General features: G+C 66.5%; 225 protein-coding genes, 1 tRNA gene, 3 pseudogenes and 1 riboswitch (2 of these 230 only partly in view). Of the genes and pseudogenes, 123 read left to right on the top strand and 106 right to left on the bottom strand.

What is annotated here, in order from left to right; all coding sequences use genetic code 11:
- Together P9A17_RS14515 and P9A17_RS14510 are read right to left on the bottom strand one after the other, a co-directional pair.
- Window positions 1-1,107, bottom strand: the 5' portion of a protein-coding gene (locus P9A17_RS14515; protein WP_278039328.1) for an acyltransferase family protein. It extends 912 nt beyond the left edge of the window; only the first 1,107 of its 2,019 coding nucleotides appear in the window; its start codon is at window positions 1,105-1,107; its stop codon lies beyond the left edge, outside the window.
- Window positions 1,108-1,182: 75 nt separating this feature from the next.
- Window positions 1,183-2,640: an NAD-dependent succinate-semialdehyde dehydrogenase gene (locus tag P9A17_RS14510; RefSeq protein WP_278039327.1), complete on the bottom strand. Its 1,458-nt coding sequence runs from the start codon at window positions 2,638-2,640 to the stop codon at window positions 1,183-1,185.
- A gap of 49 nt (window positions 2,641-2,689) precedes the next feature.
- Between P9A17_RS14510 and pgi the strand changes: the two genes are divergently transcribed.
- A complete protein-coding gene (gene pgi / locus P9A17_RS14505; RefSeq protein WP_278039326.1) occupies window positions 2,690-4,339 on the top strand; it encodes a glucose-6-phosphate isomerase in 1,650 nt (549 codons plus the stop codon).
- An 86-nt stretch (window positions 4,340-4,425) separates the two neighbouring features.
- Here pgi and P9A17_RS14500 read toward each other — a convergent pair whose 3' ends face one another.
- From P9A17_RS14500 to P9A17_RS14485, 4 genes and pseudogenes are all read right to left on the bottom strand, one after another.
- Entirely contained in the window at window positions 4,426-5,175 is a 750-nt protein-coding gene (locus P9A17_RS14500; protein ID WP_278039325.1) for an SDR family oxidoreductase, read from the bottom strand.
- Window positions 5,176-5,221: 46 nt separating this feature from the next.
- Window positions 5,222-5,695: a zinc finger domain-containing protein gene (locus P9A17_RS14495; protein WP_278039861.1), complete on the bottom strand. Its 474-nt coding sequence runs from the start codon at window positions 5,693-5,695 to the stop codon at window positions 5,222-5,224.
- A gap of 150 nt (window positions 5,696-5,845) precedes the next feature.
- Window positions 5,846-6,088, bottom strand: a pseudogene (locus P9A17_RS14490) (DNA-formamidopyrimidine glycosylase family protein); the annotation flags it as partial.
- A gap of 5 nt (window positions 6,089-6,093) precedes the next feature.
- A complete protein-coding gene (locus tag P9A17_RS14485; RefSeq protein WP_278039324.1) occupies window positions 6,094-6,477 on the bottom strand; it encodes a phage holin family protein in 384 nt (127 codons plus the stop codon).
- Between the two features lie 101 nt (window positions 6,478-6,578).
- Between P9A17_RS14485 and P9A17_RS14480 the strand changes: the two genes are divergently transcribed.
- From P9A17_RS14480 to P9A17_RS14470, 3 genes are all read left to right on the top strand, one after another.
- Window positions 6,579-7,481, top strand: coding sequence for a diiron oxygenase (locus P9A17_RS14480; RefSeq protein ID WP_278039323.1), 903 nt, complete (start codon window positions 6,579-6,581; stop codon window positions 7,479-7,481).
- Window positions 7,478-8,194 carry a DUF4873 domain-containing protein gene (locus tag P9A17_RS14475; RefSeq protein WP_278039322.1) on the top strand — a complete coding sequence of 239 codons (717 nt, stop codon included), beginning with the start codon at window positions 7,478-7,480 and terminating at the stop codon, window positions 8,192-8,194. The genes P9A17_RS14480 and P9A17_RS14475 overlap by 4 nt, the downstream gene beginning before the upstream one ends.
- Before the next feature lie 66 nt (window positions 8,195-8,260).
- The gene (locus P9A17_RS14470; RefSeq protein ID WP_278039321.1) at window positions 8,261-9,142 is read left to right on the top strand and encodes an LLM class flavin-dependent oxidoreductase; all 882 of its coding nucleotides are present in this window, start codon (window positions 8,261-8,263) and stop codon (window positions 9,140-9,142) included.
- On the opposite strand, the gene P9A17_RS14465 is transcribed toward P9A17_RS14470, so the two are convergent.
- Both P9A17_RS14465 and P9A17_RS14460 read right to left on the bottom strand, forming a co-directional pair.
- The gene (locus tag P9A17_RS14465; protein ID WP_278039320.1) at window positions 9,139-10,401 is read right to left on the bottom strand and encodes a glycosyltransferase; all 1,263 of its coding nucleotides are present in this window, start codon (window positions 10,399-10,401) and stop codon (window positions 9,139-9,141) included. The two genes, P9A17_RS14470 and P9A17_RS14465, sit on opposite strands and share 4 nt — an antisense overlap.
- Window positions 10,402-10,425: 24 nt before the next feature.
- Window positions 10,426-10,659, bottom strand: coding sequence for a DUF4383 domain-containing protein (locus P9A17_RS14460; RefSeq protein ID WP_347403842.1), 234 nt, complete (start codon window positions 10,657-10,659; stop codon window positions 10,426-10,428).
- A gap of 410 nt (window positions 10,660-11,069) precedes the next feature.
- Between P9A17_RS14460 and P9A17_RS14455 the strand changes: the two genes are divergently transcribed.
- From P9A17_RS14455 to P9A17_RS14425, 7 genes and pseudogenes are all read left to right on the top strand, one after another.
- Window positions 11,070-12,104 (top strand): polyprenyl synthetase family protein, encoded by a 1,035-nt coding sequence (locus P9A17_RS14455; protein ID WP_278039859.1) that lies wholly within the window; start codon window positions 11,070-11,072, stop codon window positions 12,102-12,104.
- The gene (gene crtI / locus P9A17_RS14450; protein ID WP_278039319.1) at window positions 12,104-13,615 is read left to right on the top strand and encodes a phytoene desaturase family protein; all 1,512 of its coding nucleotides are present in this window, start codon (window positions 12,104-12,106) and stop codon (window positions 13,613-13,615) included. The genes P9A17_RS14455 and crtI overlap by 1 nt, the downstream gene beginning before the upstream one ends.
- Window positions 13,616-13,626: 11 nt before the next feature.
- A complete protein-coding gene (locus P9A17_RS14445; protein ID WP_278039318.1) occupies window positions 13,627-14,571 on the top strand; it encodes a phytoene/squalene synthase family protein in 945 nt (314 codons plus the stop codon).
- Between the two features lie 2 nt (window positions 14,572-14,573).
- Window positions 14,574-14,672: pseudogene (locus tag P9A17_RS14440) on the top strand (lycopene cyclase domain-containing protein); the annotation flags it as partial.
- Window positions 14,669-15,379: a class I SAM-dependent methyltransferase gene (locus P9A17_RS14435; RefSeq protein ID WP_278039317.1), complete on the top strand. Its 711-nt coding sequence runs from the start codon at window positions 14,669-14,671 to the stop codon at window positions 15,377-15,379. The pseudogene P9A17_RS14440 and the gene P9A17_RS14435, both read left to right, overlap by 4 nt.
- Window positions 15,376-16,908, top strand: a complete 1,533-nt coding sequence (locus P9A17_RS14430) for an FAD-dependent oxidoreductase (RefSeq protein ID WP_278039316.1) — start codon at window positions 15,376-15,378, stop codon at window positions 16,906-16,908. The genes P9A17_RS14435 and P9A17_RS14430 overlap by 4 nt, the downstream gene beginning before the upstream one ends.
- Window positions 16,905-17,960: a DUF5914 domain-containing protein gene (locus tag P9A17_RS14425; RefSeq protein WP_278039315.1), complete on the top strand. Its 1,056-nt coding sequence runs from the start codon at window positions 16,905-16,907 to the stop codon at window positions 17,958-17,960. Before P9A17_RS14430 ends, P9A17_RS14425 begins: the two co-directional genes overlap by 4 nt.
- 9 nt (window positions 17,961-17,969) lie before the next feature.
- Here P9A17_RS14425 and P9A17_RS14420 read toward each other — a convergent pair whose 3' ends face one another.
- Window positions 17,970-19,154, bottom strand: a complete 1,185-nt coding sequence (locus P9A17_RS14420; protein ID WP_278039314.1) for an ROK family transcriptional regulator — start codon at window positions 19,152-19,154, stop codon at window positions 17,970-17,972.
- Window positions 19,155-19,239: 85 nt separating this feature from the next.
- On the opposite strand from P9A17_RS14420, the gene P9A17_RS14415 reads away from it, so the two are divergent.
- From P9A17_RS14415 to P9A17_RS14375, 9 genes are all read left to right on the top strand, one after another.
- A complete protein-coding gene (locus P9A17_RS14415) occupies window positions 19,240-19,902 on the top strand; it encodes a ketohydroxyglutarate aldolase (protein WP_278039313.1) in 663 nt (220 codons plus the stop codon).
- Window positions 19,899-21,110: an MFS transporter gene (locus P9A17_RS14410; protein ID WP_278039312.1), complete on the top strand. Its 1,212-nt coding sequence runs from the start codon at window positions 19,899-19,901 to the stop codon at window positions 21,108-21,110. The genes P9A17_RS14415 and P9A17_RS14410 overlap by 4 nt, the downstream gene beginning before the upstream one ends.
- Before the next feature lie 54 nt (window positions 21,111-21,164).
- Window positions 21,165-21,428, top strand: coding sequence for a hypothetical protein (locus tag P9A17_RS14405; RefSeq protein WP_278039311.1), 264 nt, complete (start codon window positions 21,165-21,167; stop codon window positions 21,426-21,428).
- Window positions 21,429-21,496: 68 nt separating this feature from the next.
- Window positions 21,497-21,985 carry a nitroreductase/quinone reductase family protein gene (locus P9A17_RS14400; protein ID WP_278039310.1) on the top strand — a complete coding sequence of 163 codons (489 nt, stop codon included), beginning with the start codon at window positions 21,497-21,499 and terminating at the stop codon, window positions 21,983-21,985.
- A 7-nt stretch (window positions 21,986-21,992) separates the two neighbouring features.
- A complete protein-coding gene (locus P9A17_RS14395; protein ID WP_278039309.1) occupies window positions 21,993-22,628 on the top strand; it encodes a glyoxalase in 636 nt (211 codons plus the stop codon).
- A complete protein-coding gene (gene rnhA / locus P9A17_RS14390; RefSeq protein WP_278039308.1) occupies window positions 22,625-23,110 on the top strand; it encodes a ribonuclease HI in 486 nt (161 codons plus the stop codon). Before P9A17_RS14395 ends, rnhA begins: the two co-directional genes overlap by 4 nt.
- Before the next feature lie 47 nt (window positions 23,111-23,157).
- Window positions 23,158-23,514: a metalloregulator ArsR/SmtB family transcription factor gene (locus tag P9A17_RS14385; protein ID WP_278039307.1), complete on the top strand. Its 357-nt coding sequence runs from the start codon at window positions 23,158-23,160 to the stop codon at window positions 23,512-23,514.
- Entirely contained in the window at window positions 23,511-24,155 is a 645-nt protein-coding gene (locus P9A17_RS14380) for an SRPBCC family protein (RefSeq protein ID WP_278039858.1), read from the top strand. The genes P9A17_RS14385 and P9A17_RS14380 overlap by 4 nt, the downstream gene beginning before the upstream one ends.
- Window positions 24,156-24,188: 33 nt before the next feature.
- Complete coding sequence (locus P9A17_RS14375; protein ID WP_278039306.1) at window positions 24,189-24,788, top strand: DJ-1/PfpI family protein; 600 nt, start codon at window positions 24,189-24,191, stop codon at window positions 24,786-24,788.
- Between the two features lie 13 nt (window positions 24,789-24,801).
- Here P9A17_RS14375 and P9A17_RS14370 read toward each other — a convergent pair whose 3' ends face one another.
- The gene (locus tag P9A17_RS14370; protein ID WP_278039305.1) at window positions 24,802-26,319 is read right to left on the bottom strand and encodes an HNH endonuclease signature motif containing protein; all 1,518 of its coding nucleotides are present in this window, start codon (window positions 26,317-26,319) and stop codon (window positions 24,802-24,804) included.
- Window positions 26,320-26,396: 77 nt separating this feature from the next.
- Here P9A17_RS14370 and P9A17_RS14365 point away from each other — a divergent pair, with 77 nt between their 5' ends.
- Window positions 26,397-27,041, top strand: coding sequence for a hypothetical protein (locus tag P9A17_RS14365; protein WP_278039304.1), 645 nt, complete (start codon window positions 26,397-26,399; stop codon window positions 27,039-27,041).
- Window positions 27,042-27,045: 4 nt separating this feature from the next.
- Here P9A17_RS14365 and P9A17_RS14360 read toward each other — a convergent pair whose 3' ends face one another.
- Entirely contained in the window at window positions 27,046-29,313 is a 2,268-nt protein-coding gene (locus tag P9A17_RS14360) for an ATP-dependent DNA ligase (RefSeq protein WP_278039303.1), read from the bottom strand.
- Window positions 29,314-29,354: 41 nt separating this feature from the next.
- Between P9A17_RS14360 and P9A17_RS14355 the strand changes: the two genes are divergently transcribed.
- Window positions 29,355-30,287, top strand: a complete 933-nt coding sequence (locus P9A17_RS14355) for a carbohydrate kinase (RefSeq protein WP_278039302.1) — start codon at window positions 29,355-29,357, stop codon at window positions 30,285-30,287.
- Window positions 30,287-31,201 carry a Ku protein gene (locus P9A17_RS14350; protein WP_278039301.1) on the top strand — a complete coding sequence of 305 codons (915 nt, stop codon included), beginning with the start codon at window positions 30,287-30,289 and terminating at the stop codon, window positions 31,199-31,201. Before P9A17_RS14355 ends, P9A17_RS14350 begins: the two co-directional genes overlap by 1 nt.
- Window positions 31,202-31,263: 62 nt before the next feature.
- Here the strand turns inward: P9A17_RS14350 and P9A17_RS14345 are convergent.
- Window positions 31,264-32,120, bottom strand: a pseudogene (locus P9A17_RS14345) (type IV toxin-antitoxin system AbiEi family antitoxin).
- A 200-nt stretch (window positions 32,121-32,320) separates the two neighbouring features.
- Between P9A17_RS14345 and P9A17_RS14340 the strand changes: the two are divergent.
- The 14 genes from P9A17_RS14340 to P9A17_RS14275 all read left to right on the top strand — a co-directional run bounded on the left by P9A17_RS14340 (window position 32,321) and on the right by P9A17_RS14275 (window position 44,038).
- Complete coding sequence (locus P9A17_RS14340; protein ID WP_278039300.1) at window positions 32,321-33,112, top strand: SDR family oxidoreductase; 792 nt, start codon at window positions 32,321-32,323, stop codon at window positions 33,110-33,112.
- Window positions 33,113-33,123: 11 nt separating this feature from the next.
- Window positions 33,124-34,212, top strand: a complete 1,089-nt coding sequence (locus P9A17_RS14335) for a diacylglycerol kinase (protein ID WP_278039299.1) — start codon at window positions 33,124-33,126, stop codon at window positions 34,210-34,212.
- A gap of 22 nt (window positions 34,213-34,234) precedes the next feature.
- Window positions 34,235-34,489 carry a hypothetical protein gene (locus tag P9A17_RS14330; RefSeq protein WP_278039298.1) on the top strand — a complete coding sequence of 85 codons (255 nt, stop codon included), beginning with the start codon at window positions 34,235-34,237 and terminating at the stop codon, window positions 34,487-34,489.
- 125 nt (window positions 34,490-34,614) lie between these two features.
- Window positions 34,615-34,863 carry a hypothetical protein gene (locus P9A17_RS14325; RefSeq protein ID WP_278039297.1) on the top strand — a complete coding sequence of 83 codons (249 nt, stop codon included), beginning with the start codon at window positions 34,615-34,617 and terminating at the stop codon, window positions 34,861-34,863.
- A gap of 2 nt (window positions 34,864-34,865) precedes the next feature.
- Window positions 34,866-35,105: a hypothetical protein gene (locus P9A17_RS14320; protein ID WP_278039296.1), complete on the top strand. Its 240-nt coding sequence runs from the start codon at window positions 34,866-34,868 to the stop codon at window positions 35,103-35,105.
- 93 nt (window positions 35,106-35,198) lie between these two features.
- Window positions 35,199-36,425 carry an Nramp family divalent metal transporter gene (locus tag P9A17_RS14315; RefSeq protein ID WP_278039295.1) on the top strand — a complete coding sequence of 409 codons (1,227 nt, stop codon included), beginning with the start codon at window positions 35,199-35,201 and terminating at the stop codon, window positions 36,423-36,425.
- Complete coding sequence (locus P9A17_RS14310) at window positions 36,426-37,496, top strand: poly-gamma-glutamate hydrolase family protein (RefSeq protein ID WP_278039294.1); 1,071 nt, start codon at window positions 36,426-36,428, stop codon at window positions 37,494-37,496.
- A complete protein-coding gene (locus P9A17_RS14305) occupies window positions 37,496-38,590 on the top strand; it encodes a serine hydrolase domain-containing protein (RefSeq protein WP_278039293.1) in 1,095 nt (364 codons plus the stop codon). The genes P9A17_RS14310 and P9A17_RS14305 overlap by 1 nt, the downstream gene beginning before the upstream one ends.
- Before the next feature lie 52 nt (window positions 38,591-38,642).
- Entirely contained in the window at window positions 38,643-39,938 is a 1,296-nt protein-coding gene (locus P9A17_RS14300) for an FAD-dependent oxidoreductase (protein WP_278039857.1), read from the top strand.
- On the top strand, window positions 39,935-40,678 hold the full coding sequence (locus tag P9A17_RS14295) for a DUF1365 family protein (RefSeq protein WP_278039292.1): 744 nt from the start codon (window positions 39,935-39,937) through the stop codon (window positions 40,676-40,678). The genes P9A17_RS14300 and P9A17_RS14295 overlap by 4 nt, the downstream gene beginning before the upstream one ends.
- On the top strand, window positions 40,675-41,955 hold the full coding sequence (locus P9A17_RS14290) for a class I SAM-dependent methyltransferase (RefSeq protein WP_278039291.1): 1,281 nt from the start codon (window positions 40,675-40,677) through the stop codon (window positions 41,953-41,955). Before P9A17_RS14295 ends, P9A17_RS14290 begins: the two co-directional genes overlap by 4 nt.
- The gene (locus tag P9A17_RS14285; RefSeq protein WP_278039290.1) at window positions 41,956-42,741 is read left to right on the top strand and encodes a DUF1295 domain-containing protein; all 786 of its coding nucleotides are present in this window, start codon (window positions 41,956-41,958) and stop codon (window positions 42,739-42,741) included.
- Window positions 42,738-43,322, top strand: a complete 585-nt coding sequence (locus P9A17_RS14280) for a sigma-70 family RNA polymerase sigma factor (RefSeq protein ID WP_278039289.1) — start codon at window positions 42,738-42,740, stop codon at window positions 43,320-43,322. Before P9A17_RS14285 ends, P9A17_RS14280 begins: the two co-directional genes overlap by 4 nt.
- Complete coding sequence (locus P9A17_RS14275; protein WP_278039288.1) at window positions 43,319-44,038, top strand: anti-sigma factor; 720 nt, start codon at window positions 43,319-43,321, stop codon at window positions 44,036-44,038. The genes P9A17_RS14280 and P9A17_RS14275 overlap by 4 nt, the downstream gene beginning before the upstream one ends.
- Here the strand turns inward: P9A17_RS14275 and P9A17_RS14270 are convergent.
- Entirely contained in the window at window positions 44,035-45,132 is a 1,098-nt protein-coding gene (locus P9A17_RS14270; RefSeq protein ID WP_278039287.1) for a glutamate--cysteine ligase, read from the bottom strand. The genes P9A17_RS14275 and P9A17_RS14270 overlap by 4 nt on opposite strands.
- 123 nt (window positions 45,133-45,255) lie before the next feature.
- Here P9A17_RS14270 and P9A17_RS14265 point away from each other — a divergent pair, with 123 nt between their 5' ends.
- Window positions 45,256-46,080 (top strand): LLM class F420-dependent oxidoreductase, encoded by an 825-nt coding sequence (locus tag P9A17_RS14265; RefSeq protein WP_278039286.1) that lies wholly within the window; start codon window positions 45,256-45,258, stop codon window positions 46,078-46,080.
- Here P9A17_RS14265 and P9A17_RS14260 read toward each other — a convergent pair.
- Genes P9A17_RS14260 through P9A17_RS14250 form a run of 3 tightly spaced genes read right to left on the bottom strand, consistent with a single transcriptional unit; the run spans window position 46,077 to window position 47,652 of the window.
- Entirely contained in the window at window positions 46,077-46,346 is a 270-nt protein-coding gene (locus P9A17_RS14260) for a cytochrome C oxidase subunit IV family protein (RefSeq protein WP_278039285.1), read from the bottom strand. The genes P9A17_RS14265 and P9A17_RS14260 overlap by 4 nt on opposite strands.
- Entirely contained in the window at window positions 46,346-46,939 is a 594-nt protein-coding gene (locus P9A17_RS14255) for a cytochrome c oxidase subunit 3 (protein ID WP_278039284.1), read from the bottom strand. Before P9A17_RS14255 ends, P9A17_RS14260 begins: the two co-directional genes overlap by 1 nt.
- Window positions 46,936-47,652 (bottom strand): hypothetical protein, encoded by a 717-nt coding sequence (locus P9A17_RS14250; RefSeq protein ID WP_278039283.1) that lies wholly within the window; start codon window positions 47,650-47,652, stop codon window positions 46,936-46,938. Before P9A17_RS14250 ends, P9A17_RS14255 begins: the two co-directional genes overlap by 4 nt.
- A gap of 108 nt (window positions 47,653-47,760) precedes the next feature.
- Between P9A17_RS14250 and P9A17_RS14245 the strand changes: the two genes are divergently transcribed.
- From P9A17_RS14245 to P9A17_RS14230, 4 genes are all read left to right on the top strand, one after another.
- A tRNA-Arg gene (locus P9A17_RS14245) sits at window positions 47,761-47,833 on the top strand.
- Between the two features lie 395 nt (window positions 47,834-48,228).
- Entirely contained in the window at window positions 48,229-48,474 is a 246-nt protein-coding gene (locus tag P9A17_RS14240; protein ID WP_278039282.1) for a hypothetical protein, read from the top strand.
- Between the two features lie 50 nt (window positions 48,475-48,524).
- A complete protein-coding gene (locus P9A17_RS14235) occupies window positions 48,525-48,881 on the top strand; it encodes a heme-binding protein (protein WP_278039281.1) in 357 nt (118 codons plus the stop codon).
- 67 nt (window positions 48,882-48,948) lie between these two features.
- Entirely contained in the window at window positions 48,949-49,788 is an 840-nt protein-coding gene (locus tag P9A17_RS14230; protein ID WP_278039856.1) for a helix-turn-helix transcriptional regulator, read from the top strand.
- Between the two features lie 5 nt (window positions 49,789-49,793).
- Here the strand turns inward: P9A17_RS14230 and P9A17_RS14225 are convergent, their stop codons facing one another.
- Complete coding sequence (locus tag P9A17_RS14225) at window positions 49,794-50,480, bottom strand: GAF and ANTAR domain-containing protein (RefSeq protein ID WP_278039280.1); 687 nt, start codon at window positions 50,478-50,480, stop codon at window positions 49,794-49,796.
- A 195-nt stretch (window positions 50,481-50,675) separates the two neighbouring features.
- Here P9A17_RS14225 and P9A17_RS14220 point away from each other — a divergent pair, with 195 nt between their 5' ends.
- Genes P9A17_RS14220 through P9A17_RS14205 form a run of 4 tightly spaced genes read left to right on the top strand, consistent with a single transcriptional unit; the run spans window position 50,676 to window position 54,860 of the window.
- Window positions 50,676-51,902 carry an acetyl-CoA acetyltransferase gene (locus P9A17_RS14220; protein WP_278039279.1) on the top strand — a complete coding sequence of 409 codons (1,227 nt, stop codon included), beginning with the start codon at window positions 50,676-50,678 and terminating at the stop codon, window positions 51,900-51,902.
- Window positions 51,899-53,419: a carotenoid oxygenase family protein gene (locus tag P9A17_RS14215; RefSeq protein WP_278039278.1), complete on the top strand. Its 1,521-nt coding sequence runs from the start codon at window positions 51,899-51,901 to the stop codon at window positions 53,417-53,419. The genes P9A17_RS14220 and P9A17_RS14215 overlap by 4 nt, the downstream gene beginning before the upstream one ends.
- 23 nt (window positions 53,420-53,442) lie before the next feature.
- A complete protein-coding gene (locus P9A17_RS14210; RefSeq protein ID WP_278039855.1) occupies window positions 53,443-54,315 on the top strand; it encodes a helix-turn-helix domain-containing protein in 873 nt (290 codons plus the stop codon).
- Complete coding sequence (locus P9A17_RS14205) at window positions 54,312-54,860, top strand: isochorismatase family protein (protein WP_278039277.1); 549 nt, start codon at window positions 54,312-54,314, stop codon at window positions 54,858-54,860. Before P9A17_RS14210 ends, P9A17_RS14205 begins: the two co-directional genes overlap by 4 nt.
- Here the strand turns inward: P9A17_RS14205 and P9A17_RS14200 are convergent.
- Entirely contained in the window at window positions 54,857-55,447 is a 591-nt protein-coding gene (locus P9A17_RS14200) for a GNAT family protein (RefSeq protein WP_278039854.1), read from the bottom strand. The genes P9A17_RS14205 and P9A17_RS14200 overlap by 4 nt on opposite strands.
- Window positions 55,444-55,866 (bottom strand): hypothetical protein, encoded by a 423-nt coding sequence (locus P9A17_RS14195; RefSeq protein WP_278039276.1) that lies wholly within the window; start codon window positions 55,864-55,866, stop codon window positions 55,444-55,446. The genes P9A17_RS14200 and P9A17_RS14195 overlap by 4 nt, the downstream gene beginning before the upstream one ends.
- Window positions 55,867-55,892: 26 nt before the next feature.
- Here P9A17_RS14195 and P9A17_RS14190 point away from each other — a divergent pair, with 26 nt between their 5' ends.
- Window positions 55,893-56,339, top strand: coding sequence for a cupin domain-containing protein (locus P9A17_RS14190; RefSeq protein WP_278039275.1), 447 nt, complete (start codon window positions 55,893-55,895; stop codon window positions 56,337-56,339).
- On the opposite strand, the gene P9A17_RS14185 is transcribed toward P9A17_RS14190, so the two are convergent.
- Window positions 56,329-57,084, bottom strand: a complete 756-nt coding sequence (locus P9A17_RS14185) for a 3-keto-5-aminohexanoate cleavage protein (RefSeq protein ID WP_278039274.1) — start codon at window positions 57,082-57,084, stop codon at window positions 56,329-56,331. The genes P9A17_RS14190 and P9A17_RS14185 overlap by 11 nt on opposite strands.
- Before the next feature lie 214 nt (window positions 57,085-57,298).
- Here P9A17_RS14185 and P9A17_RS14180 point away from each other — a divergent pair, with 214 nt between their 5' ends.
- Window positions 57,299-58,231 carry a cyclopropane mycolic acid synthase family methyltransferase gene (locus tag P9A17_RS14180; RefSeq protein WP_278039273.1) on the top strand — a complete coding sequence of 311 codons (933 nt, stop codon included), beginning with the start codon at window positions 57,299-57,301 and terminating at the stop codon, window positions 58,229-58,231.
- 98 nt (window positions 58,232-58,329) lie between these two features.
- Window positions 58,330-59,184 (top strand): cyclopropane mycolic acid synthase family methyltransferase, encoded by an 855-nt coding sequence (locus tag P9A17_RS14175; protein WP_278039272.1) that lies wholly within the window; start codon window positions 58,330-58,332, stop codon window positions 59,182-59,184.
- Window positions 59,185-59,187: 3 nt separating this feature from the next.
- On the opposite strand, the gene P9A17_RS14170 is transcribed toward P9A17_RS14175, so the two are convergent.
- Window positions 59,188-60,447: a KasA/KasB family beta-ketoacyl-ACP synthase gene (locus P9A17_RS14170; protein WP_278039271.1), complete on the bottom strand. Its 1,260-nt coding sequence runs from the start codon at window positions 60,445-60,447 to the stop codon at window positions 59,188-59,190.
- A 94-nt stretch (window positions 60,448-60,541) separates the two neighbouring features.
- On the opposite strand from P9A17_RS14170, the gene P9A17_RS14165 reads away from it, so the two are divergent.
- Genes P9A17_RS14165 through P9A17_RS14155 form a run of 3 tightly spaced genes read left to right on the top strand, consistent with a single transcriptional unit; the run spans window position 60,542 to window position 61,670 of the window.
- Complete coding sequence (locus tag P9A17_RS14165) at window positions 60,542-60,757, top strand: DUF2945 domain-containing protein (protein WP_278039270.1); 216 nt, start codon at window positions 60,542-60,544, stop codon at window positions 60,755-60,757.
- Window positions 60,754-61,092 carry a DUF3140 domain-containing protein gene (locus P9A17_RS14160; RefSeq protein ID WP_278039269.1) on the top strand — a complete coding sequence of 113 codons (339 nt, stop codon included), beginning with the start codon at window positions 60,754-60,756 and terminating at the stop codon, window positions 61,090-61,092. Before P9A17_RS14165 ends, P9A17_RS14160 begins: the two co-directional genes overlap by 4 nt.
- Window positions 61,089-61,670, top strand: a complete 582-nt coding sequence (locus P9A17_RS14155; protein WP_278039268.1) for an alpha/beta hydrolase — start codon at window positions 61,089-61,091, stop codon at window positions 61,668-61,670. Before P9A17_RS14160 ends, P9A17_RS14155 begins: the two co-directional genes overlap by 4 nt.
- Here the strand turns inward: P9A17_RS14155 and P9A17_RS14150 are convergent.
- From P9A17_RS14150 to P9A17_RS14085, 14 genes are all read right to left on the bottom strand, one after another.
- Complete coding sequence (locus P9A17_RS14150) at window positions 61,653-62,435, bottom strand: VOC family protein (RefSeq protein ID WP_278039267.1); 783 nt, start codon at window positions 62,433-62,435, stop codon at window positions 61,653-61,655. The two genes, P9A17_RS14155 and P9A17_RS14150, sit on opposite strands and share 18 nt — an antisense overlap.
- Window positions 62,436-62,491: 56 nt before the next feature.
- The gene (locus tag P9A17_RS14145; protein WP_278039266.1) at window positions 62,492-63,388 is read right to left on the bottom strand and encodes an amidohydrolase family protein; all 897 of its coding nucleotides are present in this window, start codon (window positions 63,386-63,388) and stop codon (window positions 62,492-62,494) included.
- Window positions 63,389-63,453: 65 nt separating this feature from the next.
- Window positions 63,454-64,878, bottom strand: coding sequence for an aldehyde dehydrogenase family protein (locus tag P9A17_RS14140; RefSeq protein ID WP_278039265.1), 1,425 nt, complete (start codon window positions 64,876-64,878; stop codon window positions 63,454-63,456).
- 28 nt (window positions 64,879-64,906) lie between these two features.
- On the bottom strand, window positions 64,907-66,619 hold the full coding sequence (locus P9A17_RS14135) for a thiamine pyrophosphate-binding protein (protein ID WP_278039264.1): 1,713 nt from the start codon (window positions 66,617-66,619) through the stop codon (window positions 64,907-64,909).
- Window positions 66,619-67,596: an acyl-CoA dehydrogenase family protein gene (locus P9A17_RS14130; protein WP_278039263.1), complete on the bottom strand. Its 978-nt coding sequence runs from the start codon at window positions 67,594-67,596 to the stop codon at window positions 66,619-66,621. The genes P9A17_RS14135 and P9A17_RS14130 overlap by 1 nt, the downstream gene beginning before the upstream one ends.
- A complete protein-coding gene (locus P9A17_RS14125) occupies window positions 67,593-68,759 on the bottom strand; it encodes an acyl-CoA dehydrogenase family protein (protein ID WP_278039262.1) in 1,167 nt (388 codons plus the stop codon). The genes P9A17_RS14130 and P9A17_RS14125 overlap by 4 nt, the downstream gene beginning before the upstream one ends.
- Window positions 68,756-69,673, bottom strand: coding sequence for an acyl-CoA dehydrogenase family protein (locus tag P9A17_RS14120; protein WP_278039261.1), 918 nt, complete (start codon window positions 69,671-69,673; stop codon window positions 68,756-68,758). The genes P9A17_RS14125 and P9A17_RS14120 overlap by 4 nt, the downstream gene beginning before the upstream one ends.
- Window positions 69,670-70,863 carry an acyl-CoA dehydrogenase family protein gene (locus tag P9A17_RS14115; RefSeq protein WP_278039260.1) on the bottom strand — a complete coding sequence of 398 codons (1,194 nt, stop codon included), beginning with the start codon at window positions 70,861-70,863 and terminating at the stop codon, window positions 69,670-69,672. Before P9A17_RS14115 ends, P9A17_RS14120 begins: the two co-directional genes overlap by 4 nt.
- Window positions 70,863-72,017: a CoA transferase gene (locus P9A17_RS14110; RefSeq protein WP_278039259.1), complete on the bottom strand. Its 1,155-nt coding sequence runs from the start codon at window positions 72,015-72,017 to the stop codon at window positions 70,863-70,865. Before P9A17_RS14110 ends, P9A17_RS14115 begins: the two co-directional genes overlap by 1 nt.
- Entirely contained in the window at window positions 72,010-72,948 is a 939-nt protein-coding gene (locus tag P9A17_RS14105) for an SDR family NAD(P)-dependent oxidoreductase (RefSeq protein ID WP_278039258.1), read from the bottom strand. The genes P9A17_RS14110 and P9A17_RS14105 overlap by 8 nt, the downstream gene beginning before the upstream one ends.
- Window positions 72,945-73,775 carry a TauD/TfdA family dioxygenase gene (locus P9A17_RS14100; protein WP_278039257.1) on the bottom strand — a complete coding sequence of 277 codons (831 nt, stop codon included), beginning with the start codon at window positions 73,773-73,775 and terminating at the stop codon, window positions 72,945-72,947. The genes P9A17_RS14105 and P9A17_RS14100 overlap by 4 nt, the downstream gene beginning before the upstream one ends.
- On the bottom strand, window positions 73,772-75,613 hold the full coding sequence (locus tag P9A17_RS14095; protein ID WP_278039256.1) for an NAD(P)/FAD-dependent oxidoreductase: 1,842 nt from the start codon (window positions 75,611-75,613) through the stop codon (window positions 73,772-73,774). Before P9A17_RS14095 ends, P9A17_RS14100 begins: the two co-directional genes overlap by 4 nt.
- Before the next feature lie 63 nt (window positions 75,614-75,676).
- Window positions 75,677-77,089, bottom strand: coding sequence for an aromatic ring-hydroxylating dioxygenase subunit alpha (locus P9A17_RS14090; protein WP_278039255.1), 1,413 nt, complete (start codon window positions 77,087-77,089; stop codon window positions 75,677-75,679).
- A gap of 13 nt (window positions 77,090-77,102) precedes the next feature.
- A complete protein-coding gene (locus P9A17_RS14085; protein ID WP_278039254.1) occupies window positions 77,103-77,951 on the bottom strand; it encodes an SDR family oxidoreductase in 849 nt (282 codons plus the stop codon).
- A 135-nt stretch (window positions 77,952-78,086) separates the two neighbouring features.
- Between P9A17_RS14085 and P9A17_RS14080 the strand changes: the two genes are divergently transcribed.
- From P9A17_RS14080 to P9A17_RS14055, 6 genes are all read left to right on the top strand, one after another.
- Window positions 78,087-79,694, top strand: coding sequence for an SMP-30/gluconolactonase/LRE family protein (locus tag P9A17_RS14080; RefSeq protein ID WP_278039253.1), 1,608 nt, complete (start codon window positions 78,087-78,089; stop codon window positions 79,692-79,694).
- Window positions 79,691-80,434, top strand: a complete 744-nt coding sequence (locus P9A17_RS14075; RefSeq protein WP_278039252.1) for a GntR family transcriptional regulator — start codon at window positions 79,691-79,693, stop codon at window positions 80,432-80,434. Before P9A17_RS14080 ends, P9A17_RS14075 begins: the two co-directional genes overlap by 4 nt.
- On the top strand, window positions 80,431-81,912 hold the full coding sequence (locus P9A17_RS14070; protein WP_278039251.1) for an AMP-binding protein: 1,482 nt from the start codon (window positions 80,431-80,433) through the stop codon (window positions 81,910-81,912). The genes P9A17_RS14075 and P9A17_RS14070 overlap by 4 nt, the downstream gene beginning before the upstream one ends.
- A gap of 2 nt (window positions 81,913-81,914) precedes the next feature.
- Entirely contained in the window at window positions 81,915-82,679 is a 765-nt protein-coding gene (locus tag P9A17_RS14065; protein WP_278039250.1) for an SDR family oxidoreductase, read from the top strand.
- On the top strand, window positions 82,679-84,148 hold the full coding sequence (locus P9A17_RS14060; protein WP_278039249.1) for a long-chain fatty acid--CoA ligase: 1,470 nt from the start codon (window positions 82,679-82,681) through the stop codon (window positions 84,146-84,148). The genes P9A17_RS14065 and P9A17_RS14060 overlap by 1 nt, the downstream gene beginning before the upstream one ends.
- Window positions 84,149-84,233: 85 nt before the next feature.
- On the top strand, window positions 84,234-86,003 hold the full coding sequence (locus tag P9A17_RS14055; protein WP_278039248.1) for a bifunctional diguanylate cyclase/phosphodiesterase: 1,770 nt from the start codon (window positions 84,234-84,236) through the stop codon (window positions 86,001-86,003).
- A gap of 19 nt (window positions 86,004-86,022) precedes the next feature.
- Here P9A17_RS14055 and P9A17_RS14050 read toward each other — a convergent pair whose 3' ends face one another.
- Together P9A17_RS14050 and P9A17_RS14045 are read right to left on the bottom strand one after the other, a co-directional pair.
- Complete coding sequence (locus P9A17_RS14050) at window positions 86,023-87,174, bottom strand: hypothetical protein (RefSeq protein WP_278039247.1); 1,152 nt, start codon at window positions 87,172-87,174, stop codon at window positions 86,023-86,025.
- An 87-nt stretch (window positions 87,175-87,261) separates the two neighbouring features.
- Entirely contained in the window at window positions 87,262-89,469 is a 2,208-nt protein-coding gene (locus P9A17_RS14045; protein WP_278039246.1) for a molybdopterin-dependent oxidoreductase, read from the bottom strand.
- Window positions 89,470-89,632: 163 nt separating this feature from the next.
- Here P9A17_RS14045 and P9A17_RS14040 point away from each other — a divergent pair, with 163 nt between their 5' ends.
- A complete protein-coding gene (locus tag P9A17_RS14040) occupies window positions 89,633-89,992 on the top strand; it encodes a hypothetical protein (RefSeq protein ID WP_278039245.1) in 360 nt (119 codons plus the stop codon).
- A 30-nt stretch (window positions 89,993-90,022) separates the two neighbouring features.
- Window positions 90,023-90,775: a 5'-methylthioadenosine/adenosylhomocysteine nucleosidase gene (locus P9A17_RS14035; RefSeq protein WP_278039244.1), complete on the top strand. Its 753-nt coding sequence runs from the start codon at window positions 90,023-90,025 to the stop codon at window positions 90,773-90,775.
- Window positions 90,776-90,777: 2 nt separating this feature from the next.
- On the opposite strand, the gene P9A17_RS14030 is transcribed toward P9A17_RS14035, so the two are convergent.
- A complete protein-coding gene (locus P9A17_RS14030; RefSeq protein WP_278039243.1) occupies window positions 90,778-91,851 on the bottom strand; it encodes a dihydrodipicolinate reductase in 1,074 nt (357 codons plus the stop codon).
- Window positions 91,852-91,869: 18 nt separating this feature from the next.
- Entirely contained in the window at window positions 91,870-92,658 is a 789-nt protein-coding gene (locus P9A17_RS14025; protein ID WP_278039242.1) for an SDR family oxidoreductase, read from the bottom strand.
- An 86-nt stretch (window positions 92,659-92,744) separates the two neighbouring features.
- Between P9A17_RS14025 and P9A17_RS14020 the strand changes: the two genes are divergently transcribed.
- The 15 genes from P9A17_RS14020 to P9A17_RS13950 all read left to right on the top strand — a co-directional run bounded on the left by P9A17_RS14020 (window position 92,745) and on the right by P9A17_RS13950 (window position 105,278).
- Window positions 92,745-93,470, top strand: coding sequence for a hypothetical protein (locus tag P9A17_RS14020; protein WP_278039853.1), 726 nt, complete (start codon window positions 92,745-92,747; stop codon window positions 93,468-93,470).
- A gap of 49 nt (window positions 93,471-93,519) precedes the next feature.
- Window positions 93,520-94,122, top strand: a complete 603-nt coding sequence (locus tag P9A17_RS14015) for a TetR/AcrR family transcriptional regulator (protein WP_278039852.1) — start codon at window positions 93,520-93,522, stop codon at window positions 94,120-94,122.
- 148 nt (window positions 94,123-94,270) lie between these two features.
- On the top strand, window positions 94,271-95,803 hold the full coding sequence (locus P9A17_RS14010; RefSeq protein ID WP_278039241.1) for a MorD protein: 1,533 nt from the start codon (window positions 94,271-94,273) through the stop codon (window positions 95,801-95,803).
- Complete coding sequence (locus tag P9A17_RS14005; protein ID WP_278039240.1) at window positions 95,800-96,600, top strand: CbbQ/NirQ/NorQ/GpvN family protein; 801 nt, start codon at window positions 95,800-95,802, stop codon at window positions 96,598-96,600. The genes P9A17_RS14010 and P9A17_RS14005 overlap by 4 nt, the downstream gene beginning before the upstream one ends.
- A gap of 14 nt (window positions 96,601-96,614) precedes the next feature.
- The gene (locus tag P9A17_RS14000; RefSeq protein ID WP_278039239.1) at window positions 96,615-96,746 is read left to right on the top strand and encodes a hypothetical protein; all 132 of its coding nucleotides are present in this window, start codon (window positions 96,615-96,617) and stop codon (window positions 96,744-96,746) included.
- The gene (locus tag P9A17_RS13995) at window positions 96,743-97,477 is read left to right on the top strand and encodes a hypothetical protein (protein ID WP_278039238.1); all 735 of its coding nucleotides are present in this window, start codon (window positions 96,743-96,745) and stop codon (window positions 97,475-97,477) included. Before P9A17_RS14000 ends, P9A17_RS13995 begins: the two co-directional genes overlap by 4 nt.
- Window positions 97,478-97,559: 82 nt before the next feature.
- Window positions 97,560-97,910, top strand: a complete 351-nt coding sequence (locus P9A17_RS13990) for a hypothetical protein (RefSeq protein WP_278039851.1) — start codon at window positions 97,560-97,562, stop codon at window positions 97,908-97,910.
- Window positions 97,907-99,127, top strand: coding sequence for a cytochrome P450 (locus tag P9A17_RS13985; RefSeq protein WP_278039237.1), 1,221 nt, complete (start codon window positions 97,907-97,909; stop codon window positions 99,125-99,127). The genes P9A17_RS13990 and P9A17_RS13985 overlap by 4 nt, the downstream gene beginning before the upstream one ends.
- Window positions 99,124-100,176, top strand: a complete 1,053-nt coding sequence (locus P9A17_RS13980; RefSeq protein ID WP_278039236.1) for a dihydrodipicolinate reductase — start codon at window positions 99,124-99,126, stop codon at window positions 100,174-100,176. Before P9A17_RS13985 ends, P9A17_RS13980 begins: the two co-directional genes overlap by 4 nt.
- A gap of 10 nt (window positions 100,177-100,186) precedes the next feature.
- A complete protein-coding gene (locus P9A17_RS13975; protein ID WP_278039235.1) occupies window positions 100,187-101,239 on the top strand; it encodes a dihydrodipicolinate reductase in 1,053 nt (350 codons plus the stop codon).
- Between the two features lie 104 nt (window positions 101,240-101,343).
- Window positions 101,344-101,688: a hypothetical protein gene (locus tag P9A17_RS13970; RefSeq protein ID WP_278039850.1), complete on the top strand. Its 345-nt coding sequence runs from the start codon at window positions 101,344-101,346 to the stop codon at window positions 101,686-101,688.
- Window positions 101,685-102,860: a cytochrome P450 gene (locus P9A17_RS13965; protein ID WP_278039234.1), complete on the top strand. Its 1,176-nt coding sequence runs from the start codon at window positions 101,685-101,687 to the stop codon at window positions 102,858-102,860. The genes P9A17_RS13970 and P9A17_RS13965 overlap by 4 nt, the downstream gene beginning before the upstream one ends.
- On the top strand, window positions 102,857-104,044 hold the full coding sequence (locus P9A17_RS13960) for a cytochrome P450 (RefSeq protein ID WP_278039233.1): 1,188 nt from the start codon (window positions 102,857-102,859) through the stop codon (window positions 104,042-104,044). Before P9A17_RS13965 ends, P9A17_RS13960 begins: the two co-directional genes overlap by 4 nt.
- Window positions 104,044-104,610: an isomerase gene (locus P9A17_RS13955; RefSeq protein ID WP_278039232.1), complete on the top strand. Its 567-nt coding sequence runs from the start codon at window positions 104,044-104,046 to the stop codon at window positions 104,608-104,610. The genes P9A17_RS13960 and P9A17_RS13955 overlap by 1 nt, the downstream gene beginning before the upstream one ends.
- A gap of 5 nt (window positions 104,611-104,615) precedes the next feature.
- Window positions 104,616-105,278: an NAD(P)H-binding protein gene (locus tag P9A17_RS13950; protein ID WP_278039231.1), complete on the top strand. Its 663-nt coding sequence runs from the start codon at window positions 104,616-104,618 to the stop codon at window positions 105,276-105,278.
- On the opposite strand, the gene P9A17_RS13945 is transcribed toward P9A17_RS13950, so the two are convergent.
- From P9A17_RS13945 to P9A17_RS13915, 7 genes are all read right to left on the bottom strand, one after another.
- A complete protein-coding gene (locus P9A17_RS13945) occupies window positions 105,279-106,508 on the bottom strand; it encodes a cyclopropane-fatty-acyl-phospholipid synthase family protein (protein WP_278039230.1) in 1,230 nt (409 codons plus the stop codon). It abuts the gene before it with no gap.
- Between the two features lie 73 nt (window positions 106,509-106,581).
- A complete protein-coding gene (locus P9A17_RS13940) occupies window positions 106,582-107,013 on the bottom strand; it encodes an SRPBCC family protein (protein ID WP_278039229.1) in 432 nt (143 codons plus the stop codon).
- Between the two features lie 3 nt (window positions 107,014-107,016).
- Window positions 107,017-107,328 carry an antitoxin gene (locus tag P9A17_RS13935; protein ID WP_278039228.1) on the bottom strand — a complete coding sequence of 104 codons (312 nt, stop codon included), beginning with the start codon at window positions 107,326-107,328 and terminating at the stop codon, window positions 107,017-107,019.
- Window positions 107,329-107,337: 9 nt separating this feature from the next.
- Window positions 107,338-109,725: a cation-translocating P-type ATPase gene (locus tag P9A17_RS13930; RefSeq protein WP_278039227.1), complete on the bottom strand. Its 2,388-nt coding sequence runs from the start codon at window positions 109,723-109,725 to the stop codon at window positions 107,338-107,340.
- A 91-nt stretch (window positions 109,726-109,816) separates the two neighbouring features.
- On the bottom strand, window positions 109,817-111,412 hold the full coding sequence (locus P9A17_RS13925; RefSeq protein ID WP_278039226.1) for a serine hydrolase: 1,596 nt from the start codon (window positions 111,410-111,412) through the stop codon (window positions 109,817-109,819).
- Between the two features lie 28 nt (window positions 111,413-111,440).
- Window positions 111,441-112,559, bottom strand: a complete 1,119-nt coding sequence (locus tag P9A17_RS13920; protein ID WP_278039225.1) for an MBL fold metallo-hydrolase — start codon at window positions 112,557-112,559, stop codon at window positions 111,441-111,443.
- Window positions 112,559-113,293, bottom strand: coding sequence for an enoyl-CoA hydratase (locus tag P9A17_RS13915; protein WP_278039224.1), 735 nt, complete (start codon window positions 113,291-113,293; stop codon window positions 112,559-112,561). The genes P9A17_RS13920 and P9A17_RS13915 overlap by 1 nt, the downstream gene beginning before the upstream one ends.
- 26 nt (window positions 113,294-113,319) lie before the next feature.
- On the opposite strand from P9A17_RS13915, the gene P9A17_RS13910 reads away from it, so the two are divergent.
- On the top strand, window positions 113,320-114,792 hold the full coding sequence (locus tag P9A17_RS13910) for a carboxyl transferase domain-containing protein (RefSeq protein ID WP_278039223.1): 1,473 nt from the start codon (window positions 113,320-113,322) through the stop codon (window positions 114,790-114,792).
- Window positions 114,793-114,799: 7 nt separating this feature from the next.
- Here the strand turns inward: P9A17_RS13910 and P9A17_RS13905 are convergent, their stop codons facing one another.
- Together P9A17_RS13905 and P9A17_RS13900 are read right to left on the bottom strand one after the other, a co-directional pair.
- The gene (locus P9A17_RS13905; protein ID WP_278039222.1) at window positions 114,800-116,809 is read right to left on the bottom strand and encodes a YhgE/Pip domain-containing protein; all 2,010 of its coding nucleotides are present in this window, start codon (window positions 116,807-116,809) and stop codon (window positions 114,800-114,802) included.
- Window positions 116,809-117,510: an ATP-binding cassette domain-containing protein gene (locus P9A17_RS13900; RefSeq protein ID WP_278039221.1), complete on the bottom strand. Its 702-nt coding sequence runs from the start codon at window positions 117,508-117,510 to the stop codon at window positions 116,809-116,811. Before P9A17_RS13900 ends, P9A17_RS13905 begins: the two co-directional genes overlap by 1 nt.
- Window positions 117,511-117,550: 40 nt before the next feature.
- Here P9A17_RS13900 and P9A17_RS13895 point away from each other — a divergent pair, with 40 nt between their 5' ends.
- Complete coding sequence (locus tag P9A17_RS13895; protein WP_278039220.1) at window positions 117,551-118,243, top strand: hypothetical protein; 693 nt, start codon at window positions 117,551-117,553, stop codon at window positions 118,241-118,243.
- Window positions 118,244-118,289: 46 nt separating this feature from the next.
- Here the strand turns inward: P9A17_RS13895 and P9A17_RS13890 are convergent, their stop codons facing one another.
- Window positions 118,290-118,736 carry a hypothetical protein gene (locus P9A17_RS13890; protein ID WP_278039219.1) on the bottom strand — a complete coding sequence of 149 codons (447 nt, stop codon included), beginning with the start codon at window positions 118,734-118,736 and terminating at the stop codon, window positions 118,290-118,292.
- Window positions 118,737-118,768: 32 nt separating this feature from the next.
- Here P9A17_RS13890 and P9A17_RS13885 point away from each other — a divergent pair, with 32 nt between their 5' ends.
- Complete coding sequence (locus tag P9A17_RS13885; protein WP_278039218.1) at window positions 118,769-119,875, top strand: epoxide hydrolase family protein; 1,107 nt, start codon at window positions 118,769-118,771, stop codon at window positions 119,873-119,875.
- A 7-nt stretch (window positions 119,876-119,882) separates the two neighbouring features.
- Here the strand turns inward: P9A17_RS13885 and P9A17_RS13880 are convergent, their stop codons facing one another.
- The 11 genes from P9A17_RS13880 to P9A17_RS13830 all read right to left on the bottom strand — a co-directional run bounded on the left by P9A17_RS13880 (window position 119,883) and on the right by P9A17_RS13830 (window position 135,068).
- Window positions 119,883-120,701, bottom strand: coding sequence for a DUF5995 family protein (locus tag P9A17_RS13880; RefSeq protein ID WP_278039217.1), 819 nt, complete (start codon window positions 120,699-120,701; stop codon window positions 119,883-119,885).
- Window positions 120,702-120,720: 19 nt separating this feature from the next.
- Window positions 120,721-121,092 (bottom strand): hypothetical protein, encoded by a 372-nt coding sequence (locus P9A17_RS13875; RefSeq protein WP_278039216.1) that lies wholly within the window; start codon window positions 121,090-121,092, stop codon window positions 120,721-120,723.
- Window positions 121,093-121,107: 15 nt separating this feature from the next.
- Window positions 121,108-123,894: a LuxR family transcriptional regulator gene (locus P9A17_RS13870; protein WP_278039215.1), complete on the bottom strand. Its 2,787-nt coding sequence runs from the start codon at window positions 123,892-123,894 to the stop codon at window positions 121,108-121,110.
- Window positions 123,895-123,997: 103 nt separating this feature from the next.
- Window positions 123,998-125,758: an FAD-dependent oxidoreductase gene (locus P9A17_RS13865; RefSeq protein WP_278039214.1), complete on the bottom strand. Its 1,761-nt coding sequence runs from the start codon at window positions 125,756-125,758 to the stop codon at window positions 123,998-124,000.
- Window positions 125,725-128,130 (bottom strand): hypothetical protein, encoded by a 2,406-nt coding sequence (locus P9A17_RS13860; protein WP_278039213.1) that lies wholly within the window; start codon window positions 128,128-128,130, stop codon window positions 125,725-125,727. Before P9A17_RS13860 ends, P9A17_RS13865 begins: the two co-directional genes overlap by 34 nt.
- An 80-nt stretch (window positions 128,131-128,210) precedes the next feature.
- A complete protein-coding gene (locus P9A17_RS13855) occupies window positions 128,211-130,040 on the bottom strand; it encodes an ABC transporter ATP-binding protein (protein ID WP_278039212.1) in 1,830 nt (609 codons plus the stop codon).
- Entirely contained in the window at window positions 130,037-131,908 is a 1,872-nt protein-coding gene (locus tag P9A17_RS13850) for an ABC transporter ATP-binding protein (RefSeq protein ID WP_278039211.1), read from the bottom strand. The genes P9A17_RS13855 and P9A17_RS13850 overlap by 4 nt, the downstream gene beginning before the upstream one ends.
- 96 nt (window positions 131,909-132,004) lie before the next feature.
- Window positions 132,005-132,565: a chromate transporter gene (locus P9A17_RS13845; protein ID WP_278039210.1), complete on the bottom strand. Its 561-nt coding sequence runs from the start codon at window positions 132,563-132,565 to the stop codon at window positions 132,005-132,007.
- A 4-nt stretch (window positions 132,566-132,569) separates the two neighbouring features.
- Window positions 132,570-133,145: a chromate transporter gene (locus P9A17_RS13840; protein WP_278039209.1), complete on the bottom strand. Its 576-nt coding sequence runs from the start codon at window positions 133,143-133,145 to the stop codon at window positions 132,570-132,572.
- The gene (locus P9A17_RS13835; protein ID WP_278039208.1) at window positions 133,138-134,118 is read right to left on the bottom strand and encodes a phospholipase D-like domain-containing protein; all 981 of its coding nucleotides are present in this window, start codon (window positions 134,116-134,118) and stop codon (window positions 133,138-133,140) included. The genes P9A17_RS13840 and P9A17_RS13835 overlap by 8 nt, the downstream gene beginning before the upstream one ends.
- A 77-nt stretch (window positions 134,119-134,195) precedes the next feature.
- Window positions 134,196-135,068, bottom strand: coding sequence for an ion transporter (locus P9A17_RS13830; protein ID WP_278039207.1), 873 nt, complete (start codon window positions 135,066-135,068; stop codon window positions 134,196-134,198).
- A 106-nt stretch (window positions 135,069-135,174) separates the two neighbouring features.
- Between P9A17_RS13830 and P9A17_RS13825 the strand changes: the two genes are divergently transcribed.
- The gene (locus P9A17_RS13825) at window positions 135,175-135,885 is read left to right on the top strand and encodes a response regulator transcription factor (RefSeq protein WP_278039849.1); all 711 of its coding nucleotides are present in this window, start codon (window positions 135,175-135,177) and stop codon (window positions 135,883-135,885) included.
- Window positions 135,886-135,897: 12 nt separating this feature from the next.
- Window positions 135,898-137,241: a HAMP domain-containing sensor histidine kinase gene (locus P9A17_RS13820; RefSeq protein WP_278039206.1), complete on the top strand. Its 1,344-nt coding sequence runs from the start codon at window positions 135,898-135,900 to the stop codon at window positions 137,239-137,241.
- On the opposite strand, the gene P9A17_RS13815 is transcribed toward P9A17_RS13820, so the two are convergent.
- Complete coding sequence (locus tag P9A17_RS13815) at window positions 137,238-137,600, bottom strand: FKBP-type peptidyl-prolyl cis-trans isomerase (protein WP_278039205.1); 363 nt, start codon at window positions 137,598-137,600, stop codon at window positions 137,238-137,240. The genes P9A17_RS13820 and P9A17_RS13815 overlap by 4 nt on opposite strands.
- A gap of 53 nt (window positions 137,601-137,653) precedes the next feature.
- Between P9A17_RS13815 and P9A17_RS13810 the strand changes: the two genes are divergently transcribed.
- Window positions 137,654-137,902: a DUF2630 family protein gene (locus P9A17_RS13810; RefSeq protein ID WP_278039204.1), complete on the top strand. Its 249-nt coding sequence runs from the start codon at window positions 137,654-137,656 to the stop codon at window positions 137,900-137,902.
- Window positions 137,903-138,061: 159 nt separating this feature from the next.
- Window positions 138,062-139,012 carry a hypothetical protein gene (locus P9A17_RS13805; RefSeq protein WP_278039203.1) on the top strand — a complete coding sequence of 317 codons (951 nt, stop codon included), beginning with the start codon at window positions 138,062-138,064 and terminating at the stop codon, window positions 139,010-139,012.
- Window positions 139,013-139,054: 42 nt separating this feature from the next.
- Here the strand turns inward: P9A17_RS13805 and P9A17_RS13800 are convergent, their stop codons facing one another.
- From P9A17_RS13800 to P9A17_RS13790, 3 genes are all read right to left on the bottom strand, one after another.
- A complete protein-coding gene (locus P9A17_RS13800) occupies window positions 139,055-139,651 on the bottom strand; it encodes a hypothetical protein (RefSeq protein WP_278039202.1) in 597 nt (198 codons plus the stop codon).
- Window positions 139,652-139,721: 70 nt separating this feature from the next.
- A complete protein-coding gene (locus P9A17_RS13795) occupies window positions 139,722-140,438 on the bottom strand; it encodes an MspA family porin (RefSeq protein ID WP_278039201.1) in 717 nt (238 codons plus the stop codon).
- Window positions 140,439-140,508: 70 nt separating this feature from the next.
- Window positions 140,509-141,171 (bottom strand): MspA family porin, encoded by a 663-nt coding sequence (locus P9A17_RS13790; protein WP_278039200.1) that lies wholly within the window; start codon window positions 141,169-141,171, stop codon window positions 140,509-140,511.
- Window positions 141,172-141,347: 176 nt separating this feature from the next.
- Between P9A17_RS13790 and P9A17_RS13785 the strand changes: the two genes are divergently transcribed.
- Together P9A17_RS13785 and P9A17_RS13780 are read left to right on the top strand one after the other, a co-directional pair.
- Window positions 141,348-141,950 (top strand): hypothetical protein, encoded by a 603-nt coding sequence (locus tag P9A17_RS13785; RefSeq protein WP_278039199.1) that lies wholly within the window; start codon window positions 141,348-141,350, stop codon window positions 141,948-141,950.
- Window positions 141,943-143,499, top strand: a complete 1,557-nt coding sequence (locus P9A17_RS13780) for an NAD(P)/FAD-dependent oxidoreductase (protein ID WP_278039198.1) — start codon at window positions 141,943-141,945, stop codon at window positions 143,497-143,499. Before P9A17_RS13785 ends, P9A17_RS13780 begins: the two co-directional genes overlap by 8 nt.
- 3 nt (window positions 143,500-143,502) lie before the next feature.
- Here P9A17_RS13780 and P9A17_RS13775 read toward each other — a convergent pair whose 3' ends face one another.
- The 5 genes from P9A17_RS13775 to pdxH all read right to left on the bottom strand — a co-directional run bounded on the left by P9A17_RS13775 (window position 143,503) and on the right by pdxH (window position 148,285).
- Window positions 143,503-143,922 (bottom strand): MarR family winged helix-turn-helix transcriptional regulator, encoded by a 420-nt coding sequence (locus tag P9A17_RS13775; RefSeq protein ID WP_278039197.1) that lies wholly within the window; start codon window positions 143,920-143,922, stop codon window positions 143,503-143,505.
- Complete coding sequence (locus P9A17_RS13770) at window positions 143,912-145,330, bottom strand: MFS transporter (protein WP_278039196.1); 1,419 nt, start codon at window positions 145,328-145,330, stop codon at window positions 143,912-143,914. Before P9A17_RS13770 ends, P9A17_RS13775 begins: the two co-directional genes overlap by 11 nt.
- An 88-nt stretch (window positions 145,331-145,418) precedes the next feature.
- Window positions 145,419-146,720, bottom strand: coding sequence for a citrate synthase (locus P9A17_RS13765; protein ID WP_278039195.1), 1,302 nt, complete (start codon window positions 146,718-146,720; stop codon window positions 145,419-145,421).
- A gap of 99 nt (window positions 146,721-146,819) precedes the next feature.
- On the bottom strand, window positions 146,820-147,464 hold the full coding sequence (locus P9A17_RS13760; protein WP_278039194.1) for a TetR family transcriptional regulator: 645 nt from the start codon (window positions 147,462-147,464) through the stop codon (window positions 146,820-146,822).
- A 143-nt stretch (window positions 147,465-147,607) separates the two neighbouring features.
- The gene (gene pdxH / locus P9A17_RS13755) at window positions 147,608-148,285 is read right to left on the bottom strand and encodes a pyridoxamine 5'-phosphate oxidase (RefSeq protein WP_278039193.1); all 678 of its coding nucleotides are present in this window, start codon (window positions 148,283-148,285) and stop codon (window positions 147,608-147,610) included.
- A 64-nt stretch (window positions 148,286-148,349) separates the two neighbouring features.
- Between pdxH and P9A17_RS13750 the strand changes: the two genes are divergently transcribed.
- The 4 genes from P9A17_RS13750 to P9A17_RS13735 all read left to right on the top strand — a co-directional run bounded on the left by P9A17_RS13750 (window position 148,350) and on the right by P9A17_RS13735 (window position 151,462).
- Window positions 148,350-149,471, top strand: a complete 1,122-nt coding sequence (locus tag P9A17_RS13750; RefSeq protein WP_278039192.1) for a citrate synthase 2 — start codon at window positions 148,350-148,352, stop codon at window positions 149,469-149,471.
- Window positions 149,468-150,082 (top strand): maleylpyruvate isomerase N-terminal domain-containing protein, encoded by a 615-nt coding sequence (locus P9A17_RS13745; protein WP_278039191.1) that lies wholly within the window; start codon window positions 149,468-149,470, stop codon window positions 150,080-150,082. The genes P9A17_RS13750 and P9A17_RS13745 overlap by 4 nt, the downstream gene beginning before the upstream one ends.
- Window positions 150,083-150,154: 72 nt before the next feature.
- Complete coding sequence (locus P9A17_RS13740) at window positions 150,155-150,616, top strand: VOC family protein (protein WP_278039190.1); 462 nt, start codon at window positions 150,155-150,157, stop codon at window positions 150,614-150,616.
- Window positions 150,617-150,685: 69 nt separating this feature from the next.
- The gene (locus P9A17_RS13735; RefSeq protein WP_278039189.1) at window positions 150,686-151,462 is read left to right on the top strand and encodes a DUF4239 domain-containing protein; all 777 of its coding nucleotides are present in this window, start codon (window positions 150,686-150,688) and stop codon (window positions 151,460-151,462) included.
- Between the two features lie 3 nt (window positions 151,463-151,465).
- On the opposite strand, the gene P9A17_RS13730 is transcribed toward P9A17_RS13735, so the two are convergent.
- Both P9A17_RS13730 and P9A17_RS13725 read right to left on the bottom strand, forming a co-directional pair.
- Window positions 151,466-153,127: an FAD-dependent oxidoreductase gene (locus P9A17_RS13730; RefSeq protein ID WP_278039188.1), complete on the bottom strand. Its 1,662-nt coding sequence runs from the start codon at window positions 153,125-153,127 to the stop codon at window positions 151,466-151,468.
- A 13-nt stretch (window positions 153,128-153,140) separates the two neighbouring features.
- A complete protein-coding gene (locus P9A17_RS13725) occupies window positions 153,141-154,178 on the bottom strand; it encodes a diiron oxygenase (RefSeq protein ID WP_278039187.1) in 1,038 nt (345 codons plus the stop codon).
- A 184-nt stretch (window positions 154,179-154,362) separates the two neighbouring features.
- Between P9A17_RS13725 and serC the strand changes: the two genes are divergently transcribed.
- Window positions 154,363-155,478, top strand: a complete 1,116-nt coding sequence (serC, locus tag P9A17_RS13720; protein ID WP_278039186.1) for a phosphoserine transaminase — start codon at window positions 154,363-154,365, stop codon at window positions 155,476-155,478.
- 90 nt (window positions 155,479-155,568) lie between these two features.
- Window positions 155,569-156,381, top strand: a complete 813-nt coding sequence (sepH, locus tag P9A17_RS13715) for a septation protein SepH (RefSeq protein WP_278039185.1) — start codon at window positions 155,569-155,571, stop codon at window positions 156,379-156,381.
- A 29-nt stretch (window positions 156,382-156,410) separates the two neighbouring features.
- Here sepH and P9A17_RS13710 read toward each other — a convergent pair whose 3' ends face one another.
- Window positions 156,411-156,680 carry a DUF2537 domain-containing protein gene (locus tag P9A17_RS13710; RefSeq protein ID WP_278039184.1) on the bottom strand — a complete coding sequence of 90 codons (270 nt, stop codon included), beginning with the start codon at window positions 156,678-156,680 and terminating at the stop codon, window positions 156,411-156,413.
- On the bottom strand, window positions 156,677-157,504 hold the full coding sequence (locus tag P9A17_RS13705; RefSeq protein ID WP_278039848.1) for an RNA methyltransferase: 828 nt from the start codon (window positions 157,502-157,504) through the stop codon (window positions 156,677-156,679). Before P9A17_RS13705 ends, P9A17_RS13710 begins: the two co-directional genes overlap by 4 nt.
- Window positions 157,505-157,558: 54 nt before the next feature.
- On the opposite strand from P9A17_RS13705, the gene P9A17_RS13700 reads away from it, so the two are divergent.
- Both P9A17_RS13700 and P9A17_RS13695 read left to right on the top strand, forming a co-directional pair.
- Window positions 157,559-157,810: a DUF2530 domain-containing protein gene (locus P9A17_RS13700; protein ID WP_278039183.1), complete on the top strand. Its 252-nt coding sequence runs from the start codon at window positions 157,559-157,561 to the stop codon at window positions 157,808-157,810.
- 10 nt (window positions 157,811-157,820) lie between these two features.
- Window positions 157,821-158,273, top strand: coding sequence for an SRPBCC family protein (locus tag P9A17_RS13695; protein WP_278039182.1), 453 nt, complete (start codon window positions 157,821-157,823; stop codon window positions 158,271-158,273).
- Here the strand turns inward: P9A17_RS13695 and P9A17_RS13690 are convergent.
- Entirely contained in the window at window positions 158,270-159,097 is an 828-nt protein-coding gene (locus P9A17_RS13690; RefSeq protein ID WP_278039181.1) for a DUF3027 domain-containing protein, read from the bottom strand. The two genes, P9A17_RS13695 and P9A17_RS13690, sit on opposite strands and share 4 nt — an antisense overlap.
- Before the next feature lie 208 nt (window positions 159,098-159,305).
- Here P9A17_RS13690 and P9A17_RS13685 point away from each other — a divergent pair, with 208 nt between their 5' ends.
- Together P9A17_RS13685 and P9A17_RS13680 are read left to right on the top strand one after the other, a co-directional pair.
- Window positions 159,306-160,868, top strand: a complete 1,563-nt coding sequence (locus P9A17_RS13685) for an MFS transporter (protein ID WP_278039847.1) — start codon at window positions 159,306-159,308, stop codon at window positions 160,866-160,868.
- The gene (locus tag P9A17_RS13680) at window positions 160,865-161,383 is read left to right on the top strand and encodes a DUF2771 domain-containing protein (protein ID WP_278039180.1); all 519 of its coding nucleotides are present in this window, start codon (window positions 160,865-160,867) and stop codon (window positions 161,381-161,383) included. The genes P9A17_RS13685 and P9A17_RS13680 overlap by 4 nt, the downstream gene beginning before the upstream one ends.
- Here the strand turns inward: P9A17_RS13680 and P9A17_RS13675 are convergent.
- The gene (locus tag P9A17_RS13675; protein ID WP_278039179.1) at window positions 161,368-162,381 is read right to left on the bottom strand and encodes a glutathione S-transferase C-terminal domain-containing protein; all 1,014 of its coding nucleotides are present in this window, start codon (window positions 162,379-162,381) and stop codon (window positions 161,368-161,370) included. The two genes, P9A17_RS13680 and P9A17_RS13675, sit on opposite strands and share 16 nt — an antisense overlap.
- A 53-nt stretch (window positions 162,382-162,434) precedes the next feature.
- On the opposite strand from P9A17_RS13675, the gene P9A17_RS13670 reads away from it, so the two are divergent.
- Entirely contained in the window at window positions 162,435-163,289 is an 855-nt protein-coding gene (locus tag P9A17_RS13670; protein WP_278039178.1) for a DUF559 domain-containing protein, read from the top strand.
- A gap of 81 nt (window positions 163,290-163,370) precedes the next feature.
- On the opposite strand, the gene P9A17_RS13665 is transcribed toward P9A17_RS13670, so the two are convergent.
- Window positions 163,371-163,781 (bottom strand): cold-shock protein, encoded by a 411-nt coding sequence (locus P9A17_RS13665; RefSeq protein WP_278039177.1) that lies wholly within the window; start codon window positions 163,779-163,781, stop codon window positions 163,371-163,373.
- Between the two features lie 149 nt (window positions 163,782-163,930).
- Here P9A17_RS13665 and P9A17_RS13660 point away from each other — a divergent pair, with 149 nt between their 5' ends.
- The 4 genes from P9A17_RS13660 to P9A17_RS13645 all read left to right on the top strand — a co-directional run bounded on the left by P9A17_RS13660 (window position 163,931) and on the right by P9A17_RS13645 (window position 167,576).
- A complete protein-coding gene (locus P9A17_RS13660; RefSeq protein WP_278039176.1) occupies window positions 163,931-164,338 on the top strand; it encodes a YccF domain-containing protein in 408 nt (135 codons plus the stop codon).
- Window positions 164,335-165,396, top strand: a complete 1,062-nt coding sequence (gene moaA / locus P9A17_RS13655) for a GTP 3',8-cyclase MoaA (RefSeq protein WP_278039175.1) — start codon at window positions 164,335-164,337, stop codon at window positions 165,394-165,396. The genes P9A17_RS13660 and moaA overlap by 4 nt, the downstream gene beginning before the upstream one ends.
- Window positions 165,397-165,417: 21 nt before the next feature.
- Window positions 165,418-165,666: a MoaD/ThiS family protein gene (locus tag P9A17_RS13650; protein ID WP_278039174.1), complete on the top strand. Its 249-nt coding sequence runs from the start codon at window positions 165,418-165,420 to the stop codon at window positions 165,664-165,666.
- A 246-nt stretch (window positions 165,667-165,912) separates the two neighbouring features.
- Window positions 165,913-166,124: riboswitch (cyclic di-AMP (ydaO/yuaA leader) on the top strand.
- Window positions 166,125-166,133: 9 nt separating this feature from the next.
- Complete coding sequence (locus P9A17_RS13645) at window positions 166,134-167,576, top strand: transglycosylase family protein (protein WP_278039173.1); 1,443 nt, start codon at window positions 166,134-166,136, stop codon at window positions 167,574-167,576.
- A 3-nt stretch (window positions 167,577-167,579) separates the two neighbouring features.
- On the opposite strand, the gene P9A17_RS13640 is transcribed toward P9A17_RS13645, so the two are convergent.
- Genes P9A17_RS13640 through P9A17_RS13625 form a run of 4 tightly spaced genes read right to left on the bottom strand, consistent with a single transcriptional unit; the run spans window position 167,580 to window position 169,145 of the window.
- A complete protein-coding gene (locus tag P9A17_RS13640; RefSeq protein WP_278039172.1) occupies window positions 167,580-168,005 on the bottom strand; it encodes a molybdenum cofactor biosynthesis protein MoaE in 426 nt (141 codons plus the stop codon).
- On the bottom strand, window positions 168,002-168,481 hold the full coding sequence (locus P9A17_RS13635) for a MogA/MoaB family molybdenum cofactor biosynthesis protein (protein ID WP_278039171.1): 480 nt from the start codon (window positions 168,479-168,481) through the stop codon (window positions 168,002-168,004). The genes P9A17_RS13640 and P9A17_RS13635 overlap by 4 nt, the downstream gene beginning before the upstream one ends.
- Window positions 168,478-168,960 carry a cyclic pyranopterin monophosphate synthase MoaC gene (moaC, locus tag P9A17_RS13630; protein WP_278039170.1) on the bottom strand — a complete coding sequence of 161 codons (483 nt, stop codon included), beginning with the start codon at window positions 168,958-168,960 and terminating at the stop codon, window positions 168,478-168,480. Before moaC ends, P9A17_RS13635 begins: the two co-directional genes overlap by 4 nt.
- Entirely contained in the window at window positions 168,960-169,145 is a 186-nt protein-coding gene (locus P9A17_RS13625; protein ID WP_278039169.1) for a hypothetical protein, read from the bottom strand. The genes moaC and P9A17_RS13625 overlap by 1 nt, the downstream gene beginning before the upstream one ends.
- 64 nt (window positions 169,146-169,209) lie before the next feature.
- On the opposite strand from P9A17_RS13625, the gene P9A17_RS13620 reads away from it, so the two are divergent.
- A complete protein-coding gene (locus P9A17_RS13620; RefSeq protein WP_278039168.1) occupies window positions 169,210-171,495 on the top strand; it encodes a helicase-associated domain-containing protein in 2,286 nt (761 codons plus the stop codon).
- On the opposite strand, the gene P9A17_RS13615 is transcribed toward P9A17_RS13620, so the two are convergent.
- A complete protein-coding gene (locus tag P9A17_RS13615) occupies window positions 171,478-174,432 on the bottom strand; it encodes a hypothetical protein (RefSeq protein WP_278039167.1) in 2,955 nt (984 codons plus the stop codon). The two genes, P9A17_RS13620 and P9A17_RS13615, sit on opposite strands and share 18 nt — an antisense overlap.
- 511 nt (window positions 174,433-174,943) lie before the next feature.
- Between P9A17_RS13615 and P9A17_RS13610 the strand changes: the two genes are divergently transcribed.
- On the top strand, window positions 174,944-176,593 hold the full coding sequence (locus P9A17_RS13610) for a DNA repair helicase XPB (RefSeq protein WP_278039166.1): 1,650 nt from the start codon (window positions 174,944-174,946) through the stop codon (window positions 176,591-176,593).
- Between the two features lie 332 nt (window positions 176,594-176,925).
- Here the strand turns inward: P9A17_RS13610 and P9A17_RS13605 are convergent, their stop codons facing one another.
- Complete coding sequence (locus P9A17_RS13605; protein WP_278039165.1) at window positions 176,926-177,918, bottom strand: LLM class F420-dependent oxidoreductase; 993 nt, start codon at window positions 177,916-177,918, stop codon at window positions 176,926-176,928.
- A 77-nt stretch (window positions 177,919-177,995) separates the two neighbouring features.
- Between P9A17_RS13605 and P9A17_RS13600 the strand changes: the two genes are divergently transcribed.
- A complete protein-coding gene (locus P9A17_RS13600; RefSeq protein WP_278039164.1) occupies window positions 177,996-178,421 on the top strand; it encodes a pyridoxamine 5'-phosphate oxidase family protein in 426 nt (141 codons plus the stop codon).
- Here P9A17_RS13600 and P9A17_RS13595 read toward each other — a convergent pair whose 3' ends face one another.
- On the bottom strand, window positions 178,422-179,918 hold the full coding sequence (locus tag P9A17_RS13595; protein WP_278039163.1) for a fatty acid--CoA ligase family protein: 1,497 nt from the start codon (window positions 179,916-179,918) through the stop codon (window positions 178,422-178,424).
- 73 nt (window positions 179,919-179,991) lie between these two features.
- On the opposite strand from P9A17_RS13595, the gene P9A17_RS13590 reads away from it, so the two are divergent.
- Together P9A17_RS13590 and P9A17_RS13585 are read left to right on the top strand one after the other, a co-directional pair.
- Window positions 179,992-181,326, top strand: a complete 1,335-nt coding sequence (locus P9A17_RS13590; protein WP_278039162.1) for a cytosine permease — start codon at window positions 179,992-179,994, stop codon at window positions 181,324-181,326.
- Entirely contained in the window at window positions 181,323-182,021 is a 699-nt protein-coding gene (locus P9A17_RS13585; protein WP_278039161.1) for an isochorismatase family cysteine hydrolase, read from the top strand. Before P9A17_RS13590 ends, P9A17_RS13585 begins: the two co-directional genes overlap by 4 nt.
- Here the strand turns inward: P9A17_RS13585 and P9A17_RS13580 are convergent.
- The 5 genes from P9A17_RS13580 to P9A17_RS13560 form a co-directional block, all read right to left on the bottom strand.
- The gene (locus P9A17_RS13580; RefSeq protein ID WP_278039160.1) at window positions 181,987-182,973 is read right to left on the bottom strand and encodes a helix-turn-helix domain-containing protein; all 987 of its coding nucleotides are present in this window, start codon (window positions 182,971-182,973) and stop codon (window positions 181,987-181,989) included. The two genes, P9A17_RS13585 and P9A17_RS13580, sit on opposite strands and share 35 nt — an antisense overlap.
- A 309-nt stretch (window positions 182,974-183,282) precedes the next feature.
- The gene (locus P9A17_RS13575) at window positions 183,283-185,427 is read right to left on the bottom strand and encodes a 3-hydroxyacyl-CoA dehydrogenase NAD-binding domain-containing protein (protein WP_278039159.1); all 2,145 of its coding nucleotides are present in this window, start codon (window positions 185,425-185,427) and stop codon (window positions 183,283-183,285) included.
- Between the two features lie 6 nt (window positions 185,428-185,433).
- On the bottom strand, window positions 185,434-186,645 hold the full coding sequence (locus tag P9A17_RS13570) for an acetyl-CoA C-acetyltransferase (RefSeq protein ID WP_278039158.1): 1,212 nt from the start codon (window positions 186,643-186,645) through the stop codon (window positions 185,434-185,436).
- A gap of 198 nt (window positions 186,646-186,843) precedes the next feature.
- Window positions 186,844-187,032, bottom strand: a complete 189-nt coding sequence (locus P9A17_RS13565) for a hypothetical protein (RefSeq protein WP_278039157.1) — start codon at window positions 187,030-187,032, stop codon at window positions 186,844-186,846.
- Between the two features lie 35 nt (window positions 187,033-187,067).
- Entirely contained in the window at window positions 187,068-188,174 is a 1,107-nt protein-coding gene (locus P9A17_RS13560) for an alkene reductase (RefSeq protein WP_278039156.1), read from the bottom strand.
- A gap of 63 nt (window positions 188,175-188,237) precedes the next feature.
- On the opposite strand from P9A17_RS13560, the gene P9A17_RS13555 reads away from it, so the two are divergent.
- Entirely contained in the window at window positions 188,238-189,128 is an 891-nt protein-coding gene (locus tag P9A17_RS13555) for a DUF5996 family protein (RefSeq protein ID WP_278039155.1), read from the top strand.
- Window position 189,129: 1 nt separating this feature from the next.
- On the opposite strand, the gene P9A17_RS13550 is transcribed toward P9A17_RS13555, so the two are convergent.
- Complete coding sequence (locus P9A17_RS13550) at window positions 189,130-189,546, bottom strand: RidA family protein (protein ID WP_278039154.1); 417 nt, start codon at window positions 189,544-189,546, stop codon at window positions 189,130-189,132.
- Between the two features lie 50 nt (window positions 189,547-189,596).
- Between P9A17_RS13550 and P9A17_RS13545 the strand changes: the two genes are divergently transcribed.
- Entirely contained in the window at window positions 189,597-190,058 is a 462-nt protein-coding gene (locus P9A17_RS13545; protein WP_278039153.1) for a MarR family transcriptional regulator, read from the top strand.
- A gap of 3 nt (window positions 190,059-190,061) precedes the next feature.
- Here P9A17_RS13545 and P9A17_RS13540 read toward each other — a convergent pair whose 3' ends face one another.
- Window positions 190,062-191,081, bottom strand: a complete 1,020-nt coding sequence (locus tag P9A17_RS13540) for a helix-turn-helix transcriptional regulator (protein WP_278039152.1) — start codon at window positions 191,079-191,081, stop codon at window positions 190,062-190,064.
- A 216-nt stretch (window positions 191,082-191,297) separates the two neighbouring features.
- On the opposite strand from P9A17_RS13540, the gene urtA reads away from it, so the two are divergent.
- From urtA to P9A17_RS13505, 7 genes are read left to right on the top strand one after another with little or no spacing between them, the layout of a single operon-like run.
- Window positions 191,298-192,560 carry an urea ABC transporter substrate-binding protein gene (gene urtA / locus P9A17_RS13535; RefSeq protein WP_278039151.1) on the top strand — a complete coding sequence of 421 codons (1,263 nt, stop codon included), beginning with the start codon at window positions 191,298-191,300 and terminating at the stop codon, window positions 192,558-192,560.
- A 4-nt stretch (window positions 192,561-192,564) separates the two neighbouring features.
- On the top strand, window positions 192,565-193,302 hold the full coding sequence (locus tag P9A17_RS13530; protein WP_278039150.1) for an urease subunit beta: 738 nt from the start codon (window positions 192,565-192,567) through the stop codon (window positions 193,300-193,302).
- Window position 193,303: 1 nt separating this feature from the next.
- Entirely contained in the window at window positions 193,304-195,019 is a 1,716-nt protein-coding gene (gene ureC / locus P9A17_RS13525; protein WP_278039149.1) for an urease subunit alpha, read from the top strand.
- Window positions 195,020-195,032: 13 nt separating this feature from the next.
- Window positions 195,033-195,653: an urease accessory protein UreG gene (gene ureG / locus P9A17_RS13520; RefSeq protein WP_278039148.1), complete on the top strand. Its 621-nt coding sequence runs from the start codon at window positions 195,033-195,035 to the stop codon at window positions 195,651-195,653.
- Window positions 195,650-196,468, top strand: a complete 819-nt coding sequence (locus P9A17_RS13515; RefSeq protein ID WP_278039147.1) for an urease accessory protein UreD — start codon at window positions 195,650-195,652, stop codon at window positions 196,466-196,468. Before ureG ends, P9A17_RS13515 begins: the two co-directional genes overlap by 4 nt.
- Entirely contained in the window at window positions 196,465-196,956 is a 492-nt protein-coding gene (locus P9A17_RS13510) for an urease accessory protein UreE (RefSeq protein WP_278039146.1), read from the top strand. Before P9A17_RS13515 ends, P9A17_RS13510 begins: the two co-directional genes overlap by 4 nt.
- Window positions 196,937-197,635, top strand: a complete 699-nt coding sequence (locus P9A17_RS13505) for an urease accessory UreF family protein (protein WP_278039145.1) — start codon at window positions 196,937-196,939, stop codon at window positions 197,633-197,635. Before P9A17_RS13510 ends, P9A17_RS13505 begins: the two co-directional genes overlap by 20 nt.
- Window positions 197,636-197,638: 3 nt before the next feature.
- Here P9A17_RS13505 and P9A17_RS13500 read toward each other — a convergent pair whose 3' ends face one another.
- Entirely contained in the window at window positions 197,639-199,309 is a 1,671-nt protein-coding gene (locus tag P9A17_RS13500) for an HNH endonuclease signature motif containing protein (RefSeq protein WP_278039144.1), read from the bottom strand.
- An 82-nt stretch (window positions 199,310-199,391) separates the two neighbouring features.
- Between P9A17_RS13500 and P9A17_RS13495 the strand changes: the two genes are divergently transcribed.
- Window positions 199,392-200,849, top strand: a complete 1,458-nt coding sequence (locus P9A17_RS13495) for an FGGY-family carbohydrate kinase (RefSeq protein WP_278039143.1) — start codon at window positions 199,392-199,394, stop codon at window positions 200,847-200,849.
- Here P9A17_RS13495 and P9A17_RS13490 read toward each other — a convergent pair.
- Both P9A17_RS13490 and P9A17_RS13485 read right to left on the bottom strand, forming a co-directional pair.
- Window positions 200,846-202,045, bottom strand: coding sequence for a dihydrolipoamide acetyltransferase family protein (locus P9A17_RS13490; protein ID WP_278039142.1), 1,200 nt, complete (start codon window positions 202,043-202,045; stop codon window positions 200,846-200,848). The two genes, P9A17_RS13495 and P9A17_RS13490, sit on opposite strands and share 4 nt — an antisense overlap.
- A complete protein-coding gene (locus P9A17_RS13485) occupies window positions 202,045-204,231 on the bottom strand; it encodes an alpha-ketoacid dehydrogenase subunit alpha/beta (RefSeq protein WP_278039141.1) in 2,187 nt (728 codons plus the stop codon). Before P9A17_RS13485 ends, P9A17_RS13490 begins: the two co-directional genes overlap by 1 nt.
- Before the next feature lie 155 nt (window positions 204,232-204,386).
- Between P9A17_RS13485 and P9A17_RS13480 the strand changes: the two genes are divergently transcribed.
- From P9A17_RS13480 to P9A17_RS13445, 8 genes are all read left to right on the top strand, one after another.
- Window positions 204,387-204,911 carry a VOC family protein gene (locus P9A17_RS13480; protein ID WP_278039140.1) on the top strand — a complete coding sequence of 175 codons (525 nt, stop codon included), beginning with the start codon at window positions 204,387-204,389 and terminating at the stop codon, window positions 204,909-204,911.
- 7 nt (window positions 204,912-204,918) lie between these two features.
- On the top strand, window positions 204,919-205,578 hold the full coding sequence (locus tag P9A17_RS13475; RefSeq protein WP_278039139.1) for a GntR family transcriptional regulator: 660 nt from the start codon (window positions 204,919-204,921) through the stop codon (window positions 205,576-205,578).
- 30 nt (window positions 205,579-205,608) lie between these two features.
- Window positions 205,609-206,985, top strand: coding sequence for an NADP-dependent succinic semialdehyde dehydrogenase (locus P9A17_RS13470; RefSeq protein WP_278039138.1), 1,377 nt, complete (start codon window positions 205,609-205,611; stop codon window positions 206,983-206,985).
- A 139-nt stretch (window positions 206,986-207,124) separates the two neighbouring features.
- A complete protein-coding gene (locus P9A17_RS13465) occupies window positions 207,125-208,219 on the top strand; it encodes an aldo/keto reductase (RefSeq protein ID WP_278039137.1) in 1,095 nt (364 codons plus the stop codon).
- On the top strand, window positions 208,216-209,619 hold the full coding sequence (locus P9A17_RS13460; protein ID WP_278039136.1) for an ATP-binding protein: 1,404 nt from the start codon (window positions 208,216-208,218) through the stop codon (window positions 209,617-209,619). The genes P9A17_RS13465 and P9A17_RS13460 overlap by 4 nt, the downstream gene beginning before the upstream one ends.
- Before the next feature lie 79 nt (window positions 209,620-209,698).
- Complete coding sequence (locus P9A17_RS13455; protein WP_278039135.1) at window positions 209,699-212,455, top strand: LuxR family transcriptional regulator; 2,757 nt, start codon at window positions 209,699-209,701, stop codon at window positions 212,453-212,455.
- Between the two features lie 65 nt (window positions 212,456-212,520).
- Window positions 212,521-213,039: a sigma-70 family RNA polymerase sigma factor gene (locus P9A17_RS13450; RefSeq protein WP_278039134.1), complete on the top strand. Its 519-nt coding sequence runs from the start codon at window positions 212,521-212,523 to the stop codon at window positions 213,037-213,039.
- A 66-nt stretch (window positions 213,040-213,105) separates the two neighbouring features.
- Entirely contained in the window at window positions 213,106-213,546 is a 441-nt protein-coding gene (locus P9A17_RS13445) for a cupin domain-containing protein (protein WP_278039133.1), read from the top strand.
- Window positions 213,547-213,576: 30 nt separating this feature from the next.
- Here the strand turns inward: P9A17_RS13445 and P9A17_RS13440 are convergent, their stop codons facing one another.
- Entirely contained in the window at window positions 213,577-214,698 is a 1,122-nt protein-coding gene (locus P9A17_RS13440) for an acyl-CoA dehydrogenase family protein (RefSeq protein ID WP_278039846.1), read from the bottom strand.
- Window positions 214,699-214,719: 21 nt separating this feature from the next.
- A complete protein-coding gene (locus tag P9A17_RS13435; RefSeq protein WP_278039132.1) occupies window positions 214,720-215,148 on the bottom strand; it encodes a hypothetical protein in 429 nt (142 codons plus the stop codon).
- A gap of 87 nt (window positions 215,149-215,235) precedes the next feature.
- Between P9A17_RS13435 and P9A17_RS13430 the strand changes: the two genes are divergently transcribed.
- Window positions 215,236-215,838 carry a TetR/AcrR family transcriptional regulator gene (locus tag P9A17_RS13430; RefSeq protein WP_278039131.1) on the top strand — a complete coding sequence of 201 codons (603 nt, stop codon included), beginning with the start codon at window positions 215,236-215,238 and terminating at the stop codon, window positions 215,836-215,838.
- Here the strand turns inward: P9A17_RS13430 and P9A17_RS13425 are convergent.
- The 11 genes from P9A17_RS13425 to P9A17_RS13375 form a co-directional block, all read right to left on the bottom strand.
- On the bottom strand, window positions 215,832-216,821 hold the full coding sequence (locus P9A17_RS13425; RefSeq protein WP_278039130.1) for an alpha/beta hydrolase: 990 nt from the start codon (window positions 216,819-216,821) through the stop codon (window positions 215,832-215,834). The genes P9A17_RS13430 and P9A17_RS13425 overlap by 7 nt on opposite strands.
- Complete coding sequence (locus tag P9A17_RS13420) at window positions 216,821-217,546, bottom strand: alpha/beta hydrolase (protein ID WP_278039129.1); 726 nt, start codon at window positions 217,544-217,546, stop codon at window positions 216,821-216,823. Before P9A17_RS13420 ends, P9A17_RS13425 begins: the two co-directional genes overlap by 1 nt.
- Before the next feature lie 79 nt (window positions 217,547-217,625).
- Window positions 217,626-218,195, bottom strand: coding sequence for a PaaI family thioesterase (locus tag P9A17_RS13415; protein ID WP_278039128.1), 570 nt, complete (start codon window positions 218,193-218,195; stop codon window positions 217,626-217,628).
- A 145-nt stretch (window positions 218,196-218,340) separates the two neighbouring features.
- A complete protein-coding gene (locus tag P9A17_RS13410; RefSeq protein ID WP_278039127.1) occupies window positions 218,341-218,916 on the bottom strand; it encodes a sigma-70 family RNA polymerase sigma factor in 576 nt (191 codons plus the stop codon).
- 95 nt (window positions 218,917-219,011) lie between these two features.
- On the bottom strand, window positions 219,012-219,935 hold the full coding sequence (locus tag P9A17_RS13405) for an alpha/beta hydrolase (protein ID WP_278039845.1): 924 nt from the start codon (window positions 219,933-219,935) through the stop codon (window positions 219,012-219,014).
- Between the two features lie 164 nt (window positions 219,936-220,099).
- On the bottom strand, window positions 220,100-221,338 hold the full coding sequence (locus P9A17_RS13400) for a Xaa-Pro peptidase family protein (protein WP_278039126.1): 1,239 nt from the start codon (window positions 221,336-221,338) through the stop codon (window positions 220,100-220,102).
- Window positions 221,335-222,276, bottom strand: a complete 942-nt coding sequence (locus P9A17_RS13395; protein WP_278039125.1) for an NAD(P)-dependent oxidoreductase — start codon at window positions 222,274-222,276, stop codon at window positions 221,335-221,337. Before P9A17_RS13395 ends, P9A17_RS13400 begins: the two co-directional genes overlap by 4 nt.
- Before the next feature lie 27 nt (window positions 222,277-222,303).
- A complete protein-coding gene (locus P9A17_RS13390; protein ID WP_278039124.1) occupies window positions 222,304-223,071 on the bottom strand; it encodes an ABC transporter ATP-binding protein in 768 nt (255 codons plus the stop codon).
- Window positions 223,068-224,936, bottom strand: a complete 1,869-nt coding sequence (locus tag P9A17_RS13385) for a branched-chain amino acid ABC transporter ATP-binding protein/permease (protein ID WP_278039123.1) — start codon at window positions 224,934-224,936, stop codon at window positions 223,068-223,070. The genes P9A17_RS13390 and P9A17_RS13385 overlap by 4 nt, the downstream gene beginning before the upstream one ends.
- 8 nt (window positions 224,937-224,944) lie before the next feature.
- Window positions 224,945-225,826, bottom strand: a complete 882-nt coding sequence (locus P9A17_RS13380; protein WP_278039122.1) for a branched-chain amino acid ABC transporter permease — start codon at window positions 225,824-225,826, stop codon at window positions 224,945-224,947.
- A gap of 44 nt (window positions 225,827-225,870) precedes the next feature.
- Window positions 225,871-226,273, bottom strand: the final stretch of a protein-coding gene (locus tag P9A17_RS13375; RefSeq protein ID WP_278039121.1) for an amino acid ABC transporter substrate-binding protein. Its footprint extends 809 nt past the window's final position; only the last 403 of its 1,212 coding nucleotides appear in the window; the start codon falls outside the window, past its right edge — the gene reads right to left on this strand; it ends in the stop codon at window positions 225,871-225,873.

The raw sequence follows: 226,273 nt of genomic DNA, 5'->3' as shown, positions 1-226,273 counted from the left end.
CGCACACCGCAACGCGAACAACTGCCACCCGGAGATCCCGGTCCGTTCGCCGTTGAGCACCAGGAAGATCGGCCAGTGCCACAGGTAGACGCCGTAGGAGATCGCACCGAGCCCGACGAGTGGGCCGACCGACAGCAGCCGTGCGACGGGACCGTCCTGGGCGAGCGTCACCGGCGCGATGACGAGGATCGCGGCCAGCGCCACCACGATGAGCAGCCCGCTGCGGAACTCCTCGGCGCTGCCGGTCGCGATGCGGGCCGCCATGAACAGCACCACGAGCCCGACCACCGGAAGCGACCAGGCCAGCCACCGCGTCCACCGTGACCGGAACATCACCAGCCCGGCGGTCAGGCCCCGCCAGTCCCGGACGACGAGAGCGGCCGCCGCCGCTCCGACGAGCAGCGCCTGCACGCGGGTGTCGGTGCCGAAGTAGACGCGGTTGAGGTTCTCGGGGGAACTGAGCAGCGCCGTCGCCGTGGCGGACCCGACGATTCCGGCGAGAGCGAGGACGAACACCGCGGTGCGGACGGCTCGCTGCGACAGTGTCACGCCGCGGCGGTACGCGATCGCGCCAAGGCCGGCAAGGACGGCGGCGATCAGCACCGGCCAGATGACGTAGTACTGCTCCTCGACGGCAAGCGACCATGTGTGCTGCAGCGGCGACGGCGGTGCCCCCTGCGCGAAGTAGTCGGTCTTCTGGGCTACGAACATCCAGTTCGACATCCAGAAGAACGTCGCGACCGCATCGTCGCGCAGGCTCGCGGTGGACTCCTCGGAGAACAGTTCGCGCAGGGCCACGACGGTCAGGACCATGACGAGCAGTGCGGGCAGCAGCCTGCGCGCGCGACGGATCCAGAAGCCCTTCAACCCGATGCCACCGGTGCGGCCCATCTCGTCGAGCAGCAGCGAGGTGATCAGAAATCCGCTCAGGACGAAGAAGACGTCGACGCCGAGGAAGCCACCCGACAGGCCGGGGATGCCGCCGTGGTCGGCGAGCACCAGCGCGACGGCGATGGCCCGCATCCCGTCGAGCGCCGGGATCGACTGGCCCGGACCGACATACCGGCGCGGGCCCACGCGAGTTGGCGCCGCACTCACGGCAGTCACAGTTCCGGTGCCCTCCTTGCCTTCGAGCAAGGAAGTCTATGGACGTGCGGGTGCCCGATCGGGAAGGCGCGCTGGCTATGTGGTCAACGCGATGTACTTCGTGTCGAGGTACTCCTCGATACCCTCGCTGCCGCCTTCGCGGCCGAAGCCGGATTCCTTGATTCCGCCGAACGGTGCGGCGGCGTCGGAGATCACTCCGCGGTTGACACCGACCATGCCGGATTCGATGTTCTCTGCGACGCGCAGGGCGCGGTCCAGCGACTGCGTGTAGACGTAGGCGGCCAGCCCGTACTCGGTGTTGTTGGCTGCCGCGATGCCTTCCTCTTCGGTGTCGAAGCCGGCGATCGGCGCGACAGGTCCGAAGACTTCCTCCTTGAGGATCCGGGCGTCGGCGGGTACGTCGGTGAGCACGGTGGCGGGATAGAAGTTGCCCGGGCCGCCGGGTGCGACGCCGCCGACGGCGACGGTCGCGCCGCGCGACACGGCGTCGGACACCAGCTCCGTCACGGTGGCGACCTGTTTGGCGTTGATGAGCGGGCCGAGCGTCGACGTGTCGTCGAGGCCCTTGCCGAGCGTGAACTCACTCATGCGCTTGACGAACTTGTCGGTGAACTCCTCGCGCACGGCGTTGGCGACGTGGAATCGGTTGGCTGCGGTGCACGCCTCGCCACCGTTGCGCATCTTCGCGAGGATGGCACCGTCGACCGCGGCATCGACATCGGCGTCGTCGAACACGATGAACGGGGCATTGCCGCCGAGTTCCATCGACGTCCGGAGCAGCTTGTCCGCGGACTGTTTCACGAGGGCCTTGCCGACGCCGGTGGAGCCGGTGAACGTCAGTTTGCGCAGCCGGCCGTCGTTGATGAGCGCCTCGGTGACGGGACCCGGGCTGCTGGTCGGCAGCACCGACAGCACGCCCTTGGGAAGGCCCGCCTCGGCCATCAGCTTTGCCAGCAGCAGCATCGTCAACGGCGTCTCCTGCGCCGGCTTGACGATCATGGTGCAGCCGGCGGCGAATGCCGGGCCCATCTTGCGAGTGCCCATGGCGAGTGGAAAGTTCCACGGCGTGATCGCGTAGCAGGGGCCGACGGCCTGCTTGGTGACGATGATGCGACCGTTGCCGGCAGGGCTGGGCGTGAAGCGTCCGCCGATGCGCACGGCTTCCTCGGCGAACCACCGGAAGAACTCCGCGCCGTAGGTCACTTCGCCTTTGCTTTCGGCGACGACCTTGCCCATTTCGAGCGTCATCAGTGCGGCGATGTCGTCGGCGCGCGCGGTGATGGTCTCGAAGACCGATCGCAGGATCTCGCCGCGCTTGCGTGGTGCGGTGCCCGCCCACTCCGCCTGCACTGCGCAGGCCGCGTCGAGCGCCGCGCGGGCGTCGTCGGGGGTTGCGTCGGCGACGGCGACGAGGACCGTGTCGTCGCTCGGGTCCAGAACGTCGAACGTCGACCTGCCCTGACGCTCTTCACCGCCGATCCACAGGCCGGTGGGAACTGACGCCAGCAGGTCCGAGGCAGCGGAAGCATCCATGCCCCAAGTCTTTCACCCCTGTCCACCTGGCGGCACTAGTGTTCTGAACATGGGAACCGACATCACCGCTTCGCCTGCCTGGCAGGCACTGGCCCGGCACCACGACGAGCTCGCCGGTAGGGATCTGCGCGGCCTGTTCGCCGACGATCCGGCCCGCGGCACCGACTTGGCGCTCACCGTCGGAGACCTCTACATCGACTACAGCAAGCACCGCGTCACGGCCGAGACGCTGACACTGCTGCTCGACCTGGCGCGCGCCGCCGAGTTGCCGGCAAGGCGTGACGCAATGTTCTCGGGCGAGCACATCAACACCTCGGAGGACCGCGCGGTACTCCACACGGCGTTGCGCCTGCCCCGCGGTTCGGAGTTGATCGTCGACGGTCAGGACGTCGTGGCCGATGTACACGAGGTGCTCGACCGGATGGGTGACTTCACCGACCGGCTGCGCAGCGGCGAGTGGCGCGGCGCGACGGGCGAGCGCATCACAACCGTCGTCAACATCGGCATCGGCGGCTCGGACCTGGGCCCGGTGATGGTGGATCAGGCGTTGCGCCACTATGCCGACGCCGGCATCTCGGCGCGTTTCGTGTCGAATGTCGACCCTGCGGATCTGGTGGCCAAGCTGGCCGGACTCGACCCTGCGACAACGCTTTTCGTCATCGCGTCGAAGACGTTCTCGACGCTGGAGACGCTGACCAACGCGACGGCGGCGCGGCGCTGGCTGACCGAAGGCCTGGGCGATGCGGCGGTGGCGAAGCACTTCGTCGCGGTGTCGACGAACGCGAAGCTCGTCGACGACTTCGGGATCAACACCGACAACATGTTCGGTTTCTGGGATTGGGTCGGCGGGCGCTACTCGGTGGATTCGGCGATCGGGTTGTCGGTGATGGCGGTGATCGGCAAGGAGCGCTTCGCGGAGTTCCTGGCCGGCTTCCATCTCGTCGACGAGCATTTCCGGACGGCTCCGCTGGAGGAGAACGCGCCGGTGCTACTCGGGTTGATCGGGCTCTGGTACAACAATTTCTTCGGCGCGGAAACCCGTGCGGTGCTTCCTTATTCGAATGATCTGGCGCGGTTCGCGGCGTATCTGCAGCAGCTGACGATGGAGTCCAACGGCAAGTCGGTGCAGGCCGACGGCACCCCGGTGACCACCGCCACCGGCGAGATCTTCTGGGGCGAGCCGGGCACCAACGGCCAGCACGCCTTCTATCAGTTGCTGCATCAGGGCACCCGGTTGATTCCGGCCGACTTCATCGGTTTCAGCCAGCCGACCGACGACCTGCCGACCGCCGACGGCACCGGCAGCATGCACGACCTGTTGATGAGCAATTACTTCGCGCAGACGCAGGTGCTGGCGTTCGGCAAGACGGCCGAGGAGATTGCAGCTGAGGGCACCGCGCCGAATGTGGTGCCTCACAAGGTGATGCCGGGCAATCGGCCGAGCACGTCGATCTTGGCGACGAAGCTGACACCGTCGGTGGTGGGCCAGCTCGTCGCGCTCTACGAGCATCAGGTTTTCGTCGAGGGTGTCATCTGGGGTATCGACTCGTTCGACCAGTGGGGTGTGGAATTCGGCAAGACGCAGGCCAAGGCGCTGCTACCGGTGATCACGTCCGATGAGTCGCCCGCCGAACAGTCGGACTCGTCGACGGACGCCCTCGTGCGGCGCTACCGGGCGGAGCGAGGTCGAACAGCCTGAGCCGGGCGGCGCGAGCGTGCGCAAAGTTCGAGAAATCTGCCGCGTGTCGCCCGCAGACGCGCACGCTCGCGGCGAAGAAGGGGCCGCTATGCGAAGTACTTGGTGAAGCGCGGCGGCAGCAGCTTCATGACCTCGACCAGCGGCCACCATGGCCAGCCGGGGACCACGGCGCGGCCCTTCTCCTTCTCGATGGCGTCGACCATCGCCTTGACGCCGGTCTCGTTGTCGACCATCAGCATCGTGGAGTTGGACTTGGCCGTCATCTCCGACTCGATGTAGCCGGGTTCGAGCACGGTGATCTTGATCGGTCCGGACGGGTACTCGGCGCGCAGCGATTGGCCCAGCGATGTCACGCCGGCCTTGCTCGCCGAGTAGGCGGCCTTGAACCCGGGGACGCCGACGTTGCCCAGCACCGACGACACGAGGACGAGGTGCCCGGCGCCCGCCGACTTGAACATCTCGAGTGCCGTCTCGATCTGCACAAGTGCGGCAACGAGATTCGTCTCGATCGTGGCCTTGTTGGCCCACATCTTGCCACCGCCGAGCGGGTAGCCCTTGCCGATTCCGGCGTTGACGATGACGCAGTCGATGCCGCCGAGTTCGTCGCTCAGCTCGTTGAAGACCTTGGCCACCTGCTCGTGGTCGTTGACATCGAGAGACGCCACCGCGACCTTGATGTTCGGGTAGCGCGTGGCCAGTTCGGCCTTGAGCTCGTCGAGGTTGTCGAGCCGGCGCGCGCACAGGGCCAGGTCGCGTCCCTTGGCGGCGAACTGGCGGGCCATCCCCGCGCCGAGGCCGGAGCTCGCGCCGGTGATCAGGATCTTCTGCCGAGTCATGCGGGAAGGATAACCGAGTTAGACAAGTCAGGACCAATCGCCGGAGCTACTTGAGCAGCCGCGACATCCGGCGGTCGGCGAGGACTTTGCCGCCGGTCTGGCATGTCGGGCAGTACTGGAAGGACTTGTCGGCGAACGACACCTCGCGCACCGTGTCACCGCAGACCGGGCACGGCAGCCCGGTGCGCGCGTGCACCCGCAACCCCGACCGCTTCTCCCCCTTCAGCGTGGCGGCCTGCTGGCCGACCGACCGCGTCACGGCGTCGGTGAGCACGCTGATCATCGCGTCGTGCAGCGCCGCGAGCTGGGCCTCGGTGAGTTTGTTCGACGTCGCGAACGGAGAGAGTTTCGCGACGTGCAGAATCTCGTCGCTGTAGGCGTTGCCGATGCCGGCGATGACCTTCTGGTCGGTGATGACGGTCTTGATGCGGCCGCCCTGCGTCTTGAGTACGTCGGCCAGCCCGTCGGCGGTCAACGACAGCGCGTCCGGCCCCAGGGCCGCGATCTGGGGCACGGCCAACGGATCCGTTGTCACCCACACCGCCAGCCGCTTCTGGGTACCGGCCTCGGTCAGGTCGAAACCGGGGGCCTCCCCCGGCGTGCCGAGATGCATGCGCAGCGCGATCGGACCCTTGCCCGACGGCTTCAGCGGCACCGGCGACAACTTGTCCGACCAACGCAGCCATCCGGCCCGGGACAGATGGGTGATCAGATGCAGGTCACCCGCCTGCAGGCCGAGGTACTTGCCCCACCGGTTGGCCGCGGTCACCTCGTGGCCGGCCAGCGCCGTGACCGGCGGGTCGAACGTCTTGAGCACCGACAGGGCCGAGACGTCGACCCGGCCGATCGTCAGGCCGACAGCGTGGCGACGCAGATGATCGGCGAGCGCTTCCACCTCGGGGAGTTCGGGCATGTCATTCAGTCTGCCTGGACGACGAGCGAGAGGAGCCAGCTCACGATCGACAACACGATGGCGGCCCAGATCGCGGTCCACCAGAAGTCGTCGATGGACAGGCCCCAGTGGGTGGTGTTCTCGGTGATCCTCGAGGTGATCCACAACATGAACGCGTTGATCACGATGTGGAAGAGACCGAGCGTGAGGATGTAGAGCGGGATCGAGATGATCTGGACGATCGGCTTGATGATGGCGTTGACCAGCCCGAAGATCACCGCGACGACGAAGATGATGCCGACCCGCGCCAGCGTCGAATCCCCGCCGACGAATTCGATGCCGGGCACCAGGAGCGTGACCACCCAGAGCGCGAGCCCGGTCAGACCGGCGCGCAGCAAGAACAATCCCATCCGATCATGATCCACCCCGCACGTCACAAGATGGCATTACCGCAAGTATCCGGTACCAGAGGTATTGACTTCTTACGTCGCGGCTCCCTACCGTCGACGTCATGACGGCTCCTGCGAAGTCAAAAGCAACAACACGCGCGGAATTCGCCGAGCGTCTCCTGAAGGGTTCGGTAAAGAAGTCCTACGCTCCGGTCGTCGACATCGACTGGGACGCACCACTGGACCCCGACAAGTTCTTCCTGCCACCCAAGTCGGTGTCGTTGTACGGCACGCCGCTGTGGAACTCGATGACGCGCGAGGAACAGATCGAGCTGTCCCGCCAGGAGTTGGCGAACACGCTGTCGGCGGGGATCTGGTTCGAGAACATCCTCAACCAGGCCCTGCTGCGCAAGATGATGCACCAGGATCCGACCGCGCGGGCCACCCATTACGAGCTCACCGAGCTGGGCGACGAAACCCGGCACATGGTGATGTTCGGCAAGGCCATCGACCGGATCGGCGCGAAACCGGTGCGGCCCAGGCGTTATCAACGCATCATCATCAACGCGCTGCCGTTCGCGTTCCAGGGGTCGGCGTTGTGGATGGCCGCGTTGATCGGCGAGGAGATCTTCGACTCGCTGCAGCGCCAGATGATGGACGACCCGGAACTGCAGCCGATGGTGCAGCGGCTGATGCGCATTCACGTCACCGAAGAGGCGCGCCACATCCAGTTCGCCCGCGACGGGCTGCGTAAGCGCGCGCCCCACATGCGGCCGATCCCGAAGTTCGTCGTGTCCAACATCAACGGCGCCGGCGGGCTGTTCTTCCGGCACCTGTTCACCAACAAAGTCCAGTACGCCCGCGTCGGGCTCGACGCCCGCGAGGCCCGCCGTCAGGCCCGCACCAGCGCCCACCTGCATGCGGTGCATGTCAGTGGATTCGCACCTCTGGCGGCATTCCTGCAGGACGTCGGCCTGCTTGGACCGATCGCCAGGCGCATGTGGAAGCGCGGCGGTTTTCTGTGACGGTCGACGCGGTCGCCTACGTGACCGACGCGGGTGACGCCGAGTTCGACGAGACCTCGCACACGTGGACAGCCTGCGGCCGGCGCGCCCGCGTGCTCGTTGCCACCGACGGAGCGCTTCCCGCCGCGTCCGGCACCACTCCTGCGCCTTATCTCGGCGTCGCCGTCCACGGCGTCCCCAACTACTTTCTGGTCACCGGCCCCGACACCGCCGCCCAGAAGGGTTACATCGCCAAGTGCCTCGACCACCTCGACCGCACCGGCGGGACCCGCATCGAGGTGCGTCCGGGCACACAGCGCTTTTACAACGACCGTTCGCACGAAACCACGCACCGCAGCGGCCGCTTCTGGCGCAAAGTCGGCAGACGGATTCCGTCGGCTTTCGATGTGCGATCCCTGGCCTCCGATGACGGGCCCGACGACACCGTGTACGACGGTGAGGCGACGGTCGTCGTCGGCGACCGCATCCATGGGGTGCGGGTGCGGCTGACGGGGCAGCTTGATCCCATCGATGGTCATTACCATTGGCAGGGAACGGTTTTCGATGACAGCCTGGAAGTCAGGATGCCTCAGGAGGTGACGGTGACGATCGGGGATCGCACCGCGCGCGGCAGGTTGACTGAGCGCACCCCGTGGTCGACGTTCTCTGTGGTCGGGCTCGGGGCTCCACCGTTCGCACTCGACACCGTCGAGGTCGACGTCCCGCTTCTGTAAGAGGAATCGGGCACGGGCATATTAGAACGTGTTCTAGTATGCGGTCACCGACGATGAGGAGGCGACGTGCGATTCACCTACGCGGAAGCGATGACCGACCCGAAGTACTACATCCCGTTGGCGAAGGCCGCCGACGAGGCGGGGTATCACGGGATGACGATCGCCGACAGCGTCGCCTACCCGGAGGTGTCGGACTCGAAGTATCCGTACACCGAGGACGGCAACCGCGAGTTCCTCGACGGCAAGTCGTTCATCGAGACGTTCGCGCTGATCGGGGCGTTGTCGGCGGTCACGACGAGGCTGAAGTTCAACATCTTCGTGCTCAAGCTCCCGATCCGCCCGCCCGCCCTGGTGGCCAAGCAGGCGGGCTCGTTGGCCGCCATGTTCGACAACCGTCTCAACCTCGGTGTCGGCACCAGCCCGTGGCCCGAGGACTACGAGATCATGGGGGTGCCGTTCGCCAAGCGCGGTAAGCGCATGGACGAGTGCATCGACGTCGTCCGCGGGCTCACCTCCGGCGACTATTTCGAGTACCACGGCGATTTCTACGACTTCCCGCGCTTCAAGATGACGCCCGCACCGACTAAACCGATCCCGATCCTGATCGGCGGCCACGCCGACGCGGCGCTCAAGCGCGCCGCCCGCAACGACGGCTGGATGCACGGCGGCGGCGATCCCGAGGAACTCGACCCGCTGCTGAAGAAGCTTCAGCAGTATCGCGAGACCGAGGAGCGCATCGGGCTGGCCGACGAGTTCCAGATCCACGTCATCTCGATCGACGGGTTCACCCTCGACGGGGTCAAGCGCCTGGAGGACAAAGGCGTCACCGACGTCATCGTCGGGTTCCGGATCCCCTACATCATGGGTCAGGACACCGAGCCGCTCGACGACAAGATCCGCAACCTGGAGTGGTTCGCCGAGAACGTCATCGCGAAGGCGAACGGCTAGGCGTCACAGCACCGCTTGAGCGCATTGGCGATCGTGTCGATCGGCGTCGACGCCTCGATCGCAGAGCGGATCCGCGCCGCGGCCGATCGGTAGGTGCCGTCCTGGAGGACTTCGTCCACCGCGGCTCCGATCGCCTCTGGCGTCGGCGCGGACGTCGCGAGGTCGATGCCGACCCCGCAGTAGTCGACGCGGGCCGCCACCTCGGCCTTGTCCGACGTCTCCCCCGCCACGATCAGCGGCACCCCGTGACTCAGCGCGAACTGCACACCTCCGTAGCCGCCGTTGGTGATCATCACGTCCACGTGGGGCATCAGCGCGGAGTACGGAATCCAGTCGGCGATGCGCGCGTTGGCCGGGACCCGGCCATGCCAGCGCTGGCCGGGCCTGCCACCCGTGGTCGCCACGATCAGCACGTCGCGGCGGTCACCCAGCGCGGCGAGCGTCGGAGAGATCAGCTGATCGAGGTCGGCGTTGTCGAAGGTGCCCTGCGTCACGTGCACCACGGTGGCGCCGGAGGACACGACGTCGTCCCACCAGCCGGGCGGGTCGAAGTCCGCCACTGGCCGCGGCAATACCGGTCCGGCGAACTCCACCGTGGCGGGCAGGTCGGCGCGCGGATACTCGAACTCGTCGACGGTCAACTGGAGGATGCCGTCCGCCAGTCGCGGCCAGTCGCTGATGAAGACAGGTGAATTTCGGGAGTTCGCCTCTCGCAGCGACTGATTCAGCTTTCGCTGGGACGAGCGCATGATGACCCGGTGCGCGACCGCCGTCATGGGCCGGTAGTCGACACCGGACTCAGGTTGCCATGCCATGCCGAACGGCGGGGTCTGGGCGCTGGAGATGGTGAGCGGTCCGACGCCGCACACCAGGACCGGCGGCCGAGGGCCGTCGCCCAGCAGCAGCGGAAGCACCCCGGTGAACGTCACGTCCGAGACGATCGCATCCACAGCGGCGGCGTCGAGCACCGATGCGAGCGAACGCGCCTCGTCAGCAAGCGGTTTGGCGAACACGGACTCGAGTTCGGCCCGGCCCAGCCAGAACCGGCGCGCCTGGACGGGAAGCCGGCGGAGCAGCATCGGCGCAGCGTCCGGCGGATCGATGTGCACCGAGTCGGGTAGTGACACCACGCGCAGCCCTGCGTCCGAGGCGACCGCGGCGAACTCCGACCCCGTCACCATGGTGATGTCGTGGCCGAGCTCCTGCAGCCCGATCCCGACATTGATCATGGGGATCACATGGCCCTGAAGTGGACTCACGGCCAGCAGGTAATGCGACAAACGTCATCCTTTGTCCGTAGTGATCGAGACGCGACCGTCGCCCGGCCATATCCCGATCCCGAGCATGACTGGGGCGAGGATCGCCTGGGCCGTGAGGTGCGTGGCGGTGACACCTGACAAACACAACACGAGGTAGGCCACAGCGCCCACGACGAGAAAGCAGCGCGCTCCTGCGACGCTACCCGCCAGCAACACGCCGCACGCGCCCACGATCACATGCACCACACTATTCGTCACAGACAGGTAATAACCGCCGAAGAGGGCGCCTGACCGTAGGACAGCAACGACGCCTACAAGCATTATGGCTGCACCTATGCCTGCAGCAGCGGCCTGAATTCGTCTGTGCCTTCTCATTATTGACGCGCACTCACCGCGATCGGCATTGTGCGGGAAATGCGTCGGCAACCTGCGCGCCTCCTCTGCAGTGTCCGCGGTGGCCCCTTGGCGGTGCGGCTACCCGGCTGGAGACCCGACAAACGCTGTCGGCCGTGCATAGAGGCACTAGAAATGGGTAATGGCCGTTTCGATGACCACCGGCGCCATGCTCACGACGAACCGGGGGCGATATGCCCGCGGGTAGGTACGCCACAGTCGCGCAGTGTGCGGCGGTCGAGCCCGCGGGCCGCGGATCGGAGCAGTGGCAGTCGATGGTGCGCGAATCCGTGCTCGCCGCCGTCGCCGAGTTCCTCGACACCCGTTGTGCACAGTCGCTTCCCGCCAGCCGCGTCGACATCGCCCAAGACGTGTTACGGGCGCTGCTCGCCGAGGGCAAATGCCTGAGATCGACCTTCCTTTATCTGGGCTGGTTGTCCGGGGCCGAGGCCGATGTCTCCGCGATCCGGGCGGCGGCCAGCTTGGAGTTCCTGCACGCCTTCGCGTTGGTGCAGGACGACGTCATGGACGGTTCGCCGATGCGCCGGGGACGACCGAGCGCACATCGTGCCTTCGAGGGCTGGCACCATCGCCACGGGATGGCCGGTTCATCGGCGCGCTTCGGCGAGTCGGCGGCGATCCTGCTGGGCGATCTGTGCCTGGTCTGGGCAGAACAGATGCTCCGCGAGAGCGGACTCGCCCAAGAGGCCCTCACCCGCGCCTGGCCGCGATATGACGCGATGCGCACCGAACTCGCCGTAGGGCAGTTCGCCGATCTGGTCAACGACTCGTCGGCCTTCCCCACGCTGGACGACGTCCTCGACGTCGCGCGCCGCAAGTCCGGCAATTACACCGTGCGCAGACCGCTGGAGATCGGGGCTGCGCTGTCCGGGTGCGACGAACGCACACTCGACGCGCTCGGTGATTACGGCGTCGCGGTGGGTGAGGCTTTCCAACTCCGCGACGACCTTCTCGGGGTCTTCGGCCGTCCCGAGACGACGGGCAAGCCTGCGGGTTCTGACCTGGCTGCGCGCAAAGCGACGACGGTCGTCGTCGCCGCCCATCAGCTGAGTAGCAGGTCGCAGCGCCGCGACCTCGAACGACTGATGACCACCGCCGATCTCAGCGGCGACGACATCACCGCTTGGCAACGCCTGATCGCCGAGATCGGCACCATGGAATGGATGGAACAGTTGATCGACCGACGCCTCGCGTGGGCCCTGCACCGCCTCGACACCGTATCGCTGGACGACGGTGTCCGATCGGCACTGATCACGATGGCTTCCGCCTGCACCGAGCGGGTGGCCTGATGCGCACCGTGCCCGGGGCGACGGACCGGGTCGTCATCGTCGGCGCCGGTCTGGCGGGCTTGTCGGCCGCGCTTCACCTGGCCGGGCGTGGCCGCCAGGTGACGGTCGTCGAACGCGGCGCGCACCCGGGCGGCAGGGTCGGCAGGGCCGACATCTCCGGATATCGGCTCGACACCGGGCCGACGGTGCTGACGATGCCCGACATCATCGATGACACCTTCGCCGCAGTCGGCGAGTCGACGGCCGCCCGCCTCGACCTACAGCCCGTGCTGCCCGCCTACCGCGCCTCGTTCGCCGACGGGAGCAGCCTGGACGTCCACAGCGACGCCGAGGCGATGACTGCGGAGATCGCGCGCTTCGCCGGCCCCAAGGAGGCGCAGGGTTATGCGCAGCTGAGGCAATGGCTGACACGGCTCTACGAGCTGGAGTTCAACGGTTTCATCAACGCGAACTTCGACTCCCCGCTGTCGCTGCTGACGCCACAGCTCGCCAAGTTGGCCGCCATCGGAGGGTTCCGCAGCTGGGAGCCGATGGTCCGGCGGTTCCTGTCCGACGAGCGCCTGCTGCGGGTGTTCACCTTCCAGGCTCTCTATGTCGGGGTGCCGCCCAAGCGCGCCCTCGCGGCCTACGCCGTGATCGCCTATATGGACACGGTGTCGGGCGTGTATTTCCCGCGTGGCGGCATGCGGGCGCTACCCGACGCGATGGCGGCCGCGGCTACCGATGCAGGGGTCGAATTTCATTACAACGCACCGGTTTCCGATATCGAGCGATCAGGGTCGCGGGTCACGGCGGTGCGCACCGTCAACGGTGAGCGGTTCCCCGCCGACGCGGTGATCCTGACGACCGAACTGCCCGACACGTACCGGATGCTCGCCCGGACACCCCGCCGATTGGTGAAGTTGCGGCCGGCGCCGTCGTGCGTCGTCGCGCACGTCGGCTGCCGTGCGGACACAACGACCGCGGACCCGTCGCACCACACGATCCTGTTCGGCGATGCCTGGGACCGGACCTTCGACGAGATCATCGACGAGGGACGCACGATGGCCGACCCGTCGCTGCTGGTGACCCGGCCGACGCTCGGCGACCCGACGCTCGCCCCGGACGGACGGGAATTGCTGTACGTCCTGGCGCCGGCCCCCAACACCGATGTGGGACACAAAGACTGGGACGCCGAGAGCAGCGGCTACACCGACCATATGCTCGACACCGTGTCGGCACGCCTGCCGCACCTCGGCCAGGACGCCGAACTGCTGCACGTGGTGACGCCCCAGGATTGGGCCCGCCAGGGCATGGCGTCGGGCACACCGTTTGCCCTCGCCCACACATTCGGGCAGACCGGCCCGTTCCGGCCCGGCAACACCGTGCGCGGCATCGACAACGCGGTGCTCGCCGGTTCGTCGACCGTGCCAGGTGTCGGGATTCCCACCGCCATCGTGTCGGGACGCCTCGCCGCTGACCGCGTCACCGGAGCCGCTACCCGGACACAGTCACAGGTAATGTCGCGATGATCGGAGCAACGATGATCAGCTCGGAGCTGGACGCCGCGGGCGTCCACGATGTTGCACTCAGAGAGTCCTACCAGAAGTGCCGCGCCCTCAACGCAGAGCACGGCCGAACTTTCTTCCTGGCGACGCGGCTGTTGTCGCCGGCGCAGCGGCCCGCCGTGCACGCCCTGTACGGCTTCGCGCGGCGCGCCGACGATGTCCTCGACGGATTCGATTCCCGCACAACAGCACAGCGCGCAGATGAGCTGCAAGGGTTGTCGACCGCGTTGTTCACCAGGATGGTGGAGAACAAGACGGCCGGCGACGACCCGACGCTGGACGCCGTGGTGCACACGGCGCGAAAGTACGACCTCGACTGGCAGCTCTTCGACGATTTCCTCGCGTCGATGCGGATGGACCTCACCGTCACCGACTACAAGGACCGCGCCGAGCTGGATCGCTACATGTACGGCTCGGCCGAGGTGATCGGCCTGCAGATGCTCCCCGTCCTGGGCACCGTCGTTCCCCGCGACGAGGCTGCACCCCATGCCGCCGCTCTCGGAAAAGCGTTCCAGCTGACCAACTTTCTCCGAGACATCGACGAAGACCTGACTCGCGGCCGGGTGTATCTGCCGGCCGACGAGCTCGCCGTCCACGGCGTCGATCGCGACGTGCTGACGTGGTGTCAGCAGAATCGGCGCACGGACAGCCGACTGCGGGCCGCACTCGTCGAGCAGCACGCGCTCACGCGCAGCATCTACCGCCATGCCGAACGCGGTATCGCGCTGCTGGCCCCCCAGTCCCGCCCCTGCATCAGCGCAGCACTGACGCTGTACTCCGGAATCCTGGACCGCATCGAAGAAATCGACTACGCCGTGTTCGCCCAGCGCGCCACGGTGTCGACCGCCCGACGCATCAGGGTGGCGTCGGTGGGGCTGGCGAAGGCACTGCGCGCGCGGGTCCGTCGACGGGGGGCGTGATCATTCCCGTCGAGGACTTCCTGTTCGGATGGGCGATGGTGACCGCGGTGCTGCTGTTGTGGGTACGAAATGGCAAGAAACAAGATAAAGAGACGGTATGAGTCGCGAATCCTACGACGTTCCCGATGCGTTCGACGCCGGCGCGCAATCCTATGACGGCCTCGTCGGCGCCAACCCCGGCTACCACCGCCACCTTCGGCTGTCGGCGCGCCGGATGCAGTTGCCCGACTCGGGCCGTGGACTGCGACTCCTCGACATCGGTTGCGGTACCGGCGCTTCCACTGCGGCGTTGGTGCGCGCTGCGCCGCACGCACAGATCGTGGCGGTCGACGGGTCGGCGGGCATGTTGGCACGGGCCCGCGAGAAGACCTGGCCGGCGGCGGTGACCTTCGTCCACAGTCGCGCGGAGAATCTCGCGGAAGCCGGTGTGGACGGCCCGTTCGACGGCATCCTCGCCGCCTACCTCGTGCGCAACCTCGACGATCCGGACACCGTTCTCCGCAGCCTGCTCTCGCTGCTGCGACCGGGCGGGGTCTTCGCCGCCCACGAGTACTCGGTGCGCGACTCGCGGGTGGCCACCGCCGTATGGAACATGGTCGCGGCGACGGTCATCATCCCCGCCGGACGTCTACGTTCGGGTGACGACGGCCTCTACCGCTACCTGCGCCGCAGTGTCAACGAGTTCGACGGCGCAGCGCAGTTCCGGGATCGACTGCAGCGCAACGGCTTCATCGACGTGCAGAGCATGACGGTGGCCGGCTGGCAGCACAACATCGTGCACACCTTCCTCGGCCGGGCGCCGCGGTGACCGACCCGCGACGGGTCTGTCACCCCGGGGCTCCGGGCCTGCCGACCGCAACCTCTTTGTCGGCAGTGCCGCGGGTCGCCGTCATCGGGGGCGGCATTGCCGGCCTGGCGGCGGCGACCGCCCTCGTCGAGCGCGGTGTCGGCGTCGACCTGTTCGAGCGGGAAACGTATCTCGGTGGCCGGGTCGGCGGCTGGTCGGAAAGCCTGCCCGACGGGACGACGGTCGCGATGAACCGCGGCTTCCACGCGTTCTTCCGGCAGTACTACAATCTGCGTGATCTGTTGCGCCGCATCGATCCTGAGCTCTCGATGCTGGCTCCGCTCGACGACTACCCCCTCGTCGACGCCGAGGGCCGGCGTGACACCTTCCGCGGGCTTCCCAGCACACCGCCGCTGAACGCAATCGCGTTCGCATTGCGCAGCCCCACCTTCCGGTTGCGCGACCTCATCCGCCTCAATCCTCGCGCTGCGGCGCCGCTGGCCGAGGTGTCCGTCCCGCAGACCTACGACGAACTCGACGATCTCGACGCGGAGACATTCCTGCACGACATCAACTTCCCCGTCGCGGCCCGCCACCTGGCGTTCGAGGTGTTCTCCCGGAGTTTCTTCACCCGCCCCGCGGCGTTGTCCGCCGCAGAGCTCGCGACGATGTTCCACATCTACTTCCTCGGCTCGAGCGAAGGACTGGTCTTCGACGTCGCAAAGACGAACTTCGATGTGGCGCTGTGGAATCCGCTCGGTGACTACCTGCAGCAGAAGGGTGCGCGCCTCCACCTTGCGACGCCGATCACTCGGATCTCGGCGGACGGTAACGCCTTCTCCGTCTTCGACGAATCGGGCTCGACCACCCTGGTCGACGGGGTCGTCCTCGCCACCGAGGTGCCTGCCCTGCAGGCGATCCTCGGAAACTCGGGTGATCTCGCTGACCCCTTCTGGCGCAAACGCATCGAGGGCCTTGGCACCGCGGCCCCGTTCGTCGTGCAGCGCCTTTGGCTGGACCGGCCGGTACATCCTGACCGCGCGGCGTTCCTCGGCACCGGTGGACTGCCACCGCTGGACAACATCAGCGTCCTGAACCGTTACGAACGCGAAGCGTCCGACTGGGCCGACCGAACCGGCGGATCCGTCGTCGAACTGCACGCATACTCGGTCGCCGAGGACTCTCCGCAGCTGCGCTCCGACATGCTGGCCCGTCTGCACGCGCTGTACCCCGAAACCGCCTCGGCCTCCGTGGTTTTCGAGAAGACTTTGACCCGTAGCGACTGCCCTCGCCTGGCGCCCGGTGACTTCGGGCCGAGGCCGACCGTGAAAACCCCCTGTGCCGGCCTCGCGCTGGCCGGCGACGGAATCCGGATCGACCTGCCCGTGGCGTTGATGGAGCGTGCCGCGACGACGGGTGTCGCGGCAGCCAACACGCTGCTCGACCTCTTCGGCGTGAGGGGGCACGATATGTACACGGTGCCGGTGCGTGGACGCTCACCTGTGCTTCGGCACCTCGCGGGTCGCGTGGAAAGGCGGACATCCCGATGAGCCTTCTCAGCCGTCTGACGACGTCGGTCAGCAAGGCGTCGCCCTTCGAGCTCCTGCCGCGCACCGCGTGGGCGCGGCAAGCGCCGACGTACAAGCAGGCCTCCGCCGAGCTCATCGACGCCGCGCTCGCACGGTCCCAGGATCGGCCGAGCGGCAACTGGTACGTCGTCGCCGCCAGCACCGACGTCGCCTCAAAGCCGCACGGCGCCAACGTCGCCGGTGCGGAGCTGGTCTGCTGGCGCAATACGGACGGGACCGTGCGCATCGGGCCCGCACGGTGTCCGCACCTGGGTGCCGACCTGTGTACCGGCAGCGTCGACCTCGGTCACCTCGTCTGTCCGTGGCACGGCCTGCGCCTGACGGGCCGCTCACGGCCCGACTGGGCCGCGCTGCCCGCGTTCGACGACGGCGTGCTGATCTGGGCGCGCCTCGACCGCGTCGGCGGTGAGACGCCCACCGCAGCGCCGATCCTGCCGGTCCGGCCCGACGGTGCGCAGATCGCGGCCGTCACACAACTCAGCGGCGCCTGCGAGGCCCGTGACATCATCGCCAATCGGATGGATCCGTGGCACGGCGCATGGTTTCACCCGTACTCCTTCACACGTCTGGAAGTGCTCAGCGCGCCGACGGCTTCCGACGACGTTCCCGAGGAGCTCGATCGATTCCTCGTCGCGGTCACGTTCCGGCTCGGACGCCTCGGCATCCCGGTGATCGCCGAGTTCACCAGCCCGGAGCCGCGCACGCTCGTCATGCGCATCGTCGACGGCGAGGGCTCCGGCAGCGTCGTCGAAACCCACGCCACCCCACTCGGTTTCGGGCCTGACGGGCAGCCACGCAGCCTCGTCACCGAGGCGGTCATCGCGCACTCCGATCGACCGGGTTTCGCCCGAGCCCTACGAGTCGCACCGCTGATCACGCCGTTCATGAAGCAGGCGGCGAACCGCTTGTGGCGCGACGATCTGCTGTATGCGGAGCGGTTGCACACCGTGCGCACCCAGGACGCCGACGGGTCGGCGGATCTCCTCATCCCGGTGGCCGAACCCGAGGGCTGATCTCCGGGCCTATGCCGCCGCGATCAGTGCGTCGATGGCCCGTGGGCCGAGGACGTGGTCGAGCGCCATCATCGCGCTGCCGATGACGCCGCCCCTGTCGCCGAATTCGGCGGGCGCTATCTCCAGGGCGCGGGTCGCAAGCGTGGTGGCGTTGCCGTACAACGTTTCCCGCAGACCGGCGACGAAGATGTCGTAGGCGCCTGCCACGTCACCGGCAACCACGAGCGCCGCCGGGTTCATCAGATTGACGGCGGCCGCCAGCACCTCGCCGACGTGTCGGCCACTATCGCGAATCATCCTGCGCGTCAGCGCATCTCCGGAGTGAGCCAGACCCACGATGTCGCGGAGGTTCTGCGCCCGCCCGCCGGCGTCCCTGAGGGTGCGCACCAGCGCCCAGCCACCCGCGACGGCTTCCAGGCAGCCGACATCCCCGCAGCGGCAGGCTCGTCCGTCGGCCGCCGGTGTCTTGTTGTGGCCGAATTCGCCTGCCGCCCGGATCGCGCCTCGCTGCAGAGCTCCGCCGGCGATGATGCCGGCACCCAGCCCCGTCGAGACCTTGATGACGAGTGCGTCGTCGAAGCCGCGACAGGCGCCCGAACGCCATTCGGCGAGCGCGATGACGTTGGCGTCGTTCCCGAGCACGACGGGTGCTTCGGTGAGTTCGCGAAAGTATGGGGTCAAGGGTGCGCCGTCCCAGCCGCTGAGCACCGGCGTGTCGACGCTGCTGCCGCGTAGCTGGTCGACGGTTCCGGGAAGGCTCAGTCCGACGCCGAGCACCTGATCGCTGCGGTACCCGGATTCGGCGAGCAGCGCGCTCAGGCGGGTGACCACGTCCGGCATCAGGTCACCTGGTGCGAGGCCAGGCTCCTGATCGACGTCGGCGGCGACCAACACTTCGCCGGCCAGGTTGCACACGCCCAAACGGGTCCGGCTTCCGCCGATGGCCACCGACAAGACGACCCCGGCTGCGGCATTGAAGCTGAGCAGCGTGGCGGGGCGACCGCCCGTGGACCGGGCCTGTTCGTGCTCGACGATCAACTGGCGGGACGTGAGTTCCCTCACCCGCGCCGTCACAGCTGTCCGTGACAAGCCTGTGAGTTTGCCGATCTCGGCTCTGGTTGTATCGCGCTTCTGCCTGATCAGGGCGTAGAGGTCCCCCACCGAGGTTGCTGAAGATGACCTGAGCAGCGCCACGGCGCAAGACTAACCACGCCACTTATGTATTTCAAGTACCTAAGTCGGATTGAGAAGTACCTAAAGGGCGTTTACCGTTGACTACGTGAAAGAGCCCCGATCACTGCTGGACGTCGCTCCGGTGATGCCCATCATCGCCATGCGCAGCGCAGCCGATGTGTCTGCCGCCGCGTCCGTGGCACGGGCCATTAGTGACGCAGGTCTGCCATTGGTCCAGGTGGCACTCGACGGACCGCTCGCACTGGAAGCCATCGCGCGGATCGCGTCGGACGCCCCCGAGGTGATCGTCGGCGCGGGCGCGATCACGCACATCGAACAGCCCGAGTTGGCCCGCGCGGCCGGCGCGGAGTTCCTCGTCGCCACGGAAGGGCCCGCCGCCCTGCGACGGGCCATGTGCGCCACCGAGCTGCCCCACCTTCCCGGCGTGACCACCGCCGACGAAGCCGCCGACCTTCTCGACGACGGCTACACCGACATGGTTCTGCATCCGGCCACTGCCGCCGGCGGCGTCCGGCATCTCAAAGCGTTGGCGGTCTTCGTACCCGCCGCCCGCTTCTGCGTGTCGGGCGGGGTCAGCGCCGCCGACCTGAGCGGCTATCTCGCCGCACCGAACGTGGGCTGCGTCAGCGCCGGTTGGCTCGCGCCGGCAGACGCGGTGCGCCGCCGCGACTGGGAACGCATCCGCCGCCTGGCCGACGTCGCCCTCAAGCTCAGCAAGCCGCCCGTCGCCGCCGTTCGGGCGCTATGACCGTGACACTCGACCGCCCGTCCGGCCCGGTGTCGGTGGTGGCGCCGGATCCCGTTGTGCGCTGGCTCGCCGTGGTGGCATTGGCGCTCGGCGGATTCGGCATCGGCACTACCGAGTTCGTCGCCATGGGCCTGCTACCCGATATCGCCAGCAGCCTCGGCGTCTCCGAACCCACTGCTGGACATGTGATCTCGGCCTACGCACTGGGCGTGGTGGTCGGCGCCCCGCTGATCGCCGCGATCACGGCGCGGATGGCGCGACGCAGATTGCTGCTGGCCTTGATGACGGTGTTCACCGTCGGCAACCTCGCGAGCATGCTGGCCCCGTCCTACGAATCGCTGATCGCCGCGAGGTTCCTCGCCGGACTCCCGCACGGTGCGTATTTCGGGGTGGCGGCTCTCGTCGCCGCGCACCTCATGGGTCCGCAGAACCGCGCCAAAGCCGTGGCACACGTGCTGACCGGCCTCACGGTGGCCACCGTGCTCGGCGTGCCGATGGCATCATGGCTCGGCCAATCCCTGGGCTGGCGAGCAGCTTTCGGCCTGGTTGTGGCCGTCGGCATCGTCACGCTGGCGGCGCTGTGGTTCTGGTTGCCGTCGCAGTTGAAGTCGATGCGAGCCACCAGCCCACTCACCGAACTCGGCGCACTGCGCCGCCCGCAGGTGTGGCTGGCGCTGCTGGTCGGCATGATCGGCTTCGGCGGCATGTTCGCCGTCTACACCTACGTGACGACGACGATGACGGACGTCGCCGGTATGCCGCGCCCCCTGGTCCCGTTGGCGCTCATGGTGTTCGGGCTCGGCATGTTCTTCGGCAATCTCGTAGGCGGACGGCTCGCGGACCGATCGGTGATCCGGGCGCTGTATCTGGCGATGGGCTCGCTTGCCGCGATGCTCGCCGTGTTCGTGGTGGCCTCCCACAATCCGTGGACGGCTCTGCTGGTGCTGTTCGGGATCGGGCTGACCGGCTCCGCCGTCGGACCGGCTCTGCAGACCCGGTTGATGGACGTCGCCCACGACGCGCAGACTCTGGCTGCGGCACTGAACCATTCGGCGCTCAACATCGGCAACGCGACCGGAGCCTGGGTAGGCGGCCTCGTCATCGCGGCGGGCCTGGGTTACACAGCACCCGCCGCAGCCGGTGCGATCCTGGCGCTGGCGGGAATCGCGATCCTGACGCTGTCGGTACTGCTGCAGAAGCGCCGCTAGCGACGAGCACCGTTACGTAGGGTTAACGCGACGGGGTTGCGGGCACTCGACACCATGGCTTTCAAACTCACGTACTCCGATGGACAAGAGTCCCAGCACGACGACGACACCGTCTGGGAGATCGACGATGGCGTCCTGAAGCTCGGCCGCGAAAAAGACAAGTGGTCGGTTTACCTGTCACCGAGCCACTGGGCCGTCCTCGAACTCGGCGGCGCATCGTCGAAAGACGAAGGCGATGACAAGGGCGAGGACAGCAAGGAGGACTCTGAGAAGAAGGAGTCCGACAAGAAGGAGTCCAAAGACAAGGACGACGACTGACGTCGACGTCCGGCCATGGAGCGCTACAGTCGTCAGCGGATTCGGATGGGCTGACGAAGGGACCAAGGATGGGTGACGCCGACGCCGGTGCGATTCGCGCTGACCGCGGAGACTGGATCGACGAGCACCTAGCGGAATACCTGGAGTCCGGTGGCGCGAAAGGCCACATCGTTGACCTCCACGAAGTCGGCGGCCGCGCGTTCACCACGCATTGCCTGATCCGGTTCCAGGGCCGCAACTCCGGCAAGACCTACGTAAAACCGTTGATATACGGCAACTTCGGCGGTGAACTCGTGATCGTCGCATCCAAGGGTGGCGCGGACACCCATCCCGACTGGTACCTCAACATCCACGCCGGCACGACCGTCGACGTCCAAGTCGCGACGCAGGCGTATGAGGCTACGTGGCGCGAACCCAGCGATGAGGAACGGCACGAGGTGTGGTCCTACATGACGCATCTCTACCCGCCGTACATCACCTACCAACAGTCGACGAGCCGCCGGATTCCCCTGGTGATGCTCGCACTCGGCAAGCAGATCGACGTCTTCACGCCCTGAGTGTTCAGTGAGCATCACCCTCGACGAGCTCGTGGTCGCCGATCCCGCCGACTCCTGGCGCCAGGCCGGGTTCACCGTTGACAACGATGCCGCCTGCCGGGTCGGTGACGTCCGGATCCGTTTGGTCGGCCGTGACCGCGGAACCGGCATCGTCGGGTGGGCGCTGGGCGGGCTGCCGCAGGAATTGCGCGACCTCGATGGTGTGCCGACGTCACGAACCGAAGCCGCCCCGGCCGCGGCTGCCATTCACCCGAACGGTGTCACCGAGATCGACCACGTCGTGCTGATGTCCCCCGACCTCGCCCGCACGGTGAACGCACTCGCCGCCATCGGCATCGAACCGCGCAGGCAGCGCGACGCCGAACTCGGCGGACGACCGATCCGTCAGATCTTCTTCCGCTTCGGCGCGGCGATCGTGGAAGTCGTCGGGTCGCCCGACGCAGCGGGTGACGGGCCGTCGACGCTATGGGGTGTCACGTTCACCGCGGCCGACATCGACGTGTCGGCGGCGTTCTTCGGCGACCGCACCACCCCCGTCAAGGCTGCCGTGCAGCCCGGCCGCCGCATCACCACGCTCCGTCACCGCGACCTCGGCATGTCGGTCGCGACGGCGCTGATCTCGCCACCTATCCTCGGCGCATGACCAACTTCGGCCCGGTGAGCGACGTCGCCGATCCGGACGTCGTGGTGATCCATACCGACGGTGGCTGCCGCCCGAATCCCGGCCCGGGCGGCTGGGGTGCGGTGCTGCGCCAGCGCCAGCACGTCCGGGAGATGTGCGGCGGCGAACCCGGACAGACGAGCAACAACCGGATGGAGCTGACGGCCCCGATCATGGCGTTGGAGGCGCTCAAGCGGCCCGTTGTCGTGCATCTGTACACCGACAGCACCTACGTGCGGAACGGCATCACGAAGTGGGTGCTCGGCTGGGAGCGCAATGGCTGGATGACCGCCGCTAAGCAGCCGGTCAAGAACGTGGACCTGTGGCAGCGTCTGCAGACCGCATGTGCACGCCACGAGGTCAAGTGGTTCTGGGTGAAGGGGCACGCCGGTGTCGCCGACAACGAGTTGGCCGATGTCCTGGCGACGCGAGGCATGCAGGAAGCGATCGCCGCGTCGGCCTGATTTAAATAGCCCTTGACTTATATAAGCCAAATCTATTAACTTGGGGCGTGCACGCGTTCGACGTTCTCGGTGACCCGGTGCGGCGCCGCATCCTCGAACTGCTCGCCGGCGGTGAGCAGCCGGCCGGCGCGGTCACCGCGGTGATCCAGGACGAGTTCTCGATCACCCAACCCGCAGTCTCGCAACATCTGAAGGTGTTGCGGGACAATGGTTTTGCCTCCGTCCGCCCCGACGGGCAGCGGCGGATGTATGCCGTCGACGCGACCGCCCTGCGTGACGTCGACGAGTGGTTGAACAACTTTCGCAAGTTCTGGGCGCCACGCCTGGACGCGTTGGACACCGAGATCGCGCGCGGAAAACGGCAGCGCCGCGCCTCGACCAACACCGAAGGAGAGAAGCACTGATGGATGTCAGCCACCATGTCAACGCCGTAGCACGGACGGTCGGCGCTCGGACTCTCGACGCCGGGGAGGCTCGGGTCGTCACGTTGGGCCGCAGTTACCCCACCGACGCCGCAGATCTCTGGGATGCCTGCACCAGCGCAGAACGATTGCCGCGCTGGTTTGCGCCGGTGCACGGAGAATTGCGGCTCGACGGGAAATATCAGGTGGAGGGCAACGCCTCGGGCACGGTGCTCACCTGCGATCCGCCGCGGACCTTCACCGCCACATGGGAGTTCGGCGGCGGGGTCAGCTGGATCGAGCTGAGGATTTTCGACGAGGGTCCAGACCAGGCGCGCATGCAACTCGACCACATCGCACTGGTCGGCGACGAGATGTGGCCGCAATACGGGCCCGGCGCCGTCGGAATCGGTTGGGACTTGGCGGTATTGGGGTTGGCCATTCATCTCGAAACCGGTGAGTCCGTGCCGGACGAGTTCAGGGAAGAGGAATGGTCCACGACCGGCGCAGGCAGGGATTACATCGCTGCCGCCGGCGAGGGCTGGTACGCAGCCCAGGTCGCCTCCGGCGAGGACGCGGCCGTCGCCCGGCGCGCGGCCGACAACTCCATCGCCTTCTACCGGGGAGACCCACCGCCGTCCTAGATCCCAGCTCGGATCTTCTGCCATCGTTGACCCATGACGGATGACAGCAAGCACATCGGGATCCTGCTCTTTCCCGGTGTCGAAGAACTCGACGCGATCGGGCCGTGGGAGGTCTTGTCGTTCTGGACCAGGACATGGCCAGAGGATGGTTGGCGGGTCTTCACCTTCTCCCAGGAGGGAGGGGAAGTTTTGTGCGCCAAAGGTTTGACGGTTCGCGCCGATCACAGCGAGGCCGACCGCCCCCGTCTCGACGTCCTGATATATCCCGGCGGGCAGGGCACCCGACCGCAACTCAAGAACGAACCGACGCTCGAGTGGGTGCGCCGCGTCAAGGGCGAGGGCACGCTGATGACGAGCGTCTGCACGGGCGCCTTGGTGTACGCGGCAGCTGGAATCCTGCGTGACCGCGCTGCGACCACGCATTGGAAGTCTCTCGACTTACTGGCCGAGATTGATTCCACGATCGACGTTCGCGGCGAGGCACGGTTCGTTGACAGCGACGACATGATCACCGCTTCAGGCGTGTCCGCCGGCATCGACATGGCGCTGCACCTGGTGGCTCGCCTCGCGGGCGTCGAACGGGCGCGCGAGGTCCGCCGCGGCATCCAATACGATCCCGACCCGCCGGTCTGACCGCCGCCGCCCGTCAGGCCACCTGGTTGTCGGGTGGTGCGGGGCCGCCGGGTTCGCCAGGGTTATCGCTGGGGCGTGGGCCTTCGGTTTCGGGGTCGTTGTCGGGGCTTGCCGCTGCGCCGGTGTCGGCGACTGACGCCGAATGCTGTTCGGGTTCAGTGTCTTCGGGTCGCAGGAGGCGTTCGGGAACATGGTAGTTGTTGATCCGGGCTTGTCCGGTGTCCAACGGTTCGGGCGGGATCCATTCGACCTCATGGCGTTCGTTCATGGTGGTGGTCCAGCCGCCGTCGGTGACGCTGCGATTGTCCCGCCCGCAGGCCAAACCGAGTTCGTCGACGTTGGTGTTGCCGCCCTTGATCCAGTCCGTCACCACATGATGGGCCTGGGAGCCGTAGGCGCCGATGGTGCAGCCGGGTTTGGTGCAGCCGCCGTCGCGCGCGATCAGCATGATCCGCTGCGCCGGCGACGCGACCCGTCGGGCCCGGAATAGCTCCAGGGCGGAGCCGGTGGCTTTGTCGAACACGGCCAGATGACAGTTCGAGTGACCGGCCATTTTGACGACATCGGCGATCGGCAGCTTCGTGCCGCCCCCGGTGACCCCAACCCCGGCGCGAGATTCGAGGTCTTGCAGGGTCGTGCGGATGATGACGGTGACCGGCAGCCCGTTGAGTTGGCCGAGGTCGCCGCTCATCAAAGCGATCCGTCCCACCACCACGATGGCGTCGTGTTGGCGTTGGAACAGGGTGCGGTGATCGTTGTCGATCTGTTCCTGCGACGGGGTGCCCGACGTGCAGGGTTCTGGGTCGTCGGGGTTGCACATGCCGGGGGCGGCGTACTTGGCGAAGATCGGCTCCCACACCGCCCATGCCTCGGGCGTGAATGTTGCTGATACGTCGATCATGCCGTCGTCACGCTGTTTGTGTTTGGTGACGCCGCGTTTGCGGCCGCGTTTGATGTCGTCGGGTTCGGGGCCGTCCTGATCCATCAGGAACAGCATCAACTCGGCGGACTCTTTGACCTCTTTGGGTCCGTTGCCGACCGCAGTACGCACCAATTTGACTTCGAACTGCTCCCGGGTGACCGTGTCGACAAACCCGGGGAGTTTGGCGACGGCTTTGCGGATGACGGTGACGTGTTCGGCGTTGATCAACCCCTGGGCCGCGGCCACCGCCGTCGCGTGCAGCACCGGAGGCAACACCGGTCCGGTGATGGGTTGGCGCGGCGCCAACACCGACGCCTCGGTCAAGCGGCGGTGGGCCTCGCTGGTGGAGATGCGCCACCGCACCGACAACACTTCTTTCCACGTTTTGGCGCCCATCTGCTGCGGGGTGGCTTCGACCTGCAGACGGGCCAACATTCGGTGGCTCACCGACGGCAACTGGCAGCCGAGCACCTCGAGTTCATCGAGGGCAGAGACCAACTCGTGCCGGGTCAACAGGTCGACATCGCCGGCCGCGACGTCGTCGAACGCGGAGCGCAGCGCGGCAACCTTGGCCTGCAGCTCCCCGGTCGACATCATTCGAACATACATTCGACCACTGACAAATCCACTGACTCAAACTTTGTGGCAGGACTGCGTTATTCAGGACGCGGCTTCTGTTGACGAGGTTGAGTGGCATCCTGGCAATCACGATGGCAGCAGAATCAGACTGGACCATACGGCCACTAAAAGGTTTGGGCCGGCTCGAATTCGGCATGTCCCCAGCGCACGTCGATGCTCTGTCCGCGACCTACGGCACCATCGCCGGTCGCGGTCCCGATCGCATCCCCGACGACATGCTGCGCGAGACGCTGGAGATATTCGGCGACGCGCTGAGCGACGACGAGAAACAGGCCCTCATCGCCGCGTACGAAAGCGACGGCCCGACCGCTGACAGCGTGACCGAAATCCGTGGCGAACTCGTGCTGCGGTACGAGGCCGACCGCCTCTGCGAAATCATGCCCGCCGGCACGCGACACCCTCTGCTCCTCGATGGCAGGGACGTCTTCGCACTGCGCGGTCGCGAGCCACTGGAGTTACTGGAGCGGCTCAACGGAGGTCCCGGACGCTATGCCGGCACCGAGGCGGCGTTCGACAACATCGCCATCTCTTTGGACGGATTCTGCGTCAGCGATGCGCCTAGCGGCGTGCTGACGCTGGACGAGTCCGACGAGCGTTTCCGGGGGCGGACGGCGACCCTACGGGCAGTCCCTTATCGCCCCGAGCAGGAGATGCACCGCTATGTCCTGCACTCGGTAGCGGGCAGTCAGTGACTGGCTATTCCCACACGACCTCGTCCGGCGTCTTGTCGTCCCGCAAACCGCGCCAACTCGGTTGCCGCAGCCGGTCATCCGACGTGCGTTCGCTATAGCGCACCTCCCCCACCAGCTCTGGGCGCACATACGTCACGCCCTTCGCATCGGGCCCGGTAAGCCTTGTCGTGAAGGGTGATTCGTCTGTCTGCAGGGGCGCCAGCGTCTTCTTCAGCGACGCCAGCTCCTTCTCGCTGAACCCGGTGCCGACCCGTCCGACGAACTGCAGCCCGTCACCGTCGGGGATGCCGAGCATCAACGCCCCGATGCCGCTCGTGCGGCCGCCTTCACCCTGACGCCAACCTCCGATCACCACCTCCTGGGTGTTCCAGATCTTGTCCTTGATCCACGCCGACGACCGCCGCCCCGGCTGGTACGTGGAGTCGCGCTTCTTGGCGATCACGCCTTCCCACCGTCGAGACCTCGCGTATTCCAACGCTTCCGGTCCGTCGCCGTCGAGCACATCGGGCACGATCAGCCCGCCGCCGTCTGCCAGTGCCTCCAAGAGTCGACGCCGGTCGGAGTACTTGGCACGCATCAGCGACCGCCCGTCGAGGAACAGAATGTCGAACGCCCAGAACTCCAACCGTGTGGAGCGCTTGCGGTTCTGCATCTCCCCGAAACTCGGCACCCCGGACTCGTCGAGGGCCACCGCCTCGCCGTCGAGAATCACGTGATGGTCCGCGAGATCCGCAGCCAGTGCCTCCAGCTGCGGATACTCGCCGGTCACGTCGCGGCCCCGTCGCGATCGCAGTGTCAGCCGGCCGTGGTCAGCTTCGACCAAGAGCCGATAGCCATCCCACTTTCCTTCAAAGGCCCACTGCCCCTTGGTCAGCCGCTGCACCGAACCCTCGGTCGACAGCATCGGGGCCAGATCACCGGCAGTCGGCTTCTGCTGATCCTTCATCCGGTGGGCGAGCCAGTTCTTGCCGTCGGTCTGGATCAGCGCATACCGGCCTTCGATCTTCGAACCGTGCAGCGTGACGATCACCTCGCCGCCCTTCTCGGGGCCGTCGGGCGGATTGTCCCGGAACTTCTCCGCCTCGTAGGTGCCTGTGTCCCAGATGTACACCTCGCCGCCGCCGTACTCCCCCGCCGGGATCTTGCCCGCGAAGTCGATGTAGTCCATCGGGTGGTCTTCGGTATGAACCGCAAGATGATTCACCGACGGGGTGTCCGGCAGATTCTTCGGCACCGCCCAGCTGACCAACACGCCGTCGCGCTCCAACCGGAAGTCGTAGTGCAGTCGGCGGGCATGGTGCTCCTGGATGACGAACCTGTCGTTACTCCCGGTCTCCGGCGCTTCGGCGGGCACAGGTTCCGGCGTCTTCGACCGGTCCCGCATGCTGCGGTACTGCGTGAGTTTGTCGGTGGCGGGCAGCTTCTCGTCCAGATCTGCCAGTAGGTCGCCGTCGCGTTCGAGCCTTTCGAGCACCTCGTCGAACGTCAGATGCCGCAGCTTGGGATCCTCGATCTCATCCCACGTCCGCGGCGCGGCCACCGTCGGATGTTCGCGTCCGCGAAGCGAATACGGGGCGATCGTCGTCTTGTTGCCGTTGTTCTGGCTCCAGTCGAGGAACACCTTTCCGTCACGCACGCTCTTGGTCATCGTCGCCGTGACCTTCTTCGGCATGGTCTGCTCGAGCTGCTGGGCCACCCGCTTGGCCAACACCGACGCACCCCGCGAGCTGATCGGTTCCTGCAGCGGGACATAGAGATGCAGGCCCTTGCTGCCGCTGGTCAACGGGAACGTCGTCAACCCGATATCGGTGATCAGGTCCCGCACCTCGCCGGCCACCTCGCACAACTGGCGAAAGGTGACACCCTCGCCCGGGTCGAGGTCGAACACGATGCGCGTCGCAGGACCCACCTCACCCCCGTCGGTGAACCGCCACTGCGGCACGTGCACTTCCAGCGCCGCCTGCTGCGCGATCCACGCCAACCCCTCCACCGTGTCGATGACGGGGTAGGTCGTCGTCCCCGACTTGTGCGCGATGGTGCCGCGGTCGAGCCAGTCCGGCGCCGAGGACGCCAACTGCTTTTCGAAGAACGAGGACTCCTCGACACCGTTGGGCCACCGCTTGCGGGTCACGGGACGCCCCGCGATGTGCGGCAGCATCGCCTCGGCCACGTTCACGTAGTACTCGAAGACTTCCGCTTTGGTGGTCCCGGAAGCCGGGAACAGCACCTTATCCGGGTTGGTCAGCCTCACCCGGCCGTAACGGTCCACCACTCCACGGTATTACCCACAAACCACGCGGTAGCGTCGAAACGGTGAGGGCACTTGTCATCGGTGAGGCACTGATCGACATCGTGGAGCGCGACGGGCACGCCATCGGAGAGCACGTCGGCGGCAGCCCGCTCAACGTCGCCGTCGGGCTCGCCCGGCTCGGCCGCGACGTCGACTTCCTCACCCACATCGGTACCGACGCATACGGCCGCCGCATCAAGGACTATGTCGAAGCCTCTGGTGCGCAACTGGTTCCGGGCAGCACGGATGCCAAGAAAACCGCCACCGCCCGCGCGATGCTCGATGTTTCAGGTTCCGCGACATACTCGTTCGACATCGAGTGGGTGTTGACCGGCACCCCCGAAGCCGCACCACCGCTCGTCGTGCACACCGGGTCGATCGCAGCCGTCCTCGAACCGGGCTGCCTGGCCGCCAAGGCACTCGTCGACACCTACCATCTGTCGGCAACGTTCACCTTCGACCCGAATGTCCGTCCCGCCCTGCTCGCGGACCCCGACGCGGCTCGCAACCGCATCGACCGCATGCTGGAGAAGGCCGACGTCGTCAAGGCCAGCGACGAGGATCTGCGCTGGATCGATCCGACGCGCAGCCCCGAGCAGATCGCCACGTCATGGCTGGCACTCGGCCCGTCGATCGTCGTCGTCACCTTCGGCGGCGAGGGGGCGGTCGCAATGTGTGCGGCGGGAACCGTGCGGGTACCTGCGGGGAATGTCGATGTGGTGGACACGGTGGGCGCCGGAGACGCGTTCATGACGGGGCTGATCGACGCGTTGTGGTCGATGGATCTGCTCGGCGCGCAGCGCCGCTCGCGACTGGCGGCGATCGGCACCGACGCACTGACCTCGGCCGTGCGCGCCGCGACGCTCACCTCGGCACTGACGGTCGCCAAGCCCGGAGCCGACCTTCCTGACCGCGTTGCACGTGATGCGGCCACCACATCGGACATACTGGGCTGATGCGGTCCATTTGGAAGGGCTCTATCGCTTTCGGGCTGGTCAACGTCCCGGTCAAGGTCTACAGCGCCACCGAGGACCACGACATCAAGTTCCATCAGGTGCACGAGAAGGACAACGGACGCATCCGCTACAAGCGGGTCTGCGAGGTGTGCGGTGAGGTCGTCGAGTACCGCGACATCGCCAAGGCCTATGAATCGGACGACGGCCAGACCGTGATCATCACCGACGACGACATCTCGACGCTGCCCGAGGAGCGCAGCCGCGAGATCGACGTGCTCGAGTTCGTGCCTGCCGCCGACCTCGATCCGCTGATGTACGACAAGTCGTATTTCCTGGAGCCCGACGGCAAGTCGACGAAGTCGTACACGCTGCTCGCCAAGACGCTGATGGACACCGACCGGGTCGCGATCGTGAACTTCGCGCTGCGCAACAAGACCCGGCTGGCCGCGCTGCGGGTGAAGGATTTCAGCAAGCGCGATGTCATGGTGATCCACACGCTGCTGTGGCCCGACGAGATCCGCGACCCGGACTTCCCCGTGCTCGACAAAGAGGTGGAAGTCAAACCGGCCGAGCTGAAGATGGCCAGCCAGGTCGTCGACTCCATGACCGACGACTTCAACCCCGACCGCTATCACGACGACTACCAGGAGCAGATGCGCGAGCTGATCCAGGCGAAACTCGAAGGCGGCGAAGCGTTCACCACCGAAGAGCAGCCGCAGGAGCTCGACGAGACCGAGGACGTCTCCGATCTGCTGGCCAAGCTGGAAGCGAGCGTCAAGGCGCGCAAGGAGCAGTCCTCGGGCGACAAGGAGCCCGCCAAGAAAGCTCCGGCCAAGAAGGCTGCCGCCAAGAAAGCGCCTGCGAAGAAAGCCGCGAAGAAGGCTCCGGCCAAGAAAGCCGCCGCCAAAAAGTAGGCCATGCGCTGCGCTGCATCGAGTTCTGCGTGATGGTCGCTCCTGGCTCGCGCCAGCAGCTCTCACGCAGATTTCGGCAACGTCCAACCGCGTCGTATCAATGCCTCTCGCACCCGATGAAGGATGAATCCGCGCGCGTGTGTTCCGCGACCACCTTGATGTCAACCCACCCTTGGCTGTCGATGAACTCGGCCCTGCCGATGTCTCGCACGTACTGCCTGCGTTCGGAGCTGTGGTGAGCCCCTTCGTAGTCGAGACCCACCTTGGGCTCCTCGTATCCCATGTCGAGGAATGCCTCCTGCATCCCATCGCAGACACGGACCTGAGTGCGTGGTGCCGGCAGCCCGGCGTCGATCAATAACAATCGCAACCAGGTCTCGCGGGGTGACCGAGCTCCGGCATCCATCAATGCGAGCGGTACCTGAGCCCGTCGAATGCCCCGTGCGCCAGGGTATCTCGCTGCGAGATCGAGAATCCGAGTCGCGGTCACGCCGGTTGCGTTGGCGAGTGCGTCGAGATGGACCACTGCTGAGTCACGCGGCAGGTATCGAGCCAGATCCAGCGCGGTGCGTGCAGGCGTCGTGACAGCGACACCACCCACAGCGGTGATCTCGTCTGTACTGATGCGCTCCTCGCGCACAATGATCCCGCGTCGCGGCCGTGTGTGATCGGCGATTATCTCTATCGGGGTGCCAGTGTCGACCCACCGGGCGCCGTGCATTGCCGCGGCCGCCCTTCCGGCGATGACGCCCCGCCGCCCACTCCACAGCCACGCCGCCTTGGCACTGATCACGACGTCAGCCTCAGCAGCCTTTGGGATGTAGATCCCGGGCTGGATCGCACGGTAATTCCACCGCAAGGCCCCGCGGGTGAGCGCACCCGCGGTCAGCGCTTCCGCGCCGACAAAGGGGTAGTCCATAGGCTGATGTTCAGTGCGCTGTCCGACAGAACAGCGGCTCGATCGCGACTTCTGCGTACAGGCTGTGGATAACTGCTCGCAACAACCATCGTGCAGAAGTCGGCGAGAACTCCGACTCAAAGTAGAACGTGTTCCAGAAACCGGCCACGCGGACCCGCTGCCCTTGCTAGCGTTTCCCGCGTCAACAATGGGAGGCGCGCGTGATTCTGGACCGGTTCCGGCTCGACGATCAAGTGGCAGTGGTGACGGGTGCGGGACGCGGGCTCGGCGCCGCAATGGCCCTCGCCTTCGCCGAAGCAGGCGCTGACGTGCTGATTGCCGCGCGCACGCAGTCCCAGCTCGACGAGGTCGCCGAGCAGATCGCCGGCACCGGACGGCGCGCCCACATCGTCGTCGCCGACCTGGCCCACGCCGAGGACACCGCGGCGCTCGCGGCGCAGGCCAAGGAGGCCTTCGGCAAACTAGACATCGTCGTCAACAACGTCGGCGGCACGATGCCGAACGCTCTGCTCAACACCAGCACCAAAGACATGCGCGACGCGTTCGCGTTCAACGTCGCGACCGCGCACGCCCTCACCACCGCCGCGGTGCCGCTGATGTTGGAGGGCTCCGGCGGCGGCAGCATCATCAACATCACGTCGACGATGGGACGCGTCGCAGGCCGCGGCTTCGCCGCCTACGGCACCGCGAAAGCCGCGCTGGCGCACTACACCCGGCTGTCCGCTCTCGACCTCGCACCGCGCATCCGCGTCAACGCGATCGCGCCGGGCTCGATCCTGACATCGGCCCTCGAGATCGTCGCGAGCAACGACGATCTGCGCGACCCGATGGAGAAGGCGACGCCGATGAAGCGTCTGGGTGATCCGCTCGACATCGCCGCTGCCGCCGTCTATCTCGCCTCCCCGGCCGGTGCATACCTGACGGGTAAGACGCTTGAAGTCGACGGCGGAATCACCTTCCCCAATCTCGAACTCCCGATCCCCGACCTGTAAGGACCCCCGACATGGCCAACTCCTCCCCGATCAGGGTCGCTGCGATCGGCACCGGCAACGTCGGAAAGCACGCGCTGACCCAGCTGATCACCGACCCCCGCTTCGAATTGACCGCGGTGTGGGTCTCCTCGGACGCCAAGGCCGGCAAGGACGCGGGAGAGCTTGCCGGACTGCAGGTTTCGACCGGCATCCGCGCCACCACCGATCTCGACGAGGTGCTGGCCACGCAGCCGCAGTGCGCGGCGTACACGGCGCTCGCCGACAACCGCCTGCCCGACGCGCTGGAGGATTTCCGACGCATCCTCGCGGCGGGTGTCAACATCGTCGGCAGCAGCGCAGTCTTCCTGCAGCACCCATGGCAGGTGATACCCGCCGAGCTCATCACCCCGATCGAGGAAGCCGCCCAAACCGGCAACGCCTCGATTTTCATCAATGGCATCGATCCCGGCTTCGCCAACGATCTTCTGCCGATGGCACTGGCGGGCACCTGCCAGAACATCCAGCAGATCCGCTGCATGGAGATCATCAACTACGACACCTATGACAGCGCGACGGTGATGTTCGACGTCATGGGATTCGGCGGTTCTCTCGACGAGACCCCGATGCTGCTGCAGCCCGGCGTCTTAAGCCTGGCCTGGGGGTCGGTCGTGCGGCAGCTTGCGGCCGGGCTCGGCCTCGAGCTCGACGAGGTCACCGAGACGCACGAGCGAGTGCCCGCCCCAGAGGACTTCGACATCGCCGCGGGCCCGATCAGAAAGGGCACCACCGCGGCGATCCGGTTCGAAGTGCGCGGCATGAAAGACGGTGACGTCGCTGTCGTGCTCGAGCATGTGACACGACTGCGTGACGACCTGTGCCCGGACTGGCCCCAGCCGGCCCAGCACGGCGGCTCGTACCGCATCGAGGTCACAGGGGAACCGAGCTACGCCCTCGACCTCTGCCTCAGCAGCCCCAACGGGGACCACAACCATGCGGGCCTGGTGGCCACGGCAGCGCGCGTCGTCAACGCGATTCCGGCTGTAATCGATTCTGCGCCAGGAATTGTGACCACGCGCGATCTCCCCCTCATCACCGGCGAGGGTCTGTACGCTCGGCGGTGATCCCGCCCCGGAAGGTGTCACCATGAAGGCTCGCCTCGGCGTTCTCACTGTGTTCCTGGCGGCCGCAGCGACGATTGCTGCGGCGCCCGCCGCGTTTGCCCAGCCAGTCACGCCGTCGTGTACGTCGACCCCCGCCACAGACGGTGTCGGCGGTGGCGGAGGACAGGTGTGTGTGACGCCCGGCAATGCCGAGATCAGCGGCACTCCGCCCGAGAACCCGACTCCGTACTGGGGCGGCGTACTGCAGTCCGAGAACTACGGACCCGCCATCATGTGACGGTCCCGGCGTGTTCGGGGTGTAGTCGGTTCTGCTTGCGCCACAGTCAGTGCCAACGAGTTATCACCCATAACTGGCAAAGGTCTGTACGCTAAGCAAAGACACTCCCTGGAAGGATCCTGAAAATGAAGGCTCGACTGAGCGCGTTTGCTGCCCTCCTCGTTACGGGCGGTGCCGCCGCGGCGATCGCTGCGGCTCCGGCTGCACTCGCCCAGCCGAACTGCGCCACGACCTCTCAGGGCGCCGGCGGAGCGACCGAAGTTTGCGAGTCACCGGGCAACGCCCAGATCAGCGCCACCCCCGGGCAGTATGCGCAGCCGTGGTACGGCGGCGGCATGTTCCCGTGGGAGGGCTACGGCCCGTACATCTTCTGATCGTGGCCACCGCGGTGCGCTACCTCGGCGGGCTTGTCGCAGGCCTCGCTTTCGTCGCCGTGGTCGCGGCTCCCACCGCGGCAGCCGCGCCGGATTGCACTCAGGTCGGCCAAACCGTCACGTTCTGCGAGACGAACGGCAGCACACAGTTGACGGCCAAGCCGCCGCCCTGGAACTGGGGCGGCTGGCAGGGCATCGGTTTTTGGCCGCTCGTCGGCGGCTACGGCGTCGGCGACTGGTGACCTGCACGCACTCCCACCCCGGGGGTAGCTCGACCCATAGGTTTCGGCTAGCCTAACTTTTCTATTCGCACTACCGGATAGAAGAGGGGTGCCGTGTCGCAGGACGTCCAACCGCAGGCGAGATCGGGCTGGCTGCTGCTCGGCCCCGCGTTCGTCGCTGCGATCGCCTACGTCGACCCCGGCAACGTCGCGGCAAACGTCAGCGCGGGCGCACAGTTCGGCTTCCTGCTCGTCTGGGTCATCGTGGTCGCCAACCTGATGGCCTGCCTCGTTCAGTACCTGTCGGCCAAACTCGGACTTGTCACCGGCCATTCGCTGCCGGAAGCGGTCGGCGCGAGGATGGGCAGGCCCGCGCGGCTCGCCTATTGGGTGCAAGCCGAATTGGTCGCGATGGCAACCGATCTCGCCGAAGTGGTCGGCGGTGCGATCGCGCTCTATCTTCTGTTCGACCTGCCGCTGCTCGTCGGTGGCGTCATCACCGGCGTCGTGTCGTTGGTCCTGCTCCTCGTCAAGGACCGTCGCGGGCAGCGCACGTTCGAACGCGTGATCACCGGACTGCTCCTGATCATCGCCATCGGGTTTCTTGCGAGCCTCTTCGCGTCGCCGCCCCCGATCGGCGATGTGGCCGAAGGTCTGGTGCCGCGGTTCGACGGCGCCGAGAGCATCCTGCTGGCCGCCGCGATGCTCGGCGCCACCGTGATGCCGCATGCGGTGTATCTGCATTCCGGGCTCGCGCGCGACCGGCACGGCCATCCCGAGCCGGGTCCGGCGCGCCGGAAGCTGCTGCGCATCACCCGGTGGGATGTGGGCATCGCGATGCTCGTTGCGGGTGCAGTCAACCTGTCGATGCTGCTGGTCGCGGCCACCAATCTGCAGGGCATGGACAACACGGACTCGATCGAGGGTGCGCACGCCGCGGTGCAATCCACTCTCGGAGCCGGCGTCGCCCTGCTCTTCGCGGTGGGCCTGCTGGCGTCGGGCCTGGCGTCATCGTCGGTCGGCGCCTACGCGGGCGCGATGATCATGCAGGGTCTGCTGAGACGTTCCGTCCCGTTGGTGACCCGCCGGCTCGTCACACTGCTGCCCGCCCTGGTGATCCTGGCGATCGGCATCGATCCGAGCCGGGCGCTGGTGTTGTCCCAGGTGGTGCTGTCCTTCGGCATTCCGTTCGCGTTGATCCCACTCGTTCGGCTCACCGCCGACGCACGACTCATGGGCGCCGACGTCAACCGCCGTGTCACCACCGCTCTTGGCTGGATCGTCGCCGGCCTGATTACCCTTCTGAATGTGGTGCTCATCTATCTGACGCTGACCGGCTGAATGGGGCGCAGGCACAACTACTTCGCGTACGGGTCGAACCTGTGCGTGCGGCAGATGGCGCAACGCTGCCCCGACGCCACCGACCCCCGGCGCGCGACGCTCGCCGACCACGACTGGTTGATCAACGAGCGCGGCGTCGCCACGCTCGAACCGTTTGCGGGCGGCGAGGTTCATGGCGTGGTGTGGCAGCTGTCCGACCACGACCTGGCCACGCTCGACAGCGCCGAGGGCGTCCCGGTCCGCTACCGCCGCGACGAGATGACCGTCGTCACCGAATCCGGTGCTGCTACGGCGTGGGTCTACATCGACCATCGGGTGGAGCCCGGGCCGCCGCGCCCCGGCTACCTCGAGCGCATCCTCGACGGCGCCCACCACCACGGGTTGCCGAAACGGTGGATCCAGTTCCTCGAACGCTGGGACCCCACCCGCTGGCCCGAACGCCGCGAAGGCTCCGGAGACGATGCCCCGCAATCGCTTTCGGAACTTCTGGCCGACCCGGCAGTCATCGAGGAGTCGACGCTTCGATCACGCATCGGGTTCATGGCCATTCACGGCGGCGGCCTCGAGCAGATGACCGACGTCATCGCCGAACGCGCCGCCGATGCGGCCGACGCGTCGGTGTATGTGGTGCGCCACCCCGACCACTACCCACACCATCTCGCGTCCGCACGCTACGACCCGGCGCAGTCGCCGCGGCTGGCGGAATTCCTCGACCACGTGGACGTCGCGGTGTCCCTACACGGCTACGGCCGGATCGGCCGCAGCACCCAACTGCTCGCGGGTGGGGGCAACCGCGTCCTCGCCGAACATCTGGCTCGCCACATCGACATCCCCGGTTACCGCGTTGTCACCGATCTGGATTCGATCCCGCGTGAACTCCGTGGAATGCACCCCGCGAACCCGGTGAACAGGGTCCGCGGTGGTGGCACCCAGCTGGAACTGTCGTCGCGGGTGCGCGGCACCAGCCCGCGCAGCTCGGTGCCCGCCGACGACGGCCTCACGCGGGCGACCTCTGCACTCGTGCAGGGATTGGTCCTCGCTGCCCGGTCGTGGAAACTCCCGTCGCCCTAGTGCGCGTCGTGGCCGGTCTCGCCGGAATGCTCATCGCCGCCGTCGTGACTCCGCTGCCCGTGCAGGCCGAGCCGTCCCGTCTCAGCACCGTGCTGGCCGACACCGTCGCCGCCGACGACCTGGCCGGAGCCGTCGCTGCGGTCCGTGACGGCGCCGCGGTGACGACGGACTCGGCCGGCTACGCCGACGTCGCGACCGGATCCCCGTTCGGCCCGCAGACCTCCGTGCGGGTTGCGAGCATCACGAAAACCTTTGTCGCCGCGACGATTCTGCAGCTCGTCGGCGAAGGCCGGATCGCCCTGGACTCCCCCGTCGAGATGTACCTGCCCGGGGCGCTGCGCGGTGACGGGATCGACGGCACCACCATCACGGTGCGCCAACTGCTGCGCCACCAGAGTGGCCTGCCCGAATATTTCGACGACACCACCGAACCTCCGACCCAGCCCGTCTCGCCGAACGAACTGCTGGCGTCGGCGCTCGCCAAAGCGGGGTCGCCACCGGGGCATCAGGTGCCGATCTACACCAACACCAATTACGTCGTCGCAGGGCTGATCCTCGAAGCCGTCACCGGCAGGCCCGCCGCAGACGAGGTCACGCGACGCATCATCGTTCCGCTCGGACTGAACCACACCTATTTCCCCGCGCCCGGCGACACCGGGCTGAGGTCCCCGATGGCGCACGGCTACGAGGCTGTCGGCGGGCGTCGGGCCGACGTCACCGCAGGGGAACCCTCCGGCGAGTACATGGCCGGATCGCTGGTCTCGACGAGCGAGGACGTCACGGAGTTCATCACCGCGCTGCTCGACGGCAGGGTGGTCGCCGCCGCCGAGCTCGCGCAGATGATGGACACCGTGGCCTGGCCGCTGCACGGCCAGGGCTTCGGGTATGGGTTAGGGCTGACCAGCATCGACCTCGGATGCGGCGTCACGGTGTGGGGCCACGGCGGTGACCTGGCGGGCTACCACAGCGTCATGGCCAAGGCGCTGGGGCGGCCCGCAGTCGCGGTGACCTTCACCCAAGGCGCCCCCGGTGTCACGTCGATCGCGAACGACCCACGCTTTGCGGTCCTGACCTCGGTTTATTGCCCCGGATAGCAATCCACCCATCCAGAGGCCCCGTGGCTCCGAATACGGCTATGTGGAGCCAATAAGCGCTGGAAGCCGGTCGATCGCCGTCATCGGCAGTGGGGTGGCGGGGCTTGTCGCCTCGTATAACTTGTCGACTCGCGACCGCGTGACCCTTTTCGAGGCCGACGATCGCGTCGGGGGCCACGCCCACACCCATTACGTCGACCGCGGCGACGGGGTAACAGTCGCGCTGGACTCGGCATTCCTGGTACACAACGACCGCACCTACCCGACGCTGTGCCGGCTGTTCGACGATCTCGGTATCGCGACCCAGGACACCGACATGTCGATGTCGGTGCGGGACGACGCCAGCGCACTCGAGTACGCGGGCGCCCGCGGATTCCGCGGGCTGTTCCCCACCTGGCGGTCGGCGTCGCGCCCGCGGTATCTGCAGATGCTGGTCGAGGTCAAACGCTTCCACCGGGCGGCCACCGAACTCCTGCGCCTGCCCGACGACAACTCCGAGACCCTGGGCGATTTCCTCCAGCGGCACGACTTCTCGCGCTACTTCACCGAGCACTTCATGGCGCCGCTGGTCGCCGCGGTGTGGTCCTGCCCGCCGGGAGATGCGATGCGCTACCCCGCGCGCTACCTGTTCGTGTTCCTCGAACACCACGGCATGCTGTCGGTGTTCGGTTCACCGACGTGGCGGACGGTGACGGGCGGCTCCGCGACGTACGTCGACGCCATCGTCGGCCGGCTCGACGACGTCCGGGCCGGATCACCGGTGACGGCGGTGCGCCGGGTACCCGACGGTGTCGAGGTGACTCAACTGGGTTGTGCTGCTGAGGTTTTCGACGCTGCAGTGATAGCGACCCACCCTGACCAGGCGTTGCTGATGCTCGCGGAGCCGACCACCGCGGAACGGGCGGTGCTCGGTGCGATTCCCTACTCCGTCAACCACGCTCAGCTGCACACCGACGAATCGGTCCTGCCGCGGCATCCCCGGGCGCGCGCCTCGTGGAACTATCTGATGACCGGCGACGACAACCGAGTCGTCGTCAGCTACGACATCTCCCGGCTCATGCGGTTGTCCGGCCCACGCACGTTCGTCGTCACTCTCGGCGGGCGCGGCGTCGTCGATCCGGCCTGCGTTGTCGCGGAGATGACCTACAGCCACCCGATGTACACCCCGGAATCTGTTGCCGCTCAACAACTTCTCCCAACCCTCAACGACGACAGGATCGTCTACGCCGGGGCGTACCACGGGTGGGGTTTTCACGAAGACGGCGCGGCATCCGGCCTGCGCGCCGCGCAACACCTCGGCGCTGACTGGCCGGTCGGCCCGCACCGGCTCGAGGCGGTGCCGGCATGACGGCCGCCCTGTACCGCACGCGGATCACGCACCTGCGCCGCGCGCCGGTGCACCACTACTTCGAGCACCGCAGCTACAGCTGGTACGTCGACCTCGACGCCCTGCCCCGGCTGCCGCGGTGGCTGCGGCCATTCGCCCGCTTCGAGGCGCGAGATCACCTGTGGGAAGCCGACAATGACACCTTGCGCGGGCGCGTCGACGCGTTCCTCGCGGCCAAGGGCATCGAACTCCCCGGCGGCAGCGTCACCGCCCTGATGCACGCCAAGGTGCTCGGCTACGTGTTCAACCCGCTGAGTCTGTACTGGTGCCACGACGCGGACGGGGTGCTGCGCTACGTCATCGCCGAAGTGCACAACACCTACGGCGGACGGCACGCGTATCTGCTGCCACCCTCGGCCGAGCAGCCCGCGATGGTGGACAAGAAGCTGTACGTGTCCCCGTTCAACGACGTCGACGGTCACTACCTGGTGCGGGCGCCACAACCGGACGACAGTCTCGACGTCAGGATCTCGCTGCACCGCGACGAACAGCCCGCCTTCATCGCCACCATGCGCGGGACGCGCAGGCCCGCAGGCATCCGCCAGATCGTCGCACTGCAATTCCTCGCCCCGATGGCGCCGCTGATGAACGCGGTCGGCATCCGCGTGCAGGGCATGCTGCTGTGGCTGCGCCGTGTCCCGATCGTGCCCCGCGTGTCGCACCGCAGTGACGAGGATCGAGAGAAGGTGGAGCAGCTGTGACGACTGAACTCTCCGGAACACGCTCCGGCGCAGCCGATAAGGAACGCTGGCCGGACGTCGCGAGAGTGCCCGGCGGGGTCGCCAGCATCACCGCCGGCGCGGTCGCCGACCGGCTGTTCCGGCGCGCGGCGTCACGCCTGCCCATTCGTGTGCTCTATCCCGACGGCACCCGCATCGGCGCGGCCGACCCGACGCTGCCGACCATGGTGGTGCACCGCCCCGACCACATGGTGCGCCGGGTCGGGCGCTACGGCCTCATCGGTTTCGGTGAGTCGTACATGGCCGGCGACTGGAGCTCGAGCGATCCCGCAGGCCTGCTCACCGAATTCGGTAAACGTCTCGCCGAACTGATTCCACCAGTGCTACAACGGTTCCGGCCGCTCGCAGTGGTGCGCCATCCCCGGTCGCAACTGAACAGCATCGCCCAGGCACGCAGGAATGTCTCCGAGCACTACGACTTGTCGAACGAGCTGTTTGCCGAATTCCTCGACGAGACGCTGACCTACTCCAGCGCACAGTTCGAATCGTTTCCGGCGTCGGCGACCGATCTGCCTAATGCCCAGCGTCGCAAGATCGACCGACTGCTCGACGCGGCGAAGGTCGGACCGGGAAGCACCGTGCTGGAAATCGGAACCGGTTGGGGTGAACTGTGTCTGCGCGCAGCGGCTCGCGGCGCCCAGGTGCGGTCGATCACGCTGTCGGCAGAGCAACAGCGACTCGCCACCGCGCGGGTGGCGGCCGCTGGCCTGAGCGACCGGGTCGACATCGAGCTGTGCGACTACCGCGACGTCGAGGGCAGCTACGACGCCGTGGTGTCGATCGAGATGATCGAGGCCGTCGGCTACCGGTACTGGCCCACGTACTTCACGGCACTCGACCGGCTGGTCAACCCCGGTGGCCGCGTGAGCATCCAAACAATCACGATGCCCCACGACCGGTTGCTGGCCAGCCGCAACACCTACACCTGGATCCAGAAGTACATCTTCCCCGGCGGCCTCATCCCGTCGACCGAGTCGATCATCAGCATCACCGAGCGCAACACCAGGCTCCGCACCGTCGACATGTTCTCCCTGCGTCCGCACTACGCCGAAACGCTGCGGTTGTGGCGGGAACGCTTCATGGGCCGGCGGGAAGCGGTGGCGGCGTTGGGTTTCGACGAAGTCTTCCACCGCATGTGGGAGCTCTACCTTGCCTACTCCGAGGCCGGGTTCCGGTCGGGTTACCTCGACGTCTACCAGTGGACCTTCGCACCGACCGGGCGACTGAGCCGACCGTAGATGTCCTTCCTCCTCGTCTCCCTTGCCTCCCTGGCGATCCTGGTCGTCGTCCACGGAGTCACCTTCGCGATCGGTCGCAGGATCGGTCGCTACAACGTCGTCGATGTCACCTGGGGTGTCGGTTTCGTCGCCGTCGCCGCAGTGTGCGCGGCGGTGGGTTCCGGCGATCTCGTCCGACGGTTGCTGCTGTTCGCGTTGGTCGCGATCTGGGGATTGCGGCTGGCGTGGCACATGGTCGGCAAGTCACGAAACAAGGGGGAAGACCCCCGCTACGACTCCCTGCTGCGCGGCGATACCAGCGCGTCCAACGTCATCCGTCGCATCTTCGCCGTCCAGGCCGCCGCCGGGTGGTTCATCTCGCTGCCGCTGCAGGTGTCCGCGGTTCTCGGGCCGACACCGTCGGCGCTGTTGCCCGTGCTGATCCTGGGCGTCGCGGTCTGGCTCGCCGGGGTGATCTTCGAAGCGATCGGCGACCACCAGTTGCGGCAGTTCAAGGCCGATCCCGCCAACAAGGGCGCGATCATGGATCGCGGCCTGTGGGCGTGGACCCGCCATCCGAACTATTTCGGCGACGCCTGCGTCTGGTGGGGGCTGTGGCTGGTTTCGTTCGCCGGGGCGGTCTCGCTGTCGACCGTCCTGTCGCCGGTGCTGATGACGTACTTCCTGATGTGTGGCACCGGCGGAAAGCTCACCGAACAGCAGATGGCCGGCCGGCCCGGGTTCGACGAATACCGTTCGCGCACCCCGTTCTTCGTGCCGCGGCCGCCCAAGAGGCGATCGATATGACCGCATTGATCTTGGTGAGCGATAGGCTACGGCTCGTGACCGCCGAACTCGACGCACTCCTGCGCCAGGTGGCCCGCCGCGATGCCGACGCGTTCGCGACGCTGTACGACCAGACACGTTCCCGTGTTTTCGGCCTGGTCACGCGGGTTTTGCGCGATCCCGGCTACAGCGAAGAGACGACTCAGGACGTCTACCTGCAGGTGTGGCGCAGCGCTGGAAACTACGACCCGTCGGCAGGTTCGGCGCTGGCCTGGCTGCTCACGCTCGCGCATCGCCGCGCGGTCGACCGGGTCCGTTCCGAGGAGGCCGCCAGCTCACGGGAGTCCCGCTATGGTGCTGCAACCGTGGTGCGCCCCGCCGACCACGTCTCGGACGAGGTGATCAGTGGTGACGAACGGGCGCGGGTCACCGGTTGTCTGGACTCGCTCACCGATACGCAGCGGGAATGCATTCAGCTCGCTTACTACGACGGCCTGACGTATGCGCAGGTGTCGGAACGGTTGACCGCAAATCTGGCAACCATCAAGTCGCGGATGCGTGACGCGATCCGCGGCCTGCGTAGATGTCTGGGGGTCGCGTGACCAATCCTCAGGAAGACCTGCTGTCGCTGGCGACGCCGTATGCGTTGCACGCGGTCAGTGAGGCAGAAGCCGCCGAGATCGACCGTCAGCTGACGGTGGCACCGCCCGACGTCGCCGAGGCGTTCGTCGCGGAGGTGCGCGCGGTGCGCGAGACCATGGCCGTCATCGCGGCGGCCACCGCCGTCGAGCCGCCGCCGCACCTGCGTGCCGACATCCTGCGGCAGATCGCCGACGGCAACGTCCGCGCGATGCCGTCGCAACCGAAACAACCTCGCCGGTGGACACGGCCGTTGCTTGCCGGTGCCGCCGCCGTGGCCATCGGACTCGGCGCCCTCGGTATCGGCTACACCCTGCGGCCCGCCCCGACAGCATCGACGGCGCAGGAGATCTTCGCCGCGCCCGACGTGCGCACGGTGTCGGGCGACATCCCCGGCGGCGGAACCGCGACGGTGGTGTTCTCCCGGGCGGAGAACGCCGGCGTGCTGGTCATGAACGGCGTGACCCCACCCGAGGCGGGCACCGTCTATCAGATGTGGCTCATCGACGCCGAAGGGCCGCATCCGGCGGGCACGATGGATTCCGAGCAGGTCGCGCCGTCGACCACGGCGGTGCTCTCGGACATCGGCGCCTCGCAGACGCTGGCGTTCACGGTTGAGCCGCCGGGCGGTTCGACGCAACCCACGAGCCCGGTGTTCGCACAGCTGCCGTTGGCCTAGGGGAGTTCGAGGGTCGCCGCGGCCGCTTCGGCGAGGACGTCGTTCACGTCGTGGCGACGGGACCACGCTCGGCGCTGTCTGCTCGCGCCGTTGCCGCGTTCGGCGATCGCCGCCAAGCCGGCGGCGACGAGGTCATGGTCACCGGCGGCTTCCAGCGCCGGCCGCACGCGCTCGACGAGATTTCGCAGGATCATCAGTGCCGGTGCGGCGGCGTGGTTTTCCAGATCGACGCCGTCGCCGTCGAGCCCGTCGCGGGCGGCCTTCCAGTACGCGGCTTTCAGCGCGTGTGGCGCCAGCGGCAGCACGGGGGTGCCGCGACGATCGTCGTCGAGCACGGTCATGACGCAACCACGGACCAGCGCGGCGAACACGACCGTCTCGGCGATGGTCGCGGGAACGTCGGCGACCCGCACCTCGACCGTCGGGAAGTTCGCCGACGGCCGCACATCCCAATAGACCATGCCGTCGTCGCGGATCACCCCGCTGTGGCAGAGCATCTGCACCGCGGCGTCGAACTCGTCGGCCGAATCGAACACCGGAGGCGGACCGGCGCTGGGCCAGCGGGCCCACAGCACACTTCGCCAGCTGGCGTGCCCGGTGTCGGCGTTGCGATAGATCGCCGAGTTCGCGGTCAGCGCGAGCAGCGTCGGCAGCCAGGGGCGCAGCCTGTTGCTCACGGCGATCGCGGTATCGCGGTCGGGAACTGCGACGTGGACGTGGCAGCCGCAGATCCCCTGTTCGTGGGCGATCATGCCGAACCGCTCACCGATGTCCCGGTATCGCGGGGTGTCGGTCAACGGGAACTCGCGCGGCAGGGTGGGCGGCAACCCGACGGCGAGCAGCCGGGCGCCTGCCTGCTCCGCGGCGTCGGCAGCGGTGCGGCGCAGGTGGACCAACTGATCACGCAGTTCGTGGGTGTGCCGGGCGACGTCCGTCGCCGTCTCCACCTGGCAGCTTGTCAGCTCGAGCTGCAGATCGACGCCGCGCTGCGCGGCGCGGTCGGCGACCTCCCGATTACGCGCGACGGGGGCACCGGAGTCGGGATCGACGAGAAGAAATTCCTCTTCGACGCCGAGGGTCGGTATGTCCGTCATGTCCGTCCCGAGATATTGATCCGGCCCGTCGGATATTTCGACGACGGGCCGGATCTGGGGGAGAAAGTCGATCGGTATATGCCCCTGCCCATCGCGCTTCAAACCTGGACCTACGATCACGAAATGGCAAAGGAATTCCGGTTCGGCGTCGGGGTGATGCGCGCCCGATCGCGCACCAAGCTCGAGGACAGCGCCCGCCGCGCCGAAGCCCTCGGCTTCGACGTCCTCCACGTCCCCGACCACCTGGGCGGTCCGGCACCGTTCCCGGTGATGACGGCGATCGCGATGGCGACGTCGACGCTGCGCGTCGGCACGTTCGTCATCAACTCGGCGTTCTACCGGCCCGCGCTGCTCGCCCGCGACGTCGGGGCGCTGCACGACCTGAGCGACGGGCGGCTCGATCTGGGGCTGGGCACCGGCTACGTGAAGGAGGAGTTCGACGCCGCCGGGATCCCCTTCCCCAGCGCGGGGGAACGTGTCGACCATCTCAAGGCCACCACCGAGTACATGGCCGAGCATCTACCGGACGTGCCGATCATGATCGCCGGCAACGGTGACCGCGTGCTGCGTATCGCCGCGCGTTCGGCCGACATCATCGGTCTGACCGGTGGCGACCGGGCGGCGACCGCCGACGAGGATCCGCTGGCCGACCGGATCGCGTTCGTGCGGGAAGCGGCCGGTGAGCGGTTCGACCATCTCGAGTTGAACCTCGCGATCACGGCGATGCCGCTGGACGATTCGGGGATGCCGGATCTGACGATTCCGCGCCACTTCCTGCCCGGCTTGTCGGACGAGGAGTTGTTGCGGCATCCCGGCACCCTGTCGGGGTCGACCGAGGAGATGGCCGAACGCATCCGTGGCTACCGCGACGTGTACGGGGTCAGCTACGTCACCGTGCAGGACCGCCACGCCGAGGCGTTCGGCAAGGTGATCGCGCTACTGCGTTAAAGCCACAGATACAGCCCGGACAGCAGTGCCCAGATGCCGACGCAGTAGCCCTCGAACGCGATCCGCAGCGGTAGGGGTGCGTGGCGCAGCTCCATGAAGTCGAGTCCGACCAGACGCACCTTGATCGCGGCGATGCCGAGGACCAGGACGGCCACCATCGAGCCGGTGCCGTGTTCGGCGCCGACGGCCCACGAGACGACGGTCAGGGCCACCAGGAAGAGCCAGCTGGCGCCGGCGCGGTTCTTGAGCAGGTCCAGGACTGTCATCAGCTCACCAGGTAGAGCAGTGCGAACAGGAAGATCCACAGCAGGTCGACGAGATGCCAGAAGCAGGCGCCCCCTTCGACGAGCGCGGTGCGGGTGGCGCTCAGTTCGGGCAGCCGGGTCTGGCTGGCGACGAACGACAGCGCGCCGAGGCCCAGACACACGTGGAAAAGGTGCAGCCCGGTGAGGATGAAGTAGTAGAGGTAGAAGTCGTTGGCGCCGGGGCCGTGGCCTGCTGATGCCAGGGACACGTATTCGGAGACCTTCAGCGCGATGAAGGCGACGCCGCAGACCATCGCCCCCGCCACCGCACGGGTCGCGATCCGGCGTAGGCCGGCACGCATTGCGTTGAGCGCCAAGACAACACACAGTGAGCTCGTCAGCAGGACGAGGGTGTTGACGACACCGACGCCGATGTGCAGGGTGGTTCGGGCGGTGTCGAAGGTCCCGGGGGCCTCAGAAGATCCAGCGCGTTCGACGAGGAACGTTACGAAGAAGGCGCCGAAGACGAGCATGTCGCCGAACAAGAAGACCCAGGTGCCGCTCTCACCGGGGATCCGCCGCGCATCACGCGGCGGATGAACGGTTGCCGTCACGCGGGGACGGGTTCGACCGACAGGGCCTTCTGCTCGGCCTTGATCGATTTGAGCATCACGGCGGTGGTGGAGAACAGCCACACCACGAGCACGAGACCCGGTATGTAGAAGGCGAATACGCCGTCCCAGGCCAGTGGACCGTCGTTGAAGACGACCACCACGCAGCCCGGCAGCGACAGCGTGGCCACCCAGAGGTTGAGGTAGCCGTACCACCGCGGGAACGTCGGCGGGTCGGTCTTGTCCATGAACGACGCGGCGGCCAGCGTCAAGTTTTGGATGATGATCGTGCCGACGATGCCGATGAACCAGAGCCAGAACACGTCGTTGAGGGCCTGGGTGAGTTCGGCGGAGCGCTCCTCGGGACGGTAGGCCGCCACGCCGAGGAAGAACTGCGGGAACAGCAGTGCGGGCACGAACACCGTCGCCGCCATCAGCTGGGTCATCGACAGCATGCCGAAATGGCCTTCGACCCGCCGGATTCGCAGGACGATCGCCGCAAGGAACGGCAGCGCGAGGACGGCGCTCAGCAGTGCGCCCGAGACCCCGAAGCGAATCCAGAGCTTGTGGTCGACGAAGAACGCGGCGATCTCGTCGGCCGGCGCGGCCGGGGACAGCGGCGGGAAGAGTTGGGCGATACCGGAAAAGCTGGCGCCGTAGAGAAGGATCATGATGGTGCCCGACCAGGCGCCGATGCGTTGAAGTGTCAGCTCCACGGTCGGGACAGTACCGGGCCAACACCAAAGTTTTGACACTTTTGACATAACTGAGGTTTTCCGATTGAGGGCCTGCCGCGTCAGCCAGGTAAGCTTCCCCCGGTTGTCGCCCCCGTAGCTCAGGGGATAGAGCACGGCTCTCCTAAAGCCGGTGTCGCATGTTCGAATCATGCCGGGGGCACAAAGTTCGCTCTCGGAGCGCCGAGAGGGCGCTCAGGGCGGGAATTTCGCAATTCTTTCGCCCTCACCGCACTCTCGCGAAGACCGTCTTGGCCGGCATCGTCGTCTTCATCGGGCTGTCCCTCGTAATCCTCGAAGGACCCGGCAGCATATGGCTCGAGACTCTCGGAAAGCTCCGGCAGCAACAGCATTCATCGTCGGCGCGTGCGCCGAGCGTGGGGCCCGTGCACGCTTTCGGCCGGAAATCCGTGCGTAACGCCCACGCTCGACCCCAGTGGGAGCGCTGATTTCACCCATTCAGGGGGATGTCCCCGACCACCTCAAACGGCAGATTAGGCACCAGCGCAAGCCGGTGTTCGGCCCGCGAATCGTTGGCGACCGGGCCGGGAGGTTGTGATGCGGAAATCCTTCTACGCAATACCGTTTCTGGCGGCGGGAGCCGTGGCCACCGGGCTGGTATCCGCCTCGGTGGCATCTGCAGGCCCGCTGTCGATAGCACCCATTCCGACCGAGTATCCGTGGTGCGAACTGGACCTGTACTGCTACGACAGCGACCTCGACATCGCCCTCAATCCCCGTAGGGATCGAACGCAGGTCGAACACGGCGGCGGTGCCGCGTTCGGCGCCGACGACGACGAGTGATGGCAGTGCGGTCCCTGGCACGTTTGACCCGACCACGTAGAGGAGTAGGAATGTCTGTTCTCGTCCGATCCGCAGGCGCCATGGTGATCGCCGGGGCGGCACTGCTCGGCAGCAGCGCGCTCGCCGCGTCGCAACCCCCACCTGCCCCGAACTGCTCCGTCGCCGACCAGGCGGGCATCTTGTCCGGCGTCTCGGCATCGTTGTCGGCCTACATGTTCACCCACCCCGACGTGAACTGGTTCTTCACGAGCCTGCGCGGGCTCCCGCCGGACGAGCGGCGCGCCAAGGTGGACGCGTATCTCGACACGAGCCCCGGCGTGCAGGCCGAGCTGCAGGGGATCCGGCAGCCGATGACGGACTTCCGGGCCCGGTGCGGCCTTCCCCCGTCGAACATGCCGGACGCCTGAGCCACGGACTCGTAATCCCTGGCTCGACCCGGGTCGCCGGGTCGACAATGGCGTGATGAGTGGCGTGATGGACCGGGACGCGCTGGCAGAATTCCTGCGCCGTCGCCGCGAGGCGATGCGGCCGGCCGACGTCGGACTCCCCGTGGGGGTGCGTCGGCGCGCCATTGGGCTGCGCCGCGAAGAGGTGGCTCAGCTGACGGGGATGTCGGTCGATTACTACGGCCGCCTCGAACAGTCGCGCAGCACTCAACCGTCGCCGCAGATGCTGCGCGCGCTGGCTCGCTCGCTACGACTGACCGATGACGAGACCGATCACCTCTACCGGCTCGCGGGTCACGCCGTCCCGGACCGCTTCAGTGCCTCGCTGCACGTGCGGCCCGCGCTTTTGTACGTCCTCGACCAGATGCGCGACGCCGCGGCGTTCATCTGCTCGGACACCTACCTCGTGCTCGCTCAGAACGAGTTGTGCGAACGGGTCATGGGCCACCGCACCTCCATCACCGGCGGACTGCAGGAGAGCATCGCGTGGCAGTGGTTCACCGATCCCGCTTTTCGCGCCAACGTCCCGCCGGAGGACCATGCCGAACACAGCCAGGTGACGGTCGCCGACCTGCGCGCTACGTGGGCGCGCCGCCGCGGCGACGCCGACGTGCGTGAGCTGATCGAGTCACTGCTGACGTCGAGCACCGAGTTCGCCGAATTGTGGGCACGCCACGAAGTGGCCGTGCGGCGCATGCAGCGCAAGACCTTCGTGACGAGGGTCGGTCCGATCACGCTCGATTGCGAGGTGCTGGCCACCCACGACGGGCAGAAGCTGGTGGTGCTGACACCGCCACCCGGATCGTCGGCGCTCGATGACCTGCGCCTGCTTTCAGTCGTCGGCGACCAGGCCGTCGACTCCCGCTGAACGGCTCAGGTTCCTCTGGTCTCGATAACTCGTGCGGCCACGTCGATCAGCTTGGTGTTGCTGTCCTGCGACAGTTTGCGCAGCATCTCGAAGGCGGCGATGTCGTCGACGTTGTATCGCTCCATGATGATGCCCTTGGCCTGCCCGATCCGGTCCCGCGTGGACAGCGCCGACTCGAGCTGCTCGGCCTCACGGCTGGCCATGATCGCCGCGGCGGCGTGCGCGGCGAGCACGGCGCCGATGGTCTCGGCTTCCCCGTCGAACGCGTTGGGTTTCGTCGAGAACAGGTTGAGCGCGCCGGCGGTCTGGGTGCTGGTGTACAGCTTGAACGACAGTGCACTGAGCACGCCGATCTCGACGGTCGCCGCCGAGTACAGCGGCCACCGCTTCTCCGTGCGGAAGTCGTCGGTGCGCACGATCAGGTCGTCGAGCGCCGCCTGGTAGCAGGGGCCCTCGCGGTACTTCATCTGCAGGTCGTCGAGGCGATGCGGCAGGTCAGACGTCACACCCACGGATTCCCAGCGTCCCGCCTTGCCGATCAACAGCACCCCTGCGGCGTCGGTGCCCGGGATCAGGCGCTGGGCTTCGTGTGTGACGTCGGAGAGTACATCCTCGACCTTGCGTGGTGACGCCACCGACCGAGCCAATTCGGCCATGCGCTGCGCGAGCTCGTGGCCGGACGTTTCGTTCATCTCTCCAGAATCCCCCATCACGTGCGGAACTTACACGCGAGGGTGGTTTGCGTCTCGCGGTGGCGGGCATGCCCCCGAGAGACAGGTGTCAACGGTCGACCGTGGCTCCTGTTGAGGTCTCGTCGGTTCAGACGCGCAGCCGGCGAGGCCGCCCGAATTCCGTAGTCACTCTGTTAGTTGTAGTACCGTGCAGGTGTGGGCTCGGCGAATGTGTGGATCCTCGGCGGCTACCAGAGCGACTTCGCGCGCAACCTGGACCGTGAAGGCTTGGACTTCTCCCACCTGACCAGCGAGATCGTGGCCTCGACGCTGCACGCTGCCCACATCGACGCCACCGAGATCGGCGTCGTCCACGTCGCCAACGCGTTCGGGGAACTGTTCGCTCGCCAGGGCCACCTCGGCGCCATGCCTGCCACTGTCGACGACGACCTGTGGGGCACACCGGCTTCACGCCACGAGGCCGCGTGCGCCTCGGGCAGCGTCGCGACCCTCGCCGCGATCGCCGATCTGCGCTCCGGCGCCTACCGGAGCGCCCTCGTCATCGGTGTGGAACTGGAGAAGACGGTGCCCGGCGACACCGCCACCTCGATCCTCGGGACGGCGGCGTGGACGGGCCACGAAGGCCACGACGCGAAGTTCATGTGGCCGCACATGTTCGATGCCGTCGCCGCCGAGTACGACCGCCGCTACGGGTTGGACCCGGCCCATCTGCGCGCTATCGCCGACCTCAACTTCGCCAACGCGCGCGCCAACCCGCACGCCCAGACCCGCACCTGGACGGTCCCGTCGCCCGTGACCGACGACGACGTCGCGAACCCCGTTGTCGAGGGCAGCTTGCGCCGCTTCGACTGCAGCCAGATCACCGACGGCGGTGCGGGCATCGTGCTGGTCACCGACGACTGGCTGCGCGACCATCCCACCGCGCGGCCCCTCGCCCGCATCGAGGGCTGGGGCCATCGGACCGTCGGCCTGGGTCTACAGCAGAAGCTCGACCGTTCGCGCCGCGACCCCGCGGAAAAGTACGTTCTCCCCCACGTTCGCACCGCCGTCCTCGACGCATTCGACCGCGCCCACGTCACGCTCGACGACGTCGACGGGTTCGAGGTCCACGACTGCTTCACCCCCAGCGAGTACCTCGCGATCGACCACATCGGGCTGACCGGGCCCGGTGAGTCGTGGAAAGCGATCGAATCCGGCGAGATCGCCAAGGGTGGCCGGCTGCCGATCAACCCGAGCGGCGGCCTGATCGGCGGCGGACATCCCGTCGGCGCCACCGGCGTCCGGATGCTCGTCGACGCGGCACGCCAGGTCAGTGGCACCGCCGGCGATTACCAGGTGGACGGCGCAAAGACGTTCGGCACCGTGAACTTCGGGGGCAGCACCGCCACCACCGTCAGCTTCGTAATCGGGAGAACACCATGACCCACCCCGAGATTGTCGGCAAGTACCTGTCGACACTGCCGGAGAACGACGACCACCCCTATCGCACCGGCCCGTGGCGTCCACAGACCACCGAGTGGGACGACGACGACCTGCGGGTCGTCTCCGGCGAGATCCCCGACGATCTCGACGGGGTGTACCTGCGCAACACCGAGAACCCGCTGCATCCTGCCCTGAAGAACTACCATCCCTTCGACGGCGACGGCATGCTGCACATTGTCGGATTCCGCGACGGAAAGGCGTTCTACCGCAACAGGTTTGTCCGCACGGAGGGCTTCCTGGCGGAGAACGAGGAAGGTGGGCCGCTGTGGCCCGGCATCGCCGAGCCCATCGAGTTGGCGCGCCGTGACTACGGCTGGGGCGCGCGAACACTGATGAAGGACGCGTCGTCCACCGACGTCATCGTGCACCGCGGAGTCGCACTGACGAGCCACTACCAGTGCGGCGACCTGTACCGCATCGACCCCCGCACCGGTGCGGACCTCGGCAGGGAGACCTGGAACGGTGGCTTCCCCACCGACTGGGGCGTGTCCGCGCATCCCAAAGTCGACGACCGCACGGGCGAGTTGTTGTTCTTCTCCTACAGCAAGCAGGCACCGTATCTGCGCTACGGCGTGGTCAGCGACGTAGGCGAGGTGGTGCACAGCGTCGATGTGGAACTGCCGGGCCCGAGGCTTCCGCACGACATGGCGTTCACCGAAAACTACGTGCTACTCAACGACTTTCCGTTGTTCTGGGACACGGCGCTGCTCGACCACAACATCCATCTGCCTCGCTTCCACCGGGACACCCCGTCGCGGTTCGCCGTCATCCCGCGCCGCGGCGACGCGTCCCAGATCATGTGGTTCGAGGCCGATCCGACCTACGTGCTGCATTTCCCCAACGCCTACGAGGACGGCGATGAGATCGTGCTCGACGGGTTCTTCCAGGGCGATCCCGAACCTGCGGACAACGGGATGGGCAACAGGTGGCAGCGTGCGTTCCGCTTCCTGGCCCTCGACCGCATGCAGGCGCGACTGCACCGCTGGAGGTTCAACGTCAAGACCGGCGCGGTCCGCGAAGAGCAATTGACCGACAGCATCAGCGAATTCGGCATGATCAACCCCGGATACGCCGGGCGTGACTATCGCTATACCTACGCGGCGACCGGCAAGCCCTCCTGGTTCCTGTTCGACGGTCTGGTCAAGCACGACCTCCTCACGGGTGCCGAAACGCGGTATACGTTCGACGACGGCGTCTACGGGAGCGAGACCGCCATGGCTCCTCGGGTGGGCAGCATCGGCGAAGATGACGGCTACCTCGTCACGTTGACCACCGACATGAACGCCGACACATCGTACTGCCTGGTGTTCGACGCCGCCCGCGTCGAAGACGGTCCGGTGTGCAAAATGCAACTGCCCGAACGTATTTCCAGCGGAACCCACTCGACATGGGCGCCCGGCTCCGACCTGCCACGCTGGCGTCAGACCGACTCGGCAGCCGACTCGATCGGCCTGTGAGCGAACCCAACGCCGTCGCACGGATGCTCGGCCTGCTCGGCGACGAGTGGACGCTGCTGATCGTGCAGCGTGCTCTGCTCGGCGCTCGCCGGTACGGCGACTTCGCCGCAGCCCTCCCGGTGTCGAACGCGGTGCTGTCGAAGCGCCTGAAATCGCTGGTCTCCGTTGAACTGTTGTCCCGCAGCGAGTATCAGACCAAACCGCCGCGTTCCGAGTATCTGGTCACGCCGAAGAGTCGTTCCTTGTGGCCGATGCTGACGGCGATCTGGGAGTGGGAGCAGCGCTGGATCCCCGACCACGCCGAATCTCTTCCCCGCATGCGGCACACGGTCTGCGGTCGGGAGTTCGCCCCGCTGGTGGTGTGTGGGGCCTGCGGAAGTTCGGCGGGTGACAAGGACGTTGCGGCGCAATGGGGTCCGAGTGGATCGTGGGAGCGTTCCATCCCGGCCGGAACCAACCGCAGGCGGTCCGATGCTCGCCGCTCCGGTGCCGCGGTGCTGTTTCCGCAGACGATGAGCGTCATCGGTGACCGGTGGGCCTTCGCACTGCTCGTTGCCGCGTTCGTCGGCGTGAGCCGGTTCACCGACTTCCAGAGCCAGCTCGGCGCCCCGCCCGTCACCGTCTCCGACCGCCTTGCCGTGTTCACCGCCGAGGGAATCCTTGTCAACAGCGACGGCAGGTACCGCCTGACGGAGAAGGGCAGGGCCTTCTTTCCCGTCCTGGTGTGCTCGCTCGCATGGGCACAGCGGTGGTTTCAGGCCGACGAAGGTCCCGCGGTGATCCTGACGCACGCGCAGTGCGGCGCACGGTTCACCCCCGCGCTCGTCTGCGACCAATGCCAGGGACGGCTCCGCGGTTCCCAGATCCAGCCGGTGTCGGACACAATGAACCCATGACCACCCTCGAAAATCGGCCCAACAGTGCACTTCTCGTCGTCGACGTGCAGAACCTCGTGGTCGAGGGTGCTTATCGCCGCGACGAGGTCGTCGCCAACATCGCCGCGCTCGTCGACCGCGCCCGGGGCGAGTCGGTCCCGGTGGTGTGGGTGCGCCATCACGACGAGGGCCTCGTCAGGGGCAGCGACGGCTGGCAGATCGTCGCCGAGCTCACCCCCGCTGAGGGCGAGGCCATCGTGGACAAGGGTTACGGAGATTCCTTCGAAGCCACCGACCTCGAGGACGTGCTCGCCGAGCGGCACGTCGGGCGTCTCGTGGTCACCGGGTCGGAGACCGACGCATGCGTGCGTTCCACGCTGCACGGCGCCTTCACCCGCGGCTACGACGTCACCCTCGTCAGCGATGCGCACACCGCGGGTGACAAGACACAGTGGGGCGCTCCCCCGGTGGATGCCGTCATCGCCCACACGAATCTCTACTGGCGGTACCAGGGCGCTCCCGGCCGGACGGCGGCCGTCGCCGCGGCCGCGGACGTCGAACTCTAGCGCTGCAGCCGGTATTGCAGGTTGGTGCGCACCGCGGGCCATTCGATGTCGAGAATCGAGTAGACCACCGTGTCTCGCCGAATACCGTCGGCAGACAGCTGGTGGCTGCGCAGCACACCGTCGAGCTTGGCGCCGAGCCGTTCGATCGCGGCACGGCTGACCCGGTTGAAGAAATGGGTGCGGAATTCCACGGCGACACAACCCAATCCGTCGAAGGCGTGCCCCAGCATCAACAGCTTGGTCTCGCTGTTGACGCCGGTGCGGCGCACCCGGTCGACATACCAGGTGTAGCCGATCTCCAACCGCCGGTTGGGCCCGTCCACGTTGAGGTAGCTCGACGACCCGATCAGCGCGCCGCCGTGGTCTCGCACCACGAACGTCAGCCCGGTCTGCGGTGTCTGCGCCGCGAGGCGCCCGCCGATCCAGTCCTGCGCGGTCGTCGACTTCGGTGCGCCGGTGAACCACAGCGCGTCCAGCGCACCGCCCGCCACTTCGGCCTCGATCTCCGGAAGGTGTTCGCGGGTAAGGGGTTCCAGCGTCACCCATCGCTCGCCGACCAGCCTGATCGATTCGACGAACCCACTCACCTCGCCGCGCCCCAGACCGAGAGCATCGTCCACACCGACAACAACACCGCCACCAGAGCGACGGAACCGCCCACGAAGAGGCCGTAACCGGCCGACACCGGCGGGTAGACGTAGAGCCGGTAGAACCACACCGCCAACGCCACCAGCACGAGCGAGATGGCCAGCGCCGCCGACGATGCCCAGCGTCGCGAGATGCCGCGCGCCGCCATCGCGCCGGCAACCACCAACGTCGACGCCAGCAGCACCACCAACTGGCCGACACCGAATCCTGGAGGGGGCGCGGGCATCGCGCCGACGACGCCACCGATGGCGTTGGCACGTCCACCGCCGGCCGACGACGTCAGCCACGGCAGCCACGCGCTGACCGCCACGACGAGCGCGCACAACGCGACCAGCCACCCCGGAAGCGCGCGAGCCATGCGCAGAACACTACTAGGGTGAGCCGATGAGCGAACTTCCCGAATGGGCGCGTCGTCTCGACCTCGCGCCGCATCCGGAGGGCGGCTGGTTCCGGGAGACGTGGCGCAGTGAACTCACCCTCCCCCAGTCGGTTCTGCCGCCGGACTACAGCGGCGTCCGCAACGCCGGTACCGCCATCCTTTTCCTGCTCATGCCCGGTCAGCAGTCCGCGTGGCACACGGTGCGCAGCGCCGAACTGTGGCTGTACCACTCGGGCGGTCCCCTGTTGCTGGAGGTGGGCGCACATCAGGAAAGCGCGACCACGCACCTGCTGGGAGCCGACATCGCTGCCGGCGAGAACCCGCAATTCGTGGTGCCGCCAGGGCATTGGCAGCGGGCCACGCCGCGCGACGACAAGCCCTGTCTGGTGAGCTGCGTGGTCGTCCCCGGATTCGATTTCGCCGACTTCGAACTCGGGCCGCCTACCGACTGAGCAGGTCGACCGCCGCAGCGACGAGTGCGGCGTTGCCGTCGGCGACAGAACCGTCGGGCAGCGCCAGCGTGTCCTCCATCCCGATGCGGGTCTGGACGCCGCGCACACCCGCGTGTTCCAGCAGCGGCCAACAGCTTTCGTCGTATCCGTGCAACAGCGCCGGTGCGGGCGAGCCCGCGCCGGCGATGATGTCCAGAATCTCGTCGGCCGTCGCGACGTCGCCTTCCGCGCCCAGTTCGACCATCACCCGCATGCAGTGCTGCGCGATGTCGGACGCCGCCCAGGACTCGGCGGCCTCGGCGTGAAAGATTCCGACCTCCACCCCCAGGCCTCGGCTAAGCAGCAGGCCTGCCAACTCCGGTGAACCGGGCTCGTGCCAGTTCAACGAGGTGAAGTCCGGCAGCACCGTCCAGTCGGCCACAGCCTTGAGCCGCTCCTGCGCGTCGGGGAGAGCCCAGTAGCCAGTGGTGACGCCGAGCGGCAGCCCGGGCAGCGCCTCGCGGACAGCCGCGACGGCTGCATCCACGTCCGCGGCCAGCAGCGAATCGACACCGTCGGCGTTCTTCGGATGCATATGGACTGCCTTGGCGCCGGCGCGGTGCGCCGCGACGGCCTCGGCCGCCAACTGCTCAGGGGTGACGGGCAGATTCGGATGCTGGTCGGGGGTGCGCGCACCGTTGATGCACGCCTTGACATAGATCTTCGGGGTCAACGGGGTCGCGGGGGTTTCCAAGCTGCCGGCCATAGCGTCCATCCTTGCCTGCATGAGCCGACAGCGCGAGATCAGCGGCGCGCAGTGCGTGCCGCGTCCACCTGCTGATCAGCTGGCAGGTAATGTCGGATAGGCCACTGAGTTCGCAACTGCCGATATGCGTGCCCGATGAGCGATTCACGGCCGAGTTGAAAAGACAGCCCGTCCAGCACGTCGCAACAGCTCTCTGCAGACAAGGATGGAATTGATGTCGAACGCCCCACAGGGAGACCCGAATGCCACGGCGCAGTCTGCCTGGCTGTCGAAATCTGCTGGCGATACGCGTGGTTCGGACAAGAAGGAAGTCCAGTTCCACTACGACATCTCCAACGATTTCTTCAAGCTGTGGCAGGACCCGTCGCAGACGTACAGCTGCGCATACTTCGAGAAGGACGACTACACGCTCGAGCAGGCACAGCTCGCGAAGGTCGACCTGTCGCTCGGCAAGCTCGGCCTCGAGCCGGGAATGACATTGCTCGACATCGGCTGCGGCTGGGGTTCGACGATCCAGCGCGCCGTCGAGAAGTACGACGTCAACGTCATCGGCCTCACGCTCTCGGAGAACCAGAAGCAGCACATCGAGCAGAACCGGTTCCCGAACATCGACACCAACCGGAGCATGGAAGTGCGCCTGCAGCCGTGGGAGGAGTTCGACGGCAAGGTCGACCGGATCGTCTCGATCGGCGCCTTCGAGCACTTCGGGTTCAACAAGTACGACGACTACTTCAAGAAGACCTTCAGCTGGCTGCCCGACGACGGCGTGCAGATGCTGCACACGATCATCATCCCCAGCGATGAGGAGATCAAAGCCAAGAAGCTGCCGCTGACCATGTCGAAGGTGCGCTTCATCAAGTTCATCATGGACGAGATCTACCCCGGTGGCCGTCTGCCGCTGGCCGCACAGGTCACCGATGCCGCGCAGCGCAACGGCTGGACGCAGACCCGCGAGCAGCATCTGCAGCCGCACTACGTGAAGACGCTGGACACTTGGGCGCAGAACCTCCAGGACAAGAAGGACGAGGCGATCGCGATCACGTCCGAGGAGATCTACGAGCGGTTCTACAAGTACCTCGCCGGGTGCGCGGACCTGTTCCGCGACGGCTACACCGACGTCGTGCAGTTCACGTTGGAAAAGCAGTAACTGACGATCGTGTTGTAATTGGTCACACGCGTTACCTGAACGGAGGTTGGTCGGGGATGACCGGGAGCAGGGTGCAACCACCCAAAACTGGCGACGACATGAAGCCTCACTTCGAAGAGGTCCAGGCACACTACGACCTCTCGGACGAGTTCTTCGGCCTGTTCCAGGATCCGTCCCGGACATACAGCTGCGCCTACTACGAGCGCGAAGACATGACGCTGGCCGAGGCGCAGGTGGCCAAGATCGATCTGTCACTGGGCAAGCTGAACCTTGAGCCCGGCATGACGTTGCTCGACATCGGCTGCGGCTGGGGTTCGGTACTCCAACGCGCTGTCGAGAAGTACGACGTCAACGTCGTCGGGCTCACCTTGAGCCGCAATCAGTGCAAGTTCGCGCAGGAACTGCTCGACGGAATCGACACCGACCGGTCCCGCCGGATTCTGCTGCGCGGCTGGGAGCAGTTCGACGAGCCCGTCGACCGGATCGTCAGCATCGAGGCCATCGAGGCGTTTCCGCAGGAGCGCTACGCGCCCTTCTTCAAGATGTGCAGCAGCGTGCTGCCCAGCGGTGGACGGTTCCTGCTGCAGGCGATCCTCGGGCATCCGCTGAAGAAGTGGCCGGAGATGGGCATCCCGATCGTGATGTCCGATCTGAAATTCATGCGGTTCATCGCCAAGGAGATCTTCCCCGGCGGCTCCGTGCCCGGCGAGGAGAACATCGTCGAACTGTCCGCCGAGGCGGGGCTGTCCCTTGAGCAGACGCAGTTCCTCAACCAGGACTACGTGCGGACCCTGGACACGTGGGCGCAGGCGCTGGAAGCCCACCACGACGAGGCCGTCGCGGCCACCTCGGAAGAGGTTTATCAGCGCTACATGAAGTACCTGACCGGCTGCAGCGATTTCTTCAACCGCGGCATCAGCGAACTGGGGCAGTTCACCCTCGTCAAGGGCTGAGCGTCACGGGCGGCCGAAGACCAGCGAGACGTTGTGGCCGCCGAAGCCGAATGAGTTGTTGATCGCGTATTCGTATCTGCCCCGTCTGGGCTCCCCGGCGACGACGTCGAGGTCGATCTCGGGGTCGAGGGTGGTCAGGTTGCGCGTCGCGGGGATCACCCCGTCGCGCAACGCCAGCAGCGTCAGGATCGACTCGACAGCCCCGACGGCGCCGACCGAATGACCCAGCGCACCCTTGGGCGCATATACCGCCGGTTTGTGTTGGCCGAGCGCATTGTTGATGGCGATGCCCTCAGCGACGTCACCGACGGTGGTGCCGGTGGCGTGCGCGTTGACGTGGTCGATGTCCGTCGGCGAAAGGCCGGCGAGCTCGGTGGCGTGCGTCATCGCGAAGCCTGCGCGCTTCCCGTTGGGGTCGGGCGCGACCATGTGGAAGCCGTCGGAGGTGATGCTCGCGCCCATCAGCCGGCCGAGGATCTTGGCACCGCGGGCCTTGGCGTGCGCCTCGGTCTCGATGACCAGCAGGGCCCCGCCCTCACCGAAGACGAATCCGTCGCGATCCTTGTCGAACGGGCGGCAGGCACCCGGCGGATCGTCGTTGTTGGTCGACATGACGATGCGCATCTGGGCGAATCCGGCGATCGGCACGGCCTCGATGCGGGCTTCCACCCCGCCGCAGATCGCGATGTCCGCCTCGCCGAAGATGATCTGGCGCCATGCTTGGGCGATGCCCTCCGAGCCGGACGCGCACGCCGACACGGGCGAGAGCACTCCCGCGCGGGCGTTGCGTTCCAGCGCGACGGCGGCCGACGGACCGCTGGGTGCGTACTGCTGCACCACCGTCGGGTTCACCTGGTCCAGCCGGCCCTCCCGGATGTGGTCGTAGGCGAACGCGAGCTCCTCGATGCCGCCCATGCCCGTGCCGATCGACACCGCGAGCCGGTTCGGGTCGACGTCGGGGGCACCCGCCTGCTCCCAGACCCGGCGGCCCAGCACGATGGCCATGCGCTGCACGTAGGAGTTGTTGTAGTTCTCCTCGGGAGTCAGCTCGTCATCGAACGACTCCAGCAGGTGACCGCCGATGCGCACTGGCAGGTCGAACTCCTCGATGAAGGAGTCCTCCAGAGTGCGGATACCGCTACGGCCGTCCAGCAGTGCCTGCCAGGTCGTCTCGGCGTCAGTTCCGAGCGCGGTTGTCATCACCATGCCGGTGACGACCACGTCAGGCACATTGGGAAGTTTCCGAATGTGTGCGTTCGTCATCGTCTCCCTTCCCGAAACTGCGAGATTATTACCCCACTATGACGCTATTTTCACCCGGCAAGCATCGCTTTCCTGGCCGGGTATCCGAACGCTCATGAGTCAGCAAAGCTTCCGAAAAGGCGACAAGGTCACATGGCAGAGCCACGGCAGCACCGCCGAGGGCACCGTCGAGAAGAAGATCACCTCCGATACCGAAGCCGCGGGCCGCACCGTGCGAGCCTCCAAGGACGAGCCGCAGTACCAGGTCCGGAGCGACAAGAGCGGCGGCGACGCCGTGCACAAGCCCGAGGCGTTGAAGAAGAAGTCATGAGCGACGAGGACGATCAGAAGACCTACGACGACTTCAAAGAAGCGGTCAACATGACCGCCTCGGAGATCGATAAGTGGTTAGGCACCGATGAGGCGGAGGCCGTCGGGCAAAAATCCTCGGGCGGCGGCGAGTCGACAGGACATCGCAGCGGACGCCGGATAGTCGACATCCTGGGAACCAAGAAGGCCGACCTGTCCGACGACGATTACGCCCATATGCGCAAAGTCGTCGGCTATGTCCACCGGCATCGGGCTCAGGGACCGTCCAAGGATGTCGAGCACTCCGACTGGCGATACTCGTTGATGAACTGGGGTCACGACCCCACCAAGTCGTGACCGACACATTCGTCGTTCTGCTGCCGGGCGGAAAGGCCAACAGCACGCTCGCGGCACGGCCCTGGCAGCTGGCGAACCTGCGCATGGTGTGGCTGAAGATCTCGCTGCGCGTCCGACTCCCACGCTCCATAGGCATCCGCCGCGTGCGCTATCGAGTGCGGGGCTGGAACGGTGCTGCCGAGGATCCGGTGCGCGATGCCGGTAGGGCGCTCGATGTGCTGACCGGCGCCCGCCGGGTGGTGCTCGTCGGCCATTCGATGGGCGGCCGCGTTGCGGCGCATCTGGCGTCGCGGCCCGAGGTGGCCGGGGTCGTCGCCCTCGCCGCGTGGTGGCCGGCGGGCGAGGGTGATCGGATCGACGCGGGAACTCGGCTGGTTGCACTGCACGGGACCGCCGACACGTGGACGAGCCCCCAGGAGTCGCGTCGGCAGGTCGACCGTGCTGCCGCGCGGGGTGTGGATGCCCGGTGGATTCCGATGGCGGGTGGCCACTTCATGGTGCGGCAGGCAGGGGCGTGGCATCGCCGGACGGCTCAGGCCGTCGCGGCGATGCTCGAAGGATCAGCTCTGGACGGATGACAGGTTGAAGCCTGCGCCTGTCGGATCGGCGACGGCGGCGAGTCTGCCGTACGGGGTGTCCTCCGCGCCGCGCTCGACGGTGCCGCCGTTGGCGACGATGAGCTCCACGGTTTTATCGACGTCGTCGGACGCGAGGAACACGGTCCACGTCGAAGGCACGCCGTCGGGCAGGTACACGCTGCCGTCCATCACGCCGACCAACTCCTCGCCCCCGAATACAGCTGTGCTGTAGCGGAATTCGTCGGTGTCAGAGACCGTGTTGATGTGCCAGCCGAAGGCGTCGCGATAGAAGTCGAGTGCCTTGCCGTAGTCCTTGGTGGTCAGCTGGTGATAGAGCGGTGCGCCGTGTTCGTTGACGAGCTCGAAGCCGCGATGGCCGGTCGGCTGCCACAGGCCGAAGAAGGCGCCCGTGGGGTCCGACAGCATGCCCATCCACCCTTTGTTCTTGATCTCCATCGGCTCGGCCGACTCTTCGCACGTCTGGGCTCCCGCGGTGGCGGCCTGGGCGATCGTGGCCCTGATGTCGACCGTGTGCAGATAGGTGGTCCACGTGTCGGGGACTTCCCACTGCGGATCGTTGGCCATCAGACCGGCGACAGGCCTGCCATCGCGGAAGGCGTTGGTGTAACCGCCGTATTCGGGACCTGCCGACTCGAAGGTCCACCCGAACACCGCTCCGTAGAACGCTTGGGCGCCGTCGAGGTCGGAAGTGGTGAGGTCGATCCAGATCGGTGCGCCCAGCGGGGCGGATTCACGAACGGGCATGGCGGTCTCCTCGGGTCGGGGTCAGTACCGGTGCAGACCGCGGCCGCCATCGAAACTCATCGCGCCGGACTCGTCTCGATACCGAGGACCTTCAGCGCGTTCTGCTTGTAGATCAGCGGGATCGCCGCCGGGTCGATGTCGAGGGTGTCGAAGTCGCGTCGCCACCGGTCGATCTGGATGTACGGAAAGTCGGTGCCGAACAGCACTTTCGTGCGCAACTGCCGCGACATCGCGTGAATGAGCTGCGGCGGGAAGTACTTCGGGCTCCAACCCGACAGATCGATGTAGACGTTGGCCTTGTGCCCGGCGATCGCGATCTGCGAGTCCACCCACGGCACGGCGGGGTGGGCCATCACGATCGTCAGCTCCGGAAAGTCCGCTGCGACGTCGTCGAGCAGCATCGGGTCGCTGTAGCGCAGTTTGATGCGATGCCCGCCGGGCAGCCCGGCGCCCATGCCCGTCTGCCCGGTGTGGAACAGCGCGGGCACGCCGGCTTCGGCGATCGCGTGGTAGATCGGGTAGTACGCGCGGTCGTTGGGTTCGAATGCCTGCATGCTCGGATGGAACTTGAAGCCTTTGACGCCGTAATCGCGGACGAGTTCGTGCACGCGATGCACGGCGTGCCGGCCCTGCCATGGGTCGACGGAGCCGAACGGGATCAGCACGTCGTTGTTCCGTGCCGCCCCCAGAATCAGGTCCTCGATCGAGTTGGGGGCGTGTCGCATGCCGTGCCTGGCGTCGATCGTGAAGACGACGGCGGCGGTGTTGTGCCTGCGGTAGATGTCGGCCACCGCGTCGACGCTTGCGGTGATGCCCTCGGGCATCTTGAAGTACTTCGCGGTGGCCTCGACCAGCACGTCGTCGTAGGCCTTGTGGCCGTGACTGTCGACCTCGACGTGGGTGTGGATGTCGATGGCCTCGACGGCGTCGAAGTCGATCCCGTATTCGTACACTCCACTTCCCCCTGCGGTTTCGGCGTAGTTGGCCAACCGTAGCGTGACCAACTACGCCGAAATCGCTACTCGGGTGAGTAGCCGAGCGCGGCCTTCGTCTCCAGGTACTCGTCGAACGCGAACTGGCCCCACTCGCGACCGTTGCCGCTGCGCTTGTAGCCGCCGAACGGGGCGGCCATGTCGAAGCCGTGGTTGATCGCGACGGAACCGGCTCTGATGCGACGGGCCACGGCGCGGGCCTGGTCCAGGTCGGCGCCGGAAACGTAGCCGGCGAGCCCGTACTCGGTGTCGTTGCCGATCTCGACGGCCTGGTCGATGTCGTCGTAGCCGAGGATGCACAACACCGGCCCGAAGATCTCCTCGCGCGCGATCGTCATGTCGTTGGTGACGTTCGCGAACACCGTCGGCTTGACGAAGTAGCCGGCGTCGAGCCCGTCGGGACGACCGGTACCGCCGACGACGAGCGTGGCCCCTTCGTCGATGCCCTTCTGGATCAGCCCCTGGATCTTGTCGAACTGCGCCTTGGAGGCGACCGGGCCGATCGCGGTCTTGTCACCGGGGTCACCGACCTTGACCGCGCCGGCGACCTCGCGGGCGACGGCGATGGCTTCGTCCATCCGCGAGTTCGGTACGAGCATGCGCGACGGCGCGTTGCAGCTCTGCCCGCTGTTCATCATCATCACCGAGGTTCCCGCGGTGACGCTCTTGGCGAAGTCCTCGTCGTCGAGCACGATGTTGGGACTCTTGCCGCCGAGTTCCTGCGACACCCGCTTGACGGTCGGCGCCGCGCTCCTGGCGACCTCGATGCCCGCGCGGGTCGAGCCGGTGAACGACACCATCTCGATGTCGGGATGGCTCGACAGCGCCGCGCCGACACCTTGCCCGTCACCGTAGATCAGGTTGTACACCCCGGCGGGAACGCCTGCGGCGTCGATGATCTCGGTGAAGATCTGCGCCGAGTACGGCGCGACCTCCGACGGCTTGAGCACCATCGTGCAGCCGGTCGCCAGCGCCGGGTAGACCTTGACGGCGATCTGGTTGATGGGCCAGTTCCACGGCGTGATCAGGCCGCACACCCCGATCGGCTCCTTGACCACCAACGTCGACCCGTGCTGCTCCTCGAACTGGAAGTTCTTCAGCACGTCGATCGCGGTGGCGAGATGGCCCATGCCAAGACCGACCTGAGGTCCTGCGGCCAGCGATGCCGGCGCACCCATCTCCTCGGTGACGGCCTCGGCGAGGTCGCCTGCACGCTTCTGGTACTCGGCAAGGATGTTGCCGAGCACTTCGAGGCGCTCTTCGCGGGTGGTTTGTGACCAGGTGGTGAAGGCCTTGCGGGCCGCCTCGACCGCTTTGTCGACGTCGGCGGCGGTGCCGAGGGCGATCTTGCCGGAGACCTGCTCGGTGGTCGGGTTGTCGACGTCGAGGGCCCCGGATTCGACGGGGTCGACCCACTCGCCGTTGATGTAGAACTTCAGGTATTCGCGCATAACATGCACTCTTCCTTAGTCGACGCAGTTACTGGGTGCCTTCTGCATACCAGGTCCGGAATCGGTCGTACTTCGGCATCTCCTCGGAGTTGGCCTTCGGGTCGATGCACACGTGCACGACGCCGACCTTTCCGCTGGCGTACGCGCGTGCGATCGCCGGACCGATCTCGTCTTCCTTCTCCACGTATTCACCGTGGCAGCCGAAGCCTTCGCCGATCTTGTCCATCCGGACGTCCTTACTCCAGTGCACGCCCGGCTGCGGGGACGGCTGCTCGAAGGTGCGTTTGTAGACGCCGACCTCGAGGCCCCATTGATGGTCGACGCCGACGACGCAGACCAGGGGCAGGTTCAGCCGGGCCGCCGTCTCCAGCTCGGCGATGTGGAACAGGAACGCTGAATCACTTGTCAGCAACATGACGGGCCGCTTGCCGCCCTCGGCGACCGAAGCGCCGACGGCATACGGCAGCCCGGTGCCGAGGTGGCCGAAGTTCTGGTTCCAGATCACGTCGCGCGGCTTGGACTGCGAATAGGTCCACTGGAAGATGACCGTCGCGCCGCCGTCGCGCACGAGGATGCCGTCCTCGAGTTCGTTGAACGCCTTCGTGGATTCGACGACGTAGCGCGCGGGGTGGATCGGGGAGCGTCCCGACGGGGCGTTCTCGGCCAGCTGCGCGAGCTCGGCCGCGTCGGCCTTGACGAGCTTGTCGAGGTTGACCGACGGCGTGCGCGGCGTCTCCTTGAGCGCTTCGACGAGCTGCGGCACGACACCGCGGAGATCGCCGACGAGCGGCACGTCGAACGAGCGGTTGACGCCGATGGCGGTGGGGTCCTGCTCGACGTAGATCCACTTGCGGTTGGCGTCGTTGCCCGCCCAGTGCTGGGTTCTGCCGTAGTGCATGGGTTCACCGAGCTCGGTGCCGAGTGCGACGCAGAGGTCGGACTCCTCGACGGCTTCGTTGGCCGCCGGCGAGAACAGATACGGGAACGTCCGGTCCTGCAGTCCCGGGATGAACGACGTGCCACCGGAAGTCTGGATCACCGGGCAGTTCATCAGCTCGGCGAGCTCCTTGACCTCCTGCTGGGTGCGCGACGTGTGCACGCCGTGGCCGACGAGCAGGATCGGGCTCTGGGCCTCGCGGATCAACCGGACGGCCTCGGCGACCTCGGGGGCGCCCGCACCCTGGTTGACGAGGCGATACTTGTTGGGCGGCAATGCCTCCGGTACATCCAGCTCTTCGAGGATGATGTGCGACGGATACTCGACGTAGCACGGCCCGGGGGTGCCGGACATCGACCTGCGGATCGCCTCCCGGATGATCTCGTCGGTCTGATCGGCGTACTCGATCGAGCTGCTGTACTTCACTGAGTCCGCGAAAAGCGGTTCCTGCTGCACGAATTGGATCCGGCCGCGACGCACCCGTCGCTCGGTGACACGGGCGCGCTGCCCGCCGAGGAAGATCACCGGCGAGTTCTCGACCAGTGCGCACTGGATCGCTCCGGCGATGTTGGCCATGCCCGGCCCCAGCGTGCCGATGCACAGGCCCGGCTTGCCGGTCATCCGTGAGGCAGCCTCGGCCATGAAGCCGGCGCTGAGCTCGTGGTGCGGTGCGACGACGGACCATCCGCGCGCTTCGGCTTCGGTGAACATATGCACGAAGTTGGGATCGGGGATGCCGAAGAGCGTGTTGACGCCCTCGGCCTCGAACAGGTCGAGAATGCGCTTGTAAACCGGGACACCCATCAGTACTCCTTCTTCTTGTATCGCTGTACGACTCGTTGTCGGTGCGCGGCAGACGAACCGAAGAGCGATCGGTTCAATGCCGCGCGTTTCAGGTAGGTGTGGATTCCGCTCTCCCACGTGTAGCCGATGCCGCCGTGCAGCTGCATGGCCTTGCCCGCGATGTCGACGGCAGCAGAGCAGGTATAGGACTTGGCCATCGCCGCGGGAACCGAGGCATCGCCGCCCTCGGCGACCGCCTGCACGGCCTCGGATACGAGTTGTCGGGACACCTCGATGGCGACCAGCATGTCGGCACACGCGTGCTTGACGGCCTGGAAGGATCCGATCGGACGGCCGAACTGGTGCCGCACCTTGACGTAATCGACAGTCGCGGAGAGCATCTGCTCGGCGATGCCGAGGCTGTCGACGGCGATGCCGACGGCGGCACGGTCGCGGATCGCCGAGGGTCGCTCACACGTGAGCACCGTCTCGGGGATGGCAGCGTCGGCGGTGACCACAGCGAGTCGGCGGGTCTCGTCGATGACGGGCTGCGCGGTGATCGTCAGTGCGTCGGCCGGAACGACGGCGTAGCCGTCGTTGATGCGGATCAGCAACCGGTCTGCGCCGAGCGCGTCGGAGACGAATTGGGCGTTCCCGGTGACTTTGCCTGATTCGTAGGAGAATTCGTCGGTGACGACGGCGTACCGGCTGCTGCCGTCGGCGACGGCGGCGAGGTGTTCGCCAGGAGCATTTCTGAGGGCCTCGACAGCCAGAGCGGCGCTGCCCAGGTAATGGTTTGCACCCGCGGCCCGGCCGATCTGTTCGAGGATCAGAGCGGTTTCGGTGAACGTCGCTCCTGCACCGCCGAACTCCTCGGGCACCTCGAGGCCGGTCCATCCCGCGTCGACGAGGACCGCCCACTCGACCTCGCGGTCCTTGGCGAGGACATCGCCTGCGACAGAGCGCAACTCGGCGTGAAACTCTTCGAAACTGCTCATGCCACGCTCGGCTCTCGAGGCAGCTCCAGCCCACGCTCGGCGATGATGGTCCGCTGGATCTCGCTGGCACCGCCCGGGATGGTCCACTCCCACGACCCGAGGAAATCGAGGACCCAGGAACCGGATTCCCATCCGCTGGACATGGGTTTGGCCACCACGGTGTGCGCTTCGGGACCACCGATCTCGGTGCCGAAGTCGGTCATCCGCTGCAACAGCTCGCTGTAGTACAGCTTCACGACGGACGCATCAGCAGGCCCTGTGGGTCCGTCCTGCACGATGCGGCGGCACATGCCGCGCAGCCCGGTGAGCTCGGCCTCGAACTGTGCGAGACGATCGGCGACCAGAGGATCGTCGAGGTCCGCGGACTCGACGAGCCACCGAAAGCCGGCGTTGCCCAACCGTTCTGCCAGTTCGAGCATCGTCATTCCACGCTCGGCACCAAGGGTGGCCTGTGCTACCTGCCAGCCCTGGTTCTCGGTTCCAACCAGGTCGGTAGCGGGAATGCGCACGTTGTCGAGGAAGATCTCACAGAAGTGCGAGTCGCCGATGGCGTTGCGGATAGGCCGCACGTCGACGCCGGGGCTTTTCATGTCGAGCAGGAAGTAGGAAATTCCCTTCCGCTTCGGGGCGTCAGGGTCCGTGCGAGCGAGCAGCAGACACCAGTCGGCATGCATCCCACCGCTGGCCCACAACTTCTGCCCGTTGACCACATAGCTTTTTTCGTCGTCGTCACCACTCAGGCGGGCCGTCGTGCGCAGGGCGGCCAGGTCTGATCCTGCCTCCGGCTCGGAGAACCCCTGCACCCAGATCTCCCCGTCGAGGATCGCCGGAAGGTGCTGGCGCCGTTGCTCTTCGGTGCCTGCGATCAGCAGCGTGGAGGCGGCGTGGTGGATTCCGACGAACGCGAGGACGAGCCGGGGTGCGTCGTGGGCCGCGAGCTCCTGATAGAGCACGACTTGCTTCTCGACCGGCATACCACCGCCCCATTCGGCGGGCCAGTGTGGGACGGCATAGCCTGCGCCGCGCAGCTCGGCGAACCACGCCTTCTGGAACCGGACGAACTCCGCTTCGTCAACGCCGGTCTGGTCCGCACGCCAGTTCGGCGGCACATGGTCGCGGCACCAGGCGCGCACCTCGGCGCGGAATGCCTCCAGATCGCTCACGAGTACAGTCCCGCCAGCCCGCGGCGCCCCGCCACCGTGGTGAGGTGGTCACGCGTTCCGGACAGCCCGAAGGGCAAGCGGCGCAACGGCTGGCTGTAGCGCGATAGCCACGACAGGTGGGTCTCGTCGCAGAAGCCGACCGCACCGTGCAGCTGATGGCACACGCGGAACACCACATCGGCGGCCTCGATCGCCGCCATCCGCAACGCCAATGCGTCGTCGACCGCGTGCGGCTGATCCGTCGCCACGGACCACAGCGCGTGCTTGGCCAGGATGTCGACGCCGCTGCGTTCGACCTCGGCGTCGGTCAGCTGGAACTGGACACCCTGGAAGGACGACAGCGTCTGACCGAACTGCTTGCGCAGGCTGACGTGGGCGACCGTCAACGCGATCGCTCGGTCGAGCATCCCGAGCAATGTCCAGCAGGGCAGCACGAGCCCCAGCGCGACGTCGCTGGCACCGTCACCGTCGAGTGCCGTCAACTCGAGCTCGGTGACGAACGCAGGCCCTGTCGAGCCGTGCCCGGACACAGTGAACCGCTGACCTTCGAGATTTACTGCAGCCCAACGCAAGTCGAGGCCGGCGATGGTCGCCGACGGCCTGGCGCCCCCGACGACGAGGAGTCCGTCTACGTCGAGGTCCGCCGGTGCGGAGAGCCGCTCGGCTAACGGGTAGGGCAGCGCCCAGAATCCCGCGCTGCGACACAGCGCCGCGGCCGCCTCGAGCCCGTCGGTGTCGGTGCGCGGGTCGAGCTCCCACGCGCCGAGTTCGGCGAGTACCGGCCCCACAAGCGATTCCCGGGAATCGGGGGCGGCCTCCGCCTGCTCGACAAGCCGGTCCCCGCCTGCGGCTTCGAAAGCCTGCAAGGCTTGACGCCCGTACTCCAGAGCGTCGTCGGACAGATCGAGGATCATCGGGCACCCGTGCTCTCTTTGCTCCTCGCGTCCGCGGTCAGCATCGCGCGAGACAGCAGAATACGTTGCATTTCAATACTTCCCGACGAGACCGTGGACGCCTGCGAGTACTTCCAGTGGTCTTCCACTTCACCGAGGAACCACGCGGCTCGCTCGTCGTCGTGCCGCACCTCGGCGGCGATGTCCATCAACACCTCGGCGCTGTCCTGATCGAGCTTCGTCACCGCGATGCGGTAGGCCGACGCGTCACCCGGGGTGATCCTGCCGCTGCTCTGCAGGGCGACCACCCGGTAGGCGAGCAGCCGCGCGCGGCGGCAGTGCGTCTGCATCCGGATCCACCGACCGCGCAGCTCCCCGGGCAGCGATTCCCACCGCTCGCCCAGCACCGCGGGCGCGGCCGCGAGCAACCGCTCGCAGCGGGCATACCGGGCAATGCCGACCCGTTCGAACGACATCACGTCCTGCACGATCGACCAGCCTTGGTCGACGGTGCCGAGCACGTCGGCCTCGGTGACGCGCAGGTCGTCGAAGAACACCTCGTTGAGGTGGTGCGGGCCCAGCATGGTGCCGATCGGCCGGACGGTGATCGCCGGATCATCCATCGGGACAAGGAAGATCGTCAGACCCTGCTGCTTCTTCTGGGTTGCACCTTCTCCCACTCTCGAAGTTCGGGCCAACAGGAAGCACCACTGCGCCATCGTCGCGTACGACGTCCAGATCTTCTGGCCGCTCACCAGCCAACCTTCGTCGTCGCGTCGCGCGGTGGTTCGCAGCGACGCCAGATCAGACCCCGCTTCGGGCTCGGAGAATCCCTGGCACCAGATCACGTCCCCCGCCGCGATCGGCGGCAGGTGCGTGCGCCGCTGCTCCGCGGTGCCGTGACGCATGATGATCGGACCGACCCAGTTGACGCCCATGTACTGTGCGCCGCGCGGTTCGTGATGCGCCCACATCTCTTCGCGCACCACGGTCTGCTCCCACACCGAGGCGCCGCCGCCGCCGAACTCCTCCGGCCACGCCATGCACAGCAGATTGCGCGCGGCCAGCGTGCGGCAGAAACTCTGCGCGGTCTCCAGGTCGGCCGGGTCGTCGGTGAACGCACCGAGGAAGCCTTCGGGCACATGCTCATTGACGAGCGCGCGCAACTCGCCGCGCAGGTCACCGGCCCGCTTACCCATGTCGAAGTCCATCAGCGCACCCGTTCCGTCCCGAGACCCAGCTCTTCGAGCACGGCGTCGGTATCGGCACCGAGTTCGGGTGCCGGGCCGCGGACCTTGCCCGGCGTGCGCGAGAACCACGTCGGCACACCCGGGAACTTCACGGGGCCGTGCGGTGTGTCCACGGTTTCGAACAGCCCGACGGCATTGAGATGCGGATCGTCGAACAGCGCGTCCGGTGTGTTCAGCGGTGCTGCGGGAATCTCCAACTCGCGGAAGAGATCCAGCCACTCGTCGGTGGTGCGTTCCTGCAATGTCTGAGCCACGAGCCCGTAGACGGCGTCGATCTGGTGGGCTCGCGCCTCCAGCGTCGCGTACAGGTCGGAGGCCCAGGGCGGTTGGACCGCCGCGACGAACGCATTCCAGTGTTTGTCGTTGTAGATGAGCGCGGCGATGTAGCCGTCCTTGGTGCGGTACGGGCGCCGGTTCGGTGCCACGGTGCGCGGGTAGACGGCAGGACCGAGAGGGGGGTCGAACATGGCGCCGTTGGCATGCTCGACCAGCATGAAGGACGCCATGGTCTCGAACATGGCGACTTCGACCTCTTGGCCTTCCCCGGTCCGCTCCCGATGGAACAACGCCATCGTGGTCGCGTACAACGCAGTCAGCCCGGCCACCTTATCCGCCATGATCGTGCCGACGTAGTCCGCCTCGCCGGTGAGTTGTCTTTGCACAGCCGGAATTCCGCATTCGGCCTGAATGGTGTCGTCGTAGGCGGGGCGATCCCGTTCGGGGCCGCGCCTGCCGTATCCGTAGCAGTTCGTGTAGATGATCGTCGGGTTGATCGCGGCGACGTCGTCGTAGCCGAACCCCAGTTTCGCGATCGCCTTGGAGCGCATCGAATGGATGAACACGTCGGCGCGTTCGATGAGTGCCCGCATCGCCGCCTGGCCTTCTTCGGACCGCAGATCCAGCACGACGCTGCGCTTGCCGCGGTTGACGTTGACGAACACGCCGCTCATGCCGGACACCGGCCCGACGGAGATGAAGCGCGTGTTGTCGCCCTGCGGGGGTTCGACTTTGATCACGTCGGCACCCATATCGGCCATGATCTGCGTGCAGTAGGGGCCCATCACCATCGCCGTGAGGTCGACGACGCGAATCCCGGCGAGCGGTCCGTCAGACATGCGCAGCACCCCGTCGGCTCGCCATGCCGAAGCTGTACCGGATGTGGTCGTTGTGCCCGTCGGGGACCACCGGGAACGTGACAGGTTCGGTGCGGTCGCGGATCGCGGCGAGATGCTCACCGACCTCGGCCATCGTCCATGACGGCCGGTACACGCCGGGCGATTCGGTGATCACGGCGGTGGCGACCCGGCCCGCCAGCGCGACGAACATCTCCCCTGTTGCCGAACAGCTTTCGTGCGCGAGGTAGCCGACGACGGGCGCGACGAGTTCGGGCCCCATCGGCGGGTAGGCCGAGGTGTCGATGCCTTCGGCCATCCTCGTCACCGCAGCGGGCACGATCACGTTGCTCTTCACGTTGTGCGCTGCACCTTCCATCGCCGCGACATTCGACAGGCCGATCACACCGGCTTTCGCGACGGCGTAGTTGGCGACGTCGTGGTTGCCGTACAGGCCGCCGATCGACGACGTCAGCACGATCCGCCCGTATTCGGCGTCGCACATCACCGGGAATGCGGGACGCACGACGTGGAACGCGCCGCGCAGGTGCACATCGAGGACGGCGTCGAAGTCGTCGTAGGTCATCGTCGTCAACGAGGCCCGCCGCACGATTCCCGCGTTGTGGACGAGGATGTCGACGCCGCCGAACCGGTCGACGGCGGTGGCGATGATCGCCTGCCCACCTTCGGGACTGGCCACCGAGTCGGTGTTGGCGACGGCTTCGCCTCCGGCGTCGATGATCTCGCGCACCACGTCGTATGCCGGGCCCGTGTCTGCGCGGCCCCCACTGCCGCCGTCGAGGGCGCCGCCGGGGTCGTTCACCACGACTTTGGCGCCCTGGGCCGCGAGCAACAGCGCGTAGGCGCGGCCGAGCCCGCGGCCGCCGCCGGTGACGACGGCGACGCGACCGTCGAACCTCAGGTCGTCGCTCAAGCGAACGGCTCCTCGCCCTCGAGTTTGGTGCGGTTGAGCAGCCGGCCCGAGTCCGGGTTGTACGGCCGGGCGCGGTGCATCGTGCCGGTGTTGTCCCAGATCACCAGGTCGCCGACCGACCACTGGTGGCGATAGACGAACTGCGGTTGGGTGGACCATTCCCGCAGCCGGACAAGAAGTTCCGTGCTCTCGCGGCGGTCCAAACCGACGACATGGCCCGCCGTGCAGCCCAGCACCAGCGACTTGCGGCCTGAACTGTGCCGCCACACCAGCGGCAATTCGCGCTCGCCGATCGACATCATCGCCTGCAGCGTCTTCAGGTCGGGTTCGGGCTCGTAGTACATCAGCGTCGTCCACGTGGAGTGCACCACGCGCAGGCCGTCGATCTGCGCCTTGTCCTCGTCGGAGAGGTCGTCGTAGGCAGCGTAGGTGTTGCAGAACTCGGTGTCGCCGCCGCCGTCGCTGGGCAGCACCTTGCTCGACAGCAGCGAGGCAAGGATCGGGACCTCGTTCATCGTGCCGTCGAGATGCCAGTACAGCGAGCCTTTGAGGTAGTCGGCCTGCTTGTTGACCTTCGTGTCCAACGTGACGTTGTACACCTTCTCGCCCTTGCGCTCGGTGGCGAGTGTGCCGAGTGTCTCGGTGAAAGCGACCTGCTCGTCATCGGTGAACCCGATCTCGGGGAAGACCAGTACTCCTCGTTGTTCGAGCAGATCGCGAAGCTCGCCCGCGTGGTCGCCGGACAGCAGCGCGGCCTTGTCGGCGAGAATCCGCGTGCCGATGCGCGGGCTGATCTCCTGGCTGGAAAGTCGGAGCGATGTGGTCATTGGGACAGCTCCAATCCGTCCAGGTCGCCGTTGGCGCGCCATTCGGCGATCAGCTCGTCGAACGCATAAAAGCCCGGCGAGTAGAAGTCACCGAGGAATGCGCCGTTCTTCACGGCACCACCCTGGCCTTCGTTGTTGTAATAGCCGGGCGTGCAGGACAGTTCGAAGGCCGAGTTGTCGATCGCCAGCTCACGAACGGTGCTGACCCAGGCGTCCTGACCGTCCTGAGTCGGCTCCACCGTCGTGGCGCCCCGGTTCTGTGCCTCGGCGATGATGTAGGCGATGTGTTTGGCCTGCTGTTCGAGCATCGCGGTCGTGTTGGCCGACACGCCACCCTGGATGAAGCCCATGAAGAACTGGTTCGGGAAGCCCCTGCTGGTCATGCCGTGCAGGGTCTTGTAGTCATCGCCCCAATGGTCGAACAGTGAGAGCCCGTCGCGACCGACGATCGTGTCGATCGCGAATCGGCGGCTGATCTCGGTGGAGATTTCGAAGCCACTGGCGAAGATGACGCAGTCGACTTCGTACTCGACGCCGTCGGCCACGATCCCCTTCTCGGTCAGGCGTTCCACACCTTTGGACGCGGACACGTCGACCAGGGTGACGTTGGGCCGGTTGAAGGTCGCCAGGTAATGCTCGCTGGATGTCGGTCGCTTGCACATGAACCGGTAGTACGGCTTGAGCGCTTCAGCCGTGTCGGGGTCTTCGACGATCTCGGCGACGCGGCGTCGCAGCCGCTCCATGATCTTGTAATCTTCTTCTTCCCGGAAGGCCATGATCTGTTCGATCGTCACCTCAGCGGGATTCTCGCTGCCTGCGACGCGGGCGGTCAGGTTGCGGCCGAGCTCAGTCCAGAAGTCGCACACCAGATCCGGCTCGCCGAACACGACGCCGACGAACGGTGACCAGTTGTGGAAGTTCTTCTTGCGTTCTTCCTGCCAACCCGGCTGCAACGTGGCGGCCCACTCCGGATCGGTGGGTGGGTTCGTCCGCGCGTCGACCGACGACGGGGTGCGCTGGAACACGAACAGCTGCTGGGCATCGCGGCCGAGATGCGGAACGAGTTGGATTCCGGTGGCTCCGGTGCCGATGAGTGCGACGCGCTTGTCCGCCAGCTTGTCGAGGCCACCGTCGGCGGTTCCGCCGGTGTAGTCGTAATCCCAACGAGCGGAGTGGAACACGTGACCTGCAAAGTCTTTGATGCCGGGGATGCCGGGCAGCTTGGGACGGTTGTAGGAACCCTGGGCCATGACGACGAAGCGGGCCCGGATCTGGTCACCGCGGTCGGTGCTGATCTGCCAGCGCTGCGAGGCGTCCTCCCAACGCAATTCGCGCACCTGGGTGGAGAACAGCGCGCCGTCGTACAGTCCGAAGTGCTTGCCGATGTTGCGGCAGTGCTCGAAGATCTCGGCGCCGTCGGCGAACTTCTTGCTCGGCATGAAGTCGAGCTCTTCGAGTAGCGGGATGTAGCAGTACGCGTCGTTGTCGCACTGAATTCCTGGGAATCGGTTCCAGTACCAGACCCCACCGAAGTCGCCGGCCATCTCGATGACGCGGACACCGTCCACGCCCGCCTTCTTCAGGTACGCGCCCGCGAGCAACCCGGCGAAGCCGCCGCCGAGGACCACGACGTCGGCGTCCTCGATGATCGGGTCACGCTCGGTCACCGTCGTGTACGGGTCCGTCTCGTAGAAGTCGGCGAAATCGCCTTCCAGTTCCTGGTACTGGTCGGCGCCTTCGGGCCGCAGGCGCTTGGCGCGCTCGGCCGCGTACTTCTCCCGGATGGCCGGGATGTCGATGTCGGTGGGCGTGTCGGTGGGCCCGCACGGGGTCGTCATGTGTCTCCTAACTCGTGAATTCGGCGTAGTTGGTCACGCTGAGGTTGACGAACTACGCCGAAATCACAATTCCTGGGGGTCGCCGGTGCCCATGTACTTGGACAGCTGGTGGTGCAGGTTCACGGTGCTGCGCTCGCGGTACGGGTTGGGCAGGGTCCCCGGGAACCCTGCCGACTTCATGCCCTGCTGAACCGCGGCCATGTTGGAGAAGTCCTGCGGCAGCACCGACAGCCAGTTGGGCGAGTCTTTCGGTGTGTAGGCCCACTCCGTCTGCGGCTCTTCGCCTTTCGGGTACAGCTCGTAGACCGCGACCTCGAAGATGCACTTATCCGGGTTGTAGCTCGGATCCGGGCGGGCGGAGTAGCACAGCGCACTCGTCAGACCCTGGCCGATCTGGAAGTTCGGGAACAACTGCCAGGCCGTGCCGCTCTGCCCGAGGATGTCGGGCGGGATGACGGGCCATTCGACGCCGCGGGCGGCGTCATCGCGGCGGGCCGACGCCAGCCAGTGCTGCAGCACCTGATCGGCGGGGGTGCCTTCGGGCAGTTCGTCGACGAGCCGCTTGGCGGCGTTCACCAGCGTCTGGGTGGTGGTCGCGTTGGTCTCTTCCATCGTGTAGACCTGCATCTCGGCGGTCGAGATCCGCGGGTCACCGGTGCCGAGGCGGATCTTGGACTTGGTCTCGTCCATGCCTTTCGGCGCGTCGTAGCCGATGTTGCTGTGCCGGCCCTGCGCCTTGGCCCAGCCCTTGAACTCACCGAACCTGTTGAACTCCGGGTGAGTGGTGAAGACGTGATAGGTCTCGTTGAAAGCCTCCATCGCGACTTTCCAGTTGCAGTCGAAGTACAGCCATTTGCGCCACTTGTAGCGCATGTTCTCCAGGCCGAACGGGTCGAGGATCTTCGACGCCGGGAACAGGTAGTCGACCAACGGCTCGCAGTCGGGGTCCATGTTGATGAACAGCCAGCCGCCCCAGGTGTCGACCTGCACCGGCGCGAGGTGGGTGTTGCGCGGGGTCAGCTTGCCTTTCCAGTCGTCCTGCTCACGAATGTGGGTGCAGGTGCCGTCGAGACCGTATGTCCAGCCGTGGAATCCGCACACGAACGACTTCCGCGCGCGGCCTACCGCGTTCTTGGCGCCTTCGGGGTTGTCGACGAGCTTGCGGCCGCGGTGCATGCAGACGTTGTGATGCGCGGCAAAGGAATCGGGTCCGGTGCGCACGATGATGATCGAGTCGTCGAGGATGTCGTAGGTGAGATAGCTCCCGATCTCGGGAATCTCCTCGACGCGGCCGACCTGCTGCCACACCTTGCGCCACAGCTTGTCTCGCTCGGCGCGCGCGTAGTCCGGCGAGATGTAGGCGTCGACGGAGATCGTCGTCGGCTCGGACAGGTCCTCGGCGATCTGACCTGTCGAGTCGTCGGGGGTGCCTTCCACCTCGATCGCGGTGTCGAGGTCGGATTCGGTGTGGGTCACTTCATCTTTCCTTTCACGTCCGACTTATCGCTTCCCGGAAGTTCTCGTCTTTCAGGAACAGCGAGGTGTTGTCGGCGCCGAGGTGGGTCCATTTCAGGTTCAGACCGCCGTCGACGAGCAGGGTCTGCCCGGTCATGTAGCTCGACAGATCCGACAGCAGGAACAGGATCGCGCCGGCCTGCTCTTCGGGCGTTCCCCTGCGTCCCATGGCGATGGCGGTCCGGTCACGTTCGGGGTCCTCGTCGACGTACATCCGCGAAGCGGCGGTCTCCGTGACGCCCGGCGCGACGGCGTTGACGCGGATGTTGTCGAGGGCGAGCTCGGCGGCCATGGTGCGCGTCATCGCCACCACCGCGGCTTTGGCTGTCCCGTAGGCGATATGGAACGGCGCGGTGTTCATGCCGCTGATCGACGAGATGGACACGATGGAACCGGCGTTACCGCTTCCCCGGATTTCCGCCGCCACAGCCTGGCTCATGAAGAACGCCGTCTCCAGGTTCGCCGTGAACAGCGCACGCCAGTCCTCCCGCGTCACGCGCGTGGCCGGCATCCAGGTCGCGGGGGCGGCACCGCCGGCGATGTTGACCAGACCGTAGAGGCGGCCGTCGAGCCGACGGGTCTGGTCGATGACGGCGGCGATGCCCTCGTCGGAGGCGGCGTCGGCGGCGACGGGGACGACGGAGAGGCCCTGCTGTGCGAGCGGGGCGACGTGTTCGTCGAGGTTCTGGGTGGACCGGCTGACCGCGACGACGGTTGCGCCCGCCTGGGCAGCCAGCCGGGTGATCGTCGTGCCGATACCTCCACCACCTGCGCCGGAGACCACGACGACACGGCCGGTCAGGTCGATCGACAGACCGGTCATTTGTCCGTACAAATAATGTTGCTCTCCATCGTGAAGAACACTATTCCGCAGGGGTTATGCGACCGTCAAGGCCGGATCGAGGGACATACCGCTCCTATTGTCTGGACTAGTGACCGCTTGCTAACGTCCGAGTTCATGACCCCGCCCACCACGGCGCCGCCGCCTTCTGCCCGGTACACCGCAGCCGATCCGACCCTTGCCGAGGGCTGGACGATCGAGCGACTGACCCCGCCGAGCCGACTGTTCGGCGCCAACGGATTGCGCACCGGCCCCGACGGCCGGATGTACATCGCCCAGGTGACGGGCAGTCAGATCAGCGCACTCGACATTGCGACGGGCGCGCTCGAGACGATCAGCCCCAAGGGTGGCGACATCGTCACTCCCGACGACATCGCCTTCGACCCGGCCGGCAACCTGTACGCCACCGAGTACATGGAAGGCCGCGTGAGTGTCCGCGACACCGCCGGCCGGACCCGCGTGCTGCGTGACGACGTCCCCGCAGCGAATGGCATCACCGTGCATCAGGGCCGGCTCTTCATCAACGAGTGCCGCGACGGCGGACGCCTGATGGAGTTCGACCTCGCGGGCGGGCCGCCCAGGGTGCTCGCCGAGAACCTCCCGTCGCCGAACGCGATGGAGGTGGGCCCCGACGGGCTGTTGTACTTCCCGGTGATGACGGCCAACGAGATCTGGCGAGTGAGTCTGGACGGGGGCACACCGGAGACGGTCGCCACCGAGCTCGGCGCGCCGGATGCCGTCAAATTCGACGCCGACGGATTCATCGTGTCGACGCAGGTTGCCAGTGGCCAGGTGCTGCGCATCGACCCGCGCACCGGGGCGAAGACCGTTCTCGCGCAACTCAATCCGGGCCTGGACAACCTGACCATCGTCGACGGCAGGCTGTTCGCCTCCAATTTCACCGGCGAGATCACCGAAGTGCTCGGCGGAGGTGAGACCCGCACGCTGCTACAGGGCGGCTTCAACTGGCCGCACGATCTCGCGATCGGGGCCGACGGCAGGCTTCACATCGCCGACGGCACCTATTTCTACGCGCTCGATGCCGACGGCACGCGCGAGGCGGTCGCGATGCTGTTCACCCCCGGGTATCCCGGCTACATGCGCGGTCTCGCCGCGACTGGTGACGGGGACTTCTACTGCACGACTTCCCTGGGCCAGGTCGGTCGCTATCGCCCCGGCGGTGAAACTCAATATCTGGCAACCGGTTTCGACCAGTTGTATGGCGTGGCCGCCGGTCCCGACGGAACAATCGTCTTCGCAGAGCTCGGCGCGGGGCGGGTGCACTCGCTGCGGTCCGGCACCGGCGCGGTGATCGCGAACGGGTTGGCCGAACCGAGCGGTGTGACGTTCGACCTCGACGGGAATCCGCTGGTCGCAGAGTCGGGCGCCGGCCGGATTCTCCGCATCACCGGGACAGGCGCGGACACCCTCGTGGACGAGCTCCAGACTCCGCAGGGGTTGACGGTCGACGGCACGACGCTCTACATCGTCGACGCCGGCGCCAAGGAGGTTGTCGCGGTGGACCTGAACACGGGCACCCGCAGCCTCGTCGCCGGCGGACTGCCGATCGGCGCCCCTCCCGGCGTCACCCCGAAACCGCTCAAGGGGATTCAGCCGTTCTCCGGACCGCAGGGGCCGTTCGCCGGGATCACCGCCGGACCGGACGGCACCCTGTACGTCTCGGCCGACGGTGAGGGCAGCGTGCTGGCGCTGCGCCGGACATGACCACGACGGCGGGCGATCACCGCTACCTGCAGGTGGCGCGTGCCCTGCGCAAGGAGATCGTCGACGGGGTGTATCCGGTGGGTTCGCAGCTGCCCACCGAACACGAACTGTGCGAACGGTTCGCGGTGAGTCGCTACACCGTGCGTGAGGCGCTGCGCCGACTGCGTGAGGACAACCTCGTGTCGTCGCGTCCCCGCGCGGGAACACTGGTGGTACCCCGCCCTGCGACCAATTCCTATGCGCAGGACGTCATGTCGATCGACGACCTGCTCGCGTTCGCCCAGGGTGCGCGCTTCGCGATCGAGACGAACGCCATGATCACCGTCGACACCACACTCGCCGAACGTACCGGCCTCACCTGCGGAACCGAATGGCTTGCGGTGACCGGATTCCGGCGCGCCGACGACGACACCGCCGCGATCTGCCGCACCGAGTACTACATCAACCGCGCCTTCGCCGCCGTCGGCCGGCTGCTGCAGCATCACACCGGGCCCATCTTTCCCCTCATCGAGGATCTGTTCGGAGTGAGTGTCACCGAGGTGCACCAGGAGATCTCCGCCGTCGTGTTCTCTCGTGAACTGGCACAGCGATTGGAGACCGAACCGGGCAGCGCCGGGCTCCAACTGCAGCGCACGTACACCACGTCCGACGGTGAGATCGCCCAGGTGACGGTCAACACTCACCCGTCGTCGAGGTTCCGCCACGCGATGACGATGCGCAGGGTCAGGGACATTCAGTGACCACTCTGGCCGACGCCCTGCGTGAGGCCGCGCGCGACACCCCGGACCGTGTCCTCGTCCGCGACGATGTCGCCGAGCTCACGTGTGCCGGATTACTGGATCAGGCAACGGGTCTCGCGTATGCCCTGATGAGCAGGATGCCTGTCGGAAGCGTCGTGTCCTTCACCGTGCCGAACTGGCATGAGGCGGCGGTCATCTACCTCGGTGCGACCCTGGCGGGGATGGTGGTCAACCCGATCTTGCCCTCGCTGCGCGATCGCGAGCTGAATTTCATCCTCGCCGACGCCGACAGCAGGATGATCTTCATCCCCGAGTCGTTCGGCGGGCATGACTACGCCGCCATGCTCGACCGCGTGGTCGCGCAACTCCCGAATCCGCCCGAGGTGGTCGTGGTCCGCGGCCGCGGCGCCTTCGCCGATCTGGTCGGCGAGCCGGGCGGTGGCGATCTCCCGGCGCTGGACCCCGACGCGACGCGGATGATCCTCTACACCTCGGGTACCACCGGGCGCCCGAAAGGTGTTCTGCACAGCCATCGCTCGTTGCACGCGCTGATCGACCAGCTCGGGAAGTTCTGGCGGATCGAGCCGGGTGACACGTTCCTGGTGCCGTCGCCGATCGCCCATATCGGCGGCTCGATCTATGCCTTCGAATGCCCCCTGCTGCTGGGCACCGAGGCGGTGTTGATGCAGCGTTGGGATCCCGACGCCGCGGTGGGGCTGATGCAGCGGCACCGGTGCACGCACATGGCCGGGGCCACCCCGTTCCTGACGGGACTGCTCGCGGCGGCCGAGCGGGGGCAGACCCGGCTGCCGGATCTGAAGGTGTTCATCTGCGGCGGCGCGTCGGTACCGCCGTCGCTGATCCAGCGCGCCAACGACTACTTCGACAAGGCTGCCGTGACCCGCGTGTACGGCTCGACCGAAGTCCCGGTGACCACGGTGGGCGCTCTCGACGACGTCGGCAGGTCCGCCGACACCGACGGCAGGCCCGGCATCGCCGACGTGATCCTGGTCGACGACGAGATCCGGGCACGCGGTCCGCAGATGCTGACGGGTTACCTGCACGACGAGGACAACCGCGAATCCTTCGACGAGTCAGGCTATTTCCGGACCGGCGATCTCGGCCGTTTCACCGACGACGGTTGTCTGGTGGTAACTGGACGGGCGAAGGACATCATCATCCGCAACGGGGAGAACATCTCCCCGAAAGAGGTCGAGGACCTCCTGGTCACGCATCCGCAGATCGCGGAGATCGCCGTCGTCGGCATCCCCGATCCGCGGACAGGGGAACGCGCCGTCGCGGCGATCGTGCCTGCCGAAGCCACCACCCCTGGTGTCGCCGAGCTGAAGGAGTTCCTACTGGCGCACGGCGTCGCGAAATTCAAGGTGCCCGAACAGGTCGTCCTCGTGGAAGCACTGCCGAAGAACGACGCGGGCAAGGTACTCAAGCACGTGATCAAAGCCGAATTGAAGGAGTGAGCATGCAGGTAGCGATCGTCACCGGTGCCAGCAGCGGCATCGGATTCGGCTGCGCGACAATGCTTGCCGAGCAGGGCATGGCCGTTCTTGGCACCGGCCGCGATGCCGATCGGTTGGCCGAGCTGGACAAGACGTCGGACCGGATCGCGACGCTCGCCGTCGACCTGACCGCCGACGACGCCCCGCAGCGCATCGTGGCCGCTGCGCTGGAGCGGTGGGGGCGCATCGATTTCCTCGTCAACAACGCTGGTATCGGCAGCCCGAAGCCGCTGCACGAAACCGACGACGAAACGCTCGACCACTTTCTCGGCATCATGCTGCGGGCACCGTTCCGGCTCGCGCGCGACGTGATCGTCCACATGCAGCCCGGGTCGGCCATCATCAACGTGACGTCGACCTTCGCCGTGGTCGGCGGCCTGCGCGGCGGCGCATACTCGGCGGCCAAAGGCGGTATGACGGCGCTGACCAATCACATTGCGTGCCAGTACGGTGCGCAGGGAATCCGTTGTAACGCCGTCGCACCCGGCGTGACGCTCACGCCGATGGTCGCGACACGGCTCGAGGATGAGCGGTTCCGCAAGATCAACACGGAGATGACGCCGCACCAGCGGCTGGGCAGGGTCGAGGACATCGCGTCGACGGTGGCGTTCCTGTGCTCGGAGGGTGGCAGCTTCATCAACGGGCAGACGATCGTCGTCGACGGCGGCTGGAGCTCGACGAAGTACCTGTCTGACTTCGCGTTGAACTCCGACTGGGTGGCAAGGTAGTGAATCTCTTCTCGCTGCTCGATCAAACCGCGGCACGTCACGGCGACCGCGGTGCCGTGTATCACGGTGAACGCCAGGTCCATACGTGGTCGTCGCTGCGTGAGCGGGCGCTGCGACTGGCGGGATCGTTCCGTGAGTTCGGGCCCGGTGCCCGCATCGCGGTCGCGAGCGAGAACAGTCCGGAGATCGTCGAGTTGATGTTCGCGATCTGGGCGGCCGAATGCGTCTTCGTGCCACTGAACTTCAAGCTGCATCCGCGTGAGATGGAGCAGATCCTCGACGATTCCGGCGCGGGCCGCGTCTTCGCCTCGACGAAGGTCGGCGCACAACTGGTCTCGGTCACATCGGTCCCCATCGAGGTGATCGGCTCCCCCGAGTACGAGAGCCGATGCACCGCAGATGCTTTGGCGGTGCCCCGTAACACCGAACCGGCGCTGCTGGCCTGGCTGTTCTACACCAGCGGCACCACCGGCAGGTCGAAGGGTGCGATGCTGTCGCACCGCAACCTGATGGCGATGACGGTCGCGCACCTCGCCGACTTCGATTCCCCCGACGAGAACTCCAGCCTGATTCACGGGGCTCCGATGTCGCACGGATCGGGACTGTATGTGCCGCCGTATGTTTCGCGGGGTGCGCGGCAGGTGATCCCGGCGACCGGGTCATTCGACCCCGACGAGTTCCTCGACCTGTGCGACAGCCATCCGGGCTGCAGCGCGTTCCTCGCGCCGACCATGGTGGCGCGGCTCGTCCAGACGGGGCGGTCGTGTCCCTCCAACTTGCAGACCATCGTCTACGGCGGTGGGCCGATGTACGTCGACAGCCTGAAAAAGGCTATGGCGGCCTTCGGGCCGATCTTCGTGCAGCTCTACGGACAGGGCGAGGCACCGATGACGATCACGGGCCTGCGCCGCCACGATCACATCGACGCGACGGACACCGTGCTCGGTTCAGTGGGTTACGCCCGGTCCGGCGTCGACGTGGCGGTGCTGGGCGAAGACGGTTCCCCGGCGGGGATCGGCGAAATCGGCGAGATCGTCTGCCGGGGCGATGTCGTGATGTCGGGCTACTGGAAGAACGCGTCGGCCACCGAGGCGACGCTGCAGAACGGTTGGCTGCGCACCGGGGACATGGGTTCGTTCGACGCGAACGGATTTCTGACCCTGCGCGACCGATCCAAGGATGTCGTGATCAGCGGCGGTAGCAACATCTATCCGCGCGAAGTCGAAGAGGTGCTGCTCGAACACCCCGCCGTGGTGGAGGCCGGGGTCGTCGGTGCGCCGGACGAGGAGTGGGGCGAGGTGGTCGTCGCGTTCATCGTCGGGGAGGTCGCGCCCGCCGACCTGGATGCGCATCTGCTCGAGCGCATCGCGAGGTTCAAACGGCCGAAGCGTTACGAATTCGTCGACGAGCTGCCGAAGAACAGCTACGGCAAGGTACTCAAGAGAGAACTGCGCGCGCGCCTGGGGTGAGCCGACCGGCGCGTTCGCACAGAAAGAGCCGCCGAAAGACCCCTACTTCCAGCAGCAACGCCGAACGCCACGTTACGATGGCGGCGTGGCAGGGGTGCGGGCCGGCTGGGCCGCAGTCAAGCGCGCGCAAATGTGGCCGGGAATCGCCACCTCCTTGATGTGGGCCAGGACCGCCGGATCGTGCTTTCTGTTCGGCGGCGTCCTCATCGCTCTCATCACCACACTGGCTCCAGCACACTTCGACGACGCCGCCCTGCAGTACACCAACGCGGCCATCGCCACCTCCATCGGACTCACCGTCCTGTGGACCGGATCCCGTGTGACGCTGTGGCAATTCCACGTTCTGGTCGTCGCCGCGTCGTTGCAGATCACGGCATCGGTGCTCGGATCGACCGGCATCGCCTCGGTCTCGGTCGCCACGTTGTTCGTGTTCATCGCGTGCTCGGCGTTCTTCGTCGCCTGGCCGACCGCGGCTGCGCATGTGGCGGTCGGAGTCGTGTGCTGCGTGGCGGCGTTGAGCTTCAGACCGGATGTGCCCTGGTTTACGGGTGTGGTCACAGCGGCGGTTACCGCGGCGATCGGAACACTGATCATCATCCTCGGTCAGAGTGTGGCCAAGGCGGAGCTCGACGATGCCACCGGTGTGCTCAACCGACGTGGCTTCGACCGGGCGATCGCCGCGGAGATCGGGCAGGCCCATACCGAGGAGGCCGGACCGGCCGTCATCCTCATCTGCGTCGACAGCTACGCCGCGATCCACACCGAGTTCGGCGACCACGCAGGCGACGAGCTGATGCAGCAGCTCGCGACGCTGTGGCTCGGCGTCCTGACACCCGAGCAGGTTCTGGCCAGGCGTGCCAACGACGAGTTCATCGTGATGCTGCCCGAAGCGACCGAGCAGGAGGCACTCGCGCTCACCCAGCGACTTCGCGTCGGCAGCTCGCAGGAGTTCTCCGCGGGCGTGAGCGCATGGGATGTCGGCGAATCCGCGGCGCATGTGCTCAAACGCGCCGACATCGCGCTCCGGCGCGCCCGGTCGGTCGGACGCAATCACACGATGCTCGAATCCGCACACCTGCCGACGCTGGCGGTCCAACTGCGCGACGCCCTCACCGAGGAATCGGTCGGTGTCCACTACCAGCCGATCGTCCGGCTGGCCGAAGGTTACGACGTCGTGGGCGTCGAGGCGCTCATGCGGTGGACGCCGATATTCGGGCCCGATCTGCAAGCGGGCGAGGTGATCCGGGTCGCCGAGGACAACGATCTGATCGCGGCACTCGACCAGTACGTGTTACGGCGGGCGTGCCTCGACGCACTGTGGATGCAGCAGAAGACACCGCAGCTGCGGCTGTCGTTGAGCGTCAACGTCTCCGGACTTGAGCTGGTCGAGAAGGGCTATGTCGACCGGGTCCTGGCCACGCTCGCCGAGACGGGCTGGCCGGCAACCCAGCTGGTCCTTGAGGTCACCGAGACCGTGATCGACGTGGACCGGCCATCGTCGATCCTGGCGCTGCACGAGCTTCGGACACACGGAATCCGGATTGCCATCGACGATTTCGGCACCGGCTACTCGTCGTTGAGCAGGTTGCAGAAGCTCCCCACCGACCTTCTCAAATTGGATGCGACGTTCATCGCGTCGATCAGCTCCGCCTCGTCGTCCTCGCCGCCGCTCCTGCATGCCGTCGCCGGTCTCGCCGACGCGCTGAGCCTGCCGATCGTGGCGGAAGGTGTGGAGACGGCCCACGAGGCGAATGTGCTTCGCGGGATGGGATTCGCCTTGGCTCAGGGCTTTTACTTCGGCAGGCCCCAGACGCGTGAGGGCATCGTCGGGGTGATCTCCCGCGCTGCGGGGTGAGAGTGGTTCGCGGGCAGTCCTACACGGGGGTGGTGTCCTCGCCACAAGTCGGCCCCTGTGGGTTGTCCTCGCCGGGCCGCTTGCTGTAGAGGCGGTCGCGCGCGTCGAGTGCGGCACGCAGATCCGCCAGCAGCGGATCCAGGAAGCCGGACCGGTACTCGCCGTCGCCGACCGCGCGGGCACAGATGTACATGTAGGTCAACGCCATCAGGAAGACGACGACCCGGATGAGTGCGGGCGGCGCCGGAATGGTCACCCCCAGCCATTCACCCTGCGTCGGGCCGCCACCCGTCAGGTGATTGACGTTCGCCGCGTTCATCACGATGAGGCCGAGCACCAGGTACAGCAGGCCGATGACGACGGCGATGGACACGGCCTGAATGATCTGGGAAACAGCCGCCACCACAATGACATTCGCCCGTTCGAGCGTGGTCAGCGGCCGTCGGTCTCCGCCGGCCTCCGATTCGGGCTCGTGCCACATGAGCGGCCCCACGGAGTCGAGGAGGCCCGCGATGAGATAGGAGGTGGCCACCCCGCCCAGGAACAGGACCATCAACCCGACACGAAGTCCGTCGATATTGGACGAGATCGTCCACAGAGGCGAGTTGAAGAACACCAGGATGGTGAGCAGCACGACGGGCAACGCCCTGAACAGAAGGCGGGCGGCGGATTTGAAGTGCCTCAGCGTGATACGCAGCGCCCAGCCCGCGATGGCGCCCAGACCCAGACCGGTCGCCACCACGATGGCGATGACAATCGAGCCGTCGATCGCGAAGTCCCGCAATACATCCAGGGGATCGTCCTCGTAGAAGTCCGAGAACGTCCCGGCGACCACCGCAACCAGCGCGACCGTTCGCCGCGCCACCACGTTGGACATCCGCGCGACCGCCCATGTGACGGCGACGACGGCAGGGACGATCAAGATCAGGACGACGGCAGCGAGCACTTGGAGGGTGGTGACGTTGTCGTCGTCGGTGTCGACGTCGCTGTCGCCGGAGGCCCACATGACGAAGAAGCTCGTCACCATCAGTACGGCCCACCCGGCCAGCACCGGCGCCGAGCGGCTCAGGACGTTGCGCCAGCGGGCGCGCCTTCCGATCACCGACGGAAGGCCGCGCTCGAGAAACCAGCGTTCCGCATCCGGTCCGTCAACCAGGCCGGCTGAACTCACCTGCAACTCCCGACAATCTGTGGCCCAGCGAGGGCTGTCAGCGCACTCTAGCCGAATGGGCCAGCAGGGTCGTAGATTACAGGCCGATCAGTCCGCCAGCAGGGTGACCGAGACCGCGATGTTGCCTTGGCGCGGCAAACCTGTGACGGCGTCGTAGTCGACGTCTGTGGGCACGAGCCGTCCCACGTTGGTGCCGTGCGTGCGGAACGTGCTGTCGTCGGTCGGCATACCACCGAACGCGTGGTGCATCGCGACGACGTCGCGCCGCAACGTCTCGTCGGCTTCCAGCACCGCAGGCACGCTGTCATGGCGCGAGGTGACGAGCACCGGGTCGCCGGACTCGATTCCGAGCGCGCTGACGGCGTCCGGGTGCATGTACACCGGGTTGTACGGCTTCCCCTTGTTCAGCGCGGGCAGGCCCGTCCCCGACGAGTTCATGAAGTTCTGGTGGCGCCGCGGAATCAGCCGGAACGGGAACTCGGAATCGGCTTGAGCGGAGACGAAGTCTTCGGCGAGGACATCGGCGAGTTCGGCCAGCATGTGGCCGTTTCCGACGTCCAGCCGGTCCGGACACCCAGGGTCTCGGTCCGCAACGACGGCGTCGACGTCGAAGATTTTGCCGTGCGCGTGACTACGCACCTCGTCGAGCGGAATGCGCGACGTGGCGCACATCTGGGCGAACAACTCTTCGGTGGTCAATTCGGTGTCGCCGTTCATCTGCAGCACGATCGGCGGCGATTCCATGAATCTGCCCCCGCCGCCGCCGAAGAAGTTCACGAACCACAACTCGAGTTTCATCCGCTTGGCAAGTCCGAGGAAGAACTGCCATTCCTCGATCAGGTCCGACCCGGCAGGCGGATCGACGATGCGCGGTACGTATTGTGCGTACGCCGCCGGGATTCCGGTCCCGCTGGTGTAGTACTTGATGAGCTCGCTGCCCATCGTCATGGCCGGCGTCTCCATCTGCATCATCGGGGCGATGACGTAGTCGGCCAGCTGGGACGTCAGTGACATCTCGGTGTCGAGGGTGACCAGCAGCTCGAGACTTTCCAGGGCCCGGTGGGTCTTTCGCTGATCCGGCCAGGCGGCCATCGGGTTCCCGCCGATGCAGATCAAGGCTTTGACCTGGCCCTCGCCATCGAGCAGGATCTCGTCGGCCAGAGCCGCAGTCGGCATTCCGCTCACCGTGTCGGTCAACCCCCGGACCCGGAGCCGTTCGCCGAAACCCCAGCCCTCGTAGGGCGGATGAGCCTGCGCCTTGGCCGTGAACGCCGGCATAAGCGTGTTCGGACGCGTCACCCGCTCGCCCGCACGCTGCCACCGCCCGCAGATCGTCGTCAGGCACAGGCACAGATACTCGAGCAGGTTGCCGTGCATCGCGAAGTTGGCACCTGTGCCTGCGTTGACCATTCCGCGTTTGGCGCCGTAGGTCGCGAATGTCTGTGCTGCGTCGAGGAGTTGGGACTCGGGGACGTCGGCCCGCTGCGCGACGTAGGAGGGGGTGAAGCCCGAGACCGCGCGCGCCAGGTCGTCGAATCCCGCGACGTTCTCGTCGATGAACGACGGGTCGTGCCACCGCTCGCCGATGATGATGTTGATGATCCCTGCCAGGATCGTGACGTCCTCGCCCGGTCGGGGCTGGAGGTGGATCGCGGCACGCGCCGCAGTCTGGGACCGACGCGGGTCGATGACGATCAGCTTCATACCGCGCTCCACGGCCGCCCGCAGATTCTGTGACGGATTCTGGCCCGGAATGCCGATGGCCTTGGATACCAACGGATTCGTCCCGACCAGCATCCAGCTGTCGGCGTCGTGGAAGTCGACGTCACCGCCCAGCCAGTGACCGTGTGCCGCGAGGGCGATCTGTTTGCCCGGCTGATCGATGGTGTTGGCGGTGAAGAACATCGGCGACTCGATACCGCGCATGAACGCATTGCCCATCAACGCCGAGGCGGGGTAGGGCAGGCCGTTGGTACCGAGGTACATCGCCACCGACCGCGGTCCGTGTTCGGCAATGAGCTGTTGCAGCCTGGCGGCGATCTCGTCCATCGCCTGCTCGGAACCGATGGTCGAATAGCTGCCGTCGGGCTGGCGTTTGCGACTGTGCAGAAGCCGATCCGGGTTGTTGTGGATCTCGGGCAGCGCTCTGCCCTTGATGCAGGTGTAGCCCTTGAACATCGGGTTGTCCGGGTCGCCTGTCACCTTGGTCAGCCGCCCGTCGGTGACGGTGGCCAGCACGCCGCAGTGGGCGGAACAGATTCGGCAGATGCCCGGCTGAACGGTCGTCGCTGACATGGGTCGTCATGCTAAGCGACTGCACAGCATGCTGCGGCCCAATCGCCGGAAACGTCACCGATGTGCGGTGGCCGCCGTCGAAGTTGGGATCGGTAGCCTGCCGCCGGTTCTGTACTTGTCCCATCGACGCCGAACGAGCGGCGCACCGCCAGAAGGAACAGACATGAACATCACCAAGCGGGCGATCGCCGGAGCGGTGCTCTCAGCTGGCATCGCGATGGGCAGCCTGGGAATGTCCAGCGGAGTGGCTGCGGCGGGGACCCCTCCCACCGGCCCGCTGAGCTGGTGCCCCGGTGACCCGCCGGTCGAAACGGGCAACAAGCGGGTCAACCCCGTGATCTGGGACAACAACATCTGCCACAGCTACTACATCGTCTACCACGGCCAGGGAAACGTCGCCCAGAACATCTGGGACGGTCCCAACCCTCCCGGACCTCCGGGCGACGGCGGCCCCTTCTTCACGCCCCCGCTCCCCCCGGGCTGGTGCTGGAGCCTGTTCCTGCCGGGACCCTGCCCCCGCTAGGTTGGCCTGCGCTGAGGGACCATGGGAGCTATGCCATTGGGTTTGATCTGCGCGATTCCTGAAGAACTCACGCACCTGCAGGCAGAGTTGACGAACCCGCGACCGGTCCGCGTCGCCCATTCGGAATTCGTTACCGGGCAACTGGATAACCACGAGGTGGTGCTGGCGGGCTCAGGAATGGGCAAAGTCAACAGCGCGCTGGTCGCCACGGTGCTGGCGGACCGGTTCTCCTGTTCGGCGATGGTGTTCTCAGGAGTTGCGGGCGGCGTCGACCCCGCTCTGAGGATCGGCGACGTCGTCATCGCCGACCGAGTCCTCCAACACGACGCCGGCCTGATCGAGGACGGCCGGCTACAGCCCTATCAGGCAGGGCACGTGCCGTTCATCAACCCGACCGAGCGGTTCGGCTTCACGGTGCATCAGGATCTCCTGGCGCGGGTCCGGAACCGTCTCGACGCTGTGGCCCTTCCACCGCTGTCCGCGGACGCCGGCGGCGGCGATCGGGCTCCCCGGATCGCCTACGGCACCGTGCTTTCCGGTGATCAGTTCCTGCACTGTGACCAGACGAGGGAGCAGTGGCACCGCGAGTTCGGCGCGCTCGCCGTGGAGATGGAGGGCGGTGCCGTCGCCCAGGTAGCCGAGGCGTTCGACATCCCTTGGTTGGTGATCCGTGCCCTGTCCGATCTAGCCGGGCACGATTCGCGATTCAACTTCCTGGCTTTCGCCGAACAGGTCGCCGCGTCGTCAGCCCTGATCCTTCGGCGGGTACTGCCTGTGCTCTGAGATCACCACATCAGGCCGCGGATCATCTCCACCGGCGGGATGTCCTCGACAGCGATCAGTCCGGCGGGCGCCCGGCAGACCCAATCGATGGCGTTGACCGCACGAGCCGCGGTGGACACACAGCCGGCGTCGGTGACATCGAGAACCGGATGTGACAGATGGGTGGTCATCTCGATGCGGGGCTCACCCTCGACGATCACCATGTGCACGCCATCCTGACCGGATGGTGGGTACTCCCAGTCCGGGGCGGCCGCGGGAGTGAGCCGCGTGGTGTGTTCGACGGTGATGACGGGGACCCCATCACGGACCCCTTCGACAGCGAATCGCACCCCGGCCAGCTGCCCCGGCTCGACAGTCATCATCGTGCATTCGATGCGTTCGGTCGTGTACCACGGCTCGTAACGTTGACGGACCTCGTCGAGCTTGACATCCAGTTGGCTCGCGAGATTGCGCACCAAACCGCCGAACATCGACGTGATGACGCCCGGCTGGAACGCCATCGGCAGGTCGTCCTCGGGTGTGGTACCGAAACCCATGGCAGTACCGGTGTATTCGTAGTCGTCGTAGTTTCCGTAGTCGAAAACCTCCTTGACGCTGACTGATTCGGCGCGAGTCACCAGGCTCAGTGCCGAATGGACCGCGGTGTCACCCGAGTATCCGGGGTCGATCCCGTTGACGTACAGCGAGGAATTGCCTGCGGCGCAGGCCTGTTCCAGCGGTACACGCAACCAGTCGTCGGCCTGGCGCGGCGTCACGAGCCACACCATCGACGTACCGACCACGTTGATGCCGGCGGCCAGCAGCGCGGACATCTGCTCGATCGCTTCGATGGGACGCGTCTCGCCCAGGGCGGTGTAGACCACGCAGTCCGGCCGCAGCGCGATCAGCGCATCGATGTCGTCAGTGGCGATGACACCTGTGAGGTCGCCCAATCCGCACAGTTCGGCCGCGTCGCGCCCGATCTTCTCGGAACTGGCCGCATGGACACCGACGAGCTCGAGGTCGGGCCTGCCGATGATGGCCCGCAACGAATGCTTGCCGACATTGCCCGTCGAGAACTGAACCACTCTGCGCATCGTTGAACCTGTTCCCGCTCAGTAATCCGGAATCGGCAGCGGTGAGTTGTTCGAGTCGATCCCGCCGTCCACGTGGAAGATCGCATTGGTGGCGTAGCAGTCGCGCGTGGACAGATACACGCACAACCTCCCGAGGTCTTCCACATCGCCGAGGCGATGCAGGGGCGTCGCCTCCTTCATCTTGTCCAGGGATCCGGGTAACAAGTCAAGGCTTCCTTGTAAACCTTCCGTCGCGAAAGACCCCAGCGCGATGGCGTTCACCCGGATCTTCGGCGCCAGTTCCTGAGCCATCGCCCTCGTCAGCGCCTCCAAGCCACCCTTGGCCACGCAGTAGGCGGTCAGTGCCCGGATACCGAACCGCGCCGAACCCGAGGAGATGTTGACGATCGACCCGTGGCCGGCCTCGATCATGTGGGGTGCGACGAGTTGGCTCATGATGAACGCCGACGTGACGCACCAGTCGAAGGTGTGCCTGAAGTCTTCGTCGGTGATGTCCAGGAATCTCGCGTAGGTCGAGCCGCCGACGTTGTTGATCAGGATGTCGATGCGGCCGAAACGTTCCATCGCCGTGGCGACCACGCGCTCGCCGTCGGCGCGGCTCATTGCGTCGGCGACAAGGGCGACGCCCTTGCCGCCGGCGTCCTCGATCCCCGCGATCGTCGCGACGATGTCGGATTCCGTTCTGGCCGTGCCGATGACGGTGGCCCCCGCCTCCGCCAGCACCCGCGCGATTCCCTGGCCGACACCCTTGCCCGCGCCGGTCACGATGGCGACCTGCCCGTCGAGACCGAACTGTTCGAGAGCCATGCCGATCCTCCTCGTTGAGGTTCTCGGCTGCTGACAGTAGCCGATTGACTATGTGCGCTCAGTGACTATAGTCAGCCATTGTGAACTTGCCAACGTTCAATCTGAACCGTGGCGGCAGCCGAGGCGCCGCCGCCCCGGCCTCGGCAAGCGGACTGGACGAGCACCTCGAGGCCTCGCGGCGGGCACAGCGCCAGGCAGACAAGTGGCTCATCTCGGGGAGCCTGCTGATCGGCACCGCGGCGCTCGGAATCTTCGGTCTGCCCCTGTTCCTGCGTGGTGTCTGGTTACTCCGCAAAGCACAGCGCGACGGACTTTCGGTACGCCCCATGCTGGTCACGCTCATCGGCTATCTGGTCATCATCGACGCCGCGATCAACACCGTCGGCTGGGCGCTCGATCTCGTCGCCAACCACACCATCCTCGCCCGAATTCTGTTGAACGGCTGGGGTGCAATGTTCGATGCCGGATATTTCTGGCATTACAACGAGCTCTGGCTCGGCGGCGCCGCGGGCCCCGGCGAGAAGGCCATGGAAGTCGGCATGATCCTCACCGTCTTCACCATGCGGATCGCCGCAGCGATCGGCTTCCTCCAGATGAAGCGCTGGGGTCACCAGTGGATGATCATCACCTGCTGGATGGGCATCGTGATCTGGTGCCTCTACGTGTTCAACATGACGATGTACGCCGACGTCCGGTTCGCCGGCGTCGTACTCCCCGTCGTCGGATGGTGGCTCTACGACATCTTCTACATCACGCCGTTCCTGGCGATCCCGTACCTCCACTCCGTCAACCGCGAGATCTTTTCCGACTGACTTGACTCATTGACGAAACTCAGCAACTGGTGAGGAGGTGAAGCAGACCATGACCCCGCAGGTCAAGCAGTCCGCGCGTGAGATGCGACGGCTCCAGACGCGCGAACGCATACTCGGCGCGGCCATCGCCGAGTTCCAGGCCTCCGGCATGTCCGGCGCAGACGTCAACGCCATCGTGTCGGCCGCCGGAGTCGCCCACGGCACCTTCTTCTTCCACTTCCCCAGCAAGGAGCACGTCCTGCTGGAGCTCGAGCGGCGCGAAGAGTCCCGCATGGCAGCAGAATTCGCGCACTATCTCGATGCCGAACACGATCTGGCCGCCGCACTCACCAAAGTCGTCCAACTGGTGTCCGGACTGGAGCAGCGGCTCGGTCCGCTGCTGTTCAAAGAACTCCTTGCACTCCACTTCTCGCCGACCCGGCCGAGTAAGGACGACTGGTCGGACCACCCCGTCATCGTCTCGCTCGTCCGCGAGATCGAACGGGCACGTGGTGACGGCGAAGTCCACCCCGAAGTCGACGCGTTCTACAGCGCAGCGTTCTTCCTGCTCGGTATCTACGGCGTCCTGACCACAGTCGCCGACAGCGAGATGCGTGAGGCCATGCTCGCCAACCTGATCGTCACAGCCCGGAGAGGTTTGGAGGCCCGATGACAACACCGAACGACGAACTGCACGAGGGGAACTGATATGGGCGGCTGGATCTGGGAGATTCTGCGCTACGTGGCCGCCTGGGGCGGCACCGGGCTCATCATCTGGTTCTGGTACTGGATGTTCTCCAACATCGGCACCTTCTGAGCTGATGCACGAACTCTCCGAAGCGCACGCGATGGCGATCGAGCGCAGCTGTTCACTGACCGCGGTCGCGTTGAGCGAGCAGCGGCGTACCGGTGCCCACCTCGTCAGCGGGCAGCACCGGAGCTTCGGCCTGAGTTCGATGCTCGATGTTGTCCATGTTCCCCACCCGGTGACGGCGCGCGACTGGACCCGCAGAACCCTGACATGCGGTATCGCCCTTCAGTGTTCGCCATCCAAGGACAGGGTCACGCACTATCGCCTCAACGAGCTGTCCGCACGTGAGCTGAGCGCGCTCACTCTGGTCGAAGCCGGCGTCGCCCTCGGTTGGATCGCGACGCACTGGCCCGGTCTGCTCTCCGAGATGCGCCGCCTGCTTCCCGATCTCGCCGTGGCCGACGGCGACATAGACGCCACGGAGATGCTCAACCGCGCGGTCGCGTTGGCCCGCACCCGGCAGACGCTGGCTGTCGACCCTCTTCTCGGGCGCCTGCCGCAGGTGTACACGGCACCGCGAAGCATGTCCGACAAGCTGCGCCGTACCCTCGGGCGGCTGCCATGGACGATGAATCAGAAGCGGGTGCCCGCACCGCACTCGGTGCCCGCGGGCGGTGAGGGCGGTATCAAGAACTCCAACCTGCCGCCACCGAGCCGACCGCAGGACAACGATCTCGACATCACCCCCGACCACCGACCCGGCATCCCCTATCCGGAATGGAATGCGTGGAGCAAGCGCTTCATGCCGGATCACGTTGCGGTCCTGGAGAAATCGCACCACGGCAACGCGGGTCAGCCCGGCGCCATCGCCGTCGACGTCCGCAAGTGGTTCGAGAAGAACACTCATCGTGCGATGAAGAACCGGCTGGAGGACGGCTCCGACATCGACGTCGACCAGTACGTGGGCCACTACATCGACGTGACCACCGGAGAGGCCGTCGAGCCCCGGATCTTCCGCGAGCTGCTGCCGTCCAATCGCGACGTCACCACCGCGTTGCTGCTCGACGGCAGCTCGTCGCTCGGCGTGCACGGTGGTTCGATCTTCAAGCTCGAACTCGCCTGCGCCGACGCGCTGTCGCGGGCGATGACGACAGCCCACGAGCGCCACGGCATCTTCGTGTTCACCGGAAACACCCGCCATCGCGTCGAAGTCAACTGTCTCAAAGACTTTCCCGACCGCCGCTTCGTCCCACCCGGCAGCCTCGGCCTGTCGACCGGCGGGTACACCCGCCTCGGGGCGCCGCTACGCCATCTGACGAGCAGACTGCTCGCCCAGCCCTCTGAACGGCGCCTGCTGATCGTCATCGGCGACGGCCTGATCTCCGACGAAGGGTACGAGGGACGCTACGCCTGGGCCGACGCCGCGCACGCCGTCGAGGAGGCCAACGAGGCCGGGGTGTCGATGTACTACGTCGGCATCGGGCCCGTACGCGTCGACCCGCTGCCGGAAGTGTTCGGAGCCAAGCGCTCTCAGCGGATCCGGCGCGTCGAAGATCTTCCCCGAGTCCTCGCCCACGTCCACAGGGAGCTGGTCGCCGCATGAGTACCTCTGACATTTACCTCGCTAACGGCAGTGAGGTGCAGCTGTTCGAGCGGGCGTTCCGGCAGCGCCTGCCGGTGATGCTCACCGGGCCGACGGGCTGCGGCAAGACCCGCCTGGTCGAGCACATGGGGCTGCTGCTCAGCCGTCCCGTCGTCACCATCAGCTGCCACGACGATCTCACCAGTTCCGACCTCGTCGGGCGGTTCATGGTGACCGGCGGCGACGTGACCTGGACCGATGGTCCTCTCACCCGGGCGGTCAAAACGGGCGCGATCTGCTATCTCGACGAGGTCGTGGAGGCACGACACGACTCGCTGGCCGTCCTGCACTCGCTGACCGACCACCGGCGCACCCTGTATCTCGACCGTGCGGGCGAAGTAGTCCAGGCCCCAGAAGAATTCATGCTCGTCTGCTCCTACAACCCGGCCTACCGCAGTTCGCTCAAAGAGCTCAAGCCCTCGTTCCGGCAGCGGTTCGTCACCCTGCCCATGCAGTACCTTCCGCCCGACCGCGAGGCCGAGGTGATCGTCGCCGAGGCGGGCATCGGGCTCGGCACGGCCCAGCGATTGGTCCAGTGCGCCAACGCGATCCGCACCGCCGACCAGGCGTTCCACTTCGAGCCGCCGTCCACGCGGGTGCTCGTCACGGCGGCACAGCTGATCGCCGCGGGCGCCACCGAACTCGAAGCCGCCGAAGCGTGCGTGTTGGCACCGCTGTCCAGCGACGGCGCGATCTCCGAAGGCCTACGCGAGGTGGCTGCCGCCAGCCTCGCAGACGCCGACACCCCGAATCGTTAGGAAGGAACGCAGACATGGTTGATCAAAAAGAAAAAAACCGCAAGAAGGCGCTCATCATCTTGCAGATCGTCATCTACGGCTATCTGGCCACGATGTTCGGCATCCAGCTCTACATGTCGTTTGCGCGGGGTTGGTGGGAGTTGTGAATCTGCCCATGCTCAACCGGAAAACGGGCGCAAAGGTCACCGCGTCGGTACCGCTCGAAGGGTCGCTGACCCTCGAGGAGCACCACGAAGAGTCCCGCGCGGCGCAGCGACGGGCCGATAAGTGGATGATCGTCGGCGCCGGGCTGATGGGCATGTGGGCGCCCGGCATCATTGGTTTGCCGATCTTCCTGCGCGGGGTGTTCCTTCAGCGCCAGGCATTGCGCGCGGGATACTCCGTGCGCCCGATGATCGTCACGCTGATCGGCTACCTCACGCTGATCGACGGCATGCTCAACAGCCTGGGCTGGGCGCTGGACCTGGTTGCCAACCACACGCTGATCAACCGGGTGCTGATGGTCGGCTGGGGCGCCATGTTCGACGCCGGCTATTTCTGGCACTACAACGAAGCGTGGATCGGCGGCGCCGCAGGCCCGGGCGAGAAGTCGATGGTGTTCGGCATGATCCTGACCGTCTTCGCGATGCGATGCGCGGCGGCCATCGGATTTCTCCAGATGAAACGCTGGGGCCACCAATGGATGATCATCACCTGCTGGATGGGCGTGCTCATCTGGTGCCTGTACGTGTTCAACATGACGATGTACGCCGATGTGCGCTACGCGGGTGTCGTCTTCCCCGTCATCGGCTGGTGGCTCTACGACATCTTCTACATCACGCCGTTCCTCGCCATCCCCTACCTGCACACCGTCAACCGCGAAATCTTCACGGACTGAAGGAGCTACTGTGACTGCCCCAGAGAAGACAGAGGAAACCGCCGAGGATCTGCCTCCAGGTACTACGCCCTACTACGCGCGCATGCACAAATGGATCAAACGAGCCGTGCTCGTCTGCCTTGTCGCGCTCGTCATCGAAGGTGCGTTCACCCTGCCGTTCATGGCGGTCTACTACGGCTACCCGACACTGAGCCTGACCGAGATCTGCAGCGAACTGCTCAAGGTCCGCTACTCCGACGACACGCTCGAATGTCAGGTTCCCTACCCGGCCCTCGGGCCGCCGGAGGGAGCCGAGGGCAAGGACACCGCCCAGGACGAATGGGGAATCCAGCCCGTTCCCCAGTACAACCGGATCGGCTGGCGCGAACTGGTGAAGATTCATCAAGAAAGGGAGGCGCGCGAATCCGCTCAACAGCAGGGGAATTCACCGTGACGCAGACACCCGAACGGCACGCCGAGAACTGGGATCTGCGGCACGCAGACTTCAACGACAATGACTTCCTCTACGACGTGTACTCGGTGATGCGCGACAAGTCACCGTTCGCCCGCACCGACAACCCGTTTCTCAGCGCGACGCCAAGCGGTGCATGGGTCGCGGTGCGCTACGCCGAGTGCGTCAAGATCCTTCAGGACTGGGAGCACTTCTCCAGCAATCCGACCCCCGAAGGGGCCGAGCAGCTGGCGGGTGACCTCGTCATCACCCTCGACCCGCCGAGGCAGCAGAAGTTCCGCAAAGTTCTCAACCCGTACTTCTCCCCGGCCCGGATGAAGGCACTGCGGCCCGAGATCGGTGCCGAAACCGACCGTCTCATCGATGATTTCATCGAGAGCGGAGCCGGCGACCTCGCCCAGGTGGCGTGGCGCCAGCCCGGCATCGTGTTCTTCTCCTACCTGCTCGGCATGCCAGTCGAGGATGTACCGCTCTGCGTGGAGTTGACCGACACCGCGCTCAACGGCGTCACCGAACAGGACCGGATGGCTGCCTGGGGCGGGCTGTACCAGCACTTGCACGACGCGGTGACGGAGCGCCTCGAGCAACCACCGCGCGACGACATGATCGATGTGCTGTTGTCGGCGGAGATCGACGGGGAGAAGCTGTCCTTCGGCGATGTCGTCTCCAACGCCATGCTGCTGGTGCAGGCCGGGCTTGAAACGACGGCGAGTGCAATGTCTTTCGCCTACCATTACCTCGCCACCAATCCGGGCGAACGGGACCGGCTGATCGACGACCCCGACCTCCTGGCCCGCGCGGTGGAGGAGTTCATCCGCTTCGCAGGGTCCATCCACGGTATCCCGCGCACCGTCGCCAAGGAGGTCGAGCTGAGCGGCTGCACCTTCTCACCCGGCGAATCGGTGATCGTCAACTACGCCGCGGCCAACCGCGACGAACAGGAGTTCCCCGACGCCGACCGCTGCATCCTCGACCGCCGGGAGAACCGGCATCTGGGCTTCGGCGCCGGTGTGCACCGATGCCTGGGATCCAACCTCGCGCGACTGGAATTCCAGGTCGGCCTTGAGCGAGTCCTGACCCGTATGCCGGACTTCACGCTGGCCCCAAACGAAGTGGCGAAGTTTCACGGGAACTCTGTCACACGCGGGTTCCGCTCGGTACCGGTGATCTTCACACCCGGTACGCGGACCGGCGGATGACGTACCGGGTGGTGCAGTGGACGACGGGCAACGTCGGCCGTAAGTCCGTGCACGCCATCACCGCCCATGCCGACCTCGAGCTGGTCGGTTGTTACGCGTGGGCGCCCGACAAGGTGGGCACCGACGTCGGGAAGCTGTGCGGCATCGAGGCGCTCGGCGTCGCCGCCACCGACGACGTCGACGCCCTCCTGGCGCTCGCACCGGATTGCGTCGTCTACAACCCGATGTTCGCCGATGTCGACCACCTCGTGCACATCCTCGAAGCCGGCGTCAACGTCGTCACGACGTCGGAGTTCATCACCGGCCACAACCTCGGCGAGGACCGGCACCGTATCGCCGACGCCTGCGACCGCGGTGGCGCGACCATCTTCGGCAGCGGCATCAACCCGGGCTTCATCCAGCTCTTCGCCGTCGTCACCGCCGGCCTGTCCGACCGCGTCGACAAGATCTCCATCGTCGAGTCCTTCGACACCACCATCTACAACTCGCCGGAGACCGAGATCCCCATGGGCTTCGGCTATCCCATCGACCACCCCCACCTGCAGGAGGTCACCGAGAAGGGGTCGGGAATCTTCCGCGAGGCGGTGCAACTGGTCGCCGAGGCCCTCGGCACCGAGCTCGACGTGATCCGCTGCGCAGCCGATTATGCGCAGACCACCCAGGATCTCGAGCTACCGGGCGGCTGGACCATCGCGGCGGGTTGCGTGGCCGGGATCGACGTGCGGTGGACGGGTTCGGTCGACGGGCGTGAGGTCATCGAGATCCGCGGCGTGTGGACGAAGGGACAAGCGCTGCAACCGACGTGGTCGACCGCGTTCGGCTACACCGTCACCGTCGAAGGCAGGCCGACGATCACGAGCACACTGCGTTTCGAGCCTCCCCCGGACTTCGTCGCCGAAACCCTGGACGACTTCGTCATGCTCGGGCTTACCATCACCGCGATGCCGGCGATCACGGCCATCCCCGCGGTCGTCGCCGCACCCCCGGGCATCGCCACGTACAACGATCTACCGCTCCTGCAGCCCCGCGGAGTGCTTTCCCACACCTGAAAGGTGGACCATGAAGTCCTACCGTGTGATCCAGTGGATGACGGGCGACGTCGGACAGGTTGGGGTGCGGCATTTCGCCGACAACCCGATCTACGACCTCGTCGGGGTTCTGGTGCACAGCAAGGACAAAGTCGGCAGAGACGCCGGTGAGATCGCCGGCATCAAACCGGTCGGCATCACCGCCACCGACGACGTCGACGCGATCGTCGCGCTGGACGCCGACTGCGTGTTCTACACACCGATCATCATGGACGTCGACACCGTGTGCCGGCTGCTGCGCTCCGGTAAGAACGTCGTGACCACCGCAGGGTTCTTTCATCCGTCGCCGGACTTCCGCGACCCCGCCGAGCAGATCCGTGCCGCCTGCGCCGACGGCGGCACCTCGTTCCACGGCGGCGGCATCCACCCCGGGTACGCCGGCGACATCCTGCCGCTCACCCTGGCGCGTGTGATGAGCCGAGTGGACACGATCCACGTGTACGAGGTCGTCGACGTCATCAAGGATGCGCCGCTGGACCACATCGACTGGATGGGTTTCGGTAAGGACAAAGATAAATTCCTCACCGAGCCAACGATTCTCGGACTCGGTCAACCGTTCTTCGCACAATCGATGCACATGATCGCCGACGGACTCGGTGTCACCATCGACGAAGTCACCGCAGCAGAGGTCGGTGTCGCGACCGCCGTCGAGGACATCCCGCATGACGAGGGTGTCATCGCCAAGGGCACCGTCGCCGCGCAGCGGCACGAGTGGACCGCCTGGGTCGACGGCAAACCCCTCATCGTCTTTCACGCCGTCTACCTCACCACCGGCCCCGACAAGCTCGATCCGCCGTGGGACTGGGGTGAGACGCGGTACGAGATCGTCATCGAAGGCGACCCGCCGACCGAGCTGGTCCTCAAGGGCGGCCGCAAGGCCGACGGTACCGTCACCCACCCGGGGTACGACTGGACAGCGATGGGTGCGATCAACGCGATACCCGATGTCTGCGACGCTCCACCCGGTTGGCTCAACCACCTCGATCTCGGGTTGATCCGCCCCCGAGGTCTGGTGCGGCCGTGAACATTGAAACGAGGGTGAACACTGAAGCGAGGGTGACCGCGGCCCCGAACCTGCACCACGTGGTCTTCGCCGTCGCAGCGGAGCGTGCGGCCACCGTGACGCAGATGTTCGCCGATCTCGGGTTCTCCTTCAACGCAGGCGAACTCACCGACCTCGGTGTCCGTGTGCAGCTGGACTGGGACCGCGGCGTCGAGTTGATCTCCCCCATTCCCGGGTCGACGGCCTCGGTGGCGGCGTCGGTCAACGAATTTCTGGACGCCCACGGTGACGGCATCTACACGGTGGTCCTGCAGGTCCCCGAAGTCGCCGCAGCCGAACAGGTGGCGCAGCGCTACGGTTCGGCCGTCCGATTCCGGCAGGGGTTCTCCGGCGACGGTTCCTACCTCGACGAGATCGACCTGTCCGTCCTCGGACTCCCGCTGACGTTCCTGGCCACCAACATCTCATGACCGGCGTGATGAACGGCTTGCCACACGTCCTCTACGGCGACCTGCCCATGGCGTCAGACCGGGGCCTGGGCTGGGCCGCGCTGCGCGACCTCGGGCCGGTGCTCTACGGCGACGGCTGGTTTTACCTGACGCGCCGCGACGATGTCCTTGCCGCGCTTCGCAATCCGCAGGTGTTCTCGTCGCAGATCGCCTACGACGACATGATCAGCCCGGTCCCCCTGGTGCCGCTTGGGTTCGACCCGCCGGACCACACCCGGTACCGGCACATCCTGCACCCGTTCTTCAGCCCGCAGACGTTGGGCGGGCTGCTCCCATCGTTGCAGGCACAGGCCATCGACATCGTCGAGACGATCGCCACGCAGAGCCACTGCGAAGTGATGGCTGAACTGGCCACGCCCTATCCGTCGCAGGTGTTCCTGACGTTGTTCGGACTCCCGTTGGACGACAAGGAGCGGTTGATCGCGTGGAAGGACGCCATCATCGCGTTCAGCCTGACGACCGATCCGTCGAGTGTCGACCTCACCCCCGCGATCGAGCTGTACACCTATCTCACCGAAGCCGTTGCCCAGCAACGCGACAACCCTCGCGACGGCATTCTTTCGGCTCTGCTGCACGGTGAAGACCCGCTCACCGACAACGAGGCCGTCGGGCTGTCGCTGGTGTTCGTGCTCGCCGGGCTGGATACGGTCACGTCCACCATCGGCGCCACGCTGCTGGAATTGGCCCGCCGCCCGGAGTTGCGCGCGTCCCTCATCGACAATCCTGACGGTGTGGCGTGTTTCGTCGAGGAGATGATCCGGCTCGAACCGGCGGCACCGATCGTCGGCCGCGTCACCACCCGGCCTGTGACCGTCGCAGGCGTCGAACTGCCCGCGGGGGCAGAAGTCCGGCTCTGCCTCGGCGCGATCAACCGGGACGACACCGACGAGCACTCGGTCAACGACATCGTGTTGGACGGAAAGCTGCACAAGCACTGGGGTTTCGGCGGTGGACCACACCGCTGCCTCGGATCTCACCTCGCCCGGATGGAGCTCAAGCTCGTCGTCGCCGAATGGCTGGCCCGCATACCCGATTTCACGCTCGCACCCGGGTACGTCCCCGAGATCACCTGGCCGTCGGCGACATGCACACTGCCGACGCTGCCGCTGATTCTCGGAGCGACGGCGTTATGAGCGTGACCCTCGACTACGGGCTCACCGACACCCCGCAGCAGATCTACCCGCAGTTCCGGGCGGCCCAGAAGATCGCCCCTGTGGCGCTCGGCCCGATCGGCCCCGAGGTGCTCTCCTACGAGATGGCCCGCACCGTGCTGCGCGATCCGCGGTTCGTGATCCCTCCGGGCATCCATCTGTCCGCGCACGGCATCACCTCAGGGCCGTTGTGGGACAGGGTGACCCGAAGCATCCTGAACATGGAGGGCGACGAACACCGGAGGCTGCGCAGCCTGGTGTCGCGGGCCTTCACACCGCGCGCGACGGCGCGCATGCAGGACGCGATCCACAGCGTCATGAACGAGCTGGTCGACGCTGTCCAGGACAGGGGGCACTGCGAGTTCGTCGCCGACATCGCCCGCCCGTACCCGATCCCGATCATCTGCGCGCTTCTCGGAGCGCCCCGCGAGGACTGGCAGCAGTTCTCGCGGTGGGCAGAAGACATCTTCAAGATCGTCAGCTTCGACTGCAACCTCGTCGAGGAGGAGCCGGTCGTGCTGAAAGCGTGGGGTGAGTTCGACGACTACATCGACGGGATGGTTGCCGACCGCCGGCGCCACCTCACCGACGATCTGCTGTCCGATCTGATCCGGATCGAGGACGGCGGCGACCGGTTGAACGCTGCCGAACTGCGCATGCTGGCGTTCTCGATCCTCGTCGCGGGAACAGACACCACCCGCAGCCAGCTCGCCGCGTCGATGCAGGTGCTGTGCGAGCATCCCGAGCAGTGGAAGCTGCTCCGCGAGCGCCCCGAGCTGGCGATGCGCACCGTCGAGGAGACGATGCGGCACTCGCCGTCGATGTGCAGCACCGTGCGCAGCGCGGCGGCCGACGTCGAGATCGGGGAACACCATTTCTCCGCAGGCACATTCATCCTCGTCAACACCTACGCCGCCAACCGGGACCCCGCGGTGTACGACGACCCGACCCGTTTCGACATCACCCGCGACGAGCCACCCCCGATCCTGACCTTCGGCGGCGGCGTGCACTATTGCCTCGGCGCCCACCTTGCCCGGCTCGAGCTTGCCGAAGCCCTGACGATCTTGGCGCGACGGCTCCCGAACCCGCGCACCGCGGGCGCGGTGCCGTGGAAACCGCTACTGGGTCTCAGCGGCCCGACGAGCCTGCCCCTGGAGTTCGACTGATGAAGTACAAGATCGATCCTGACGTGCTGCACGGTGTGGCCGAGCAAGTGGTCGGCCTGCCGCTGGAGAACGGCGAGCTGATCACCCGCACGGTCGAGCTGCTCGCGGCCGAGTACCCCGACTTGGTCGACGATGCTCCGGGGCGCTGGGTCGGCAGCAAGGCCGGCGGCGTCCTCGGCAAGGTCCGGTTTCTGTACTTCACCCCGCGCGAGTACCTCGTGATCTTCGGATCCCCCACGGGCACACAGGGTTTCTCCGGTAGATACAAGCACGTCGACATCCACAAGTTCCTGCTGGCCGGACAGATCGACTCCTACGACCTGGAATCCGACGACACCACGGCGCTGCCGGCGCTGCTGCCCGGCGAGCGCACCTGCCTGGAGCGGGGCCACGCCCGCGGGCTGACCATCCACCCGGGCTCGTGGCACCTCGAATACGGACGCGGTGCGGTCGCCACCACGCTTCCGTTTGCAATGGTGGATACATTGTTCGTGTCGCTCGAGTTCGAATCGGTGCGCCGCTCGACAGTGGAGTTCGCGAAGCTGGTGCGGCGCCGAAGAAAGTAGGCCGCATGCGGGTCGTCATCGCCGGAGGACACGGCAAGATCGCGTTGATCACCGAACGGCTGCTGTCGGCCCGAGGCGACTCGGTCGCCGGGTTCATCCGCAACCCTGACCATGCCGACGAACTGCGCGTGGCAGGCGCCGAGCCGATTGTGGTCGATCTGGAGAACACCACCAACGGTGTGGTGTCCACACACCTGCGGGGCGCAGACGCGGTGATCTTCGCCGCGGGGGCGGGACCGGGCAGCGGCGCGGCCCGCAAGGAGACCGTAGACCGCGACGCAGCGATCCTGCTCGCCGACGCGGCAGAGGCCGCGGGTGTCGAGCGGTACGTGATGATCTCGGCGATGGGCGCCGACGCCGACCTCCCCGTCGAACCCGACGAGGACGTCTTCACCACCTACTTGCGCGCCAAAGGTGCCGCCGACGATGTGATCCGTTCGCGCGCAGCGCTTCTCGCAACCATCGTGCGTCCGGGGCAGCTCACCGACGACGACGCCACCGGGCAGGTGACGATCGCCGAGCACACCGGCCGCGGCGCCATCCCCCGCGCAGACGTCGCCGCCGTGCTGGTCGCGGTGCTGGATGCACCGCAGACCGCGGGCACGACGTTCGACGTCATCTCCGGAGACACCGAGATCGACGCCGCCCTGGCGTCTTTCGTCCTGTAGTTACTCCGTGGTCGGGCGGCACGCCAGGATCTGGTCCACACCCATGCGGCCTTCCTCGAAGGCGAGCCCGCCGCCGACGAGGTAGAGCCGCCAGACCCGCGCGGTCTCTTCGCCGAGCAGCGCGACGAACTCGCCGTAGCGGTCCTCGAACGTGTCGATCCACCGGTCGACGGTGCTCACGTAATGCTCGCGCATCGCCTGCACGTCGCGGATCTCGAACCCGGTGTCCTGAAGGAACCGCAGCGTCTGCCACAGCGGGCGCATGTGCATGTCCGGGGCGATGTAGGACTCGATGAACGCACCGCCGCCCGGTGCGGCGTCGGCCCTCCTCGACATCTGCTGCAGGAGAAGCGAACCGCCGGGTTTCAGCGCGTCGAACATGATGGCGGTGTACAGACCGTAGTTGCCCTCGCCGACGTGTTCGCCCATCTCGATCGAGCTGACGGCGTCGAACTCCCCCTCCTCCGGAAGCTCCCGGTAATCCTGCAGACGCACCTCGATGCGATCCGAAAGACCCTGCTGCGCAACGCGTTCGGTGATGAACTCGCGTTGCTGCGCCGACAGCGTGATACCTGTCGCGTGCACGCCGTACTCGCGGGCCGCGTGCAGGATCATCGAACCCCAGCCGCAGCCGACGTCGAGAAGGCGTTGCCCCGGCTGAAGTTTCAGTTTGCGACAGACCAGATCGAGCTTCGCGGTTTGCGCGTCATGGAGCGCCTGGTCCGGATGCTCGAAGTACGCCGACGAGTAGGCCATGTGCTCGTCGAGCAGCAGCTCGTAAAACTCGTTGGACAGATCGTAGTGGTGCGCGATGGCGTCGCGGTCGCGGCGACGGGTGTGCAACCGGCCCGACAGCCGCGCCTCCGAAGCGGGAGGCTTCGGCGGCGGGCCGATCACTCCCAGCCGCGCGGCCACGACTACAGCAGAAAGCTTGTCGCGCAACGACAATGACGGGGCGACCGAGTGGTCACGGGCCACCTTCCACGCGCGCCGGAACCCGTCGGCGAGGTCACCGTCGACATCGAGATCGCCCGTCACATAGGCCCGCGCCAGCCCCATCTCCCCCGGCGACCACATCAGTCGGCGCAGTGCACGCCTCGACCGGATGACAAGCACGGGCCCGTCGGCCGGGCCCGCCTCCGAACCGTCCCACGCCCGGATCCGCACCGGCAGCTCGATCCCGACGAGATCGCGGACCGCCGCGGCAAGCCGACCGGCGACAGTGCTCACGAGTTCCTCCGGCGAGCAGACACAAAGTCACACGATTCGGGGCCGAAACAGGTGAGTTTGCGTCTGCTCGCGGTCAAGAAAAGACCGCCTTGAAGCGGTTCAGCGACTCCTGGATGTCGCCCTTCAGCGCGGAGGCCACGACGATCCCGATCGGGCCGAACAGCGCCGGGCCGCCGAGGTGGACGTCGAAGGTGACGGTTGAACCGTCTCCCGACGGCTTGATCTTGCCCATCATCTTGACCTTGACGCCGCCCTTGCCGTCACCGTTGAGCGTCAGAGACTCCGGCGGCCGGTAGTGCACGACAGTCCAGTGCATCCGAACCATCATGCCTTTGACCTCGACGATCGAGTCGACTTCGGTGCCCTTGGCGATGACGTCGGGCAGCGTCGAACGCCACACGCGGTGAATGGACAGCCATTCCTTGAACCGGGACAGGTCCGACGCGGCATCCCACGCCTTCTCGGGCGGGAGCGGAACGTCGACCGAGACGGAAAGCTTCGCCATGCCCTACGAGGTCGGGGGCGCAGTCGGCGGTGCCTGCGGCGGCGGAGGTGGCGGCGGCGTCGCGGGAGGCGGAGGTGTCGTCGGAGGCGGCGAGGCCGGCGGAACCTGGCCCGACTGCTGGTCCGGTGACACCTGCGGGCCCTGATTCCTCTGGTCCGCGACGGCCTTCTTCGCCGCTTCCTGCACCTTGTCCACGGTCGAGGCGTACTTGCCCTGCGTCTTCTTGTCGACGAGGTCACCCGCCTTATTGATCACGGTGTCGACCTTGTCGGCGTTCTTGGAGAGTAGATCTTTGGCCTTGTCCAGAAATCCCATGACCTCAAACTACCCTTCGCGGGAGCGCCACAATCTGCGCTGTTCGCCCAGCACACGGCCCTGCACCCACCAGATCACCTCGATAGCGACGGCCCCGGCAAGCCCGATTCCCAGCGCCGCCGTCGTCGTCGCGGCATTCGACGGGTCCAGGATGAACAACTCGCGCGCCACCGGGATGCTGAAGATGACGACGTAAGCCAAGCCTGAGACCGCGACCAGCGCCACGCGCCACCACTCGTAGGGACGGGCCACGACGGCCAGCACCCACACCGCGGCCACCAGCAGCGTAATCAGCGCCGCGGTCGACGCCTGCGTCTGCTCGGTCTCGGTGGCTGCGCGGCCCTGGTAGGCCACCAGGTAGGAGGTGAACGTCGCGACGCCGACGACGAGACCGGACGGGAGCGCCGACGTCATCACCCGGCGCACGAACCCGGGATGGGCGCGTTCGTTGTTCGGAGCCAGCGACAGCACGAACGCCGGGATCCCGATCGTGAACCAGGCCGCGATCGTGACGTGGATGGGCTGGAACGGGAAGAGCAGTGGGTCGGTGCCGAAGATCTTCGCCGACAACCCCGCCAGCCCGACGAGGACAGCAAGCAGCACCGAGTAGACGGTCTTGGTGAGGAACAGATTCGAGACGCGCTCGATGTTGCCGATGACCCGGCGGCCCTCACCCACGACATAGGGCAGAGTGGCGAACTTGTTGTCCAGCAACACGATCTGCGCGACCGCGCGGGACGCGGAGCTTCCGGAACCCATCGCGACCCCGATGTCAGCGTCCTTGAGCGCGAGGACGTCGTTGACGCCGTCCCCGGTCATCGCGACGGTATGTCCGCGGGACTGCAACGCGTGCACCATCGCCCGCTTCTGGTCCGGCCGGACCCGGCCGAACGTCGTGTACTCCTCGAGCGTGTCGGCGAGTTCATCAGGCCGGTCGGGCAACCTGCGGGCGTCCATCGTCTCACCCTCGAGGCCGAGCGAACCCGCCACCGCCCCGACCGACACCGCGTTGTCGCCGGAGATGACCTTGATCGAGACCTTCTGCGAGGCAAAGTAATCCAAGGTGTCCCGGGCATCAGGGCGGACCCGCTGTTCGAGCACCACCAGAGCGGCCGGGTGCACGGTTCCCGGTGCGTTGGCGTCGTCGACGGAGCAGTCACACGAACCGAGCAGCAGCACCCGCAAACCCTGGGCACCGATCTGCTCCGCCTCCTCGGCGACCGGCGAGGCCGGGTCCAGCAGCACGTCCGGAGCGCCGATCAGCCAGTTTCCGTGCTCCCCATAGGACGTGCCACTCCATTTGGTGGCCGACTTGAACGGCGCGCTGGCCGTTGCGGTCCATCCCGGCGGCATCTTGTAGGCCTCGGCGATCGCCGCCATGCTGGCGTTGGGTCGAGCGTCGTCGGCGGCGAGTTGCGCCAGCACATCCGCAACCCCTGCCGCGTCCAGATTCTTGAGGTCGCTGACCCTCATGCCGTTCTCGGTCAGCGTTCCGGTCTTGTCGGCGCAGACCACGTCGACGCGGGCCAGCCCTTCGATGGCCGGCAGTTCGTTGACCAGACACTGCCTGCGGCCCAACCGGATGACCCCAACCGCGAAGGCGATCGACGTCATCAGCACCAGACCTTCGGGCACCATCGGCACGAGCGCCCCGACCATGCGCAGCACCGATTCGCGCCATCCCGCGTCGGTGGTGAACAGCTGCGTGTAGATGATCAGGGCGCCTGCGGGTACCAGCAGGTAGGTGATGAACTGCAGAATCTTGTTGATGCCGCTGCGCAGTTCGGATTTGACCAGCGTGAACTTGCTGGCCTCCTCGGCAAGCTTGGCCGCATACGCTTCGCGACCGACCTTGGTAGCACGGTAAGCACCGCTGCCGGCGACGACGAAGCTGCCCGACATCACCTGATCGCCGGCATCTTTCGCGATCGGGTCGGCTTCACCGGTCAGCAGTGATTCGTCGACTTCGAGGTTGGCCTCCTCGAGGATTTCGCCGTCGACGACGATCTGGTCGCCGGGCCCGAGCTCGATGACGTCGTCGAGGACGACCTCGTTAGGGCTCAGCGGAACTGTTCCGGACTGCCTGCGCACCAAGGGTTTCGCTTGCCCGACGATGGCCAGCTTGTCCAGCGTCTGCTTGGCTCGCAGTTCCTGAATGATGCCGATCGCGCTGTTGGCGATGATCAGGAGACCGAAAGCACCGTTGATCACCGAGCCGGTCGACAGCACGATGACGAACAGCACACCGAGGATGGCGTTGATGCGGGTGAAGACGTTGCCGCGGATGATCTCCGAGACACTGCGGGCCGCGCGGGTGGGGACGTCGTTGGTCTTACCGTCGGCGACACGCTGGGCGACCTCGGCATCGGAGAGTCCGGTGATCACTGGGGCGCTCATCGGCACGCACCGCCGGTCACGAGATCCGAGTTTTGCCGATAGCTACTCGCACTTTGTCTGCAAAAGTCGAGTTTCGTTGCCACGTACGCGCTCATCGCAAGAACACTCCTTTGCCCTCCGCGTCGAAGTACTCCAGCGTGAGCTTCGGCCCGTCGAAGGTCGCCGTCGAAACCGTTCCGGGCGGGGCGTTCTCGGACGCGATCGGGAATGTGAAGACGTTGCCGTTCCACGGCTGGAGCTTGAAAACACCGCGAGGGCCGAGAGCCAGCTCGAGCACCCCGTCTCGTTCGGTGACCGTCGCCGGACCCCAGTAGTCGTTGTTGTACACACCCGTGTACGACGGGAACGGGCCATGCGGTTCCGCGTCGACGGGGCGCTGCTGCCCGACCAGCGAACCCACGGGCTTGTCCATCTCCTCGAAGGCATTGCCGTACAACGCATACCAGTCCTCGCGGACCTGGCCGAACTGCACGAGATCGGCGAACTCTGCGGTCAGCGTCTCGGGGATGCCCGCCGGGGTGGAGTTGGTCAGCGCGACGATCGCGACGTCGGCCGACGGAAGGAACAGAACATTGGTGGCCGCGCCCAGTTCGAAGGCGCCCGAATGACTCAGCTGGGTGCGAGCACCGGATGTGACACCGACGTTGAAGCCGTACCCGTAGAACCCGGACCTCATCGCCGGCTCTGAGGCGCGGTCGGAGACCACCTGCTGGGTGATCGCGGGCAGCAACGCTTTCGGGTCGATGAGCGGACGGCCGTCATGCTGGCCGTCGGCGAGCACCATCGCCATCCACCGCGTCATGTCGTTGACCGATGAACTGACCCCGCCCGCCGGCGACTGCGCCTGCGCGTTGCGCACATAGCGGGGTTCGTAGCGGTCGTCGATGCGGATGTGGCCGACCGCGCGGTCGGGCCGCGACTCGTAATCGCTGAACTGATAGCTCGTCGACGTCATGCCGAGGGGGCCGAACAGTGTTTCGGCGGCCAGGTCCTCCCAGGGTTTCCCCGCCTCGGTGGCCACTGCCTCGGCACCGGCGGTCAGCCCGAAGTTGGTGTAGGCGTAGGAGGTCCGGAACTGGCTCAGCGGAAGCTGGCGGAGCCGTTCGAGCACCTGGCGCCGGTCATATCCGAGGTCCTCGAGCTGATCCCCGGCGTGGTCGGGCAGCCCGGAGCGGTGCGAGAACATGTCGCCGACGGTGAGCATCTGTGTCACGGCGGGGTCCGACAGCGCGAACCAGGGCAGCTGCGACACGATCGGGGTGTCCCAGCTCGTCCGGTTCTGTCCGACCAACGTGGCGACCACCGTCGCGCTGATCGGCTTCGACAGCGACGCCAGCTGGAACACCGTGTCAGGGTCGACCTTGTTGCTGGGGTCGTCCGACAAAGTGTTGTTCTTGACCCCGAAACCCTTCGCGTACACCGTCTTTCCCTCGTGGACGACAGCAATCGCCATCCCGGGAATCCCCGACTTCGACATCAGGTCCTCGGCGAGACCGTCGAGCTTCGACACGGCGTCGGCGACCGCGTTCTCCGGGAGCGGCAGCGCCGGAACCAGCGGCGGCGGCACGTCCGAGAAATCGCCCAGCGACGGCGTGCTCGGCGCAGCAGATTCGGTGCTGTTCGAGCCACAGCCGGCCAACAGAGCCAGTGTCACCGCGACCGCGACCGCCCGAACCGGTGGTTTCATGCCCAGAACGGTAACGCGTCGCCGTCGTCTAGAGCCGCCACCACGGGGTGAATGTCGAGTCGGGAAGCACGCGTTCGCCGGGCATCGGCACCGCGATACGTACCCGTTCGACGTCGGCGGACGCGACCAGCCGCTCGACCGGCTCCGCCCACGGGTGCGGGGCCAACCGGAAGGTCGCCCAGTGAATGGGCACCATCAGGCTGTTGTCGACATCGGCGAGGTCCAGATGCGCGCGCACCGCCTCTTCGGGGTTCATGTGGATATCGGCGAATGCCGGGTGGTACGCGCCGATCGGCAACAGCGTCAGGTCGAACGGCCCGTACTGCGCCCCGATGTCGGCGAAGCTCTTCGTGTATCCGGTGTCGCCGCCGAAGAATGCCTTGTGCGCCGGCCCGCTGATCACCCACGAGGCCCAGAGCGTGGTATCGCGGGAGAACAGGCGGCCCGAGAAGTGCCGGGCGGGCGTGCAGATCAGTGTCAGGTCGCCGATCTGGTGGGCTTCGTGCCAGTCGAGTTCGACGATCCGGCTTTCGGGGATGCCCCACTTGCGCAGGTGCACGCCGATGCCCAGCGGGACGACGAACGGTGCCCGCTGACTGCGTGCCAACGCCACGATGGTGTCGATGTCGAGGTGGTCGTAGTGGTCGTGGCTGATCACTATCGCGTCGAGAGCCGGGAGTGCTTCAAGGAGCAGCGGCACGTCGTGCATGCGCTGCGGACCGACATTGCGCGACGGCGAGCACCGCTCGCTCCATACCGGGTCGGCCAGCACCCGGTAGCCGTCGATCTCGATCAGCGCGCTGGAGTGGCCATACCAACTGGCTGCGGCATCGGCTGCCGTCGGATCGACCGTCGGCGGATCCTTCATCGGGATCGGCCCCGGCGGCTTCCCGACCGACGAGGCGTTGGCCAGGTCGCGGAGCAGTTTGCGCTGCAACTCGCGGTCCATCGGGAAACCCGACGACGAAGCCTCCAGGTTGATGAACTTGCCGTCCTTGTAGTGCGGCGAGCGGCGGGCGACCGGCGCGATCTCGGCCGGGGTGGCCCCCAGCGAGGCCGGGGTGCCCTGCAGCGCGCGCAGCACCCACCCGCCGGCCAGCAGCGACGCCGTCCCGAACCCGAATCGCAGCGCCGTGCGCCCGATCATCAGGCGCCCTGGAAGTTCGGTGGGCGCTTCTCGATGCGTGCCACCTGGGCTTCGATGATGTCCTGGCTCTTCCACGCGCGCTCGAAGAGTTCCTCGTGCGCGGGCCACGGATCTTCGTACGCGCCGTCGTCGTTGAGAACTCGCTTGGCGTGCTGCAGCGCCAGCGGCGCGAAACCGGCGATCTCCTGCGCCCAGGCCTGCGCGTCGGCGAGCGTGCCGATCCTGTTGGCCATGCCCGTCTGCAGCGCGACGTCGGCGGTGAGGCGTTCGGCCGCCATCAGCATGCCCCTGGCCCGCCCTGCACCGACGAGCGACGTCAACCTGCGGATACTCCAGTTGTCCAGCGCGATACCGTATTTCGCCACCGGAAACTGGAAGTACGCCTCCGGTGCGACGACGCGCAGGTCGCAGATCATCGACAGGATGACCCCTGCCCCGATCGCCGGACCGTTGATGGCGCCGATCACCGGGATCGGCGCCCGGTCGATCGCCAGGTTCAGCGCCTTCGCCTTGTCCGGCAGTTCGTCGGCGACACCCTGGCCGCCTGAGAGGTCGGCGCCCGAGCTGAAGACGTGCCCCGCCCCGGTCAGGACGATGGCGCGGACGTCATCGGCAGCAGCTTTCTCGATCGCATCGCGCAGACCGTCCACGAGTTCGGCGTTGAGGGCATTGCGCCGCTCGGGGCGCTGCAGCTCCAGAGTCATCACGTGGCCGTCGCGGGTCACTCCAATCATGAGCCCACACTATTAGCCTTTTTCCTGTGAGCCGGATCGGTGCCCTGCAGCTGCGCGATGCGCTCCTCGACGAAGGCTCCTTCACCAGCTGGGATGAACCGCCCGCGGCCGTCCCGATGTCCGCGGAATATCGCTCCGAACTCGACGCTGCCGCGGCCGCGACCGGGTTCGACGAGTCCGTGCTGACCGGCGAAGGCCTGGTGTTCGGCCGCCGTGTCGCGCTCGTGGCCTGCGAGTTCGACTTCCTTGCCGGCTCCATCGGCGTCGCGGCGGCCGAGCGCATCATCGCCGCGATTCACCGGGCCACCGCCGAGCAGCTGCCACTTCTCGCGTCACCGAGTTCCGGCGGCACCCGCATGCAGGAGGGCACCGTCGCGTTCCTGCAGATGGTCAAGATCGCCGCCGCGGTCGAGCTGCACAAGAAAGCACACCTGCCCTACCTGGTGTATCTGAGGCATCCGACCACCGGCGGGGTGTTCGCGTCCTGGGGGTCGCTGGGCCACGTCACGGCCGCCGAGCCGGGAGCGCTGATCGGATTCCTCGGTCCCCGCGTCTATGAGCATCTCTACGGTGAACCGTTCCCGAAGGGCATCCAGACTGCCGAGAACCTGCAGCGTCACGGAGTCGTCGACGCCGTGGTGCCCCTGGAGATCCTCCGGACCACCCTGGACCGGACGTTGAAAGTTGTCGCCGATGGCCCTGGCGAGCCACCCGCGATGCCCGAGCCCGAGCCGCTGCCCGACATCCCGGCGTGGGACTCCGTCGAGATTTCCCGACGCCCCGATCGGCCCGGTGTCAGCTTCCTGTTGCGCCACGGCTCGACCGAGCGCGTGCTGCTGTCCGGCACGGGGCAGGGAGAGGACGCCACGATGATGCTGGCGCTGGCCCGCTTCGGCGGGCAACCGGCCGTGGTCCTCGGGCAGCAGCGCGTCACCGGTGGGCTCGTCGGTCCTGCGGCGCTGCGTGAGGCCCGGCGCGGTATGGCCCTGGCGGCGAGCCTGAAGCTGCCGCTGGTCCTCGTCATCGACACCGCGGGCCCCGCCCTGTCGGCCGAAGCCGAGGAGGGCGGGCTCGCCGGGGAGATCGCCCACTGCCTCGCCGAATTGGTCACGCTGGACACGCCGACGGTCTCGGTGCTACTCGGCCAGGGCAGCGGCGGGCCTGCGCTGGCGATGGTGCCCGCCGACCGTGTGCTCGCCGCCCTGCACGGCTGGCTGGCGCCCCTGCCTCCAGAAGGCGCCAGCGCCATCGTGTTTCGCGATGTCGACCATGCCCCGGAACTGGCCGCCGCCCAGGGGATCCGGTCGGTCGACCTGCTGCGCAACAGGATCGTCGACACCGTGGTGCCCGAGTATCCGGACGCCGCGGACGAACCCCGGGCGTTCACCGAGCGGCTGTCGGCGACGATCGCCGCGGAACTTCACCAGCTGCGCTCGATACCGGACGAGCAGCGACTGGCCGCCCGGTTCGAGCGCTACCGCCGCATCGGCCTGCCCTAGTGGGAAATTAGACCTCGATCGGTGGGCGCAAACGGTCCATCGTGTACTGGCGGTTGCGTCTGGCCGCCCACGCACTGGCCGCCAGAGACGCCACAAGCAGACCACCGAGCACCGCGATCGCGATCCACAGCCTCGAGTCGATGCCACCGACGGTGAGCTGCCGCAGCCCGTTGACCGCGTACGTCATCGGATCGAACGGGTGGATGATCTGGAACGGTTTCGCCGTCGTCTCGACCGGATAGATCCCGCCCGCGGACACCAGCTGCAGCATCAGGAATGCGAGAGTGACCACCCGGCCGACGGGCACCCCGAACACCGCGTTGAACGCCTGGATCATCGCGAGGAACGTACCGGCGATGAGCACGAGGAAAGCCACCGTCGCCAGTGGATACTTGGCCTGCAGACCGACACCGAAGTGGACGACCCCGTACATGACGAGGACCTGGCACACCGCGATCAGCAAGGCGGGCCAGTACGAGGCCAGTACCACCCGCAGGGCGCCCAGGCCGTTGACGATGGGACGGGACTGCAACGGCTTCAACAACATCCAGATGATCAGCGTGCCGATGAACAGGGCCAGCGGCATGAAGAACGGCGCGAAACCCGTGCCGAAGGTGGGTGCGGGATTGTTGTTCACCAGGTCCGCCCCCACCGGCGCCGCCAGTGTCTGCGCCACCTCGGTGCGCTGTTGCGGAGTCCACGAGGGGATCTGGGTGGAACCCTGCCGCAGTTTGGTGGCCAACTCCTGACCGCCGTCCCGCAACTTCTGCGTACCGTCAGCGAGTTGACTTGCTCCACTGGATAATTCGTGGCCGCCGTCAGAAAGCTGCACCAAACCGGCGCTCAGGCGCTGCGCACCGGAGTTCAGCTCGTCGACGCCGTCTCTGAGCTTGGCGATGTCGGAGCGAAGCCCGCCGTTGAGCGCATTGGCCAGGAAGACGCGCAGCTTGCTGTTGGGGTCACCGAGCTCGTCCTCCAGACGGGATGCGCTGTCGCGCAGGCGGATCAGCCCGTCATCGGTGGTCGGATCGATACCTTGCGCGCGCAACAGTCGCTGCGCACCGGCCAGCGCGTGCCCCGCGTCGCGCACCGCGGGATCAGGATTTGCCTGGAGGAACCCCACGGCCTGGTCGACGATCGCCGCGGCCTGCGCGCTGTTGACGTTCAGGGCGGCGATGCGATCGGTGGTCGAGCGGACGGCGCTGGACAGGTGCTGCGCGGCAATCGCGACCTCATCGGGGTTGAGTCTCAGCCCGCCGACACGATCCAGCATCTCCAGCAGCGGATCGGTCGCGGTATCCACGGCACCCGCCAATTGCCTGGTGCCAGCGGCCAATTCGGCGGAGCCGGCCCGCGCGCTGTCGAGGCCCGACGACAACGTGTCGGCACCGGCGGCCAGTCGATGGGCCCCGTCATCGGCACTGTCGAGACCCGTCGCGAGCTGCTGGGCCCCGTCGGCGGCCTGATCGAGGCCCTTGCCCGCATCGGTCAGTCCCGACAGGACGGCGCCCACCGTCTGTTCGCCGATCTTGGCGTTGACCTGATTGACGACCTCGCGGGACGCGTTCTGCCCGATGATCGACGCCAGGTAGTTGTTGGCATCGTTGAACGTGAACGTGATCTGCGCCTGCTGCGGGTCCTCGCCCGACGGCGACGCGACACGTTCGCTGAAGTCCTGCGGCAGCGTGATCGAGAAGTAGTAATCGCCACTGGCGACGCCGTCCGCGGCTTCCTCGGCCGACATCTCGGTGAGTTTGAGCTGGCCGGAACCGATGAGCGCTTCGGCGACCTGGTCGCCGGCGCGCAACTCCTGTCCCTGGGTCTGTACGCCGCGGTCCTCGTTGACCAGCGCGACCGGGACCTTGCCGACCTCGGCGAACGGATTCCAGAACGCCCACAGGTACATGGCCCCGTAGAGCAAGGGCATCAGGATGATCGTGACCAGCGCGATCCGGGGCATCGATCCGCGGGAGTACCGCTTGAGATCGGTGCCCAACGACATTCCGGCGAGCGCCATCAGGCACCACCTTTCTGCTGACCGGCGTGGCTGACGCGGGAGGTGTTCTCGACGGGGATCTGATGCACGGGGTGATCGGTCACGCCGTTCGCACTCGCCGTGACCACCGTCTGCTCCGCGCCGAGTTCGACGAGACGCGCGACGAGATGCTCTCGGCTTTCGTCGTGGGTGACCTGCTCGATGTCGCCGACCACGAGCAGCGGCGGGCGTGCGGTGTTGGCCAGCGCGACTCGCAGCAGCATGCGGTCGAGTTCGCTGAGTTCCTCGACGTACTCGTGCAACGGCGGTAACGGGAGATCTCCGAACACCGGTCCGCAGATCTTCGCTAGGGCGGCCTCGTCGGCGCGCCCGATCAGCTTGTACCAGCGCGCGTCCCAGCGCATCTGTTCGGTGAGCGCGTCGCCGACGGTTACGGATTCCGAGACGCCGTCGAGGTCCTCGATCGCCGCGAGGGCGGCGCCGGTGAAGACGTCGCGGACCTTGCTCCGGCCGAAGACCGACAGGGTGCCCGACCCGGGACGCATGCGGCCCGCGAGCGTCATCAGCAGCGCCGTGCGCCCCGATCCGGGCGGGCAAACCAGCACCGTGACGCCGCCGGCTGTAATGTCGAGGTCGACGGGTCCGTACACGGGTCCCGAAGGGCCCCGCATCGTGATCGCTCGGGCGATGACCGCCGGATCAGGGTTTGCTGCGTCTGTCACGGACCAATCCCACCACAACGCCCGGTGGCATTCTGGAGATGTGGGCGCCGTGCTGCATTTCATCAGCAACTTCTGGTGGCTGATCTTCGTGTTCGGCGGAACGATCGGCGCCGCCGCGAAGGGGATCGCGGCAGCCAACGAGCGCCGGGCGCAGCGCAGACTCGAGCGCTACCGCATCAAGCAGGAGACGAAGGTCGCGCTGGCACACGCGCACGCCACCGGCCAGGCGCGCACGGACGGGAACCGCCGCGAGATGGCCAAGGTCGCCGACCTTCACGACGCGACGGATCAGCGGTGGCTGTCCTATGAGGTCGACGTCGCCAAACTGCTGGACTTCCCGGTGATGACCGACATGCGGGAGCCGCTGACGCTAGGATTCCACAGAGCCAAGAATCGTGCCGATCTGCTGCGGCCCGGCACGATCGACGACGTCCTCGACGATCGCGACGCCCAACTCGAGTACCGCGATGCCGTCAACGACTACGTCTCGGCGTTCGACATCGCCGAGTCCGAGGCCATCCGGCGGCGCCGCAGTGATTTCTCGGCCGCCGATCAGGAGAGGTTGGCACGGGCCCAGAGCCTGCTGCGGTTGGCTGCCGACAGCGGGGCGACGCCCCAGGAACGCGACAGCGCGTACGGGCGTGCGCAGAAGGAACTCGCAGGCCTGATCGTGCTTCCCGCCGCGACCCGCGCAGCCATCGAGAGCCGCGTGATCGGGGAACTCGAAGCCTGACATCGCCAAAGCCGTTGACAGCCAGTTCACTCCGCCGCAGATCTGATCAGGCAAGCGCGAGCGCGGCGAGCATCGCGCAGGACGTGACGAGCAGCATCGGCACTCGAATGATGTTGCGCCGAGTCCACTTCACCGCCGCCGCCTCGTCGACGTCGGCGGGATCCTTACGTTCGAACTCCGCACCTTTGGGAATCAAGTCGAACAACGCCCACAAGCGCATTGCGGCGTGGCTGACCAACGCCACCAGCAGAGCCGCGCCGACGTCGGAGTCGCCCCAGGTGACGATCAGCGTGACGACGAGCAGCACCTCGAAGATGACGGGGGCGGGCAACCAGAACCGGACCCGCGAAATGCCACCGTTGCGCGATTGGATGATGCCCGGCCGCTTGGGCCAGAACGGATCGACGACGAGCACCTCGTAGAGGGCGCCGCCGAGCGCGACACACGCGGCCAGTGTCGTCGCGGCGATCAGGATGAGCGTCGGGGTCCCCACACTGTCCGATTATCCAAATGCCAGGATGGGCCATGGTCGCCATTCAGCCGTTCACGATCGACGTCCCCGCTGACGTGCTGGATGATCTCGCCGACCGCCTCAGGCGGACCCGCTGGCCGGAACCGGAATGTGTCGACGACTGGAGCCAGGGCATCCCCCTGGCGTACACGCTTGAGCTCGCCGAGTACTGGGCCGACCAATACGACTGGCGCTCCCGCGAGGCCGCGCTGAACCGCTTCGACCACTTCACCACCGAGATCGACGGCCTCGACATCCACTTCGTGCACCAGCGCTGCGGGCGCGACGACGCGTTCCCGTTGATCATCACCCATGGCTGGCCCGGGTCCATCGTCGAGTTCGGCAAGGTCATCGAACCGCTCAGCGACGCGGGCTTCGACGTGGTGTGCCCGTCCCTTCCCGGGTACGGCTTCTCGGGCAAGCCGACGGCCACCGGGTGGGGTGTCGGCCGGATCGCGCAGGCGTGGGAGACATTGATGGGGCGATTGGGCTACCGGCGCTACGGCGCACAGGGCGGCGACTGGGGAGCCGCCGTCACCACACAGATCGGTCGCAATGTAGGGAACTGCGTAGCGATCCACACGAACATGCCGATGGGACGGCCCCCGAAGAACCTGTCCGACCCCAGCGCCGACGAACTCGCCGCACTGGAACGTCTCGGCTACTACCGCCAATGGGATTCGGGGTACTCCAAACAGCAGTCGACGCGCCCGCAGACGCTCGGCTACGGCCTGGTCGACTCCCCTGTCGGGCAGCTGTCCTGGATCGTCGAGAAGTTCTGGTCATGGATGGACTGCGACGGGCACCCCGAGAACGTCCTCACCAAGGACGAACTGCTCGACAACGTGATGCTGTACTGGGTCACCGGCAGCGGTGCGTCGTCGGCGCGTCTGTATTGGGAGAGCTTCGGCAGCTTCACCGGTGGCGGCCCCGTCACGCTACCCACCGGGGTGGCGTCGTTCCCGATGGAGATCCTTCGCTCGCCCAGGCATTGGTGCGAGGCCAACTACCCCAACATCACCCGGTGGACGACGATGCCGCGCGGTGGACACTTCGCGGCATTCGAGCAGCCCGAACTCTACGTCGACGAGGTGGCGGCATTCTTCGCGGACTTCCGTTGACCTGCAATCAGATCCGACCGTCGAGCACCTTGATGTTCGTGGCGACGTCCTGACTCTCGGTCTCGCCGATCCAGCGCACCAGGCGGTGCACCGTGTCGCTCGGGTGCAGATAGTACGACCCGAGGACTCCCGCCCACGCGTCGTGGACGGCGATGTTGTCGCGCCGCCTTTTCGGCTGCTGGGCAATCTGATTGGAGAATGCCCATGCCAGATCCCGGAAGATCTTCAGCACTTCGCCCAGAATCTCGTCCTCGCACAACAGCAGCCGACGAATCAGCCTCACGCGCGGCGACAGCGTCGACAGCGTCACCAGGAAGATCCCGACCTCCCCGGCCAGCAGGTCGTTGATGCGGTTGAAGTCCTTCTTCAGGCGCGCGATGGGTTCGTCGCCGGCCGCCATCGCCGCCGCGATCCCGAGGTCGAGGTTCACATGTGAGTTCACTGCGGTCAGCATGTGCTGCAACATGATCGGGTCATCGGGCTCGGGATACTCGTGCCCGTCGAAACACCACTGCCAGGTGTGCGTGGGGGCGTCATACGCCTGCGGGTGGAAGTAGGCGTTGAGTGCGTCGAAGTAGCGTTGCGCGAAGATGATGTCGAACCGGGTCATCCGGTCGTTGTCGTCGAAGTAATCGCCTTGCTCGATTTTGTCCCGGATTGCGAGCGTTGCGCGCTTGTAGACGGTCGGAAAATACCCGAGACCGTTCTTCGCCGTGATCGCCCAGTCGATGATCACGTCGAAGTTCGCGACGACGTCGTCGACCGACGTGCACTGCTTCAGCTTTGGCAGTGGAGTCACGGGGAGTGCGGGTGGAGGTCCCGGCATGTCGCTGATCCCTTCCCGCTCAGTCGAACACGTCACCGAGCACACGCCGCAGCGTCTGCTCGCCGCGGCGGAACAACGCCCCCGGGTCCGGTATCGAGTCGTCGGCCCCGTCGTCGGTCATCGTCTCGACGATCACCCGCGTCCGTGCGTTGGCCAGATCTGCGGCGCCGACGACGGCGACCCTCAGAGCGCTGATGGCATCGAGGATCGACGCGCCGGGCGCGGACGCCGGTGCGATGAAGAAGCGGGCACCGTCTTCCTGAATGTCGTTGGAAGGGTCCACTTCTGGGCTTCTCCGCTGGACCGCGGCACACAACCGCTGCAGCGCGGCATCGGAATCGGCCATCAGGTCGTCCATGTCGTCCGGCGGACCCGGATTCGTCTCTCTCATCGCTACCCCCTGCGACTACTCGCGGATCCCGTCCATTTTCCGGCCCAGCTCCGCCCTGGTCTTGATTCCGAGCTTGCGATACACCCGCCCGAGGTTGTGCTCGACGGTCTTCTGGCTGATGAACAGCGTCGATGCGATGTCCCGGTTGGTCATACCCGCGGCGGCCAACTCGGCAGTGCGTTGTTCTGAAGGTGTGAGTTCACGATCGGAGGTACGGCCCACATTGGTTCGGGCGAGCTCCGCGTGCGCGCGCCGGGCCCAGATCGCGGCGCCCATCGACTCGAAAACCTCCAGCGCCTCCCGCAGCGTCGCGGCGGCGGCGTCCTTGACCCGCCGACGACGCTGTAATTGCCCCAGCAGCAACTGGGTTCGCGCCCGCTCGAAGGGCATCGGCACGCGGTCGTGTTCGGCCATCGCGCGCCGCGCAACCTCCTCTGCTGCCTCGACATCGCCCCGCGCGGCCAGCGACATGGCCCGGCACCGAAGCGCCACCGCCAGCATCCATGGCCTGTCGAGCGTCCGCCCGTTCCGCTCCATGACGTCGACGATGTCGTCCGCTGCATCCAGATTCCCCAGGGCGACATAGGCTTCGGCCGCATCGGGCAGATACCACGAATGCATCAACTCGGTTCCCGGCACGATGTGCAGACGTGACAGCAGCGGCGCCACCGCGTCGATCGCCTCGGCATGGTTGCCCAGAGATACCTCGATGAGGCCCAACGTCATCCGCGGCCAGTCCGCCATCCGGGTCGCCCCGCACTCCGTCGCAGCCTCGAGCGCAGCGTGCGCATCGGAGCGCGCATCCTCCTCGCGGCCCTGATAGGCGGCGACCACGCTGCGCACACTCAACGGGATGATCTCGACGTAGCGGCCGCCGAGCTGTTGCGCACGCTCCACGCCTTCGTCGGCGAAAGACTCTGCCGCGGTGAGGTTTCCCCGCCACATCTCGATCATCGCGCTGTAGCTGGCGACCGCCATCATGTTGCGGTCGGAGCCCCGCTCCTCGCAACTGGCCCGGACCGCGAGCATGCGGGCCGCCGCCTCATCCAGGCGTCCCGTCCAGGCCAGGATGAGCGCGTTGACGGCACTGGCCCGGAACGGGATGGCCACATCGTCGTCACCGGCCTCGAGCTCCAAGGCCCGGTCGAGCGCGGCGTCGTCCACGCCGTGTCCGTGAATGAACAACGTGTGTACCCACATCGCGAGCGCCTGGCTCGTCACCGACGGCATCCCGACACTTTCGGCGAGCTCGACGGCCCGCCGCGAATTGTCCAACATGATCTCGAACAGGCCCTCTTCGGAGGTGCCCTCGGCGAACGATCCCATGCCCTGGGCGAACGACAGCGACATCAACGCCTGAACGGCAACGGCGGGCACGTCGGCCGCCTCGTCGACGGCCTTGGTCAGCAGATCCGTCGCCTCCAGGAATTGGTTGTCATAGATGTACAGCGCACCAAGAAGATTGAATGCGATCGCGCGCAGCATGCCGGGCCGCAGGTTTCCCGCCACCTCCTCGAGCAGGACGCGCGCCCGCCCGGTGTCACCTGCCTGGAAATGGTCGCCTGCTGCCCTCAGTCGTCGCCACGGCTTGTCGCCGCCGAGTCCGATGGCCAACTCGACCAGCTCCGCCGCCGCGGCGGGTGCACCCCTGCTGCGCGCCGTCTCGGCCGCCTCGTCCAGCGAGGCCAGCGTCGCGTCGTCGGCGCTCGTCGCCGCCATCGCGAGATGACGTGCCTTGAGCTCGGGCTGGCCCTCGATGACCGCCAGCGCACGGTGCATGGCGCGACGGTCGGCAGGCGTTGCGTCGCTGTAGATGCCGCGCGCGAGCAGCGGATGCGAGAACCGGACCCGATTTCCGTCGATACCGATGATCCCGTCGGTCTCGACATCCTCGAGCAACCCGACGACATGCTCGGCCGTCGTGTTCTTGAGCCGCGCCAACAGATCGACGGTCGGCGCCGCGACCGATGCGACGGCCAGCAGGATTTCGCGGACGTCGCCGTCGAGCCTGCCGAGCCGGACCCGGACGAGGTCGGCCAGTGTGCTCGGCAGTCCGGTTTGGGTGGCGGGGCGCTGCCCGTCCATGGCGCGCGCGAGTTCGAGCGAATAGAACGGGTTGCCGCCCGCGACCTCGGCGATGCGGACCATCACCGCCCGGGAGAACGACCGGCCGAGCTTACGCATCAGCAGCACGTGGAGCGCTCCGATGCTCAACGGCCCGAGCCGCAACCGGGCGATCTCCTCGGGCCGTGCGAGCTTCAGCCACGACGTCGTCGTTCCTTGCAGCGCCTCGCACCGCTCGGTGACGAGAATTCCCACGCGCCCTGTCAACCTGCGGGCGACGAACGTCAGGACGGCCCTGCTCGACGGGTCCAGCCACTGCACGTCGTCGATCGCAATGAGGACGGCGGTGTCGGTGGCCAGCGTCTCCAGCAGCGCGCCCATCGCGGCGGCGACCACGCGCTGATCGGTCGCCGGGCCGTCCGAGCCGGCGCGCAACAACACCCGGTTGACCGCCAGGCGCTGCAGCTCGGGCAAGACGTCGATCGCTTCACCGTCGACGTCGGCCAACAGGTCGGCCACCGCGGCATAGGCCAACACCGACTCCGCCTGCGCGGGGCGTGACGTCGCGATCCGGAATCCGCGGTCGCGGGCAGCGTCGCAGATGTCCGACCACATCGTCGTCTTGCCGATGCCTGCTTCGCCTTCGATGACCAGCGCCGCGGGGCCGATCTGCGCCATCGCGAGAAACCGGTCCACCGTCTCGTTCCCGACGGCGCGGGCCAGGACGTCGGTAGACACGTTCGCGATGATGGCACAGACCGGTTAGACACGCTTTCCAATTGGTCGATCAGGCGAGCGTCGAGCACCCGATTGCTTGCCTTGGGAAGGTTATTCGCTCGCGTCAGCGTTGCCCGCCGTCGGTCAGGAACGTTCCCTTGCCGCCCATCCGGGCAGCCGCCAGACAGGCACGCGCCATCGGGCCGGTCGGTGTGAGCTCCCCCGCGGCATCCAGCCGGAAGGGCGCCTTCGCGGGTCTGCGCAACTTCCACCGCAACCGGTCGAGTTGCCGGAAGGGCCAAAGCACCCACGGCTCTTGCAGTTTGCGGACGCCACACCGCCGGTGCGTCGACCCGGTCGCGTGCAGGATTCCGTTGACCGCGGCCCTTGCGGCTTCGTTGGCGCCTTCCATGGTGGCCAGATCGGTGTGGGTCCTGACGAAATCGGCGGCGAGGAACAGATTCGGAATCGCGGTGACGGCATCGGGGCGGTTCACCCAGGACGACTTCGTGTTGATCAGCAGCGGTTCGGCGTTCGTGGCGGCTCCGGGGTTGGGAAACTCGATGGCCGGATCGAGAAACCAGTCGATCACGTTGGCCTCGTCGAGCGTGCCGTCGTCGATGTGGTCGACCAGCTGTGCCCACACCTCCTGGCGGATCTCGTCTTTCGAGCACGCTGTCGCCACCTTACCGGTGACGGGTCCGGGTACGTCCCATGCCGAAACATCCACCGAGAGAATGCCTTCGACCCTGCCATCTCCGCGCCGTTCGAGGTCGACATCCGGCCAGAACTGCTTCTGTGAGATCGCGGTGAGCGCCCACTCGGAGTCGATGAAGATGGCGTGCCCGTGTTCGAGAGGAACATCGGTGTCCAGATAGAACATGATGCCGGTCATCCAGTCGCACTGCAGCTTTCCCAGCAGCTGCAGGCGGGGATCTGCGGCACGCATCGCGGGTGACACCAGGAGCCGGAACTTCTCGACGGGCAACGCCGCGATGTAGAAGTCGGCGTCGACGTTCTCGTCACCGCGAGCCGTCGTCACCGTGACGCCGGTGATGCGCCTGCCGTCGCAGCCGATGCCCGAAACTCTGCAGCCTGGACGGAATGTCACCCCGCACTTCGTCAGATGCTCGACCCACGGGTCGATCCACACCTCGCTCGTCGGACCGTCGAGCACGTTGTCGACCCGTGAGTCGAGCTGCAGCATGTCGAAGATCAGCTGGCACAGGATCGCCCCGCCGGTGCGGGCCGACATCTCCTCGGCCTTGGCGGCGACCAGCGTGCGGGTCATTCCGGTGGCGAGAAACTTCCTGTAAGCCAACGACTTTGTGTCTGCCTCGACGAAATCCCACCAGCTCTGGGCTTCGAACTCACCCAGCCGGCGCTCGTCACACGAGGTCATCATGACGATCATGCGTTCCACGAAGACAGCGAACTCGGCCATCGGGATGCCCGTCTCCAAGACCATCGCGCGCAGCGCCCGCAGCCCGTCGACGAGGGCGTCCCACGATTTCGGAATGCCCGCGGGCGCGATGATCTCGTTGCGCCCGTCGGCCTGCGCCATCAGGATTTCGGTGCATGTCGTGAGCCGGTCGTAGACGGTGGCCCCGCGCGCCGGGATCCGCTTCATGGTGTCGGTGACGTGCCAGTAGAAACCGGGGAAGAAGCGGAAGCCGTGCTCGGCGGGCAGATCTTCATTCGTCCCGGTACCCGATCCCGGGACGGGCATCGAGCGCGCCTTCCCACCGAAGACGTCATGCGCCTCGTACACGGTGACCGCGAAGCCGCGTTCCGCCAGTTCCTGTGCGGCACTGAGGCCGCCGACTCCCCCGCCCAGGATCGCGACCGTCGTCACGGTGTGAATGACCTCACCGTCGTCACCCACGCGCCGCCGACCAACTCCGAGACCGTCACGTACGCCGTTCCATCGGGTCCGAACACCACCGGGTCGACCGTCGCACCCTGGCTCAGGTCGAGGTCGAGCACCTGCGTCCCGCCGCCTGGTGTCAAAGCCCAGACCCCGGCATTCTCGCCGAGGAGGGTCGCGTACGCCGTACCGTTGGCACCGAACGCCAGGGCCTCCTGCGCGAAGACGTAGTCCGCCTGTTGCGGCACAAGGAAACCCGTGGCGTCCAAGGAGGACACCTCGGTCCCGTCACGGTCGATTCCGACGAAGTGGAATGCAGGGTCCTGACCCGATTCCTGCGTGACGAGATAAGCCGTCCCATCGGGACCGAACTGCAGCGGCGGATAGTTCGGCAACAGTGGCGCTCCGGGCTGCGCACCGCTGACAGCGTCGTTGGACAGCGTGATCACCGCTAATGACACGACCCCGTCTTGGGCGTTCCGGTACTGGATCACCTGGTAGGGCGACCCGTCGGGTCCGAAGGTCACCGCGTCTCGGATCGATGCCCCCGCGGGCAGCGTCACGGTCCGACCGATGGTGCCGTCCGGATCGAGGACAGCCAGATACGTTGTGCCGCCCGAGGTATAGGCCACATACCCGTGGTCGTCGATGTTGGGGTCGACCTCGTAACCTGCCAGCGAGCCCTGCGGCCGCGCGACGAGCACGATCGTGCCGGGGATCGCGACCGTCTCGACGGTGCCGCCGGCGCTGACGACGGCCACGCTGTCGGTCTGGGTGGTCTGGTTGTGGATCGACACGTAGACCGTGCCGTCGGGGGTGACGGCGATGGTGTTGACCACGGAACCGTTGATGGCGTCCGATGTCTCGATCGTCGTCGCGGTGATCTTGGAGATGGAGGACGTGCCCGTCGCGGCGTCGTAGGTCGCCTGGTACACACCGTCGGCCGTCACTGCCTTGAGACCGACTGGGGCGCCGACGATCTCACGCACTGTGCTGGACGTACCGGTGAAGGTGTAGACCCGGGTCGACGTCTTGCCGAAGAACGAGCGCGCCACCGCGAGGTAGCCCCGGCCGTCCGCACCGATCAGGACTTCGTTGGGCAGATCGGAGCGGGGAAGCAGGACCCGCCTCGGGGTGCCGGAGGAACTGATGACCAGTACCGACTGCGTGCCGAAGAAGGACCTCGCCGAGATGTAGCCGGTGCCATTCGGGGCCAACGTCACAGGGCTTGCCGCCCTGCCGATCTGGTAGGTCCGTAACCGGTTCGTCGGGGAGATCCTCACGAGCCGGTCGCCCGGGTAACCCAGTCCTGTCGGGAATTGGGAGGTCTGCAGGTAGATCGAACCGTCCGGCCCCACCTCGAGCGGTACGGACGGCTGGCCGATGACCGAGCCCAGCCGCGTGACCGCACCCTCCTGGTCGACGACGGAGACGACCGTGGTGTTGGTGGACGTCCTGTGGGTGGTCAGCACGAGCCGGCCGTCCTGCCGAACCACGGCACGGGTCTGCTCCACCGGGACGCCGGTGATCGCGCCCGAGGTCCTGACGACGTTGCCGTCCTCGTCGAGGATGCTGACCCTGGTCACCGTCGGCTGCATCGTGGCCGGGTCCACGTCGTAGGTCACCTGGTAGAGGGTTCCGTCCGGAGCCACGATGACCGGCCCGGCCGACCTGCCCGGAGCCGAGCCACTGTCGGTCACCGGGGGTTCCGCCAGCGCGGTGGTGCTGTCGCCGCCCCCGGACTTCTCGATCTGGCTGCGCGGCCGGTCGAATTGTCGACGCGCGAAGGCCAGGACTGCCCACAGCAGCGGCGACTCGACCGGCGCGGCGGGAGCGTCGACACTGCGCGACGGTGCCTGCGGAGAGAAGATGCGCTGCCACACCGACACCGCCTCGGTCTCGACAGGAGGTGCGGATTCGGGAACGTCGACGGTCACCGGTTCGACATCGGGCGCGGCTAGTTCGGGTTCGTCCGCTGCTTCCCCGGCGGTGTCCCCAGCAAGCTCAGTGTCCTCGGTGTCCTCGGTGTCCTCGGTGTCCTCGGTGTCGGGGTCTGCCGACGGCTTGCTGAATGTCGACTTCCGCGACGTCTTCGACGTCACGTCGTCGGCATCGTCGCTCTCGGCCTCCCCCGAATCGGCGTCCTCGGAGGCCGGCGACTCGCCGGCATTGGAATCGTCACCGCTGTCAGCACCATCATCGGACTCCGAGCCCGTCGTCCCCTGCGAATCCGACGTCTTCTCAGAGTGTTTGACAGCCGCGACGCTGCTGGACGAATCGGCGTCCGCCGGTGCCGCGTTCGCTGTGCCCGACAACACCCAGCCCGCGGCGCCGATACCCATCGCCACCGCCAGGGCACCCACCCGGCCGACACAACGCGAAGTCTCCATGAAATCCCCCCAATGTTGCTGCCCCCTTCGCAGCTTAAGACCCGACCGCGCCGGTGGACAGCGAATCGGGCAGACACCCGCTACGCCAGCGACTGAACCCAGGACCGGTGCAGCGCCGCGTAATGGCCGTCTTCGCGGGAGGTGAGCTCGTCGGGCGAGCCGTCCTCGACGATCCGGCCGTGTTCGAGCACCAGGACGCGGTCGGCGATCTGCACCGTCGAGAGCCGGTGCGCGATCACCACGGCGGTCCGGTCGGCCAGCACCGTCTCCAGCGCCCGCTGCACCAGCCGCTCGCTCGGGATGTCCAGCGACGACGTCGCCTCGTCCAGGATCAGCACGGCGGGATCGGCAAGGAAGGCGCGCGCGAACGCGACCAGCTGCCGTTGACCCGCCGAGAGCCGGCCGCCCCGCTTGGCGACATCGGTGTCATAACCGTCGGGCAGACCCTCGATGAAGGTGTGGGCCCCAACGGCTTTCGCGGCTGCACGGATCTGCTCGTCGGTGGCCGAGGGCCGGCCGAACCGGATGTTGTCGGCGACCGTCCCGCCGAACATGAAGTTCTCCTGCGTCACCATCACGACGTGGCGGCGCAGATCGTCCTGCGCAACCTCCCGCAGATCGGTCCCGTCCAACGTCACCACACCGGACGTCGGGTCGTAGAACCTCGTGATCAGTTTCGCGATGGTCGTCTTCCCCGCACCCGTCGTCCCCACCAGCGCGACCGTCTGCCCGGCGGGGATCACCAGATCGAGTCCCGGCAGCACCGGACGCCCTGGCACATATTCGAATTCCACGTCGCGCAACCCGATTTCGCCCCGAACATCCCCGAGCTCGGTGGGCGCCGACGGGTCACCGATGGCGGGCTTGCGTGCGAGCACCCCTGCGAGCTTCTCCAACGCCGAGGACGCGGACTGGAAAGTGTTGAAGAACTGCGAGATCTCCTGCATCGGCTCGAAGAACATCCGCAGGTAGAGCAGGAACGCCGCCAGCGTGCCGATCGTCATCTCGCCGTGCAGAACGCGGTAGCCGCCGTAGAGAAGGACCACGCCGGTGGTGAGATTGCCGACCAGCTTGACGGCCGGCATGAACACGGCGAGCAGCTTGAACGTGCGCTCGTTGATCACCCGGTACCGGTCGGCGACGTCCTCGAAGATCGCCTGGTTGCGCGGTTCGCGGCGATAGGCCTGCACCGCCTTGATCCCTGTCATCGTCTCGACGAACTGCACGATGACCAACGCCGAGACTTCACGGACCTCGCGATAGGTCATCGACGATTCCCGCTGGAACCACCAGACCAGCAGCACCAGAACGGGGAACGCCGCCAGGCACATCAACCCGAGTTTCACGTCGAGCACCACCAGCAGCACCGCGGTCCCGACCAGCGTGAGGACCGCGGTGATCAGGCTGTCGAAGCCGGTTTCCAGCATGTCCTGGATCGCTTCGACATCGTTGGTGGAGCGACTCACCACCCGCCCGGAGGTGTAGCGGTCGTGGAAGGCGATGTCCAGACGACCGAAATGGCGGAACACGCGCCTGCGCAGCTCGAGAAGAACCTTCTGGCCGACCTTGCCGGACCGCCGAAGGAAATACATCCGGCCGACCGCCTGCACGGTGACCACGCCGCACAGCGTGGCGACGATCGTCAGCAGCGTGGTGGCAGGCCCGCCGGCGAGCAGCGGTGGTATCCCGTCGTCTATACCTTTCTGGACCAGGATCGGAACGGAAAGGCGCGCAGCGTTTTCGACGACGACCACGACGGCGAGCACCGCGACGACCCAGCGGTAGGGATACAGCAGCGAATAGAGCAGCGACCGCGCTTCGGAGCGCAGCGGCACCGATTCGTCGATCGGTAGATCGGCGCTCTCGTCGAACTTGCCCCGCCACTTCTGGGTGGTGTCGTCGCGACTCATGCGCGCCTCCCCAGCATCTCGCGATCCAGACGCGCCCGCTCGTCCTGATGTTCCCAATCGCAGTCCCGCTCGCTCCCGTCGTCGAGCTCGTCGTCGGCGGCCAACAGGTAGCGGTACTCGGGTACCTGCGCGAGCAACTCGGCGTGCGTCCCCACGTGGGTGATGGTGCCGTTCTGCAACAATGCGACCCGGTCGGCCAGCAGGACCGTCGACGCGCGGTGGGCCACGACGATGCCGGTGACCGCATGCAGGACCCGGCGCAGCGCCTCCTCGACGATCGCCTCGGTGTGCACGTCCAGCGCCGAGAGAGTGTCGTCGAGTACGAGGATCTTCGGATCGGCCAGGATGGCCCGGGCGAGCGAAAGCCGTTGGCGCTGACCGCCGGACAGGCTCATCCCCTGCTCCCCGATGCGGGTGTCGAGCCCGAACGGCAGGTCGTACACGAACTCCGCGGCCGCGATGTCGACGGCGCGCCGAAGTTCTTCGTCCGTCGCATCGGCGCGACCGAGCTTCAGGTTCTCCGCAACCGACATCGAGAACAGCGTCGGATCCTCGAAAGCCGTTGCCACGGCGCTTCGCAGCGCCGTCAGCGACAGCTCGCGGATGTCCTGGGCGTCGATGCGGATCTCGCCCTCGACGACGTCGTAGAGCCGCGACAGCAAACCGACCAGCACCGACTTTCCCGAGCCAGTGGCACCGACGAGGGCCACCGTCTCTCCCGGCTCCACCGTCAGGTTCACCTTCCGCAGCACCCACTCGTCGGAGTCGGGAAACCGGAACCCGACATCGACCAGTTCGAGCCTGCCGCCACGCGGCGTCTGATCCCGCGGTCCGTCGGCGATCTCCGGTGGCGCGTCGAAGATCTCGGCGATGCGGTTGGCGGCGGTGTATGACTCCTGCGTCATCGACAGCAGGAATCCCAGCGACGCGATCGGCCATACCAGCGACAGCATCATCGTGATGAACGCGACCAGCGTGCCCATCGTGACCTGACCGTGGCCGGCGGCGTAGGCACCGAATCCGAGCACGACGATCAGCGTCAGGTTCGGGATGACCTCGAGCACCGTCCAGAATTTGGCCGACACCGACACCCGGCGGACCTGGGTGTCATAGAGGTTCGTCAGTTGGTCGTCGAACCGTTCGTAGACGTAGTCCTCACGGCCGAAGGACTTGATCACCCGCAGCCCGAGCGCGGCCTCCTCGACGTGGGTGGCGACGTGGCCGGCCTGGTCCTGGGCGAGCCGCGACAGCCGCGTGTACTCCCGCTGAAAATGCAGCACCGTCAACGTGATCGGCACGATCGACACCAGCACCACGACGCCGAGTGGCCAGTACATCGCCAGCAGGATCGCCGTCACGATCGTGATCTGCAGGACGTTGAGCATCAGGAAGATCAAGCCGAACGAGCTGAACCGTCGAATAGTGCCCAGGTCGTTCATGATTCGCGACAGCAGCTGCCCCGACTCCCAGCGGCCGTGGAACGACATGGGCAGAATCTGCAGGCGTGCGTAGAGCTGTTTGCGGACGTCGGCCTCGGCCCCCATCGTGGCCCGGGCGACCAGCCAGCGGCGGATGAACCACAGCACCGCCTCGGTGATGCCCACGCCCAGAGCGGCGGTGCCGAGGAGCCAGAGCCCCTGCTGATCCTGATGGCGCACCGGACCGTCGATGACGGCTTTGGTCATCAACGGGATCGAGATCGTCGCGACGAGACTCACCAGGGCGATGACGACCATCGCGATCCAGCGGCCGCGGTACGGCAGCAGGTAGGGCATCATCCGCCACAGGTCAGAGCTCGGTCTGACCTGCTTCGGCGGCGGCCCGATCGAGGGCGCCGCATGCAGGGAATCTGGTCGGGAGTCAGCCACTTAGAACATCTTCCCATTGCGGGCAAGCAGATAACTTCGACATGTTTTTCACCGTAGGACCTCAACATTTGTTGAGGTCAAGCCATTCCCGGCAGGTCAGAGCACGCCGACATACCCCAGCACGGCAGCCAGCGCGACCAGCCACAGCGGGTTGAGCTTGGTCGCGACGAACACCACCGTGCACAACGCCGTCAGCAGATACGACCGCCAATCATGATCGGCGGCTCTGCTCATCACCAGCGCCGTCGCCATGATCAGACCGACCGCCATCGGAGCCAACCCCTTCTCGACCGCGGCGTGCCACGGCGCCTCGTGGGCGCGCTGCCAGAAGCGGGTGACGAAGAACGTCACTCCGGCCGCGGGCACCACCATGGCGACGATGGAGATCAAGCCGCCGACGATCGCGCCGAGCACTCCGCCGACGTCGTGCCCCGCCCCGTACCCCACCAGCGTCACGATCAGCACGCTGCTCGGCCCCGGCATCGTCTGCGAGATCGAGAACACCTCGGCGAACTGCGTGTTGGTCAGCCAGTGGTGGTCCTGCACCGACCGCAGGTGCATTTCCGGCAGCACGACGTTGCCGCCGCCGATCGACATCAGCGACAGGCCACCGAACAACAGGGCCAGCTGGAGATAGGTGTCGAGATGGGCGATCATGTCGTCACTGCGCGGGCTGCCCGGAGTCTGTGCGGGTACCCCGCGGCCACGCCCACAGCAGGCACAGCGGCACGAGAATCAACAGCGTCACGACCAACGGCCAGCGCAGAATCCCGTTGAGCACGAATGCCGCGCCGAACAACGCGACAGGAATCACCCCCGTCAGGCAATCCCGCCCGGTCTTGATCACCATCGCGACAGTCAGCGCCACCGCGGCCGACGAGGCGCCGTGCAGCGCACCGTGGATTCCCGGCACTTCCTTGAACGTGAAGTAGGCCCAGCCGGCGAAGAGCGTCAGCATCACGGGCACGGCCATCAGCCCCAGGATCGCGGCGACGGCACCCGAGGCGCCGCGCAACTTCGTGCCGACGAAAACCGCGATGTTGACCTGGTTGGCGCCGGGCAGGATCCGGCACATCGTCAGCGCCGACAGGAACTCCTTGTCGTCGAGCCATTTCTTGCGCTCGACGATGATCTCGCGCGACCACGCCGACAGCCCACCGCCGAACGACGCCAGCGCGACGTGGTTGAACGCCATCGCGATCTCGATGCTCGAGACGCGCGGCGCCGCGTCATTCATGAACGAGTTCGGGGTCGTGCGGGAAGTCCGTCTCCACGTGCTCCTCGGGGATCAGCGGGTCCGGCGCGAGGTAGCGGCGCGACGACGCCCAGTCCCGCTTGAAGACCTCGATGAGGCGGTCGACGATCACCGGATCGTCGACCGTCACGCCGAGCTCACGGCGTAGGTCGAACGCGCTGCGGTCGATGTTCATCGAACCCACCAGCGCGCGCTCGCGGTCGACGATGACCACTTTGGCGTGCGCACGCAGATTCTTCTGCTTGTTCACCTTGATGCCGAAGTAGTTCAGTGTCCGCAACGACGAGAACGTGTCCAGCACATCGCTGTCGCTGATCCCGTGCCGGCCACCGCAGAGCACCTTGACCTTCACCCCGCGATCAGCCGCCGCCACGATGCGGTCCAGGATCACCGCGTCCACGAACTTCGGGTGCTGCACGTCCAGATGTGTGGTGGCGGTGTCGATGAACTGCGCCATCACCACGCGCGAATTCGAGTTGCTCCACAACAACCCCGAGTTGTTGGCCGGCACCCAGTTGCCGTGCTCCCAGTCGGCCTCGAACACCTCGATGATCTGGGCGACCTGCCCCGGATCGGTGGTGACAACGCCGAAATCGCGGGTGCGCGTGAAGTATTTGGTGCACAGGTTGAACGTCGCGATCAACGCGGCGCTGCGGTCCACGACGATCGATTTCTCGTGCGTCACGTAGAACGCCGGGTTGGTCCAGGCGACCGTCACGCCCGCGTCCCGCAGACGATCGAACGTCTCGTCGTTGGCGCGCTCCCCGCCCGACTTCGCGGCATTGAGCATGACGCGCACGTCGACACCGGCTGCGCGGCGATCGATGACGGCATCGATGAGCGCCTCGTCGGTGAACGTGAACTGCTTGATACGCAGGGTGTCCCGGGCCGCGGCGATGAGGTCCAGCACAGGATCGAGACCGTCGTCGGGTTCGACGATCAGGTGGGGCTCCACGCGCCGGAGATTAGCAGCCACAAGTTACCCCTGATGCCCTGAACACGATGATCAGCAGCGGCAAAACACAATTCGGCTCAGCGGTCGTTGCGGTGCGTCTTCGCCAGCTCGTTCTCGGCGTCCTCGAGAGCAGTGCGCGCGGCACGGATCCGTTCGAGCAGATCGTCGGTCTCGTGTTCTTCGCGGTCCTTGCCGCGGGCCTCCTCCATCGCGTTGAGGACGATGCCGATGAACAGGTTGAAGATCAGGAAGCTGGCCAGCAGGACGTAGCTGATGAAGTACACGATCGTCCAGTGCGACACCGTCTGGCCCATCGCGACGTTGTCCGGGAAGTTCTCCAGGGTCAGCATGACGAACATCGTCAGCATCGCCTGACCGACGTTGCCGTAGCCGGCCGGGTCGTGGTTGGCGAACAACACCCAGCCGACCATCCCGTAGATGAAGATCAGCACGAACGTCGCCGCCGCAAGGGACGCGACGCCCGGGACCGCCCGGCCCGCGGCGGAGACCAGCATGCGCAGGTCCGGCAGGAACCGGATGAGGCGCACGATGCGCAGCAGTCGTACGAGGCGCAACAGCATCGCGTTGGCCCGCAAGCCCGGAACGAACGCCGCGACGACGACCACGAAGTCGAAGACGTTCCAGCCGTCCTTGACGAACTCCCGCGGCTTCCAGCTGCACGCGGTGAGCCGGATCAGCAACTCGACGACGTAGATGGCCAGGAAGATGTTGTAGACCAGATCGAATTCGCTGTCGTGGTTCGTCGCCAGATCGGCGTACGTGCCCATGCCGAGCACGATCGCGTTGAGGACGATCACGACGACGATCACCAGCTCGAACGCGGGATGCGCGATCAGCGCACGGCAGCGCGCCGCAACCGAGGACGGCGACGAATTCGACGCCGCGTCAGGCGCTTTGACGCCGACAGTGTCCGACGAATTGAGCTGCACGGGATAGTTTTAGCAAACATCACCTAATTAGGTAGCACTATCGTCAATTAGCGCGCTGGAATCCGCGGGCACAGCCTCCCACAGGCGCGTGGGTTCATCGGGCACTATTGCGGGCATGGACAGTGGTCTGGGCTCACCTCGGGTGCTCGTGGTCGACGACGATCCCGACGTCCTCGCCTCACTCGAGCGCGGGCTGCGGCTGTCCGGATTCGACGTCTTCACCGCCGTCGACGGCGCCGAAGCGCTGCGCAGCGCCACCGAGACCCGACCCGACGCGATCGTGCTCGACATCAACATGCCCGTCCTCGACGGGGTGTCCGTCGTGACGGCGCTGCGCGCGATGGACAACGACGTGCCCGTCTGTGTGCTCTCGGCGCGGTCGTCGGTCGACGACCGGGTCGCGGGCCTGGAGGCCGGTGCCGACGATTACCTGGTCAAACCGTTCGTCCTCGCCGAATTGGTGGCGCGGGTGAAGGCGCTGCTGCGCAGGCGCGGGGCGACGGCGACGTTCTCGTCGGAGACCATCGCCGTCGGCCCGCTGGAGGTCGACATCCCGGGCCGCCGCGCCCGTGTCGACGGTGTCGACGTCGACCTCACCAAGCGCGAATTCGACCTGCTGGCGGTGCTGGCAGAGCACAAGACGGCGGTGCTCTCCCGCGCGCAGCTGCTTGAGCTGGTGTGGGGCTATGACTTCGCCGCGGACACCAACGTCGTCGACGTCTTCATCGGCTACCTGCGCCGCAAACTGGAGGCCAACGGCGCACCGCGCCTGCTGCACACCGTCCGTGGCGTGGGGTTCGTCCTGCGGCAGCAGTAGGCGGCGTCCCTCTTGATCGCGCTGTCCCGGATCTTCCGCCGTACCCCGTCGTTGCGACAGCGGGTCGCTTTCACCAGCGCCATCGCCGGCGCGATCATCGTCCTCATCGCCGGCACCGTCGTGTGGTTCGGTATCACCGACGCCTGGAACGAGCGGCTGGACCGTCGCCTCGACGAGGCGGCCGGCTTCGTGATCCCGTTCCTGCCGCGTGGACTCGACGAGATACCGCCGTCGCCCAACGACCAGGACGTCGTCATCACCGTCCGTCGCGACGATGGGCAGGTGACGTCGAACTCGAATGTCGTTCTCCCCGAGATGGAACCGGGCTACGCCGACACCCACGTCGACGGTGTGCGCTACCGGGTCCGCACCGTTGCGCTGTCCACCCCGCAGCCGATGTCGGTGGCCGTCGGCGCCACTTATGACGCGACGATCGCCGACATCAACAATCTGCACCGGCGGGTGATGATCATCTGTGCGCTCGCAATCGGCGCCGCCACCGTCGGGGGGTGGGTCCTCGCGGCCTTCGCGGTGCGGCCGTTCAAACGGCTCGCACAGCAGACCAGAGCCATCGATGCCGGCGACGAGGACCCCGACATCGACGTCCGCGGCGCCACCGAAGCCGTCGAAATCGCCGACGCGATCAAGGGACTCGTCGAGCGGGTATGGGAAGAGCAGGACCGCACGAAGGCGGCGCTCGCGTCGGCGCGCGACTTCGCGTCGGTGTCGGCGCACGAGCTTCGGACCCCTCTGACCGCCATGCGCACGAACCTCGAGGTGCTCTCCACACTGGACATGCCCGAGGAAAGCCGCGCGGAAATCGTCAACGACGTGATCCGCACGCAGTCCCGCATCGAGGCGACGCTCGGCGCCCTGGAACGGCTCGCGCAGGGCGAGCTGTCCACCGAGGACGACCACGTCCCCGTCGACATCACCGAGTTGCTCGACCGCGCCGCGCACGACGCGATGCGCGTCTACCCCGACCTCGACGTCTCGCTGGTGCCCGCGCCGACGGTGATCATCGTCGGGCTGCCCGCCGGCCTGCGCCTGGCCGTCGACAACGCCATCGCCAACGCCGTCAAGCACGGCGGTGCGACCCGCGTGCAGCTCTCGGCGGTCAGCTCGCGCGAAGGTGTCGAGATCGCCGTCGACGACGACGGCGTCGGCGTGCCCGAAGAGGAGCGCACGGTCGTCTTCGCCCGGTTCTCCCGGGGGTCGACGGCGTCACACTCGGGGTCGGGCCTCGGTCTCGCGCTCGTGGCTCAACAGGCTGAATTGCACGGTGGCACAGCCACGTTGGAGTCCAGCCCGCTGGGCGGGGCACGGCTACTGCTGCGCCTGCCCGGCCCCCGCTAGCGGGTGGCCAGCAGATCGATGACGAAGATGAGCGTCTTGCCCGACAGGCGATGCCCACCACCTGCGGCGCCGTAGGCCTGCGCCGGCGGAATCGTCAGCTTGCGCCTGCCACCGACCTTCATGCCGGGGATGCCGTCCTGCCACCCCTGAATGAGACCGCGCAGCGGGAACTCGATCGACTCGCCGCGGTTCCACGAGCTGTCGAACTCCTCGCCGGTGTCGTACTCGACGCCGACGTAGTGCACCTCGACGTTGGCACCCGGGACGGCTTCCGCGCCGTCGCCGACAACGATGTCTTCGATCACCAATTCAGCCGGGGCCGGGCCGTCGGGAAATTCGATCTCGGGTTTGGTAGCCATTTGCTCACCCTAGTCCGCGGACGGGAGCGGGAAAGCACTGCACACTGGTAGGCGTGGCCAGTGATCAAGACATCCTCAAGCAAGTCAACGAACTCGTCGCCGAAGAGCACGAACTGCGCTCCAAGCTGCAACACCACGAGATCGACGAGACCGAGGAGCACCGCCGCCTGAAGGCGGTCGAGGTGCAACTCGACCAGTGCTGGGATCTGCTCCGTCAGCGCCGGGCGCTGCGTTCCAGCGGCGGCAACCCCGACGAAGCCTCCGTCCGACCCGAGGGTGAGGTCGAGGGCTACCTCGCCTGACGTCGCGGCAAACTGAGGCGCGCCCGCCCCGGGGGCAGGGCCGGCCGGCAGATGTTCATGTCCTGCTCGGCCATTGGCCTTGTTCCCGCCTGCATATCGGCAAGACAGCCACGTAGTTTCTCGTGGCGTCAATATCGATGAGGCAGCAAAGGCGGCGTCGTGAAACCCTCTGTCGGCAAACCACTTCTGAGCATGTTGACGGTCGCGTGCATCGCCGCGCCCGCAGGTGTCGGGCACGCCGAGGCGGCCCCACCCGAACCGTTTCCGCTCTGCGCAGTCGGCGCCGACCGCTCGCCGTTCGACACCGTTCCGGCCGCCCTGCGATGGTTCCCGGCCACCGGTCCGGACTCGACGGCGTGGCGCGTGGTGGAAACCCTCGCAACGATCGGCCCCGCGGTGCAGGCCGACATCGACGCGCGCGCCGAACTCCCGCTCGACCACAGCGCCGTCCCGACAGGGATCACCGTCACCACCCACCCGTCGGACCCGACACCAGCCGCCGATCGCATCGATCCCACCCTGATGCTCGAGCTCCTGACGTTCCCGTACCACAACTTCTACGCCATCACGACGGCCGTCGGCACCGCGCTCAATTCGATGGTCATGACCGCACTGCTGCCGGTCACGATCGGCTACTACGTGCTCGACAACCAGATCGACCTGATCGAGCCCTACATCCAGACCACACTCCACAACCTCCGCACCGCGATCCCCAACATCCTGACCACGATCCGCAATGAGATCGCCTACGACATCGACCTGTTCAACCAGATCTTCGACGTGACACCCGACCCGACTGCTCCGGCCGAGGTCACCTCGCGCGTGGACGACGAGACCGATGCCGAACCGGAGCAGGACCACTCGGACGAGTTGCAGGTAACGACGAAACACGATGCCGCAGAGGACATCCAGAACGTCGATGCGGACGAGCCACCTGCCGAGCCTGTCGACCAGACCGACAGCATCGACGAGCCCGAAACGGACGGCGACACCGCGGCACCAGAGACCGAGCCGGCCGAGGACGCCCCCGAGTCCGCCCCCGAGGCCTCGACGGACCCAACCGGCGACACGTCCGACCACGACGGCCACGCAGACGATTCCGACGTCTGACCTGCCTCGCCCAGAAGCGCTGCCGTACAGCGGTTTACGTGATCAGTCCGGCGGCAACGGTGCTGCCGGCGCCGCGTCGGGCGGCACGTAGAACTGCTCCGGCCCGGGCGGAAGATTCACCCCGGGCGGCGGAGCGGTGCCGGGCAGCGGCTGACCGAGCTGCTCCTGAGGCCGCTGGCCCAGCATTCCGCCCTCCAGCTGACCCGCGCGATACATGTCGATCCACCGCCCGAACCATTCCCGCCGACTCACGTCCGCGTTCTCCGACCCGGCTGGCACGTCGAAGATGACGCCTTCCCCGGGAGCGGACGGGACCAGGTACTGCGGGATCCCATAGGCGTTGTTGAAGATGTTCAGGTTCGGAGGCGTACCCGGTCCGGCGCCCGGCGCCGACGGGATCGCGTTCTGCCCAAGCACTGTCGTGGGATCCAGGCCGGGAACCGACGGGATCCCGAACGAGCCCGCAGCCGGTTGGCCCGTCTGCGCCAGCACCGCCAGCCCGTTCGGCCCGAGGGGGCCGAGCAGCGGCAGCGTGGGGCCGGCAGGGGGCGGCGGAAGAGGAGGCGGCGGCGGCGGAGCGGGCGGTATCGGTTGGGCCACAGCCTGACCCGCGGCGGCCAGCGCCACGGCGGCCGTCACAACACCTGCCGCCGCACGAAGGCCGACGCGGTGCGCGCAAGATCTTGTCGAGGACCGGTGCATGCGGTTGTCAGACCGCCTTCGTCACGCCGTAGTACGCGACGATGTCGTCGTTGTCGACGCTCGAACTCGTCATCGTCGCGTAGGAGCGGATGAACGACTGGCCGAGACATCCGTCGATCTTGATGTGGACGTCCTTCAGCGTCACCCGCACGGGCGCTTTCTTGAAGGACTTCTTGTTGACCGTGACCGATTGCACCGTGCCCGGCCTCGGATGGAACTCCAGCACACCCGTGACCGGAAACGACACGCCGTCGATGAGCGGGCTGACGAGGGTCGACCCCGTCGTCGAAGCACCCACACTCCCGATGAGGCGCATCTGCTTGAGTTCGATTCCGCAGCCGATCTGGTAGCCGACCTCCAAAGTGCCCCCGGTCAATTCGGTGCTGCCGCCGCCGGTGACGTCTCCACCGAACGTGCCGCCGACGAGATACTCCCGCGAGGAGACGGCGGTCGTCAGCGGCGCGACAGGAAGCTGCGTCTCGTCGCCCGCCATCACCGACAACGTCCAGCCGTCCGGCGTGACGACGACGCCCGGCGGCGACGACGCCACGACGCCGTTGTCGAGCGGCGGTGGCGGCAACTCACCGGGTGGCAGCGTGGCGCCGACGGGGACGGGAGGCGGTGGCACCACCGGCCCGGGCGGGGCCGGCTGCGCCCAGGCCTGGGGTGCGGCCACGGGGACGACGAGGCAGAGTGCGGCCAACGCTGCAAGGCGGGTCAGCATGGTGACGGCGGTACCTCTCGTCTTCGGGTGCGCGGAAACAGTTGATGCCACGGGCTTCGGCGTGCCGACGTCAGACAACTTTGGTGACACCGAGGTAGGTGATGACGTCGTCGGTGTTCTCCGACGAACTGGTCAACGTCGCATATGACCGGATGAACGACTGACCGGCGCACTGGTCGGTCCTGATTCGCACCCCGTCGATCGACACGCGTGTCGACTTGCCTTTGAACGTCTTCTTGTTGATCGGCACCGTGGTGACGGTGCCCGGCGACAGATAAACCTTGCCCTGCAACGTCACCGAGAGCGCGAGGGTCGGGTCGTCACCGAACGGCAGCGCGGGCGTGAAGCCGGCGCCCGGATTGACTTCCTGCTCGTCGGAGATGACGCCGCAACCGATCTGCGCACCGACCTCCAACGTGCCGCCGGTCAACGCGGTGGTTCCCTCGCCGGTGATCGTTCCGGTGTACGTGCCGCCGAACAGATACTCCCGCGAGGACACCGCCGTCGTCAGCGGTGCGACCGCCAGCTGCGATTCGTCGCTTCCCACCACCTCGATACGCCATCCGTCCGGTGTCTCCAGCACTCCGGGCGGACCCGACAGCACGGCGGCGTTGGGCGGCGGTGGCGCCGGAAGGGGCACCGCGGGCGGCGGAGGCTGCGCCGCAGCCAGTGGCGTCGCGAACGCAGGCAGCACGGCGAAAGCAAGCGCCAGAGCGACGAACCGGTTCTTCATGACTGTGCAGGTGCCTCTCTTGGCCGGACGGCGATCTCGGTAACTACGCGAATGCGGGAAGTATCAAGCAGCTTGTTTGCCAATCGCTGAATGCTCCCCAAACTTTCATTCCCGTCAGCCGACCACCGATCCTGTCCCGGCCTTTCCGGTGCGGGTGATGGGTTACCTTACTTGGCATGCCGCGCGGACACAGCCGAGACGAGTTGATTCGGAGGTCGTCGGCGTTCACACGCGCGATCGCCGCGGTCAGTTCCGCCGTCGGCGTCGTCGTCGCCGTCAGCCCGGCATCCGCGTTTGCTCAGCCCGTGGAGCCCACGGCCACCGACCCGTTCGCTACAGGGGCAGCGCAGGCCGTTGCTCCGGGACCGTCCGAAGTCTCGGTGCCGCCGTCCGAGGATGCGGATCCCGCGGCGGTCGCGGCGTGCGGGCAGTTCGCCGCGGTGCTGCAGGGCACGTCGCTGTACTACGGATATTTCGCCGAAGCGCTCGAGACCTACGAGGACCCCGACTACTCCGACCCGTCGATCAGCAATGCCAACGGCCTGGGCAGGACCGCGCTCCGGCAGGGCGCCGGCCTGGCGCTGAGCGCATCCAATACGCCGGGGCTTGCGCCCGACATCGCAGGCCCGATGAGATCGTGGTCCCTGGGGGCCACGAAGCTGCTCTTGAAGATGGGGCTGCGAACCTCCGGTGAGACCCTGAACCTGTCGGTGGCAGACCTCAACGCCCACGCGACGGCTGTCCAGACCGCCTGTGCCGCAGCCGGAACCCATGCCTGAACCCCTCGACACGATCATCGTCGGGGGCGGGCACAACGGACTCGTCGCCGCTGCATACCTGGCACGTGCAGGGCGACGCGTACGGCTCCTCGAACGGTTGCCGCACGTCGGTGGAGCTGCTGTCTCGGCACATCCCTTCGACGGCGTGGACGCCCGGCTGTCGAGGTACTCGTACCTGGTCAGCCTCCTGCCGCGGCGCATCGTCGACGACCTGGGTGCGCGGGTCAGGCTGGCTCGGCGCACCTACTCGTCCTACACACCCGACCCCTCGACGGGTGGCGCCACCGGGCTGCTGGTCGGACCGGAGTCGACATTCGCCGCCATCGGCGCGGCCGCGGACGAGGACGGCTTTCACGACTTCTACCGCCGCTGCGCGACCGTGACCTCCCGGATGTGGCCGACGCTGACCGAACCGCTGCTCACCCGGTCGGAGGTGCGCCGGGCCGTGGCCAACGACGGGGGCCGAGAAGCCGAGGCCGCGTGGCGGTCGATGATCGAACGTCCGATCGCCGAGGCGATCACTCACGCGGTGACCCATGACCTCGTCCGCGGCGTCATGGCGACCGACGCGTTAATCGGCACATTCGCGGCCATGGACGACGAATCCCTGGCCCAGAACCGATGTTTCCTCTACCACCTGATCGGCGGCGGCACCGGTGAGTGGGATGTCCCGATCGGCGGCATGGGTGCCGTCAGCGGCGCGCTGGCCGCCGCCGCTGCGGGCTTCGGCGCCGAAATCGTCACCGGGGCCGAGGTTTACGCCATCCATCCCGACGGTGAAGTGCATTACCGGCAGGCAGACACAGAGCACCGCATCGGCGCCGAGCACGTGCTGGCCAACGTCACCCCGGCGGTCCTGGCCCGCCTTCTCGGAGAGTCTGAGCCCGTCGTGGCTCAGGGCGCACAGATCAAGGTCAACCTGATGCTGCGTCGACTCCCCCGGATGCGTGACGAAACCGTCACTGCGGAACAGGCTTTCGGCGGAACATTCCATATCAACGAGAACTACAGCCAGCTCGACACCGCGTATCGGCGGGCCGCGTCAGGTTCGGCGCCCGACCCGCTGCCGTGTGAGATCTACTGCCACACGCTGGCCGACCCGAGCATCCTTTCGGAGTCTCTGCGCGACGCGGGCGCGCACACGCTGACCGTGTTCGGCCTGCACACACCCCACAGCCTCTCCTCGACCGAGACACCGGATCGCCTCCGCGACACGCTGACCTCGGCGGCGCTGACTTCACTGAACTCTGTTCTCGCGGAACCTATTCAGGACGTGTTGTGTGAGGACTCGGGCGGCCGTCTGTGCATCGAGGCGAAGACGACAGCCGACCTCGAAGCCGCACTGGGCATGACGAACGGCAACATCTTCCACGGCGCCCTGGCATGGCCTTTCGCCGAAGACGACGAGCCGCTGGACACCCCGGCTCGCCGATGGGGCGTGGCCACCCATCACGATCGGATCCTGTTGTGCGGCGCCGGTTCCCGACGGGGCGGTGCCGTGTCGGGAATCGGCGGGCACAACGCGGCAATGGCGGTGCTGGGCGCCTGAGATTCAGCCGGCGTCGAGCTTGTCCAGCAGCCGCCGCAGTGTCGCGAGGTCGTCACCGGGCAGCGCCGCCAGAATGTCCGGCGCGGGGTCGTGCACGGCCTGGATCGCGTCGACGGTGTCACGGCCCGCGTCGGTCAGGGACACCACCTTGCACCGCCGATTGCTCGGATCGACCTGGCGCACCACCAGCCCGCGCTCTTCGAGATCGTTGACCGCGACAGTGGCCGCCGGCGCATCCACCGTGGCTGCCGCCGCGATCTGCTTGACGGACATGGGTTTGCGGCTGAGTCTCATCAATATCCGGACCCTGCTGAACGGCAGCCCTGAGCTTTCGACGACCGCTCGCTTCCAGCTGTCGCGATGATCGAGAACCAGGGCGGCCAGGTCACGCCAGATATCGTCGGCGAGGGGGTTACCGGGCACGAGCACCACCTGCCACCAGAGGGGCGAGCCGCTCGGCCGAGCGCACCGCCTTCGGAGAGGTCGCGTACAGGCCGAGCACGGTGACGAGCACACCGAGGGCCACGCAGATGAACCACAGCGGGCGCGCCGCCGCCGCGAAGTCGGCGCCGGGGTTGGCCATCGCCTGTCCCGCCACCGAACCGCACAGCGCCACACCGATACTCACGCCCACCTGGCGACTGGTCGACGTGACCGCCGACGCGGCACCGGCCCGATCCAGGGGCATGCCGCTCACCGCCGCGTTGGTGATCGGCGCGTTCACCATCGCGAACCCGATACCGAACACCGCGAAGATGATCAACAGCTCCCACACCGGCGTCGTCGCGGACAGGATCAACAGCAGTGCCGCCGCCACAGCGATGAGCAGACCCGAGACGACCATCGACGGCCGGGCGCCGTACCGACCGACCAGGCGCCCCGACAGCGGCGAGAAGACCAGTGCGCCAATGGCGATCGGGAGATAGATGAGGCCGGTGTACATCGCGGAAAAGCCGCGCTCGAACTGCAGGTACAGCGACATCATGAACAAGAATGCACTCCACGCGGCGAACGCGCTGACCGCGCTGACGGTGGCCGTCGTGAACGGGATGCTGCGGAAGAAGCGAAGGTCCACGAACGGGTCCGTCCGCCGCGACTCGTATCGCAGGAACAGTGCAAAGGACAGCACCGCTGCGACGCCGAGTCCGAGAACGCGCGGATCGGTCCAGCCCAGGACAGGTCCCTCGATGAGCGCGTAGACCACCCCGAACAGGAAGACGACGGCCAGCGCCTGTCCGATCGGGTCGATGTTGCGCATCGTCAGCGACTTGGACTCGGGCACGAACACCCGCGTCAACACCAGAGCCAGGACGCAGATCGGGAGGTTGATCCAGAAGACAGCACGCCATCCGACGGTTTCGATCAGCAGTCCGCCGACGATCGGACCCAGCGACATCGAGATGCCGACCACGCCACCCCACACGCCGAGCGCCCGCGCCCGCTCCACCTTTCCGGTGAAGATCTGCGAAATGATCGACAGTGCAACAGGATTGAGCATCGAGCCGCCGACCCCCTGCAGGAACCTGGCAGCGATCAGGGCATCGATGGTCGGCGCCAGACTGCAGGCCAGCGACCCGATCGCGAAGATCGTCAGGCCGATGTGGAACACCCGCCTGCGGCCGAAGCGGTCGCCGGTGGCACCCGAAAGCATCAACAGCGACGCCAGCACCAGCGTGTAGATGTCGACGACCCACTGCATCTGCGCCGATGTCGCCGCCAGGTCGTCCCGGATCGACGGGATCGCCACGTTCACGATGGTCGCGTCCATCGACACGATGAGCAGGCTCAGGCAGCAGGAGGCCAGGATGATGGCCTTGCGCCTGGGCGTCATCACATCGATAGTTGTATTCACACAACTATTGTGAAACTACAACCCTTCGAGATGCAACCTACGAAAGTGTGACGTTCGGGAGCGTGCCCTAGCGGCCGTCGATGGCGGCGTAGTCGCGCTCGGTGTATCCGGTGTAGATCTGCCGCGGCCGGCCGATCTTGTTCGGCTCCCCGTGCATTTCCCGCCAGTGCGCGATCCAGCCCGGCAGCCGACCCAGCGCGAACAGCACCGTGAACATCCGCGTCGGGAAGCCCATCGCCCGGTAGATCACGCCGGTGTAGTAGTCGACGTTCGGGTAGAGCTTGCGCTCGACGAAGAAATCGTCGGTCAGCGCGATCTCCTCGAGCTCCTTGGCGATGTCGAGCAGCGGATCCTTGACGCCGATCTTGCCGAGGATCTTGTCGGCCTGCTCCTTGACGATGCGGGCGCGCGGGTCGTAGTTCTTGTAGACCCGGTGGCCGAAGCCCATCAGCTTGACGTTGTCCTCGCGGTTCTTCACCTTCTTGACGAAGGTGGCGACATCGTCGTCTCCGTCGCGGATCTTCGACAACATCTCCAGCACCGCCTGGTTGGCGCCGCCGTGCAGCGGGCCCCACAGCGCATTGATGCCACCCGAGATGGACGTGAACAGGTTGGCCTGCGAGCTGCCGACCAACCGCACCGTCGACGTCGAGCAGTTCTGCTCGTGGTCGGCGTGCAGGATGAACAGCATGTCCAGGGCGCGCACGATTTCGGGATCGATCTCGTAGGGCTCGGCCGGGAAACCGAACGTCATCCGCAGGAAGTTCTCGACCAGCGTCAGCGAGTTGTCCGGATACAGGAACGGCTGCCCCTCGGACTTCTTGTACGCATACGCCGCGATCGTCGGCAGCTTGGCCAGCAGACGGATCGTGGACAGCTCGACCTGCTGCGGATTGAACGGATCCAGCGAATCCGGGTAGTACGCGCTCAGCGCGTTGACCGTGCTGGACAGCACCGGCATCGGATGCGCGTCGCGCGGGAAGCCGTCGAAGAACCGCTTGAGGTCCTCGTGCAGCAGCGTGTGCCGCTGGATCTGGGTGGTGAACTTCTCCAGCTGCTCGGCGGTCGGCAGTTCGCCGTAGATGAGCAGGTAGCTGACCTCGATGAACGTCGACTTCTCCGCGAGCTGCTCGATCGGGTATCCGCGGTAGCGCAGGATGCCGGCGTCACCGTCGATGTAGGTGATCGCGCTCTTCGTCGACGCCGTGTTGACGAACCCGCCGTCGAACGTCGTGTAACCGGTCTTGGCCAGCAACGAGCCCAGTGCGATGCCGTCGGAGCCCTCGGTGGCTTGGACGATGTCAAGGTCAAGCTCGCCGCCAGGATATTTCAGCGTGGCGTGCTGCCCGGCTTCGGCGTTATCGGCCACTGGGATCCCTTCGTGTTCGGGTCTCTCGCGGGTCACGGAGTCTGACTACAGAAGGTAGTCCCATTCCAGCAGCCACGCCCGCGGGGGGCCGCTACATCGTCAGACGGGCAGCGCCAGCCCGGCGATTTCTCCCGCAAACTCGGCGAAAGTGTCCTCGAACGCTGCGACGACGTCGTCGACGTCGATGCCGGATGCACTGCGCGCAGCGAGGTCGGTCATCGCGGTGATGAGCACCGCGCCCCACACCGCGGACATCAGTTTGACCCTGCGGTCGCCGACGTCGGTCCCCATGCGCTGGGCGACCACCTCGTCGACCTTGTTGGCCCGGTACTCGACCGCGGCCTGACGCAGCGTCGCCGATGTCATGACGATCCGCAGGATCTGCAGCAGGCGCTCCGACGTCAGCGCACCGACCGACGCCAGCCTGGTGTTGCGCGCCATCGCGATGTACGCGCGGCGCAACGACTCCAGATGGCTGATATCCCGGGGCTGGTCCACCAGTTCGGCTGCGGCGCTGTCGAGCACTTCGTCGATGAGTGCCAACGCGATGGCGTCCTTGGTGGCGAAATAGCGGCTGAACGTGCGGGGCGAGACTTCGGCGATCGCGGCGATCTGGTCGACGGTGGTGGCATCGAATCCCTGGCGGTCGCAGAGGCCGACCGCCGCGTCGATCAGCGTGGCACGAGTGCGCCGTTTCTTGCGCTCGCGCAAACCGAGGACCGGCTCCCCCCTGAATTCAGCCACGCCCCGGATGCTAACCCGTCAGGGCGGGCGATGAGGGCGAAAATGGCACGTTAAGACAATTGTCGCCGCTCGTGATTTGTCCTAAATGGGCCACACAAACCGGACCATTTCACCCGGCGCCGGCGAACATGAGAGGCCCGCTGTCACGGCTGCAGGCGCTCCACCGCGCCGCCCGCCTCGCCCGGCGTGCCGCCACGGAGTCGAATCCTGTTGTGCACCCGGTTCTCCCGGCCCTGCCAGAACTCGACCACGTCGGGGGCGATCAGGTAACCGCCCCAGTGCGGCGGCACCGGCACCTCGTCGACGTCCGCGAAGCGCTCGGTGACATCGGCGAGCTGCGCCATCAACGCCGACCGCGACGCGATCGGCCTGCTCTGCTGCGACGCCCACGCCCCCAGCTGAGATCCGCGCGGCCGCTTGCTCCAGTAGTCGGCGGTGGCCTCCGGCGACACCTTGGTCACCGAACCTCGCACATGGACCTGGCGGCCCATCAGGTACCACGGGAACGTCGCCGACGCGTACGGGCAGGCCGCCAATTGCTGCCCTTTGTCGGACTCGTAGTTGGTGTAGAACGAGATTCCCGACTCGTCGATGCCCTTACACAGCACGGTTCGGGTGACCGGCCGGCCGTCACCGTCGACGGTCCCCACAACCATCGCGTTGGCCTCGGAGACGCCGGCCCGCCACGCCTCGTCCATCCACCGGTTGAGCAGCGCCACCCAACCGATGTCCAGCCAGTCGGCGTCCAGATCGCTGCTGCCGTCCTTCTCCGCCGAGCCGTATTCGACCCGCATCCGCGCCAGGTCATCGGAAGTGCCCACGCGCCAAACGCTACGCCCGCCGGAGCCCAATGGTCGGCTCGCCGACGCGTGCAACAATCGGCGCATGACGACTGCGGTGCCGAAGGATTTCGCCCCCGGTTTGGCCGGGGTGGTGGCGTTCGAGACGGAGATCGCCGAACCCGACAAGGACGGCGGCGCACTGCGTTACCGCGGCGTCGACATCGAAGATCTCGTGGCCGACGGGGTCACCTTCGGGGACGTGTGGGGGCTGCTGGTCGACGGCAGCTTCGGCCGCGGACTGCCCCCTGCCGAGCCGTTCCCGCTCCCGATCCACAGCGGCGACGTCCGTGTCGACGTGCAGGCAGGCCTGGCGATGCTCGCCCCGATCTGGGGGTATCCGCCACTGCTCGACATCGACGACCAGACCGCCCGCGACCAGCTGGCCCGCGCCTCGGTGATGGCGCTGTCCTACGTCGCCCAGTCCGCCCGCGGCATCTACCAGCCGGCGGTGCCGCAGCGCACCGTCGACGAATGTGACACCGTCACAGCACGTTTCATGACCCGCTGGCAGGGTGAGCCGGATCCGCGGCACATCGAGGCGATCGACGCCTACTGGGTCAGCGCGGCCGAGCACGGCATGAACGCGTCCACCTTCACCGCGCGCGTCATCGCCTCGACCGGTGCCGACGTCGCCGCCGCGCTGTCGGGCGCCATCGGCGCGATGAGCGGACCGCTGCACGGCGGCGCTCCCGCCCGCGTCATCCCCATGATCGAAGAGGCCGAGAAGACCGGCGACGCCCGCGCAGTCGTCAAGGGCATCCTCGACCGCAACGAGAAGCTGATGGGCTTCGGGCACCGCGTGTACCGGGCCGAGGATCCGCGGGCGCGGGTGCTCCGCGCCACCGCCCAACGGCTCGAGGCGCCGCGCTACGAGGTGGCCGCCGCGCTGGAGCAGGCCGCGCTGGCCGAATTGCGCGAGCGCAGACCCGACCGCGCCATCGAGACCAACGTCGAGTTCTGGGCCGCGGTGATCCTCGACTTCGCGCAGGTTCCGCCGAACATGATGCCCGCGATGTTCACGTGCGGTCGCACCGCCGGATGGTGCGCGCACATCATGGAGCAGAAGCGCCTCGGCAAGCTCGTCCGGCCGTCGGCGATCTACGTCGGCCCCGAACCGCGCAGCCCCGAATCGGTCGAGGGCTGGGACCTGCTGACCCGCAAATGACCGCGCCCCGGGCCCTGTACGAGTCGGCGGCACGCAGTTTCGCCGACCTGGTCCGCCGCATCCCCGACGACCGCTGGGACGGCCCGGGTCTGGGCGACTGGACCCTGCGGGACCTGGTGGGCCACACGTCACGCTCACTCGTCACGGTCAGCACCTACCTCGGGGCACCCGCGCAACGTGAGGACGTGACCAGCGCCGCCGACTACTACGTGCGGGTCCTTGAACTCTCGGCGGCCATCGGCGGTGACGCCATCCTCGAACGGGGCCGCCAGGCGGGCCGCGATCTCGGCGCCGACCCCGTCGCCGCCGTCGACACGCTGGTGAGCACCGTCCTCGCCGACCTCGACGCCGTCGACGATCCGCTGATCGAGGTGATCGGCGGCCTCGGGATACGGCTGAGCAGCTACCTTCCGACGCGGGTCTTCGAGTTCGCCGTGCACGGGATCGACATCGCACGCGCCGCCGGGATCGACCACGCCCCACCCGATGACGTCCTCGCCGACGCCGCCGCACTGGCCGCCCGGATCGGGGTCGCACTCGGCCACGGACCCGCGGTTCTGCTCGCCCTCACCGGGCGCTCCGAACTGCCGCCGGGGTTCTCCGTGGTCTGAAGGTCTGGTAGGCGATGAGTTTCTGCGCGAGGGTGGGTCTATCCCGGTGACCGACCCCACCTAGGAGGAACCATGGCACTGCCAGAAGAAGCCAATACCCCGATGCTCGTTCCGCATCTCGTCGTCGGCGACGGCGCGGCCGCACTCGACTTCTACGCCAAGGCTTTCGGCGCCGTCGAGATGGCACGACTGCCCGGACCGGAGGGCAAGCTCATGCACGCCGCCTTCCAGATCAACGGCGCCATGGTGTTCCTCAACGACGACTTCCCGGAGTTCTGCGACGGCAGGTCCAGCACTCCGACCGCGTTGGGCGGTTCGTCGGTGACGATCCACCTGCACGGCCCCGACGTCGAGGGACGGTTCCAGCGCGCACTCGACGCGGGCGCCACCGTCGTGCAGCCGTTGGAGGACCAGTTCTGGGGTGACCGGTACGGCGTGGTGCGGGATCCGTTCGGCCACCAGTGGTCGCTGGCGGAGACCGTCAAAGAGGTCGACATGCAGCAGGTGCTCGCCGACATGGGCAGCCAGGCCTGATCAGTCGTTCGAGCTGGACAGATTCCCCGGTTGCGCCGCGGACGCGGGCACCAGATGCGAGGGTGATCTGTGCTCTGGCTATTGCAGATTCCTGCGCCGATCCTCGGCTTCCTCTGGGTTGCGGTGTTCGTCTCCATCTCCGTCGGCGGGCTGATCCTCTTCCGCAAGCTGGTGTCGCACACGCGATTTGAAGGTGCGAATGCGGTGTCCAGCTCGGTGTTCCAACTCGCCGGCGTCCTCTACGCGGTTCTCGTCGCGTTCCTCGTGGTGGTCGTGTGGGAGCAGTTCGGCGACGCCGAGGACGCGAGCGGTCTGGAGGCGGCCGCCATCGGCGACCTTCTGCGCGACTCCGACGCGCTGCCGATCGAGTCGCGCAGCCGGATACAGGAAAGCCTGATCGCCTACACCAGGAACGTCGTCGACTACGAGTTCCCGCGCATGCAGCGCGGCGAGCGGATCGAGGATCAGAGCGACGAGCTGTACACCGTCTGGGAGAGCTACCTGCAGGTGCAACCCGAGACGCGCAACGAGATCGCGTTCTTCGACCACGCGATCGTGCGGCTCAACGATCTCGGCGCCGACCGGAAGCTGCGAGTGTCATCCGCAGACGCTTCGGTGCCCACTCCGCTGTGGATCCTGCTGATCGGAGGCGGCGGCGTGGTCATCGGGTTCACGTTTCTGTTCGGCACCCGCGACCTCTTCGTTCACGCCCTCGCGGTCGGCCTCACGTCCGCGCTGCTGGCGTTCGTCATGTACCTGATCTTCCTGCTCGAGCACCCGTATGTCGGTGAGCTGTCGGTACAACCGACCCCGTACGTCAACGTGCTCAAGGCCTGGGCCGAATAGGTTTCAGCGCCGAAGTCCGGCCAGCAGCCGTTGTCGCAACGGCGTGGGCGGTGCGGTCGCCGCCGCCTCGCACATCTCGCCGACGGACGTGAACTTGTCGCGCGGGCGCAACTCACCGCCGCGGGCGACCTCGGCGTCGTCGATCGCCTTCCATCCGGCGGCCCCGACGGCGCCGGGCTGCCGTCCGCGCACGAACCGTTCCAGCGCCGAGGCCTTGTGGGCGGGGTCGGTGAGCCGTCCGGCGTTGTAGTCGGCGACGAGAGTGTGGACCGTCTCGGCGGCACACGACTTGTTGGTGCCGATGAAGCCCGTCGGACCGCGCTTGATCCAGCCGGCGACGTAACTGCCGGGCGCATCCGTCACGCGACCACCCTCGTTGGGCACCACGGCGGCGGCGTCGTCGAACGGAAGCCCACGAATGGGCTTGCCGCGATAGCCGATCGAGGTGAGCACCAGCCCGGCCGCCATCTCGACGCGCTCGTCGGAGCCGGTGACCGTGAACTCGACGCCTGCGGCCTTGCCTTCGCCCAGCACCCGGGCAGGTGTCAGGTTGTAGGCCAGCCGGATCCGCGGACGGTCGACCGGAACGGCCGAGTCGCCGAGCTTGGCCAGGATCTCCAGCTTGTTGCGGGTGAGTGCGTCTGTCTCCGCGGCCAGGTCGGCCAGGACCCGCTCGTGGTCGACCGGATCGAGCACCACCTCGCACGCAGCCGTCAGACCGATCAACTCGGGCAGCGTGAACGCCGACGCCGCCGGGCCGCGCCGGGCGGCGATCACGACTTCCTGGACCCGCGAACCGCGCAGCGCCGCCAAGGCATGGTCGGCGATATCGGTGCGCGCCAACGCATCCGGACCGGTGGTGAGGATGCGAGCGACATCGAGGGCGACGTTGCCGTTGCCGACGATGACGACCCGCCCACCGCTGAGATCGACAGGCAGATCGGCGAAATCGGGGTGCCCGTTGTACCAGGCGACCACCTCGGTGGCCGTGGCGGTGCCGGGCAGATCGATGCCGTCGACGTCGAGGCGGCGGTCGTTCGGGGCGCCCACGGCGTAGAGCACCGCGTGGTGATGGGCGAGAAGCTCGTCGTGCGTCAGATCCGCGCCCACCTCCACGTTGAGGAAGAAGGTGAACCCCGGCCGCCCGGCGATCTTGTCGAAGAGTCGCGTGACGGTCTTCGTCTTCTGATGGTCCGGCGCGACGCCGGCGCGGACCAGACCGTAGGGCGTCGGCAGCTTCTCGAACACGTTGACGCGGACACCCTGCTGCGTGAGCAACTCATCGGCGGCGTACATCGCGGCGGGGCCCGAGCCGATGATCGCGACGGTCAACGGGCCCGCCGGCCGAGCGTGCACGACCGGCGCCTCGAGCACCGGAGCCAGCTTCGACGTCGGCGGCAGCTTGCCTTCCCGCTTCGGAAAGAACGCGGCGTTGAGTTCAACGAACGGCAACTGCTCGGGTTCGAGCTTCGTGTCAGGCGAGATCGCTCCGACCGGACAGGCCGACACACACGCGCCGCAATCGACGCACGCGACCGGATCGATGTAGAGCATCTCGGCGGTCGCGAACCCGGGCTCGTCCGGCGACGGGTGGATGCAGTTCACCGGGCATGCGTAGACGCACGACCCGTCGCTGCAACACGACTGGGTGATGACGTGGGGCATCGGTGTGGATCCGTCAGGCGACCGGCGCGAGATGCTGGCGGGCGGGCTCGCTGCGATAGCGGCTGGGCGTTCCGCTGATTCGGCAGATGCGCCACATCAGCTTGGCGACCGGGTTCATCAGGCCGGTGTCCTGGCAGAGCATGCGGACGTCGCCGAACATGTCGCGCAGCATCTTTCGCGATTCGGGGGACTTGAAGAAGATGTCCTTGCGGACCGAGCGCGGGATGTCGAATTCCTTCCAGAACGCGCGCGGCGGCACGATGATCGCCGAGCACAGCACCCGCATGACGACCGGCACGTAGAGCGACAACCAGAATCGCTTCAGGCGAGGCAGGTGCGGCACTCGCTTGCGCAGGTACTCGTGCGCGAACGAGATGTGGCGGGCTTCCTCGGCAACGTGGATGGCCATCACGCGCTCCATGATCGGATGCAGGGTCTTACCTTCGCGCAGCACGTTCTTCTGGGTGTGGTCGATCGGTTCCTCGCCCGCGAGGATTCCGAACCAGAACGGGATGGGCGCTGGACCGGCAACCAGCGGGATGACGGGCTGGATCCACTTGAGCATCTTCGGCATGCCGGGCACGTCGGCGCCGATGTGGTTCACCATCTCCTGGAACATCAGGGTGTGGTTGCACTCTTCGACCGCTTCGTGCAGGCAGTAGCGGTATTCCGCGGAGCCGTTGGGCGTCCAGAACGCGTACTCCATCAGGCCGCGGATCAGGATCGACTCGAAGTGCAACCCGACCTTCGCGACATTGGCCTGGCGCCACATGCCGATCTCGATCTGCCGCTCGACAGACTGCGACTTGTACCAGTCGTGCTGACCGATCGGATCCGTCGCCGGCAGGATCCAGCGCTCGTCATTCGGGATGACCTTGAACTCGGGCGAATCCCAGTCGATGTCGGTGTACGGGTTGAAGTTGCGCCGCACCGAACCCTCCGAGAGGGTCATCAGCTTGTCCACGTACTCGCGATCTTCTGGGCCGTCGCCCAATTCCATGTTCTTGCGCCAGCGGCGGATCATGCGCGTCTTCGCTTCTTTGACAGCCATTGCAGCCTCCTGTCGAGCTTTACATTCGTCTGCGCTCTGTACAGGAACAGTACCCACGGTCCCAGGAATTAACCAGGGCCTTTCCGCAGTTGTGCGATACCGGGGTTATCCGCGTCACATGTGATCCAAACCACAGGCTGCCCCGGGATCAGTGCGCTGACATGCCCAGTCCTACCCTTGACCCATGGCCGAGACGCTGACCATCCCCGCCGAACTCAAGCCCGCCGACGGACGATTCGGCTGCGGGCCGTCCAAGGTCCGGCCGGAACAGCTGCAGGCCCTCGCCGCAGCGGGCGACATCTTCGGCACCTCACACCGTCAGGCGCCGGTGAAGAACCTCGTCGGCCGCATCCGCGACGGACTACGTCAGCTGTTCTCGCTTCCCGACGGTTACGAGGTGATCCTCGGCAACGGCGGGTCGACCGCGTTCTGGGACGCCGCCGCGTTCGGCCTGATCGACCAGCGCTCACTGCACCTGACATACGGCGAATTCAGCTCGAAGTTCGCGTCGGCCGTGGCGAAGAACCCGTTCGTCGGCGACCCCATCGTCCTCAAGGCCGATGCGGGCAGCGCCCCGAAGCCGCAGTCCGACCCGTCGGTCGACCTGATCGCATGGGCGCACAACGAGACGTCGACAGGCGTGGCGGTCCCGGTGACGCGGCCCGAAGGATCGGGCGACGCGCTGATCGCGATCGACGCCACCTCGGCCGCAGGCGGCCTGCCCGTCGACATCACCGAGGTCGACACGTACTACTTCGCCCCGCAGAAGAACTTCGCCGGTGACGGCGGACTGTGGATCGCCATCGCGTCTCCCGCAGCGCTGGCCCGGGTCGAGTCGATCGCCTCAGCCGGCCGGTGGGTCCCGGAATTCCTGTCGCTGCCGATCGCGATCGACAACAGCACGAAGAACCAGACCTACAACACCCCGGCAATCGCGACGCTGGTCCTGCTGGCCGAACAGGTCGACTGGCTCAACGGCAACGGCGGCCTCGACTGGGCCGTCAAGCGCACGGCCGACTCGTCGCAGCGCCTGTACTCATGGGCCGAGGCGGCGTCGTTCGCCACGCCGTTCGTCACCGACCCGGCACTGCGCTCGCAGGTCGTCGGAACCGTCGACTTCTCCGACTCCGTGGACGCGGCCGCCGTGGCCAAGACACTGCGGGCCAACGGCATCGTCGACACCGAGCCCTACCGCAAGCTGGGCCGCAACCAGCTGCGCGTCGGCATGTTCCCCGCCGTCGATCCCGACGACGTGAGTGCACTCACTGCCTGCATCGACTGGGTTGTCGAGCGTTTGTAGCCGACTGCCGCGTGTCACCGGAGTTACGGACTGATAACGCAGTAGGGTGACCTGATTATCGGGCTTGGCGCCAGCCCGGAGGAGGTCGCAATGCGGGAGCTCAGAGTCGTCGGACTGGACATCGACGGCAAACGCATCATCTGCGAGACCGGCGATTCCGGCGAAAAGTTCGTCCTTCGGTCCGATGACCGGCTCAAGGCCGCCGTCCGCGGCGACCGTGCTGGTTCCAATCAAACCGCGATCGATGTCGAGGTCCCGAACATGCTGCGCCCGAGAGAGATTCAGTCCAAGATCCGCGCCGGCGCATCGGTCGAGCAGGTCGCGTCCGCGGCTGGTGTCGACATCTCGCGGGTGGAACGGTTCGCCCACCCCGTCCTGCTGGAGCGCGCCCGCGCCGCCGAGCTGGCCACCGCGGCGCACCCGGTGCTGGCCGACGGACCCTCGGTGCTCACGCTGCTCGAGACGATCACCTCGGCGCTGATCGCGCGCGGCCTCGACCCCGACGGCACCAACTGGGACGCGTGGCGCAACGAGGACGGACGCTGGACCGTGCAGCTCGCGTGGAAGGCCGGGCTGTCGGACAACGTCGCGCACTTCCGCTACGCACCCGGCGCGCACGGCGGCACCGTCACGGCATTCGACGAGTCCGCCACCGAACTCATCGACCCGAACTACACGCCGCGTCCGCTGCGGCCGTTGGCCCCCGTCGCGCAGCTCGCACTCGAAGAGCCCGCACCGGCACCGGCACCGGCGCCCGAACCCGAGCCGACCCCCGAGCCGGAGTCGGTCGCCACGCCCGAGCCGGCGCCCGCCGCCGCGACGCCCCGTCCGCGCAAGGGCCGTCCGGCCGTGCCGGCGTGGGAGGACGTCCTGCTCGGCGTCCGCTCCAGCGGCCAGCGCTGATTCCCAGCCCGCACTACGCCTGAATCCCCTTATCCGGCAACGGAAATAGCGACCAGCGCCACCCAGGCGCCGGCCACGCCGACACCGGAACCCAGCACGAACCAGCGCCACACCGGCACCTTGCGCCACCCCCACACCGTCGGCGCGAGTCCACCCACCGCAACGAGATTCAGCCCGGCCGCCAGCAGTGGGTGCACCCGCATCAACCCGATGCTCAACACCACGATCGCTGCCGCGAGCACCGCAGCGACGAACGCCGCCACCGTCAACCCGGTCGCCCAGGGCGTCTCGTCGCTCACCGGCCGAGCCTATCCCGCTCGTAGAAGGCCAGCGCCGCAGCAGTGGCGACGTTGAGCGAGTCCGTCCCCCGCGACATCGGGATCCGCACCCGCACATCGCTCGATCGCATCGTGTGTTCCTTCAGGCCCGGCCCCTCGGCGCCGACAAGGATCGCCACCCGCTGATCCGACAGTTCCGTCATTGCCTCCGCCAGCGTCTGCGCCTGCGGATCCGGCGTCATCGCCAGAATCCGAAAGTCGTTGTCCTGCAATATCGTCAGATCCTGCGGCCACGCCGTCGCCCTGGCGAACGGAACCAGAAGCGCATGGCCCATCGACACTCGCACGGCCCGCCGGTACAGCGGGTCCGCGCAACCACTGCCGAACACCACCGCGTCGACCCCGAGCCCTGCCGCGTTACGAAAGACCGACCCCAGGTTCTCGTGGTCGTTGACTCCCTCGAGCACCGCCACGGTGCGCGCGCCGTCGAGCACCTCGGCCACCGTGAGATCGGCTGCGCGCGATGCCGAGGCCAGCACTCCCCTGTTCAGGTGGAACCCGACGGCCTCGGCCATCACCTCGGCGTTCACCCGGTAGAACGGCGCAGTGACGCCGCCGAGGTCGGCACCGAGTTCGGCGAGGCGGCGGTCGGTGCCCAGCAGCGCGCGCGGCACGAACCGGGACGCGATCATGCGCTGCACCACCAGTACGCCCTCGGCGATCACCAGACCTTTGCCGCTCGGCAGATCCGGTCTGCGGTCGACACTGTTGAGGTCGCGGAAGTCGTCGAGGCGCGGGTCCGCGGGATCGGTGATGTCCACGACGTTGTCGAAGACGCCGGCCATCACAGCGGTAGACACTACCCACCGCCCGGCACCGGTCGTTTAGGTTGGGACGCGATGGAACCCGACACCTCACCACAGCCGCCGCCGCTGCCCGCGGCGCTACTCGCCCCGTGGCCCGTCATCGTCGCCATCACGTGCGGCTGGGTGATCGCCACCGTGCTCGCGTTCGCCGTCACCGCCCTGCACGACTGGCGGCCCGTCACCGTGGCGGGGCTGGGGGTCGGGGTCCTTGGCACATCGATTTTTCTGTGGCAACGTCACTCCGCGCGACGCGGACACCGCGGCGCTCAACGCGGTCTGACGTAGGAGAAAAACCATGGCAGCGCCGATATTGCAGGCCGAAGTCGACATCAACGCCCCGGTGTCGACAGTCTGGAATCTGGTCTCCGACTTGAGCAAGATGCCGCAGTGGAGCCCGCAGTGCCGGCTGATGAAGCCGATCGGGCAGCTACGCCAAGGCGCCCGCACCGTGAACTTCAACCGCCGCGGCCTGCTGGTGTGGCCCACCACGTGCCGCATCACCGAGTTCGTCCCGGAGAAGAAGCTGGCGTTCCGGGTCAACGAGAACCACACCGTGTGGTGCTACGAGCTCGAGCCGACGGAGGCGGGCACCCGGCTCATCGAGACACGTCACGCCGAGAACGGCACGACGGCGGTGTCGAACTTCCTCGTCGGCAACTTCATGGGTGGCGTGCCCGACTTCGAGAAGGAACTCATCGACGGAATGAACCTGTCGCTGACGCGAATCAAGGCCGCCGCGGAGCGTTAGCTCTCGGTCCGCTCCACCATCTCGACGACCCCGTCGTCATACGGGTCGAACATCGGCGAGCCGGTACCCGGCGCCGGGGGTGTGTCCGAGTGCGCACCGCACCCGAATTCGGCGTCGACGACATGCCCGTCGGAGGCGTACTCGTTGGCGCAGACCCCGAACATCACCCCGAGCGATCCCCCGAGCGGCAGGTAGAAACCACAATCCCGGCACATCCGCCGGGTCGCCCGGGCCATCGCCGACCCGGGACCGAAGTCACCGTCGTGCCAGCGCTGCGCGGCATCGTTGCGTCCCCACAAGCTGAGCACCTGACGACGGCCGAAGCCGACCTCGACAGCGACCTCGTCGATCTGCGGATCCCCGGTGGCCATGAAGCCGGGGGCCAGACGCGGATCGTCGGACGGCGGGGCAAGCAGATCTCCGGGGCTCAGGTCCCCCGGGCGCACCCGCTCCTCCCACGGAATCCACTTCGGCGCCAACAGCGCGGTGGGGCCGGGGACGAGAACCACCTCGCTGATGGTGGCGTGGGTGGCTCCCGGGCAGGCAGCAACGACGACGGCCCACTGCCACCCGCGGTAGCCGGGCATGTCCGCCAGGAAGCGGTGCGTCGCCGAGGTCGGGTCTTCGAATCCCGCACCCAGATATTCGCCGACCGTGTCCTCACCGCTGAACTCCGCAATCGCAGCGCGGGCGTCCTCGACGGCGCCCAGCAGAACGGCCTCGAGGGCGGGGGCGAGCACCGTCGACTCGGGCGCGTCCGCCTGTTCGGCGGGCGCCTGGCCCAGTTCGGTGGCCTGCTGATCGGGTTCGGTCATGCTGTCCATCGCCTCCAATCTTGCCTGATCCAGGCACGGCCTAGCCACACCGGTCACCTGCGCGGCCACTGTGGGCCCGATGGGGGAGAATCGACGCGTGACCGGACCGCGGCGAGACCCCCGGGACCCTGACGGTCAGCAGGGTGGACGCTACTACCCGCCGCGCCCACCTGCCGGAGAACACCCGGGGGTGGCCAACTACCCGAGCGATCCGGGGATGCGTCCCGGAGCCGACCGCAGAAGCAGTCGCCCCTATTCGCCGAGCGACACCACCAACCGGTGGCTACCTCCACTCGACGATCGCGCGCGCCAGCGCAGCAGTTCGTACGTTCCGCCGCCGGGCCGCGAGTACGGCGAGAAGGTGACGGTGACGCGCGCCGCCGCGCAGCGCAGCCGCGAAATGGGTTCGAAGGTGTACGGCATGGTGCACCGGGCGGCCACCGCCGACGGCGCCGACAAGTCGGGGCTGACGGCGCTGACGTGGCCCGTCGTCGCGAACTTCGCTGTCGACGCGGCGATGGCGGTCGCGCTGGCCAACACGCTGTTTTTCGCGGCGGCCTCCGGTGAGAGCAAGAGCAAGGTCGCGCTGTACCTGCTCATCACGATCGCGCCGTTCGCCGTCATCGCCCCGCTGATCGGGCCCGCGCTGGACCGGCTGCAGCACGGCAGGCGGGTGGCGCTGGCGGCATCGTTTGCGTTCCGTACCGTGCTCGCGCTGGTGCTCATCGCCAATTTCGACAGCGCGACGGGCAGTTTCCCGTCCTGGGTCCTCTATCCGTGTGCACTCGGAATGATGGTGCTGTCCAAGTCTTTCTCGGTGCTGCGCAGCGCCGTCACCCCGCGCGTGCTGCCACCGAGCATCGACCTCGTCCGGGTGAACTCCCGGCTGACGATGTTCGGTCTGTTGGGCGGCACGATGATCGGCGGTGGGATCGCGGTGGCGGCCGAATACGGATTCCAGCTGTTCCAGATGCCGGGCGCGCTCTACATCGTCGTGGCGGTGACCATCGCCGGCGCCGTCCTGGCGATGCGGATTCCCAAGTGGGTCGAGGTCACCGAAGGCGAGGTGCCCGCGACGCTGCACTACCACGGTGACACCGAAGAACTGCGTCGCGAACCGCACGGCAAGGAGAAGGCCCGGCAGCCACTCGGGCGCAACATCATCACGTCGCTGTGGGGCAACTGCACCGTCAAGGTCATGGTGGGCTTCCTCTTCCTGTACCCGGCGTTCGTCGCGAAGGCGCACGACGCGAGCGGCTGGGAACAACTGCGCATCCTCGGGATGATCGGCGCGGCCGCAGCCGTCGGGAACTTCGGCGGCAACATGATCGCGGCCCGCCTGAAACTCGGGCATCCCGCCCGTCTTGTGGTGCGCTGCGCGCTCGCCGTCACTGTGATGGCGCTGGCGACCGCGCTGACCGGCAACCTGTTGGTGGCGGCGGCAGCGACGTTCGTGACGTCCGGCGCCGCGGCGATCGCCAAAGCCTCACTCGATGCGTCTCTGCAGGACGATCTGCCGGAGGAGTCGCGGGCCTCGGCGTTCGGACGCTCGGAGTCGCTGCTGCAATTGGCGTGGGTTGCCGGCGGCGCCACCGGGGTGCTGATCTACACGGAGCTGTACGCCGGCTTCACCACCATCACCGCGATCCTGATCCTCGGACTTGCCCAGACGGTACTGAGCTATCGTGGCGAGTCGCTGGTGCCGGGACTCGGCGGTAACCGTCCCGTGCTGGCCGAACAGGAAGGCGTACGGACGGATGCGGCGGTGACGCGCGAGTGAAACGAGTTGTCGCTGTTCTGGTGACGGTGGCGCTGCTCTCCATGATCGGCACGGGCGTGCTCGTGTGGCAGTTGTCGCGCAACCACGCACCGGAACTGCCTGAGATCTCGGCGTTTTCGCACGGACACCTGACGCGGACCGGCCCCTACCGGTTCTGCGAGGTCCTCAACCCGACCGATTGCGTCGTCCCTGAATCTCAGGGCGAGCTGCCGGTGAGCGGGACGCATCCCGTCCAGTTGTCGATCCCCGAGGACATCTCGCGGGCGCCGTGGGTGCTGTTGCGGGCCTACGAGGACGACGACCTGATCGAGGAGTTCCGACCGGGCACCACGCTGGCGGTGACGATTCCGACGGTGGACGCGCAGCGCGGCCGGCTCACGGGCATCGCCGTGCAACTGCCGACGCTCGTCCGCGACGAGGCGGGCAACGAGTTCCCCGTGCCCCACGCGGAGTGGTCGGTGCGCACGGTGTGGGCCGAGTCGGAGGAGTACCCGGAGTCTCAGCCGGCCGAGTGACCGTCGGGCACCCGCTCCGGCTCCGGCGGCGGCCCCGGTGGCGTGCCGTCACCGAACGGCTTGCCGCCCAACGCTTCTCGACCGTGTGGGGTCAGCCAGTTGGCCAGATCCGGCCCCTTCGGGACGACGCCCGTGGGATTGATGTCGGTGTGCACCATGTAGTAGTGCTGCTTGATCTGGACGAAATCGGTGGTGTCACCGAACCCCGGCGTCTGGAACAGATCGCGCGCATAGGCCCACAGCACGGGCATCTCGGAAAGCTTGCTGCGATTCGTTTTGAAGTGACCGTGATAGACCGGATCGAAGCGTGCCAGCGTGGTGAACAGCCGCACGTCGGCCTCGGTGATGGTGTCCCCCACCAGGAATCGCCTGCTTTCCAACCGCTCCGACAGCCAGTCCAGCGCAGTGAACAGGCGGTCGTAGGCCTTCTCGTAGGCCTGTTGCGAGCCCGCGAAACCGCATCGGTACACGCCGTTGTTGACCTCGGTGTACACCCGCTGGGAGACCTCGTCGATCTCGTCGCGCAGCGGTTCGGGATACAGCTGCGGGGCGCCGTCGCGGTGGTGGGCAGTCCACTCGGTGGAGAAGTCGAGGGTGATCTGAGGAAAGTCGTTGGTGACGACCTGCCCGGTCGGGATGTCGACGATCGCCGGGACGGTTACCCCTTTCGGATAAGCCGGGATGCGTTTGTTGTAGGCGTCGCGCAGGAAATGGATGCCGAGCACCGGGTCGACGCCGTCGGGGTCGAGGTCGAACGTCCAGCTGCGCTCGTCGTGGGTGGGCCCGCAGAAGCCAATGGAGAGAACATCTTCCAGGCCGAGCAGCCGTCGAACGATGATCGTCCGATTCGCCCACGGACACGCCCTGGCCACCACGAGCCGGTAGCGGCCCGGCTCGACGGGGTAGCCATCGCGGCCGTCGGCGGTGATCCGGGTGGAGATGTATTTGGTGTCCCGGTTGAACTCGCCCTCCGAGGACGAATCAGCGACGTAAGCCATGGATGTTTTGTACCCGTCTGGAACGCCGACCGCTCCACTCCCGTCCAATTCATATGGGCCCTTTCCTTGGGACCGAGGCTCTGGCGTCGGGACGCATGACGCGTCACGATCTGAGGACGCGGTTCGAACTGGTTCATCGCAACGTCTACATTCCGCGAGGTCACGTACTCACGACAGTCGAAAAGGCTGAGGCCGCGTGGCTTTGGTCGCGACGCGAGGCCACGCTGGCAGGGCTGTCAGCTGCAGCCGTGCTCGGCAGTCGATGGATCGACAACAGGTTGCCCGCCGAACTCAACCGGCGATCGCGGGACACGACTGCAGGGGTGATCATTCACAGCGGCATCCTCGCTGCTGATGAGATCACCGTGGTCCGCGGCTTACCCGTCACGACGCCGGCGCGCACCGCATTCGATTTGGGGAGAAGACCCGGTCTGTCCTCCGCCGTCGCGCGTCTCGACGCGCTCTTTCGTGCCTCCGCCGTCGATCAGCAGGAGGTGCTGCAGCTCGCGGCGCGCCACGGGAGGGCCCGCGGTCTGGGTCAGCTTCGTCAAGCGCTTGCCCTGACTGATGCCGGTGCCGAGTCTCCGCAGGAAACCAGGCTTCGGCTGGAACTCGTTGCTGCGGCGCTGCCCACGCCGAGCACACAGATCGACGTCTTCGATACGAAAGGGTTTTTCGTCGCACGTGTCGACATGGGCTGGCGCAGGTGGCGCGTCGGCGTGGAATACGACGGCACCCAACATTGGGGCAATTCGCGACAACGCAGCCGCGACATCGACCGCATCGCCGAATTGGAGGCGCTGAAATGGAAGGTGATCCGCGTCAGCGCCGAGATGCTTCGTGATCGAGTGTCGACGGTCATCTCGCGGACACGCATGGCACTCTCGGCTGCGGGGTGCCCCATCTAGCCGTTCAGCGTCGAGTTGTTGTCGTCAAATCGAGCGGAATGGCGCAACAACTCGACGCTCGCATCCCCTCGACGCTCGCGGCTACGCGTCGAGCTCGCGCGCGACGGCCTTGACCACTTCCGAGACCCGGCGGGCCACCTTGCGGTCGGGGTACTTGCCCTTGCGGAGCTCCGGCTGCACCGCGCCTTCCAGCAGCGTGATCATGTCTTCGACCATGCCGTGCAGCTCGTCGGGGGTGTGCTTGTGCTCGACCGCCGTGGCTTCCCGCCGATTCCGGCTGACGCTCGGCGGCGGGTCGATGAGCTTCACCTGCAGCGCCTGCGGCCCACGACGGCCCGCGGCGACCCCGAATTCGACCTTCTGCCCCGCCTTGAGGCCTTCGATGCCGGCCGGCAACGCCGAGGACCGCACGTAGACGTCTTCGCCCTCCTCCTGTGAGAGGAACCCGAAGCCCTTCTCCGCGTCGTACCACTTCACCCGGCCGGTCGGCACTGGTCTCACCTGCTGTCTGTCTGGAGTCGAAACATAAAGATAAGCGCCCCGCCTGCGCCGGGACGCGTCCGGGGAAGATCCTACTCGGACCGCCCGGCGACCAGCATCCGCTTATATCGGTAGGCTGCAGGTCACCGCTGGAGGAGAACATGCGACTGATCCTGAACGTCATCTGGCTGATCTTCGGTGGCCTGTGGTTGGCGCTCGGTTACGTCCTGGCGGCGCTGATCTGCTTCGTCCTCATCATCACGATCCCGTTCGGGTTCGCATCGCTGCGTATTGCGGCGTATGCGCTGTGGCCGTTCGGTCGCACCATCGTCGAAAAGCCGGGTCCGCGCCCCGGCGCGCTCGTCGGCAACGTCATCTGGGTCATCGTGGCCGGGGTGTGGCTGGCGATCGGCCACATCACCACCGCGATCGCCATGGCGATCACGATTGTCGGTATCCCGCTGGCGCTGGCCAACCTCAAGCTGATCCCTGTGTCACTGATGCCGCTCGGCAAGGAGATCCTGCCGGTCGGCGAGGCGCGCGGCCGCGTGGTCGGGTCGGTGCCGTGACGGTCGTTGCGCTGGGTGTGCCGTCGGTGCACCGTCCGCTCTCGCCCGCTCCCGCAGACGGGCCGCTGGTCGATACTTTCGGCCGGGTGGCGAAGGACCTGCGGGTATCGCTGACTGACCTGTGCAATCTGCGCTGTACCTATTGCATGCCCGCCGAGGGTCTGGACTGGTTGTCCAAGGACGCGAAGCTGAGCCGCGACGAGCTCATCCGTCTGTTGCGGCTCGCGGTCACGCGGCTGGGCATCACGAGTATCCGGTTCACCGGCGGCGAGCCGTTGGTCGTGCCGCATCTCGAGGACGTCATCGCTGCGACGGCGGCGCTGGACCCGAAGCCTGAGATCACGTTGACGACCAACGGCATCGGACTCGCCAAGCGCGCCGCGGGCCTCAAGCGCGCGGGGCTGACCCGGATCAACGTCTCCCTTGACACCGTGGACCCGGCCAGGTTCGCCGCGATCACCCGACGGGACCGGTTCGACGACGTCGTCGCCGGACTGCGCGCCGCCAAGGAGGCGGGACTGGACCCGGTGAAGGTCAATGCCGTGCTCGATCCCGCATCGGGGCTCGAGGATGCGGTCGGGCTGCTGAGGTTCTGCCTCGACCACGGCTATCAGTTGCGCATCATCGAGCAGATGCCGCTGGATGCCGGCCACTCGTGGACGCGCGATGGCGCGCTGAGCGCCGACGACATCCTCGCGACCCTGCGCAAGCATTTCGCGTTGTCGCCCGATCCGGTGCCGCGGGGATCCGCGCCGGCACAACTGTGGCGTGTGCACGACGGCCCGCGCGTCGCCGGGAAGGTCGGGATCATCGCGTCGGTCTCGCACGCGTTCTGCGCCACATGCGACCGCAGCAGGCTGACTGCCGACGGCCAGGTGCGCAATTGCCTGTTCGCGCGCGACGAGACGGATCTGCGTGCGCTGCTGCGCTCCGGCGCCGACGACGACGCCCTTGAGGCCGCGTGGCGCGCGGCGATGTGGGCGAAGGCCGCGGGGCACGGGATCAACGATCCCGACTTCGTGCAGCCTGACCGCCCCATGAGCGCGATCGGCGGCTGACCGGTGCATGCGGACACCCGGGTGCGTGTCACCGTGCGTTTCTTCGCCGCGGCGCGCGCCGCGGCAGGCGTGGAGTCCGAGACGGTCGACCTGCCTGCCGGCGCGTCCATCCACGATATCGTCGCGATGCTCAAGGCCCGCGGTTCGGCACTGGCCACGGTGCTCGCCCGGTGCTCGTACCTTCATGACGGAGTTGCGGTGCGCGACATGAGCGCTGAGCTTCTCGACGCACAGACGGTCGACGTTTTGCCGCCGTTTGCCGGTGGGTAGTCGCCCAGATCCTTCCCACCTATTCCGTGATTTACATCACATCACGAAATGATCACGGGATGGCTACGACCAGGTTGAGCTGCCCGGCACCTGCAGGAACAACGGTCACTCCTGGTCTTTTAGAGATTTTTTAGTATTTGCCGCGGGCGTAGACACGGCCGCGAGCAAAAGATGACGGGGCCCAAACGAGCCGTTACCGTCTTGAACCAGGCCGTTCGATCCCCACATTCCGATCGGCCCGCCGCACCACCAATTGCGCCGAGCTCCATCCATTGGTGTGCGGGGACAACGAGATACACCTGGATGGAGGCGGGGGACCCACTGGTCCACCGGAATCAGGACCTGGAACCGACTTCGGTTCCTTGGGGTGAAGCCGTCGTCGTTTCGACGAGGACGGCCGGGCGACCTCTCCAGCCCGAACCCGACAGCTGACCTCGCGGGCGCTTCAGAGAGGACCACACGCACTTATGAGTGGACGGCACCGCAAGCCTGCTTCACCTGCCAAGAACGTCGCCAAGATCGCGTTCACCGGCGCAGTCATCGGAGGCGGAAGCCTCGTCGCCGCCGGCCAGGCCGGCGCTGCCACAGACGCCGAGTGGGACACCGTCGCGAATTGCGAGTCCAGCGGCAACTGGGCCATCAACACCGGCAACGGCTACCACGGCGGCCTGCAGTTCTCGCCGAGCACATGGTCGGGTCACGGTGGTGGCGAATTCGCACCAACCGCATACCTGGCCACCAAGGAAGAGCAGATCGCCGTCGCCGAGCGCGTCCTGGCGTCCCAGGGCAAGGGCGCGTGGCCGTCATGCGGCCGCGGCCTGTCCGGCGCGACGCCACGCAACGTCGTCGAACAGCCGCCGGCCCCCGCACCTTTCGATCCGCTCGGCCTGAACGCGCTGCTGCCGCCTCCGCCGGCGCCGTTCAACCCCTTCGCTCCTCCGCCGCCCCCGCCGGCCCCTGCACCATTCGACGCGATGGCCGCTCCCGCACCGCTTCCCCCGGCACCGCTGCCGCCCGCGCCCCCCGCGCCGGTCGACATGCTCGCGGCCCCGGCACCGTTGCCTCCGGCACCAATGCCCCCGGCTCCGTTGCCCCCGGCGCCTCCCGCGTTCGACGCGCTGGCCGCTCCGGCACCCGCACCGCTGCCCCCGGCCCCCGAAGCACTGCCCGCGCCTGCCGCGCCCCCGGCGTTCGACGCGCTGTCGGCTCCGGCGCCCATCGACCCGGTGTCGATCCCGGCGCCCGCGCCGGCACCGGCCGTCGAAGTTTCCAACATCACGCCGCTGGATGCTCCGGCTCCGCAGAGCGCCGTCATCGCGGCCGCCAACTGGGATGTCGCGCCCGCTCCGGCTCCGGGTGAGCCTCAGGTGTGGTCCCTCGGCCTCGCGGACGCCCCGCTGCAGCCGGCCCCGGTCGTGCCGCCTGCCCCTCCCGCGCCTGCGCCCGCTCCGGCGCCTGCCGCACCAATCGTCGCTGCCGCGGCGCCGGATCCCTTGGCGCCGCTCGGGAACGTTCCCGTGCCGGCCCCGGCCTTCGACATCGCCAACCAGGCGATCTCGGGCGAGCTTCCGGTTCCCGCCGAGGTTCCTCACCTCGCCAGCCCGGAAAACCTCCCGCCCGGCGCGGCGCTGACGCCTCAGGGTCCCCAGCAGAGCGCCAACGTGACGTATCTCAAGGAGATCTGGCACGCGATCAGGACTCAGGAGATCTCCGGTTCGGATGCGCTCCTGGCTCTGACCCAGCGTCCGATGACCTCGCCTGACAACCGTGGCGGCCCGGTGCCGATGGCTCCGGTCGGACCGGCTCCGCTGCCTGACGCTACGGCTCCGCTGGCTGCACCCGCACCGGCTCCCGGTGTTCCTGCGCCGGCCCCCGCGCCGGTTCCGGCTCCGGTCCTGCCGCCCGCCTGATCTCTAGGCGGAGTTGACCCATTCGTCGGTGCCGTCGGCGAAGAACTGATGCTTCCAGATCGGTAGCCGCTCCTTGACGCGGTCGACCAGCCGGGCGCACGTCTCGAACGCTGCGCCGCGGTGGTCGGCTGAGACGGCCGCGACCAGGGCAGCATCTCCGATGTGCAGCACGCCCACCCGGTGGCTGACCGCGATCGCGCGTACCCCGTGGGATTCGGCGGCGACCTCGGCGACGACTTCGGCCAGTGTCTGCTCGGCCGTGGGATGTGAGGAGTACTCCAGCCGCGTCACGGTCCGTCCGCCGTCGTGATCACGCACGACCCCGGCGAAGGCGACGACGGCCCCCGCGGACTCGTGGGATACCAGGCTCTCGTGGTCGGTGACGTCGATCGTCTGGTCGGTGAGCGCGGCGCGCACGACGGTGGTCATCGCGGATGGTCCTTGCCTTGCAGTTGGTCGAGGGCGTGGTCGAGGACGTCGGCGAGGACTCCGAGGCCGTCCTTCACCCCTCCGACCGAACCGGGCAGGTTCACGACCAGGGTTCGCCCTGCCACGCCGCAGACGCCGCGGGACAGCACCGACGTCGGGACCTTCGGCAGGCCGGATCGTCTGATGGCATCGGCCAGTCCGGGGATTTCGTAGTCGAGGACGGCAGAGGTGATCTGCGGTGTCGCGTCGGTGGGCGAGATGCCGGTGCCCCCGGAGGTGAGGACGACGTCTGGGTGCTCACTCAGTGCGGCTCTGAGCGCCGTGGCGACGGGGTCGCCGTCGGCGACAACGACTGCCGCGGGGGTGTCGATGCCGCGCGCGTTGAGCCATTCGACGAGCAGCGGTCCGCATTTGTCCTCGTAGACGCCGCTGGAGGCGCGGGTCGACGCGATGATGACCACGCCGGAGCGCGTCACCGGGACCACGTCCCCGTCTTGCCCCCCTCTTTGTGGACGACGCGGATACCGTCGATGCTCGCGGCGCGGTCGACGGCCTTGATCATGTCGTAGACAGTCAGAGCCGCGACGCTCACCGCGGTCAGCGCTTCCATCTCGACGCCGGTGCGGTCGGTGGTGCGCACCGTGGCGGTGATGCCGATGGCTCCGGGATCGTCCTCGCCGTCGACGGTGAACTCGATGTCGACGCCGGTGACGGCCAGCGGATGGCACAGCGGGATGAGGTCGCTGGTGCGTTTGGCGGCCATGATCCCAGCGATGCGGGCAGTGGCCAGCGCATCGCCCTTGGGCAATCCGTTGGCGGTGATCATCGCGACGACGTCGGGGCGCGTGTGGACGGTCCCTTCAGCGGTGGCGGCCCGCTTGGTGGCGTCCTTGGCCGTGACGTCGACCATGTGGGCCGCGCCGGTCTCGTCGAGGTGCGAGAGGCTTTCGCCCACTACTTGTTGACGACGGTGACAGCTTGGATGAACGGCAGCTCTTCGGCCGGCACAGGGAACGTGATGTCCCCGAACGGCGACAGCGAGCCGGTGCGATCGGAGGCCAATTCACTGACCGCATGGTCGTCGGGATCGGTCGTCGGCCAGCCTGGATCGACGTAACGGTTCTTCTTGTCTTGAGCCACGCAGACATTGTGGCAGGCGGATCGCCGGCTGGCGAGGTCGGGAGGCTCCTTTACGCTGGTCACGATGAGTGCTCGCGCCACGACCCCAGGCTTGCCGTTGGCAGCCTGGCTGGCTGAATCCGACGACCAGCAGCTGATCACGCTGCTGCGTCTGCGGCCGGACCTCACCCAACCCCCGCCTGGCAGCATCGCCGCGCTGGCCGCAAGGGCTGCGGCCCGCCAATCGGTCAAGGCCGCCACCGATGACCTCGATTTCCTGCATCTGGCCGTGTTGGACGCGTTGCTCGCGGTGCATGCCGAGACGACGGCTGCGTCGTTCGCCGATCTGGCCGCGGCGCTCGGGGAGCGCGCCGATGGCGCGGATGTGCGCGTCGCCCTCGATGATTTGTATGCGCGCGCCCTTGTCTGGGGAGATGTCAGCGGGGACGGTGCGCTGCGCGTCGCCGCCGAGGTCGCGTCCAGCCTGCCCTGGTATCCCGGGCAGGCCACGATGGAGAATGCGTCGCTGTCTGCCGACGAGGTGATGTCGGCGCTGAAGTCCGTCGACGATGCGTCCCGCGAGCTGCTGGACAAGCTGCTGGAGGGGTCTCCTGTCGGACGGACCCGCGATGCTATGCCGGGAACGCCGCCTGATCGGCCCGTCCCTCGGCTGCTGGCTGCCGGCCTGTTGCGCCGCATCGACGACGACACCGTGATCCTGCCGCGTCTGGTGGGTCAGGTGATGCGCGGGGAGACCCCCGGTCCGGTGAGCCTGTCCCGGCCCGATCCGACCGTGACGACGACGAAGGCCTCCGATGTCGACGCTGTTGCGGCCGGAGCGGCGATCGATCTGCTGCGCGAAGTGGAGGTTGTGCTCGAAACTCTCAGTGCCGCACCGGTTCCCGAACTTCGCAGCGGCGGCCTCGGGATTCGCGAGGTGAAACGGCTGACCAAGGTCACCGGGATCGACGAACGCCGCCTCGGCCTGATTCTCGAAGTGTCCGCCGGCGCCGGCCTGATCGCGCCGGGCATCCCGGAGCCGGACCCGTCCGATTCCGACGGGTCGGCGTGGGCCCCGACGGTGGCCGCCGACCGATTCATCGAATCGCCGACGGCCCTCAAATGGCATCTGATGGTGTCGGCATGGCTGGAACTGCCCGGGCGTCCCAGCTTGGTGGGCAGCCGCGGACCTGATGGTAAACCCTATGCCGCCCTGTCGGATTCGTTGTTCTCGACGGCGGCGCCGCTCGATCGCAGGCTTCTACTCGACACCCTGGCCGAGATGGCGCCGGGGGCAGGCGTCGACACGGAGAGCGCGTCGGCGGCGATGGTGTGGAACCGGCCGCGATGGGCGGCGAGGTTACAGCGCGACCCGGTCGCCGACATGCTCACAGAAGCCCACGCGATGGGCGTCGTCGGTCGCGGCGCCATCGCGACACCGCTGCGGCGCCTGCTGGCAGGCGCCGACGACGAGACCGTCATCGCCGCCATGGCGAAGATTCTGCCCGCCCCGATCGACCATTTCCTGGTGCAGGCGGATTTGACCGTCATCGTGCCCGGACCCCTGGAAAGGCCGCTGGCGGAACAGCTCGCGGCAGTCGCCAACGTCGAGTCGGCGGGTGCGGCCATGGTCTACCGCATCGACGAGGCGTCAGTGAGGCGCGCGCTCGACACCGGCAAGACGGCAGGCGAACTGCACGCGCTGTTCAATCGGCACTCCAAAACACCTGTGCCGCAGGCGCTCACCTATCTCATCGACGACGTCGCGCGGCGCCACGGGCAGCTGCGGGTCGGCATGGCGTCGTCGTTCGTCCGGTGCGAGGACGCTGCACTCCTCACCCAGGCGGTGGCTGCGCCGGCGACCGAGGCGGTGGAGTTGCGCCTGCTCGCCCCGACAGTCGCGGTGTCGCAGGCCCCGATCGCCGACGTGCTCAACGCGCTGAGGGCCGCAGGGTTCGCGCCGGCCGCCGAGGACGCCACGGGTGCCATCGTCGATCTGCGCGTTCGGGGCTCCCGCGTGGCTGTGCCCGGTCGGCGGCGCGGGTACCGGCACAACGCGGTTCCCACCGATCAGACCCTCGCCGCGATCGTGGCCGTACTGCGCAAGGTCGCGTCGGCCCCACCCACCGGTCTGCGCCTGGATCCGGCGGTGGCGATGATGGAGCTGCAGCAGGCGGCACACCACCAGGAGTCGGTCGTCATCGGCTATGTCGACCCGGCGGGTGTGGCCACCCAGCGGGTGGTGGCCCCGATCAATGTGCGCGGCGGTCAGCTCACCGCGTACGACCCCGCGTCCGGGCGCGTGCGCGAATTCGCCATCCACCGAGTAACTTCGGTGGTCGCCGCGGACTCGTCAGAGGGCCAGGACTGAGCGGAAGACCGTCACCGCCACGACTCCGGGCAGCACATTGCTGACGTTCGTGTCGTCGGTGACGAAGACGGTCAGCGTCCTGGTGACGCCGAGGGCGTCGAGCAGTCCCCCGCCGTATCTGGTCGCCTTGAAGGTGACCGCCTCCAACGCCTGCTTGTATTGCGCGACGGTCCCCGGGCCGGTCAGTTTTAGCTCGCCGGTCGAGGTGTTGAAGGCCGCGGTGATCGGGTTGCCTGCGATCGGGGCGTAGGCGAGGGTGTCGCCGGTGGTGAACCTGTCGGTGATCTTGACCGAGGCGCCGCTGAGCACCTGGGAGTCGGTGTCGACGATCGTGGCGAGGGTGATCGGTTTGACCGTCTCACCGACCGTGGGGAAATCCAGTGCCGCCAACCCGACCGTCACGACGGTCGGGCGGTCCGGGTCCTTCACCAACGCCGTTGCCACGCCGGGCACGAGCGCGGTGAGTCCGGAGTCGTCGGTGACATTGATCGACATCGTCCTGAGCACGCCGGCACCGCCCGTCGCGGAGAATGTCACCGCCTGCAGCGCGGCCTCGTACTGGTCGACCGTCGCCGTCCCCGACAGCGTCAGCGTGTCGGTACCGTTCCACGAAGCGGTGATGGGGTTGCCCGCCTGCGGGGTGTAGCTGAGCGCGTCCCCGGCCTGACGGCCGGCGCCGATCGCCACGACGGCACCTGTCAGCACCGTCGAGTCGACGTCTTCGATGGTCACTAAAGGCGTGAGCACCGAACCCGGCCGTCCGATGGTGTACGTCGGCGGGATCGGCGCCGCGACGATCGTGGGGCGCAGCGGCAGAATGGAATTCGCGAAGACGGTGCCGGGCGCGGGGCTGGTGTCACCGTCCCCTTCGGTGACGTTGATCGTGACGGTGCGAGGGAGCCCGACCTGTGTCGTGCTGAATGTCACGGCCTTCAGGGCCGCCTGGTACTGCTCGACGGTGGCCGTACCCGACAGGGTCAACGTCCAGTCGTTGTTCTGCACCACGGTGATTGGATTTCCAGGCACCGCAACGAATCCGAGCTTGTCGCCCGCGAGACGGATCAGAGGCGCGATGGTCACCACGGCACCTTTGAGCTCGCCGTTGTCGGCGTTGGCGATGACAACAGACGACAGCAGCTTCACCGGCGGCTTGCCGATCGTGTGAACAGGCAGTCCCACCGGAGTCACGATGAGCGGTAACTCGACTCCGAGGGCCGGAAGGACCGTCGCGGCGACGAGCGCGGGCGCGAGGCTGTCGATGTCATCGGCGTCGGTGAGCGTGATTCCCACGGTCCGGACCGCGAGCCCAAGCTGGGTTGCGCTGAAAGTGATTGCCTTGAGGGCCTTTTCATAGTCAGCTTTCGACGCGAGCCCCGAGAGCTCGATCGTGTGGGCGTTGACCTGATTCACGGCGAGATCGACCCCGCTCGGAGCCGAGTACTGCAACTGGTCGCCCGTCACCCGGCCCACATCTCCGATCGTGATGATGGCTTTCTTCAGGGACGCCGAATCCAGGTCGACGATCTCGGCGACCGACAACAGGTTGACCGGCGTGCCGCCCAGGAAGTAGGGCAGACCGCCGACGGCCACCACTGACGGCGGGGCATCGAGCGGGATGGTGGGGAGTACGACCGTCACGACGAAGGCCGGGACCAGATTGTTGAGGCCGTGTTCGTCGGTGATGGTGAAGTCGACGGTACGGCCGAGGAGACCGGCTGTTGTCGTGCTGAATGTCACTGCCTTCAAGGCTGTTTCGTAGTCGGCCTGCGATGCCTCACCGGTGAATTTGAGCGTGTAGTCGTTGACCTGCTCGACGTCGATCGTGATGCCGTCGGGCGCCACATAATGCAGTTGGTCCCCGTTCTGGCGGTTGAGGCCGACGGTGACGGTCGCCTCTTTCATGTTCGGCGAGTCGACATCTGTGATGTCCGCGACCAGCAGCAGGTCGACAGGCTCGGCGCCGACGATGTAGGGCAGACCACCCACGACGACGAGCGTGGGGGGACCCGCAATGATGGGCTGCGACTCGAATTCGACTGTTTGCGTGAGGTTGTCGCGTTGCGCCAACCCGAAGAAGCGGGCGACCGAATGCAGCAGGTTCTGGATGGTGCCGAGAATGCCGGGTAGATGCTCGGAGTCGTCATGGATGATGACGTCGAACGTGACCGGGACACTGTCACCGATGACCGGCAGCGTCGGCGTGTACACGAAGGCACCCGTGAGGGGTTCGCGGAACACCAGACCGGTATCGGGTTGCACGATCTCGTAGGTGAGCGGGTCGCCGTTGGGGTCGTACGCGTCGATCGTAATGATCGTCTGACCCGTCAGGATCTGCTCCGTCTCGACCCCCCGCACGACGGGCGTCTTGTTGAAGAAGGTGTGCGTGATCAGGCGACGTATGTACGCCAGCACCCCGTCGGCGATGGGCGACGGCGCCGGTAGTTCGGGATCGGCCAGCGGCGCAACGACGTTCGCCACCACGGCGCTGAGTACCTTGGCCGGTTCGGCGGCGCCGGCGTCTTCGGGGGCGGCGGGGACGTCGAGTTCGACGGCGGCGCTGGGCTTCACGGAATCGCGCTTCGTCGCGGCTATCGCCGGCGCACCTTCGGGTTCAGGTTCCTCGTCGGAGTCGTCATCAAGGTCGGCCAGTGCTTCGGCGTCGTCATCGTCCTCGTCGAGGTCCTCGTCGACGTCGACGTCGACGTCCTCGTCATCGGCGTCGTCGTCACCCGTGTCGGCTTCCTGGGCATCCGCGTCGCCGTCAGCACCACCCGACTCGTTCGCCGAGCCTGCGTCGTCCTGCCCGGAGGGCGCATTGCCGGATTTCGTCGACGCAGATGGTGCGCTCGACGATCCCGAATCGGAGTCGGTCTCCGCCGAGGCGAACCCCGTCGCCGAGTTGGCGATGGCGAGACCGATCCCCAGGGAGACAGCCAAGGCGCCGACGCGACCGACGTAGACGGCGTACCTCGACGCCGCTCGGCAGGTACCCGGCGCTGCCCAGAATCGTGACCCGCTTTCCGAAGCGTCCGCGCCGGCAGTCCGGTGACGTACGGGATTTCCACTCATGCGCCGACCCTCCGTGTTCATACGTTGACCCCCACTCCGCCGGGAGGCCGCCCGCGACGAGGCGGACTTTTCCCACAGCAGAAATGACACTAGAGCAAAATAGTGACCACGATCACAGTCTCGCAAGTGGCTGTTGCAAACGCAAACATCCAACCCGACGACGGGCACCCTGGCCAGGTGAAATAGCATCCAGCCGCGTTGTGGCGCGCGAGGCGCCAGGCGCTTTTCGGGCGCGTCGGCGATCGCGTACGGGCATTCCCGCAATGTGTCGCGACAATCGGTCCGCGTGTGGGAAGGGTGCGCTGACGGCACCCATGTCGGGCGAACCTGAATAATGGGAAAACGTGACTTTTCGCCAGATACCAGGGTGGGAGCGATCGTGACTGACGGCCCGCTGATCGTGCAGTCCGACAAGACGGTGCTGCTCGAGGTCGACCATGAGCAAGCCGGCGCGGCGCGTGCGGCGATCGCCCCGTTCGCCGAGCTCGAACGCGCGCCCGAACACATCCACACGTACCGGATCACCCCGCTGGCGCTGTGGAACGCCCGCGCCGCCGGCCACGACGCCGAACAGGTCGTCGACGCGCTGGTGTCGTTCTCCCGGTACGCGGTCCCGCAGCCGCTTCTCGTCGACATCGTCGACACCATGGCGCGGTACGGCCGCCTGCAGTTGGTCAAGCATCCCGCGCACGGACTGACGCTCGTCAGCCTGGACCGCGCCGTGCTCGAGGAGGTGCTGCGCAACAAGAAGATCGCGCCGATGCTCGGCGCCCGACTCGACGCCGACACCGTGATCGTGCACAACAGCGAACGGGGCCGCGTCAAGCAGATGCTGCTCAAGATCGGCTGGCCCGCAGAGGATCTGGCAGGCTATGTCGATGGCGAGGCGCACCCCATCGACCTCGCTCAGGACGGTTGGCATCTCCGCGATTACCAGCAGATGGCCGCCGATTCGTTCTGGGACGGCGGATCCGGTGTCGTGGTGCTGCCCTGCGGGGCGGGCAAGACGCTTGTCGGCGCTGCGGCGATGGCCAAGGCCGGCGCCACCACGCTGATCCTCGTCACGAACACCGTTGCGGGGCGGCAGTGGAAGCGGGAACTGATCGCACGGACCTCGTTGACCGAGAACGAGATCGGCGAATACTCCGGCGAGCGCAAGGAGATTCGTCCGGTCACGATCGCGACGTATCAGGTGATCACCCGCCGCACCAAGGGTGAGTACAAGCATCTGGAACTGTTCGACAGCCGCGACTGGGGGCTGATCATCTACGACGAGGTGCACCTGCTTCCCGCACCGGTGTTCCGGATGACGGCGGATCTGCAGTCCCGGCGCCGGCTCGGGCTGACGGCGACGCTGATCCGGGAGGACGGTCGCGAGGGCGACGTCTTCTCCCTGATCGGGCCCAAGCGATACGACGCGCCATGGAAGGACATCGAAGCGCAGGGCTGGATCGCGCCCGCAGAATGCGTAGAAGTCCGCGTCACGATGACCGACAACGAGCGCATGCTCTACGCCGTCGCAGAACCGGAGGAGCGCTACAAGTTGTGCGCGACGGCGCACACCAAGATCGCGGTCGTGAAGTCGATCCTGGAGCGCCACCCCGACGAGCCGACGCTGGTCATCGGCGCCTACCTCGACCAACTCGACGAATTGGGCACCGAGCTGAACGCCCCGGTGATCCAGGGGTCGACGAAGACCGCCGACCGCGAGGAACTCTTCGACAAGTTCCGTTGTGGCGAGATCCGGACGCTGGTCGTGTCCAAAGTCGCGAACTTCTCGATCGACCTGCCGGAAGCCAGTGTCGCGGTGCAGGTTTCGGGCACATTCGGCTCGCGACAGGAAGAGGCGCAGCGGCTCGGACGTCTGTTGCGACCCAAAGCCGACGGTGGCGGTGCCATCTTCTATTCGGTCGTGTCGCGCGACAGCCTCGACGCCGAGTACGCCGCGCACCGGCAGCGCTTCCTCGCCGAGCAGGGCTATGCGTACGTCATCAAGGACGCCGACGACCTGCTGGGGCCGGCGATCTAGAGGAGGTTTGGTTTGCTGGGCGCGCGCCGTCTCCTCAAGCGCGCGCCCAGCACCCTGAGCTTAAGCCAATAACGCAACTCCGTTAACGTAATCGCTGTGTTTATTTTCACACGCAACAATTTCGCAACACGACCGGTCCCAAGCCGACTCTAAAGTCGCAGTTCAGCGGCTTCGCAACCGGTTGCAGGTGAATTTACACCGCCGAAAATTGCTTAGCCGTGCTCATCAGACCGGGACGGGCCGCCCGACACCGCCATTTTCACGACGGTCCCAGCACCAAAGGGATCCCCGGCCGTTGCCGTAACGGAACGCGTCTGCGCTTGTCCGCGATGTCAGGACAGCGCGGGGATGACTTCGCGCTCGAACAGCTCGATGCCCGAGCGGTCATAGGCCGCCTCCGGGAAGTAGCAGATGACGTATTCACAGCCCAGATCCCGCAGCTTCTGCAGCGCTTCGACGAGCTGTTCCGGCGTCCCGCTGCCCGCCTGCGGTGTGCTCATCGAATTGAGCATCGCGTCGGCGGCGGCTTCCCCGCTCAGTCCGCTGATCCGCGAGCGCACGCGGCTGAGCCGGTCCTTGACCTCGCCTTCCGACGTCCCGACGACGGCGTTGACGTTCGCCGATCGTACGATTGCGCCGAAATCCGTTCCGACGTCGCGGCAGTGGCCGGCGAGGATCTCCGACTTGTGCGCGAAGCCCTCCGGCTCCGAGGTGAAGTTGGTGTACTGCGCATACTGCGCCGCGATGCGGAGCGTGACCTTCTCGCCACCGCCGGCGATCCACAGCGGAATCCCGTCGTCCTGCAACGGCTTGGGCGCCACGATCGCACCGTCGACCTGATAGTGCTTCCCGTCGAACGTGACGACACCGTCGCGCCACGCGTCGCGCATGATCTGCACGCCCTCGTCGAGGCGGCCGAGCCGCACTCCTGCTGAGGGGAATCCGTACCCGTATGCGCGCCACTCGTGTTCGTACCAACCGCCGCCGATACCCATCTGGACCCGTCCGCCCGAGATGACGTCGGCCGTCGCTGCGACCTTGGCCAGATAGGCGGGATTGCGGTAGCTCATCGCCGTACACATCTGGCCGAGCTTGATCCGCGACGTCGTCGCGGCATAGGCGGCCATCAACGACCAGGCCTCGTGGGTGGCTTCGCCCGTCGGCACCGGGACGGTGTGGAAGTGGTCGTACACCCACAGCGAGTCCCAGGCGTCTCCGCTGTCGACATAGGTGGCGAGGTCGCTCATCACCCGCCACTGATCACGGGGTTCGATGCCAACCAGGTCGAGTCGCCAGCCTTGCGGGATGAACAATCCGAAGCGCATGAATCCGACTCTATGTCGATGCGCGCGCGTGCGGTAACGAGCCCGGATTTGTCACCCTCGATCCGTAGCGTGGGTTCATGGCACTTTCCAAAGAAGAACGCGAACAGTTCCTGGCTGAACCGCACATCGGTGCACTGTCGGTGTCCAACGGCGACGACCGGGGTCCGCTGACTGTCCCGATCTGGTACCAGTACACGCCCGGCGGCGAGTTGTGGTTCAGCACGGGCAAAGGTTCGCGCAAGCACCAGCTGATCGAGGAGCGCGGCTTCGTGTCGATCATGGCCGAACGCCTCGAGCCGACGGTGCGCTACGTCGCTGTCGACGGTCCCGTGCTGCGCATCGAACCCGGCACCGATGAGCAGCTCGTCGAGATGACGAAGCGCTACCTACCGCCGGAGAGCGTGGACGGATATCTCGAGTTCGCCCGCCGCGAGCACGGGGAAAGCGTGGCGGTGTTCGTCAAGACGGCGCACTGGCTGTCGGCCGATCTGGGCTCGGTGTAACTAACCGCCGTACAGCGCAGCGACGGCCGGAAGGCTCACCTTGAGCGCCGGGTTTCGCGGCAGTTCGTCGACCGTGGCGAACGCGATCGGGACGTTGTAGACGGGAAGTGCCTGGCGGACGAGATCTTTCAGATCGTCGTCGGAGGGCACCGCCGTACCCGCGGTCACCTCGATCGCGGCGAACGGCACCTGGCCGAGGCGGGCGTCGGGAACGCCGACGACACAGGCGTCACGCACGGCCGGGTGCGAGATGAGCACCCGCCTGACTGCTTCGGGCTGCACCTTGAACCCGCCCCGGTTGATGGCACCGTCGGCACGCCCATGCAGCGTGACGAAACCGTCGTCGTCGATGCTGGCGATGTCGGTGGTGCGGATCCAGTCAGGGCCGATCGGTGCGACCTTGGCCTCCAGCAGACCTTCGGACCCTGGCGCCAGCACCGCCCCGGTATCGGCGTCGACAATCCTGAGCTCCGTGTCGGGCAGTGCGCGGCCGACGCTGTTGCGCTTCGTTTCGCCGAAGTCGCGCAGCATGTCCGGAGTCCACGCACACAGCGACCCGGCGAATTCGGTTGCGCCGTAGGCCAGCCGGATCGGGATGCCGTAACGCTGCTCGAACTCGTCGCGGGTCTCGGGATCCAGCGGCCCCGACGCGCTGATCAAGAACTCCAGCGAAGCCAGGTCGGCCTTGGGTACGTCGGCGTCGAGAAGCATCCGCACCACAGCCGGCTGCACGCCCGCGCGTGCGACGCGGTGTCGCTTCACCGCATCCACCCAGCCGTGGACGCTGAAGCGCTCCATCATCGCGATCCGCCGCCCGTTGTAGATGCCGGCGATCAGCTGACAGACGCCGATGCCACCGAACTGCCAGTAGGCGAATTCGGGTGGAGCGTCGCCGGGCGCCTTCTCCCCCGCGGTCACGCTGAAGACGGTCCGCTCCAGCACATGGATCTTGATGGCCTGCCGTTTCGGCGGCCCGGTGGTGCCGCTGGTCAGGATCTTCAAGGCGACCCCAGGTTCGGCGGGTGCGTGAGTGCGGGTGGTGTCGCGCTTCTCCAGGCCGGGCACGCTGGCGACGGTCGGGTCGGTGAGCGAGATGGCGATCCCAACACTGCCTGTCCGGCGCGCGGCCTCAACGACCGCTGCCGTCCAATCCTCGCGGTCGGCCACCACGGCAGAGAGGTTGAGCTGCTCCACGTCACGGGCGATCGCCTCGGGTGACTGGAAGGAGTAGATCATCGCCAGTGTGCGCCCGGCAGCCAGGAAGCCCGCGATGGCCGCGGCGTGCTGGAGTCGATTACGGACGATCAGCCCGACCGGCGCGTCGTCGTCGACGCCGGCATCGCGCAGCTTCGTGGCGATTGCGCGGCCGTACGCGGCAACCTCGTCACCGGTGTACCAACGGCCCTCGAACTCGATACACTGCCCGCCGCCATAGCTGTTCAGCGCTGTCGCCATGCTTGCGGTAAGGCTTTCGGTCACCCCGCCATTCTGGCTCATCGACCCCGCACGGCGTAACGAGAATTTCACTCGCGCCTAACGCTGAGAAATCTGTATACGCGACTGTATACACATGACAGTCACCACTCCCGCCCACCCGGGCGACGCCGCACTCGGCGAGGAATACGAGCACGAACCCGTTCCCGCCTCCGCCCGCAAGTCGCTGTTCTCCGTCTCGGCGGTGTGGGTCGGCTTCCCGATGATCATGACCTCGGCAGTGTTCTCCGGGATCGTCGTCTACAACCTCGGCTTCGTCACCGGCATCATCGCCATCCTCGTCGGCGATTTCGTCCTGATGGCCTACGTCGGCACCTTGAGTTATCTCGCCGGCCGATCGGGCAAGAACTTCGCGCTCACTGCTGCGGATACGTTCGGCTCCAAGGGTTTCCGCATCGTCTCGGCATTCCTGTCGACGCTGGTGATCGGTTGGTTCGCCTTTCAGACCGGCATGGTGGGCTCCACGCTCAACGCCTCGATGGGCTGGAGCGCCGTGTGGATCACGCTGCTGGCCGGCGTCCTGTTCGTCGCGCTTACCTTCGTCGGCATCAGAGCGATCTCATGGATCGGCGTCATCGCCTCAGCGCTGTTCATCCCGCTCGGGGTCGTGGCAGTCATCATCGCCGCACGGGACAACGGCGTCGGATCGGCCTTCTCATACGCCGGCGGTGCGGGCGTGAGCGCGTTCAGTTTCGGTGTCGCCGTGACGATGACGATCGCATGCTTCATCGACTCGGGAACCATGACAGCGGATTTCACCCGCTGGGCGCGCAACGGTAAAGAAGGTGCGCTCGCCGCGTTCTCCGCATTCCCCATCGCGTACTTCATCGCCCAGCTCGTCGGGGCGTTCGTCGTCGCACTCGGAGCGTCTGCGGCGGCCGAGAAGACCGGCGGCGACTTCCTGCACGTGCTGGTCGAGAACAGCGGCGTTCTGCTCGTCCTCGGTGTGCTGTTCGTGTTCGTCAACCTGGGCAGCGTCTGCGCCCACTGCCTGTACAACGGAGCCGTCGGCTTCGGCCACATCACCGGAAAGACCATGCGGCAGTTGACGATCGTGCTCGGCGTCATCGGCACCGCCGCTGCCGTCGCGGGCATCTGGTCCTACTTCGAGACGTGGCTCAGCCTCCTCGGGGTCCTCGTTCCGCCCATCGGCGTGATCATCATCCTCGACCAGCTGGTGTTCGCCGCGCGACGCACGCCGAGCGTGTCGGGACTGGCGTGGAAGCCGTTCGCCGCCTGGGGCATCGGCGCCGTCGTCGCGCTCCTGACCCACCTGTACGCACCGCAGCTCTCGGACGCTGTCGTCGCCATGGTGGTCGGTGGCCTCGCCTTTACGGCGCTGTCGTATCTCAGCGGACCAGCTGCGGCCACTCGGACAGCCGAGCCCGTCATGAGTGGAGAGTCGGCATGACCGTCACGATCGATGCCAACCCGTACATCTGGCCTTACGACGGCGACATTCCCCGCGAGCGCACCGCGCTGATCAACATCGACTGGCAGGTCGACTTCTGCGGGGAAGGCGGCTATGTCGACGCGATGGGCTATGACCTGTCGCTGACGCGAACTCCGTTGGGGCCAGCCCAGACTGTACTGCGCGCCGCGCGCGACGCCGGCCTGTTCGTCATCCACACCCGCGAAGGCCACCGGCCCGATCTGTCCGACCTTCCGCCGAACAAGCGCTGGCGTTCGGCACAGATCGGCGCGGAGATCGGCTCCCTCGGGCCGTGCGGACGGATTCTGACGAAGGGCGAGCCGGGCTGGGAGATTGTTCCCGAAATGACGCCTGTCGCAGGTGAACCCGTCATCGACAAACCCGGCAAAGGCAGCTTCTACGCCACCGATCTGGACCTGATTCTGGCCAGTCGCGGTATCACCCACATCGTCTTGACGGGGATCACCACCGACGTCTGTGTGCACACGACGATGCGCGACGCGAACGACCGCGGCTACGAGTGCCTCGTGGTGTCCGATGCCACCGGGGCCACCGACTATGCGAATCATGTTGCGGCGCTGAACATGATCACGATGCAAGGCGGAGTGTTCGGCGCCCACGCTCCGGCCGATGCGGTCGTCACGGCGCTGGAGAAGGTCGCGGCTGACCGGTGAACGCAGCGCGGTAATCGCTGGGCGTGGAGTGTATCTGGCGCACGAAGTGATGTCGGTAGGTCGCAGGAGATTCGAAGCCCACCCGGCTCGCGATCTGCTCGATGGAGAAGTCTGACGACTCGAGCAGAGCTAGGCTCGCCTGGATGCGCTGTTCGATGAGCCACTTGATCGGCGTGGTGCCGGTGGCTTTGGCGAATTGCCGCAGATAGCTTCGGCGCGACATCGTCGACTGCTCGGCCAATTCGTCCAGCGTGATCGCCCGGTCGAGATGCTCAAGGGCCCATGCCATTCCGTTGGCGATGCGGCCGTCGCCCGCTGGTTCGGGGACAGGCGTCTCGATGTACTGAGCCTGTCCCCCGCTGCGGTGCGGCGAGATGACGAGTCTGCGGGCCACATCGTTGGCGACGTGCACGCCGTGATCGGCGCGCACGATGTGCAGGCACAGATCCAGACCCGCGGCGCAGCCGGCACTGGTGAGGACGCGGCCGTTGTCGACGTACAGCGGGGCCGAGTCGACGTCGACGTTCGGGTAAGCCTTCCGGAGCAGATCCGTGTAGATCCAGTGAGTGGTGGCGGTCCTGCCGTCGAGCACCCCGGCTGCGGCCAGCGCGAAGGCTCCGGAGCAGATCGAGACCAGCCGTGCTCCGCGGGCGTCGGCGGCCTGGATCGCGTCGAGCAGTTCGGGCGAGCACGGTGCGTCGACGTTGCCGACGCTGGGAATCACGACGGTGTCAGCGTCCGCCAGATCGGACAGTCCGTACGACGTGCGCACTGTCGCGCCGCCGAGGAGCCGGATCTCGGGGGCTTCCGAGCACAGCTTGACCGAGTACCACGGCCGGGCGATGCCCGCGGAGAACCGTTCGGACAGCTCCGTCATCCCGAAGATCTCCGCAGCCACCCCCGATTCGAAGCCGGACATGCCGTCATAGGCAAGGATCGCGACAGAATGCATGTCACTATCTTAACGAATATCGTCACTAGGGCCACTGTTGGTCAGGTGACCGCGCAGGCAGCATTGAGGTCATGTTCTACAAGCCAAACACCCTGACAGCTCGCCTGCAGTCGAAGTTGGCCCGCCACAACGCAATCCGGCCGCTATTGCAGTTCGCCGCGGGAGTACACACCGCGAACGGGCTGGCCCACGGGGTACGACCGGATCCGGCGTCGGACGCACGCCCATAAAACGTGAATGCACGCTTTCTGACGGATTATTCGTGATTCTCGTCAGAAAGCGTGCACTCGTGGCTTAAGAGCCGGTCCGTTACGACAGAAGCGAAGCGGGCGGGTTGAAGCGCTCACCGTACTTGGCTGCCAGCTCCTTGGCACGGGCAACGAAGGCCTCCTTGCCGACACCGCCGGCACCCTCGTAGCCGACGATGAACTGCGCCGAGCCACCGGTGTAGGGCGGGAAACCGATGCCCATGATCGAGCCGATGTTCGCATCAGCGGTCGAGGTGAGCACGCCCTCATCGAGGCACTTCTGGGTCTCCAGAGCCTCGGCGAACAGCATGCGGTCGATCGCATCCTGCAGCGGGACATCACCGTCACCCGAGAATGTCTCGGCGAGTCCCGACCACAGCCCGACGCGCTTGCCGTCCACGTACTCGTAGAAGCCGGCACCCTTGAGGCGCGACGGACGGCCGATCTCGATCATCTTGTTGACGACGGCCTCGGCCGGGTGCGGCGTGTAGGTGCCGCCCTCGTCCTCGACGGCCTTGCGGGTCGCGATGGCGATCTTCTGCATCAGCTCCAGGTTGAGCTCGTCCGACAACTGCAGCGGCGGGGCCGGGTAGCCGGCCTGCGAACCTGCCTGCTCGATGCTGGCCGGCGCGACACCCTCACCGAGCATCGCGAGCGCCTCGTTGACGAACGTGCCGATGACACGGCTGGTGAAGAAGCCGCGGCTGTCATTGACGACGATCGGGGTCTTGCCGATGGCCAGGGTGTAGTCGAACACCCGGGCCAGCGCTTCGTCAGAAGTCTTCTCGCCCTTGATGATCTCCACCAGCGGCATCTTGTCGACCGGGGAGAAGAAGTGGATGCCGATGAAGTCCTCCTGGCGCTTCACGCCGGCCGCGAGACCGGTGATCGGCAGCGTGGAGGTGTTCGAGCCGAGCACCGCATTGGGCTCGACGACGTCCTCGATCTCCTGGAACACCTTGTGCTTCAGCTCAACCGACTCGAACACGGCCTCGATGACGAAGTCGACACCCTTGAGGTCGGCAGCGTCGGCGGTCGGCGTGATGCGACCGAGCAGCGCGTCGGACTTCTCCTGCGTCGTGCGGCCGCGCTCGAGCGCCTTGGCCTCGAGCTTCTCGGAGTAGCCCTTGCCCTTCTGCGCGGCTTCGAGCGAAACATCCTTGAGCACAACGTCATAACCGGCCTTGGCCGAGACGTAGGCGATACCCGCGCCCATCATGCCCGCGCCGAGCACGCCGATCTTGTTGATCTTCTTCGGTTCGATGCCGTCGGGACGCGAACCGCCACCGTTGATGGTCTGCAGATCCAGGAAGAACGCCTGGATCATGTTCTTGGCCGTCTGGCCGGTGACCAGCGTGGTGAAGTAGCGGCTCTCGATGCGGCTGGCGGTGTCGAAGTCGACCTGCGCACCCTCGACGACCGCATCCAGGATGGCCCGCGGTGCCGGCATCGGCGCACCCTTGAGCTGCTTGCGCAGCAGCGCCGGGAACGACGGCAGGATCGCCGCGAGCGCCGGGCTCGACGGGGTGCCGCCGGGCATCTTGTAGCCCTTCTGGTCCCAGGGCTGGGTGTGGGACTCGGGGTTGGCCTTGATCCACGCCTTCGCGGCCGGGATCAATTCCTCGACGCTGCCGACCAATTCGTCGATCAGCCCGATGTCCTTGGCCTTGCCCGGCTTGAAGCGGGTGCCCTGCGAGAGGACCTCCATGAAGGCCTTCTGGATGCCGAACATGCGCGTGGTGCGGGCGACGCCACCGCCACCGGGCAGCAGGCCGAGGGTGACCTCGGGCAGGCCGATGACGACGCCCTTGGTGTCGGAGGCGATGCGATGGTGACACGCCAGCGCGATCTCCAGGCCGCCACCGAGGGCCGCGCCGTTGATCGCGGCGACCACGGGCACGCCGAGGGTCTCCAGCTTGCGCAGGTCTGCCTTGATGAACTCGACCTCGGCGAACGATTCGGCCGCGTTGTCAGGGCCGACGTTCATCATGCCCTTGAGGTCACCGCCGGCGAAGAAGGTCTTCTTCGCGCTGGCGATAACGACGCCGGTGATCGAATCCTTCTCCGCTACAAGCTTTTCCACGGCGTTGTGCATGGATTCCTTGTAGTGCTCGTTCATCACGTTGGCGGACCCGGTCGGGTCGTCCAGCGTCAGGGTGACGATGCCGTCGGCATCCTTGTCCCACTTGATGGTGTTCTCAGCCATTTTCGGTCAGACCCTCTCGATGATGGTGGCCACGCCCATGCCGCCGCCGATGCACAGCGTGATCAGGGCACGCCGAGCGCCACGACGCTCGAGCTCGTCGACCATGGTTCCGGTGATCATGGCGCCGGTGGCGCCCAGCGGGTGGCCGAATGCGATGGCGCCACCGTTGACGTTGAGCTTCTCGTCGGGGATGTTGAGGTCCTTCTGGAACTTCAGCACCACCGAGGCGAACGCCTCGTTGAGCTCGAAGAGGTCGATGTCGTCGACCGTCAGGCCGGCGCGATCGAGCACCTTCTTGGTGGCCGGGGTCGGTCCGGTCAGCATGATGACCGGATCGGCGCCGGAGGTCGCCGTCGCGACGATGCGGGCGCGCGGGGTCAGCCCCTGCGACTTGCCCGCTGCCTCGGAACCGATGAGCAGCAGGGCCGCGCCGTCGACGATGCCCGAGCTGTTGCCGCCGGTGTGCACGTGGTTGATCTTCTCGATGTAGTGGTACTTCTGCAGCGCTACATCGTCGAACCCGCCCATCGCGCCAACACCGTCGAACGCGGTCTTCAACTTGCCGAGGCTCTCGACCGTCGATCCGGGACGCATGTGCTCGTCGTTGTCGAGCACGACGAGGCCGTTCTGGTCCTTGACCGGCACGACCGACTTGGCGAAGTAGCCACCCGACCATGCGGCGGCGGCCTTCTCCTGCGAGCGCGCGGCGTAGGCGTCCACGTCCTCACGGGAGAAGCCCTCGATGGTCGCGATCAGGTCGGCGCCGATGCCCTGCGGGACGAAGCCGATGCGGTAGTTGGTTTCGGGGTCAGACGCCCAGGCGCCGCCGTCGGAGCCCATGGGCACGCGGCTCATGGACTCGACACCGCCGGCGAGGACCAGATCGTCCCAGCCGGAGCGCACCTTCTGGGCGCCCAGGTTGACGGCTTCGAGGCCCGAGGCGCAGAAGCGGTTGAGCTGGAAGCCGCCGGTGGTCTCCGGTAGTCCGGCCACCAGACCGGCGGTGCGGGCGATGTCGCCGCCCTGGTCACCGACGGGCGAGACGACACCGAGGATGACGTCGCTGATCAGGTTCTCGTCCAGGTCGGGGTACCGCGCACGGATTTCGTCGATTAGGCCGACGACCAGGTTGACCGGCTTGATCTCGTTCAGCGAACCGTTGCGCTGCTTGCCGCGAGGCGTACGGATGGCCTCGTAGATGAAGGCTTCTTCGGACATGTGCTCTCCAAGTCCTGTTCAGGTTGATGCCGCGGCCTTCCATCAAGGACGGGTCCGCGGGGAGGCTGATCCTCTGCCGCGATGCTAGCAGCCTCGCCCAACCGCTTGGTTGGGCCCTGGTGACCTGGGTGAACAGACACAAACTCACACGATCCGAGCGTGGATCGTGTGAGTTTGTGTCTCCTCGGCGGGAAAGAGTTAGTCGGGTGAGCCCTCGGAATCATCGAAGAACGACCACTCGCCGTCGTGCTCGACCTCCATGCGCCAGCCGAGCTCGTCGTTGTCGGCCTTCTGGTCGACGAACCAGGCGTGCGCGTCTTCGGCGCTGTCGATGTCCTTGGTGTCGACGACGTCACCCTTGGGATTGAGCACTCGATAGGTAGCCATGCCGGAGACCATTCCCCGGCTGCCGCCGTTCACACCTACGCCGACCGAGGCGTCACCAATTCGTCCAGCATCGGATAGTCGATGTATCCGGCGGGGCCGGGAGCGTAGAACGTCGCCACGTCGGGCTCGTTGAGCGGAGCGCCGAGCGTCAGCCGCTCCACCAGATCCGGGTTCGCGAGGAACGCGCGCCCGACCGCGGCCGCGGAGATGACGCCCCACTCCGCCAGGTTCTCCAGCAGTGCGAAGTCGGTGACCTCGGTGCGCGGAGTGTTGAGCACCAGCGTGCCCTCCCACTGCGTGCGGATCGCGGCGAACGTCGGCTTCGATGGATCGATCACGACATGCAGGTAGGCGATGTTCAGTTCGGCGATGCGGCACAGCAGCATCTCGTAGGCGCTGAAGTCGTCGATCTCACGCATGTCGCCCGCTCCGTTTCCGGGCGAGATGCGCAGTCCGACACGCTCGGCGCCGATCTCGTCGGCGACGGCCTCGACGACCTCCGCGGCAAGCCGCGCGCGATTCTGCGGCGACCCACCGTAGGCGTCGGTGCGCTGGTTGACGACGTCGGAAAGAAACTCGTGCAGGAGATAACCGTTGGCGGAATGGATTTCGACGCCGTCCATCCCGGCGTCGACGGCACGTCGCGCCGCGCGACGGAACTGTCCGACGATCTCCTGAATCTCGTTGACTTCCAGCGCCCTCGGGACGGGCAGGGGTTGCTTACCCGACGGGGTGTGCGTCGTCACGTCGGCGGCGATCGGAGACGGCCCGACGACGTCGAACCCGCTGATTTCCGGATGCGCCATCCGCCCGACGTGCCACAGTTGCACGAACATCTTGCTGCCGGCTTGGTGAACCGCGGTCGCGATCTCGGCCCAGGCGTCCTGGTGGCGGTCGGTGTAGATGCCGGGGGTGTTCATGTACGCACCGTTGGCCTGTTCGCAGATCGCAGTGGCCTCACTGATGATCAGGCCTGCCCCGGCGCGCTGCGAATAGTAGGTTGCTGCCAGGTCAGACGGGGTGGCGTCGCCCTGGGCGCGCGATCTTGTCAACGGCGCCATGAACATTCGATTGGCGAGGTCGACACCTCCCAGCGAGACCGGTGCGAGCAACGCAGAATTTTCGCCCAGGGTGAAGGTCATGTCCGACTAAGCGCACAGCGAACGGTATTCATTCCCGCCCGCGCAATGGTCGAAGATGTCTTCATGACACAGGCGAATGAGAACTGGCCGGCGCTCGTCGTCGAGGACTGGCAGGACACCCGTGACACGGTCCACCTGTGGACGCAGATCGTCGGCAAGGTGAAGCTGGCCGCGACACCTCTGGTCAATCACTGGTGGAACATTGCGCTGTACGTCGATGCCCGTGGCCTGACGACCTCTCTGATGTCCTGGGAATCCCGGGCCTTCGACGTGAGCTTCGATTTCGTGGAGCACGTGCTGAACATCCGCATGACCGACGGCTCGTCGCGGAGCATGGCGTTGGAGCCCCGTTCGGTCGCGGACTTCCACGCTGAGTTCCGCCGCCACCTCGACGACCTCGGTATCTCTGTCCTGATCAGCCCGGTGCCCGTGGAGATCGCCGACGTCATCCCCTTCGCCGACGACACCACGCACGCCAGTTACGACGCTGCCGCGATGAACGCGTTCTGGAGATCGCTGGTGAGCGCCGACCGGGTCATGACCGAGTTCCGGGCCGACTTCAGCGGCAAGAGCAGCCCCGTCCACTTCTTCTGGGGCGCATTCGATCTCGCGGTGACGCGGTTCTCCGGCCGAGTGGCGCCGCCGCACCCGGGCGGGGTACCCAACTGCCCCGACTGGGTGATGACCGAGGCCTACAGCGCCGAGGTGTCCAGCGCCGGTTACTGGCCGGGCGGTGCCGAGGAAGGGGCGTTTTACTCCTACGCCTACCCTGCGCCCACCGGCTTCGAAAGTGTCGACCTCGGAGTCGACGGAGCGTACTTCGATTCCGGTCTGGGCGAGTTCGTCCTCCCCTATCGCACCGTGCGCACCGCTGCGGAACCCGAGAGACTCCTGCGCTCGTTCCTCGATTCCACTGCGGCGGCGGCCAAGGACCTCGCAGCCTGGCCCGAGTGACTCAGGACTCGACGACGGCCGTCACCCGGATCTCCACCCGCATCTTCGGCGCCCCCAGCGCCGTCACGCCTGTCTCCGTCCAGATGGGCGCACGGTCGGGCATCCACTTTTTCAACTGTGCGATCATGACGTCGTTGTGCGCATCACCGATGGAGTCCTGTTCGGTCGCAACGTGATACGAGTTCACATGGACGACGTCGCGCCACGAGGCACCAGCGGTGGCGAGGACGCGTTCGACGTTCTCGAACGCCCGCACGATCTCGTCCTCGAGGGACTCGGGGAAGGTCAGATCGTCGTCCCAGCCGCCCTGTCCGGAGATCTCAACCCAATCCCCGATGCGGACCGCCTGGCTGTAGTGCCGAGTTTCCCTGAACTTCTCGCCCAGTCCTGGTGTCACAAAGAATTCGATGTTTGTCATGACCCGTTCAATGACTTCACGCGTGAAGTTATTCCGGGTAGGGTGCGGAGATGACCGGCGATCCGAAGTGGCTGACCCCCGACGAGAAGGAGGCGTGGACGGGTTTGGTCTCGCTGATGCTGCTGTTACCGGGACAGCTCGAGGCGCCGCTGCGGGAGGTGGACCTGACGCTGTTCGAGTACATCGTCCTCAGCCACATCTCGGAAGCGCCGGATCGCCGAATCAGAATGAGCGAGTTGGCTTTTCTGGCCAGCGGCTCGCTGTCGCGGTTGTCGAACGTCGTCAAGAGATTCGAGCAGCGCGGCTGGGTCACGCGTTCCCCCGACCCCACCGACGGCCGCTACACGATCGCCGGCCTCACCGACGTCGGCTACCGCTTGGTGGTCAAGGCCGCACCGATTCACATGCGGTCGGTACGCCAGCTGGTGCTCGACCCGCTGACGGCAACGGACAAGCAGGCGTTGGCGCGCATTGCCGCCAAGCTGCGGGTCCGGCCCGCGGACCTGGCCTGACGCTCAGGCGAGCTGACGTCCCAAGCCCTCGGGATTCAGGTCCACCAGGACCCGACCCGACACCAGCCCCCACGCCACCGCCATCGACACGCACGAGGCCCGGTTGCTCGCACCGAGTTTGACGATCGCGTTCTCGACGTGATGCCCCGCGGTGCGGGCGCTGATGAACAGCCGGCTCGCGATCTGATTGTTGGTCAACCCGTACGCCGCCAGGGTCAACGCGTCCAGTTCACGCGGTGTGATCCCGAACGGGAGTTCGGCGCGGTTGACCAGGATCACCCCCGCCAGGCTGTCACCGCGGTAGCGCGGCGACGTCGACACATGCCGCACGTGCAACCACGACGCGCCGTCGTGCCATCGCGTCGCCTCCGGCCGCAGATGCGCACCGAAAGCACGACTGGCCAGCGCCATGTCGGCGACCAGCCCGACGTCGAGCGCGGCGGCAAACGTGTCCCCCATCCGCAGCAGGTGAGCCCGCCCGGCACCGTCGACCGCCCACGCCTGGGCGTCCGGGGACAAGAGCTCGGCGACCATGCGCGGCCGCACCGAGAAGTCGAGGTGTTCGGCCATCTGCCTGCGCAGCAGGTTGATCTGCCGCACGTCGTCATCGCTGGGATGGCGAGGGTCGTCGCAGTTGACGTGGATGGTGCCCGCATAGGTCCCGTCCGCGGTGACCAGCCGCGCGGACAATCCCTCGTCGAACCCGGCGGGGGTGAAAACCGCAGTGACGGAGTAGGAGTTGCGGTAGTCGGGGAAGTCGCGCCACCGCAGCGCACCCAGGTCCCTGCGTCGCATCGAATCGAACAGCGGGTCGTGGTCGATGAACCAGGTGTTGAGATGGTCGATCACCGCGTCGGGATAGTCGTGGTTGGCCACCGCAATGTGGTTGCGCGCGATAGGGTCCCACAGGCAGATCGCCGACGCCGAGGAGTCGGCACGTGCCGCCAGCGTCTCAAGCATCTCGTGCGCACGCGTCTCGATGCTGGCGGTACTACCCAACACCTCTCCGTAAGTGCCTGCCATCTCCGTCAGTCCTATCGCGCATCCCCTTGCGGCACATCATTGACAGCTCCTGTTTCCGGGATGTTTCGCCGCAGCGGCAGCCGCGCAAACTGAACCGGCAAATGGGAGATTCTTCCCATAGCCGTCCCGCTGAAGCCCTTCATACGCTGACGGTCATCAAGAACGCGGCACAGCGCGGTGCCCGAGCCGACAGCACCGAGCAGAGGGCGAACCACGATGAACAGGTCACCACATTCCACGCGCGGGTTGAGGCGGTGCTCGGTCGCGCTGCTGGCCGTGACGGCACTGCTCGCTGCGGGCTGCGGCAGCCGAGCCGGCGACGAAGGCACGGCTGCGGCGGAAAGCTGTGTCGACACCTCCGGAGACTCCGTCAAGGTCGGGGCGATCAACTCCCTGTCGGGCGGTTTGGCCGTCAGCGAGTCCGTCATCCGCGACGCGATCACGTTGGCCGTCGAGCAGGTCAACGCCTCCGGCGGAGTGCTCGGCAAGCAGCTGGAGCTGATCGGCGAGGACGGCGCCTCCGAGCCGACGATCTTCGCGGAGAAAGCACAGAAGCTTGTGCAATCCGACTGCGTTGCAGCCGTTTTCGGCGGCTATACCTCTGCCAGCCGCAAGGCGATGCTTCCGGTCTTCGAGGACTCCAACGCGCTGCTGTATTACGGCCAGCAGTACGAAGGCCTGGAGAGCTCGCCGAACATCTTCTACACCGGCGCCACCACCAACCAGCAGATCATTCCGTCCTTGGACTACCTCAAGGAACAGGGAGTGAAGTCGCTGTACCTCGTCGGCAGTGACTACGTCTTCCCGCGCACGTCCAATGCGATCGTCAAGGCCTACGCCCAGGCCAACGGCATCGAGATCAAGGGCGAGGATTACACGCCGCTGGGCAGCACCGACTTCTCCACGATCGTCAACAAGATCCGCACCGCCGACGCGGACGCGATCTTCAACGTCGTCGTCGGCGACTCACTCAACGCCTTCTTCCGGGAGTACCGCAGCGCGGGCCTGACCGCCGAGCAAATGCCGGTGATGTCGATGTGCGTCGGCGAAGAAGAGGTGCGCAGCATCGGTGCGCCCACGCTGGTCAACCAGCTGTCGTCGTGGAACTACTACCAGACACTCGACACCCCGGCGAACACCAAGTTCGTCGCCGACTTCAAGGCCCGCTTCGGCGCCGACCGCGTCACGTCCGATCCGATGGAGTCCGCCTTCGCCGCCGTCATGCTGTGGAAAGCCACTGTCGAGAAGGCGAATTCGTTCGCCGTGCCCGACATCCAGGCCGCCGCCGACGGCGTGACGGTCGACGTCCCCGAAGGTTCGATGACGCTCGATGGCGAGAACCACCACGTGACGAAGACCGCGCGCATCGGCAAGGTCGCCGACGACGGGCTGATCTACGAGGTGTGGGCTTCGCCGGCACCGATCGAGCCGGACCCGTACTTGAAGAGCTATCCGTGGGCCGCCGGGATCACGGGCTGACACCATGCATCTGACGCCTAAGGACGAGGACCGGCTGCTACTGTTCCTGGCCGCCGAGTTGGCGCGCAAGCGCCGCTCGGCGGGCCTGGCGCTGACCTACGCCGAAGCGCGCGCGTTGATCGCCGACGAGGTCGTCGAAGCCGCCCGCGCCGGTGCGACCGTGGCCGACGCGGCGGCGCACGGTGCGTCGGTGCTGACCGACGACGACGTGATGCCAGGGGTGTCAGTGCTTCTCGGCTCTGTGCAGGTGGAGGCGTTCTTCGAAGACGGACAGAAGCTGGTCACCGTGCACGACGCGATCGGCCCCGGAAGCGGAACGGCGGCCGGCGAGGAGGTGGTTCCCGGTGAGGTACTGCCGTGTGACGGGGAGATCGAGCTCAACGCGGGCCGCACCGCTGCACACGTGACCGTCGAGAACACCGGTGACCGGCCCATTCAGGTCGGATCGCATTTCCACTTCTTCGAGGTGAACCGCGCGTTGCGCTTCGACCGTTCGGCGAGTTTCGGGATGCGGCTGGACATTCCGTCGGGTACCGCGGTGCGCTTCGAACCCGGTGAGGCGCAGGAGGTCTCCCTCACCTCGTACGGCGGAGAGCGCACGGTGATCGGCCAGAACGACGTCGTGAACGCCGCGACGACCGCACCTCCGAGCAGCGACCTGATGGCGCGCATGCACGAGCTCGGCTTCCTCGATTCGGCAGAGCATTCCCCGTCGCTTCGCTCGCCCCAGGAAGGGTCCTGACGTGGCACACCGGATCAGCCGTGCGCACTACGCGGAGCTGTACGGACCCACCACCGGCGACCGGGTCCGGCTGGCCGACACCGAGTTGCTGGCCAAAGTCGAACACGACTCGACCGTGTACGGCGACGAATCGGTGTTCGGCGGCGGCAAGACGATGCGGGAAGGCATGGCGGTGCACGGCGACATCACCAATGCCGACGGCGCGTTGGACTTCGTCATCACCAATGTGCTGATCGTCGACGCCGTTCTCGGTATCCGCAAGGCCGACATCGGGATTCGGGACGGCAGGATTGCCGGGATCGGCAAGTCCGGTAACCCGCGCACGATGGACGGCGTCGACCCGGAGCTGATCATCGGCGCCGGGACCGACATCCGCGCCGGCGAGGGCATGATCGCGACGGCGGGCGCCATCGACGTCCATGTGCACTTCGACAGCGCCGGCCTCGTCGAAGAAGCCATCTCCAGTGGTGTCACCACGATGATCGGCGGCGGGCTGGGCCCCGTCACCGTCGGTATCACGTCGTCAGGCCCGAACAACTTGGCGCGAATGCTGCGTGCGGCCGAGGGATTCCCGATGAACTTCGGCTTCATCGGCAACGGAAGTGCCTCCAGCACAGCGCCGTTAATCGAACAGGGGTTGGCGGGGGCGATCGGCTACAAGATCCACGAGGACTGGGGCGCCACGCCCGCTGCGATCCGCGCGTCGCTGGATGCCGGCGACGAGCTCGATCTTCAGGTGCAGATCCACACCGACACCCTCAACGAATCCGGCTTCTTCGAGGACACGATGCGTGCCATCGGCGGCAGGCCGATCCACACCTACCACGCCGAAGGCGCGGGCGGTGGCCACGCCCCCGACATCATGCGCGTGGTCGGCGAGTCGTATTGCCTGCCATCGTCGACGAATCCGACCAACCCGTACACGCTCAACACCTTCGACGAGCACCTCGACATGGTGATGGTGTGCCATCACCTGAACCCGCGGATCCCCGAGGACGTGGCGTTCGCCGAGTCGCGGATCCGGCGCGAGACCATCGCCGCGGAGGACGTCCTGCACGACCTGGGCGCCATCTCGGCGATGGGGTCGGACTCTCAGGGCATGGGACGGATCGGCGAGACCATCGCTCGGACATGGCAACTGGCGTCGCACATGCGGGCCACCCGCGGCGCCCTGCCCGGCGACGAGGGCACCGGCGCGGACAACGCCCGGATACTTCGTTACGTTGCGAAACTCACGATCAATCCGGCGCGGTTGTTCGGCATCGACCACGAGGTCGGCTCCCTGGAAGTCGGCAAGCTCGCCGACATCGTGCTGTGGGAGCCGAAGTTCTTCGGCATCAGGCCCGAGGTCGTGTTCAAGGGCGGTTTCCCGGCGTGGTCGGTGATGGGCGAGGCCAACGCGTCACTGATGACGTGTGAACCGTTGAAGTACCGCCCGCAGTGGGCTGCGTTCGGCCGGACACCGGCCGACGTGTCGGTGAACTTCGTCGCGGCGGCGGCGGTCGACGCCGGACTGGGTCAGAAGCTGGGACTCGACACCCGGTTGGTGGCGTGCCGCGGTGCGCGGGCTCTGACGAAAGCCGATCTGCTGCACAACGACTACCTGCCCGACATCACGATCGAACCGGACACCTACCGCGTGACCGTCGACGGTGAGCCGTGCGTCAGCACCCCGATGGCCCGGGTACCGCTGGGACGCCGCTACACCATCAAATAGCAAGGAGCACAACATGGGCGGACCACTTCGCATCGGTATCGGCGGACCCGTCGGGTCGGGCAAGACGCGGCTCGTCGAGACGCTGGTGCCACAGCTGTCGGCGGCCGGGTTCAGCGTCGCGGTGATCACCAACGACCTCGTCACCGACGAGGACGCACAGCGCGTCCGGCGCAGTGGCGTCATCGACCCCGAGCGTGTGCTCGCGGTCGAGACCGGCGCCTGCCCGCACACCGCGATCCGCGAAGACCCGTCAGCCAACCTCGCCGCCGCCGAGCGTCTCAGCCGGACGTTCCCCGATCTCGATCTGATCCTCATCGAGTCGGGCGGCGACAACCTCGCCGCGACGTTCACCTCCGACCTCGTCGACTTCTGGATCTTCGTCATCGACACCGCCGCCGGTGACGACATCCCCCGAAAGAACGGCATCGGGTTGCTGCAGGCGGATCTGTTGGTGGTCAACAAGATCGACCTTGCTCCGCTCGTCGGCGCCGATCTGGAGTCGATGCGCCGCGACTGCGCGGTGGCACGCCCGGTCAAGCCGACGGTGTTCACCGACCTGCGGTCGGGGCGGGGATTGCCCGAGCTGACCGAGCGACTGCTCGAAGGGGCCATGCTGACCGCGAGCCTGCCGTGACCGCCGGCCTGGCCATCCGGCCCGGCGTGCTCGGCATCGACGCCGTCGCCGATACGTCGGGACGTACCCGCACATCGTCGCTGCGGCAACGGTATCCGCAGCGCGTCACGATGCCGATGTACTGCGACCCCGACCACCCCGGCGCAGCTACTCTGTGCGTTCAAAGTCCCAGCGGTGGAGCATTTTCCGACGACGATCTCTATACGACCGTGCGATGCCATTCCGGCGCACATCTGCATCTGACCACCCAGGCTGCCACACAGGTCTTCGCAGGCGATGGAACGGGCGCCCGGCACCATCTGAGCTTCACCGTCCACGACGGCGCGGTTCTGCAGTACTACCCGGGAACCGTCATCCCCCATACGGATTCGACGTTCACCCAGCAGATCGACGTCTACGTCGACCCCGGGGGCATCTATCTCGGTTGGGAAGCCGTCGCGGCAGGCCGGATCGCCCACGGCGAGCGCCACCGGTACGCCGGTTATGACAGCGCCCTGGTCGCCACCGTCGACGGCCGGACGATCGCCCGGGACCGGCAGCTGCTTCGCCCGCAATCACACAGCAGTGCACTGGATCTGATGGACGCCGACTATCTGGCGACGTTCCTCGTGGTCACCCCCGGCCGGGACACCCGCGTGTTGCTGGACCAGATCAGGAGCGTTCTCGGCGTCGACGGCGGGGCAAGCTCTCTGCCGCACGACGCCGGTGTGTTCGTGCGACTGACCGCACAGAGCGCCCCGGATCTGCACCGAATCAGACAGGCGCTGTTCGCCACCGCCCGCAAAGAGTTACTGCAGAAGGCGCAGGTGCGATGAACGCATCCGAGATCCTCGGCGACATCACCGATCCGCGTTTCGCCGGCCGCACGGTCCACCACGTCGACATCGGGTGGGGTGATGCGGCCAAGCACCGGCAGGCGGTGACGGCCGACACCGGCCTCGTCGTGCAGATCACGCTGCCGCGTGGCACGTTTCTGCGTGACGATGCGGTGATCGCCGACGACGGTACTGACATCGTCGTGGTGCGGCGTCCCGCCGAGGACGCCATCGTCGTGTCGTTCGGGGATAACGACGGTATCGCCGGGGCCCGCCGGATGTTGTTGCTCGGATACCTTCTGGGCAACCAGCACGCCCCGATCGACGTCGACGAAGGCAGTGCAGCGGCGCCGCTGTTCACCAGCACGGGCGCCGCGCTGGAATTGCTCGCCAGCCTGGGCATCGCCGGGGAGATCCGCCAGACACCCCTGGCGACACACGGGTGGACTCGAACCTCATCGGATTCCCATGCCGGCCATCACCACTGACCCCGACGTCGCGCTGACGCTGTGGATGCAGTTGCACGACAGCGCGTTTCCGACCGGCCGCATGGTGCACAGCCAAGGTCTGGAGCAATGGCTGGCCGATCGCCCCGACGCCGATCACGACGACATCGGGCGTGGGGTCACCGCATACCTGTCGAACAGCTTCGCACCGTTGGACGCGACCATCACCGCTGCAGCATGGCGGTCGTCGGACGATCTACGGACACTGTGCGACCTCGACGACGTGACGGCGAGTTACAAGCTGTTCAGCAATGCGCGCGTCGCGTCCCAATCGGCGGGCCGGCAGTTGGCTTCTGTGTCCCGGCAGACCGGTCTGGTCGGCGAATCCCGTTATCTGGAAGCAGTCGTCGACGGTGCCACACCGGGGCACTGTGCCGTGGTGGAGGGAGCGCTGCAGGCGTGGCTGGGGGTCCCGGAGCATGTCGCGGTGCTCGGTTCGCTGCGGTCGATGATGACGTCGATGCTCAGCGCAGCGGTCCGGCTCGGCAGGCTGGGCCCGATGCACAGCCAGCGGATCCAGGCGCGCAGCGCGGCGCTGCTCGTCGGCCTGGCCCGTGACGCCTGCGCCCGCGCGGTGGAGGATGTCTGGAGCGTCGCCCCGGCACTGGAGGTCAGCGGCATGCGCCATGAAACCCGAACGGCGCGGCTGTTCACGACCTAGTTGTCAGAAGGGTGGACTGTTGCGTTCGGCAACGTAGGCGTCGTTGAGTGCGCGTTCGGCTTTGATGCGGTAGCCGATTTGTTTGGCGCGGTTGCGTTTTCGCCGGATGGGCATCGTGTTGATCTTGCTGGCGCTGGTGAGTTTCGGCGCGGGGGTGTCGATCGGTGCGCTGATGGTGCTGACGGTGGGGAACAGCAGCGCGCTGCCGGGCCTGGTGGTGTAGGTGCGTCCGGTGGGTGTGGTCCAGACGACGGTGCCGTCGGGATGCTGGGTGTCAGACCAACCCGCCCAGAACGTCTTGGCGAGGTGGTGTTGGCGGCACAGCAGTTTCCCGGTCGAGGCGTGCGTGACTCCGACGGGCCAGGGCACGGTGTGGTCAAAGTCGGCGTAGGCGGCGGGGCGATCACAACCAGGGAATCGGCAGGTCAGATCACGCGCTCGGACCCATTCGTCGAGAGCGGTGCTGGGCCGGTATCGCGGCTGCGGGTCAATGCCTGGCTGGATCAAGTATTTGGGTTTGGCGCCGGCGCGGATGCGGGCGGCGATCTCCTCGGCGGGAACGTGACCGAACCCGATGATCACTCCGGGCGGAAGCCGTAGGAACGCTGTGGGTGAAACTGGTACCGCAGCACCACCATTGATCTCAGCAAGACCGCCGTCGGGGGTGCTGCTCTCAGGGACGCAGTCTTCGGAGTGGTCGATATTCTCAGGCTGGTCGCCATCGGCGAGGGCGCTGCTATCGGCAACGTCATCCTCGGGAACGCAGTCTTCGGATTTGACCACCGTTGCCAGGCCACAGTCCGCAGTGTCGGTGGCACAGCTCTCCGGGTCTTCGCCGTCCATGAGTGGATCGGGTGCCGCAGTCAGGGCTGCGTTCTCGGCGTAGATGTGGACCACCACGTGGGAGCCGCGACCGTCATCGACAGCCGCGGGGCAGTCCGGGGCGCCGCATTCGCAAGCCAGATGGAAGAACCCGGCCCCGATCGCCCCGTGAGCATCGGCTCGGCGCTGATCGAGAGTACGCGGATCGTTGGGGCACACACCCTGGGCCATCACGGTCAACCGACGCCAGTACAGGGCAGCGTCAGCGCCTTTGAGACGGGCGTTGATCTCGGTGACCCCCTCTTTGGATTCACCGAGGGTGACACCGCGGTCGCGGACCCGGGCCCGGGTATGGCGCAGGGCTGCAGGGTCGTGGCGATCGACCCAGACGTCGATAGCGTCGTCGAGTTTCTTCTGTGACAACCCACCCCAGCGCACAGCCCGCTCAGCGATCTCGGCCTCCACCTTGGCCAACAGATCAGCATCCTGAATGTTGGCGGTGCGGTTGACGATCCGGCGCACCAGGAACTCCGTGATCTGCCCGGCCAGGAAGGCGGCGGCAATCCGGGGTAGCCGGGTCAAGGCCAGCCCCACCTCCATATCACCGGAGGCGCGTCCGTGGGAGATTCTGCAGGCCAACGAGATCTCGGCCGCCGCGGAATTCCAGGCGGCATCGGTGTCTTCGACACTGTCGCAGTCGTCGTCATAGTTACGGCGGGTCTTCTCGGCGATCAACAACAAGCGGTGCGCCGACGCTGAGGCGATCGCGTCCGTCCACGCTGCGATGGCCGCATCGATCTCCGCATCCGCCATCTCGGCACACGACCCGGAATCCGGCAAGCCTTCGAACATGTGTTCTATCATGCCATGGCCCACTGACATTGATTCGCACCAAAATCGCTGGACCACTGACCTCCGCCGTACGGTTGTCGGTGTGGACGTCCTGCTGGGAATCGACATCGGCACCGGGAGCACCAAGGGCGTCTTGACCGATCTTTCGGGCACAGTGCTGGCGACCCGGACGATCGAGCACGCGATGGAGTTGCCGCGACCGGGGTGGGCGGAGTTCGATGCCGAAACCGTGTGGTGGGGCGAAGTCTGCGAGACAAGTCGCGCTCTCGTCGCGCAGATGCCGGCGAACGCGACGGTGGCAGGCGTGTGCGTGAGCGGGATCGGCCCCTGCCTACTGGTGTGCGACGACACTTTGACGCCTCTGCGTCCCGCGATCCTGTACGGTATCGACACCCGCGCTTCCGACGAAATCGACGTCCTCACTGCTGAACTGGGTGACGATGAGATTATCGCGCGGGGCGGGAGCCGGCTGTCGAGCCAGGCAATCGGCCCCAAACTGCTGTGGCTGCGCCGCCACGAACCGGAGGTATTCACCCGCGCGACGAAGTGGTTCAGCTCGAACTCGTATATCGCCGCCAAGTTGACCGGTGGATACGTCATCGATCACCACACGGCCAGTCAATGCGATCCCCTCTACGCCACCAAGGATTTCGACTGGAATCACGACTGGGCCCAGCAGATCTGCGGCCATCTGCGCCTGCCGCGGTTGGTATGGCCCGATGAAGCCGTCGGCGTGGTCACCTCTGCGGCCGCGACGGCCTCGGGGATTCCGGCAGGCACGCCCGTCATCGCCGGCACCGTCGATGCCTACGCCGAGGCGTTCTCGGTCGGGGTGCGCAAACCCGGCGATCTGATGCTGATGTACGGGTCAACGATGTTCTTTGTGCAGATCCTTGCCGAGTACCACACCGACCCGGTCCTGTGGGCGACCGCGGCGGTAGAACGGCACACTCACGCGCTCGCGGCGGGCACGGCAACGGCGGGCAGCCTGCTCTCCTGGCTGCAAAACCTCACGGGGAATGCGTCTTTCGAGGAGATCACCGCGGAGGCGTTGGCAGTTCCTCCGGGTAGCGACGGCGTACTGATGCTGCCCTACCTCGCGGGTGAGCGGACGCCGGTCTACGACCCGCTTGCACGTGGCGTCATCACCGGGCTCAATCTGCGGCACGGGCGCGGACATCTGTTCCGAGCCGCCTACGAGGGCATAGCGTTCGGCGTCCGCGAAGTACTGGAACGTTTCGACGCCGCCGCTCCTGCCGCCCGTATCGTCGCCGTCGGCGGCGGCGTGCAGAGCCCGATCTGGGCCCAGGCCGTCAGCGACATCTGCGACCGGACGCAACTGGTCCCCCGCCAGACCATCGGGGCGAGCTACGGCGATGCCCTGCTTGCCGGTATCGGCGCGGGAGTGTTACCTGCAGACACCGACTGGACCGAAGCCGTCGGCACCATCGAACCGGATCCCGAGCGGTCGGCGTTGTACGACGACTTGTACCAGACATGGCGAGAGCTCTATCCCGCGACGAAGCGGATCGGCTGCTAGATCAAAATCGTGAGCGGATTCTCGATCCGGCGCACGAACGACGCCATCCACTGCGCGGCCACCGCACCGTCGATGACGCGGTGATCCGCCGACAGCGTCACCGTCATCACCGTTCCGACGGCCAGCTGGCCGTCGACGACAACCGGCTTCTGTACGGCCCCACCGACAGCCAGGATGCCTGAGTGCGGCGGGTTCAGGATGGCCGAGAACTCGGTCACCCCGTACATGCCGAGGTTCGAGACCGAGAAGCTGCCGCCCTCGAGTTCGTGCTGCTTGATCTTCCCGCCGCGGGCACGCGTGGCGAGGTCACCGATCTGCGCGGAGATCGCCGAGATCGGCAAGCGGTCCACCCCACGCAGCACCGGCGTGAGCAGCCCGCCGTCGACAGCGACTGCCACAGCGATGTCGGCGCCGACGAACCTGCGGATCGAGTCACTGTTCCAGATGGCATTGGCTTCAGGCACTTCCACGAGCGCACCGGCGACCGCCTTGAGCACGAAGTCGTTCAGTGACACCTTGGTGGTGCCGGCCTCGTTGACCGACCGACGCAGGTCCAGCAGCGCGTCGACGCGGCAGTCCGCGGTGACGTAGAAATGCGGCACCGTCATTTTGCTCTCGGTGAGCCGACGCGCGATTGCCTTGCGCATACCCGTCAGCGGGTTATCGACGAAATCGCCTTCGGGAGACGGCTTTTCCTCCACCCGCACAGTCGGCACCGGGGCTGCGGCCGGTAGACGATCGAGGTCACGACGCACGATGCGCCCGCCCGGTCCCGTGCCGTTGACGGACGCCAGATCGATGCCCTTCTCGCGGGCGATCTTTCGTACCAACGGCGTCGCGAACAACCGCCGGCCGTTGGTTTTAGGCGTCGACTCGACAGCCTCGACGATCTTCTCGATCACCGGTGCACCCGACTCGGGGTCGCGGGCCTCGACGTACACGTCGTCGGCGGTCTCGCCCGGTGCGGTGACGACCGCGATGGGGTCACCGACCGAGATGGCCGTCCCCGGCTCGGCGAGCAGTTTCGCGAGCACGCCCTCGACCTCGGCCGCGTATTCGACAACGGCTTTGTCCGTCTCGATTTCGGCGAGTGGGTCTCCGATGGCGATCTCCTGTCCGACGCTGACCAGCCAGCTCTGGATGGTGGCCTCGGTGGCGTTGGCGAGGACCTCCGGCATCCGCACCACGGTGGCCATCAGATGCCGCCCATCGCGACGCGCATCTTCTCCAGTCCGGCGACGATCTCTTCGGTGCCCGCGATGGCGGCCCGCTCCAGCACCTTCGAGATGCTCGGCGACGCTTCCTCCCCCGACACTCGCTCGACGGGCTGGTCCAGCCAGTCGAAGAGACGGCGTTGGATCTCGTCGGCCAGCCAGCCGCCGTACGAACTGCCGCGTGCGCCCTGTTCGACGATCAGCACCGCATTCGTCTTGCGCACACTGGCTTCGATGGTGTCCCAGTCGATCGACGCGCGGTCGAGCCAGCGCAGGTCGATCAGCTCGGCGTCGATGCCCGTCTGCTCGATGGCTTCTGCACATCGCGCGACCATCGACAGGTAGCTGATGACGGTGACGTCCTTGCCCGCCCGGCGGACCGCTGCCCGTCCCGGCGGGATGATGTAGTCGAGGTCGCCGTCGGGCACCTGATCCGCTGTACCGTACAGATCGACGTGTTCGATCACGAGCACCGGATCCTGCAGCGCCAGAGCGGCATTCATCAGCCCGACGTAGTCCGCCGCGGTGGACGGGGCGACAATGCGCCAGCCCGGGCTGGTGGCGAAGATCCCGGCGGGGTCCATCAGATGCTGGGAGCCGTAACCCGATCCCATCGCGACCTTCGTGCGCAGGACCAGCGGCACCGGGTTGTCGCCACCGAACATGTGGCGGGCCTTGCCGATCTGGTTGAACACCTGATCGGCGGCGACCCACATGAAGTCGGGGTACATGAACTCGATCACCGGCCGGAACCGTCCGTCGAGCGCCAGACCTCCCCCGAGTCCCGTGAACGCGTTCTCGCTGATCGGGGTGCCGATCAGCCGGTTCTCGCCGTACTTCGCCAAACCCTTGGTGGCGCCGTTGGTTCCGCCGTTGAGGCGGTGGACGTCTTCGCCGAAGATCACGATGCGTTCGTCGGCTCCCATCCGGCGATCCATCACCCCGGCGACCGCCTCGACGAATTTGGTTGACCGCCAGGGGCCTTCGTAGGAGGTCGGTTCCAGGACGTCGAGTGAGTTCAGCTCACTGGCATCACCGCGGACTCCGACGTTGACGAAGCCGGGGTCGGGCCACAGCTCAGGGCGGATGCGCCGTTTACCCGCGGAATCCGGATCCGGTTCGAGGAGTTCGCCGACCGCGGCGGTCATTGCGTCCTGCGCCTGCCTACGCAACTCCGTCACCCCGGCGTCGTCGATCAAGCCCAGCTTGATCATCTCGTTGGCTGTGCGCTCGAGCGGATCCCTGCCGCGCCATGCGGCTTCCTCGTCTTTGTGCCGGTACCCGAACGCGCTGCCGGGGTAGGGACCGTTCTGGTGGAAGAACCGGTACACCTCGGCCTCGATGACCGCGGGACCGTCTCCGCTGCGCATCCGCGCAGCGGCCTGCTCGGTGGCCAGGTGCACGGCAAGTGGATCCATTCCGTCGACGCGCCAGCCGGGAATGCCGAATCCCTGGCCGCGCACCGACAGCCGCGGATCGGCGGTGATCTCGTCGACCCTCGTCGACACCGCGTAGAGGTTGTTCTCGATGAAGAAGCAGAACGGCAGCTTCCAGGCCGCAGCCAGGTTCATCGACTCGAGCACCGACCCGATCTGGCTGGAGCCGTCACCGAAGTAGCTGATCGTCAGATCATCTGTGCTGCTGTGCTTTTGCGCCCACGCGTTGCCCGCACCCATCGGCACGCCGCCACCGACGATCGCGTTGGTGCCCAGCGCACCGGCTTCGAACCATTGCAGGTGCATCGAGCCGCCACGTCCCCGGCAGAAGCCCTGCGCCAAACCGAGGATCTCGGCCAGCGTGCGTTGCAGCACCCGCTGGATCTTCGGGGTGACCGCGGCGGCCGGATCGATCGATCCGCCGCTGACATGGGTGAGAGCTTTGGCGAGGAACTGATGGTGCCCGCGGTGCGAACCGTTGACGGCATCGGTGGTGCGCAGGCCGACGATGGATCCAACCGAGCCTCCCTCCTGGCCGATGCTGGAGTGCGCCGGGCCGTGCACCAGGCCCTCACCGGCGAGCTCCAGAACCGTCTCCTCGAAGGCCCGGATGAGGTGCAGTTCGGCGAGCATCGTGCCGAGTAGCGCCGGGTCAGCAGCCTTCCAGTCTTCGTCGGTAGTCGACAACTCGATCCATGCGGCGCCGGACTCCAGGCGGGTTTCGGTAGGCATAGCCCTCATCTCCATCGATCGGACACCACCGGTGAGACCGGTGTGGCGCACGTCCCACCTTAACCCGATTGGATCCACTTTTGCCAGAATCTGTTCCGAAATCGCCGCCGTCGAGCGTATGGTGGTTGCTATTGGATCCAGTTAAGGATGGTTTGATGCCTCTGCCCGGACTGGTCGGCACCGACCACATCGGCTTCACGGTGCCCGACCTGGAGCAGGCCCACGACTTCTTCGTTCGGGTGCTCGGCTGCACGCACATCTACACGCTGGGCCCGTACGCGCACGACGACGACTGGATGCAGGTCCACCTGGGCGTCCACCCCCGCACCGTGATGCAAGAGCTGCGGTTCTACCGCTGCGGTACCGGCGCCAACTTCGAGGTGTTCCAATACGCACCGGCCGATGGGCAGTCCCAGCAGCCGCGCAACAGCGACATCGGCGGGCATCACCTCGCGTTCTACGTGCACGACATGGACGCGGCTGTCGAGTACTTGCGCTCCGAGGGCCTTCAGGTGCTCGGTGAACCCACCGCGAGCAGAAACGCCAGCGAAGGCCAGCGCTGGGTGTACTTTTTGAGCCCGTGGGGCATGCAGTTCGAGCTCGTCAGCTTTCCCGGCGGCAAGGCCTACGAGGCCGATGCCGAAGTCTTGCTGTGGAATCCGAACAATCCGGCCGACTGATGCGCCCATGACCCAACCCCAGACCCGCGACGGCGTCACCGGCGCCCGCGTTGCCGACGAACTGCGTGCGGCGATCCTGCACGGCGTCTATCAACCGGGAACCCGGCTGCGTCAGGAAGAGCTTGCCAGCCAGTACGGCGCGAGCCGCGTCCCGGTGCGGGAAGCGTTGCGAATCCTTGAATCCGACGGTCTGGTCACGACCGTCGCGAACGCGGGAGCGTGGATCGCCCGGCTGAGCCTCGACGAATGCGACGAGCTGTACCAGGTCCGCGAACGCATCGAACCGCTGCTGCTGCGGTACAGCCTGCCGCACCTCGACGACGAACAGATCGATCGGATGGCTGAGCTCGCCGAGAAGATGCGACGGTCGCGCGACGTCGAACAGTTCCTGGAGGACGACCGCGAGTTTCATCTGCTCAGTTACGCCGGCGCGGACACCACCTTCCTCGGGCCGACGGTGGAGCGGCTGTGGAACACCACGCAGCATTACCGGCGCGCATTCACGCGACTGCTCGACGACGACAGCCACCGCATCCTGCACGACGAGCACCACATGTTGGTCGCCGCGATCCGGGAACGTGATTCCGACGAGGCCGAGCGCGTGCTGCTCGGCCACATCCGCCGCACAAGGCGTCAACTCGCCCGTCACCCAGAAGTTTTCGAGTAACCACCCCCACTAGCGAACAGGAACTCCCCCATGGCGATCGCAACCATCAATCCGGCGACCGGTGAGACTGTCGAGGCCTTCGAAGCGCACGACAGCGCCGAGGTCGAACGCCGGATCGCCCAGGCATTCGAGGCGGCGCAACAGCTTCGCGCCACCACCTACGCCCAGCGCGCCGAGTGGATGCGCGCGACCGCCGGCATCCTCGAAGCCGACGTCGACAAGGCGGCCGAGATGATCACGGTCGAGATGGGCAAGCCCATCGCGCAGTCGCGTGCCGAGGTGCTCAAATGCGCCAAGAACATGCGCTACTACGCCGACAACGCTGAATCGTTCCTCGCTGCAGAGGAACTCGCCGACCCGTCGACGGTGTCCGCGTCAGCCGCAGGCACGGTGTGGCAGCCGCTCGGCGTGGTGCTCGCGGTGATGCCGTGGAACTACCCGCTGTGGCAGGTGATCCGCTTCGCCGCGCCGGCGCTGATGGCGGGCAACACCGGCCTGCTCAAGCACGCCTCGAACGTTCCGCAGTCCGCGCTGTACCTCGACGACCTGTTCGAGAAGGGCGGCTTCCCGGCGGGGTCCTTCCGCACGCTGCTCATCGGTTCGCGTGAGGTCGCCGCGGTCATCGAGGACAGCCGCGTCAAGGCCGTCACGCTGACCGGCTCCGAGCCCGCGGGACGCTCGGTTGCGTCGACGGCCGGCCAGTCGATCAAGAAGGCAGTTCTCGAGCTCGGCGGTTCCGACCCGTTCGTCGTGATGCCGAGCGCCGATCTGGAGGCGGCCGCCTCGACCGCCGTCAAGGCCCGCATCTCCAACAACGGTCAATCCTGCATCGCCGGAAAGCGTTTCATCGTTCACACCGATGTGTACGACGAGTTCACCCGGCTGTTCGTCGCGAAGATGAACGCGCTGAAGGTCGGCGACCCGATGGACGAGGCCACCGATGTAGGCCCGCTGGCCACCGAATCCGGACGTGACGAGGTCGCCGAACTGGTCGACGACGCCGTCGTCAAGGGCGCCGAGGTGCTCGCGGGCGGCAGCGCACCCGACCGGCCGGGCTTCTACTACACGCCCACCGTGCTCGCGGGGCTCACCGACGACATGCGGATCGTGCTCGAGGAGACGTTCGGTCCCGTCGCATCGGTGTATCGCGTCGCCGACCGCGAAGAGGCCGCGCGGATCGCCAACCAAACCACGTTCGGACTGAGCTCGGCGGTGTGGAGCAACGATGCGGCCGAACAGGATTGGTTCGTCGCGAACCTGGACGCGGGCGCGGTGTTCCTCAACGGCATGACGATCTCGTTCCCCGAACTGCCGTTCGGCGGCATCAAGGATTCCGGCTACGGGCGCGAACTGGCCGCGGCGGGCATCCGCGAGTTCTGCAACCTCAAGACGGTCTGGAAGGCCTGACTCAGACGCCGACGTTGCCGGCGTGACTGGCCATCTGGCGGATACCGCTCAGGCGGGAAGCCGTGCAGGCTCGGTTGTGAATCGGTGCTTCGGTTGGTGCGTTCAACCAGGTGGATAAGCAATCGAATGGAGTAACGCCATGGCGATCGATCAGTACTACCTTCTCGGCCGTTCAGGATTGCGGGTCAGCCGACTCGCACTGGGGACCATGAACTTCGGGACGGCGGGCTACCACGCCGCCTATGGCAAGACCATCGACGAGTCTCGGCCGATCCTGCAGCAATACCTCGACGCGGGCGGGAACTTCATCGACACCGCGGACATGTACACCGACGGCGAGAGCGAGACCATCCTTGGCCAACTGCTGGCCGAGACGGGCTCTCGCGACCGGGTGGTGTTGACCAGCAAGTTCACCAACAGCATGTTCCCCGGCGACCCGAACGGCGGTGGCAACGGCCGCAAACACATGATGCGCGCGCTGGACGCCTCGTTACGCAGGTTGAACACCGACTACCTGGACGTCTACCTTCTGCACACCTGGGACCGGATCACTCCGGTCGAGGAGGTCATGCAGACGTTCGATGATCTGGTGCGGGTCGGCAAGATCCGCTACGCGGGAATCTCGGACACCCCGGCGTGGTACGCGGCGCAGGCGCAGACGTTCGCTCTGGAGAACCGGCTCACTCCGCTGATCAATCTGCAGCTGCCGTACTCGCTGATCGAGCGGACCATCGAGACCGAGCACATCCCGATGGGGCAGGCGCTCGGGATGGGCATCACAGCCTGGAGTCCGCTGGCGCAGGGATTTCTCAGCGGCAAGTATCACGCCGAGGACAAGGGTTTCGGCGGTGACGGGCGGCTCAGCGTGACCGGTGGCACCGGTGTGGAGCTGTCCGACAGAAGTTGGGAGCTGCTCACGCCGCTTGCGGAAGTCGCCGACAAACTAGGCATGACGATGGCGCAGGTGGCGATCAACTGGGTTGCCACTGCGCCCAGTATCGCTGCGGCCATCGTAGGCGCCAGCAGCGCCAAACAACTCCAGGGAACCATGGCAGCGCTGGACTTCGACATTCCCGCGGAGCTGAGGACTCTTCTCGACGATGCGAGTGCCGTTGCGCCGCAGTCGGTGTACAAGATGTTCACACCGGAGTATCAGCAGACGATCATCAGCACCGGAGCCAAGGTGGCCGACAAACCCGCTGGATATGTTGACGGAGTTCGCAATTGGGTGTGAGCGAGTCCGGCGCCATCGAGGAGTTGCGCACGCTGTTCCTGTTCGACTCGCTCACGGAGGCCCAACTCGACACGCTGTGGCGCCACGGCGAGTTCCACCGGTTCGCGCCGGGCCCACTGTTCGCCGAGGGTGATCCGGCGCAGTGGCTATACGTCCTACTCGACGGCGAAATCACCCTGTCCAAGCGCTCCTCGGGTACCGACATCGAAGTGCTCACGACGGCACAGAAGGGAGCGTTCTTCGGCGCGGTGGCCGCGGTCGTACCCGGAGCTCAGCTCTACGACATCTCCGTGTGCGTGGTCGCGCCGTCACGGATGTTCCTCATCGACGCCTGCGTTCTCGGGCAGTTCATGCGTCAGGAATTCGCGATGGCATGCCACTTCCTGATCGGCACGATGCAGGGTCAGTCGACGCTGGCCCAGGTGGTCGGCCCCCGCGACCGACTGGCACAGCTGCACGTCCTGACCGCCGGGCTGACGCACGAACTGAACAACCCGGCAGCAGCAGCCCGACGTGCAGCCTCGCACCTGAGTACCCGAGCGGCGGAAGCGCGACGGACATTGCTTCGTTCGGCCGAAACAGCTCTGTCCCCAACGGCCATCGCCATCCTGGACGAGTTGCAGGAGAACGCCGCCCAGCACGTGTCGTTGATGTCGCAGCGATCGTCGCTGCACGAAGCGGAGGCCGAAGAACTCCTCGGGAGGTGGCTGCACCAGCGCGGCATCGCCGAGGCCGACGACTTCGCCGTCGACTTCGCCGAGGGCGGATTCGACGTGGTCTGGCTGGAGTCGGTGGCAACCCGCGTCGACAGTGTCGGGTTGTCGTTGGCGACAGCTTTACGGTGGCTGCATCACACCGTCGCGACCGCGCTGTTGACGTCCCAGATCACCGATTCCGCCGCCCGGATCTCCGCGCTGCTCGCGCACGCATCGCACTACACGCAGTTGGACCGGTCTCCGTTCGACGCCGCTGACGTGCGGGTGCTGCTCAGCAGCACGGTCGCGATGCTTGCCCATCGGCTCACCGGCGTCACTGTGATACAGGATTTCGACGACGACGTGCCGCCGATCTCCTGCTGGCCCGCTGAACTCAACCAGGCCTGGACCAGTCTGATCGACAACGCGGTCGACGCGATCGGGGCGGTACCGGGCACCGTGACATTGCGCGTCCGGCGGCAGGGCCGCGGTGTCCGGGTCGAGGTGTGCGACACCGGGCCAGGGGTGCCCGTCGAGATTCAGCAGCAGATCTTCGACCCGTTCTTCACCACCAAGCCGACAGGCGCCGGCCGCGGTTTGGGGCTGGACTTGGCCGGCCGCGTCGCACGCAAGCATCAGGGACACCTGTGGGTGGAATCGCAGCCAGGTGACACCCGGTTCATCATCGTGTTGCCGGGCGACTGACATGACCTCGACTGCGGACACGAGCTGGCTAGGATTTCCGCTATGCAGCGGCGAACCGCAGGTTAGGCGAGACGGCGAAGTGAGCCGAGCAAGGCAGCCGCGGCCCGCGGCATTGATCGGGCGCAGCACCGAACTCGCCACCTTGGAGCAGTTGCTCACCGACGTGCGGTCAGGTGCGAGCCGGGTCTTGGTGATCCGCGGCGACCCCGGAGTCGGTAAGACCGCTCTACTCGATGCGGTCGGCATGAGCGCGTCAGACTGCCTGGTGATCCGTGCCGGCGGTATGGAGTCGGAGATGGAGCTGGCCTACGCGGGCATCCAGCAACTCTGCGCGCCGATGCTCGACCGCGTGGACCACTTACCTCAGCCGCAACGTGATGCATTGAGTACCGCCTTGGGGTTGATTTCAGGTCCGGCGCCGGACCGGTTGATGATCGGCCTGGCGGTCCTGGGGGTCTTCGCCGACGCCGCTGAACAGACCCCCCTCGTCTGTATCGTCGACGACCTGCAATGGCTTGATCAGGCCTCCGTCCAGACCTTGTCGTTCGTCGGGCGTCGACTCGATGAGGAATCGGTCGGCCTTGTCATCGCCACGCGGAGCCGCCACCTCGACACGGGTGTCCTTCCCTACCTCGACGTGACGGGCCTGGACGAAGCCGATTCGCATGCGTTGCTGGACACAGTGTTGACTGCGCCGCTGGATCACCAGGTGCGGGCCCAACTGGTCGCCGAAACCCGCGGTAATCCGTTGGGGTTGCTGGAATTGCCCCGCGGTCTGTCCGTGCCGGAACTGGCAGGGGGTTTCGGGCTGCCCGGCGCAGCGGGGTTGTCCGCGGCGGTCGAGGAGTCTTTCCGCCGCGAAGTGGCGGCGTTACCCGCAGATACCCAACGGCTGCTGTTGCTCGCCGCAGCTGAGCCGTTGGGCGATCCGGCGCTGCTGTGGCGCGCCGCCGACCACATCGGAATCGGCGCCGATGCGGCGACACCGGCTGTCGAGTCGGGATTGGCGGAGTTCGGCACCCGCGTCCGTTTTCGTCATCCGTTGGCACGGTCGGCGACGTACCGATCGGCGCCGCTGCACGCGCGACAGAGTGCACATTCAGCTCTCGCGGCCGTCACGGATAGGCGGGTCGACCCGGATCGACGCGCGTGGCACCGCGCCCAGGCCGCCGCCGGCCCCGATGACGCGGTGGCCGACGAACTCGAATCCTCGGCGGGACGGGCTCGAGCCCGCGGTGGGTTGGCGGCCGCGGCGGCGTTCTATCAGCGGGCCGCGGCCCTGACGTTGGATCAGGCCGGTCGCACCGAACGGTCACTGGCCGCTGCGGCAGCGAATGTCGAAGCGGGCGCGCTTGATTCGGCATCTGAGCTGCTGTCCATGGTGGAGCAGTCAGCGATCGATACGGCCCAGCAGGCTCGTGCTGATCTGCTGCGCGCACAGATGGCCTACGTCACCGGCCGCGGCCGGGACGCCCCAGCGTTGCTGTTGCGGGCAGCCCAGCGACTCGAAGCCGTCGACGGCGACCAGGCGCGGGACACCTATCTGGAGGCGATGTCGGCGGCGGTTCAGACGGGGCGGTTCGCGGTCGACTGCGGCGTGCTGGACGTCGCCCGCGCGGTCCGGGAGTCACCGGTCTCGTCCAGCGGCCGTTCCACAGACTTGATCCTCGACGGTTTCTCGCTGCTGTACACCGAGGGGCACGCTGCGGCGTTGCCCGCGCTTCAAGCCGGTGTGCTGGCTGCCCGCGGGGAGAAATCAACACAGGAACGACTACACCTGCTGTGGATGGCACATGTCGCTGCGATCGTGAACTGGGACGATGAAAGCTGGTTTGGGCTATCGAACAATTACATCGAGATGGCCCGTGCTTCAGGCGCTTTGAGCGAGATGCCTCTCGCCTTGAGCGCGCGTGCGGTGATATTACTGTTTACCGGCGAGCTGGCTGCGGTGACCTCACTGGTCGATGAGTTCGACGCGGTCGCCAGTGTGACCGGCGACGCGTATACGCCGTACGGAGCCCTGACGCTCGCAGCGTTTCGCGGCGATCGCGCGGAGGTGGACCGCCTGGTGCGCAGAGCAGCGACCGACGTCGCGCGACGAGGTGACGGCGGTGGCCTCACCGGTTACGAACGGGCTCAGGCCATTGTGAACAACGGCATCGGCGACTATCGCGCCGCCATGGAGGTTGCCCAACGCAACGCGCACAATTCCGCTGACTTCGGTGGCACCTCCTGGGTGCTCGCCGAACTGGTGGAGGCGGCGACGCGTTGCGGCGAGACGACGATCGCGCGCGAGGCCCAGCAGCGTCTGCGGGAACTGACGAGTGTGGCCGCCTCTGATTGGGCGCGCGGCATGGAGGCACGCACACGGGCGCTGGTCACCGAGGGAGAATCGGCCGGCGCTGTCTACGACGAGGCGATCGAGCGTCTGGGCCGCACCCGCATGCGCGCCGAGCTCGGTCGCGCCCATCTGCTGTACGGCGAATGGCTACGGCGCCGGCGGCGTCGCGTCGAGGCGCGTGCTCAGCTTCGGTTGGCGCACAACATGTTCGATGAGATGGGGATGCAGGCCTTTGCCGAAAGGGCACGCAGGGAGCTTCAGGCGACCGGGGAGACCGCGCACAGGCGCGAGCTGTCGCCGGGTACCGGACGGCTGACGCCGCAGGAGGCTCAGATTGCCCGACTCGCGTCGGAAGGTCTGTCCAACAGCGATATTGGTGCGCGCCTGTTCATCAGCGCTCGGACGGTGCAGTATCACCTGCGCAAGGTGTTCGCGAAGCTCGCCATCACCTCCCGCACCCAGTTACATCTGGTGCTGCCGCCGTCTGCACAATAAACACTTGTCGGCGACCAGCGTGATGGCGGATGCGGACGGCGCCGCCTGCGCGGGATCGTCGAACTATGCTGCAAGACACTCGAACGCTCCCTGAAGTCACCGAGCGGTACCAGCGCGATGTGATTCCGCTGTTGCCGCGACTGTCGGGCAGAGCGCGGCAGCTGACCCGTAATCCACACGACGCGGAGGACCTGCTTCAGGAGACGATGCTCCTGGCCTACCGGGGATTTCACTCTTTCCAACCGGGTACCAATCTCAAGGCGTGGCTGTACCAGATCATGCAGAACCGGTGGATCAGCCAGAACCGGAGCCGAAGCTGCCGGCCGGGTGAGGTGTTCATTGGTGTCTTCGCCGACGATCAGACGTCGGTATCCGACGACATGGTCTCGGAGCTGTTCGTCGACACCGACCTCCGCACCGCCCTGATGGCGCTCGACGGTGGAGTCCGGACAGTGGTGTTCCTTGCCTACTATCTCGACCTTCCGCACAAAGACATCGCCACGGCGATGAATCTACCCGTCGGGACTGTGATGTCCCGGCTGCATCGCGGTCGAACCCAACTGCGGAAGACCATCGGAGCGTAGTGAATGCCGCAAGGCGTCAACACGTTACACGTCAGCAGAACGGAACAATCACCAAAGGAGAACTGAATGCACAGCGTTCGGAGATTACTGGCCCTACTCATTGCGTGCGCGTCACTGATGGCACCTGGTTGCGCGGTCGGCAACGCAGAACCAACCACTGCGCAGGAAGTGGTCCGCGAGATCTTGCAGACCACGCCCGTCGAGGCGACGGTCCCGCAGAACGCGATCACCGGCCTGGTCATCTTCCCGCCGGGATCCTCAGCGGGACATCATATTCACCACGGCGTGGAGAGCGGGTACGTGCTCAGCGGCGAATTGGAGATCATCAAGGACGGCGAGCCTCCGCATACCTACGGCCCCGGCCAGACGTTCGTCACCACTCGCGACCATCCACACATCTCCAGGAACACAGGTCCGGTCGAGGCGCGCGCCGTTGTCACCTGGATCGTCGACGCAGAGGCTCCGCTGACCACCCCGGTGCCCGAGATCAGCGGGCACCATCAGTGACGGATGTCGCCGTGGCGCGGCCGGTGAAGCTCAATACATGGGGAGTTCCGGATCCAATCCCAAACGCACCCGGCCGGCGAGTTCCAGATACTGCGCCGACTGAAGTGCGTGCTGCGCCAATGCCATTCCATCTCGACACAAACCTTCAATCCGGTGTGACCGGTAGAGTGCCGCCGACCCGGCCAGGCGATAAGCCGTCACCAGGATTTCGGTGCAGACATCGGCAACATTGCTCATCGCTGCCCGCAACTGCACGCGCTGGGTCGTCGTGACGGCGAGTTCAGCCTCTGCCGATTCCTGCAATGATCCCGCCGTATCGTGAAGCAGCAGACGCGCCGCGGACAGCTGAGCCTCCGACTTCGCCACCAGATACTGGACACGGTGGTTGCCGGCAGCCTTCCTCGATGCGATCACCTCGACGAGTTCGTCCACCGCCGCGGCGGTGACGCCGAGTAGCACCGCAGAACAGCCGGGGAACACGATCGACGGTAGATAATCTCGGTAGAGAGCGCGGTCGATCACCGGTCTGCCCTCCAAAGGCGCCGCTAAATCCTCTGCGATGAAAGCATTCTCGACTACCACGCTATTACTTCCTGTGGCCCTCATCGCCGTGACGTCCCAGGTGAAATCAATCGTGAACTGCTCACGATGCACCATCGCGAACCAGGGTTGCGGCAGCCCTGCCTTGCCGACAACGGGTTGGCCGTTCTCGGTGATCATCACCACGAGGAGCACCCAGTCCGCGAAATCGACACCGCTGACGATGGGCCAGCGCCCGGAGAGCCGATACCCGCCGTCTACGCGTTCTGCGGTGCCGGGTGCGCCGGAGTTCGCCAGAATTGGCTCTCGCGTTCCGTCGAAGATCCGGCGCGCGCCGCTATCGGGCAGCAGCGCGGCAACGAAGCCCATGTTGAGATTCCACACCAGCGCGCCGATCGAGGCGTCGATCCGGCCGAACCGTTCATAAACGGTCAGCGCGGTCGTCAAAGGTATCTCCCGGCCGCCGAATTCGTGCGGTGTGAGTAGTCGGAAGGCGCCGGCCTCACGCAGCGCTGTGCACACGCGAGTTGTCATGTTGCCCTGCATCTCGGCTTCCTTGGCGTCGGCCTCGATGGTCGTCCGCAACGCAGCCGGGAGGTCGGCCGCATCCATGATCGATGACGTCATCATGAACTACTTCGCGCCGAGCGGGCCGGCGAACGATTTGCGCAGTGCCGCGGGAGCAGCCATAGGCAACAACGCCGCCAACACCTTTCGCTTCAACCCGGAGGGACGGCGAGTCAACTCAACATCCACGCGGGTGCCTCCGGCGGCAGGTGTGAGCCGGAACCGCCAACCGCCGCCGGGGCCGAAGACCAACGAATCGTGCGTGGTCACCGTCACCGTTCCAGCATCGCGGTCCCAGTCGTAGCGTGCCCTCTCCCATGCTGAGGCCGTGCCCTCGGTGACCTCCGCCCACGTGTCGCCCAATTCGTGCACCTGAAAGTGTTCACCGTCGATGGTCGGCCATGATTGCGCTCTCTGGGGGCTGAAATCGGTGAGGACGGACATTACTGCAGCCGCATCGAGCTTGGAGTCGATGTGGAAACGGACAACGGGCATTCAGGTTTCACTTTCGCGTCGATGGAGCGTCTGATCTCTACAACGCAGCATCGGCCGATCGCATGCGCGAATCGCTAGCATGAAGTGATGGTTGTCGCGCACAAGCTGACGAATCGGGGGCTTGCAACCCGACGGCGGATCATCGAAGGGGCGGCGCAGGAATGCCGTTCCCGCGGTGCGCACCTCACGACCCTCGACCACGTCATGGCGCGCACGCGTACCTCGAAGAGTCAGCTGTTCCACTATTTCCCGAACGGGAAGGAACAGCTGTTCCTCGAAGTTGCCGCTTACGAGGCCCGACGGGTTCTCGACGACCAGCAGCCGCACTTGAGCAACCTGAAGACATGGGCGGCGTGGCAGTGCTGGCGCGATGCGGTGGTCGAGCGCTACCGCAGCCGGGGACCGTTGTGTCCGATGGCCGGAATGATGGCGGTAGTTGGCCGCAGTACCCCTGGGGCACAAGCAATCTCGACCAACCTTTTCCGTGAATGGCGGGCCTCGATCGTAGCCGGTATCCACGCGATGCAGGAAGCCGGCGAGATCGCGGAGTCCGTGGATGCCGAGCGAGCCGGGGCTGCACTGCTAGCCGGCATTCAGGGCGGCGTGGGCATTCTCATGTCCGCCGGCGATCTGTCGTATCTGGAGGCTGCGTTGGACGAAGGCATCGAAGCTTTACGGCGCGCTCAGTAGGCGGCGACCGCGACGACAGCGTCAGCGAACGCCCGTGGAGCTTCCTGGGGGACGTTGTGGCCGATCCCGTCGAGCACCCGATGCGAGTACGGCCCGGTGAACATGCGGCGGTAGGCGCGGCCGTCCTTGTTCGGTCCGTCGAAGTCGCTGCCGATCGTGATGGTCGGAACCGCGATGGTGGGGTTGGCGCCCAGCAGGCGATCCAGCTCCGCGTAGCGCGGATCGCCGTCAGCCAGACTCAGGCGCCATCGATAGTTGTGGATGACGATCTGCACGTGATCGGGGTTGTCGAAGGCCACCGCGCTGCGATCGAAGGTCGCATCGTCGAAGTTCCACAGCGGTGATGCCTGCCGCCAGATGAGTTTGTTGAATTCGCGGGTGTTGGCCCGGTAGCCGTCCTCGCCCCGCTGGGTGACGAAGTAATACTGATACCACCAGCCATGCTCCGCCGCCGGCGCCAGCGGATGCTGATTGGCCGCGAGGTTGACGATGAGATACCCGCTGACCGACACCAGTCCCTGACATCGTTGCGGCCACACCGCGGCCATGCAATCAGCAATCCTTGCACCCCAATCGAATCCAGCGACGATCGCGCGGTCGATGCGCAAGGCATCCATGAAGTCGATCGCGTCCTGAGCCAGCGCGGCTTGCTGACCCGTCCGCATCGCAGCATCGGAGAGAAACCTGGTGGAGCCGAATCCACGGAGATAGGGGATCAGCACCCGGAAACCGCGCTCGGCCAGCAGCGGAGCGACCTCGACGAAACTGTGGATGTCGTAAGGCCAACCGTGTAGCAGGATCACCACCGTTCCGTCAGATGGCCCCAGTTCGACGTATCCGACGTTGAGCGCACCCGCATCCACCTGGCGAATCGGGCTCAAGGCTCCCGCCGACGGCGTGGCGGCAGCCGGGCCCGCGAGGGTGGAGGCGGCAATAGTCAAGCCCAAGCCGGCCGCAAAGGCGCGTCGAGTCAACGGTTCCATCAGTCGCGTCCCGCCTCGATGATCTTGTCCGCCAGCCCAATCGGGTTGGTGTACATCAACTCGTGACCACCTGGCATCTGAACCAACCGGTACACACCCAACCGGCTCGACAGTCTGGGGTGCCAGCCCCACTGACCGGGTGGTAGTGCGATGTCCTCGGTGCCCATGAGCCAACTTCGTGGGATCGGCAACGCGTGAAATGCCGTGAGATCGACAGGTTCGGTCAGCATGCCGTAGGGCTGCGCGGATAGTTGGCTGTATACCCATTGCGCGGTCTCCAAGTCGGCATCGTTGACGAACGTGTCCCGGAACAGGGGGAACGGCATCGTCACGGTGTTGTCGGAAGACTCCTCGGCCAGCCCGTCCAGCATGCGGCGAGCCTCCGGCGGCCACACATCCATCACGCACTCCCCGGCGTCGGGAACGATGGCACTCCAGAACACCAGACGCCGTATTCGGTCGGGGATCTTCTCGGCGACTTTGGCGACGAGTGTGCCACCGACGCTGTGGCCGAGCAGGACGATGTCGGCGAGGTCACGGCCGATGATGTAGTCGACGACAGAGCCGACTGCCTGCGCGAGTGAAACCTGTTTCTGCGCGCCCTTACCGTGGCCGGCGACTGTCGGCGCGTAGGCGTCGTGCCCGAGGTCGGCCAACCTGGAGACCACTGCTTCGAACGCGGCACCGTCATGACTTGCGCCGTGGATCAGTACATAGGTTGACATCGGGGACCCTCTCGGTCGGGATACTCCTATTGCCAGAACGCGAGACACACCGATCCCATTCACGCTCACGGTCAAAGCATCAAACGTCGACAACGAGCACAGAACTGGTTGCGGTGGCCACCACGACACCGTTGGCATCGGTGACGTTTCCTTCGGTGAATCCCACCCGTGCTCCGCGCTTCACCACTGTGCCGATCGCCTGCAACGAGCCGACACGAGGATGAACGACCTTGAGGAAACTGACCTTGATCTCCACTGATACCACGGTCTTTCCCGCCGGAAGTGTCGACAATAGTGCGCAGCTGCAGACGAAGTCGAGAAGCGTGCACGCCATACCGCCGTGAATCGCACCGGTGGCGTTGTACATCGATTCGTCGGGAGTGCAGCCGAAGGCCACTCGACCGTCATGGACATCGACGGCGTGGATGGCCATCAATTGCGCCATAGGCGGAATGGGCAAGCGCCCGTCAGCCATGCCTCGCAAGTAGTCGATACCGGCGAGCGTCATGCCTGTCGCGGTACCAGGTTCGGGCGCATGCCATTCCACGATGCGTGTGCGCCTCGCGCCCCAATTGTCGGCGTCACCGACCATGATCGGTCCGGATCTGATCGCAACGCGCGCCACGACTCGCGGCACACGGCTTGGCACGATTCATCATCACAATCCTTTCGATCGGATCCTCACATCATCTGGAACGCACTGCACAACAAAGCCATTCGCGTGCGGGGCGGATCGTCTCCAGCGTGGCATCGCCGCACATGACTGACGCTGCGCGGCATCAGGCGATCGGCAGTCACGCCGCCCGGCATGAATCAGTTGCCGTTTCGTCGCTGAGCGCCGCACGCAGTTCTCGCCGCGCACGATGGGCGCGCGACATCACAGTCCCCACGGGAACGTCACTGAGCACAGCGATTTCCTTGAACGGCAGGTCGCATACGTAGGCGTAATAGACGACCGCTTGCAAGTTCTGGGGCAGTGCCTGAACCGCGCATGTGAGGCCGCCGTCGACCACGCGGGACAACATCTCTGATTCTGCCGAGGGGTGCGCGGCAGAGTGAATCTCGGACACCTCCTCGACGAAGGTCTCGCTCGGACGACTCAAGCTGCGGCGATGAGTGCTGATCCAGGCATTCACCAGGATCCGGAACATCCAGGCTCGCAGGTTCGAGCCCTCCTGAAAGGACGCAAAGCCAGACCATGCCTTCACGTAGGTGTCTTGAACCAAATCTTCGGCGTCTTGGGTCGTCGCCGCATATCGGCGGGCGGCCCGCATCAACTCTGCGTGCATCGGCACGACCTCGACAACGAAACGGCGGGCCAGCGCCGAAGGCTCGTAATCGTCACTAGCGCAAGGGTTGTCAACCATCATGAGAATCTCCGTCGGGGGAATCACGAGCCCCGTCGGGGCCCGAACAACCCCATGATCGACAACATAAAATGGACTCGCAAGTCCAGAAATGTAAGTCAGGCCGTAGCGCGTTGCACGTACTCGGACACCAGGTCATACGTCTCGCGGGTCGCAACGACGGCCTGCGGCGTGTCGCTCATGATGTTGTAGCCGTGATCAAGCCCCGTCACCTCGCGATAGGCGACCAACGCTCCCACCGCGTGCAACTTCTCGGCGAAGCGCTCAGCCTCAGCACGCAGGCGATCGTATTCTGCGGTGACGATCACCGCAGGTGCGATACCGGCCAGATCGTCGGCATTGGCGCCCCACGCAGGCGACGCGAGGCGATCCCGACGATCCTCCCTGTCAGGGATGTACGCCGTGTCGAAAACGTCACTCATCCACGGCTTCAGGACTGCTGCCTTCCCGATCGGACTGGCCTTGTCCCAACATGAGGTCACCAAATCCAAAGGCGGGTAATGCAACATCTGCAATGAGATCCGCGGTTCGCCGATCTCCAGCGCCAGCCGAGACACGGCCGCGGCGAGGCTGCCGCCCGCACTCTGCCCACCAATGCACAACCGGGTACCGTCCCAATCCGGCGCAGCGGATACCCACCGAGTGACGTCATAGAGCTGTTCCACCGGTGCAGGAAAGCGGTGACCGGGGGTGAGTACGTAATCGGAGTTCACCACCACCACACCGGCACGGGCAGACAGGTAACGGCACCAGGGATCATCCTGATGACGGTTGCCGACGGTGAAACCGCCACCGTGAATGTTCACATAGACCGGCAGCGTCGGATCGGCAACGGACCCGGGACGATATACCGTCGCGTCCACCGGACCAAGACGCGTCGGTATCGAGATCGTGCTGGCATGCCCCTCAATCTCGAGAAAACTGACCCCGGGTTTCGCCGCTGGCCTGACCGCGGCGGAGAACAGCCGTGCCACCAGATCGGCGACCGGCTTCTGTGTCAGCACATGCGAAAGAACGTTCATCAGTTCACCTTCAGATCCTAGCGGGATTGACCTCCTCTGCTGGAACGCATAGTCGATGCGGGTCATTCGAACGCGAAAGTACGGTTTGATACGCGCCTTCGGGGCACGCTGCGTATCAAACCGCACTCGCGGCGGGGAAGGGGTTTCCGCCTAGTACTCGTTGGCTAGTACTCGTTAGCCACGAACAGTTCCTGTGCCGGGAACTTGGTGAGGATCACCGGCCCGTCGTCGGTCACCACAACCTCTTCCTCGATGCGCGCCGCGGACGTCCCGTCGGAGGCCGGGCAGTAGGTCTCCATCGCGAACACCATGCCCGCCTTGATCTCCAGCGGATTCTCCAGTGAGTTCAGCCGCGAGATGATCGGCCGCTCGTGCAACCCGAGCCCGAGCCCGTGGGCGAACTGCAGACCGAACGCCGCCATCTCGTTCTCGAAACCGAAATCGGTTGCCTTGGGCAGTAATCGGGCGATCTGGTCGGACCCGACGCCGGGACGGATCGCGTTGATAGCCCCGTCCATCCACTCCCTGGCCGTCTTGTAGGCATCGCGCTGGCTCTGCGTCGCACTTCCCACGCCGAACGTTCGGTAGTAGCAGGTGCGGTATCCGTTGAACGAATGGATGATGTCGAAGAACGCCTGATCGCCGGGACGGATGATCCGGTCGGTGAAGTTGTGCGGATGCGGGTTGCACCGCTCCCCCGAGATGGCGTTGACGGCCTCCACCTGATCCGACCCGAGTTCGTAGAGCCGCTTGTTGGCCAGTGCGACGATCTCGTTCTCCCGCACACCGGGTTTGAGCGCCTCGACGACGTCCTGGTACACGCCGTCGACCATGGCCGCGGCCTGGTTGAGCAACATGATCTCGTCGCCCGACTTGATGACCCGCGCGTCGAGCATGCTCTGCTGGGCATCGACGACCGTCAAGCCTTGGCGCTGCATCTCGAAAAGGAACGGCGGTTCGACGATGTCCATACCCACCGGCGCGTCCGCGAGTCCGGCATCGGTGAGGATGCCCTTGATCTCGGTGACGGCATCACGCATCAGGCCCGCATCGGGTGCCACAGCACCACGGAAGCCGAGGAACCCCGGCCGCCAGTTCTCCTCCGGTAGCCACTTCGAATAGAGCTTGTGGTGGCGCACCGCCGAACCGAAGTCCCACAGGATGGGGTCGGCGTCGCGCGTGAGCAGACAGTAGCGAATCATCTTGTCGCCCAGCGCACCACCGATCCACGTCTGGGTGGTGTAACGGATGTTGTAGAAGTCGAACAGCAGGAACGCCCCGCAGCCGCTGGCTTCCAGCGCCGCCTTCGCCCGGCCGATGCGGTAGTCCCGCAGCCGCGCGAAATCCACCCGCTCCTCGTAGTCGACGCCCATATGGCCGGGCGCACCGAGGGGACGCGTCACGAGTGCACCGGCGCCAGGCCGTCGTCGACGGTGACGTTCTCGGGCGTCAGCTCGATACCCGCCCCCTGGGCCACCTGCAGCAGCAGGGTCGCGAAGTCCTCCTCGATACCCAGGCCGGCGCCGGCCGCCTGTGCCACGATCTGGCGGGTGGCCGAGGCGATCGGCATCGGCGACTTCAGTGCGTTGGCAGCCTCCAGACCGAGGTCGAAGTCCTTCTGCAGTAGTTCCATCGTGAACGTCGGCGTGAAGTCGAGGTTCACGAATGCGGGCGATTTGTACTGCGTGAACGTCGATCCCATCACCGAGTCGTTGAGGAACGCCAGGAAATCGGCGCGGCTGACGCCGCCCTTCTCGACGAGGACGGTGATCTCGGCCATGCACTGCGTGACCACACCGAGCATCAGGTTGTGGGCGATCTTCACCAACCGCGCCACCTCACCCTCACCGACGTAGGTGACGCTGCGGCCGAACACTTCGAGGACCGGTTCGATCTGCTCGAAGACCGCGCGCGGGCCCGACACCGCAACGGTGAGCTTGCCCGCCGCAATGACTTTCGGGTTCCCGCTGACCGGAGTGGCCAGGAAGTCGCAGCCGCGGGAGTTGGCCGCCTCGCGGATGATCGCGCTCGCCTCCGCCGACACCGTCGACGAATCGGCGATGATGCGCGGCGATTTCTCGCCGGTCAGCAGACCGCCCTCGCCGAGCATCACCTGCTCCAGATCCTTCGACGACGACACCATCGCGAAGACGAGGTCGCGGTCGGCCAGGTCGACCGGCTTGCTGACGACAGATGCACCCTTTTCGGCCAGATGCGCGGCCTTGGAAGCAGTCCGGTTGTAGACCGTGACGTCGTATCCGGCATCCAGCAGCCGTGTCACGAGCTGAGAACCCATCCGGCCTGCGCCGATCCAGCCGATCTTCAGGGTTGAGGCAGACATTCTCTTCTCTTCCTTCTCTTCTTGGTTCTACTGGGCCGTGGGTTGAGCGGCCGCGTTGTTGGACGTGTTGTCGGCGGGCGCATGCACCGCGCCACCGAAATAGAGGTCGGCGATCTCGGGATTCGCCAGAACGGACTGCGCGGGTCCGGTGAGCAGCACCCGCCCACTTTCCATGACGATGCCGGACGAGGCCATGCGCAGGCCGAAGCGGACGTTCTGCTCGACCATCAGCACCGCCTTGCCGCTCGCCCGCATGATCGCAACGGATTCGTCGATCACGGTGAGCGACTTGGGATCCAGCCCCAGCGAGGGCTCGTCGAGCAGCACCAGTTTGGGGTCGAGCATCAGCGAGCGCGCGAACTCGACCATGCGCCGCTGTCCACCGGACAGGTTTCCGCACCGAATCCCGGTCTTGTCCCGAACCAGCGGGAACATGTCGAGGACCTCGTCGTAGCGCTGCCGTACGAGGGAGCGCCGCCTACGGATGACGTAGGCGCCCATCATGATGTTCTCTTTGACGGTCAGCGTCGGGAACAACCCGTTGCTCTGCGGCACCTGGGTGACTCCGCAGCCCAGCACCTCGTGCGGCTCCAGCCCGGTGATGTCCTTGCCGTCCAGCAGGATCCGTCCCGCGCTGGGCTTGAGAATGCCGCTGACGGCACGCAGCACGGTGGACTTGCCGGCCCCGTTCGGGCCGACGATGCAACCGAGCTCGCCGGGACCGACCTCGAGGTCGACACCCTGCAGAACGTTGCCACCGCCGTAGCCGGCGACCACTCCTTCGAGTTTGATCATGCCCGATCACCCTCCACCACAGATACTTTGCTTCCTTTGGACGGCGCCTCGAGCAGGTAGTCGTCGCCGAGGTAGGCGTCGAGGACCACCGGGTCCTTCTGGATCTGCTCGGGAGTGCCTTCGGCGATCACCGCGCCGCGGGCAAGCACCCTGATCGGGTCGCACAATCCGACGACGAACGGCATGTTGTGCTCGACCAACAGGAACGTCTTGCCGCCGGCATTGAGTTCCCGGATCAGGTCACCCATCCGCTCGATCAGCGTCGGATTGATACCGCCTGCCGGCTCGTCGAGCAGGATCAGCTTCGGGTCGAGCATCAGCACCTGTGCGAGTTCCACGAGCTTCTGCTGGCCATAAGACAGCGCACCCGCCTGCGCGTCGCGGTAGGCAGCCATGCCGACGAACTCGAGGAGTTCCTCGGCGCGCGCCGCCTCCGAACCGCTGACCGCCCCGAGGCCTAGCTGGGGTACGGAGAAGTTGCGCAGCGGCGCGACCACGTTCTCCAGGACCGTCATCTCCCGGAACAACCGGGTGATCTGGAACGTGCGCCCCAGTCCGTGGTGCGCCCTCGACCACGGCGAAATCCCTTCGATGTGTTCGCCGTTCAGCAGGATCTCGCCCTTGTCGGGCGTCATGGTGCCCGAGATCAGGTTGAACACCGTCGTCTTGCCGGAGCCGTTCGGTCCGATCAACGCGGTGATCGAACCTTCGGGCACGGTGAAGCTGCAGTCGTTGACCGCGTGGTTGCCGCCGAAGCTCTTGTGAAGCCCGCGGACCTCCAGCAGCGCCCGGCCGGTGGGTTCCGGCTTCCGGATCTCGGCGCGGACCAGCGGCCGGTCCAGCGGGTTGAGGCGGGCACCCGAAAGCCCGACGGTGCCTTTGGTTCTCGCCTTCTCGATCAGCGCCGCCGCGGTCGGCAGGATCCCCTTGGGCAGCACGATCACCAGGAGGACAAGCAGTCCGCCGAAGAGGACCAGCCGGGCGTTGCCGCCACCGAACGCCTGGTTGGCATAGATGTTGACCGGCTGAATGATGAAGGCGCCCAATACCGGCCCGAACAGGGTGCCGCGGCCGCCGAGGATCACGGCCAGCACGATCAGCGCGCTGGTGATGATCGAGAACATGCCGATCGGGTCGACGAAGGACAGGTAGTAGCCGTACACCGAGCCGGCCATGCCGACGAACAGTGCACTGGCACCGAAGGCGAGCAGCTTGTAGACCGGAGCGTTGACGCCGATCGTGCCGGCCTTGCCCTCGTCCTCGCGGATCGCGATCAGGCCCATGCCGAACTTGGTGCGCCGAATCCACCACGTCATCAGCAACGAGAGGCCCAACAACGCGACCAGCGCGAGGTGGAACGGCCAGTTGCCCCAGGCTTCAGGCCAATCCGGCAGCGGCAGCGTCAGGCCGGACGTGCCATTGGTGACCGACACCCATTCGATGGCGACGAACTGGATCAGGAACAGGAACGCCACCGTGATGATGACGAACGCCGGGCCCCTGGACCGGTACGTGACCAGGCCGAGCAACATCGCGATCAGGGCCGCGACGACACCGGCGACGGGAACCCACACCAGCGGTTGGGTATCCGGGAACCGGGTCGCCAGGATGGCGCCGACGTAGGCGCCGATGCCGATGAACGCTCCCTGGCTCAACGACAGATAGCCGGTGAAGCCGGTGATGATGTTGAGTCCGCTCGCGCCGATCGCGAGGACGAGCGACAGGATCACGACGTTCTGCGCCGACATGCTCGGCGACAGCGGGAACAGCACGATCACGACGGCGGCGACGGCAAGGGCGCCGCGGGTCAGCCACTTGTGGAGCGCGGGGTCGAGCGCGCGGTCGCGAACAGAGATGTCACTCATACTTGTACTCACGCGACGGCGTCCTCTCTGAGACGGGTGCCGAGGAGGCCCTGCGGCCGCGTGATCAGCACGACGATGATGACCAGGAACGGCACGGCCACAGGCCATTCGGCGCCGATATAGGCAGTGGCGGCCATCTCCCCGACGCCGATGACGAGCGCGCCGAGGACCGCACCGGGAAGGCTGCCGAGTCCGCCGAGGACCACGATCGCGAGCAGTCGCGCGATCCACTGATAGTGCGTGCCCGGCAGGAACGGATAGATGGTGGACAACATCGCCCCGCCCGCGCCGAGAGTGGCGACGCCGATCGCGAAGGTGAGCGCGGCGATCGTCGTCACGCTCACCCCCACGAGCAGTGCGCCACTCTCATTGGAGGACGCGGCGCGGATGGCCCGGCCCGCCCAGGTGCGGTTCAGCAGCAGGTAGAGCCCGCCCATCACCAGCACCGCGATCAGGGCCGAGATGGCCATCGCCTGCGGGACATACAGCGGCCCGAGGGAGATGGAGGCGTCGGTGTACGAGGTGACCACCGTCGTCGACGTGTTGCCCCAGATGAAGCCCATGATCCCTTCGAGCATCAGCGCGATGCCGAAGGTCGCCAGCACTGTCATCGTGACGTGGGCCCCGCGGACATGACGGATCACGAGAAGGTAGACGACCCAACCGAATCCGAACATCAGCGCCATGACGATCGGGATGGACAGCAGCGGGTCCAGCCCGAGGCTGCGCCACAGGGTGAAGGTGAGGAACGCCGCGAGTACGGCGAACGCACCGTGGGCGAGGTTGATCACCCGCATGACCCCGAAGATCAGGGTCAGCCCGGATGCCATCAGCGCGTAGAGCGCGCCGACGAGCAGCCCGAGGATGAGTGTTTGGACTACGGAGGTCATGAAAGGCAACTCCTCGTGATGGTCGACCGTCGGTCTACCGACGGTTAGAGGGCACCGCCGCGCCAGCGCACGATCACATCCGACGTCGCGACGTCGTCGGGCAGCACGACCTGGGACACGCCGCCCTGCCACTGGCCGACGAGGAAGTCACCCTTGGGGCTGCCGTCGTCGTTCCAGCTCAAACTGCCGAGCAATGTCTCAACGCTGTTGCCGCGCAACCAGTCCGCGAGGGCGGCCTGGTCGTCGATCGAGCCGACTGCGGTGACGGCTGCCTCCAGCACCTGTCCTGCGGCGAAACCGTCAGCGGCGTCCTCGGGTGGGCTCTGACCGAACTTCTCGCTGAAGCGCTTGACGAACTCGGCGTTGTCGGGGGTTTCCGACAGCGGGCTGTAGCTCGACGAGAACAGCACACCCTCGGCGTTGTCCGGTCCCACGGCGTCGAGGTAC

Origin of the sequence: Mycobacterium sp. 236(2023) (assembly GCF_029623955.1) — a bacterium.
Classification (GTDB): domain Bacteria; phylum Actinomycetota; class Actinomycetes; order Mycobacteriales; family Mycobacteriaceae; genus Mycobacterium.
The sequence above is the reverse complement of the archived record's forward strand: the minus strand, read 5'-3'. Positions and strand labels throughout refer to the sequence as shown.

What these genes read in the sequence shown, in the direction of transcription:
- P9A17_RS14510 (WP_278039327.1), bottom strand. Translation starts at nt 2,640, where the DNA reads ATGGATGCTTCCGCTGCCTCGGACCTGCTGGCGTCAGTTCCCACCGGC.
- pgi (WP_278039326.1), top strand. Translation starts at nt 2,690, where the DNA reads ATGGGAACCGACATCACCGCTTCGCCTGCCTGGCAGGCACTGGCCCGG.
- P9A17_RS14500 (WP_278039325.1), bottom strand. Translation starts at nt 5,175, where the DNA reads ATGACTCGGCAGAAGATCCTGATCACCGGCGCGAGCTCCGGCCTCGGC.
- P9A17_RS14485 (WP_278039324.1), bottom strand. Translation starts at nt 6,477, where the DNA reads ATGGGATTGTTCTTGCTGCGCGCCGGTCTGACCGGGCTCGCGCTCTGG.
- P9A17_RS14480 (WP_278039323.1), top strand. Translation starts at nt 6,579, where the DNA reads ATGACGGCTCCTGCGAAGTCAAAAGCAACAACACGCGCGGAATTCGCC.
- P9A17_RS14455 (WP_278039859.1), top strand. Translation starts at nt 11,070, where the DNA reads ATGGTGCGCGAATCCGTGCTCGCCGCCGTCGCCGAGTTCCTCGACACC.
- crtI (WP_278039319.1), top strand. Translation starts at nt 12,104, where the DNA reads ATGCGCACCGTGCCCGGGGCGACGGACCGGGTCGTCATCGTCGGCGCC.
- P9A17_RS14445 (WP_278039318.1), top strand. Translation starts at nt 13,627, where the DNA reads ATGATCAGCTCGGAGCTGGACGCCGCGGGCGTCCACGATGTTGCACTC.
- P9A17_RS14435 (WP_278039317.1), top strand. Translation starts at nt 14,669, where the DNA reads ATGAGTCGCGAATCCTACGACGTTCCCGATGCGTTCGACGCCGGCGCG.
- P9A17_RS14425 (WP_278039315.1), top strand. Translation starts at nt 16,905, where the DNA reads ATGAGCCTTCTCAGCCGTCTGACGACGTCGGTCAGCAAGGCGTCGCCC.
- P9A17_RS14410 (WP_278039312.1), top strand. Translation starts at nt 19,899, where the DNA reads ATGACCGTGACACTCGACCGCCCGTCCGGCCCGGTGTCGGTGGTGGCG.
- P9A17_RS14405 (WP_278039311.1), top strand. Translation starts at nt 21,165, where the DNA reads ATGGCTTTCAAACTCACGTACTCCGATGGACAAGAGTCCCAGCACGAC.
- P9A17_RS14400 (WP_278039310.1), top strand. Translation starts at nt 21,497, where the DNA reads ATGGGTGACGCCGACGCCGGTGCGATTCGCGCTGACCGCGGAGACTGG.
- rnhA (WP_278039308.1), top strand. Translation starts at nt 22,625, where the DNA reads ATGACCAACTTCGGCCCGGTGAGCGACGTCGCCGATCCGGACGTCGTG.
- P9A17_RS14375 (WP_278039306.1), top strand. Translation starts at nt 24,189, where the DNA reads ATGACGGATGACAGCAAGCACATCGGGATCCTGCTCTTTCCCGGTGTC.
- P9A17_RS14370 (WP_278039305.1), bottom strand. Translation starts at nt 26,319, where the DNA reads ATGTATGTTCGAATGATGTCGACCGGGGAGCTGCAGGCCAAGGTTGCC.
- P9A17_RS14350 (WP_278039301.1), top strand. Translation starts at nt 30,287, where the DNA reads ATGCGGTCCATTTGGAAGGGCTCTATCGCTTTCGGGCTGGTCAACGTC.
- P9A17_RS14335 (WP_278039299.1), top strand. Translation starts at nt 33,124, where the DNA reads ATGGCCAACTCCTCCCCGATCAGGGTCGCTGCGATCGGCACCGGCAAC.
- P9A17_RS14330 (WP_278039298.1), top strand. Translation starts at nt 34,235, where the DNA reads ATGAAGGCTCGCCTCGGCGTTCTCACTGTGTTCCTGGCGGCCGCAGCG.
- P9A17_RS14325 (WP_278039297.1), top strand. Translation starts at nt 34,615, where the DNA reads ATGAAGGCTCGACTGAGCGCGTTTGCTGCCCTCCTCGTTACGGGCGGT.
- P9A17_RS14310 (WP_278039294.1), top strand. Translation starts at nt 36,426, where the DNA reads ATGGGGCGCAGGCACAACTACTTCGCGTACGGGTCGAACCTGTGCGTG.
- P9A17_RS14295 (WP_278039292.1), top strand. Translation starts at nt 39,935, where the DNA reads ATGACGGCCGCCCTGTACCGCACGCGGATCACGCACCTGCGCCGCGCG.
- P9A17_RS14285 (WP_278039290.1), top strand. Translation starts at nt 41,956, where the DNA reads ATGTCCTTCCTCCTCGTCTCCCTTGCCTCCCTGGCGATCCTGGTCGTC.
- P9A17_RS14280 (WP_278039289.1), top strand. Translation starts at nt 42,738, where the DNA reads ATGACCGCATTGATCTTGGTGAGCGATAGGCTACGGCTCGTGACCGCC.
- P9A17_RS14270 (WP_278039287.1), bottom strand. Translation starts at nt 45,132, where the DNA reads ATGACGGACATACCGACCCTCGGCGTCGAAGAGGAATTTCTTCTCGTC.
- P9A17_RS14265 (WP_278039286.1), top strand. Translation starts at nt 45,256, where the DNA reads ATGGCAAAGGAATTCCGGTTCGGCGTCGGGGTGATGCGCGCCCGATCG.
- P9A17_RS14260 (WP_278039285.1), bottom strand. Translation starts at nt 46,346, where the DNA reads ATGACAGTCCTGGACCTGCTCAAGAACCGCGCCGGCGCCAGCTGGCTC.
- P9A17_RS14240 (WP_278039282.1), top strand. Translation starts at nt 48,229, where the DNA reads ATGCGGAAATCCTTCTACGCAATACCGTTTCTGGCGGCGGGAGCCGTG.
- P9A17_RS14235 (WP_278039281.1), top strand. Translation starts at nt 48,525, where the DNA reads ATGTCTGTTCTCGTCCGATCCGCAGGCGCCATGGTGATCGCCGGGGCG.
- P9A17_RS14230 (WP_278039856.1), top strand. Translation starts at nt 48,949, where the DNA reads ATGGACCGGGACGCGCTGGCAGAATTCCTGCGCCGTCGCCGCGAGGCG.
- P9A17_RS14225 (WP_278039280.1), bottom strand. Translation starts at nt 50,480, where the DNA reads ATGAACGAAACGTCCGGCCACGAGCTCGCGCAGCGCATGGCCGAATTG.
- P9A17_RS14215 (WP_278039278.1), top strand. Translation starts at nt 51,899, where the DNA reads ATGACCCACCCCGAGATTGTCGGCAAGTACCTGTCGACACTGCCGGAG.
- P9A17_RS14210 (WP_278039855.1), top strand. Translation starts at nt 53,443, where the DNA reads ATGCTCGGCCTGCTCGGCGACGAGTGGACGCTGCTGATCGTGCAGCGT.
- P9A17_RS14205 (WP_278039277.1), top strand. Translation starts at nt 54,312, where the DNA reads ATGACCACCCTCGAAAATCGGCCCAACAGTGCACTTCTCGTCGTCGAC.
- P9A17_RS14195 (WP_278039276.1), bottom strand. Translation starts at nt 55,866, where the DNA reads ATGGCTCGCGCGCTTCCGGGGTGGCTGGTCGCGTTGTGCGCGCTCGTC.
- P9A17_RS14190 (WP_278039275.1), top strand. Translation starts at nt 55,893, where the DNA reads ATGAGCGAACTTCCCGAATGGGCGCGTCGTCTCGACCTCGCGCCGCAT.
- P9A17_RS14185 (WP_278039274.1), bottom strand. Translation starts at nt 57,084, where the DNA reads ATGGCCGGCAGCTTGGAAACCCCCGCGACCCCGTTGACCCCGAAGATC.
- P9A17_RS14180 (WP_278039273.1), top strand. Translation starts at nt 57,299, where the DNA reads ATGTCGAACGCCCCACAGGGAGACCCGAATGCCACGGCGCAGTCTGCC.
- P9A17_RS14175 (WP_278039272.1), top strand. Translation starts at nt 58,330, where the DNA reads ATGAAGCCTCACTTCGAAGAGGTCCAGGCACACTACGACCTCTCGGAC.
- P9A17_RS14170 (WP_278039271.1), bottom strand. Translation starts at nt 60,447, where the DNA reads ATGACGAACGCACACATTCGGAAACTTCCCAATGTGCCTGACGTGGTC.
- P9A17_RS14165 (WP_278039270.1), top strand. Translation starts at nt 60,542, where the DNA reads ATGAGTCAGCAAAGCTTCCGAAAAGGCGACAAGGTCACATGGCAGAGC.
- P9A17_RS14160 (WP_278039269.1), top strand. Translation starts at nt 60,754, where the DNA reads ATGAGCGACGAGGACGATCAGAAGACCTACGACGACTTCAAAGAAGCG.
- P9A17_RS14150 (WP_278039267.1), bottom strand. Translation starts at nt 62,435, where the DNA reads ATGCCCGTTCGTGAATCCGCCCCGCTGGGCGCACCGATCTGGATCGAC.
- P9A17_RS14140 (WP_278039265.1), bottom strand. Translation starts at nt 64,878, where the DNA reads ATGCGCGAATACCTGAAGTTCTACATCAACGGCGAGTGGGTCGACCCC.
- P9A17_RS14135 (WP_278039264.1), bottom strand. Translation starts at nt 66,619, where the DNA reads ATGGGTGTCCCGGTTTACAAGCGCATTCTCGACCTGTTCGAGGCCGAG.
- P9A17_RS14130 (WP_278039263.1), bottom strand. Translation starts at nt 67,596, where the DNA reads ATGAGCAGTTTCGAAGAGTTTCACGCCGAGTTGCGCTCTGTCGCAGGC.
- P9A17_RS14120 (WP_278039261.1), bottom strand. Translation starts at nt 69,673, where the DNA reads ATGATCCTCGATCTGTCCGACGACGCTCTGGAGTACGGGCGTCAAGCC.
- P9A17_RS14115 (WP_278039260.1), bottom strand. Translation starts at nt 70,863, where the DNA reads ATGGACTTCGACATGGGTAAGCGGGCCGGTGACCTGCGCGGCGAGTTG.
- P9A17_RS14110 (WP_278039259.1), bottom strand. Translation starts at nt 72,017, where the DNA reads ATGTCTGACGGACCGCTCGCCGGGATTCGCGTCGTCGACCTCACGGCG.
- P9A17_RS14100 (WP_278039257.1), bottom strand. Translation starts at nt 73,775, where the DNA reads ATGACCACATCGCTCCGACTTTCCAGCCAGGAGATCAGCCCGCGCATC.
- P9A17_RS14095 (WP_278039256.1), bottom strand. Translation starts at nt 75,613, where the DNA reads ATGACGACCCCGTGCGGGCCCACCGACACGCCCACCGACATCGACATC.
- P9A17_RS14085 (WP_278039254.1), bottom strand. Translation starts at nt 77,951, where the DNA reads ATGACCGGTCTGTCGATCGACCTGACCGGCCGTGTCGTCGTGGTCTCC.
- P9A17_RS14080 (WP_278039253.1), top strand. Translation starts at nt 78,087, where the DNA reads ATGACCCCGCCCACCACGGCGCCGCCGCCTTCTGCCCGGTACACCGCA.
- P9A17_RS14075 (WP_278039252.1), top strand. Translation starts at nt 79,691, where the DNA reads ATGACCACGACGGCGGGCGATCACCGCTACCTGCAGGTGGCGCGTGCC.
- P9A17_RS14065 (WP_278039250.1), top strand. Translation starts at nt 81,915, where the DNA reads ATGCAGGTAGCGATCGTCACCGGTGCCAGCAGCGGCATCGGATTCGGC.
- P9A17_RS14045 (WP_278039246.1), bottom strand. Translation starts at nt 89,469, where the DNA reads ATGTCAGCGACGACCGTTCAGCCGGGCATCTGCCGAATCTGTTCCGCC.
- P9A17_RS14040 (WP_278039245.1), top strand. Translation starts at nt 89,633, where the DNA reads ATGAACATCACCAAGCGGGCGATCGCCGGAGCGGTGCTCTCAGCTGGC.
- P9A17_RS14035 (WP_278039244.1), top strand. Translation starts at nt 90,023, where the DNA reads ATGCCATTGGGTTTGATCTGCGCGATTCCTGAAGAACTCACGCACCTG.
- P9A17_RS14030 (WP_278039243.1), bottom strand. Translation starts at nt 91,851, where the DNA reads ATGCGCAGAGTGGTTCAGTTCTCGACGGGCAATGTCGGCAAGCATTCG.
- P9A17_RS14025 (WP_278039242.1), bottom strand. Translation starts at nt 92,658, where the DNA reads ATGGCTCTCGAACAGTTCGGTCTCGACGGGCAGGTCGCCATCGTGACC.
- P9A17_RS14015 (WP_278039852.1), top strand. Translation starts at nt 93,520, where the DNA reads ATGACCCCGCAGGTCAAGCAGTCCGCGCGTGAGATGCGACGGCTCCAG.
- P9A17_RS14010 (WP_278039241.1), top strand. Translation starts at nt 94,271, where the DNA reads ATGCACGAACTCTCCGAAGCGCACGCGATGGCGATCGAGCGCAGCTGT.
- P9A17_RS14005 (WP_278039240.1), top strand. Translation starts at nt 95,800, where the DNA reads ATGAGTACCTCTGACATTTACCTCGCTAACGGCAGTGAGGTGCAGCTG.
- P9A17_RS14000 (WP_278039239.1), top strand. Translation starts at nt 96,615, where the DNA reads ATGGTTGATCAAAAAGAAAAAAACCGCAAGAAGGCGCTCATCATCTTG.
- P9A17_RS13990 (WP_278039851.1), top strand. Translation starts at nt 97,560, where the DNA reads ATGCACAAATGGATCAAACGAGCCGTGCTCGTCTGCCTTGTCGCGCTC.
- P9A17_RS13980 (WP_278039236.1), top strand. Translation starts at nt 99,124, where the DNA reads ATGACGTACCGGGTGGTGCAGTGGACGACGGGCAACGTCGGCCGTAAG.
- P9A17_RS13975 (WP_278039235.1), top strand. Translation starts at nt 100,187, where the DNA reads ATGAAGTCCTACCGTGTGATCCAGTGGATGACGGGCGACGTCGGACAG.
- P9A17_RS13970 (WP_278039850.1), top strand. Translation starts at nt 101,344, where the DNA reads ATGTTCGCCGATCTCGGGTTCTCCTTCAACGCAGGCGAACTCACCGAC.
- P9A17_RS13965 (WP_278039234.1), top strand. Translation starts at nt 101,685, where the DNA reads ATGACCGGCGTGATGAACGGCTTGCCACACGTCCTCTACGGCGACCTG.
- P9A17_RS13960 (WP_278039233.1), top strand. Translation starts at nt 102,857, where the DNA reads ATGAGCGTGACCCTCGACTACGGGCTCACCGACACCCCGCAGCAGATC.
- P9A17_RS13955 (WP_278039232.1), top strand. Translation starts at nt 104,044, where the DNA reads ATGAAGTACAAGATCGATCCTGACGTGCTGCACGGTGTGGCCGAGCAA.
- P9A17_RS13950 (WP_278039231.1), top strand. Translation starts at nt 104,616, where the DNA reads ATGCGGGTCGTCATCGCCGGAGGACACGGCAAGATCGCGTTGATCACC.
- P9A17_RS13940 (WP_278039229.1), bottom strand. Translation starts at nt 107,013, where the DNA reads ATGGCGAAGCTTTCCGTCTCGGTCGACGTTCCGCTCCCGCCCGAGAAG.
- P9A17_RS13935 (WP_278039228.1), bottom strand. Translation starts at nt 107,328, where the DNA reads ATGGGATTTCTGGACAAGGCCAAAGATCTACTCTCCAAGAACGCCGAC.
- P9A17_RS13930 (WP_278039227.1), bottom strand. Translation starts at nt 109,725, where the DNA reads ATGAGCGCCCCAGTGATCACCGGACTCTCCGATGCCGAGGTCGCCCAG.
- P9A17_RS13925 (WP_278039226.1), bottom strand. Translation starts at nt 111,412, where the DNA reads ATGAAACCACCGGTTCGGGCGGTCGCGGTCGCGGTGACACTGGCTCTG.
- P9A17_RS13920 (WP_278039225.1), bottom strand. Translation starts at nt 112,559, where the DNA reads ATGATCGGGCGCACGGCGCTGCGATTCGGGTTCGGGACGGCGTCGCTG.
- P9A17_RS13915 (WP_278039224.1), bottom strand. Translation starts at nt 113,293, where the DNA reads ATGATTGGAGTGACCCGCGACGGCCACGTGATGACTCTGGAGCTGCAG.
- P9A17_RS13905 (WP_278039222.1), bottom strand. Translation starts at nt 116,809, where the DNA reads ATGGCGCTCGCCGGAATGTCGTTGGGCACCGATCTCAAGCGGTACTCC.
- P9A17_RS13885 (WP_278039218.1), top strand. Translation starts at nt 118,769, where the DNA reads ATGGTCGCCATTCAGCCGTTCACGATCGACGTCCCCGCTGACGTGCTG.
- P9A17_RS13880 (WP_278039217.1), bottom strand. Translation starts at nt 120,701, where the DNA reads ATGCCGGGACCTCCACCCGCACTCCCCGTGACTCCACTGCCAAAGCTG.
- P9A17_RS13875 (WP_278039216.1), bottom strand. Translation starts at nt 121,092, where the DNA reads ATGAGAGAGACGAATCCGGGTCCGCCGGACGACATGGACGACCTGATG.
- P9A17_RS13860 (WP_278039213.1), bottom strand. Translation starts at nt 128,130, where the DNA reads ATGGAGACTTCGCGTTGTGTCGGCCGGGTGGGTGCCCTGGCGGTGGCG.
- P9A17_RS13855 (WP_278039212.1), bottom strand. Translation starts at nt 130,040, where the DNA reads ATGAGTCGCGACGACACCACCCAGAAGTGGCGGGGCAAGTTCGACGAG.
- P9A17_RS13845 (WP_278039210.1), bottom strand. Translation starts at nt 132,565, where the DNA reads ATGATCGCCCATCTCGACACCTATCTCCAGCTGGCCCTGTTGTTCGGT.
- P9A17_RS13840 (WP_278039209.1), bottom strand. Translation starts at nt 133,145, where the DNA reads ATGAATGACGCGGCGCCGCGCGTCTCGAGCATCGAGATCGCGATGGCG.
- P9A17_RS13815 (WP_278039205.1), bottom strand. Translation starts at nt 137,600, where the DNA reads ATGGCTACCAAACCCGAGATCGAATTTCCCGACGGCCCGGCCCCGGCT.
- P9A17_RS13795 (WP_278039201.1), bottom strand. Translation starts at nt 140,438, where the DNA reads ATGCTGACCCGCCTTGCAGCGTTGGCCGCACTCTGCCTCGTCGTCCCC.
- P9A17_RS13790 (WP_278039200.1), bottom strand. Translation starts at nt 141,171, where the DNA reads ATGAAGAACCGGTTCGTCGCTCTGGCGCTTGCTTTCGCCGTGCTGCCT.
- P9A17_RS13785 (WP_278039199.1), top strand. Translation starts at nt 141,348, where the DNA reads ATGCCGCGCGGACACAGCCGAGACGAGTTGATTCGGAGGTCGTCGGCG.
- P9A17_RS13780 (WP_278039198.1), top strand. Translation starts at nt 141,943, where the DNA reads ATGCCTGAACCCCTCGACACGATCATCGTCGGGGGCGGGCACAACGGA.
- P9A17_RS13770 (WP_278039196.1), bottom strand. Translation starts at nt 145,330, where the DNA reads ATGACGCCCAGGCGCAAGGCCATCATCCTGGCCTCCTGCTGCCTGAGC.
- P9A17_RS13750 (WP_278039192.1), top strand. Translation starts at nt 148,350, where the DNA reads ATGACGACTGCGGTGCCGAAGGATTTCGCCCCCGGTTTGGCCGGGGTG.
- P9A17_RS13745 (WP_278039191.1), top strand. Translation starts at nt 149,468, where the DNA reads ATGACCGCGCCCCGGGCCCTGTACGAGTCGGCGGCACGCAGTTTCGCC.
- P9A17_RS13740 (WP_278039190.1), top strand. Translation starts at nt 150,155, where the DNA reads ATGGCACTGCCAGAAGAAGCCAATACCCCGATGCTCGTTCCGCATCTC.
- P9A17_RS13730 (WP_278039188.1), bottom strand. Translation starts at nt 153,127, where the DNA reads ATGCCCCACGTCATCACCCAGTCGTGTTGCAGCGACGGGTCGTGCGTC.
- P9A17_RS13725 (WP_278039187.1), bottom strand. Translation starts at nt 154,178, where the DNA reads ATGGCTGTCAAAGAAGCGAAGACGCGCATGATCCGCCGCTGGCGCAAG.
- serC (WP_278039186.1), top strand. Translation starts at nt 154,363, where the DNA reads ATGGCCGAGACGCTGACCATCCCCGCCGAACTCAAGCCCGCCGACGGA.
- sepH (WP_278039185.1), top strand. Translation starts at nt 155,569, where the DNA reads ATGCGGGAGCTCAGAGTCGTCGGACTGGACATCGACGGCAAACGCATC.
- P9A17_RS13705 (WP_278039848.1), bottom strand. Translation starts at nt 157,504, where the DNA reads ATGGCCGGCGTCTTCGACAACGTCGTGGACATCACCGATCCCGCGGAC.
- P9A17_RS13700 (WP_278039183.1), top strand. Translation starts at nt 157,559, where the DNA reads ATGGAACCCGACACCTCACCACAGCCGCCGCCGCTGCCCGCGGCGCTA.
- P9A17_RS13695 (WP_278039182.1), top strand. Translation starts at nt 157,821, where the DNA reads ATGGCAGCGCCGATATTGCAGGCCGAAGTCGACATCAACGCCCCGGTG.
- P9A17_RS13690 (WP_278039181.1), bottom strand. Translation starts at nt 159,097, where the DNA reads ATGGACAGCATGACCGAACCCGATCAGCAGGCCACCGAACTGGGCCAG.
- P9A17_RS13685 (WP_278039847.1), top strand. Translation starts at nt 159,306, where the DNA reads ATGCGTCCCGGAGCCGACCGCAGAAGCAGTCGCCCCTATTCGCCGAGC.
- P9A17_RS13675 (WP_278039179.1), bottom strand. Translation starts at nt 162,381, where the DNA reads ATGGCTTACGTCGCTGATTCGTCCTCGGAGGGCGAGTTCAACCGGGAC.
- P9A17_RS13670 (WP_278039178.1), top strand. Translation starts at nt 162,435, where the DNA reads ATGGGCCCTTTCCTTGGGACCGAGGCTCTGGCGTCGGGACGCATGACG.
- P9A17_RS13660 (WP_278039176.1), top strand. Translation starts at nt 163,931, where the DNA reads ATGCGACTGATCCTGAACGTCATCTGGCTGATCTTCGGTGGCCTGTGG.
- P9A17_RS13645 (WP_278039173.1), top strand. Translation starts at nt 166,134, where the DNA reads ATGAGTGGACGGCACCGCAAGCCTGCTTCACCTGCCAAGAACGTCGCC.
- P9A17_RS13640 (WP_278039172.1), bottom strand. Translation starts at nt 168,005, where the DNA reads ATGACCACCGTCGTGCGCGCCGCGCTCACCGACCAGACGATCGACGTC.
- P9A17_RS13620 (WP_278039168.1), top strand. Translation starts at nt 169,210, where the DNA reads ATGAGTGCTCGCGCCACGACCCCAGGCTTGCCGTTGGCAGCCTGGCTG.
- P9A17_RS13605 (WP_278039165.1), bottom strand. Translation starts at nt 177,918, where the DNA reads ATGCGCTTCGGATTGTTCATCCCGCAAGGCTGGCGACTCGACCTGGTT.
- P9A17_RS13600 (WP_278039164.1), top strand. Translation starts at nt 177,996, where the DNA reads ATGGCACTTTCCAAAGAAGAACGCGAACAGTTCCTGGCTGAACCGCAC.
- P9A17_RS13595 (WP_278039163.1), bottom strand. Translation starts at nt 179,918, where the DNA reads ATGAGCCAGAATGGCGGGGTGACCGAAAGCCTTACCGCAAGCATGGCG.
- P9A17_RS13590 (WP_278039162.1), top strand. Translation starts at nt 179,992, where the DNA reads ATGACAGTCACCACTCCCGCCCACCCGGGCGACGCCGCACTCGGCGAG.
- P9A17_RS13585 (WP_278039161.1), top strand. Translation starts at nt 181,323, where the DNA reads ATGACCGTCACGATCGATGCCAACCCGTACATCTGGCCTTACGACGGC.
- P9A17_RS13580 (WP_278039160.1), bottom strand. Translation starts at nt 182,973, where the DNA reads ATGCATTCTGTCGCGATCCTTGCCTATGACGGCATGTCCGGCTTCGAA.
- P9A17_RS13575 (WP_278039159.1), bottom strand. Translation starts at nt 185,427, where the DNA reads ATGGCTGAGAACACCATCAAGTGGGACAAGGATGCCGACGGCATCGTC.
- P9A17_RS13570 (WP_278039158.1), bottom strand. Translation starts at nt 186,645, where the DNA reads ATGTCCGAAGAAGCCTTCATCTACGAGGCCATCCGTACGCCTCGCGGC.
- P9A17_RS13565 (WP_278039157.1), bottom strand. Translation starts at nt 187,032, where the DNA reads ATGGCTACCTATCGAGTGCTCAATCCCAAGGGTGACGTCGTCGACACC.
- P9A17_RS13560 (WP_278039156.1), bottom strand. Translation starts at nt 188,174, where the DNA reads ATGACCTTCACCCTGGGCGAAAATTCTGCGTTGCTCGCACCGGTCTCG.
- P9A17_RS13555 (WP_278039155.1), top strand. Translation starts at nt 188,238, where the DNA reads ATGACACAGGCGAATGAGAACTGGCCGGCGCTCGTCGTCGAGGACTGG.
- P9A17_RS13550 (WP_278039154.1), bottom strand. Translation starts at nt 189,546, where the DNA reads ATGACAAACATCGAATTCTTTGTGACACCAGGACTGGGCGAGAAGTTC.
- P9A17_RS13545 (WP_278039153.1), top strand. Translation starts at nt 189,597, where the DNA reads ATGACCGGCGATCCGAAGTGGCTGACCCCCGACGAGAAGGAGGCGTGG.
- P9A17_RS13540 (WP_278039152.1), bottom strand. Translation starts at nt 191,081, where the DNA reads ATGGCAGGCACTTACGGAGAGGTGTTGGGTAGTACCGCCAGCATCGAG.
- urtA (WP_278039151.1), top strand. Translation starts at nt 191,298, where the DNA reads ATGAACAGGTCACCACATTCCACGCGCGGGTTGAGGCGGTGCTCGGTC.
- P9A17_RS13530 (WP_278039150.1), top strand. Translation starts at nt 192,565, where the DNA reads ATGCATCTGACGCCTAAGGACGAGGACCGGCTGCTACTGTTCCTGGCC.
- ureG (WP_278039148.1), top strand. Translation starts at nt 195,033, where the DNA reads ATGGGCGGACCACTTCGCATCGGTATCGGCGGACCCGTCGGGTCGGGC.
- P9A17_RS13510 (WP_278039146.1), top strand. Translation starts at nt 196,465, where the DNA reads ATGAACGCATCCGAGATCCTCGGCGACATCACCGATCCGCGTTTCGCC.
- P9A17_RS13505 (WP_278039145.1), top strand. Translation starts at nt 196,937, where the DNA reads ATGCCGGCCATCACCACTGACCCCGACGTCGCGCTGACGCTGTGGATG.
- P9A17_RS13500 (WP_278039144.1), bottom strand. Translation starts at nt 199,309, where the DNA reads ATGTTCGAAGGCTTGCCGGATTCCGGGTCGTGTGCCGAGATGGCGGAT.
- P9A17_RS13490 (WP_278039142.1), bottom strand. Translation starts at nt 202,045, where the DNA reads ATGGCCACCGTGGTGCGGATGCCGGAGGTCCTCGCCAACGCCACCGAG.
- P9A17_RS13485 (WP_278039141.1), bottom strand. Translation starts at nt 204,231, where the DNA reads ATGCCTACCGAAACCCGCCTGGAGTCCGGCGCCGCATGGATCGAGTTG.
- P9A17_RS13480 (WP_278039140.1), top strand. Translation starts at nt 204,387, where the DNA reads ATGCCTCTGCCCGGACTGGTCGGCACCGACCACATCGGCTTCACGGTG.
- P9A17_RS13475 (WP_278039139.1), top strand. Translation starts at nt 204,919, where the DNA reads ATGACCCAACCCCAGACCCGCGACGGCGTCACCGGCGCCCGCGTTGCC.
- P9A17_RS13470 (WP_278039138.1), top strand. Translation starts at nt 205,609, where the DNA reads ATGGCGATCGCAACCATCAATCCGGCGACCGGTGAGACTGTCGAGGCC.
- P9A17_RS13465 (WP_278039137.1), top strand. Translation starts at nt 207,125, where the DNA reads ATGGCGATCGATCAGTACTACCTTCTCGGCCGTTCAGGATTGCGGGTC.
- P9A17_RS13450 (WP_278039134.1), top strand. Translation starts at nt 212,521, where the DNA reads ATGCTGCAAGACACTCGAACGCTCCCTGAAGTCACCGAGCGGTACCAG.
- P9A17_RS13445 (WP_278039133.1), top strand. Translation starts at nt 213,106, where the DNA reads ATGCACAGCGTTCGGAGATTACTGGCCCTACTCATTGCGTGCGCGTCA.
- P9A17_RS13440 (WP_278039846.1), bottom strand. Translation starts at nt 214,698, where the DNA reads ATGGATGCGGCCGACCTCCCGGCTGCGTTGCGGACGACCATCGAGGCC.
- P9A17_RS13435 (WP_278039132.1), bottom strand. Translation starts at nt 215,148, where the DNA reads ATGCCCGTTGTCCGTTTCCACATCGACTCCAAGCTCGATGCGGCTGCA.
- P9A17_RS13430 (WP_278039131.1), top strand. Translation starts at nt 215,236, where the DNA reads ATGGTTGTCGCGCACAAGCTGACGAATCGGGGGCTTGCAACCCGACGG.
- P9A17_RS13425 (WP_278039130.1), bottom strand. Translation starts at nt 216,821, where the DNA reads ATGGAACCGTTGACTCGACGCGCCTTTGCGGCCGGCTTGGGCTTGACT.
- P9A17_RS13420 (WP_278039129.1), bottom strand. Translation starts at nt 217,546, where the DNA reads ATGTCAACCTATGTACTGATCCACGGCGCAAGTCATGACGGTGCCGCG.
- P9A17_RS13410 (WP_278039127.1), bottom strand. Translation starts at nt 218,916, where the DNA reads ATGATGGTTGACAACCCTTGCGCTAGTGACGATTACGAGCCTTCGGCG.
- P9A17_RS13405 (WP_278039845.1), bottom strand. Translation starts at nt 219,935, where the DNA reads ATGAACGTTCTTTCGCATGTGCTGACACAGAAGCCGGTCGCCGATCTG.
- P9A17_RS13395 (WP_278039125.1), bottom strand. Translation starts at nt 222,276, where the DNA reads ATGTCTGCCTCAACCCTGAAGATCGGCTGGATCGGCGCAGGCCGGATG.
- P9A17_RS13390 (WP_278039124.1), bottom strand. Translation starts at nt 223,071, where the DNA reads ATGATCAAACTCGAAGGAGTGGTCGCCGGCTACGGCGGTGGCAACGTT.
- P9A17_RS13385 (WP_278039123.1), bottom strand. Translation starts at nt 224,936, where the DNA reads ATGAGTGACATCTCTGTTCGCGACCGCGCGCTCGACCCCGCGCTCCAC.
- P9A17_RS13380 (WP_278039122.1), bottom strand. Translation starts at nt 225,826, where the DNA reads ATGACCTCCGTAGTCCAAACACTCATCCTCGGGCTGCTCGTCGGCGCG.